The organism is Microvirga sp. GCM10011540 (genome assembly GCF_042650665.1).
Taxonomy (GTDB): Bacteria; Pseudomonadota; Alphaproteobacteria; order Rhizobiales; family Beijerinckiaceae; genus Microvirga; species Microvirga lenta.
In genome coordinates, this window is the sequence record NZ_JBHSBQ010000005.1 from 277,060 (window position 1) to 498,825 (window position 221,766).

The 221,766-nt window shown below is 66.4% G+C and carries 214 protein-coding genes, 2 tRNA genes, 3 pseudogenes and 1 riboswitch (2 of these 220 cut by a window edge); of the genes and pseudogenes, 103 read left to right on the forward strand and 116 right to left on the reverse strand.

All coding sequences use genetic code 11. The annotated features are described in order from the left end of the window. From ACFOYU_RS01970 to ACFOYU_RS01985, 4 genes are all read left to right on the forward strand, one after another. Window positions 1–218, forward strand: the end of a protein-coding gene (locus ACFOYU_RS01970; protein WP_377032232.1) for a F0F1 ATP synthase subunit gamma. It extends 655 nt beyond the left edge of the window; only the last 218 of its 873 coding nucleotides appear in the window; the start codon falls outside the window, past its left edge; the stop codon is at window positions 216–218. A 22-nt stretch (window positions 219–240) separates the two neighbouring features. Further along, a complete protein-coding gene (atpD, locus tag ACFOYU_RS01975) occupies window positions 241–1,695 on the forward strand; it encodes a F0F1 ATP synthase subunit beta (protein ID WP_226737744.1) in 1,455 nt (484 codons plus the stop codon). 113 nt (window positions 1,696–1,808) lie between these two features. Beyond that, window positions 1,809–2,210 carry a F0F1 ATP synthase subunit epsilon gene (locus ACFOYU_RS01980; RefSeq protein ID WP_377032233.1) on the forward strand — a complete coding sequence of 134 codons (402 nt, stop codon included), beginning with the start codon at window positions 1,809–1,811 and terminating at the stop codon, window positions 2,208–2,210. Between the two features lie 38 nt (window positions 2,211–2,248). Continuing rightward, a complete protein-coding gene (locus ACFOYU_RS01985; protein WP_226737741.1) occupies window positions 2,249–2,770 on the forward strand; it encodes a 2'-5' RNA ligase family protein in 522 nt (173 codons plus the stop codon). A gap of 11 nt (window positions 2,771–2,781) precedes the next feature. Here the strand turns inward: ACFOYU_RS01985 and putA are convergent, their stop codons facing one another. After that, window positions 2,782–5,880 carry a bifunctional proline dehydrogenase/L-glutamate gamma-semialdehyde dehydrogenase PutA gene (putA, locus tag ACFOYU_RS01990; RefSeq protein WP_377032234.1) on the reverse strand — a complete coding sequence of 1,033 codons (3,099 nt, stop codon included), beginning with the start codon at window positions 5,878–5,880 and terminating at the stop codon, window positions 2,782–2,784. A gap of 111 nt (window positions 5,881–5,991) precedes the next feature. On the opposite strand from putA, the gene ACFOYU_RS01995 reads away from it, so the two are divergent. Next, window positions 5,992–6,453 (forward strand): Lrp/AsnC ligand binding domain-containing protein, encoded by a 462-nt coding sequence (locus tag ACFOYU_RS01995; RefSeq protein ID WP_377032235.1) that lies wholly within the window; start codon window positions 5,992–5,994, stop codon window positions 6,451–6,453. Between the two features lie 58 nt (window positions 6,454–6,511). Here the strand turns inward: ACFOYU_RS01995 and ACFOYU_RS02000 are convergent, their stop codons facing one another. Then, window positions 6,512–7,519 carry a TerC family protein gene (locus ACFOYU_RS02000; RefSeq protein ID WP_226737735.1) on the reverse strand — a complete coding sequence of 336 codons (1,008 nt, stop codon included), beginning with the start codon at window positions 7,517–7,519 and terminating at the stop codon, window positions 6,512–6,514. Between the two features lie 292 nt (window positions 7,520–7,811). Between ACFOYU_RS02000 and ACFOYU_RS02005 the strand changes: the two genes are divergently transcribed. Genes ACFOYU_RS02005 through ACFOYU_RS02015 form a run of 3 tightly spaced genes read left to right on the forward strand, consistent with a single transcriptional unit; the run spans window position 7,812 to window position 10,481 of the window. Further along, window positions 7,812–8,852 carry an ABC transporter substrate-binding protein gene (locus ACFOYU_RS02005; protein ID WP_377032236.1) on the forward strand — a complete coding sequence of 347 codons (1,041 nt, stop codon included), beginning with the start codon at window positions 7,812–7,814 and terminating at the stop codon, window positions 8,850–8,852. A 58-nt stretch (window positions 8,853–8,910) separates the two neighbouring features. Beyond that, on the forward strand, window positions 8,911–9,702 hold the full coding sequence (locus ACFOYU_RS02010; protein ID WP_226737731.1) for an ABC transporter ATP-binding protein: 792 nt from the start codon (window positions 8,911–8,913) through the stop codon (window positions 9,700–9,702). An 8-nt stretch (window positions 9,703–9,710) separates the two neighbouring features. Continuing rightward, complete coding sequence (locus tag ACFOYU_RS02015; RefSeq protein WP_226737729.1) at window positions 9,711–10,481, forward strand: ABC transporter permease; 771 nt, start codon at window positions 9,711–9,713, stop codon at window positions 10,479–10,481. Here the strand turns inward: ACFOYU_RS02015 and ACFOYU_RS02020 are convergent. From ACFOYU_RS02020 to ACFOYU_RS02030, 3 genes are all read right to left on the reverse strand, one after another. Continuing rightward, window positions 10,471–11,616 carry a CobW family GTP-binding protein gene (locus ACFOYU_RS02020; protein WP_377032237.1) on the reverse strand — a complete coding sequence of 382 codons (1,146 nt, stop codon included), beginning with the start codon at window positions 11,614–11,616 and terminating at the stop codon, window positions 10,471–10,473. The two genes, ACFOYU_RS02015 and ACFOYU_RS02020, sit on opposite strands and share 11 nt — an antisense overlap. Before the next feature lie 4 nt (window positions 11,617–11,620). Beyond that, the gene (locus ACFOYU_RS02025) at window positions 11,621–12,529 is read right to left on the reverse strand and encodes a DMT family transporter (RefSeq protein WP_226737725.1); all 909 of its coding nucleotides are present in this window, start codon (window positions 12,527–12,529) and stop codon (window positions 11,621–11,623) included. 130 nt (window positions 12,530–12,659) lie between these two features. Further along, window positions 12,660–14,018 (reverse strand): D-alanyl-D-alanine carboxypeptidase family protein, encoded by a 1,359-nt coding sequence (locus ACFOYU_RS02030; protein WP_226737723.1) that lies wholly within the window; start codon window positions 14,016–14,018, stop codon window positions 12,660–12,662. Window positions 14,019–14,212: 194 nt separating this feature from the next. On the opposite strand from ACFOYU_RS02030, the gene ACFOYU_RS02035 reads away from it, so the two are divergent. After that, window positions 14,213–15,115 (forward strand): EamA family transporter, encoded by a 903-nt coding sequence (locus ACFOYU_RS02035; RefSeq protein WP_226737721.1) that lies wholly within the window; start codon window positions 14,213–14,215, stop codon window positions 15,113–15,115. A gap of 64 nt (window positions 15,116–15,179) precedes the next feature. Here the strand turns inward: ACFOYU_RS02035 and ACFOYU_RS02040 are convergent, their stop codons facing one another. Next, window positions 15,180–15,758 (reverse strand): TIGR00730 family Rossman fold protein, encoded by a 579-nt coding sequence (locus ACFOYU_RS02040; RefSeq protein ID WP_226737719.1) that lies wholly within the window; start codon window positions 15,756–15,758, stop codon window positions 15,180–15,182. A gap of 170 nt (window positions 15,759–15,928) precedes the next feature. Between ACFOYU_RS02040 and ACFOYU_RS02045 the strand changes: the two genes are divergently transcribed. After that, window positions 15,929–17,095 (forward strand): acetyl-CoA acetyltransferase, encoded by a 1,167-nt coding sequence (locus ACFOYU_RS02045; RefSeq protein WP_226737717.1) that lies wholly within the window; start codon window positions 15,929–15,931, stop codon window positions 17,093–17,095. A 16-nt stretch (window positions 17,096–17,111) separates the two neighbouring features. Here the strand turns inward: ACFOYU_RS02045 and ACFOYU_RS02050 are convergent, their stop codons facing one another. Next, window positions 17,112–17,378, reverse strand: coding sequence for a BolA family transcriptional regulator (locus tag ACFOYU_RS02050; RefSeq protein ID WP_226737715.1), 267 nt, complete (start codon window positions 17,376–17,378; stop codon window positions 17,112–17,114). Window positions 17,379–17,467: 89 nt separating this feature from the next. Here ACFOYU_RS02050 and ACFOYU_RS02055 point away from each other — a divergent pair, with 89 nt between their 5' ends. From ACFOYU_RS02055 to ACFOYU_RS02075, 5 genes and pseudogenes are all read left to right on the forward strand, one after another. Continuing rightward, complete coding sequence (locus ACFOYU_RS02055; protein ID WP_226737713.1) at window positions 17,468–18,097, forward strand: J domain-containing protein; 630 nt, start codon at window positions 17,468–17,470, stop codon at window positions 18,095–18,097. A 129-nt stretch (window positions 18,098–18,226) separates the two neighbouring features. Then, window positions 18,227–19,216, forward strand: a complete 990-nt coding sequence (gene cobS, locus ACFOYU_RS02060; RefSeq protein WP_226737711.1) for a cobaltochelatase subunit CobS — start codon at window positions 18,227–18,229, stop codon at window positions 19,214–19,216. A 117-nt stretch (window positions 19,217–19,333) separates the two neighbouring features. Further along, complete coding sequence (gene cobT, locus ACFOYU_RS02065; protein WP_377032238.1) at window positions 19,334–21,226, forward strand: cobaltochelatase subunit CobT; 1,893 nt, start codon at window positions 19,334–19,336, stop codon at window positions 21,224–21,226. An 80-nt stretch (window positions 21,227–21,306) separates the two neighbouring features. Beyond that, a pseudogene (locus ACFOYU_RS02070) lies at window positions 21,307–21,723 on the forward strand (esterase-like activity of phytase family protein); the annotation flags it as partial. Between the two features lie 14 nt (window positions 21,724–21,737). Next, window positions 21,738–22,256: an esterase-like activity of phytase family protein gene (locus ACFOYU_RS02075; RefSeq protein ID WP_377032486.1), complete on the forward strand. Its 519-nt coding sequence runs from the start codon at window positions 21,738–21,740 to the stop codon at window positions 22,254–22,256. A gap of 79 nt (window positions 22,257–22,335) precedes the next feature. Here the strand turns inward: ACFOYU_RS02075 and ACFOYU_RS02080 are convergent, their stop codons facing one another. Both ACFOYU_RS02080 and rpmB read right to left on the reverse strand, forming a co-directional pair. After that, window positions 22,336–22,968: a queuosine precursor transporter gene (locus ACFOYU_RS02080; protein ID WP_377032239.1), complete on the reverse strand. Its 633-nt coding sequence runs from the start codon at window positions 22,966–22,968 to the stop codon at window positions 22,336–22,338. A gap of 102 nt (window positions 22,969–23,070) precedes the next feature. Next, window positions 23,071–23,361, reverse strand: a complete 291-nt coding sequence (gene rpmB, locus ACFOYU_RS02085; protein ID WP_226737703.1) for a 50S ribosomal protein L28 — start codon at window positions 23,359–23,361, stop codon at window positions 23,071–23,073. A gap of 210 nt (window positions 23,362–23,571) precedes the next feature. Here rpmB and ACFOYU_RS02090 point away from each other — a divergent pair, with 210 nt between their 5' ends. The 6 genes from ACFOYU_RS02090 to ACFOYU_RS02115 all read left to right on the forward strand — a co-directional run bounded on the left by ACFOYU_RS02090 (window position 23,572) and on the right by ACFOYU_RS02115 (window position 30,475). Next, window positions 23,572–24,417, forward strand: coding sequence for a DUF3108 domain-containing protein (locus tag ACFOYU_RS02090; protein WP_226737701.1), 846 nt, complete (start codon window positions 23,572–23,574; stop codon window positions 24,415–24,417). 201 nt (window positions 24,418–24,618) lie between these two features. Next, window positions 24,619–27,768, forward strand: a complete 3,150-nt coding sequence (locus ACFOYU_RS02095) for a helicase-related protein (RefSeq protein WP_377032240.1) — start codon at window positions 24,619–24,621, stop codon at window positions 27,766–27,768. A 13-nt stretch (window positions 27,769–27,781) separates the two neighbouring features. Next, complete coding sequence (locus ACFOYU_RS02100) at window positions 27,782–28,084, forward strand: RNA-binding S4 domain-containing protein (RefSeq protein ID WP_226737698.1); 303 nt, start codon at window positions 27,782–27,784, stop codon at window positions 28,082–28,084. Window positions 28,085–28,136: 52 nt separating this feature from the next. Then, window positions 28,137–28,475 (forward strand): ferredoxin FdxA, encoded by a 339-nt coding sequence (gene fdxA / locus ACFOYU_RS02105; protein WP_226737695.1) that lies wholly within the window; start codon window positions 28,137–28,139, stop codon window positions 28,473–28,475. A gap of 362 nt (window positions 28,476–28,837) precedes the next feature. Continuing rightward, entirely contained in the window at window positions 28,838–29,428 is a 591-nt protein-coding gene (locus tag ACFOYU_RS02110) for a CarD family transcriptional regulator (RefSeq protein WP_226737694.1), read from the forward strand. 174 nt (window positions 29,429–29,602) lie between these two features. Beyond that, entirely contained in the window at window positions 29,603–30,475 is an 873-nt protein-coding gene (locus ACFOYU_RS02115; protein WP_226737692.1) for an RNA polymerase factor sigma-32, read from the forward strand. Window positions 30,476–30,566: 91 nt separating this feature from the next. On the opposite strand, the gene ACFOYU_RS02120 is transcribed toward ACFOYU_RS02115, so the two are convergent. Next, window positions 30,567–32,006, reverse strand: coding sequence for a M48 family metalloprotease (locus ACFOYU_RS02120; protein WP_377032241.1), 1,440 nt, complete (start codon window positions 32,004–32,006; stop codon window positions 30,567–30,569). 6 nt (window positions 32,007–32,012) lie between these two features. Beyond that, window positions 32,013–32,843, reverse strand: coding sequence for a thermonuclease family protein (locus ACFOYU_RS02125; RefSeq protein ID WP_226737688.1), 831 nt, complete (start codon window positions 32,841–32,843; stop codon window positions 32,013–32,015). Window positions 32,844–32,938: 95 nt separating this feature from the next. Between ACFOYU_RS02125 and ACFOYU_RS02130 the strand changes: the two genes are divergently transcribed. Continuing rightward, window positions 32,939–33,015: transfer RNA gene (locus ACFOYU_RS02130), tRNA-Arg, on the forward strand. 162 nt (window positions 33,016–33,177) lie between these two features. Beyond that, a complete protein-coding gene (locus tag ACFOYU_RS02135) occupies window positions 33,178–34,218 on the forward strand; it encodes a hypothetical protein (protein ID WP_377032242.1) in 1,041 nt (346 codons plus the stop codon). Here the strand turns inward: ACFOYU_RS02135 and ACFOYU_RS02140 are convergent. The 4 genes from ACFOYU_RS02140 to ACFOYU_RS02155 form a co-directional block, all read right to left on the reverse strand. Continuing rightward, the gene (locus tag ACFOYU_RS02140) at window positions 34,215–34,640 is read right to left on the reverse strand and encodes a hypothetical protein (protein WP_377032243.1); all 426 of its coding nucleotides are present in this window, start codon (window positions 34,638–34,640) and stop codon (window positions 34,215–34,217) included. The genes ACFOYU_RS02135 and ACFOYU_RS02140 overlap by 4 nt on opposite strands. 238 nt (window positions 34,641–34,878) lie before the next feature. After that, complete coding sequence (locus tag ACFOYU_RS02145) at window positions 34,879–35,304, reverse strand: terminase small subunit (protein WP_377032244.1); 426 nt, start codon at window positions 35,302–35,304, stop codon at window positions 34,879–34,881. A 308-nt stretch (window positions 35,305–35,612) separates the two neighbouring features. Then, window positions 35,613–36,209 (reverse strand): hypothetical protein, encoded by a 597-nt coding sequence (locus ACFOYU_RS02150; protein ID WP_377032245.1) that lies wholly within the window; start codon window positions 36,207–36,209, stop codon window positions 35,613–35,615. Further along, window positions 36,206–36,568 (reverse strand): hypothetical protein, encoded by a 363-nt coding sequence (locus ACFOYU_RS02155; RefSeq protein WP_377032246.1) that lies wholly within the window; start codon window positions 36,566–36,568, stop codon window positions 36,206–36,208. Before ACFOYU_RS02155 ends, ACFOYU_RS02150 begins: the two co-directional genes overlap by 4 nt. Before the next feature lie 106 nt (window positions 36,569–36,674). On the opposite strand from ACFOYU_RS02155, the gene ACFOYU_RS02160 reads away from it, so the two are divergent. The 4 genes from ACFOYU_RS02160 (at window position 36,675) to ACFOYU_RS02175 (ending at window position 41,099) form a co-directional block, all read left to right on the forward strand. Further along, complete coding sequence (locus ACFOYU_RS02160) at window positions 36,675–37,112, forward strand: hypothetical protein (RefSeq protein WP_377032247.1); 438 nt, start codon at window positions 36,675–36,677, stop codon at window positions 37,110–37,112. A 311-nt stretch (window positions 37,113–37,423) separates the two neighbouring features. Beyond that, complete coding sequence (locus tag ACFOYU_RS02165) at window positions 37,424–37,627, forward strand: helix-turn-helix transcriptional regulator (protein WP_377032248.1); 204 nt, start codon at window positions 37,424–37,426, stop codon at window positions 37,625–37,627. 103 nt (window positions 37,628–37,730) lie between these two features. Then, on the forward strand, window positions 37,731–39,986 hold the full coding sequence (locus ACFOYU_RS02170) for a DUF5906 domain-containing protein (RefSeq protein ID WP_377032249.1): 2,256 nt from the start codon (window positions 37,731–37,733) through the stop codon (window positions 39,984–39,986). Window positions 39,987–40,424: 438 nt separating this feature from the next. Continuing rightward, window positions 40,425–41,099, forward strand: a complete 675-nt coding sequence (locus ACFOYU_RS02175) for a recombinase family protein (protein WP_377032250.1) — start codon at window positions 40,425–40,427, stop codon at window positions 41,097–41,099. Between the two features lie 85 nt (window positions 41,100–41,184). After that, window positions 41,185–41,391: riboswitch (cobalamin riboswitch) on the forward strand. Between the two features lie 304 nt (window positions 41,392–41,695). Here ACFOYU_RS02175 and ACFOYU_RS02180 read toward each other — a convergent pair. Continuing rightward, window positions 41,696–42,769 carry a type I restriction endonuclease gene (locus tag ACFOYU_RS02180; protein ID WP_377032251.1) on the reverse strand — a complete coding sequence of 358 codons (1,074 nt, stop codon included), beginning with the start codon at window positions 42,767–42,769 and terminating at the stop codon, window positions 41,696–41,698. Between the two features lie 307 nt (window positions 42,770–43,076). Next, window positions 43,077–44,393: a tyrosine-type recombinase/integrase gene (locus ACFOYU_RS02185; RefSeq protein WP_377032252.1), complete on the reverse strand. Its 1,317-nt coding sequence runs from the start codon at window positions 44,391–44,393 to the stop codon at window positions 43,077–43,079. 69 nt (window positions 44,394–44,462) lie between these two features. On the opposite strand from ACFOYU_RS02185, the gene ACFOYU_RS02190 reads away from it, so the two are divergent. After that, window positions 44,463–44,601 (forward strand) — tRNA-Arg (locus ACFOYU_RS02190). A gap of 30 nt (window positions 44,602–44,631) precedes the next feature. Here ACFOYU_RS02190 and ACFOYU_RS02195 read toward each other — a convergent pair. The 4 genes and pseudogenes from ACFOYU_RS02195 to bglX form a co-directional block, all read right to left on the reverse strand. Beyond that, window positions 44,632–46,068, reverse strand: coding sequence for an NAD(P)-binding domain-containing protein (locus ACFOYU_RS02195; protein ID WP_377032253.1), 1,437 nt, complete (start codon window positions 46,066–46,068; stop codon window positions 44,632–44,634). 58 nt (window positions 46,069–46,126) lie between these two features. Further along, window positions 46,127–46,447, reverse strand: coding sequence for a helix-turn-helix transcriptional regulator (locus ACFOYU_RS02200; RefSeq protein ID WP_226737684.1), 321 nt, complete (start codon window positions 46,445–46,447; stop codon window positions 46,127–46,129). Window positions 46,448–46,594: 147 nt separating this feature from the next. After that, window positions 46,595–47,326 (reverse strand): annotated as a pseudogene (locus tag ACFOYU_RS02205) (YoaK family protein); the annotation flags it as partial. A 99-nt stretch (window positions 47,327–47,425) separates the two neighbouring features. After that, window positions 47,426–49,666, reverse strand: coding sequence for a beta-glucosidase BglX (gene bglX / locus ACFOYU_RS02210; RefSeq protein WP_377032254.1), 2,241 nt, complete (start codon window positions 49,664–49,666; stop codon window positions 47,426–47,428). 132 nt (window positions 49,667–49,798) lie between these two features. Between bglX and ACFOYU_RS02215 the strand changes: the two genes are divergently transcribed. Beyond that, a complete protein-coding gene (locus tag ACFOYU_RS02215; protein ID WP_377032255.1) occupies window positions 49,799–51,286 on the forward strand; it encodes a response regulator in 1,488 nt (495 codons plus the stop codon). A 31-nt stretch (window positions 51,287–51,317) separates the two neighbouring features. Here the strand turns inward: ACFOYU_RS02215 and ACFOYU_RS02220 are convergent, their stop codons facing one another. Further along, window positions 51,318–52,013 carry a gamma-glutamyl-gamma-aminobutyrate hydrolase family protein gene (locus tag ACFOYU_RS02220; RefSeq protein WP_226737678.1) on the reverse strand — a complete coding sequence of 232 codons (696 nt, stop codon included), beginning with the start codon at window positions 52,011–52,013 and terminating at the stop codon, window positions 51,318–51,320. Further along, complete coding sequence (locus ACFOYU_RS02225) at window positions 52,010–52,987, reverse strand: amidoligase family protein (RefSeq protein WP_226737676.1); 978 nt, start codon at window positions 52,985–52,987, stop codon at window positions 52,010–52,012. The genes ACFOYU_RS02220 and ACFOYU_RS02225 overlap by 4 nt, the downstream gene beginning before the upstream one ends. A 131-nt stretch (window positions 52,988–53,118) precedes the next feature. On the opposite strand from ACFOYU_RS02225, the gene ACFOYU_RS02230 reads away from it, so the two are divergent. Then, window positions 53,119–54,531: an MATE family efflux transporter gene (locus ACFOYU_RS02230; RefSeq protein ID WP_226737674.1), complete on the forward strand. Its 1,413-nt coding sequence runs from the start codon at window positions 53,119–53,121 to the stop codon at window positions 54,529–54,531. A gap of 7 nt (window positions 54,532–54,538) precedes the next feature. On the opposite strand, the gene ACFOYU_RS02235 is transcribed toward ACFOYU_RS02230, so the two are convergent. From ACFOYU_RS02235 to crtI, 9 genes are all read right to left on the reverse strand, one after another. After that, complete coding sequence (locus tag ACFOYU_RS02235) at window positions 54,539–57,889, reverse strand: DEAD/DEAH box helicase (RefSeq protein ID WP_377032256.1); 3,351 nt, start codon at window positions 57,887–57,889, stop codon at window positions 54,539–54,541. 74 nt (window positions 57,890–57,963) lie between these two features. Beyond that, the gene (ispH, locus tag ACFOYU_RS02240) at window positions 57,964–58,932 is read right to left on the reverse strand and encodes a 4-hydroxy-3-methylbut-2-enyl diphosphate reductase (protein ID WP_226737670.1); all 969 of its coding nucleotides are present in this window, start codon (window positions 58,930–58,932) and stop codon (window positions 57,964–57,966) included. Further along, a complete protein-coding gene (locus ACFOYU_RS02245; RefSeq protein WP_377032257.1) occupies window positions 58,929–60,215 on the reverse strand; it encodes an FAD-dependent oxidoreductase in 1,287 nt (428 codons plus the stop codon). Before ACFOYU_RS02245 ends, ispH begins: the two co-directional genes overlap by 4 nt. Beyond that, window positions 60,212–61,855, reverse strand: a complete 1,644-nt coding sequence (locus ACFOYU_RS02250) for a squalene/phytoene synthase family protein (protein ID WP_377032258.1) — start codon at window positions 61,853–61,855, stop codon at window positions 60,212–60,214. The genes ACFOYU_RS02245 and ACFOYU_RS02250 overlap by 4 nt, the downstream gene beginning before the upstream one ends. Window positions 61,856–61,875: 20 nt before the next feature. Further along, window positions 61,876–62,979, reverse strand: coding sequence for a glycosyltransferase (locus ACFOYU_RS02255; RefSeq protein ID WP_377032487.1), 1,104 nt, complete (start codon window positions 62,977–62,979; stop codon window positions 61,876–61,878). Beyond that, complete coding sequence (locus tag ACFOYU_RS02260; protein ID WP_377032488.1) at window positions 62,979–63,719, reverse strand: lysophospholipid acyltransferase family protein; 741 nt, start codon at window positions 63,717–63,719, stop codon at window positions 62,979–62,981. Before ACFOYU_RS02260 ends, ACFOYU_RS02255 begins: the two co-directional genes overlap by 1 nt. 95 nt (window positions 63,720–63,814) lie before the next feature. Then, entirely contained in the window at window positions 63,815–65,350 is a 1,536-nt protein-coding gene (locus tag ACFOYU_RS02265; protein WP_226737663.1) for an NAD(P)/FAD-dependent oxidoreductase, read from the reverse strand. 234 nt (window positions 65,351–65,584) lie between these two features. Continuing rightward, a complete protein-coding gene (locus tag ACFOYU_RS02270) occupies window positions 65,585–65,989 on the reverse strand; it encodes a DUF2141 domain-containing protein (protein WP_377032259.1) in 405 nt (134 codons plus the stop codon). Between the two features lie 10 nt (window positions 65,990–65,999). After that, a complete protein-coding gene (crtI, locus tag ACFOYU_RS02275) occupies window positions 66,000–67,550 on the reverse strand; it encodes a phytoene desaturase family protein (protein WP_377032260.1) in 1,551 nt (516 codons plus the stop codon). 374 nt (window positions 67,551–67,924) lie between these two features. On the opposite strand from crtI, the gene ACFOYU_RS02280 reads away from it, so the two are divergent. The 7 genes from ACFOYU_RS02280 to ACFOYU_RS02310 all read left to right on the forward strand — a co-directional run bounded on the left by ACFOYU_RS02280 (window position 67,925) and on the right by ACFOYU_RS02310 (window position 74,251). Continuing rightward, a complete protein-coding gene (locus tag ACFOYU_RS02280; protein ID WP_226737939.1) occupies window positions 67,925–68,260 on the forward strand; it encodes a septal ring lytic transglycosylase RlpA family protein in 336 nt (111 codons plus the stop codon). A 155-nt stretch (window positions 68,261–68,415) separates the two neighbouring features. Further along, entirely contained in the window at window positions 68,416–68,682 is a 267-nt protein-coding gene (locus ACFOYU_RS02285) for a hypothetical protein (RefSeq protein ID WP_226737657.1), read from the forward strand. 84 nt (window positions 68,683–68,766) lie between these two features. Next, on the forward strand, window positions 68,767–69,072 hold the full coding sequence (locus ACFOYU_RS02290) for a hypothetical protein (protein WP_226737655.1): 306 nt from the start codon (window positions 68,767–68,769) through the stop codon (window positions 69,070–69,072). A 54-nt stretch (window positions 69,073–69,126) separates the two neighbouring features. Continuing rightward, window positions 69,127–69,438, forward strand: a complete 312-nt coding sequence (locus tag ACFOYU_RS02295; RefSeq protein WP_226737653.1) for a polyhydroxyalkanoic acid system family protein — start codon at window positions 69,127–69,129, stop codon at window positions 69,436–69,438. Between the two features lie 396 nt (window positions 69,439–69,834). Continuing rightward, on the forward strand, window positions 69,835–70,848 hold the full coding sequence (locus tag ACFOYU_RS02300) for a glycosyltransferase (protein WP_226737650.1): 1,014 nt from the start codon (window positions 69,835–69,837) through the stop codon (window positions 70,846–70,848). A gap of 4 nt (window positions 70,849–70,852) precedes the next feature. Next, entirely contained in the window at window positions 70,853–72,007 is a 1,155-nt protein-coding gene (gene glf, locus ACFOYU_RS02305) for a UDP-galactopyranose mutase (protein ID WP_377032261.1), read from the forward strand. A gap of 72 nt (window positions 72,008–72,079) precedes the next feature. Beyond that, on the forward strand, window positions 72,080–74,251 hold the full coding sequence (locus ACFOYU_RS02310) for a family 1 glycosylhydrolase (RefSeq protein WP_377032262.1): 2,172 nt from the start codon (window positions 72,080–72,082) through the stop codon (window positions 74,249–74,251). A gap of 125 nt (window positions 74,252–74,376) precedes the next feature. Here ACFOYU_RS02310 and ACFOYU_RS02315 read toward each other — a convergent pair whose 3' ends face one another. Continuing rightward, window positions 74,377–77,127, reverse strand: a complete 2,751-nt coding sequence (locus ACFOYU_RS02315; RefSeq protein WP_377032263.1) for a glycoside hydrolase family 2 protein — start codon at window positions 77,125–77,127, stop codon at window positions 74,377–74,379. Between the two features lie 353 nt (window positions 77,128–77,480). Between ACFOYU_RS02315 and ACFOYU_RS02320 the strand changes: the two genes are divergently transcribed. The 6 genes from ACFOYU_RS02320 to ACFOYU_RS02345 all read left to right on the forward strand — a co-directional run bounded on the left by ACFOYU_RS02320 (window position 77,481) and on the right by ACFOYU_RS02345 (window position 84,633). Then, complete coding sequence (locus tag ACFOYU_RS02320) at window positions 77,481–77,765, forward strand: hypothetical protein (protein ID WP_226737642.1); 285 nt, start codon at window positions 77,481–77,483, stop codon at window positions 77,763–77,765. Between the two features lie 144 nt (window positions 77,766–77,909). Continuing rightward, entirely contained in the window at window positions 77,910–80,456 is a 2,547-nt protein-coding gene (locus tag ACFOYU_RS02325; RefSeq protein ID WP_377032264.1) for a DUF3772 domain-containing protein, read from the forward strand. Beyond that, a complete protein-coding gene (locus tag ACFOYU_RS02330; RefSeq protein ID WP_377032265.1) occupies window positions 80,453–80,947 on the forward strand; it encodes a CAP domain-containing protein in 495 nt (164 codons plus the stop codon). The genes ACFOYU_RS02325 and ACFOYU_RS02330 overlap by 4 nt, the downstream gene beginning before the upstream one ends. A gap of 230 nt (window positions 80,948–81,177) precedes the next feature. Next, window positions 81,178–81,807 carry an FMN-binding negative transcriptional regulator gene (locus ACFOYU_RS02335; RefSeq protein ID WP_377032266.1) on the forward strand — a complete coding sequence of 210 codons (630 nt, stop codon included), beginning with the start codon at window positions 81,178–81,180 and terminating at the stop codon, window positions 81,805–81,807. Window positions 81,808–81,860: 53 nt separating this feature from the next. After that, complete coding sequence (locus ACFOYU_RS02340) at window positions 81,861–83,669, forward strand: glucan ABC transporter ATP-binding protein/ permease (protein WP_226737634.1); 1,809 nt, start codon at window positions 81,861–81,863, stop codon at window positions 83,667–83,669. 34 nt (window positions 83,670–83,703) lie between these two features. Continuing rightward, window positions 83,704–84,633 carry an alpha/beta fold hydrolase gene (locus ACFOYU_RS02345; RefSeq protein WP_377032267.1) on the forward strand — a complete coding sequence of 310 codons (930 nt, stop codon included), beginning with the start codon at window positions 83,704–83,706 and terminating at the stop codon, window positions 84,631–84,633. Here ACFOYU_RS02345 and ACFOYU_RS02350 read toward each other — a convergent pair. From ACFOYU_RS02350 to ACFOYU_RS02360, 3 genes are read right to left on the reverse strand one after another with little or no spacing between them, the layout of a single operon-like run. Next, on the reverse strand, window positions 84,563–85,894 hold the full coding sequence (locus ACFOYU_RS02350; RefSeq protein WP_377032268.1) for an HlyC/CorC family transporter: 1,332 nt from the start codon (window positions 85,892–85,894) through the stop codon (window positions 84,563–84,565). The two genes, ACFOYU_RS02345 and ACFOYU_RS02350, sit on opposite strands and share 71 nt — an antisense overlap. Next, window positions 85,891–87,015, reverse strand: a complete 1,125-nt coding sequence (aroB, locus tag ACFOYU_RS02355) for a 3-dehydroquinate synthase (RefSeq protein WP_377032269.1) — start codon at window positions 87,013–87,015, stop codon at window positions 85,891–85,893. Before aroB ends, ACFOYU_RS02350 begins: the two co-directional genes overlap by 4 nt. A 17-nt stretch (window positions 87,016–87,032) precedes the next feature. Then, window positions 87,033–87,659: a shikimate kinase gene (locus tag ACFOYU_RS02360; RefSeq protein ID WP_226737625.1), complete on the reverse strand. Its 627-nt coding sequence runs from the start codon at window positions 87,657–87,659 to the stop codon at window positions 87,033–87,035. A gap of 139 nt (window positions 87,660–87,798) precedes the next feature. Between ACFOYU_RS02360 and ACFOYU_RS02365 the strand changes: the two genes are divergently transcribed. Together ACFOYU_RS02365 and xerD are read left to right on the forward strand one after the other, a co-directional pair. Then, window positions 87,799–87,948 (forward strand): histidine kinase, encoded by a 150-nt coding sequence (locus ACFOYU_RS02365; protein ID WP_226737623.1) that lies wholly within the window; start codon window positions 87,799–87,801, stop codon window positions 87,946–87,948. Beyond that, a complete protein-coding gene (gene xerD / locus ACFOYU_RS02370) occupies window positions 87,945–88,877 on the forward strand; it encodes a site-specific tyrosine recombinase XerD (protein WP_377032270.1) in 933 nt (310 codons plus the stop codon). The genes ACFOYU_RS02365 and xerD overlap by 4 nt, the downstream gene beginning before the upstream one ends. A gap of 9 nt (window positions 88,878–88,886) precedes the next feature. Here the strand turns inward: xerD and metW are convergent, their stop codons facing one another. Both metW and ACFOYU_RS02380 read right to left on the reverse strand, forming a co-directional pair. Further along, window positions 88,887–89,531, reverse strand: coding sequence for a methionine biosynthesis protein MetW (metW, locus tag ACFOYU_RS02375; RefSeq protein WP_226737619.1), 645 nt, complete (start codon window positions 89,529–89,531; stop codon window positions 88,887–88,889). Further along, the gene (locus ACFOYU_RS02380; RefSeq protein ID WP_377032271.1) at window positions 89,528–90,697 is read right to left on the reverse strand and encodes a homoserine O-acetyltransferase; all 1,170 of its coding nucleotides are present in this window, start codon (window positions 90,695–90,697) and stop codon (window positions 89,528–89,530) included. The genes metW and ACFOYU_RS02380 overlap by 4 nt, the downstream gene beginning before the upstream one ends. Window positions 90,698–90,852: 155 nt before the next feature. Here ACFOYU_RS02380 and ACFOYU_RS02385 point away from each other — a divergent pair, with 155 nt between their 5' ends. The 3 genes from ACFOYU_RS02385 (at window position 90,853) to ACFOYU_RS02395 (ending at window position 93,904) form a co-directional block, all read left to right on the forward strand. After that, the gene (locus ACFOYU_RS02385) at window positions 90,853–91,686 is read left to right on the forward strand and encodes a chorismate mutase (protein ID WP_226737614.1); all 834 of its coding nucleotides are present in this window, start codon (window positions 90,853–90,855) and stop codon (window positions 91,684–91,686) included. 168 nt (window positions 91,687–91,854) lie between these two features. Next, entirely contained in the window at window positions 91,855–92,964 is a 1,110-nt protein-coding gene (hisC, locus tag ACFOYU_RS02390) for a histidinol-phosphate transaminase (RefSeq protein ID WP_226737612.1), read from the forward strand. Then, window positions 92,957–93,904, forward strand: a complete 948-nt coding sequence (locus tag ACFOYU_RS02395; protein ID WP_377032272.1) for a prephenate/arogenate dehydrogenase family protein — start codon at window positions 92,957–92,959, stop codon at window positions 93,902–93,904. The genes hisC and ACFOYU_RS02395 overlap by 8 nt, the downstream gene beginning before the upstream one ends. Here the strand turns inward: ACFOYU_RS02395 and ACFOYU_RS02400 are convergent. Beyond that, window positions 93,898–94,947: a DUF2125 domain-containing protein gene (locus ACFOYU_RS02400; RefSeq protein WP_226737608.1), complete on the reverse strand. Its 1,050-nt coding sequence runs from the start codon at window positions 94,945–94,947 to the stop codon at window positions 93,898–93,900. The two genes, ACFOYU_RS02395 and ACFOYU_RS02400, sit on opposite strands and share 7 nt — an antisense overlap. A 77-nt stretch (window positions 94,948–95,024) precedes the next feature. Here ACFOYU_RS02400 and ACFOYU_RS02405 point away from each other — a divergent pair, with 77 nt between their 5' ends. Further along, the gene (locus ACFOYU_RS02405) at window positions 95,025–95,582 is read left to right on the forward strand and encodes a gamma-glutamylcyclotransferase (protein WP_226737605.1); all 558 of its coding nucleotides are present in this window, start codon (window positions 95,025–95,027) and stop codon (window positions 95,580–95,582) included. On the opposite strand, the gene ACFOYU_RS02410 is transcribed toward ACFOYU_RS02405, so the two are convergent. The 3 genes from ACFOYU_RS02410 to ACFOYU_RS02420 form a co-directional block, all read right to left on the reverse strand. Beyond that, entirely contained in the window at window positions 95,579–96,013 is a 435-nt protein-coding gene (locus tag ACFOYU_RS02410) for a hypothetical protein (protein WP_226737603.1), read from the reverse strand. The genes ACFOYU_RS02405 and ACFOYU_RS02410 overlap by 4 nt on opposite strands. 60 nt (window positions 96,014–96,073) lie before the next feature. Continuing rightward, window positions 96,074–96,841 carry a lysophospholipid acyltransferase family protein gene (locus tag ACFOYU_RS02415; protein WP_377032273.1) on the reverse strand — a complete coding sequence of 256 codons (768 nt, stop codon included), beginning with the start codon at window positions 96,839–96,841 and terminating at the stop codon, window positions 96,074–96,076. Window positions 96,842–96,975: 134 nt separating this feature from the next. Beyond that, complete coding sequence (locus ACFOYU_RS02420; RefSeq protein WP_226737599.1) at window positions 96,976–97,620, reverse strand: YdcF family protein; 645 nt, start codon at window positions 97,618–97,620, stop codon at window positions 96,976–96,978. Between ACFOYU_RS02420 and ACFOYU_RS02425 the strand changes: the two genes are divergently transcribed. Next, window positions 97,619–97,807, forward strand: coding sequence for a hypothetical protein (locus ACFOYU_RS02425; RefSeq protein ID WP_226737597.1), 189 nt, complete (start codon window positions 97,619–97,621; stop codon window positions 97,805–97,807). The genes ACFOYU_RS02420 and ACFOYU_RS02425 overlap by 2 nt on opposite strands. 9 nt (window positions 97,808–97,816) lie before the next feature. Here the strand turns inward: ACFOYU_RS02425 and ACFOYU_RS02430 are convergent, their stop codons facing one another. Then, window positions 97,817–98,791, reverse strand: a complete 975-nt coding sequence (locus ACFOYU_RS02430; protein ID WP_226737595.1) for an ABC transporter permease — start codon at window positions 98,789–98,791, stop codon at window positions 97,817–97,819. Window positions 98,792–98,796: 5 nt separating this feature from the next. Beyond that, complete coding sequence (gene ftsE, locus ACFOYU_RS02435) at window positions 98,797–99,465, reverse strand: cell division ATP-binding protein FtsE (RefSeq protein WP_226737937.1); 669 nt, start codon at window positions 99,463–99,465, stop codon at window positions 98,797–98,799. Window positions 99,466–99,814: 349 nt separating this feature from the next. Between ftsE and hpt the strand changes: the two genes are divergently transcribed. Next, window positions 99,815–100,381, forward strand: coding sequence for a hypoxanthine phosphoribosyltransferase (gene hpt, locus ACFOYU_RS02440; RefSeq protein ID WP_226737593.1), 567 nt, complete (start codon window positions 99,815–99,817; stop codon window positions 100,379–100,381). A gap of 13 nt (window positions 100,382–100,394) precedes the next feature. Here the strand turns inward: hpt and ACFOYU_RS02445 are convergent, their stop codons facing one another. Beyond that, complete coding sequence (locus ACFOYU_RS02445) at window positions 100,395–100,907, reverse strand: TspO/MBR family protein (RefSeq protein ID WP_319004808.1); 513 nt, start codon at window positions 100,905–100,907, stop codon at window positions 100,395–100,397. Window positions 100,908–100,979: 72 nt separating this feature from the next. Here ACFOYU_RS02445 and ACFOYU_RS02450 point away from each other — a divergent pair, with 72 nt between their 5' ends. Together ACFOYU_RS02450 and ACFOYU_RS02455 are read left to right on the forward strand one after the other, a co-directional pair. Next, window positions 100,980–102,134 carry a PLP-dependent aspartate aminotransferase family protein gene (locus tag ACFOYU_RS02450; protein WP_226737591.1) on the forward strand — a complete coding sequence of 385 codons (1,155 nt, stop codon included), beginning with the start codon at window positions 100,980–100,982 and terminating at the stop codon, window positions 102,132–102,134. A 169-nt stretch (window positions 102,135–102,303) separates the two neighbouring features. Further along, entirely contained in the window at window positions 102,304–104,247 is a 1,944-nt protein-coding gene (locus ACFOYU_RS02455; protein ID WP_377032274.1) for a bifunctional 2',3'-cyclic-nucleotide 2'-phosphodiesterase/3'-nucleotidase, read from the forward strand. Between the two features lie 54 nt (window positions 104,248–104,301). On the opposite strand, the gene ACFOYU_RS02460 is transcribed toward ACFOYU_RS02455, so the two are convergent. After that, window positions 104,302–105,192, reverse strand: a complete 891-nt coding sequence (locus ACFOYU_RS02460) for a YihY/virulence factor BrkB family protein (protein WP_377032275.1) — start codon at window positions 105,190–105,192, stop codon at window positions 104,302–104,304. Window positions 105,193–105,428: 236 nt separating this feature from the next. Here ACFOYU_RS02460 and ACFOYU_RS02465 point away from each other — a divergent pair, with 236 nt between their 5' ends. Next, the gene (locus ACFOYU_RS02465) at window positions 105,429–106,298 is read left to right on the forward strand and encodes a DMT family transporter (RefSeq protein WP_226737575.1); all 870 of its coding nucleotides are present in this window, start codon (window positions 105,429–105,431) and stop codon (window positions 106,296–106,298) included. A gap of 60 nt (window positions 106,299–106,358) precedes the next feature. Here ACFOYU_RS02465 and ACFOYU_RS02470 read toward each other — a convergent pair whose 3' ends face one another. From ACFOYU_RS02470 to ACFOYU_RS02500, 7 genes are all read right to left on the reverse strand, one after another. Continuing rightward, window positions 106,359–106,523: a hypothetical protein gene (locus ACFOYU_RS02470; RefSeq protein ID WP_377032276.1), complete on the reverse strand. Its 165-nt coding sequence runs from the start codon at window positions 106,521–106,523 to the stop codon at window positions 106,359–106,361. Window positions 106,524–106,634: 111 nt separating this feature from the next. After that, complete coding sequence (locus ACFOYU_RS02475) at window positions 106,635–107,723, reverse strand: TRAP transporter substrate-binding protein (RefSeq protein WP_226737579.1); 1,089 nt, start codon at window positions 107,721–107,723, stop codon at window positions 106,635–106,637. A gap of 191 nt (window positions 107,724–107,914) precedes the next feature. Further along, on the reverse strand, window positions 107,915–108,532 hold the full coding sequence (locus tag ACFOYU_RS02480; RefSeq protein WP_226737581.1) for a hypothetical protein: 618 nt from the start codon (window positions 108,530–108,532) through the stop codon (window positions 107,915–107,917). Between the two features lie 118 nt (window positions 108,533–108,650). After that, window positions 108,651–109,379 (reverse strand): DUF4142 domain-containing protein, encoded by a 729-nt coding sequence (locus ACFOYU_RS02485; protein WP_377032277.1) that lies wholly within the window; start codon window positions 109,377–109,379, stop codon window positions 108,651–108,653. Window positions 109,380–109,465: 86 nt separating this feature from the next. After that, window positions 109,466–110,422 (reverse strand): CAP domain-containing protein, encoded by a 957-nt coding sequence (locus ACFOYU_RS02490; protein WP_377032278.1) that lies wholly within the window; start codon window positions 110,420–110,422, stop codon window positions 109,466–109,468. 69 nt (window positions 110,423–110,491) lie between these two features. Beyond that, the gene (locus ACFOYU_RS02495; RefSeq protein WP_377032279.1) at window positions 110,492–111,385 is read right to left on the reverse strand and encodes a TylF/MycF/NovP-related O-methyltransferase; all 894 of its coding nucleotides are present in this window, start codon (window positions 111,383–111,385) and stop codon (window positions 110,492–110,494) included. Window positions 111,386–111,543: 158 nt separating this feature from the next. Further along, entirely contained in the window at window positions 111,544–111,762 is a 219-nt protein-coding gene (locus ACFOYU_RS02500; RefSeq protein WP_377032280.1) for a helix-turn-helix domain-containing protein, read from the reverse strand. Between the two features lie 104 nt (window positions 111,763–111,866). Between ACFOYU_RS02500 and ACFOYU_RS02505 the strand changes: the two genes are divergently transcribed. Continuing rightward, window positions 111,867–112,181, forward strand: coding sequence for a hypothetical protein (locus ACFOYU_RS02505; RefSeq protein ID WP_377032281.1), 315 nt, complete (start codon window positions 111,867–111,869; stop codon window positions 112,179–112,181). A gap of 157 nt (window positions 112,182–112,338) precedes the next feature. Here the strand turns inward: ACFOYU_RS02505 and ACFOYU_RS02510 are convergent, their stop codons facing one another. Both ACFOYU_RS02510 and clpB read right to left on the reverse strand, forming a co-directional pair. Beyond that, a complete protein-coding gene (locus ACFOYU_RS02510; protein WP_377032282.1) occupies window positions 112,339–112,626 on the reverse strand; it encodes a GIY-YIG nuclease family protein in 288 nt (95 codons plus the stop codon). Window positions 112,627–112,948: 322 nt separating this feature from the next. Further along, on the reverse strand, window positions 112,949–115,567 hold the full coding sequence (gene clpB / locus ACFOYU_RS02515) for an ATP-dependent chaperone ClpB (RefSeq protein WP_226737568.1): 2,619 nt from the start codon (window positions 115,565–115,567) through the stop codon (window positions 112,949–112,951). A gap of 178 nt (window positions 115,568–115,745) precedes the next feature. On the opposite strand from clpB, the gene ACFOYU_RS02520 reads away from it, so the two are divergent. Continuing rightward, window positions 115,746–116,165 carry a hypothetical protein gene (locus tag ACFOYU_RS02520; protein WP_226737566.1) on the forward strand — a complete coding sequence of 140 codons (420 nt, stop codon included), beginning with the start codon at window positions 115,746–115,748 and terminating at the stop codon, window positions 116,163–116,165. Between the two features lie 5 nt (window positions 116,166–116,170). Next, entirely contained in the window at window positions 116,171–116,434 is a 264-nt protein-coding gene (locus tag ACFOYU_RS02525; RefSeq protein ID WP_226737564.1) for a hypothetical protein, read from the forward strand. A gap of 55 nt (window positions 116,435–116,489) precedes the next feature. On the opposite strand, the gene ACFOYU_RS02530 is transcribed toward ACFOYU_RS02525, so the two are convergent. Further along, complete coding sequence (locus ACFOYU_RS02530) at window positions 116,490–117,356, reverse strand: LysR substrate-binding domain-containing protein (RefSeq protein ID WP_377032283.1); 867 nt, start codon at window positions 117,354–117,356, stop codon at window positions 116,490–116,492. A 96-nt stretch (window positions 117,357–117,452) separates the two neighbouring features. Here ACFOYU_RS02530 and ACFOYU_RS02535 point away from each other — a divergent pair, with 96 nt between their 5' ends. Further along, a complete protein-coding gene (locus tag ACFOYU_RS02535; protein WP_377032284.1) occupies window positions 117,453–117,869 on the forward strand; it encodes a 4-oxalocrotonate tautomerase family protein in 417 nt (138 codons plus the stop codon). Between the two features lie 75 nt (window positions 117,870–117,944). Then, complete coding sequence (locus ACFOYU_RS02540; RefSeq protein WP_377032285.1) at window positions 117,945–118,730, forward strand: MOSC domain-containing protein; 786 nt, start codon at window positions 117,945–117,947, stop codon at window positions 118,728–118,730. Window positions 118,731–118,791: 61 nt separating this feature from the next. On the opposite strand, the gene ACFOYU_RS02545 is transcribed toward ACFOYU_RS02540, so the two are convergent. From ACFOYU_RS02545 to ACFOYU_RS02570, 6 genes are all read right to left on the reverse strand, one after another. Beyond that, a complete protein-coding gene (locus ACFOYU_RS02545; protein ID WP_377032286.1) occupies window positions 118,792–119,757 on the reverse strand; it encodes a DUF4167 domain-containing protein in 966 nt (321 codons plus the stop codon). A 375-nt stretch (window positions 119,758–120,132) separates the two neighbouring features. Continuing rightward, entirely contained in the window at window positions 120,133–121,584 is a 1,452-nt protein-coding gene (gene prmC / locus ACFOYU_RS02550; protein WP_377032287.1) for a peptide chain release factor N(5)-glutamine methyltransferase, read from the reverse strand. Between the two features lie 140 nt (window positions 121,585–121,724). Further along, the gene (gene fosX / locus ACFOYU_RS02555) at window positions 121,725–122,138 is read right to left on the reverse strand and encodes a FosX/FosE/FosI family fosfomycin resistance hydrolase (protein WP_377032288.1); all 414 of its coding nucleotides are present in this window, start codon (window positions 122,136–122,138) and stop codon (window positions 121,725–121,727) included. Then, window positions 122,135–123,223: a peptide chain release factor 1 gene (gene prfA / locus ACFOYU_RS02560; protein ID WP_226737548.1), complete on the reverse strand. Its 1,089-nt coding sequence runs from the start codon at window positions 123,221–123,223 to the stop codon at window positions 122,135–122,137. The genes fosX and prfA overlap by 4 nt, the downstream gene beginning before the upstream one ends. Continuing rightward, window positions 123,223–125,490 (reverse strand): phosphoenolpyruvate--protein phosphotransferase, encoded by a 2,268-nt coding sequence (gene ptsP, locus ACFOYU_RS02565; RefSeq protein ID WP_226737546.1) that lies wholly within the window; start codon window positions 125,488–125,490, stop codon window positions 123,223–123,225. The genes prfA and ptsP overlap by 1 nt, the downstream gene beginning before the upstream one ends. Before the next feature lie 85 nt (window positions 125,491–125,575). Next, entirely contained in the window at window positions 125,576–126,814 is a 1,239-nt protein-coding gene (locus tag ACFOYU_RS02570) for an aspartate kinase (protein ID WP_226737544.1), read from the reverse strand. A 145-nt stretch (window positions 126,815–126,959) separates the two neighbouring features. Between ACFOYU_RS02570 and ubiG the strand changes: the two genes are divergently transcribed. After that, window positions 126,960–127,703 carry a bifunctional 2-polyprenyl-6-hydroxyphenol methylase/3-demethylubiquinol 3-O-methyltransferase UbiG gene (ubiG, locus tag ACFOYU_RS02575; RefSeq protein ID WP_226737542.1) on the forward strand — a complete coding sequence of 248 codons (744 nt, stop codon included), beginning with the start codon at window positions 126,960–126,962 and terminating at the stop codon, window positions 127,701–127,703. Window positions 127,704–127,707: 4 nt separating this feature from the next. Here ubiG and ACFOYU_RS02580 read toward each other — a convergent pair whose 3' ends face one another. The 7 genes from ACFOYU_RS02580 to ACFOYU_RS02610 form a co-directional block, all read right to left on the reverse strand. After that, window positions 127,708–128,226: a metallophosphoesterase family protein gene (locus ACFOYU_RS02580; RefSeq protein ID WP_377032289.1), complete on the reverse strand. Its 519-nt coding sequence runs from the start codon at window positions 128,224–128,226 to the stop codon at window positions 127,708–127,710. Window positions 128,227–128,290: 64 nt separating this feature from the next. Continuing rightward, on the reverse strand, window positions 128,291–128,818 hold the full coding sequence (locus tag ACFOYU_RS02585; protein WP_377032290.1) for a Spy/CpxP family protein refolding chaperone: 528 nt from the start codon (window positions 128,816–128,818) through the stop codon (window positions 128,291–128,293). A 59-nt stretch (window positions 128,819–128,877) separates the two neighbouring features. Then, window positions 128,878–129,459, reverse strand: coding sequence for a Crp/Fnr family transcriptional regulator (locus tag ACFOYU_RS02590; RefSeq protein WP_377032291.1), 582 nt, complete (start codon window positions 129,457–129,459; stop codon window positions 128,878–128,880). 7 nt (window positions 129,460–129,466) lie between these two features. Then, window positions 129,467–129,910 (reverse strand): DUF1178 family protein, encoded by a 444-nt coding sequence (locus ACFOYU_RS02595; RefSeq protein ID WP_226737534.1) that lies wholly within the window; start codon window positions 129,908–129,910, stop codon window positions 129,467–129,469. 50 nt (window positions 129,911–129,960) lie between these two features. Continuing rightward, window positions 129,961–130,827, reverse strand: a complete 867-nt coding sequence (locus ACFOYU_RS02600) for a carbon-nitrogen hydrolase family protein (RefSeq protein ID WP_377032292.1) — start codon at window positions 130,825–130,827, stop codon at window positions 129,961–129,963. 19 nt (window positions 130,828–130,846) lie between these two features. Then, the gene (grxC, locus tag ACFOYU_RS02605) at window positions 130,847–131,104 is read right to left on the reverse strand and encodes a glutaredoxin 3 (RefSeq protein WP_226737530.1); all 258 of its coding nucleotides are present in this window, start codon (window positions 131,102–131,104) and stop codon (window positions 130,847–130,849) included. Between the two features lie 46 nt (window positions 131,105–131,150). Beyond that, window positions 131,151–131,906, reverse strand: a complete 756-nt coding sequence (locus ACFOYU_RS02610; protein WP_377032489.1) for a ComF family protein — start codon at window positions 131,904–131,906, stop codon at window positions 131,151–131,153. Between the two features lie 110 nt (window positions 131,907–132,016). On the opposite strand from ACFOYU_RS02610, the gene ACFOYU_RS02615 reads away from it, so the two are divergent. The 5 genes from ACFOYU_RS02615 (at window position 132,017) to ACFOYU_RS02635 (ending at window position 136,496) form a co-directional block, all read left to right on the forward strand. Continuing rightward, window positions 132,017–132,898, forward strand: a complete 882-nt coding sequence (locus ACFOYU_RS02615) for a methyltransferase domain-containing protein (protein ID WP_377032293.1) — start codon at window positions 132,017–132,019, stop codon at window positions 132,896–132,898. A gap of 84 nt (window positions 132,899–132,982) precedes the next feature. Next, window positions 132,983–133,348 carry a DUF427 domain-containing protein gene (locus tag ACFOYU_RS02620; protein ID WP_226737526.1) on the forward strand — a complete coding sequence of 122 codons (366 nt, stop codon included), beginning with the start codon at window positions 132,983–132,985 and terminating at the stop codon, window positions 133,346–133,348. 148 nt (window positions 133,349–133,496) lie between these two features. Next, window positions 133,497–134,810, forward strand: a complete 1,314-nt coding sequence (locus tag ACFOYU_RS02625; protein ID WP_377032294.1) for a calcium-binding protein — start codon at window positions 133,497–133,499, stop codon at window positions 134,808–134,810. A 94-nt stretch (window positions 134,811–134,904) separates the two neighbouring features. Then, window positions 134,905–136,053 (forward strand): iron-containing alcohol dehydrogenase, encoded by a 1,149-nt coding sequence (locus ACFOYU_RS02630; protein ID WP_377032295.1) that lies wholly within the window; start codon window positions 134,905–134,907, stop codon window positions 136,051–136,053. Next, complete coding sequence (locus ACFOYU_RS02635) at window positions 136,047–136,496, forward strand: acyl-CoA thioesterase (protein WP_377032296.1); 450 nt, start codon at window positions 136,047–136,049, stop codon at window positions 136,494–136,496. The genes ACFOYU_RS02630 and ACFOYU_RS02635 overlap by 7 nt, the downstream gene beginning before the upstream one ends. 193 nt (window positions 136,497–136,689) lie before the next feature. On the opposite strand, the gene ACFOYU_RS02640 is transcribed toward ACFOYU_RS02635, so the two are convergent. The 3 genes from ACFOYU_RS02640 to ACFOYU_RS02650 form a co-directional block, all read right to left on the reverse strand. Then, the gene (locus ACFOYU_RS02640; protein WP_377032297.1) at window positions 136,690–137,697 is read right to left on the reverse strand and encodes a methyltransferase domain-containing protein; all 1,008 of its coding nucleotides are present in this window, start codon (window positions 137,695–137,697) and stop codon (window positions 136,690–136,692) included. Between the two features lie 203 nt (window positions 137,698–137,900). Continuing rightward, window positions 137,901–138,827, reverse strand: a complete 927-nt coding sequence (locus ACFOYU_RS02645; RefSeq protein WP_377032298.1) for a DMT family transporter — start codon at window positions 138,825–138,827, stop codon at window positions 137,901–137,903. A gap of 8 nt (window positions 138,828–138,835) precedes the next feature. After that, window positions 138,836–139,246: a (deoxy)nucleoside triphosphate pyrophosphohydrolase gene (locus ACFOYU_RS02650; RefSeq protein ID WP_377032299.1), complete on the reverse strand. Its 411-nt coding sequence runs from the start codon at window positions 139,244–139,246 to the stop codon at window positions 138,836–138,838. 229 nt (window positions 139,247–139,475) lie between these two features. Here ACFOYU_RS02650 and ACFOYU_RS02655 point away from each other — a divergent pair, with 229 nt between their 5' ends. Beyond that, window positions 139,476–139,853 carry a hypothetical protein gene (locus ACFOYU_RS02655; RefSeq protein WP_377032300.1) on the forward strand — a complete coding sequence of 126 codons (378 nt, stop codon included), beginning with the start codon at window positions 139,476–139,478 and terminating at the stop codon, window positions 139,851–139,853. Between the two features lie 12 nt (window positions 139,854–139,865). On the opposite strand, the gene argJ is transcribed toward ACFOYU_RS02655, so the two are convergent. After that, window positions 139,866–141,107 carry a bifunctional glutamate N-acetyltransferase/amino-acid acetyltransferase ArgJ gene (argJ, locus tag ACFOYU_RS02660; protein ID WP_377032301.1) on the reverse strand — a complete coding sequence of 414 codons (1,242 nt, stop codon included), beginning with the start codon at window positions 141,105–141,107 and terminating at the stop codon, window positions 139,866–139,868. A 160-nt stretch (window positions 141,108–141,267) separates the two neighbouring features. Between argJ and ACFOYU_RS02665 the strand changes: the two genes are divergently transcribed. Continuing rightward, window positions 141,268–141,483, forward strand: coding sequence for a hypothetical protein (locus tag ACFOYU_RS02665; RefSeq protein WP_226737509.1), 216 nt, complete (start codon window positions 141,268–141,270; stop codon window positions 141,481–141,483). A 76-nt stretch (window positions 141,484–141,559) separates the two neighbouring features. Here the strand turns inward: ACFOYU_RS02665 and ACFOYU_RS02670 are convergent, their stop codons facing one another. Continuing rightward, window positions 141,560–142,471: a peptidylprolyl isomerase gene (locus tag ACFOYU_RS02670; RefSeq protein ID WP_226737507.1), complete on the reverse strand. Its 912-nt coding sequence runs from the start codon at window positions 142,469–142,471 to the stop codon at window positions 141,560–141,562. 256 nt (window positions 142,472–142,727) lie between these two features. Here ACFOYU_RS02670 and secA point away from each other — a divergent pair, with 256 nt between their 5' ends. After that, window positions 142,728–145,541, forward strand: coding sequence for a preprotein translocase subunit SecA (secA, locus tag ACFOYU_RS02675; protein ID WP_377032302.1), 2,814 nt, complete (start codon window positions 142,728–142,730; stop codon window positions 145,539–145,541). A 72-nt stretch (window positions 145,542–145,613) separates the two neighbouring features. Here secA and ACFOYU_RS02680 read toward each other — a convergent pair whose 3' ends face one another. Then, window positions 145,614–145,895 carry a YegP family protein gene (locus tag ACFOYU_RS02680; RefSeq protein WP_377032490.1) on the reverse strand — a complete coding sequence of 94 codons (282 nt, stop codon included), beginning with the start codon at window positions 145,893–145,895 and terminating at the stop codon, window positions 145,614–145,616. 153 nt (window positions 145,896–146,048) lie between these two features. Between ACFOYU_RS02680 and ACFOYU_RS02685 the strand changes: the two genes are divergently transcribed. After that, the gene (locus ACFOYU_RS02685) at window positions 146,049–146,450 is read left to right on the forward strand and encodes a hypothetical protein (RefSeq protein WP_377032303.1); all 402 of its coding nucleotides are present in this window, start codon (window positions 146,049–146,051) and stop codon (window positions 146,448–146,450) included. Between the two features lie 331 nt (window positions 146,451–146,781). Here the strand turns inward: ACFOYU_RS02685 and ACFOYU_RS02690 are convergent, their stop codons facing one another. Next, complete coding sequence (locus tag ACFOYU_RS02690; protein WP_226737499.1) at window positions 146,782–147,165, reverse strand: helix-turn-helix domain-containing protein; 384 nt, start codon at window positions 147,163–147,165, stop codon at window positions 146,782–146,784. A 91-nt stretch (window positions 147,166–147,256) separates the two neighbouring features. Here ACFOYU_RS02690 and ACFOYU_RS02695 point away from each other — a divergent pair, with 91 nt between their 5' ends. The 3 genes and pseudogenes from ACFOYU_RS02695 to ltnD all read left to right on the forward strand — a co-directional run bounded on the left by ACFOYU_RS02695 (window position 147,257) and on the right by ltnD (window position 150,052). Next, window positions 147,257–147,835: an NADPH-dependent FMN reductase gene (locus tag ACFOYU_RS02695; RefSeq protein WP_226737497.1), complete on the forward strand. Its 579-nt coding sequence runs from the start codon at window positions 147,257–147,259 to the stop codon at window positions 147,833–147,835. Between the two features lie 130 nt (window positions 147,836–147,965). Next, a pseudogene (locus ACFOYU_RS02700) lies at window positions 147,966–148,998 on the forward strand (LLM class flavin-dependent oxidoreductase). A gap of 121 nt (window positions 148,999–149,119) precedes the next feature. Next, entirely contained in the window at window positions 149,120–150,052 is a 933-nt protein-coding gene (gene ltnD, locus ACFOYU_RS02705) for an L-threonate dehydrogenase (protein WP_377032304.1), read from the forward strand. 78 nt (window positions 150,053–150,130) lie between these two features. Here the strand turns inward: ltnD and ACFOYU_RS02710 are convergent, their stop codons facing one another. The 4 genes from ACFOYU_RS02710 to ACFOYU_RS02725 all read right to left on the reverse strand — a co-directional run bounded on the left by ACFOYU_RS02710 (window position 150,131) and on the right by ACFOYU_RS02725 (window position 154,463). After that, the gene (locus tag ACFOYU_RS02710) at window positions 150,131–151,390 is read right to left on the reverse strand and encodes a L,D-transpeptidase family protein (protein WP_377032305.1); all 1,260 of its coding nucleotides are present in this window, start codon (window positions 151,388–151,390) and stop codon (window positions 150,131–150,133) included. Window positions 151,391–151,531: 141 nt separating this feature from the next. After that, on the reverse strand, window positions 151,532–152,485 hold the full coding sequence (locus ACFOYU_RS02715) for an acetyl-CoA carboxylase carboxyltransferase subunit alpha (RefSeq protein WP_377032306.1): 954 nt from the start codon (window positions 152,483–152,485) through the stop codon (window positions 151,532–151,534). Between the two features lie 141 nt (window positions 152,486–152,626). Beyond that, window positions 152,627–153,619 carry an alpha/beta fold hydrolase gene (locus ACFOYU_RS02720; protein WP_377032307.1) on the reverse strand — a complete coding sequence of 331 codons (993 nt, stop codon included), beginning with the start codon at window positions 153,617–153,619 and terminating at the stop codon, window positions 152,627–152,629. Window positions 153,620–153,710: 91 nt separating this feature from the next. After that, window positions 153,711–154,463 (reverse strand): class I SAM-dependent methyltransferase, encoded by a 753-nt coding sequence (locus ACFOYU_RS02725; protein ID WP_377032308.1) that lies wholly within the window; start codon window positions 154,461–154,463, stop codon window positions 153,711–153,713. Between the two features lie 106 nt (window positions 154,464–154,569). Here ACFOYU_RS02725 and gloB point away from each other — a divergent pair, with 106 nt between their 5' ends. Next, a complete protein-coding gene (gene gloB / locus ACFOYU_RS02730) occupies window positions 154,570–155,337 on the forward strand; it encodes a hydroxyacylglutathione hydrolase (RefSeq protein ID WP_226737481.1) in 768 nt (255 codons plus the stop codon). 37 nt (window positions 155,338–155,374) lie between these two features. Continuing rightward, entirely contained in the window at window positions 155,375–156,133 is a 759-nt protein-coding gene (locus tag ACFOYU_RS02735; RefSeq protein ID WP_377032309.1) for a GNAT family N-acetyltransferase, read from the forward strand. Here the strand turns inward: ACFOYU_RS02735 and ACFOYU_RS02740 are convergent. The 3 genes from ACFOYU_RS02740 to ACFOYU_RS02750 form a co-directional block, all read right to left on the reverse strand. Then, window positions 156,108–156,980 carry a DMT family transporter gene (locus ACFOYU_RS02740; protein WP_226737477.1) on the reverse strand — a complete coding sequence of 291 codons (873 nt, stop codon included), beginning with the start codon at window positions 156,978–156,980 and terminating at the stop codon, window positions 156,108–156,110. The genes ACFOYU_RS02735 and ACFOYU_RS02740 overlap by 26 nt on opposite strands. Before the next feature lie 66 nt (window positions 156,981–157,046). Further along, entirely contained in the window at window positions 157,047–157,772 is a 726-nt protein-coding gene (phbB, locus tag ACFOYU_RS02745) for an acetoacetyl-CoA reductase (RefSeq protein WP_226737475.1), read from the reverse strand. A gap of 143 nt (window positions 157,773–157,915) precedes the next feature. Then, on the reverse strand, window positions 157,916–159,094 hold the full coding sequence (locus ACFOYU_RS02750; protein WP_226737473.1) for an acetyl-CoA C-acetyltransferase: 1,179 nt from the start codon (window positions 159,092–159,094) through the stop codon (window positions 157,916–157,918). Window positions 159,095–159,341: 247 nt separating this feature from the next. Between ACFOYU_RS02750 and phaR the strand changes: the two genes are divergently transcribed. Next, entirely contained in the window at window positions 159,342–159,917 is a 576-nt protein-coding gene (gene phaR / locus ACFOYU_RS02755; RefSeq protein ID WP_226737471.1) for a polyhydroxyalkanoate synthesis repressor PhaR, read from the forward strand. A 10-nt stretch (window positions 159,918–159,927) separates the two neighbouring features. On the opposite strand, the gene ACFOYU_RS02760 is transcribed toward phaR, so the two are convergent. The 3 genes from ACFOYU_RS02760 to mtgA form a co-directional block, all read right to left on the reverse strand. After that, window positions 159,928–161,565, reverse strand: a complete 1,638-nt coding sequence (locus ACFOYU_RS02760) for an EAL domain-containing protein (RefSeq protein WP_377032310.1) — start codon at window positions 161,563–161,565, stop codon at window positions 159,928–159,930. Window positions 161,566–161,778: 213 nt separating this feature from the next. Next, complete coding sequence (gene rpmF, locus ACFOYU_RS02765) at window positions 161,779–161,964, reverse strand: 50S ribosomal protein L32 (RefSeq protein ID WP_226737467.1); 186 nt, start codon at window positions 161,962–161,964, stop codon at window positions 161,779–161,781. Between the two features lie 123 nt (window positions 161,965–162,087). Next, window positions 162,088–162,774: a monofunctional biosynthetic peptidoglycan transglycosylase gene (mtgA, locus tag ACFOYU_RS02770; protein WP_377032311.1), complete on the reverse strand. Its 687-nt coding sequence runs from the start codon at window positions 162,772–162,774 to the stop codon at window positions 162,088–162,090. Window positions 162,775–162,877: 103 nt separating this feature from the next. Here mtgA and ACFOYU_RS02775 point away from each other — a divergent pair, with 103 nt between their 5' ends. Continuing rightward, window positions 162,878–163,804: a polyprenyl synthetase family protein gene (locus ACFOYU_RS02775; RefSeq protein WP_377032312.1), complete on the forward strand. Its 927-nt coding sequence runs from the start codon at window positions 162,878–162,880 to the stop codon at window positions 163,802–163,804. Between the two features lie 6 nt (window positions 163,805–163,810). Here the strand turns inward: ACFOYU_RS02775 and ACFOYU_RS02780 are convergent, their stop codons facing one another. From ACFOYU_RS02780 to ACFOYU_RS02805, 6 genes are all read right to left on the reverse strand, one after another. Continuing rightward, on the reverse strand, window positions 163,811–164,377 hold the full coding sequence (locus ACFOYU_RS02780; RefSeq protein WP_377032313.1) for a GNAT family N-acetyltransferase: 567 nt from the start codon (window positions 164,375–164,377) through the stop codon (window positions 163,811–163,813). 43 nt (window positions 164,378–164,420) lie between these two features. Then, window positions 164,421–166,352, reverse strand: a complete 1,932-nt coding sequence (locus ACFOYU_RS02785; protein WP_226737459.1) for a potassium transporter Kup — start codon at window positions 166,350–166,352, stop codon at window positions 164,421–164,423. Between the two features lie 186 nt (window positions 166,353–166,538). Continuing rightward, window positions 166,539–167,828, reverse strand: coding sequence for a flavodoxin-dependent (E)-4-hydroxy-3-methylbut-2-enyl-diphosphate synthase (gene ispG / locus ACFOYU_RS02790; protein WP_226737457.1), 1,290 nt, complete (start codon window positions 167,826–167,828; stop codon window positions 166,539–166,541). Between the two features lie 97 nt (window positions 167,829–167,925). Continuing rightward, window positions 167,926–168,453: a Fur family transcriptional regulator gene (locus ACFOYU_RS02795; protein WP_377032314.1), complete on the reverse strand. Its 528-nt coding sequence runs from the start codon at window positions 168,451–168,453 to the stop codon at window positions 167,926–167,928. A gap of 143 nt (window positions 168,454–168,596) precedes the next feature. Continuing rightward, window positions 168,597–169,256, reverse strand: a complete 660-nt coding sequence (locus ACFOYU_RS02800; protein WP_377032315.1) for a class I SAM-dependent methyltransferase — start codon at window positions 169,254–169,256, stop codon at window positions 168,597–168,599. After that, window positions 169,253–170,404: a glycosyltransferase family 4 protein gene (locus ACFOYU_RS02805; RefSeq protein WP_377032316.1), complete on the reverse strand. Its 1,152-nt coding sequence runs from the start codon at window positions 170,402–170,404 to the stop codon at window positions 169,253–169,255. The genes ACFOYU_RS02800 and ACFOYU_RS02805 overlap by 4 nt, the downstream gene beginning before the upstream one ends. A gap of 132 nt (window positions 170,405–170,536) precedes the next feature. Here ACFOYU_RS02805 and ACFOYU_RS02810 point away from each other — a divergent pair, with 132 nt between their 5' ends. The 6 genes from ACFOYU_RS02810 (at window position 170,537) to ACFOYU_RS02835 (ending at window position 175,684) form a co-directional block, all read left to right on the forward strand. Further along, complete coding sequence (locus ACFOYU_RS02810) at window positions 170,537–170,854, forward strand: SemiSWEET family sugar transporter (protein WP_226737448.1); 318 nt, start codon at window positions 170,537–170,539, stop codon at window positions 170,852–170,854. 29 nt (window positions 170,855–170,883) lie between these two features. Beyond that, window positions 170,884–172,041 carry a DNA topoisomerase IB gene (locus tag ACFOYU_RS02815; protein WP_226737446.1) on the forward strand — a complete coding sequence of 386 codons (1,158 nt, stop codon included), beginning with the start codon at window positions 170,884–170,886 and terminating at the stop codon, window positions 172,039–172,041. A 70-nt stretch (window positions 172,042–172,111) separates the two neighbouring features. Then, window positions 172,112–172,954 (forward strand): MBL fold metallo-hydrolase, encoded by an 843-nt coding sequence (locus ACFOYU_RS02820; RefSeq protein ID WP_377032317.1) that lies wholly within the window; start codon window positions 172,112–172,114, stop codon window positions 172,952–172,954. Between the two features lie 101 nt (window positions 172,955–173,055). Further along, a complete protein-coding gene (locus ACFOYU_RS02825; RefSeq protein ID WP_377032318.1) occupies window positions 173,056–174,492 on the forward strand; it encodes a cytochrome ubiquinol oxidase subunit I in 1,437 nt (478 codons plus the stop codon). An 11-nt stretch (window positions 174,493–174,503) separates the two neighbouring features. Further along, a complete protein-coding gene (cydB, locus tag ACFOYU_RS02830; protein ID WP_226737440.1) occupies window positions 174,504–175,553 on the forward strand; it encodes a cytochrome d ubiquinol oxidase subunit II in 1,050 nt (349 codons plus the stop codon). Next, the gene (locus ACFOYU_RS02835) at window positions 175,553–175,684 is read left to right on the forward strand and encodes a hypothetical protein (protein WP_264196318.1); all 132 of its coding nucleotides are present in this window, start codon (window positions 175,553–175,555) and stop codon (window positions 175,682–175,684) included. The genes cydB and ACFOYU_RS02835 overlap by 1 nt, the downstream gene beginning before the upstream one ends. Before the next feature lie 17 nt (window positions 175,685–175,701). Here the strand turns inward: ACFOYU_RS02835 and ACFOYU_RS02840 are convergent, their stop codons facing one another. Next, window positions 175,702–176,601 (reverse strand): hypothetical protein, encoded by a 900-nt coding sequence (locus tag ACFOYU_RS02840; RefSeq protein ID WP_377032319.1) that lies wholly within the window; start codon window positions 176,599–176,601, stop codon window positions 175,702–175,704. A 400-nt stretch (window positions 176,602–177,001) separates the two neighbouring features. Between ACFOYU_RS02840 and ACFOYU_RS02845 the strand changes: the two genes are divergently transcribed. The 8 genes from ACFOYU_RS02845 (at window position 177,002) to ACFOYU_RS02880 (ending at window position 187,390) form a co-directional block, all read left to right on the forward strand. After that, window positions 177,002–178,780 (forward strand): type I secretion system permease/ATPase, encoded by a 1,779-nt coding sequence (locus ACFOYU_RS02845; RefSeq protein ID WP_377032320.1) that lies wholly within the window; start codon window positions 177,002–177,004, stop codon window positions 178,778–178,780. A 6-nt stretch (window positions 178,781–178,786) separates the two neighbouring features. Then, window positions 178,787–180,106: an HlyD family type I secretion periplasmic adaptor subunit gene (locus tag ACFOYU_RS02850; protein ID WP_226737433.1), complete on the forward strand. Its 1,320-nt coding sequence runs from the start codon at window positions 178,787–178,789 to the stop codon at window positions 180,104–180,106. Window positions 180,107–180,512: 406 nt separating this feature from the next. Continuing rightward, window positions 180,513–180,716: a hypothetical protein gene (locus ACFOYU_RS02855; RefSeq protein WP_377032321.1), complete on the forward strand. Its 204-nt coding sequence runs from the start codon at window positions 180,513–180,515 to the stop codon at window positions 180,714–180,716. A gap of 7 nt (window positions 180,717–180,723) precedes the next feature. After that, entirely contained in the window at window positions 180,724–181,488 is a 765-nt protein-coding gene (otsB, locus tag ACFOYU_RS02860) for a trehalose-phosphatase (protein WP_226737429.1), read from the forward strand. Window positions 181,489–181,491: 3 nt separating this feature from the next. Next, window positions 181,492–183,300, forward strand: a complete 1,809-nt coding sequence (locus tag ACFOYU_RS02865; protein ID WP_377032322.1) for a glycoside hydrolase family 15 protein — start codon at window positions 181,492–181,494, stop codon at window positions 183,298–183,300. Between the two features lie 101 nt (window positions 183,301–183,401). Continuing rightward, window positions 183,402–184,340 carry a glucokinase gene (locus ACFOYU_RS02870; protein WP_377032491.1) on the forward strand — a complete coding sequence of 313 codons (939 nt, stop codon included), beginning with the start codon at window positions 183,402–183,404 and terminating at the stop codon, window positions 184,338–184,340. Window positions 184,341–184,419: 79 nt separating this feature from the next. After that, the gene (locus ACFOYU_RS02875) at window positions 184,420–185,535 is read left to right on the forward strand and encodes a succinylglutamate desuccinylase/aspartoacylase family protein (RefSeq protein WP_377032323.1); all 1,116 of its coding nucleotides are present in this window, start codon (window positions 184,420–184,422) and stop codon (window positions 185,533–185,535) included. A 271-nt stretch (window positions 185,536–185,806) separates the two neighbouring features. After that, complete coding sequence (locus ACFOYU_RS02880) at window positions 185,807–187,390, forward strand: peptide chain release factor 3 (RefSeq protein ID WP_377032324.1); 1,584 nt, start codon at window positions 185,807–185,809, stop codon at window positions 187,388–187,390. Window positions 187,391–187,395: 5 nt separating this feature from the next. On the opposite strand, the gene ACFOYU_RS02885 is transcribed toward ACFOYU_RS02880, so the two are convergent. The 7 genes from ACFOYU_RS02885 to ACFOYU_RS02915 form a co-directional block, all read right to left on the reverse strand. After that, window positions 187,396–187,758 carry a DUF3088 domain-containing protein gene (locus tag ACFOYU_RS02885; protein WP_377032325.1) on the reverse strand — a complete coding sequence of 121 codons (363 nt, stop codon included), beginning with the start codon at window positions 187,756–187,758 and terminating at the stop codon, window positions 187,396–187,398. After that, entirely contained in the window at window positions 187,755–188,657 is a 903-nt protein-coding gene (locus ACFOYU_RS02890; RefSeq protein WP_226737416.1) for a sugar kinase, read from the reverse strand. The genes ACFOYU_RS02885 and ACFOYU_RS02890 overlap by 4 nt, the downstream gene beginning before the upstream one ends. Window positions 188,658–188,739: 82 nt before the next feature. After that, the gene (locus tag ACFOYU_RS02895; RefSeq protein ID WP_377032326.1) at window positions 188,740–189,531 is read right to left on the reverse strand and encodes a hypothetical protein; all 792 of its coding nucleotides are present in this window, start codon (window positions 189,529–189,531) and stop codon (window positions 188,740–188,742) included. An 84-nt stretch (window positions 189,532–189,615) separates the two neighbouring features. Further along, on the reverse strand, window positions 189,616–190,524 hold the full coding sequence (locus tag ACFOYU_RS02900) for an N-acetylglucosamine kinase (RefSeq protein WP_377032327.1): 909 nt from the start codon (window positions 190,522–190,524) through the stop codon (window positions 189,616–189,618). Window positions 190,525–190,565: 41 nt separating this feature from the next. Continuing rightward, window positions 190,566–191,459, reverse strand: a complete 894-nt coding sequence (locus tag ACFOYU_RS02905; protein WP_226737410.1) for an N-acetylmuramic acid 6-phosphate etherase — start codon at window positions 191,457–191,459, stop codon at window positions 190,566–190,568. A 102-nt stretch (window positions 191,460–191,561) separates the two neighbouring features. Beyond that, window positions 191,562–192,587 (reverse strand): serine hydrolase domain-containing protein, encoded by a 1,026-nt coding sequence (locus ACFOYU_RS02910; RefSeq protein WP_377032328.1) that lies wholly within the window; start codon window positions 192,585–192,587, stop codon window positions 191,562–191,564. 10 nt (window positions 192,588–192,597) lie between these two features. Continuing rightward, window positions 192,598–193,695 carry an anhydro-N-acetylmuramic acid kinase gene (locus ACFOYU_RS02915; protein ID WP_226737406.1) on the reverse strand — a complete coding sequence of 366 codons (1,098 nt, stop codon included), beginning with the start codon at window positions 193,693–193,695 and terminating at the stop codon, window positions 192,598–192,600. Window positions 193,696–193,835: 140 nt separating this feature from the next. Between ACFOYU_RS02915 and ACFOYU_RS02920 the strand changes: the two genes are divergently transcribed. The 4 genes from ACFOYU_RS02920 to ACFOYU_RS02935 all read left to right on the forward strand — a co-directional run bounded on the left by ACFOYU_RS02920 (window position 193,836) and on the right by ACFOYU_RS02935 (window position 197,616). Continuing rightward, complete coding sequence (locus ACFOYU_RS02920) at window positions 193,836–195,335, forward strand: ABC transporter substrate-binding protein (RefSeq protein ID WP_377032329.1); 1,500 nt, start codon at window positions 193,836–193,838, stop codon at window positions 195,333–195,335. A gap of 71 nt (window positions 195,336–195,406) precedes the next feature. Then, on the forward strand, window positions 195,407–196,354 hold the full coding sequence (locus ACFOYU_RS02925; protein WP_377032330.1) for an ABC transporter permease: 948 nt from the start codon (window positions 195,407–195,409) through the stop codon (window positions 196,352–196,354). A gap of 3 nt (window positions 196,355–196,357) precedes the next feature. Next, complete coding sequence (locus tag ACFOYU_RS02930) at window positions 196,358–197,182, forward strand: ABC transporter permease (protein ID WP_377032331.1); 825 nt, start codon at window positions 196,358–196,360, stop codon at window positions 197,180–197,182. Beyond that, complete coding sequence (locus ACFOYU_RS02935; protein ID WP_377032332.1) at window positions 197,179–197,616, forward strand: GNAT family N-acetyltransferase; 438 nt, start codon at window positions 197,179–197,181, stop codon at window positions 197,614–197,616. Before ACFOYU_RS02930 ends, ACFOYU_RS02935 begins: the two co-directional genes overlap by 4 nt. Here ACFOYU_RS02935 and ACFOYU_RS02940 read toward each other — a convergent pair. From ACFOYU_RS02940 to ACFOYU_RS02960, 5 genes are read right to left on the reverse strand one after another with little or no spacing between them, the layout of a single operon-like run. Continuing rightward, window positions 197,613–198,680 carry a Gfo/Idh/MocA family protein gene (locus ACFOYU_RS02940; RefSeq protein WP_377032333.1) on the reverse strand — a complete coding sequence of 356 codons (1,068 nt, stop codon included), beginning with the start codon at window positions 198,678–198,680 and terminating at the stop codon, window positions 197,613–197,615. The genes ACFOYU_RS02935 and ACFOYU_RS02940 overlap by 4 nt on opposite strands. Before the next feature lie 17 nt (window positions 198,681–198,697). Then, window positions 198,698–199,834, reverse strand: coding sequence for an N-acetylglucosamine-6-phosphate deacetylase (nagA, locus tag ACFOYU_RS02945; protein WP_377032334.1), 1,137 nt, complete (start codon window positions 199,832–199,834; stop codon window positions 198,698–198,700). Continuing rightward, on the reverse strand, window positions 199,831–200,886 hold the full coding sequence (locus ACFOYU_RS02950; RefSeq protein ID WP_377032335.1) for an SIS domain-containing protein: 1,056 nt from the start codon (window positions 200,884–200,886) through the stop codon (window positions 199,831–199,833). The genes nagA and ACFOYU_RS02950 overlap by 4 nt, the downstream gene beginning before the upstream one ends. Then, window positions 200,876–201,661, reverse strand: coding sequence for a GntR family transcriptional regulator (locus tag ACFOYU_RS02955; RefSeq protein ID WP_226737392.1), 786 nt, complete (start codon window positions 201,659–201,661; stop codon window positions 200,876–200,878). The genes ACFOYU_RS02950 and ACFOYU_RS02955 overlap by 11 nt, the downstream gene beginning before the upstream one ends. Further along, window positions 201,642–202,538: a BadF/BadG/BcrA/BcrD ATPase family protein gene (locus ACFOYU_RS02960; protein WP_377032336.1), complete on the reverse strand. Its 897-nt coding sequence runs from the start codon at window positions 202,536–202,538 to the stop codon at window positions 201,642–201,644. The genes ACFOYU_RS02955 and ACFOYU_RS02960 overlap by 20 nt, the downstream gene beginning before the upstream one ends. 404 nt (window positions 202,539–202,942) lie before the next feature. Here ACFOYU_RS02960 and ACFOYU_RS02965 point away from each other — a divergent pair, with 404 nt between their 5' ends. The 7 genes from ACFOYU_RS02965 (at window position 202,943) to ACFOYU_RS02995 (ending at window position 209,749) form a co-directional block, all read left to right on the forward strand. Beyond that, entirely contained in the window at window positions 202,943–204,202 is a 1,260-nt protein-coding gene (locus tag ACFOYU_RS02965; protein ID WP_377032492.1) for an ABC transporter substrate-binding protein, read from the forward strand. 69 nt (window positions 204,203–204,271) lie between these two features. After that, window positions 204,272–205,231, forward strand: a complete 960-nt coding sequence (locus ACFOYU_RS02970) for a carbohydrate ABC transporter permease (protein ID WP_377032337.1) — start codon at window positions 204,272–204,274, stop codon at window positions 205,229–205,231. A gap of 7 nt (window positions 205,232–205,238) precedes the next feature. Beyond that, entirely contained in the window at window positions 205,239–206,072 is an 834-nt protein-coding gene (locus tag ACFOYU_RS02975) for a carbohydrate ABC transporter permease (RefSeq protein ID WP_377032338.1), read from the forward strand. Window positions 206,073–206,106: 34 nt separating this feature from the next. Further along, window positions 206,107–207,207, forward strand: coding sequence for an ABC transporter ATP-binding protein (locus ACFOYU_RS02980; protein ID WP_377032339.1), 1,101 nt, complete (start codon window positions 206,107–206,109; stop codon window positions 207,205–207,207). 108 nt (window positions 207,208–207,315) lie between these two features. Then, window positions 207,316–207,603: a hypothetical protein gene (locus tag ACFOYU_RS02985; RefSeq protein ID WP_226737380.1), complete on the forward strand. Its 288-nt coding sequence runs from the start codon at window positions 207,316–207,318 to the stop codon at window positions 207,601–207,603. A gap of 33 nt (window positions 207,604–207,636) precedes the next feature. Beyond that, complete coding sequence (locus ACFOYU_RS02990) at window positions 207,637–208,428, forward strand: 2-keto-4-pentenoate hydratase (protein ID WP_377032340.1); 792 nt, start codon at window positions 207,637–207,639, stop codon at window positions 208,426–208,428. A 172-nt stretch (window positions 208,429–208,600) separates the two neighbouring features. Beyond that, window positions 208,601–209,749, forward strand: a complete 1,149-nt coding sequence (locus ACFOYU_RS02995; RefSeq protein ID WP_377032341.1) for an amidohydrolase — start codon at window positions 208,601–208,603, stop codon at window positions 209,747–209,749. Window positions 209,750–209,820: 71 nt separating this feature from the next. On the opposite strand, the gene ACFOYU_RS03000 is transcribed toward ACFOYU_RS02995, so the two are convergent. The 6 genes from ACFOYU_RS03000 to ACFOYU_RS03025 form a co-directional block, all read right to left on the reverse strand. Continuing rightward, window positions 209,821–210,570, reverse strand: coding sequence for a LuxR C-terminal-related transcriptional regulator (locus ACFOYU_RS03000; protein ID WP_377032342.1), 750 nt, complete (start codon window positions 210,568–210,570; stop codon window positions 209,821–209,823). 444 nt (window positions 210,571–211,014) lie between these two features. Then, window positions 211,015–211,194: a hypothetical protein gene (locus ACFOYU_RS03005; RefSeq protein ID WP_226737371.1), complete on the reverse strand. Its 180-nt coding sequence runs from the start codon at window positions 211,192–211,194 to the stop codon at window positions 211,015–211,017. A 128-nt stretch (window positions 211,195–211,322) separates the two neighbouring features. Then, complete coding sequence (locus tag ACFOYU_RS03010) at window positions 211,323–211,868, reverse strand: sigma-70 family RNA polymerase sigma factor (RefSeq protein WP_226737369.1); 546 nt, start codon at window positions 211,866–211,868, stop codon at window positions 211,323–211,325. Further along, complete coding sequence (locus tag ACFOYU_RS03015; RefSeq protein WP_226737367.1) at window positions 211,865–212,083, reverse strand: NepR family anti-sigma factor; 219 nt, start codon at window positions 212,081–212,083, stop codon at window positions 211,865–211,867. The genes ACFOYU_RS03010 and ACFOYU_RS03015 overlap by 4 nt, the downstream gene beginning before the upstream one ends. Before the next feature lie 675 nt (window positions 212,084–212,758). Continuing rightward, window positions 212,759–213,664 carry an SDR family oxidoreductase gene (locus ACFOYU_RS03020; protein ID WP_377032343.1) on the reverse strand — a complete coding sequence of 302 codons (906 nt, stop codon included), beginning with the start codon at window positions 213,662–213,664 and terminating at the stop codon, window positions 212,759–212,761. Beyond that, a complete protein-coding gene (locus tag ACFOYU_RS03025) occupies window positions 213,661–214,470 on the reverse strand; it encodes a hydroxypyruvate isomerase family protein (protein ID WP_377032344.1) in 810 nt (269 codons plus the stop codon). Before ACFOYU_RS03025 ends, ACFOYU_RS03020 begins: the two co-directional genes overlap by 4 nt. Before the next feature lie 155 nt (window positions 214,471–214,625). Between ACFOYU_RS03025 and otnK the strand changes: the two genes are divergently transcribed. Together otnK and otnC are read left to right on the forward strand one after the other, a co-directional pair. Beyond that, window positions 214,626–215,900: a 3-oxo-tetronate kinase gene (gene otnK / locus ACFOYU_RS03030; protein ID WP_377032345.1), complete on the forward strand. Its 1,275-nt coding sequence runs from the start codon at window positions 214,626–214,628 to the stop codon at window positions 215,898–215,900. 10 nt (window positions 215,901–215,910) lie between these two features. After that, a complete protein-coding gene (otnC, locus tag ACFOYU_RS03035) occupies window positions 215,911–216,549 on the forward strand; it encodes a 3-oxo-tetronate 4-phosphate decarboxylase (protein ID WP_377032346.1) in 639 nt (212 codons plus the stop codon). A 50-nt stretch (window positions 216,550–216,599) separates the two neighbouring features. Here otnC and ACFOYU_RS03040 read toward each other — a convergent pair whose 3' ends face one another. The 5 genes from ACFOYU_RS03040 to thiB all read right to left on the reverse strand — a co-directional run. Continuing rightward, on the reverse strand, window positions 216,600–216,896 hold the full coding sequence (locus ACFOYU_RS03040; protein ID WP_226737357.1) for a DUF2218 domain-containing protein: 297 nt from the start codon (window positions 216,894–216,896) through the stop codon (window positions 216,600–216,602). Window positions 216,897–217,038: 142 nt separating this feature from the next. Then, on the reverse strand, window positions 217,039–219,330 hold the full coding sequence (locus tag ACFOYU_RS03045; RefSeq protein ID WP_377032347.1) for a putative bifunctional diguanylate cyclase/phosphodiesterase: 2,292 nt from the start codon (window positions 219,328–219,330) through the stop codon (window positions 217,039–217,041). Window positions 219,331–219,398: 68 nt separating this feature from the next. Then, the gene (locus ACFOYU_RS03050) at window positions 219,399–220,100 is read right to left on the reverse strand and encodes an ATP-binding cassette domain-containing protein (protein WP_226737353.1); all 702 of its coding nucleotides are present in this window, start codon (window positions 220,098–220,100) and stop codon (window positions 219,399–219,401) included. Next, entirely contained in the window at window positions 220,087–221,661 is a 1,575-nt protein-coding gene (locus ACFOYU_RS03055) for an ABC transporter permease subunit (RefSeq protein ID WP_377032348.1), read from the reverse strand. Before ACFOYU_RS03055 ends, ACFOYU_RS03050 begins: the two co-directional genes overlap by 14 nt. Window positions 221,662–221,669: 8 nt before the next feature. After that, on the reverse strand, window positions 221,670–221,766 hold the 3' end of the coding sequence (gene thiB / locus ACFOYU_RS03060; protein ID WP_377032349.1) for a thiamine ABC transporter substrate binding subunit. It continues 908 nt past the right edge of the window; only the last 97 of its 1,005 coding nucleotides appear in the window; its start codon lies beyond the right edge, outside the window; its stop codon occupies window positions 221,670–221,672.

The window sequence follows — 221,766 nt, forward strand, 5'->3', positions numbered from 1 at the left end:
TGGAGACGCTCCTGCCGCGGAACCTGACCGTGCAGATCTTCCGCGCGCTCCTGGAAAACGCCGCCTCCGAACAGGGCGCGCGCATGAGCGCCATGGACAATGCGACCCGCAACGCGGGCGAAATGATCAAGAAGCAGACGATGACCTACAACCGGTCCCGTCAGGCGATGATCACCAAGGAACTGATCGAAATCATCTCGGGCGCCGAGGCGCTCTGACGACATCCGAGAGGAGCCAATCATGGCCAACACCGCTACCACTGCCGGTAAAGCGACCGGTCACATTACGCAGGTCATCGGCGCCGTCGTCGACGTGCAGTTCGAAGGCCACCTGCCGGAGATCCTGAACGCTCTCGAGACGACGAACGGCGGCAGCCGTCTGGTGCTCGAAGTGGCTCAGCAGCTCGGCGAGAACACCGTCCGCTGCATCGCCATGGACACCTCCGAGGGCCTCGTCCGCGGCCAGGAGGTCACGGACACGGGCGCCCCGATCTCGGTTCCGGTCGGCACCGCCACCCTCGGCCGCATCATGAACGTCATCGGCGAGCCGGTGGACGAAGCCGGCCCGATCGAGGGCGAAAGCCTCCGCGCCATCCACCAGCCGGCCCCGTCCTACGCCGAGCAGTCCACCGAGGGCCAGATCCTCGTGACGGGCATCAAGGTCGTCGACCTGCTCGCTCCCTACGCGAAGGGCGGTAAGATCGGCCTCTTCGGCGGCGCGGGCGTCGGCAAGACCGTGCTCATCATGGAGCTCATCAACAACGTCGCGAAGGCCCACGGCGGCTACTCCGTGTTCGCCGGCGTCGGCGAGCGCACCCGCGAGGGCAACGACCTCTATCACGAGATGATCGAGTCGAAGGTGAACGTGGATCCCCGCGAGGCCGGTTCGGCCGCCGGGTCCAAGTGCGCCCTCGTCTACGGCCAGATGAACGAGCCTCCGGGCGCCCGCGCCCGCGTCGCGCTCACCGGACTGACCGTCGCCGAGAACTTCCGCGACCAGGGCCAGGACGTGCTGTTCTTCGTGGACAACATCTTCCGCTTCACCCAGGCGGGCTCCGAGGTGTCGGCGCTTCTCGGCCGTATTCCTTCGGCCGTGGGCTACCAGCCGACCCTGTCGACCGACATGGGCGCCCTGCAGGAGCGCATCACCACCACCACCAAGGGCTCGATCACCTCGGTGCAGGCCATCTACGTGCCCGCCGACGACCTGACCGACCCGGCCCCGGCCACCTCCTTCGCCCACCTCGACGCCACGACCGTGCTGTCGCGTTCGATCGCCGAGAAGGGCATCTACCCGGCCGTGGACCCGCTCGACTCCACCTCGCGCATGCTCGACCCCCGCGTCGTCGGCGAGGAGCACTACGAGGTGGCCCGCCGCGTCCAGTCGACCCTGCAGCGCTACAAGTCGCTCCAGGACATCATCGCGATCCTGGGCATGGACGAGCTCTCGGAAGAGGACAAGCTGACCGTGGCCCGCGCCCGCAAGATCGAGCGCTTCCTCAGCCAGCCGTTCCACGTGGCCGAGGTCTTCACCGGCTCCCCCGGCAAGCTCGTGTCCCTCGAGGACACCATCAAGGGCTTCAAGGGTCTGGTCGACGGCCAGTACGATCACCTTCCCGAGGCGGCCTTCTACATGGTCGGCACCATCGAGGAAGCGGTCGAGAAGGCCCAGCGCCTGGCCGCCGAAGCGGCATAAGCCTGCACAAGACATTCCCGGAGCGCCTCGCGCGCTCCGGGTTCTCCGACGACCGAACTCCCCAAGCAATCCCGTGCCGCGCCCCGCGGCGGACAGGATGACGAAGAGCTAAGATGGCGACCTTCAACTTCGAACTCGTCTCCCCTGAGCGTGTGCTGTTCTCAGGCCAGGTCGACGCGGTGATCCTGCCCGCCTCCGACGGCGAGATGACGGTCCTGGCCGGTCACGCCCAGATGATGACGACCCTCAAGACGGGATTCCTCATCATCACCGACACGCCCGGCAACGGCCGGCGCGTCCTGGTGCGCGGCGGCTTCGCCGACGTGAACCCGAACGGCCTCACCGTCCTCGCCGAGCGCGCCCTGCCGGCCGAGGAGCTGACCCAGGAAATCCTGGACCGGGAGATCCTCCAGGCCGAGATGCAGTACGACGCCACCAACGATCCCGCCGCGAAGCACGCGGCCGAATCGGCGGTCGCCCAGCTGCGCGAGGCCAAGGCGGCCCTGAACTTCTGATCCTGAAACAACCCGGCCCAGCCGGGTTTTTCTTTGCCATGACGCCCGACGCGCCGCTCATTCTGACGCTCGCCATCGACGAGCCGTCCTTCGCCTTCTTCCAGGCGCAGCGGCAGCGCCATTTTCCGCCCGAGCGAAACCATATCCCGGCGCACCTGACGCTCTTCCACAAGCTTCCGGCCGACAAGGAAGGTGCGGTCCTGGCCGCCGTCGCGGAAGCGGCCGCAGCCCAGCCGCCATTCCCGCTCGAGGTCACGGGCCTCCGCTCCCTCGGCCGCGGCGTCGCCTATACCCTCGCGTCTCCGACGCTTGCGCAGCTCCGCCTCGGCCTCGCCAGGCAATGGGCGCTCTGGCTCACCCTTCAGGACCGCCAGAAGCACCAACCGCACATCACGGTCCAGAACAAGGTGGATCCCGAGCAGGCCCGCGCGCTGCTCACGCGCCTCCAGGCCGCGTTTACGCCCTTCACCATCGAGGCGGAAGGCCTCCACCTCTGGCGCTATCGGGGCGGCCCATGGGAGCATCTCCGGACCTGTCCCTTCACGCCCGCGAAGGCCTGAGGGGGGGAGGGCTACTCCCCCATCGCGATCAGGTTGGCGTTGCCCCCCGCCGCCGCCGTGTTGATCGTCACGGTCTGCTCGGTGGCGAAGCGCAAAAGATAGTGCGGCCCGCCCGCCTTCGGGCCCGTGCCCGACAGGCCGTGCCCGCCGAAAGGCTGCACGCCCACCACCGCGCCGATCATGTTGCGGTTCACGTAGACGTTGCCGACCGACAGGCGCTCGACCACCTGCTCGACGGTGGCATCGATGCGCGAATGGACGCCGAGCGTCAGTCCGTATCCCGAGGCGTCGATGGCATCGAGAACCTCGGCGAGGCGGCCCGCCTTATAGCGGACCACATGCAGGACCGGACCGAACACCTCCTCCGCCAGGTCGTGCGGCTTGTTCAGCTCGAAGATATGCGGCGCCACATAGGTGCCGGCAGCCGGCGCTTCGCCAGCATAATGCACCTTCGCCGCGCGCTTCATGGCGTTCACGTGGGCTTCCAGCTTCTCCTTCGCCTCCCGGTCGATGACCGGTCCGATATGGGTGGAGATCTCACGGGGATCGGCGAGCTTCAGCTCGCGGGCGCTGCCGGCGATCATCTCGATCATGCGGTCGGCCACGTCCTCCTGCACGCAAAGCAGGCGCAGGGCCGAGCAGCGCTGCCCGGCGGACCGGAAGGCCGACATCGTCACGTCGTCGGCCACCTGCTCGGGAAGAGCCGTGGCATCGACGATCATGGCGTTGATGCCGCCGGTCTCGGCGATCAGCGGCACGATGGCCGCGTCCTTGCCGGCGAGGGTCCGGTTGATGATCCGCGCCACCTCGGTCGAGCCGGTGAAGACCACGCCCGCGACATCCCTGTGCTCCACGAGGCGCGCGCCGACGCGGCCGTCGCCCGGCACCAGATGAAGCGCCGTTTTCGGAATTCCCGCCTCGTGCAGGATCCGCACGGCCAAATCGGCGATCAGGGGCGTCTGCTCGGCAGGCTTCGCCACCACCGCATTTCCCGCCATGAGCGCGGCCGTCACCTGCCCGAGGAAGATGGCCAGAGGGAAGTTCCAGGGCGAGATCGCCACGAACACCCCGCGCCCGCGCAGGCGCAGCACGTTGCTTTCTCCCGTGGGGCCGGGCATCGCCTCGCCGGGCCCGAAGAGGGAGCGGCCCTGAACCGCGTAATAGCGGCAGAAGTCGACCGCCTCGCGCACCTCCGACAGAGCGTCGTCGAGGGTCTTGCCGGCCTCCGTCTGCAGGAGATGAAGAAGGGCGCCGCGGCGGGTCTCCAGGAGGTCGGCCGCGCGCATCAGGGCCTTCGCCCGAGCCGGCGCATCCGTGCGGCTCCAGGCGGGGAACCCGGCCCCTGCGGCAGCCATCGCCCTGTCGGCGGTCTCGGGCGAGGCCTCGACCACCTGCCCGACGATTGTCGTGCCGTCGATGGGGCTCACCACCGGGCGCGTCTCGCCGGAAGCGGCCCTGCCGTCGATCAGCGGCTCCGCCCTGTAGGTCTGCCGTGCCCCCTTGGCGATCTCGGCGAGCAGGGCATCGAGAGCGGCCTGGTGGCCGAATTCCACGCCCTTCGAGTTGGCGCGCTCCGGGCCGTAGAGGTCGCGGGGCAGCGGCAGTTTCGGGTGCCGGGCATGATCGGCAGACACGATGATGTCGGCCGGGCGCTTGAGGAGCAATTCGACCGGCACGGACGGGTCCGCCGCCACCGACACGAAGGACGAATTCGCCCCGTTCTCCAGCAGGCGCCGCACCAGATAGGCCAGGAGATCCCGGTGGCCGCCGACCGGCGCATAGGCGCGGCAGGCGAGGCCCGGCTCGTCTTCGAGCAGGCGCCCATAGAGCGCCTCGCCCATGCCGTGCAGGCGCTGGAACTCGTAGCCGTCGCGACCGCCGGCCCGCTCGATGATCGAGGCCACGGTCAGGGCGTTGTGGGTGGCGAATTGCGGATAGATGCGCGGGCGAAGCGCCAGCAGCTTCTCGGCGCACGCCATATAGTTGAGATCCGTCATCGCCTTGCGGGTGAAGACCGGATAATCGTCGAGCCCCCGCTCCTGGGCGCGCTTCACCTCGGTGTCCCAATAGGCCCCCTTCACGAGGCGCACCATCATCTGCCGGTCATAGCGCTCGGCCATGGCCGCGATGGCGTCGATCACGGCGCCGGCGCGCTTCTGATAGCCCTGGATCGCGAGGCCGAAGCCGCTCCAGCCGGCCAGCGACGGATCGGCCAGGACGGCCTCGATGACCTCCAGAGACAATTCGAGACGATCCGCCTCCTCGGCGTCGATGGTGAAGTTGAGGTCGTAGGACTTCGCCTTTTGCGCCAGCTCGACCACGAGGGGCACGAGCTCGCGCATGACCCGCTCGCGGCTCGTGGCCTCGTAGCGCGGGTGGAGCGCGGACAGCTTGACCGAGATCCCCGGACGGTTCGGCAGCGGCTCGTTGCCCGCGGAGCGGCCGATGGCGTCGATGGCGGAGGCATAGGAGTCGTAGTAGCGCCGCGCGTCCTCCGCCGTGCGGGCGCCTTCGCCCAGCATGTCGAAGGAATAGCGATAGATCCGGCCCTTGGCAGACCCGGCCCGCTTCAGGGCTTCCTCGATGGTCTGGCCGAGCACGAAGTGGTTGCCCATCACCCGCATGGCCTGGCGTGTCGCCGTGCGCACGGCGGGGAGGCCCAGCCGCTTGGTGAGCTGGCGCAAAATCCCTTCCGGCGTCTCGCCCGGCTGGATCACCCGTGCGGTGATGCCGAGCGCCCACGCGGAGGCCGAGACGAGGAAGGCGTCGGACTTCGCCTCGTGACCGGCGAAATTGCCCTGTCCCAGCTTGTCCTCGATCAACCGGTCGGCGGTGGCGGCGTCGGGCACCCGCAGCAGCGCCTCGGCCAGCACCATCAGCGCAAGCCCCTCCTTGGTGGAGAGCGCGTATTCCCGCAGCATCTCCTCGACGCCGCCCAGGCCCCCGCCCTTGGCGCGGATCGCCTCGATCAGGCGCGTGGCGCGGTGGTCGATCCGCTTCTCCCGCTCCGCCGACAGGCGCGAGCCGGCGAGGAGGCGGGCGGCGATGGCCTCGTCGGCCTCCGCATAAGGTGGGTTGAAGGGCACGGGGTCGGCGGGCTTCAGGCTCATGACGTTCTCCGGAACTCCGGAGAATATAGGAGGCAGGCAACCGTGATTCGATAGCAATAATCGCCGCCTTGCCTTAGATTGCGCGGCAGAACAGCTGAAGATCCGTGAAAAATGCCAGAGATCGACCGAATAGATCGAAAGATCCTGAAGCTCCTCCAGAGCGACGGCCGGATCGCCGCCGTGGATCTGGCCGAAAAGGTGGGCCTGTCTCCGACCTCGACCAGCGAGCGGATGAAGCGTCTGCAGCGGGAGGGATACATCGCCGGGTTCGGGGCGCGGCTCGATCCGCACCGCCTGGGGCTGGAGCTTCTGGTCTTCGTCGAGGTCTCTCTCGACAAGACCACGCCGGATGTGTTCGAGAAATTTGCCGAGGCCGTGCGGCGCGCGCCCGAGGTTCTGGAGTGCCACATGGTGGCCGGGGGGTTCGACTACCTGGTCAAGACCCGCGTCGCCGACATGGCGGCCTACCGCCGCTTTCTCGGCGAGACCCTCCTGGCGCTTCCGGGCGTCAAGGAGACCCGCACCTACGCGGTGATGGAGGAGGTCAAGAGCGACGGGGATCTGCCGGTCTGACCGGCAACGAAAAAGGCGGCTTTCGCCGCCTTTTCCTTGGTCGCATCGTTGGGGCGCTTTAGCCCGTGATGGCCGCCTGTTCGTTCTTCGTCTTCCAGAGGGAGAAGACGACGCCGCCGGCGATCAGGGCGAGCGTGACGCTCAGGGAGATCGTCGGGTCCAGCTTGCCCACGAGCTGGTTCCAGAAGATCTTGCCGCCGATGAAGACGAGCACGAGCGCCAGCGCGTATTTCAGGTAGTGGAACCGGTGCACCATCGCGGCCAGGGCGAAGTAGAGGGCGCGCAGGCCGAGGATCGCCATGATGTTCGCCGTGTAGACCACGAAGGTGTCCGTGGTGATGGCGAAGATCGCCGGAACCGAATCGACCGCGAAGATCAGGTCGGCGATGTTGATCACCACGAGGGCGAGGAAGAGCGGCGTCGCCCAGGTGACGAGCCTGCCGGTCTTCGGATCGGGCTCCCGCACGAAGAAGTGCTGCTCGTGGAGCCGGTCGGTCACCCGCATGTGCTTGCGCAGGAAGCGCACCACGGGGTTCTTCTCGATGTCGGGATCGCTCTCGGGCACGATCAGCATCTTGATGCCCGTGATGATCAGGAACGCGCCGAACACATAGAGAAGCCACGCATATTCCTGCACCAGCGCCGCGCCGAGCGCGATCATGATGCCGCGAAGCACGATGACGCCGATGATGCCCCAGACCAGGGCGCGGTACTGGTATTTCCTCGGAATCGCGAAATAGCTGAAGATCAGCGAGATCACGAAGACGTTGTCGATCGAGAGCGACTTCTCGATGAAGAAGCCGGTGAAGTAGGCGATGCCGGCATGGCTTCCATCCTGGGTGACCAGGAGGCCCGCCTCGAACGCCCACCAGATGTAGGCGCCGAAGAGCACGGCGATGCCGATATAGAAGGCAGAAAGCAGGAGGCTCTGCTTCACGCCGAGCTCTTTATCCTTCCTGTTGAGGATGCCGAGATCGAAGGCGAGCAGAAAGACGACAAGGCTCAGGAAGGCCGTCCACATCCAGACGGGCTTTCCCAGCCATTCCATGAGCAGGAATTCTGGCATAACCGGACCTATGATTGCTGTTTCACGAGCATCGGCTCCGACATCACGGGCGCATGTCGCGTCCCGTCAGAGGGGCCCGGTCACCGATAAGGTGCAGGTAGGGACGACCGTTTTGGGCGTCAAGACCCCAACTTGAGCAGCCGATGTCGTTTTCTTGTTCAGCGGATGCCTTGACGTGCGGTGCAATTCTGCTTGCATGAGCGGGACTTATGAACCCGGACGGCGCGGACCCTCGGCGGTCCTCAGGGCCTCCGATCTCCCGACGACGACGGCAAGAACAGAGGTAGCGGTAATGGTTTTCGATGGTTCGGCAGGAGCCGGATGGTGGATCAGGGGCGTGGTGGCAGGCGCGGCCATGCTTCTCGGCTCGGTCGCAGCCCAGGCGCAGACGCCGGTGCGGTTCACGTTGGATTGGCGCTGGGAGGGGCCGGCGGCTCCCTTCGCGGTCGCGCTCGAAAAGGGGTACTTCAAGGAAGAGGGCCTCGACGTGACCATCGACCCGGCGGCCGGCTCCCGTGAGCCGATCTCCCGGGTGGCCTCGGGCACCTACGATGCCGGCTTCGGCGACATCAATTCCCTGGTGCGGTTCCGCGACGAGAACCCGGATTCCGGCATCAAGGCCGTGATGATGATGTACGACCGGCCGCCCTTCGCGATCATCGGACGCAAGAGCCGCGGCATCACGAAGGACATTTCGAGCCTTCAGGGCCGAACCTTCGGCGCGCCTGCGGCAGACGGCGCCTATGCCCAGTGGCCGATCTTCAAGTCGGTCAACAACATCGACGATTCCAGCATGAAGTTCGAGAATGTGGGCTTCCCGGTGCGCGAGCCGATGCTGGCCCAGGGCGAGGTCGACGCGGTCTTCGGGTTCGCCATGTCGTCCTACATCAACCTGAAGTCCCGCGGCGTGCCGGCGGACGACATCGTCGTCCTGCCCATGAGCGAGTACGGGGTCGATCTCTACGGCAACGCGGTCATCGTCTCCGAGAAGTTCGCCAGGGAGAAGCCGGAGGCGGTCAAGGGCCTGCTGCGCGCGATCATGAAGGGGGTCCAGGATACGATCAAGGACCCGGCCGCCGCGGTCGAGGCCGTCCTCAAGCGCAACGACGTCGCCAAGAAGGACGTGGAGCTGGAGCGCCTCAAGATGGTGCTGGATCAGAACATGATCACGCCCTGGGTGAAGGAGAACGGCTTCGGCGGGATCGACAAGGAGCGGTTCGCCAAGTCCCTCGATCAGATCGGGCTGACCTTCAACTACAAGCAAAAGCCGAAGGCGGAGGACATCTTCACCGACGAGTTTCTTCCTCCCGCCGACCAGAGGAAAGTGAACTGAGCCCGGGCCGGGTCGCGCGAGCGATCCGGCCCTTTCTTTCTCCGGCTGACAGATCCTCATGAAGACCTTCGTCGACATTCACGACGTGACCCACGTCTATGCGCGGGCCGAGGACGGCGTTCCGGCCGTCGAGAACCTCAACATCCGGATCCAGGAAGGGGAGTTCGCCGCCATCGTCGGTCCGTCGGGCTGCGGCAAGTCCACCCTCATGAAGCTCGCCACGGGCCTTCAGTTTCCCAGGAAGGGAACCGTGATCGTGGACGGCAAGCAGGTCGGCGCTCCCGTGAAGCTCGCCGGCATGGCCTTCCAGAACCCCACCATGCTGCCCTGGCGCACCACCCTCGACAACATCCTCCTGCCGCTCGAGATCGTGCAGCCGCACCGCTCGCGGCTGCGCAAGCACAAGGCGGAGTATGTCGCCAAGGCCGAGGCCCTGCTGGCCCAGGTGGGATTGAAGGGCCAGGGGCACAAATATCCCTGGCAGCTCTCGGGCGGCATGCAGCAGCGCGCCTCCCTGTGCCGCGCGCTGATCCACGAGCCCAAGCTCCTCATGCTCGACGAGCCCTTTGGGGCGCTCGATACCTTCACCCGCGAGGAATTGTGGTGCGTGATCCGCGACCTGCACGCGGCGCAGGGGGTGACAGTCATCCTCGTGACCCACGATCTGCGCGAGGCGGCCTTCCTTGCCGACCGGATCTTCTGCATGAGCGCCCGGCCCGGCCGCATCGTCGCCGAGCGCGAGGTGGAATTTCCCCGGCCCCGCGATCTCGAGATCACCTACACGCCCGAATTTTCGGCCCTCGTTCACGAGCTGCGCGGCCGCATCGCGCAGGCGCGGATGGCGGCCTGAGGTTGCCCATGTCGACCAAACGTCAGCTCGCCCTTGCCCCCTGGATCTTCACCGTCGGCTTCTTCGCCCTGTGGGAGATCGTCTGCCGCGTCCTCGACGTCTCGAGCTTCATCCTGCCGGCGCCCTCGACGATCCTGGAGGCGATCTGGGACTACCGGAACCAGCTCGCCTATCACGCCATGCACACGCTGTGGATGACGATCGCCGGCTTCGGCCTCGCCGTCGTCTTCGGCCTCCTGCTCGGCATGGCGCTCGGCGCCTCGCGGCTCATCAACGCCGGAACCTATCCGCTCCTCGTGGGCTTCAACTCCATCCCCAAGGTCGCGGTGGTGCCCATCCTCGTCTTCTGGTTCGGCGTCGGCTGGGTGCCCCCGGTCATGACGGCCTTCCTGATCTCGTTCTTCCCCATCGTGGTCAACGTGGCGACGGGCATCTCGACGGTGGAGCCCGAGATGGAGGACGTGCTGCGGGCGCTCGGCGCCTCCAAGCGCGACATCATCATGAAGGTGGGCCTGCCCCGGGCGATGCCGTATTTCTTCGGCTCGCTGAAGGTGGCGATCACGCTCGCCTATGTGGGCTCCGTCATCGGCGAGCAGAACGCCTCGAATGTGGGCATCGGCAATCTTCTCACCCGGGCCTCGGCCGCCTTCGAGGTTCCCCTCGTCTGGGCCGCCCTGGTGGTCCTCGCGGTGCTCGGCGTCATCATGTACGTGATCACCGCGCTCATCGAGCAGTCGATGACCGGCTGGGCGCAGCGCTCGCAGATGGCTAACGCCTGAGCGACAGCGGGTTGTCGGACAGGGCCGCGGCGTCGGGCTGGTCGATGCCGGGATTGCCGAGGAAGGCGTTCCAGAGCTTGTCGACCACCTCCCGTTCGAGATCGTCCACGATGAAGACCAGGCGGCTGCGCCGGTCCTCGCTCGGCCAGCGCGGCAGCACCGCCGGCACATGGATCACGTGCTGAACCCCGTGGATCACCACCGGATGCTCCGGGTCCTCGGCGAGGGCCACGAGACCCTTCACCCGTAGGAGCTTGGCTCCCTGAGACGAGCGCAGGAGGTCCAGGAACATGTCGAGGGTGCCCTGGCGGATCGGCCGGTCGCTGGTGAGGCAGAAGGCGCGGATGCGCTCGTCGTGCCGGTTCACGTCGTGGTGGTGATGATGGTGGTGGTGACCATGGCCGTGGTGATGGTGCCCGTGCTGATGGGCATGGCTTTCCCGCTCGGCCTCCTCGACCGCCTCGGCCTTCAGCCATTCCCGCACGTCGGCGATCCTGCCTTCGAAATCGAAGAGCCCGCCCGCGATGATCGCCTCGGCGGGCGCATCGGCTTCGAGGATCGTGGCGCCCGGGTTGAGCTGGCGCACCCGCTCGCGCAGGCGTGCGATGCTCTCCCGGTCCTCGACGAGGTCCGTCTTCGTCAGGACGATCCGCTCCGCGACCGCCGCCTGCTTCAGGGCCTCCCGATGGGCATCGAGGGTCGCGGCTCCGTTCACGGCGTCGATCACCGTCACCACGCCCTCGACCGCGTAGCGCATGGACAGGTAGGGATGGTAGAGCACCGCATGGAGGATCGGAGCCGGATCGGCGAGGCCGGTGGTCTCGATGATCACGCGCCGGAAGGGTGCGATCCTGCCGTTGTCGCGCTTGCGCAGCAGGTCCTCCAGGGTGGCGATCAGGTCGCCCCGGACGGTGCAGCAGAGGCAGCCCGCGGACAGCAGCACCATGCCCTCGTCCACCGTTTCGACGAGGAGATGGTCGAGCCCGATCTCTCCGAACTCGTTGATGATGACCACCGTGTCCTGGAGTGCCGGATCCTGAAGGAGCCGGTTCAGGAGGGTGGTTTTGCCCGCGCCCAGGAAGCCCGTCAGGATCGTCAGCGGAAGGGGAGCGGGAGGGGTGCGTGGGTCGGTCATGGGGTCAATCCGCGATGGCAACGATGGGCGCGCCCCTGTGGCGGCGCTGCTCCAGCAGGACATTGGCGATGATGGCGGACAGCACCAGGGTGCCGCCCGCCATCTGGAGGACGTCCAGGGTCTCGCCCAGGATGACCGCCGAAGACACGGCCGCCACGACCGGCTCGGTGCAATAGATGATGCCGGCGGCCACCGCCGTGATGCGCCCGAGCGCCAGGAACTGCAGCATGAAGCCGATCAGATAGCCGCCGATGGTCATGCCGACCGCGTAGGGCGCCACCGTCAGGGTGGAGGGCGGGTCGAGCTGGCCGGCCGCGAGGGCGATGAGGGCTGCCGTGGGCAGGACCAGGACGTGGATCCAGAACACCTTCGCCACGACGCCGGTGCGGCGGCAGCGGGCGGCGGCGAAGAACTGGGTGGCCGTGGCGAGACTGGCCGCGAAGGCGAGGGCGAGGCCGCGCCAGTCCAGGTCGCCGAAGGCGGGGCCGACCACCATGACGACGCCGATCGTCGCCACGGCCACCACCGCCAGCAGGGCCGGCGTGAGCTTGGTGCCCTCGACGAAGGGGCTCGCCAGAACGATGAAGATCGGAAAGGTGTAGAACACCACCGCGGCCACCGTGACCGGGATGTAGGCTACCGAGGAAAGATAGCAGACGCCCACGAGGGCCGTGGAAACCCCGAGGAGGGCCAGGGTGCCCCGCTCCTCCCGGGCCGTGGCCAGGGAACGCCGCAGGACGACGGCGGCGATCCCGACGAGCAGCAGCATCAGGAACACGCGGTAGACCACGATGGCCGATCCGCTCGCGCCCGCGAACGAGGCCATCCGGGCATAGACGATGTTGAGGCCGTAGAAGGTCGCCGAGCCGAGGGCGAAAAGCATACCGTGGGCGGGAGAGGCTGGATGGGTCATCGCGGCAACCGGGTTGGGGGCCGCACCGTTCGCGCGGTTTGCAGCCGATTGCAAGGGCCCTCCGCCCAAGAAGAAACCGGGCGATCCCTTTCTTGGGAGTTCGCCCGGTTCCGCGTGTCGGTTCTGAGGATCAGTTCTTGGACGATTTGGACTTCGTCGAAGCATCCGCCTTCTGGGGTGCCTTGGCTCCCGCCTTGGTGGCGCTCTTGCCCTCGCCCGTCACCGGCTTCAGGCTGACGCTGGCCCGCGGCTCGTCCTTGCCCTTGGCCTGCGCCTTCTCCTCGCCGGCGTCGTCGCTTTCCGCGGCAGGCTTGGCGGCGGCCTTGGTAGACTTCTTGGCCGGGGCAGCCTTCTTCTTGGTCTTGGCCTTCTGAGCCTCCTCGGCGGCCTTCTCCTTGGCCGCTTCGGCAGCGAGCTCGCTCTCCGAGGGAGGCGTCAGGCCGACCCAAACCCGCTCCGGCTGAACGGCGGAACGCGGGCCGAGGGTCGTGCGCATGGGCTTCGTCGTTCCCGCATAGGCCATCACGTCCGACGAGAAGAGGTTCGGCGTGTTCGTGTTCTCCTCCGCCACGGTCGTCGGGCTGTCCTCTTCCTTCGGCAGGGGGCCGCGCCGGTCGCAGATGACGGGGCGCAGGTCCGGCGGCGTCTGGAGGGACGAGGCGGGCAGGGCCGTCAGCGTCGGATTGGTGAAGTTGACCGAGCTGTTGAAGCCGCGGTCGAACAGGTCGGCAGCCTTCATGGTGCGCTCGTTGGCGGAGGGCGCGCCGAACACCACCGTGATCAGGTGGCGACCGTTGCGGGTGGCGGTGGCGACCACGTTGAAGCCGGAGGAGCAGATGAAGCCGGTCTTCATGCCGTCCGCGCCGGGATAGCGGCCGATGAGGCCGTTGGTGTTGCGCATGATCCGGCGGCCGAACTGGATGGCGCCGATATGGAACAGGTCCTGGTGATCCGGGAATTCGAGCAGGAGCGCGCGGGCGAGGATCGCCATGTCGCGCGCCGTGGTCTGGTTGCGCTCGTCGGGCAGCCCGTGAGGATTGGCGAAATGGCTGCTGCTCATGCCGAGGCGCTGCGCCGTCGCATTCATCAGCTCGGAGAAGCCGTCGATGGAGCCGCCGAGGTTTTCGGCGATGGTCGCGGCGACATCGTTCGCCGACTTGACCATGATGATCTTGAGCGCATTGTCGAGGCGGATCTGGGTGCCCGGCTTGAAGCCCATCTTGGACGGCGGCTGCGACGCCGCGCTTTCCGAGACGGTCAGAAGCTTGTCCATGCTGGCCTGGCCGCTGCGGATCTGATCGAGCGCCACATAGGTGGTCATCAGCTTGGTGACCGAAGCCGGATACCAGGGATCGGTCGCCCGCTCCGCGTGGAGGACGCGGCCGGACTCAACTTCCACGACGAGAGCCGGAGTACTGGCCCAGGCTGCCCCGCTCACGAGAGCGGCGAAGGCCAGGACGGTCATACGGATGGCTCGGCTTGCGTTCATACGGAACGGCTCCATGAAGTCGATTGTGGCAGAGGGGAGTCCGACGGACCCGCTTGCGCCAGCTAGGCTATTTTTAGTCCTGCGCCCCAGTTATGACCAGGGTCAGAACGGCTTATTGTTCATGAATATCCACCCTTTCTAAGGGATTCCATGGCAAGAGAGTGGCAAGAGCCGCGCGCTTTGAAGATCAATCCATGAATTTATCCCTTCTCTGGATTCCCGTGACCTTGGCCGCTGCCGCGGCCCAGACGGGCCGTAACGCGACGCAGCGCCGCCTGACGGAGCGGATCGGGACCGTGGGCGCGACCCAGGTCAGGTTCCTCTATGGGTTTCCTTTCGCGCTTCTGGCGCTCGCCGGAGCGAGGTTCGCGACGGGCGAATCCGTGCCCGCGCCGGATGCGACCTTCCTGCTCTACGTTCTCGGCGGGGCCGCCACGCAGATCCTGGCAACGGCGTTGATGCTGTCCGCCATGCGCGAGCGCGCCTTCTCGGTGGTGACGGCCTACACGAAGACCGAGCCCGTCCAGGTGGCCCTGTTCGGCCTCGTGCTGCTCGGCGATCCGTTGACGCCCACCATGGCCCTGGCGATCCTCATCGCCACGTCCGGCGTTCTCCTGATGTCGGTGAAGCCGGGCACGGGCCTGGCCTCGGCAGGCCTGCGGCCGGTCATCGCCGGCATTGCGGCGGGAGCGTTCTTCGCCCTTGCCGCCATCGGCTTCCGCGGTGCGATCCTGTCCCTTCCGGAGGGGTCCTTCCTGATGCGGGCGACGACGACCCTGGTCTGGGGGCTCGGGCTGCAGACGGCCATGCTGCTTCTCTGGCTCGGCCTGTTCGACCGCAAGGCGCTTCTTGCGAGCTTCGAGGCCTGGCGCCCGTCTCTCGGCGCCGGCTTCCTGGGGGCGCTTGCCTCCCAGTTCTGGTTCATCGGCTTCGCCCTGACCACGGCCGCCAACGTCCGCACCCTCGCTCTCGTCGAGGTGCTGATGGCGCAGGCCGTGTCCCACCGCTTCATGGCCCAGACCACCACCCGCCGGGAGCTGGCCGGAATGGGGCTCATCCTCGGCGGCGTCGCCATGCTCCTGCTGTCGCAGCGCTGACGTTAAGCGGCTCCGTTCGGGGACCTTCGGAAGGCCCCAGCGGATCGGACCGGCACGATGCCGGTCATCGCTCGCCCGCCTTGATCCATTTGTCGACCGCCGGCGGTCGATAGGACCGGATGGCTTCGATCAGGGCGTCCGGCTCCCGCTCGACGATCAGCATGGCGCGGTGGATCGGCTTGACGAAGCCCCTGTCCACCACGTCGTCGAGGAAGCCTGCCAGCTTGTCGTAGAAGCCGCTCACGTTGAGAAGGGAGCAGGGCTTGCGGTGATAGCCGAGCTGAGCCCAGGTCCAGACCTCGAACAGCTCCTCGAAGGTGCCGAGCCCGCCGGGCAGGGCGACGAAACCGTCGGAGAGTTCCGCCATCAGCGCCTTGCGCTCGTGCATGGAGCCGACGATCCTGAGATCCTTCAGGCCCTTATGGGCGATCTCCTTGTCGACGAGAGCCTGGGGCATCACGCCGATCACGTTCCCGCCCCCGGCCAGGACCGCATCCGCCACCGCCCCCATCAGGCCGACCGATGCGCCGCCATAGACCAGGTCGATCTTCTGCTCCGCGAAGGCCGCGCCCAGGGCCTTCGCCGCATCGAGATAGGACGAATCATGGCCCGCGCTGGAGCCGCAGAACACGCAAAGACGCATGGGAAACCTCATTGGAAGGCGCCCTTTGGACCATGAAGGGCCAAGCCCGGGCAAGCCGTTCCGGAGGGCTTCCGGCGAACTTTTCACAGGGCCCGGAAGCCCTCCCTTGCTGCCTTTCCCAAACGGCCCCATCTTCCCTTTCAGATAAAGAGATTCGCGAGGAAACCTCCATGACCGCCTGCATCGTCGGCTGGGCCCACACCCCCTTCGGCAAGCTCGACAACGAGAGCGTCGAGAGCCTTATCGTCCGCGTCGCCAACGAGGCGCTGGACCATGCGGGCCTGGGAGCCGAGGATGTGGACGAGGTGGTCCTCGGCCATTTCAACGGCGGCTTCTCGGCTCAGGACTTCACGGCCTCCCTGGTGTTCCAGGCGAGCGACAGGTTCCGCTTCAAGCCGGCGACGCGGGTCGAGAATGCCTGCGCCACGGGCTCCGCGGCGGTGCATCAGGCCATCAAGACCATCGAGGCCCGGCGCGCCCGCACCGTGCTCGTGGTCGGCGTGGAGCAGATGACGCGCACCCCAGGGCCGGAGATCGGCAACATCCTGCTCAAGGCCTCCTACCTGCCCGAGGACGGAGAGACCAAGGGCGGCTTCGCCGGCGTCTTCGGCCAGATCGCCGGACGCTACTTCCAGCGTTACGGCGACCAGTCCGACGCGCTCGCCATGATCGCCGCGAAGAACCACAAGAACGGCGTCGACAACCCCTATGCGCAGATGCGCAAGGATCTCGGCTTCGACTTCTGCCGGGCCGAGAGCGACAAGAACCCCTTCGTGGCGGGCCCGCTCAAGCGCACGGACTGCTCCCTCGTCTCGGACGGCGCGGCGGCGCTCGTTCTGGCCGACACGGAGACGGCCCTGCGCATGCCCCGGGCGGTCGCCTTCCGGGCCACGGCCCATGCGCAGGACTTCCTGCCCATGTCGAAGCGCGACATCATCCAGTTCGAGGGCTGCGCGGAAGCCTGGCGCCGGGCGCTCGACCAGGCCGGAATCCAGCTCACGGACCTCTCCTTCGTGGAGACTCACGACTGCTTCACCATCGCCGAACTGATCGAATACGAGGCGATGGGGCTGACGGCTCCCGGACAGGGCGCCGTCGCGGTCAAGGAGGGCTGGACGAACCGGGACGGCAAGCTGCCGGTGAACCCTTCCGGCGGCCTCAAGGCCAAGGGTCATCCGATCGGCGCGACCGGCGTCTCCATGCATGCGCTCTCGGCCATGCAGCTCTGCGAGGAGGCCGGCGGGATCCAGGTGAGGAACCCGGTTCTCGGCGGCATCTTCAACATGGGCGGCGCGGCGGTGGCGAACTACGTCAGCGTGCTCGAGCGGATCAAGTAATCCCGCATCCGTCGCCCTATTCCCCCGGCGCTCTCGCCTGGATGGCGAGGGCGTGCAGGCCCCGGTCGAATGCCCCGCTCAGCACCTCGTTGACGAGGCGGTGGCGCTCGACCCGGCTCTTGCCGATGAAGGCCTCCGACACGATATGAATACGGAAGTGAGTTTCGCCCCCCTCGCGCCACCCGGCGTGTCCGTGATGCTGCTCTGACTCGTCCGTGACGGTCAGCTCCGCGGGATGAAGGCGGTTCTGCAATTCCTGCGTGATCCAAGCGGCAAGGGTCATGTTTTGTAGTAAACCTTTTTGAACGGGTCTGCGGCGAAAAGCGCTGAGGCCTTGGCTAGGGGCCTCAGGCCACTCATAATCGCTGTATCATGGATCTCAATTCGCCTCTTTTCGACCGCATCCGCATCAAGCCGTCCTGCGACGAGCCGCGCGAGACCAAGGGACCCGTCTGCGAACATCCGGCCTGCAAGGCGGAGGGGCAGTATCGGGCGCCGAAGGGGCGCGACCACGAGGGGCAGTACTGGCGTTTCTGCCTTCAGCACGTGCGCGAGTACAACGCATCCTACAACTACTTCGCCGGCATGTCCGACACCGCCGTGGCGGCCTACCAGAAGGACGCCATCATCGGCCATCGGCCGACCTGGGCCATGGGCGTGAACGCGTCCGGCAAGAGCGAGGGCGCGGAAGCCAAGGGCGAGGCCCGGGAATGGGCCTATTTCGATCCGCTGGGAATCCTGCGGGGCGAGGACTTCCGCCAGGGGCGCCAGCGCCGGGCGCCGGCCGAGCCCAAGAAGCCCCGCTACACGGGCGCCGTGCGCCGCGCGCTCGACGTGCTCGGCCTCGACGAGACCGCCGAGGGACCGGCCATCAAGGCCCAATACAAGGCGCTCGTGAAGCAGTTCCATCCGGATGCCAATGGCGGCGACCGCTCCTTCGAGGAGCGTCTGCGCGACATCATCAAGGCGCATGACGTCCTCAAGTCCGCGGGCCTGTGCTGAGAAAGCGCCGAATCCCGTATAACGCAACCCTGTTGAGCACTTGAGAAATTGCGCCATCGCGCCACGGGCGATATGAAGTCCTTGGCAAAGTTAGAAACGAAACGTTCCAAATCCGACCGAGAGGCCCCAATGACGGCAGCAACCGAGACAGTGACCCAAACTCCGGACATGAAAGTGTCCGTGCGACAGGTCTTCGGAATCGACTCGGATCTGGAGGTTCCCGCCTTTTCCCAAGCCGAGGAGCATGTGCCTGATCTCGATCCGGACTACCTCTTCGACCGGGAGACGACGCTCGCCATTCTCGCCGGCTTCGCCCGCAACCGCCGCGTGATGATCACCGGCTATCACGGCACCGGCAAGTCGACCCATATCGAGCAGGTGGCCGCGCGGCTGAACTGGCCCTGCGTGCGCGTCAACCTGGACAGCCACGTGTCGCGTATCGACCTCGTCGGCAAGGACGCCATCGTGCTCAAGGAGGGCAAGCAGGTCACCGCCTTCCAGGACGGCATCCTGCCCTGGGCCCTGCAGAACAACGTGGCGCTCGTGTTCGACGAATACGACGCGGGCCGTCCCGACGTGATGTTCGTGATCCAGCGCATCCTGGAGCAGTCGGGCAAGCTCACGCTCCTCGACCAGAAGCGGGTCATCCGGCCTCACCCGGCCTTCCGGCTCTTCTCGACGGCCAACACGGTGGGCCTGGGCGACACGTCCGGCCTCTATCACGGCACGCAGCAGATCAACCAGGGCCAGATGGACCGCTGGTCCATCGTGACGACCCTGAACTACCTGCCGCACGACAAGGAGGTGGACATCGTCCTCTCCAAGGCCAAGCACTACCAGGACAGCCCGGAGGGCCGCGACATCGTCAACAAGATGGTGCGCGTGGCCGACCTCACCCGCAGCGCCTTCATGAACGGCGACCTCTCGACCGTCATGAGCCCGCGCACGGTGATCACCTGGGCCGAGAACGCCGAGATCTTCGGCGATACGGGATTCGCGTTCCGGGTGACCTTCCTGAACAAGTGCGACGAGCTCGAACGGCCCCTCGTGGCCGAGTTCTATCAGCGTTCCTTCGGCAAGGACCTGCCGGAAAGCGCCGTGAACGTGGCGCTGTCGTAAAGTGTCATCCCGGACGCGCCCGCGGGGCGCGACCCGGGATCGTATGGGAGCTTCGCTGGTTTAGGCGATCCCGGCTCGTCGCTACGCTCCGGCCGGGATGACGGGTAAAGGAATGAGATGTCCATCTCGAACCGCAAGCCAGGTGAGAAGAAGGAAGCGCCGGCGGAGCCGCTGAAGCGCTCCATCGCCGGCGCCATGAAGGCGATTGCCCGCAAGCCGGATCTCGAGGTGACCTTCGCGTCCGACCGTCCGGCTCTCATGGGCGACAAGGCCCGCCTGCCGGAACCGCCGCGGCGGCTGACCACCCAGGACGTGGCGGTGCTGCGCGGCAATGCGGATGCCATGGCCCTGCGCCTCGCCTGCCACGATGCGGTCCTGCACCGCCGGCTCGCCCCGGAGGGCCAGGCCGCCCGTGCGGTCTTCGACGCGGTCGAGCAGGCCCGGGTCGAGTCCATCGGCTCGCGCCGCATGAAGGGCGTCGCCTCCAACATCACGGCGATGCTCGAGGACCGCTACCATCGCGGCGGAAAGTACGAGGACATCACCGACCGCGCCGATGCCCCGCTGGAGGATGCGGTCGCGCTCATGGTGCGCGAGCGCCTGACCGGCGAAAGGCCCCCGCCGGCGGCGGCGAAGATCGTCGAGCTCTGGCGCGATTTCGTCGAGGATCGCGCCGGCCGCGACCTGGACGGGCTGCTCAAGAACATCGAAAGCCAGCGCGATTTCGCCCGCTCCATCCGCGAGCTCCTCTCCTCCCTGGACATGGCCGACGATTCGGCCCTCAACCCGGAGGACGACGAGAGCGAGGAGGAGAACGAGTCCGATCAGGACCAGCAGCAGGGCGAGGGCGAATCGGAGCAGGAAGCCCAGGGCGACCGCGCCGAGGTGGAGGTGAGCGAGGACGCCACCGACGAAATGGAGGACAGCGCCACCGAGGATTCGGACGGCCCCACCGGGGAGATGCCGGAGGAGGCCGAGGAGGCCGATTCCGAGAATGCCGCCGAGGCCTGGCGGCCCCCGTCCCGCCACAACGAAGCCCGCGGACCGGATTACAAGCCCTTCACCACCCGGTTCGACGAGGTCATCCATGCGGAGGATCTCTGCGATTCCGACGAGCTGACGCGCCTGCGCGCCTATCTCGACAAGCAGCTCGCCCATCTCCAGGGCGTGGTCGGCCGGCTGGCGAACCGCCTGCAGCGCCGCCTCATGGCCCAGCAGAACCGCGCCTGGGAGTTCGATCTGGAGGAGGGGTCCCTCGATCCGGCACGTCTGCCGCGCGTGGTCATGGACCCGTTCCAGCCCCTGAGCTTCAAGCAGGAGCAGGACACCAACTTCCGCGACACGGTGGTGACGCTGCTTCTCGACAATTCCGGCTCCATGCGCGGCCGTCCGATCACGGTGGCGGCCACCTGCGCCGACATCCTGGCCCGGACGCTCGAACGCTGCGGCGTCAAGGTGGAGATCCTCGGCTTCACCACCCGGGCCTGGAAGGGCGGTCAGGCGCGCGAGTCCTGGCTGCAGGGCGGCAAGCCCGCCAATCCCGGCCGCCTCAACGACCTGCGCCACATCATCTACAAGTCGGCCGACGCGCCCTGGCGGCGCGCGCGCAAGAACCTCGGCCTGATGATGCGCGAGGGTCTGCTCAAGGAGAACATCGACGGCGAGGCGCTCGACTGGGCGCACAAGCGCCTGCTCGGCCGGCCCGAGCAGCGGCGCATCCTGATGGTGATCTCCGACGGCGCGCCGGTCGACGATTCGACCCTCTCGGTCAATCCGGGCAACTACCTCGAGCGGCACCTGCGCTTCATCATCGAGGAAATCGAGACCCGTTCTCCGGTGGAGCTCATCGCCATCGGCATCGGACACGACGTGACGCGCTATTACCGCCGCGCCGTGACCATCGTCGATGCGGAGGAGCTCGGCGGCGTCATGACCGAGAAGCTCGCGGAGCTCTTCGAGGAGAACCCGCCGCAGGCGACGCGCGCTCCCCGGCGCAGAGCCTTCGCTTGAGGCTGAGCCGGCGCTCGCTCCTGATCGGCGGCGGCGCCCTCACCGCGACCACGATCGCCGCCGGCTTCGGCGCCGCGCTGGTGCCGCGGCCGGCGCCGCTCACAGAGGCCACCGCGATCACGGTCACGGCGACGCCGATCGACCGTCTTTCCGTCTCCAGCCTCGACCGGTCCCGCTTCGGCGCCCTGGAATTCCGGTCGGGCCTGGATCTCCAATCCCCCAATCCCGCCTTCGGCGGATTCTCGGCTCTCTGGCGCTCGCCCGACGGGCGCCGCCTCGTGGCCGTGGCCGACCATGCCCATTGGCTGCAGGCACAGGTCGAAACCTCGGAAGGGCGGCTCTCCGGCCTGTCCGACGCCGTGCTCGCCCCCCTGCGGCTCGAAGGAGGCAAGCCCCTGGCGGAGTCGCGCTTCTACGACACGGAAAGCCTCGCCGTTTCCGGCAGGACGGCCTTCGTTGGCGTGGAGCGCTCCCACGACGTCATCCGCTTCGACTGGGATGAAAGGGCGGCCTGGAGCGGGGGCGGCCCGTTCCCGTGCCCGAGGAGCTCAAGGACCTTCCCGGAAACCGGGGGCTCGAGGCCATCGGCATCGCCCCGCCGCGCTCGCCCCTTTCCGGCGCCATCGTGGCCGTTGCGGAGCGGGCGGCGAGGGGGGACGAGGCCCCCACGAGGGGCTTCATCCTCACGGGACCTCGGCAGGGGGCGTTCGAGGTGGTTCGCTCCAACGGCTACGAGATCGCCGATCTCGCCTTCCTGCCCGATGGCGACATGCTGCTCCTCGACCGGCGCTTTTCCCTCCTCGGGGCCTTCTCCATCCGGCTGCGCCGGGTCGCCCGGGACGCGATCAGGCCCGGGGCTCTGGTGGACGGTCCCGTCATCTTCGAGAGCGACGCCTCGCTGCAGATCGACAACATGGAAGGTCTCTCGGTGCACCGCGAGGGCGGAGAGACGATCCTGACCCTGATCTCCGACGACAATTTCAGCCCGTTTCAGCGGACGATCCTGCTCGAATTCGCTCTCGTGGGCTGAGACACGGACGCCGGGCCCACAAAGAAAGAGGCGCTCCAGGGAGCGCCTCTCGAGAATGCAGGTCTTCGTCTTCGGGCCGTCACGCCGCCCGACGGGGCCGGTGCTGCATGAGCGCCAGGATTGCGCCGTAGGGTGCGATGGACAGGGCTGCGAGCCCGAGCTTCACCCCGTAATCGGCCACGGCCAGGCTGACCCAGGGCAGGGCGATGCATTGATCGGCGATGCCGAAGGTGCCCAGGGCGTCGCTGATCGTCAGGCCGAGGCCCGGCACGACGCCGCAATAGAAGGCGAAGGAGAAGAAGATCGCCGTGTCGAGGGCGGACGAGATCACGGACGACACGAAGGGCGGAAGCCACCAGGCCTTGTCCCGCAGGCCCGCGAAGATGCGGATGTCGAGGAGCTGGGCCGCCAGGAAGGCCATGCCCGAGGCCATGGCGATGCGCGGGGTGGCGAGGACGACCGAGAGGATCACGGCCAGCACGAAACCGGCATAGACGACCCGGCGCGCGCCCTGCTGTCCGAAGCGCCGGTTGGACAGGTCGGTGACCAGGAAGGAGAAGGGATAGGTGAAGGCGCCCCAGGTCAGGTAGTCGCCCAGCCCCATATGGGTGAACGGATACTGGACCAGGATATTGGACGAGAGCACGACAACGGTCATGGCCGCGAGCGCGATCGTGAAGTCGCGGCGGTTGATCTTCGTCTTCACGGTCATCTCCAGAGCCTCCGGTTCGGCCCGAAACGGCCAAGCCTCGCAGCCAACGCAAAACGGGCGGCTGTGAGGCCGCCCGCAGCGCAGAGCTTGTGCGGTTCGAGATTAGCTCGCGGCAGCGAGCTTCTTCTCGATCTCGCGCTTGATCGTGAGAGCGTTCGACGACAGCTCGTCCGCCTTGGCCTTGGCCAGGAAGGCGTCGAGGCCGCCGCGGTGCTCGACCGAGCGCAGCGCATTGGCGGACACGCGCAGGCGCACGGAGCGCTGCAGGGTGTCGGACTGGAGCGTGACGTTGCAGAGGTTCGGCAGGAACTTCCGCTTCGTCTTGCGGTTCGAGTGGCTCACCAGGTGGCCACTCAGCACGGCCTTGCCGGTCAGTTCGCAACGGCGCGACATGGGTTCAATCCTATTGTATCGAGGGGTCGCGGCCTCAAATCTCGCGGGTTTGCTTCAGCGCAGATCCCGCGTGGCCGGACACCAAAAGTCCTTGGAAGGTGCGAGCCTATAGGCCGAAACAGGGCCCCGCGTCAAGAATAGCAGGGTGCCGCATCTCGATTTTTTGCAACATCGTGGTCACGATATGGACTGATTCCCATATGATGTGACATGACACTCCTCCAGGAAAGCCCCATGCGCCTCATCGCCTCCGCATTCATGACTCTGGCCCTTGTCGGCATCGGCACCCCCGGCGAGGCGCAGACCCTCAAGGTGGAGTACGACGTCTCCCTCATCGGCCTGCCGCTCGGGAAGGCCGACCTGTCCTCGTCCTTCGACGGCTCGAAATACAAGATGCAGGCGGCCGTGAAGCTCTCCGGCCTGGCCCGGATGCTCACGGGCGGCAAGGGAGTGGCCACGGCCTCCGGCACCATCGCGGGCTCGCAGCCTCAGCCCGCGAGCTTCGCCGTGACCTCCCGCTCCTCCAGCGACCAGCGGACGGTCCGGATGGGCCTGACCGGTGGCAATGTGGCGGCGGTGGACATCGACCCGCCCATAGACGAGAAGCCCGACCGGGTTCCGGTCAAGGACGGCGACAAGAAGGGGGTGGTCGATCCGGTCAGCGCCCTTCTCATGCCGGCGGTCGCATCGGGGAACCTGATGTCGTCCGCCAACTGCAACCGCACCCTTCCGGTCTTCGACGGCGCCGCCCGGTTCGACGTGGTTCTCAGCTATGCCGAGACCAAGGATGTGGAGCTTCCTGGCTATTCGGGCCCTGTCCTGGTCTGCAACGCCCGTTACGTGCCGATTTCCGGCCACCGCTCCCTGCGCCCCTCCACCAAGTTCATGCAGGACAACCGGGACATGTCGGTCTGGCTTGCTCCCGTCGAGGGGCAGCGCCTGCTCTTCCCGGTGCGGGTCGCCGTGCGCACCATGATCGGTATGAGCGTGGTCGAAGCCTCAAGCTGGTCGGTGGACGGGGGCGCGAAGGTCGTGCCGACCTCCCTGCGGCCCTGAGGACGAAAAGCCTTAAAGTTCAGCGGAAATTCGTTCCGGCTGTGGTGATTCCCGTTTGAAACACCATATAAGGGTCGAGCCTGCAGCTCGGCCCGCGCCGGGTTGCTATCGTCGAGAGGGGCAGCCCGAGCCGATGCCGACCCGCGGTTCCGAAATCCCTCGTTCTCGTTTCCGGGACGAACCCGCACTCTGAAATCAGGCATGGCCCGCCGTTCCCTTCCCCCGCAAATACGCTCGCGCGGCGTAACAGCCGTGCTCGGCCCGACGAATACCGGCAAGACCCACCTCGCCATCGAGCGGATGCTCGGCCACGAGAGCGGCATGATCGGCCTGCCGCTGCGCCTGCTCGCCCGCGAGGTGTATCAGCGCGTGGTGGAGAAGGCCGGCGCCCACAACGTGGCCCTCGTGACCGGCGAGGAGAAGATCAAGCCGGACCGGCCGCGCTACTGGATTTCGACCGTCGAGGCCATGCCGCGGGACCTCGACCTCGCCTTCGTGGCCGTGGACGAGATCCAGCTCGCCAGCGACCTCGACCGGGGCCACGTCTTCACGGACCGCCTCCTGAACCAGCGCGGACGCGAGGAGACCCTGCTCATCGGGTCCAACACCATGCGGCCCCTGATCGAGACGCTCATCCCCGGCGTCCACGTGATCACCCGGCCGAGGCTCTCGAAACTCACCTTCGCGGGCGAGAAGAAGGTGTCGCGCCTGCCCCGCCGCAGCGCCATCGTGGCCTTCTCGGCCGAGGAGGTCTATGCCATCGCGGAGCTGATCCGGCGCCAGAGCGGAGGCGCGGCGGTCGTCCTGGGGGCGCTCTCGCCCCGCACCCGCAATGCGCAGGTCGAGCTCTACCAGAACGGCGACGTGGATTATCTGATCGCCACGGACGCCGTCGGCATGGGGCTCAATCTCGACGTGGACCACGTGGCCTTCGCGTCCGACAAGAAATACGACGGCTTCCGCTTCCGGAAGCTCTACAATCCGGAACTGGCCCAGATCGCCGGCCGCGCCGGCCGCCACATGCGCGACGGCACCTTCGGCACCACCGGCCGCTGCCCGCCTTTCGATGCGGAAACCGTCGAGGCGCTGGAGAATCACACCTTCGATCCGCTGCGCATCCTGCAATGGCGCAATCCCGACCTCGATTTCTCCACCCTGGGGCGCCTGCGCGATTCCCTGGGGGAGCAGCCGCGCGAGTTCGGCCTCGTGCGGGCGCCCATGGGCGAGGACGTGGCGGCGCTCGAAGTGCTGGCGCGGGACGACGACATCCAGGCCTTCGCGCGCTCCAAGGTCGCAGTCGAGCGGCTCTGGCAGGTGTGCCAGGTGCCCGATTACAGAAAAGTGTCCCCGCAGACCCATGCGGATCTCGTGGGACAGATCTATCGTTTCCTGATGAAGGACGGCGCCGTTCCGGCGGACTGGTTTTCCCGGCATTTGTCGGCCATGGACCGTACGGACGGCGATATCGACACCCTCTCCAATCGGATAGCACAGGTCCGGACTTGGTCCTTCGTCGCTAACCGTCCCGACTGGTTGAAGGATCCTGAGCATTGGCAGGGTGTTGCGCGTCAGGTAGAGGACAAGCTATCGGACGCGCTCCATGAACGTCTCGCCCAGCGCTTTGTCGACAGGCGAACCAGCGTTCTCATGCGGCGCTTGAGAGAGAACACGATGCTCGAAGCGGAAATTACGACCTCCGGCGATGTCACGGTCGAGGGTCAGCACATCGGTCACCTGCACGGCTTCCATTTCGTGCCTGACCCCCAGGCCGACACGGCGGAGGCCAAGACCCTGCGGAACGCGGCAAGCAAGGCGCTGGCCGGAGAAATCGAGGCGCGGGCCGACCGGTTCGCCGAGACGCCCGACACCACGCTCGTGCTCTCGAACGACGGCACCATCCGCTGGATGGGCGATCCGGTCGCGAAGCTGGAGCCCGGCGACAAGCTCTTCGAGCCCCGCCTGCGCATCCTCTCCGACGAGCAGCTGACGGGGCCGGCCCGCGACAAGGTCGAGAATCGCCTGCGCGCCTGGCTCAAGGCCTATATCGTGCGCCTTCTCGGCCCGCTGATGCAGCTGGAGGAGAGCACGGAGCTCGCGGGTCTGGCCCGGGGCATCGCCTTCCAGATCGGCGAGGCGCTGGGCGTGCTGGAGCGCTCCAAGGTCCTCAACGAGGTGCGCAGCCTCGATCAGGAGGCCCGCGCGGCCCTGCGCAAGGCGGGCATCCGCTTCGGCGCCTATCACCTTTACCTGCCGGCGCTGCTGAAGCCCGCGCCCCGCACCCTGGCGGCGCAGCTCTGGGCGCTGCAGAACGGCGGCCTCGAGCAGAAGGGCATCGACGAGATCGCCCATCTGGCCCAGTCCGGCCGGACCTCGATCCCCGTCGATCACGACATCGCGCCGGGCCTCTACCGCGCCGCCGGCTTCCGGGTCTGCGGCGGACGGGCGGTGCGCGTCGACATCCTGGAGCGCCTGGCGGATCTGATCCGTCCGGCCATGACCTACCGTCCCGGGGTGACCCCCGGCGAGCCCCCTCCGGGCGCGGCGGATGGCGACGGCTTCGTGGCGACGGTATCCATGACCTCCCTCGTGGGCTGCGCCGGCGAGGATTTCGCCACCATCCTGAAATCGCTGGGCTATGTGGCCGAACGCCGTCCGGGTCCCGCCATCACGACCCCGCTCGCGCAGGCGCCCGAGGCGCCGGCTGCGGCTCCCGAGGGCGGGCCGGAAGCACCTGCGGCCGAGGGCGAGACTGCCGCGGCGGCCGGCGAGACCCCGGACGAGGAGGGGCCCGTCCTCACGCAGGAGGTCGGCGCCGTCGCCGCGGAGGCTCCGGAAGGCGCGACGAGCGTCAACGAGGCCGTGGAGGCTGCCCAGGAGGGTGCTTCCGAAGCCGCTGCTCCGGCCGAGGGCCAGGAAGGCGCCCCTTCCGGTGAGGCCGCCGCGCCGGCAGAGCCCGAGATGATCGAGGTGTGGCGTCAGGGCCGCCGTCAGCACGAGGGCGGACAGGCCCGCCACGGTCGCGGCCGGCCCAACCGGGGCGAGCGCCAAGACCGCCGTCCCCGCCAGGGCGAGGCTCAGGGCGAGCAGCCTTCGGGCGAGCGTCCGCATCGGCACGGTCCGCGCCCGGATCGCCGTCCCGAGCACCGGGAAGGGCAGGGCGAGGGCGGCAGGCCGCAGAACCGGCCCCCGCGCGCCGGCGGCCGTCCGGACGAGCGCCGTGGTCCCCGGCCCGACAAGCGCCACGAGGGCCGCCGCGACGGCGGACAGGATCGCCGCGATAAGCAGCCCGACCCGAACTCGCCCTTCGCCAAGCTGATGGCCCTCAAGGCCCAGCTTGAGGACAAGAAATAGGCGATGACGGTCCATGCGTGAGGACCGGCAGCGCCTCGACAAGTGGCTCTGGTTCGCACGTTTCGCGAAGTCCCGGACGCTCGCGGCCAAGCTCGTCGCGAGCGGTTTCGTCCGGGTGAACGGCCAGCGCATCGACAGCCCGGCCAAGGCCGTGGCCGTCGGTGACGTGGTCACCCTGGCCCTGGCCCGGTCCACCCTCGTGGTCCGGGTCGAGGATCTCGGGGCGCGGCGCGGCCCTGCAACGGAAGCAAGGCTGCTCTACCTGAACCTGGAGCCTGGCGACGGAACGCTTGTCAGCGGCGACGACAGCCGCTAGAGCGACGCTGAGCTCCTCTCTTTTCTCGAACTGACCCTCCAAAGGACTGTTCATGACCTACGTCGTCACGGAAAATTGCATCAAGTGCAAATACATGGACTGCGTCGAGGTGTGTCCGGTCGACTGTTTCTACGAGGGCGAGAACATGCTCGTCATCCACCCCGACGAGTGCATTGATTGCGGCGTCTGCGAGCCGGAATGCCCGGCCGAGGCCATCAAGCCGGATGCGGAGCCCGGCCTGGAGCAGTGGCTCAAGCTCAATGCCGACATGGCCAAGAGCTGGCCCAATATCACCCAGAAGAAGGATGCGCCCCCGGACGCCAAGGAGTTCGACGGCGTGGCGGGCAAGTACGAGAAGTTTTTCACGCCCAATCCGGGTGAGGGCGATTAAGTCGGTTCGGGTGCGAGCTTGAGCATAATCGCACCTTCTTAACAGTGTTTCTGAAATATTTTTGCTTTTTCGGGCGGACTGTGATAGGGTCCAGTCAATGCCGTCGCATGCGCCCATTCCGTGCGCCGACCCCGCAGGTAGGCTGATCACACGATGAATCAATGATGCATGACCAATGACCTAAGGTAAGCGACGCCTTATGTCATGGGTCGTGGGCGTTTTCTAGCTACTGGCTTAATCAGGGAGTCGAGCGGAACAGTCAAGTTCCGCAACCATTCATTCTCGTTCCTCCGGGGCCCTGCCCGATGGAATACAAGCGCCCTCGCCATGAGGCGAGGACCATGCAAGGAGGCCTCTCTCGCATGACGACCGCCAAGAAGTCCGCCCAGCGCCTGGGTTTTAAAGCCGGCGAAGCAATTGTGTATCCCGCTCACGGCGTCGGCCGCATCACGGCCGTGGAAGAGCAAGAGATCGCGGGCTTTAAACTGGAACTGTTCGTGGTGTCCTTCGACAAGGACAAGATGGTCCTGCGCGTCCCCACCGCGAAAGCCTCCAGCGTCGGCATGCGCAAGCTCGCCGAGCCGGCTCTCGTGCAGAAGGCGCTTGACGTTCTGACCGGTCGTGCCCGCGTGAAGCGCACCATGTGGTCGCGCCGCGCCCAGGAATACGAAGCGAAGATCAATTCCGGCGACCTGATCGCCGTGACCGAGGTCGTGCGCGATCTGTACCGCTCCGAGGCTCAGCCCGAGCAGTCCTACAGCGAGCGTCAGCTCTATGAATCCGCCCTCGACCGCGTCGTCCGCGAGATCGCGGCGGTCAACAAGATCACCGACACCGAGGCCCTGAAGCTCATCGAGCAGAGCCTGGCCAAGTCGCCGCGCCGCGCCAAGGGCGCCGAGGCGGAAGGCGATGCGGATGTCGACGGCGACGACCTGCAGGAAGAGGCCGCCTGATCCAGGCGCCGCCTTCAGGCCCGAAACCCATGGAAAAGCCCGGCTGTCGCGTCGGGCTTTTTTGTTGCGCGGCCCTTGTTTTCAGGGGCCGGGAATCTATTTCCGCAAACTCAGCAGTTCCGGACTGAACTTTTTCCGGCCTCGCTCGTTGTGTCTCTGCCAAGGGAGGACACAATGGGAGAAATCTCTGGGGTTCGTCGCCGGTTCGTCCGCGCCGCCATGAATGCTCCTTTTCTCGAGAGAGAAGAAGAGCATCTTCTTGCCGTGCGCTGGAAGGAACACCGGGACGAGACTGCGCTTCACCAATTGACTGCGGCGCACATGCGCCTCGTGATCGCGCTCGCAGCGCGCTTCCGTCACTATGGGCTGCCGATGGCCGATCTCGTGCAGGAGGGCCATGTGGGCCTTCTTGAGGCCGCCGCCCGTTTCGAGCCCGAACGCGAAGTTCGCTTCTCGACCTATGCGACCTGGTGGATCCGTGCCTCCGTGCAGGACTACATCCTTCGCAACTGGTCAATTGTCCGTGGCGGAACAAGTTCCGCTCAGAAGGCTCTTTTCTTCAACCTGCGCCGCCTGCGCGCCCGCCTGACCCGGGGCGGCGAGGAGCGCATCGCTTCCGACGTTCATGAGAAGATCGCCGAGGCGATCGGCGTCTCCCGCGCGGATGTCGCCCTCATGGATGCCCGCCTCTCGGCTCCGGACACGTCCCTCAACGCTCCCGTTCTCGATGCCGATTCCTCGAATTCGGCCGAGCGGGTCGAGTTCCTGGTGGACAACAGCCCCTTGCCGGACGAGAGCGTGACCGACGTGATCGACACCGAGCGCCGCGTGCGCTGGCTGCAGCAGGCGCTCGAGGTTCTCAACGAACGCGAACTGCGCATCCTGCGCGCCCGCCGTCTCGACGAGGAGCAGGTGACCCTGGAATTCCTCGGCGACCGGCTCGGCATCTCCAAAGAGCGCGTGCGCCAGATCGAGAACCGGGCTCTGGAGAAGCTCAAGCGCGCCCTGATGGAGAAGTATCCGCAGGCCTCCGGCGCCTTCGTCTGAGGCCGGTTCGGCTCCTCCCGAGGAACGACGCCCTGAAATCCTGAAGCCCTGGACGGTCCGGCACGCGGCCCTCCAGGGCTTTCGTTTTCGTCTATTCCACCACGACCTTGTAGCGCTCCCCGACTCTCAAGGGGGCGTTCCGCTCCAATCCGTTCAGCAGCAGGAACCGTTCCAGCGCCCGGTCGACCGGCATGCGCTCGGCGAGCCGCTGCGCCGTGTCGCCTTCCTGCGCCGTCACGACCTGCAGCTTCAGCGGCCGGATCTGGCGCGCTTCGTCGGGCTTGACCTGACGCACGGTGTTGAGGGTCCTCTGGAACATGCTTTCCAGATCTCCCGCTCCGTCGCGCACGGCCATGATCAGGCGATAGGTCGTGTTGCCGATCCGGATCGCCGAGAGGCGGAAGGACCATTCCTTGCCGTTGGAGGTGGCCGTGGCGACGGGAAGGCCGTTGACGGTCGTGGTCTCCAGGCTGCCGGGCTCGATGGTGTCGCTCCAGGTCGAGCGCAGCACCTCCTCCAGGCTCTGGCCGCTCGGCGTGTCGGCCGCGTCGAAGAGCAGGCGCCTGCCGCCGTCCGGAGACGCGCCGAGGACGGCCTCGGACGTATTCTCCAGGGTGAAGCCGTCCGGAGCCTCGAAGGCCACCCCGAGGCGGGCATGGCTGAAGCGGCGGCCCTTGACCACGCCGTCCGCCGGATCGTCGCCGTAGGGAATTCCGTCGATCGCCGCGAGATAGTCCAGACGATCGGTTTCTCCGACGCCGGGAGCGCCGGCGCGCCGGGCCGCCTGGAGCGCGAGGTTGATCCGCTCTCCCGTGCTGGGATGGGACGTCATCCGCTCCGCCCCCGGACCGTCGCTGCGCGACGCGGTCGCGGACCGGTCGAGCGCCGTCAGGAAGCGCGGCGCGCCGTAGGGATCGAACCCGGCCCGCGCCAGAACCTTCACGCCGGCCTGGTCGGCCTCGAGCTCCTGGGAGCGCGAGAAGCTCGCCAGGGACGAACGAGCCTGGCTCTGCACCACGGCCGCCTGCTCGGCGTCGTTCAGCACGTCCTCGGTCACCCGCTTGATCAGGGTCGATCGGGCCTGCATCTCGTTGCGCTGGGAGGCATGGCGCAGGGTGACGTGCGCGATCTCGTGGGAGAGCACGGCAGCCACCTCGGAGCTGTCGTTCGCCAGGGCCAGGAGGCCCCGGGTGACGTAGAGGCGTCCGTTGGGCAGTGCGAAGGCATTCACCACCGGCGAGTTCAGGATGGTCACCCGGTACGATTCGTCCGGCCGGTCGGTCGCCATGACCAGACGGTTGGTGATGCCCGTGAGAAGGCGCTGGGCCTGCGGCGCCCTGACCTCGCCGCCGAAGGCGGCGACCAGGCGTTCATGGTCCCGGTCGCGCGGGCTCTCGGAGCCGATGATGCGGGGCGCATCGGCCGGCAGCGAGGCATCCCCGAGACCGAGGGCCGCGCAGCCCGAAAGCAGGGCCGCGAGCACAGCGCCGCTGGCGATTCGAAGTCCGGTGGAGTGACGTGTTTCGCTCATGCTCGCTCAGCGTGGCAGGCCCTCGCCTGCGAGGCGTTCGATCATCTCAGGAATTACAAGGGTAAGAGCCGCTCCTTGCCAAGGCTCCAAAATGCCTCGGGCCCGGATCCGCCGCCCCCTCAGCGCCGCCGCGTCGAGGCCGCGTCCGCGCATCAGGATCCATGTCCTTCTCGGTATGACGATCGTGAAATCCTCTGCCCAATGCTCCCCGAAATTCAAATAGATTCGTTGTGACCGTTCACCGATGCTGCGGATGCGCCCTTCCACCAGAACGAAGCTGCCGATTCGGGTCCGCAGACGGTCCATGTGCTCTGCATGAATTGGCTTATAGCGGTCATCTTTCCAGAGACCAAGGCTCAGACGGCGCGCCTTTTCCTCAGCGGCAAGGAGATCGCTTCGGCAGAGGGGCGCCCCTGCGCTCGGATCGGCCATGGCAAGCCCCGCCGCGACGAGGCCCTCGCCGAGATCGAGCGGAGTCGAAGGCTCCGCCAGGCGTGCGGCAACGGTCAGGCGCGACCAACGATCCCGGTCGGAGCGGCCTTCGATGACGACGGGCTTTCCGGCCTGCACCCGCAGCCAGGCCACGGCCGCCTTGCGCCAGGCCTCGTCCTCGGCGAGGCGAAGACCCGACAGCTTCGCCGGACCGCCCGATTCCAGCACGAGATCGCCCTGCGGCGTGACCTCCCGGATCCGGTCCGTCCGGACCTCGCAGGTTCGCCGCTCCTGTCCGGGCGCGACGCCGCTCGGCTGCCCGACGGCCGGAAGGGGTGCGAGGGCCAGCGCCGCGAAAAATGCACCCCACCCGCGCAATCCAGCCTCCCCGAACGCGGCCAGCATAGCCTGTTCCGTTCAAACGGCCACGCCGGGATTGCACGTCGCGGCGCCTTCACCCATTTACCTGTGGGCGAAATGTGCTACTCCTCGGCTCAAGCGGTCCCGTAGCTCAGCAGGACAGAGCAGCGGTTTCCTAAACCGAAGGTCGGAAGTTCGAGTCTTCCCGGGATCGCCAATTATATCAAGGGCTTGGCCCCTCCATATCGAACCTTGACAGCCTCCAGGGGTAAACCTGGGGGTAAACTTTAGCCTCACTCCGCATATCCGAGGCCATTGACTTGGTAGCGAATCGGCGATCCACAGGTGCGGCCAAAGAAAGGGCGGCCTGGGGAAGAGTATGGCGTTGGGGCATCTATGGGCCGGGAGTGCCTTCGGGACGAATACCGGCAACCTGTTTGTGAGGCTGGAGGGTGAGGATGCCGCCCTCACAGGGACGCTTCATCTTAATGACCGTGCGTCGGGTGTGGTGGTGTACGCCATCGAGGGAGCCTTCGACGGCAGTGTGCTTTTCCTATCGGGAGTTCCTCAGACCCACATAGAGGGCTTTGAGTTCGGACGCCTCACGGCAAGGGCAATATTGAACACGAAGGGCGAGCTCACTGGGGAGTGGCAGACCGACATCGGCTCGGCAGGTACGTTTGTCCTGTTTCCTCACGATCAAGCCCAGTCGGCGGATGTTGGCTCGCCTGAGAGGCTCCCAGATCAACTCCACACTGCGCGATACTCTTTTGGCGCGATCGAAATAGACCGTGAGCAGATCATCGCGATTGCGGATGAGATCCAGCGCGACTTCAAGAAGGCCCAGGTAGTTGTTACCGTTGCCTCTGATACCGAACAGTCCCGTTTCCTGGCGGACTTCAGGAACTCTACCTTCAGATCGAATCAGGCATCGGTCATAAAGCTCTTCATTCAGGAGCCAGAGGCGAGCGGCCTCAATAGAGTGGTCACTGTTGAGTTTGGCCCCCATGTGAATACGGTCATGACCCAGGGTGGCGACGAGGCCTGGGTGCTGGGCATGTTGGAGAAGCTCAAGCGCAGTGTTTCACGGTTTGAGCGGACCTATGCGACGAATATCAAGAAATTGGGCTTCGGTATCAATCAACTCCTGCTCGTCGGGGCGATTGTGTTCCTGCCCAGTCTCGGCAGCTTGCAGGATCGAGCCATTCTGATGGCGGCAGTACTCGCCTTGATTGCCGCCGTGAACTGGCTCCACAGCCGTTACATTCCGTTTGCTGCGATCTACCTCGGGACGAAGCCAACTGGCCTCCTCGCACACATAGCACCAACAGTTGTCTCGTGGCTGATCTCCGCCACGGCTGGGATCGTAGCCACATTGCTAGCGGCATATCTTCAGGGGTGGCTAAGGCCGCCCTCCTAATCCATGAAGGAGCAGTTCTGCCTCTGGGACATGCCGGAAGCCTTTTCCTTAAGCTCCTCAGAGGTCTTGGTGGTGTCGAACGCCTCTTTGGCTGTGCGTTTTATGACGACCTCGTACATGCGGCCCAGAATGAAATCGGTACTTGGACCCTCGACCAGATCCGAGAACATGATCTGGGGATACTTGCCCAGGTCCTCTCGCGCGACCTTCCCTGCCTTGATGGCCTCTACGAAAGTCTTTCCGAGATCGTAGCCCAGGGTGAAAAGCCTCTCTGCTTCTGGGATGTCCTCCACGTATCTGGCCAGGATGGAGCATGACCAGACTGAGTGAGATTTCAGGCCTATCCTGGCATAATCTTCAGAAGTCTGAGCGACCGCAGGTGAGGAAAGCGCGAGGAGGGGGATGAGGTAGAGGGGCTTCATTGATCACCTTGGCCGTAAGCGGGGCCACTGACCGTAAAAGAAAAGCTCCGGGTAGGGTAGGACCCACCGGAGCCTGAAAGCCTGTCAGTGACTGATTTTCAGGCCCGCCTTCGCTTATATCGGGCCGCCATGCGCCGAAACCTGTCGGCCATTCTCTTGGTCATCCAGGGGTGACGGGCCAGGAAGCCCTCTGGATCTTCGAGGCCTTCCTCCAGCTCCTTCGGGAGAGTGGTCTTACTCATTCGTCGTCCTGCCTCTCCTGCTTCGGGTACACGATCCTGCGGACGATCCTTTTGACCTCACCGCCGACGTTGTTCTGGATCGCGATCACGGAGGAGGGCTCGTCCTTGAACATGCCGATGTGCTTACCCAAAAGCTCCAGGGCCTTGTTCGCGTCCTTGGGATTGAAGCTGTCTCGATCCATGCAGCGGGCGACAACCTCCTTCAATTCCCTGATCACGTACTCCTGCGTGACCTCTGCCTTCTCGGCCATCTTCCTCTGTCCCTCCTCGATCATCGCCTTGACCTCTGGGATCGCCAGCAAGCGATTGGCCTCCGTGTGAGCCCCTGATCGCGCGTAGCCTGCCCGAATGGCGGCCTGGGTTCCGTTCAGGTCGATCAGGTACTCCTGAACGAACCGCTTTCTCTTCTCATCGGCGGCCACGGCTCTCTCCTTCCACGAAGCGGGGAGGATCGACTTCATAAATCCACCCGCTCTCCCCCTCGCGGACCTGAGGCGGCACGACCCGCCAGGGCCAGTCCGGAGGAGAGGTGAGGCGGCACCGGCAATCCTTCCTGGGGCACCTGTCGAGCATGACGCCCTCGGCCTGCTTGAGTATCCATGCGCACGTCTCCCGAACGATCATTCGCCTCTCCTGGAAGAAGAAGGGCCGGAGTAGCAAGGACAGCTAACCCCTCCGGCCTGAGAACCTCACAACCCGCGAAACCATGATGAAAGCGGGTAGAGGGTCCTCATGGGTTGAGTTTGAGTAGGGTGTGCGGATCCGCGCCGAGTTCGAAGACCGTGCTCCCCTTGGTCCGCCAGTAGCCGGGGATCTCGGTTTTCTTCTGGATGGCCATGTCTCCGCACAGCAGGGCAGGGAGCGGAATCGAGTGCTTGTCGTCGGGCAGGCTCTTGTTCGCGGCCTGAGCCTCGATCATGGCCTCTACGCTGACCCGCAGCAGGCGCTTCATTTCGTTGGCCAGTTGAGGGAAGCGGGAGGAGAGGGCCTGCTCTACGTCGGCCATCTTACTCGCAGCGGCCTCATAGACCACCCGACGCCGCTCCTGCTCTTCGCGGTAGAGGGCCTTCGCGTGGACCTCCTCCACCCGCTTGAGCCCAGCGGACAGACGATCCACGAGGAAATTGGCCTGTCCCTTCTCGTGGAGCAGATCCATAGCCTTCTGCTGATCCGTCAGCGGGTCGAGAGCCTCAGCCTCGATCTCGGAGATGCGGCCCTTGATGGCTTCGATCTCCTGCTGAACCCCACTGATGACCTCCGCAGCCTGGGAGGAGGGCACATTCTCGGCCTTCAGGGTGGCCGTTACCTTCGCGAAGATCTCGCTCATGCTTGGTGCTCCTTTCGGATCTGAGCCGCCTGAGCCTTCGCACCCTTGGCCAATCCGGTGATGTACTGGCCCGCCGTGCCGCCGACTTGAGCCGCGAGGGTCATGAGGTTGGTAGCTGCGTTCTCGAGGGCGAAGGGCTCCTTCGAGCCCAGCTTCCCCTCCCAATAGACGAGCTTGCTCTTGTAGTCGGGGTGAAGCCCTGCGAGCGCCTTCTCAGTCTCGTCATGCAGGAACACGCGGGAGCCCGAGGGAGCGTTGTCCCGCAGAACCACAGAGGCATTGAAGCGAGCACCACGAGGAAGGGGCTTCCCTTCCGGCCATGGGACAATCCTTCCGTCTGATAGTCGAATGTTGATCACCTGCGATCTCCGCCAAGAAACGATATGGCATTATACCAGGAAGATCACCGTTGGAACATATGATATAACGTATGATACCTTGAGGGCTCAACTTCAGGAGCCTCCTATGGATCTCGACACACCGACCCTCTTCATTTCCGACGTATCCCACGCAGCAGGCATCGATCTCGGCCTCCTGCGTGGCTGGATCAATCGCGGCTTCTTTCCTCTGGGGTCCAAGAGCCGCAGTGACATCAGGGCCGCTCGATTGCTGACCATACGAACGGGCTACGCGGTCGCCATTGCTGCAAGGCTGGTAGAGCACGGGCTGGCGATCTCTCGGGCCTCCATGGCCGCTCAGGTGGCCGCAGAGGAGCTTACCCCCTTTCTCGCAGTCTACACGACAGAGGAGAAGCACAGGGGCGAGGATAGCCGCGTCGCTAAGTTGGCCCTGTTCCACGAGGCAGAGGATCTGAACCGCTTCCTGCTCGATGGCTCCGAGGACATTCAGACCGTCGTCAACTGTCGGAAGATCATCGAGCAGTTCGACAATGAGAGAGGCTGAGTTTTCCTCAGAGTCAGATGCGTGGGGATAACTCCCCGCATTTCTGCGTCGGCATCTGGCAGCGGAAAAGGTGTTTATTAATTTCACTACTGTCCTACCCCACCCCAGGGAAACGGGTGGATTTCGGAGGACTTATCTGAGGCTCGAAAACAGTCCGGTCGCGCGGACACCCTGACCCTTCGGCTCCGTGATGGGAGCCTCGCGGCATTCCCCATGAGCCGCGTCAACGAGGAGGTCGCCTGAAGCGCAATTCAGCGCCGGGCGGCCCTTCTTATTTGTGGCTGCCTTGGCGCTCCTAACCGGAGGCCGTAATGGCACAGGTCACCTCATACGAACAACTCGTCCCCGATTCCCAGGCTGCAATGGAGCTGGGAGGCGTCAGCGCTGTCACCATGTGGCGCTGGACCCAGGACAAAAAGCTGGGCTTCCCCCAGCCGGTCAAGATCAACAATCGGAACTACCGCAAGCGCTCAGAGCTAGAGGCGTTCAAGCAGCGCATCGCTTGTCAGGAATAAGAAGGCCCGGCGCTCGTCGGGACACGAGTGCCGGGCCAGTAGAAAGAAGATCAGGATGGTCCTTTCTACTTCAGATCACAAAAAGAGTACAGGAAGGACGGTCATGTCTGACCACGACTATACGAACTACCCAGCCCTCAAGCTGTACATCAACCGCCTGGAGGGGGAACTCGGGGCGGAGGCAACTCCGACCAATTTCAAGACTATCTCCCTCCGATCCGGCACCAGGGAGGGCTACTACAGGCAGCTTGCCACTGTCACGATCTCCAAGGACGCCACGATCAAGTGCTGGCCCAAGGAGTACGCCCCGACGGAGCAGGAGGCGGAGGCGATCAACAAGGAGCTTAAGGACGTCATCGACAAGTGGCCTAAGTCTATTCCAGCCACAATCGCTAGTGCGGAGGCACACCAGAGCAAACTCGGTGTATCTCCCGAAGATTGGTTTCCGTGCCTAACCGCAGACCGAACGAAGGTCGCGTGGGTACAGCAGCGCGCTGAGGACGAGAACACAGGCAAGAAATACTATGTGCCGTGGGCCTTCTTCAGCGATGGCGAATGGCGACAGATGGAGCCAGACGAGGGGCCTTCCTTCTGGAAGCCCAACGCGGCAACTAACTGCTCCATGCTTATGATCCATGAGGGCCCGAAGGCAGCACGAGCAGCAGACAGGATCGCGAACGATCCCGATAGCACCCACCCCTGGCGGGAGGAGTTGGCCTCGTATGAGCACTGGGGCCTCATGAGCGGGGCCGCAGCTCCCGAGCGCATGGACTGGCAGGAGGTCAGAAGGGCGGGCTTTGACGAGGTTGTCTACGTCTGCGACAACGACACGCCCGGCGGAGAGGCACTAATCAAGGTGTCCGAGGCGTACAGAGGCAGGATGTACGGGGTCAAGTTCAACGACGAGTTCCCGCCTGCTTGGGATATGGCCGACCCGATCCCGAAGAAGTTCTACAACGAGAAGGGCCTCTACATCGGGCCGAGCCTTGATGATCTGATGGTGCCCGGCACATGGGGCGCCGAACTCCTCTACACCGGAGAGAAGGGCCGACCCGTCACGTACCTCAGGGATGACTTCAAACGCCAGTGGAAGTGCGCCGTGGAACAGGGCGTATTTATCAACGAGCGTTGGCCGGATCGCATCTACTCAAAGGATCAGTTCAACGCCCTCGCGGCCGCGTTCACGAGGCTCGCAAACACGGCGGCTAAACTGCTCGAATACGAGCATGGGCGGGTCGAGAGCCTAGCCTACGTCCCGGCCCAGAAATCAGGCACCCTCACTATCAACGGCAGAAGGGTATTCAACACGCACAAGCCGAGCCCGATAAGGTCCTTCGCTGGTGACGCCTCGCCATGGCTTGATTTTCTGGAGAAGCTCATCCCTCACCCGGAGGACCGGCACAAGCTCATGAAGTGGGTCGCGACCTTGATCGCTCGACCGGACTTGCGCATGGGGTATGCTGTCCTTCTCTTCTCAGAGATGCAGGGCACCGGGAAGAGCACGCTCGCATGGATACTCACGAAGCAGGTCGGCCCGCGCAACTACTCGACGCCATCGGAGTCGGTGATTACCAACCCGCAGTACAATGACTTCGCGGCGGAGAAGCGGCTCGTCGTCTGCCACGAGATCTACGCGGGGAATAATAATAGCGCCTACAACCGGCTCAAGAACCTAATCACCGAGGATGAGCTGCTCGTCAGCAAGAAATACGCTGTCGGGTATCAGATCGACAATTGGGCTCACATCCTAGTGTGCTCCAACTCCGGCGCACCCCTCAAGCTTTCGGTCGATGACCGCCGCTGGTTCGTGCCGAAGGTGACCGAAGAGAAGCAGGGCAAGCCATACTGGACAGCCTTCCACGAGTGGCTGAACGGTGATGGCCTTGGGATCATTCGGCACTGGGCAGAGAGGTTCGTTCAGGACCGCGATAATATCGTCAAGCCCGGAGAGGAGGCTCCCACTTCCAGCGCCAAGGCGACCATGGTCAAGGAGGGATTCACTCCGTCGGAGAGGCTGGTCGATGACTGGCTCCATACCGAACGGGACAACGGCGGCGTGGTCGTCACGACAGATCTCGCGCTTCGTGATCTAGTCCGGGAGATCATCCACGGCGGCCGCTACGACGACAAGCTCCTCAAGCCCGCGACGATCCGCAAGGTGGCGAGGAACGCAGGGTTCTACATCTCAGAGAAAACGACCCCCGCTGGGGAGCATCGGAACGCGTACATGATCTCCAATGACCCGGAGATCGTCAAAAAGACGTGGGGAAAGGTCAAGGAAGCCCAAGCGACTGGAGCTGATATCAAGATGGTTTCGGAGAGGATCGCTTCCGACTTCAGGCAGAAGATGGCTATGTAAGCCTGTGAAGGGGTTAGAAGTCTTAATTCTATATTTCTAACCCCTTTTTCTGCGCTGTTTGAAAATAAATCTCCCTAGGAACCTCAGACTTAATCTCGGATAAGTATAGAAATGGCCGCCTGAGACATAGAATTAAGACTTCTAATCCTTACAGAGCCCTTCCTGCCCCGGAAGCAGCCTTCTGCCTTCCTTGGACCTCTGATAGTGGCCCGCCCGAACAGGTCATTTTAGGCAGGAGAACCCTGCTGACTGCTTATGATTGCTTATCGACCTCTCGCCCCTGTCCTAGGTCAGCTCGCTCGGACTGAGCCTCTATCCCTTGGAAATGAAGGACTTGAGATCGCCGCCGCCGCCCCTCCGCTCATACCGCTGGCTGTTGGGTCGCAACCTGAGGTAGTGTCTTCTGTAGCAAGGGACCTTGCTAGTGAGGAGACACCTATGGCTGAGGGGAAGTTCGTCGCTTACTACCGCGTCTCGACGGAGAAGCAGGGCCGCTCAGGCTTGGGCCTGGAGGCCCAGCAGAAGGCAGTGAGGGACTACCTGAATGGAGGCTCCTGGGATCTCTGCTCCGAAATAATCGAGGTTGAGAGCGGCAAGAACAGCGAACGCCCGAAGCTCCAAGAAGCCCTGATGCTCTGCCGCCTCTATGGTGCGACCCTGATCATTGCGAAGCTGGATCGGCTCTCCCGCGATGCTCACTTCCTCCTGGGTCTGGAGAAGGCAGGAGCGGACTTTGTGGCTGCGGACATGCCCTCCGCGAACCGCGTCACAGTAAGGATCATGGCCGTCCTAGCGGAGGAGGAGCGGAACATGATCTCCGAGCGGACCAAGGCGGCCCTGGCCGCAGCGAAGGCCAGGGGCGTGAGGCTTGGTGGAGATCGGGGCAACCTCCAGGCTGTGGGTCATGACGGCAGGAGGATCGCAGCGGAGAGGCGGAGGGCCGACGCAGAGGCCCGAGCCCACGACCTCGCTCCTCAGATCAAGCAGCTACAGGCGCAAGGGCTCTCTCTTCGTGGGATTGCAAGCCAGTTCGAGGAGAGGGGATATAAGACGCCTCGCGGTGGAAAGTGGACCGCTACACAGGTCAGCAGGGTTCTGAGAAACTGCCGCTGACAGGCATGAAGCCCTTCAAGGTAGTGTTTAGGCCAGATAAGATTTTTAGCCTTGGCGGCCCTTGAATTGAGACTAACACCATCCCAACTTGAATACAGCCATAGGTCCCTCGGTTCGCCCCCGAGGGCTAAGAGGGAACCCGGTAAGGATAGTATCCGAATCCGGGGCTGCCCCCGCAACTGTGAGCGGCGAGCATTCTGCCATCAGTGCCACAGGTGAGCGATCACTTGGAAGGCTGGCAGGAGGCAATGACCCGCAAGCCAGGAGACCTGCCTAGGGCTTGGTCGCGCAATCTTGCGCTGCGGGGATCTCATGGCTGCTTTAGATATTCTACAATCCCTTATTACGTTTCTCGTGGCTGTGGTGAACCACCAGCTGACGCTGAAACTGGCTCCCATCCTGCTCATATGGCTGCTCTATCACCGTCATCGGCGGCCTCCGTCCGATGAGCCTCCTGGTCTATGACTGCAAGGATTGCTTAGGCAATGCGGTTGAAGGTGATCAGCGTCACAAGAACGACGCACCAAAAGATGAAGGGTCCCCAAGGGCTCCCATAGGCACGGCGATGAGGGCAGGGCCAGGAGCGCGCGTGATGGTCAACTCCCCTCTCTTTTGCCGTCCAGTTCACGAATGCGGGCTTCAATCTGGGGTGCATACTGATAGATTTGCGTAAGCTCTGAAATTAAATGTCGCTGCTCATCCTTCCCGGCAAATGTGCCGAAATATTTCGTTGTTATGCCGTTGAAGTGAAGGCGCGCGATCGTCTTCCTGTTGTTGTCATCGAGCAGGATGGCGCAGTACGACTTTGCATCTCGAATGATTATGCGCTTGGGGTCGACCAGCTTCGAGGCAATAGCTTGCACAATGTGGAAGCCGGAGATTTCCTCCTGAGTCGTAACGACCCCGTCCTCCAATGGTTCGACGTCAAGGCTTACCTCCTCGACCGGTGCGGGAGTCGACGCCTTCAGCGCAGATGAGATCCGCTCTGTCACAAGGTCACGGACTATGGTCGCAATCGTCGGCCCCAACATGCGGCCGATGTTCTCCTTCACCGCTGGCGTGACACGGCCCTCATGAACACGCGCCGCCATCATCCTTACGAACTCATCGGATGGTTCGGCAAACTCCTTCTCAATCTCCTTGCGTAGGATCGACTGGGTTTTCAGGTTGCCGGCTTCCTGTACGATCTTTTCAACGTCGAAGGCCCCCTTGGCGAACTTTTCGAGCGTCTTGATGTCTGTGGGCTTGATCGCATCCATGCTGAACGTGAAGAAGGGCCTATCGTCCATCCGATTTGGCTTCTCGACATCGGAATAGAATTGGTAGTTCACTCCGTTTGTGAGAACGGCCAAGCGTGCGTCAGTAACACTGAAATACCGGAATAGCTGCGCCGCATGGTTGATGTTCAACTCTGCAGTCGATGGCTTGCACTCAATGAGGATAGTTACCTTGCCGTCGTTGCAGATGGCATAGTCGACCTTCTCACCTTTCTTTGTTCCGACATCGGCAGTGAACTCTGGCACCACCTCGCCTGGATTAAATACGTCGTAGCCGAGAGATTGAAGAAAGGGCATCACGAGCGCTGTCTTTGCGGCTTCCTCGGTCAACAGCACCTCGCGATGCTCAATCGTCCGCTTCTGCAGTTCCAAAATTCGTGTCGCCAAGTCCATCGTAGCCTCCCGTTCAGCCTACAATACTGTCTAGCTTGAAGCCGGGTGCACGTCCAGAACGCAGCACTCGCAGAGCGCGTGTCTATCGGCTCCACTTATAGTTCCCGGTGCTTCGCAGCGCTTTGGACATTCGGCGCCCAGAAACCACGCCGAGCTGTCAGACGGCCTAGCATGAGGGTAATGCCCCCCCATTGTGGCAATGGAGGTATAGCCTATCGTCTGCTGCAATGGTGAATGGGTGATGTTGATCGTTCATCAGCCTCTCGGCGACATAGAGATGCACGTTACCTTTGTGGAGATCGGCGCTCTACCGATCGGCCGCTATGCCACCAACGTAGGCCGCCCATCTCTCTAAGGCCTCCCTCCTCTCCTCCATGTACGCCTCGACGTTGTAGGTCCCCGCCACCCCAGCCTTGGCTCCCGAGACGTGATTGAGCGCTGCTTCGACGATGTGGGGAGGAACCCCGAGGCCAGCCATGCCGGTGGCTGCGGTCCTTCTGAGATCATGGAGCCGCCAGTCCTGAATGTTCATGAGGCCGTCGAGCTGGGCCTTCGCCTTGCTGAACCCCGACACATGAGTTCTTTGAGCCTTCGCCTTGCTGCCCTCCGACACACGAGTTCTCCGCTTCGTGGAAAAGACATAAGGACACCCCTCTACGGGCGTCACGCTCTTGAGGACCTCCCGCGCCAGCGGGGAGAGATAGACGACATGCGGCCGCCCGTTCTTGGTCCTGCTTCCTGGCAGGTGGAGGGTAGAGAGGTCGTCACTCAACTCGCTGTAGGTCATTTTCGCGATCTCGCTGAGGCGGCATCCGGTCAGAAGCAGGAGCCGGAACAGCGGCCCGAAAGGCTGGCCCATGATGCCTGTGGCCTTCCAGAACTGGCGAAGCTCGTCGGCCTGCCTGATCTCTCCCCTTGCATTGAGGACTCTCTGCCGCTGCGAGGGCGGGGCAGGGCGGTACACACCCACCACAGGGTTCACATGGATCAAGTCCCGCCTGTGCCTCGCGGCCCACTTGAAGAGAGCCCCAAGCGCGTCGCCCATCTTCCTGCCTCGGTTGTCGCTCTTGCGTGGAGCCGCCTTGGTGCCGGGAACTCCTGTGTTGATGCACTCCTGAATGACCGCGTGAACGTCATTGGAGGTGATCTCCCCGATCCGCTTGTTCCGCCAGCGCTCCGCTAGGCCGCCCTCGATGGGGGAGAGATCCTTTTCAACATCGAGCCCGAGCATCCTAGCGATGTCGGCCCAGGTCCTGCGACGGTCCTTGTGGTCCGTGATGAAGTCCTTCGCGACCTCAGGGAACGTCTCTCCGACCTGCTTGCGGAAGTCCACGCCTGCCGCCCGCTTCCTGGTGACCTCCGCCGCGAGCCACCGGGCCTCCTTGAGGGTAAGAGGACTGCCCATGACCGGCGTTCCGGTCCCCTCGCGGCCTGAGAGATCCACGGAACCGAGGGTCAGCTTGGCGTGAGTGCCATCAGGGCGGCGGAACCGCATGGCCCATGACTTCGCCCCGGAGGGTTGGATGATGAGGCGTAGGCCGTCCGATCCCGCGTCGGGTATCTCCTGCCTCTTGTCTGTGGGCTTCAGCTTCTCGACGGCGGCGGCAGTCAGTCTCTTGGTCACAGGGGCCTCGGGGTAAACCTGGGGTAAACAATAGCCCTGTTATATCCAGAAACGATGTGAAAGGGAATCGGGTAGCAGAATGGGCAAAAAATGAGCGTTTACAAGGATTTCATGGGTCATTGTTGTAAGGGTCAGAAATGCCCTGAAATCACATAGCAGCGGTTTCCTAAACCGAAGGTCGGAAGTTCGAGTCTTCCCGGGATCGCCAACCCTCTCGCCTCACGAAGATCCACCGGTCTCAGCAGCAGCCTGCGGGCTCCGTCACCTTCTCCCGCACGCGGACGGTGGCCGTGCCGCAGCCGCAGCCCTCTCCTCTCCTCGCCTTGGCATCCGCATCGGCGGCGCAGCAGGCATCCGCGTCCACGGGGGCCGGGCCGCCGCAGCATGCGGATGACGGCTGACCATCGGAAGCCGCAGGGGGCGCCGAGCATACCCCGGTCTCGGGAAGAACGAGGTGGATGTCGTCGGCCGAGGCGAGATCGCCCGCGATGGCCGCCGCGACGGAGCGGGCCTGCTCGTAGCCGGTGAGCATCAGGAAGGTCGGTGCGCGCCCGTAGCTCTTGATGCCGACCGTGTAGAAGCCGGGCTCGGGATGGGCGAGCTCGCGGTGTCCGTGCGGCGGCACCGATCCGCAGGAATGCAGGTTGGGGTCGATCAGGGGTCCGAGCGCCTTCGCGCTCTCCAGCCAGGGGTCGAGATCGAGCCTGAGCTCCCGGGTCAGCGCGAGGTCCGGCCGCTGGCCCGTCGCGGCGACGATGCGGTCCACGGGACCGATCTCGCGGATGCCGTCCTGCGTTTCGCCGCTGACGACGAGCCGCCCGTCCCTCGACCCGACCGCTGTCGTGCCGAAGCCCGACACGAGGGCGATGCGCCCGCTCTCCACCAGCGTCCTGAGATTGGCCCCGAGCTCGCCCCGGGCGGGCAGCTGATCGGCGCGCCCGCCGCCATAGACCCGCATCAGGTTGGCGCCGCGCGTCGCCCACAGGATCGTCGTCCGAGGCTCCCGCTCCGCGAGGCGCGCGAGATCGAGGAGCACGTTGGCGGCCGAATGTCCGGCGCCGACCACGAGCACGGCCTTGCCGGCATAGGTCCCGCGGTCGCGGCCGTTCACGTCGGGGATGCCGTAGGCGATATGGTCGGCATGTTCCGCCTCCCCCTCGGCCGGGATGCCGCCCGCCCCGAGGGGATTCGGGCTCGTCCAGGTGCCGGAGGCATCGACGATCGCCCGCGCCAGATCGCGCCGGGTCGTGCCGTCGCCGGTGGAGACGGCGAGCACGAAGGGCCTCGCCTGGCGCCCTGCGCTCGACACCTTGTCGGCGCCCAGCCGGGTGATCGCCTCGACCCGCGCCCGCGTCTCGATGACGGCGGCCATCTCGGGCGTTTCGGCGAGAGGGTTCAGATAGGCTTCGAAGAGCTCCGAACCGGTCGGCATCGCATCGCCGGGAGGCGCGCGCCATCCATGCGTTTCGAGAAGCGCCCGGGCGGCCTCGTCGGTATTGTATTTCCACGGCGAGAACAGGCGCACATGGCCCCAGTCACGGACATGAGCGGCCACCGTCGCGCCGGCCTCGTAGACCTTCACGGGAATGCCGCGCCGGATCAGGTGCGCGGCGGCAGCGAGGCCGACCGGACCGGCGCCGATGACGGCAACGGGAAGGGTGTCGATCAGGTCCATGGCATTCCTCCTCATTCTAAATTTCCAAAATTTTGGAAATTAGGGTCAAAAAATCGCCTCACGCGGCCTGTTCTCCGGAAGCGGCGGCACAGCCGGCTTCGGCGCAGCATTCCTCGGCGAGAAAGCCCAGGAGAGCGTCCATGGCCGTGTAGTTGGCGCGGCAGATCAGCGTCGTCGCCTGCCGCTCCTGCGTCACCAGCTCGGTCAGGATCAGCCGATGCAGATGGTGCGAGAGCGTCGAGGCCGGGATGCCGAGCTTCTCCTGCACCCGGCTCACCGGCAGGCCGTTCGGACCAGCCCGCACGAGCGTCCGGTAGACCTGGAGCCGGGTCGGGTTCCCGAGAGCTTCGAGCTGCTTGGCGGCTTGTTCGAGTTTCATGGAAATATGCTAGCTCCCCCGTAATGCCGCGTCAACCCATATTTCCAGTACCGTCGAAATAACGAAAACAGGCCGAACGCCGCCGCGATGCCTGCCCGCGCTTCACCCGGCCTGGCGTTCCTGTCCGGTGCCGGCGAACGCGCCCGCCACCAGAGGAGGCCCGGCAAGCAGGATCAGCAGCAGGGCCAGCGGCACGGAAAACAGGAAGCCCAACCCGCTATAGCCGAGGGCCCCGACCACGCCGCCCACGAAGAACGAGCCAAGGAGCAGCGTGAGCAGGCGCAGCTTGCCGCGGTCGGCGCTCACCTTCGGCAGGGTGCCGTCGCGGTTCCAATAGGCGAGCTTGCCGAGCTCGATGCCGATATCCGTGACGATGCCGGTCACATGGGTCGTCCTCATGCGCGCGCCGGAAATCTTCGTCACGGTGGCGTTCTGCAGCCCCATGAGAAAACAGAGCAGGGGCACGGCCGCCAGGGCGAGGCCCGGCGAGGGGTAGGCGAGCCAGCCCAGCACCCCGAAGCCCAGGAGGAGGGCAGCTTCCAGCATCAGCGGCAGGGCGAAGGGGCTGTCCAGGTGGTGGCGGCGCCCCCAGTTGATGAGAACGGCCGAGAAGCCCGCGCCTGCCACGAAGGGCAGGAGGGCGGCGCAGCCGAGGAGCGCCAGATCGAAGGCGCCGAGGGCCAGATTGTCGGCCATGGCGGAGAGGATGCCGGACATATGCGAGGTGTACTGGCCGACGGCCAGGAACCCGCCGGCATTGACCGCGCCCGCCACGAAGGTCAGGACCATCCCGAGCTGGGTGTCCGCCGCACCGGTTCGCTCGGGGGCGAAGATGCTTCTGGTCGAGCCCACATAGCGGGCCGCGAGGCCATGACCCATTCCCGATGTCTGCGGCGATTCCATCGCCGCAGACCTTAGCCCGATCGTGCCTCCTTCGTCGACCTCCCGCCGTGGTCGCAGCAGGTCTTCGGAGGCCCTCTACAGGCGCTTCGGCGAGAGGGATGCGCGGCGCTCCGACGGCGGGATGCGGACCGTGTCGGTGATCTGCGCCTTACCCACGGACCCGGCGAGGGAATTGCCGCCGACGAAGACCTCGATGTCGCCCGCCTCGACCACATAGGTGCCGTCGTCCAGGTGGAAGCCGAGCTCCTCGACCGGAACGCGCAGCCTGACCTCCTTCGCCTCGCCTGCCTTCAGGGCGATCTTTTCGAAGGCCTTCAGCTCCCGCAGCGGACGGCTGCGGCTGGCCACCGGATCGCGCGTGTAGAGCTGCACCACCTCCTGGCCGTCGCGCGAGCCCGTATTGGTGACGGTGACCGAGACCTCCAGGGTGTCGCCCGACGACAGGCGCGGCGTGACGATGGCGGCGTCCCTGTAGGCGAAGCTCGTGTAGCTGAGACCCCAGCCGAAGGGGTAGAGCGGCGTGACCGCCTCGTCGATGTAGCCGAGAGTGAAACGGTTGTTGGCGAGGGTCGGCCGGCCGGTCGGGAGGCGGTTGTAGTAGATCGGCATCTGCCCGGCGGTCCGCGGCCAGGTGAGGGGGAGCTTCGCGCTGGGATTGGCGTCGCCGAACAGGACGTCCGCAACGGCCGTTCCGCCCTCGGTTCCGGGATACCACGCCATCAGGATCGACGGAATCCGGTCGGCGAGGGCGCCCAGCTCGAGCGGGCGGCCGCCCAGCAGGACCAGGGCGATGGGCTTGCCGGTGGCGGCGAGCGCCTCCAGCACCTCGACCTGCTTGCCGTTGAGGGTCGTGCGGGCGCGGGAAGCGGCCTCGCCCGACAGCTCCTGCGGCTCGCCGAAGACGGCGACCACGAGGTCCGCCGCCTGTGCCGCCGCCACGGCGGCGGGAAGCTGCTCCGTGGTCCGGCAGAACTGGTCGCAGGCGGGCGCATGCGTAACCGCGATTCCCGCTCCTTGAGCCCGCCGGCGGATGCCGTTCAGGATGGTGACCGTGTCCTCGTCATGGCCGCGGGCGGCATGGGGCCCCAGGTGGTCGCGCGGGGAATCGGCGAGGGGGCCGACCACCGCGATCGAGCGGATGCCGGGGGCGACCGGCAGCACGTTGTCCCGGTTCTGGAGCAGGACCAGGGTTTCGCGCGTGACCTCGCGGGCGGCCGCGCGGGATTCCGGTGAGGGGAAGACCGAATCGACACGGGAGGGATCAACGTCCGGGCGGTCGAAGAGGCCCAGCCGCATCTTGGTGCGCAGCACGCGCCGGGCAGCCTCGGTTACGACCGCTTCCGGCACGCGGCCCGAGCGCACCTCGTCGGGAAGGTGCTTGATGTAGAGCTGGCCCATCATGTCCATGTCGACGCCGGCCAGGATCGCCTTTCTGGCCGCCTCCGCGCCGTCCGCCGCGATGCCGTGGCCGATGAGCTCATGGATGCCCGCCCAGTCGGACGTGACGAAGCCGTCGAAGCCCCACTGATCGCGCAGCACCTCCGTCAGGAGCCAGGGATTGGCGGTGGAGGGCATGCCGTTCAAGGCGTTGAAGGCGGCCATGAAGCTGGCCGAGCCCGCCTTCACGGCGGCGCGGAACGGGGGGAGATAGATGTCGTACATCTCCGCGGGCGGAATGTAGGTGGTGTCGTAGTCGCGTCCGCCCTGCGGCGCGCCGTAACCCGCGAAGTGCTTCGTCGCCGTGGCGAGACCGCCCTTGCGGAAGCCCTCCACCCGCGCGGCGGTGAGCACCGACCCGAGATGCGGGTCCTCTCCGAACCCCTCGACGATCCGGCCCCAGCGGCTGTCCCGCGACAGGTCGGCCATGGGCGCGAAGGTCCATTGCACGCCCACATGGGAGGCCTCCTTCGCGGCCCATTCGGAGGCAAGCCGCGACAGGCGCGGACTGAAGGCCGCCGCCTCGCCGAGGGGCAGGGGGAATTGGGTGCGGAAGCCGTGGAGGACGTCGAGGCCGAAGATCGGCGGGATCTTGAGCCGGGACTGGCGTGCGAGCGCCTGGGCCCGGGCGACGTCCTCGGCGTTGTTGAAGTTGAGCAGGGCTCCGGTGCGCCCCGCCGCGATGTCCTCCCAGCGCAGGGGCGGGCCATGGGAGATCAGGTTGAGCTGGCCGATCTTTTCCTCAAGGGTCATCTGTCCGAGCAGGTTCTCGACCCGGCGCTCGATCTCGTCCTGCGCGCCCGCTCCCATGGCAGCGCCGAAGAACAGACCGCAGGCAAGGGCAGCCCGCGCTAGGGCCGAGAGACAAAAGAACCGCACCGTCATCTCCATAAGAGGCACGAAAACTTTATCGCGAGAGGATCTCGCTCCATTTTCGTTCGTGCTACAAGGACGAGCGTGGGAAGTGGCGTCTCGACGGCCCCAGGTCAATTCAATTGTTCGAAGGATGAGATGCATCGCCTGCCCTTCACCGTAACGTTCGCGCTGGCGGCCTCCGCCCTCCTCCTGCTCCTGTCGGCTGCGGGCCTGGCCGGCGCCGCCTTCAGCCGGCAGACCGATCTGATCCTGCTCTCGGCAGCCGTCTTCACCATCGTCGCGGCCGCCTCCGCCGTGCTGGTGGGGCAGCAGGTGGCGAAACTGCTGCGGGAGACGAAGAAGCCCTACCGCGTTCTGGCGGTGGAGACGCCGCGATCCAGGCCGAAGCAGGACGCTTCCGCGTCGCCTGCCCCGGCCGTATCGAATCCGTCCGACGACGAACCGGATCTCCGCCGCCTGCAGAAGCTGGAGGCGTTCGAGCACCTGCGCGACGGCATCGTCCACGACCTCAACAACAAGCTGATGGTGATCAGCGCGAACATCGATTCCGTGGCGCGGCACCTGAAGGATCAGCCCGCCCTGCAGCGCAAGCTCCTGTCGGCGCTCGTCGCCTCCGACCAGGCGGCGGGCCTCATCGCCCGGGCGGCCACCTTCGCCCGTCAGCCGCAGGCGCAGGTCAGGCACATCGATCTTGCGGACCGGATCGGGTCCGTCGCCGCGCTCATGAGCCGCTCCCTCCTCCGGGACACGGTCGAACTGCGCCTGAGCGTCGAGGACGGGCTCTGGCCCGTCGAGGTGGACCAGGACGATCTGGAAACGGCCATCGTCAGCCTCAGCGCCTATGCGCGCGATGCCCTGACGCAGGGCGGGGCCATCACCCTCGAGGCACGCAACGTCCAGGTCGAGCGGGGATCGCTGACGGATCTCACCCTCGGGGGCGACTTCGTCCAGCTCGTCATCGGCGGCGCCGGAGGCGAAGAGGCGATTTCGGGGGGCGAGAGCGGGCAGGAACGGGCTTTCACCCTGCGCGACATCGACCTGTCCGCTTGGCTCCGGCTGAGCCGGAGCCTGCACTTCCTCAAGCCGCTCGGCGGCGCCGCGGAGGTTCGCAACACCGACACCGGAACGGCCATCATCCTGTATCTGCCCCGGGCGAAGGCCGTGACCTCCCTCGGGTCCCGGCTGCCCCACGAGGAGGCGGCAGAGAGCGGAGCCGTGCGCCGCGATACCGAGATCCTCGTGGTCGACGACGAGGTCGAGGTGGCGCTGGCCCTGCAATCCATGCTGGAGGAATCCGGCTATGTGACCCGGGTCGCCACCAATGCCGGCCAGGTGATGAAGGGCCTCCAGGTCCGCACGCCGGACCTCGTGCTCACCGATGTCTCCATGCCGGGAACCATGAACGGCATCGTGCTCGCCCGGGAGATCCGTCAGGCCTTTCCGGCGCTGCCGATCCTTCTGATCACCGGCAACCCCGCCGTCGAGGGGGAGGGCGATTATCCGCTTCTTCAGAAGCCCATCGTCAGCCGCGACCTTCATGCGGCGATCCAGCGGCATCTGAAGCCGCCGGAGGAGAACAAGGTCGTGCCGCTGTTCCCCCGAGCGTCTCGGCAGGGCTCCTAGCGAGCTGTGTGAGAGATCGTCTTCGTCGGCTTCAGGCCAGGGCGGCTTCCAGGGGCGCCCGCGCGTTCTTGGACGCTTCGGTCAGGGCGGCGAACAGGCGTTGCTGCGGTTTCTTCCAGACGAGCAGTTCCGGGTGCCACTGCACGCCGAGGAGGAAGGGGGCGCTCTCGCTCTCGACCGCCTGCACGATGCCGCTTTCGTCCTGGGCGGCGACTCTCAGCCCGTCTCCGAGCTTGTCCACGGATTGATGGTGCAGGGCGTTCACCTGGCAGGGGTTGCAGCGCAGGATCCGGTCGAGCTTGGAATCGTGGACGATCGCCACCTGCTTGCGCGGCAGGACGGTGCGCATCTTGGGCGCCTGGACATAGACCTCGTAGATATCCGTATGGAGCGTGCCTCCGAGCGCCACGTTGATCATCTGCGAGCCGCGGCAGATCCCGAGAACCGGCAGCTGCAGGGGCAGGGCGGCTCTCAGGAGGCCGAGCTCCAGCGCGTCCCGGTCGGGATCGATGCGCACGTCCGGCAACACCTGGCCGCCGTAGATCTCGGCGCCGATATCGTCGCCGCCGCCGATGACCAGCCCCTGCAGGGGCTCCTTGGGCAGGGCGTCGCCGGGGGTCAGCCGCACGCTGCGGGCGCCGACCCGCCACAGGGCGAGGCGGTGCATGAGATAGCTGCGCCATCCGCCCCGCCTCGACGTGGTGACACCGATGAGAGGCGGCTTCATGACAGGACGACCTGCTCGACGACGTTGGCCCAGCTCTTGTCCTCGCCCTCGAAGGACAGGTAGGCGGCGCCGACCGAATCCAGCCTGTCCCGGTCGGCCGCCAGCCGCTCCACGGCCACCCAGCGGTTCCAGTCGGGCGCGATGCTCCATCCCGGATCGCTCACGCGGGCGTCGGGCAGCCGGTAGTGAAAGGTCGGCCGGCCGTTGATCTTCTCGTTGGGCAGCACCGCCCGCACCCGTGCGGCGTCGAGATGATGCAGGAGGGGCAGGAGGTCGAGGTCCCGGTTCCGGGTCGGATTGGCTTCGAGGTAGTCGTCGATGAAACGCGGGATGTCGGGCCAGTAATCGGGAGCGGCGATCCGGCGGATGTACTCGACGGGGAAGGGATCCGCGAAGCCGAGGAGGTCGCGGGTCGGGTCCGGCGCGACCTCGCGCCGAAGCCACGGGTTGAGCAGCGCGAAGCTCTTCATGAAGGCGGCGACCGTCGCCGCGTCCTGCCGCGGAATTTCCGGGTTGAAGTGCAGGCCGAAGGCATAGAAGGGACCGTCCTGCGTCCCCTTCGCGCCGGTCTCCCGCAGGATGTCGAGAACCCGGTCCAGCTCCCGCAGGCGGTCGATCGGAACCGGCGCCGAGACGAGCTCGCACGGGACGAGATAGCTGGCCGCGAAGCCGAACCAGGCGGCGATGCGGGGCAGGACCCGGCCCTGCACCTTCTTCCGCTTGGCGGGATGCAGGATGCGGCTGTCGAGCTCGACCGTCATGTCGCCGATGGAGGAGCCCCTGAGCGCGAAGGCGTGGGGGTCCTCCTCCAGGACCTCGCCGCCGAGGGCGCCCTGAAGCGCGCGGACCGTCCTTTCCGCGGACGGGCCGACGAACTCCACCTCCACCCCGACGGTTCGCACATGCCCTTGCTCGTTGTGCAGGATCGGGGGCATCGCGAAGTCGATCGAGGTGGGAAGCGCGGATTGCGCCATCGTAATCTCCGAAACAGCAGTGCTCAGATGAACGGAACCGCTGTGGTCAGGTTCCGCTTCCCTCCGTTTCGCCCGCATCCGCGGCGGGAGGTGTGGTCTTTCGGACGCGCTTGAGGCAAAAGCCTGCCATCATGATTGCGCGAATCGCACCGAAGGAGCGGGCAGCCTGGGCAGCCGAGCTGCGCGCCACCCTGGCCCTGGGCTGGCCCCTGATCCTGACCAACGTGGCCCAGAACGCCCTGATGACGTCCGACGTCATCCTCATGGGCCGGCTCGGCTCGGGGGCGCTGGCGGCGGGGGCGCTCGGCACGAATCTCTACTTCGCCTTCCTCATCTTCGGGATCGGCCTCGTCAGCGCGACCTCGCCGCTGATCGCGGAGGAGCTCGGCCGCAGGCGCCATTCCGTGCGCGAGGTGCGCCGCACCGTGCGCCAGGGCTTCTGGGCCGCCGCCGCCGTGGCGGTGCCGATCTGGATCGTCTCCTGGAACGGCGGGGCGATCCTGCTCGCCATGGGGCAGGAGCCCGTCCTGGCCCGGGAGGCGGGCGAATACATGCGGGCCCTGCAATGGAGCCTGCTGCCGTTCCTGTTCTACCTGGTCCTGCGCTCCTTCCTGTCCGCCCTGGAGCGCCCGGGCTGGGCCCTCGTCATCGGCCTCCTCGCGGTGCCGGTGAATCTCGCGGCGGCCTATTGCCTGATGTTCGGCACCTTCGGCCTGCCGGCTCTCGGCCTCGTCGGCGCCGGCTACGGCACGGTGATCTCGAGCGCCTTCATGTTCGTGGCCCTCGCCGTGGTGATCAGCTACGACCGCCAGCTCAGGCGCTATTTCCTCTTCGGCCGCTTCTGGCGGACGGACTGGCCGCGCTTCCGCACCCTATGGCGCATCGGCGTTCCCATCGGGCTCACCCTTGCCTTCGAGGTGACCATCTTCAACGCGGCCGCGCTCCTGATGGGGCGGATCGGCGCGAACGAACTCGCCGCCCACGCCATCGTCCTGCAGATCGCATCCTTCTGCTTCATGGTGCCCTTCGGCTTCGGCCAGGCCGTGACGGTGCGCGTCGGACGCGCCTTCGGCGCACAGGACGCGCAGGGCGTCACCCGGGCGGGCTGGACGGCCTTCGCCCTCGGCGTCGGCTTCATGGGCTTCACGGCGATGCTCATGCTCTTCGCGCCGCGTCTCCTGATCGGCCCCTTCCTCGATCTGGACGATCCGGCGAACGCGCCGGTGATCGGATATGCCCTGACCTTCCTGGTATTCGCCGCCATCTTCCAATTGGCGGACGGCGCGCAGGCGGTGGGGTCGGGTATGCTGCGCGGCCTGCAGGATACGCGCGTGCCCATGATCTATGCCGCCTTCGGCTATTGGGGCATCGGCCTTCCGCTCGGCGCGGCGCTGGCCTTCGGAACGGAGCTGCGCGGTATCGGCATCTGGATCGGCCTGGCCACCGGCCTGACGGTGGTCGCCGCGCTGATGCTCTGGCGCTGGCTTCGCCGGGACCGGCTCGGCCTGGTCACGGCGCCGGACGTGGTCCCGGTGCCGGCCTGAACCTCCGTCAGCGTGGGCGTTCGGCCCTCGCGAGGAAGCGCAGCAGCTTCGTGGCCTGGACGAGCCGCTCCTCCGGCGAGTCGGCGGAACGGGTCCAGACGAGACGGTCGTTGCGCCATTCCAGCGCGCCGTTCGACTTGGCGATGGCGCGATTAATCGTGTTCCGGTCCGCCTTGTCGCCGAAGGTCAGGGCAATCGCCTGGGGGCCGGCATCGATCCGCGCCACCGCACGGTCGCGGCACTGCTCCCGCAGACGGGCCAGTGCGACGAGCCGCTCGACCGCCGCCGGCGGCGGGCCGAACCGGTTCCGGATCTCGTCCTCGAGAGCGTCGACCTCGTCCTCGTCCTCCAGCCGTGCCAGGCGTGCATAGAGGTTGATGCGAACCTCGACCTCGGGGACGTAATCTTCGGGGACATGGCCCGGGGCGTCGATGTTCAGTTCCGGCGGAGCCTCGTCCGCGCCGTTTTCGCCACGGGCCCCGGCCAGGGCCTTGGACAGGAGATGCTGATAGAGCGACACGCCGATCAGCTTCATGTGCCCTGCCTGATCCTCCCCGAAGAGGTCGCCGGCCCCGCGCTGGTCGAGATCGCGGGCGCTGATCGCGAAGCCTGCGCCCAGACGGTCGAGGCTTTCGAGCGTCTCCAACCGCTTGCGCGTGGAGCGTGCGAGGGGACGGGCCGGATCGGTCAGAAGATAGGCGATGCCCCGCACGCGGCTGCGGCCGACCCGGCCCCTAAGCTGGTGAAGCTGGGCCAGCCCGAACCGGTCCGGGTGCCAGATCAGCATCGTGTTCGCGCAGGGCACGTCGAGCCCGCTTTCGATGATGTTGGTCGCCAGCAGGACGTCCCCTCCTCCGTCTGCGAAGCGGACCATGGCGTCGTCGATCTCCGCAGGCGGCATCCCGCCGTGAATGACGACGGTTTCGAGTTCCGGAACGATCTCCGCCAGCCTTCGCGAGAGGGGTTCGATGTCCTCGATGCGCGGGCACACGAAGAAGCTCTGTCCGCCCCGGCGCTGCTCCCGGAGCAGCGCCTCCCGCACCGTCGTCTCGTCGAACGGAATGAGGAAGGTGCGGATCGGCTGGCGCTGCGAGGGCGGCGTCGCGATGACGCTGAGATCCTGCAACCCGACGAGGGCCGCCTGCAGGGTGCGCGGGATCGGCGTGGCGGTGAGGGTGAGGAGATGAATGTCCTGCGCGAGGTTCCGAAGCTTCGTCTTCTGGGCGGCGCCGAAACGCTGCTCCTCGTCGATCACCACGAGCCCGAGATCGGCGAAGCGGACGCCTCTGCCCGAAAGCGCATGGGTGCCGACCACGATGCGGATCGTCCCGTCGGCGATCCCTGCCTTCACGGCCTTCGCGTCCCCAGGGCTGACGAGGCGCGACAGGTGGCCGACCCTGATGCCGAGGCCCTCGAAGCGCCGCTCGAAGGTCTTCACGTGCTGGCGCACCAGCACCGTGGTGGGTGCGACGACGGCGACCTGCTTGCCGGCCAGCGCCGCGGCGGCGGCGGCGCGCAGGGCGACCTCGGTCTTGCCGAAGCCGACATCGCCGCAGACGAGCCGGTTCATGGGGCGTCCCGAGGCGAGATCCGTCAGGATGGCGGCAATCGCGGTGGTCTGGTCCGGCGTTTCCGAGAACGGGAAACGGGCCGCGAAGCGTTCGTAGGAGGCTCGCGGCGGCACGAGTTTCGGCGCCTCCGCCTCGTTGCGCGCCTGGACCGCCGTAATGAGCCGGGCCGCGCTTTCGGCGATTTCCGCCTCCACCTTCGCCCGCCTCTTGGCCCAGGCATCCCCGTCGATCCGGTCGAGAGTGACGGCCTCGGCCGAGGCGCCGTAGCGCCAGACCCGGTCCATCTCGTCGACCGGCACCATCAGGGTCGCCTCGTCGGCGTAGGACAGGCGCAGGAGGTCGGCCGCCGTGCCGTCGGCCAGGACGCTTTCGAGGCCGGTGAGGACGCCGAGCCCGTGATCCCGGTGAACGACCACGTCGCCGAGGCGGAATTCGAGCTCGGTGCCGGCGATGTCGGTGGGGCGGATGCCCTGTTCGATGGCGGCACGGGCGCGGCTGCCGATCACGTCGGCCGCGGCGATCGCGACGGTTCCGCTCTCCCTGTCCCGGAAGCCTTGGTCGAGGGGGAGCGCCAGCGCCAGAACGCGTCCGGGCGCCGCCTCCACGGCCGACCAGTCCTTCACGGTCTCGACCGGCGTATCGGCGTCGTCCGCGAGCGCCCTCAGAAGCGGGCGCAGATCCGCTTCGCCCGCGCCCGCCAGAACGACCCTGCGGTCCTGATCGAGCTCATCCAGCACGAAATCGGCGAAGCGGCGGAACGGTCGCGCGTGGGTGGCGAAGACCGGGGGCGGCGCGAGGTCCGGATCGTCGGGATTTTCGGACAGCCGCGTCACGGAAGCGGCGTCGAGATACGCCGCCCATTCCTGTTCGGTCAGGTACAGGCGGTCGGGGGCGAGAGATCTCCCGCCTTCCGCCCGTTCGGGCCGCAGCTTCGTGCGGCTCTCATGGGCGTCCCGGATCTGTTCCCATGCGGCGGCGATGCGTGCCTCGGCTCCCGCGTCGAGGAACACCGACGCATCTGGAAGAAGCGTCGGCAGATCGTCGAGGCGCTCGAAGAACTCCGCAAGCCGGTGCTCCGAGCCAGGGGCGGGAAAGTCTGCTTCTCCCCCTCCCGTCGCGAAGTGCTCGGAGGCAGGAAGCAGCCGCAGCTCCGGCATCTCGCCTTCGGCGAGCTGGCTCGCGGCATCGAACGGGCGCAGGGCGACGATGCGGCCCTCGTCGTGCTCCACCCGGACCGGGGTTTCCGTGCCGGCCGGGTAGATATCGAGAACCTGTCCGCGCAGGGCCGCTTCCCCAGGCTCGTCCACGCGCTCGTCGAGGATGTAGCCGAGGCGCCGGAGCCCTTCCTCGATGCGCTCGTGCGACAGGTCATCGCCCGGTCTCAGGACGAGCTCTGCCCGGGCAAGCTCGGTTCGGGGAGGCACGCGCTGGAGCACGCCCAGCGGCGTGGTGACGAGAATGGGCGCGGTCTTCCGATCCTCCGCGAGCGCCTTGAGGATGGCGAGGCGGCGGCCCATCACGCGCCGGGATGGCGGGGCGCGGTCGTAGGGAAGGCAGTCCCAGCGCGGAAAGAGCATCGTGGGCAGATCGGGCGCGAGGACGGCGAGAACTCTGACGAGATCCGCGGCCCTGCGTTCGCTTGCGGCGACGATCAGCATTCCCGATGGGCTGGTCCGGGCCTGCCGCAGGATCGCGAGGGCGCTCTCGCCCAGTCGTCCTGCGGTTTCGATCGTCCGGAAGGTCGGCGCCGACGAGCGGCTCGCTTGTTTCAGGGTCCGGGGCGCCATGGTCTCTCCGCGTTGCACGGGACAACTCGCGGAGGCTCCTCCTGTTCAACCTCGATAGTGCCGCAGGCGCCGGATCAGGATGCGTTCGCGAGCCACGGCACGATCTGCGAGAGATCGACCGGGGCGAAGCGCGTTCCTTCCTCCGTCACGCGCACCTCCTCCACGATGACGCGCCGCCAGCGGGTGAGCTGAGCCAGGGCTTCCTGCACCAGCTCCTCGGGTGCCGAAGCACCTGCGGTGAGGCCGATCACCGCCACCCCGTCGATGAAGGACAGCGTCAGGTCGCGCGGATCCTGAAGGAGGAGGGCAGGCCGGCCCTCGCTCTCCGCAACCTCGCACAGGCGGTTGCTGTTCGACGAGTTGCGCGCGCCGCAGACGATGACGCGCTCCGCCCGCTTGGCGATGACCCGCACGGCCATCTGCCGGTTCTGCGTCGCGTAGCAGATCGTCTTGGTGTCGGGCCCCTGGATGGCGGGGAAGCGGGTCTTGAGGGCCGCGATGATCTCGCGCGTATCGTCCACGGACAGAGTGGTCTGGGTGATGTAGGCGACACGCTCCGCGTCGGCGACCTGCACCGTCAACGCTTCCGCCACCGTGGCCACCACGTGGACCGTGCCGTCGATGCGGCCGAGCGTGCCCTCGACCTCCACATGCTGGCGATGGCCGATGACGATCACCTCGCGCCCGGCCCGCGCGTGACGCTGTCCTTCCAGATGGACGCGACGGACGAGCGGACATGTGGCGTCGAGCACCGAGAGGTTTCGCCGTGCCGCCTCGCGCTCCACCGCCTCCGGGACCCCGTGGGCGCTGAAGATCGCGACGGCGCCGTCGGGGATGTCGGACAGGTCGTCGACGAAGACGGCGCCCTTTTTCCTGAGATCGTCCACCACGCGTCCGTTATGGACGATCTCGTGCCGGACATAGACGGGCTTGCCCGTTCGGGCGAGCGCATCCTCGACACTCTGGATCGCCCGTTCGACACCGGCGCAGAACCCGCGCGGCGTCGGCAGCAGGACGGTCAGGGGCGCGTGATCGCCGGTCATGCGGCGTCCTCCACCTTGAGCGAATGGGGAAGCGACGCCGGCAGGCGCGTTCTCCGGGCATGGCCGAGCGCGGCCACCGCCTGCTCGCCGGCCGTGACGGCGCTCTCGATGGTGGCCGGCAGGGAGCCGATCCAGTCGCCCGCCAGGGCGACGTTCGAAAGCGGGAGCAGGGGCGGCTGGGGAAGGGGGCTCGCCGCCTGCCGGATCGTGGCGCGCTTCTCCTTCACGACCCGCGCCTCCGGCTGGCGGTCCGCATCCGCCTCGAGACCGAACACGCGCAAGGTCGGGGCGATCTCCCGCCAGATGAGGGCCGCCACCTCCTGGCCGTCCCGGTCGATCACGGAGGCCGCCGCCGAGACCGTGACGCTCACATGGTCGTCCCGCACCAGCACCCATTGGGCCAGCGTGCCGGTGAAGCCGATGAAGCGCGGCCGGTCGAGGCCGCACAGGCGGTAGTGAATGTTGAGGATCGGCTCGAACCGGTCGGGAACGGGGAGCTCGGGCATGAGCCGTGCGATCTCCCATGGCGGCAGCGCCAGGATCACCTGGTCTTCCGGCCCCAGGGCGACGGTCCGGTCGCTCAGGGCCAGACCGATGGCGCGGTTGTTGTTGGTCAGGACCGCCCGCAGGCGCTGCCCCGTGAGGAGAGGCACGCCACGCTTCGTCAGGGTGCGAAGGGCGGGCTCGACGAGGTCTTCGTTCAGTCCATGGCGCGCGACGAGGAGCCTGCCCGACCCCGGACGAAGCAGGCGCCGGATGGCGCAGCCGAGACGCTGGGAGGAGGCATCCGCCGCCGGTGTGTTGAGCACAGCGACCGTGAGGGGCTCGATCAGGTTCTCGAGGATCGGCCGTTCCCCGATCAGGTCGGCCACGGGCCTGTCCGCCGACGAGAAGGCGAGGCGAAGGAGGCATCCGAGGTCGAAAAGCCCGAGGCCCTCGGGCCGACGCGCCGGGTTCAGCCACGACCAGGGAGAAAGGCCGATGCGCCGCGTCCGCCCGCTTCTCGCGCTGTGGATCGGAAGGCCCCCGGGCTCGGGCTCGATCCAGCGATGCCTGGCCTTGACGGCGTCCAGGAAGGCGAGGGCGCGCCGGTTGGCCGCGAAGAGAACATGGGTGCCGTTGTCGTGGCAGAATCCGGCCCCGGGCTGGATCGTCCTGCAGCGCCCGCCCGCCTGGGGCGCGGCTTCGTACAGAAATGCCTCCCCGCCTTCCGCCGTCGCCGCGAGGGCCGCGCTCAGGCCCGCCAGTCCCGCGCCGACGATATGCGTGCGCCTTGCCATCATGCTGCCCTCATGGCTCGGGTGAAGAGCTGCAGTCTGTCCGTGGCCGTCAGCTGAAGCTTGCCGGTCCGCGTGCCCCAGCCGCGGACCTCGAGACGGTCCAGGATGCGCCGATAGCTTTCCATCATCAGGATCGCCGGCTTGAGGCTGGAGCGGTCGAGCCGTGTGAGAGCCTCGTCCGCTGCCGCGAAGGCCGCTCGCGCATCGGCGGCAAGGGTCTCGCAGACGCGGGCGAAACGCGGATCCGCCACGAGCACGGCAGCCGGCGCGTCGGTCATGCCCAGCTGGGCGAGGCGCGAGAGGGGAATGTAGACGCGCTCGCGCGCCGCATCCTCGTCCACGTCGCGCAGGATGTTCACGAGCTGCAGCGTACGCCCGAGCTGTACGGCGAAGTCGTGCGCCCGCGGCGCTCCGAAGATGCGAATCGACAGGGCCCCGACCGAACCGGCGACGCGGCGCGCGTACTGGTCCAGGGCGCGGTCGTCGGCAAGGCGGACCCGGTCGGCGCAATCGGTCTCCATGCCGTCGATGAGCGCATGGCATTCCTCCACCGGCAGCTTGTAGAGGCTCGACGCCCGCGCCAGCTCCCGTCCGATCGGCGTCTGCGGCGCGCGGTGGAGACGGTCGATCTCCCGGCGCCACTCGGCCAGGAAGCGGCGCTTCTCCGAAGCCGGCGCGATGCCGTCCGCAATGTCGTCGACGGCGCGGCAGAAGGCGTAGACCGCATGGATGGCGCGCCGCCGCTCCTGCGACAGGCTCTGCATGCCGAGCCGGAAGGAGGAGCCCGAACGCATCACGGCTGCCGCCGTCACGCGGGGATCCGAAGTGGCGGGGCGAGCGCCCGTCGCACCGAACCCGCCGAGGAAGGCCCGGGCGGCGTCGATGCGGCCGATCCGGACCCGGGTCAGGACAGGGTCGTGCTGGCGCAGCCGCCGGCTCAGGCGCTCCGCGAGAATGATCGTCGCGATGCTCTGGGCGCGCAGGCGCCGGTTCTGCAGCCGCTCGGGCAGGGCGCGCGCCCGGTCGATCAGATCGTCGACCCGGTCGAGCATGGCGTCGAGAACGTCCCTGCGCCGGGATACGCGCGAGGGTTCGAAGAAGGCGGTCTCGCCACCCGCCCGGTCGAGCCACGCGAGCGGGACATAGATGCGGTTGAGGGTCTCCCGGTCGGCGCGGCAATCCTGAAGGTGGTTGAGGATCTGCAGCGCGGTGCAGAGGGCGTCTGCGGGTCCTTGAGCCGCCTCGCATTCCCGGTGCAGCCGCAGGAGGAAGCGCCCGACGGGCTCGGCCGACAAGGTGCAGTAGGATGTGAGCTCCGACCAGTCGAGATAGCGCGCCTTGACCACGTCCTGGCGGAAGGCGCGAAGAAGGCTGCGCGCCTCCGCGATGCCGGTGCCGTAGCGCCCGTCCACCGCGTGCAGGCGCGCCGCTTCGGGACAGGCGGCATCGCCCGAGACCAGGGCCTGTTCGAGAGTCTCGAGCCGGATCAGCTTCTCGGGCGCGGACAAGTCTGGAGCATCGGCGATGTCGTCGGCCATGCGCGCGAAACGGTAGAAGGCCAGCACCGCGCCGCGATGCTCGCGCGAGAGCAAGAGGGAGGCGACCGGGAAGTTCTCGTCCTGCGGGCGCTTCGTGGCTTGCAAGGGAGCCGTCTCCATATGCGTTACCCTACGGGATAGAGCCTGCCCTTCCACCCGGCGCGGCGTGCCGATCCGATCCGCAGGAGCACGCTCCATTGGATCGCCAGACCCACCAGGATGGTGAAAGGATGCAGGGGAATGGACAATGGGTTCTCGCGCGTCGCCACGGTCACGATGGCGCGAGTGCCCAGGGACAGGAAGGCCGCCAGCGCGATGGGAACCGAAGGGGCGATGGCGAGAAGCACGAACGGCAGGACATGGCCGCCGAAGAGAAGGACGGTCCAGACCGGCAGGGCCACGGGTGTCGCCATTCCCTCATGGGCATTCTTGGCGAAGCCCGCCCAGGCCTCGCGGAAGCTCTTGTACATCCGGCAGGAGGCGAGGCGGTCGCCGGGCAGGAGATCGGTCATGTAGCCCTTCCGGCGGAAGAGGCGGGCGAGCTGGATGCCGTCATGGATGAGGGAGCGGATCGCTTCGTGCCCGCCCGCGGCGCGGTAAGCCTGCGCCTCGACAAGAACGAGCTGGCCGCAGGCCGCGCCGAGGCCGGGATCCCGCGAGAGGCGCATGAATCCCATGGGAAGATAGCCGAGCATCAGGAAGTTGATGGTCGGCACGATCAGCCATTCGCCGAGCGACTTCATGATTTGGCGCGGCACGGCGCTCACCAGCTTCGCATCGCTGGCCTGGGCGTGACCGGCAAGGATCGCGGCCGCGTTGGGCGCAAGGCGCACATCCGCATCCGCGAACAGGAAATGCGTGCCGCGCGCGGCCAGCGCGGCGTGATGGCAGGCATGGACCTTTCCGGTCCAGCCGTCCTCCAGGGGAGGAGCCGTGAGGAGCCGCACGCGTCCGTCGCGCGCCGCATAGGCGCGCACGATCTCGGCGGTGGCATCGGTGGAGCCGTCGTCGATCACGAGAACTTCGACCGGTACTCCGACGCTCGCCAGGGCGCAATCCAAGGCCGGCGCAATGTTCGTCGCCTCGTTGCGCGCCGGAACGATGATCGAGACCAGGGTATCCGCCTGGGGACGATGCCTCGGGGTGCCCTGCAGAACGGCGAGGTTCATGAACGCCAGCACGGCGGGGAAAGCGGCCAGCACCAGCAGGACGAGCCCGAGCGCAATCATCATGGACGGTGCCCCTCGTGCGATGGATCGAATCTGCGTCCGGTCAGGGCCGCCGCCACGCGACGCCAGCCGTCATAGATGCCGCCAATGCCGGAACGGCCTTCGAGGACGATCCGGAATCTGTCCGGATCGCGGCTTTCGACATCGGCGCTCAGACGGTCGAGCGTTTCCGCAAGCGTGCTCTCGAGACGTTCCAGGCGGGCGGTGCGGGGCTGACCGACGAGATCGCGTCCCTGCATCGGCGGCCCGAAAGCGATGAAGGCCTCGGCGCCGCGTTCCGCCCAGAAGGCGTATTCGACGGCGAGCGGCACGATGGTGCAGTCAGGGGCGAGTTCGACGAGGCGCGCCACGCCGGGCCTGAGGCCGAGCGGGCGCTCCCGCACATCGCTGAAGCGGCCCTGCGCAGTGATCCAGAGCGCGCGTCGATGGGAAGAGAGGATGTCCTTGCTCGCCTTGAGAAAGGCCGCCGCGCCTCGCGGCGTGTCGAGGTCCACGCCGAAGGCTCCGATGCGGCTGAAGACGCCGTATTGCTGCAGCATGGCGGCATCGATGGGCGCGTAGCTCTCGTAGGCGGGGAGGAAACGGTCCGCGGCCAGGATGTAAACCGCCGCGTCCCACCAGGCCGGGTGGTTGGAATAGACGACGACCGGGCCCTGCTGCGGCATCGCGGGACTGCCCCACGAGGCGATCCGCAGCGCGTTCATGTGCTGCGTGAAATAGCGGCGGAAATAGGAGAGCATGAAGCGATGGACGACGGCGGAGCGGCGCGCCACCGGAGAGGCCTCCGCGGGCCGGTTCCGGCTTCGTCTTCCGGCTGCTGGGTCCGCTTCCTGTCTCAAGACACTTTCCGTACGTTCTCGCCTTTCACATCCGCATCGAGCGCGTCGGCGGCGATCCAGCCGGACATCATCACCATGGGCATGCCGGGGCCCGGATGGGCGGCGCCGCCCGCGAGGTAGAGCCCGCTCACCTGCCGGCTTCTGTTGCCGGGCTTGAACGCGCCCATGAACTTGCCGTGGCTCGCCAGGCCGTAGATCGCACCGTTCAGCACCTTGTAGCGGTCGTGGATGTCCTGCGGCGTCAGGTGGCGCTCGACGACGATGCGGCTCTCGATGTCCTCCATGCCGGCGGCGCGTTTCAGCTTGTCGAGAATGACCTGCCGGTAGGCGGGGAACATCTGCGACCAGTCGTGATGGGGGCGCAGGTACGGGGTGTGAACGAGCACGTAGAGCGCCTCGCCGCCCTCGGGCGCGACGCTCGGGTCCGTGCCCGAGGGGGCCGCGATGTAGCAGGTGGGATCGGGCGCGGGCTCGCCCTTGCGATAGATGAAGTCGAACTCCTCCTCGGGATCGCGGGAGAAGACGAAATCGTGATGGAGCAGATGGTCGTAGCGCCGGTCGAGGCCGAGATAGAGCACGACGCCGGAGCAGGCGGGCTCGAAGTCCTTCTTGGCGTAGTGGACGCCGACCTCGCCGCCCACGAGCTCCTGATAGGTGCGGATCGAGTCCATGTTGGAGATGACCCTGTCATAGGCCACCGCGTCCCCGTTCGCGGTCACGAGGCCCGTCACCGCGCCGTTCTCGATCTGGAGGGATTGCACATCCGTGTCGGGCCGGAAGGTCGCACCCAGTTCGGCGGCGAGCTTCGTCAGGGCCTCGGCCACGGCGCGGGTGCCGCCCATGGGATACCAGACGCCCTCGGCCGCCTGCATATGGGCGATGGCGCACAGAACCGCGGGCGATCCGTAGGGAGACGAGCCCACATATTGCGTGAAATGGTCGAGCATCTGCGCGAGACGGTCGTCCTTGACCTTGGAGCGGATCGTGCCGGCGACGGAGGACCCCATGCGCAGGGACAGGACGTCCCGCAGGGTGGCGGGATTCATGTTGGCGCGGATGTTGATCGTGTCGAACAGGTCCTCCACCGGCTTCCAGAAGAAGAAGCGATTGGAGATGTGATGGAGGTTCTCGGACAGCTCCTGGAACCTCCGGTAGCCGTCGCCCGCCTTCTTGCCGGGCGCGAAACGGTCCATGGCCTCGGCCATGGCGTCGACGTTCTCCAGCAGGTCGATGCGCGAGCCGTCGTCGAAGAAGCAGCGCCATTGCGGGTCCAGGCGCACGAGGTCGAGATAATCGGAGAGATTGCGTCCGGCCTCGGCGAAGATGCGCTCCAGGACGCGCGGAACGGTGAGGATGGTCGGACCCATATCGAAGCGGAAACCGCCTTCGTGCAGCACCGCCGCCTTGCCGCCAAGCCAGGGATTCTTGTCGTAGAGGGTGACCCGGTGTCCGCGCGCGGCCGCCACGCAGGCTGCCGCCAATCCCCCCAATCCGCCGCCGATGACGGCTACCGAAGTCCCCTGACTGCTCACGAATGTCCTCCAAGGAAGGCGTTGGTCCGGCCGTGCCCGCTCGTTCGATCGGTCCCGGAGAATGGGGGCATGCTCCTGACTTCTGGTTCTAGGAAGGGCATGGCCCACTTCAAGGCGAGGCACGGGTCATTGATGGGCGCCGCGCGAGCGCCGCAGGAAAAGCCCGCTCCCATGGGGGCCGGATCGACCCGGGAATGCGACGGAGGAGCGGAAGCGTGGTCCTGCATGGCGCCTCTAGCGAACGGGAACGACCACGGTCGTCGCGGGCTCCCGCACGAGAATGCGGGCCGCCTCGAAATCGGGGCGCCCGCGCCGGCCTGCGTCGTTCGAGAAGCCGTAGGGCTCGGCCGGCAGGCCGATGAAGCTGCGGTCCAGCTTCGCATTGCCGTTGCGGTCATGGAAAACCGCGATGGCATAGGAGCCGGGCTTCACGTTCCTCACCCGCAGCTCGACCCGCCCCGCCGAGGCGGGGCTGCTGGCCCTGTAGGGACAGGTCGCCTCCTCGAAGCTCCTGTCGCAGATGCCGGCATAGATCCTGTTGCCGTCCGGCGTGACGCCCTCCGCACGGATCACGAGGGTCGCCGCCTGCGCGGCGGTGCCGGCCAACACGAGAAGTCCTGCAAGGCCGAGGGACCGCATGGCCGCATCCTCACAGGGTGGCTTCGCCGACAGGGGCGAGCAGGGGCTCCTGGCCGGTGTCGCCGGCGCGGCGGCGCTCCCGGTCCTCCAGCAGCAGTCGCGTGGTGATCCGGGCGCCCTCGTAGATCACCGGCAGGCCGCTGCCTGGGTGGGTGCCGCCTCCGACCAGATAGACATTGCGCCCGAAGCGGTTGTTCGGGCGGAAGTAGAGCATCTGCGTCAGGTTGTGCGCCAGATTGAAGGTGGCGCCCTCGAACACGGCGAACTCGTCCTGCCAGTGGGTCGGGGTCACCATGCGCTCGAAGCGGATGCGGCTTTCGATGTCGCCGAGCCCGAGGCGTTTCAGTCGCTCCAGCACGATCCGCCGGTAACGCGGCGCCTCGCGAGCCCAATCGATGCCGCAGCGCAGGTTGGGCACGGGCACCAGCACGTAGAGGCTGGTGTGCCCCTCGGGGGCGAGCGACGGATCGGTCGCGCCGCCATGCTGCACATAGACCGAGGGCTCCTCGGACAGGGTGCCCTCGGTGATCTCGCGGATGTTGCGCTCGTAGTCCCGCGAAAGCAGGATCGTGTGGTGGGCCAGATCGCCGACGCCGCCCTCGATGCCGAGATAGAGCATGAAGGTTGAGCACGAGAGCTTCGCACGGTCGAGCTTCCTGTCGCGCCAGCGCGGGCGCATCGCTTCAGGCACGAGGCGGCGCATGGCGTGCCCGAAATCGCCGTTCACCACGATGGAGCCCGCCGGGACACGCTCGCCTCCCGCCTCGATCCCGACCGCCTCCCCGTTCTCGTAGAGGATGCGGTCGACCGGCGTGTTCAGGCGAATGTCGACGCCCATCTTGCGGGCGACCGCCGCCATGCCCTCCGACACCGCGCCGCAGCCGCCGATAGGGTGATAGACCCCGTGCTCGTATTCCAGGAACGACAGGATCGTGAACAGGCTCGGGCACTGGAACGGCGACATGCCCAGGTATTTGGTCTGGAACGAGAAGGCGAGCCGGACGCGCGGGTCCGAAAAGTAGCGCCGGAGGTCCTTGTCCACGCTGGAGAAGGGACGGAGCTTCGGCAGGGCGGCGATCATCGCCGGGGAAACGAGGTCGGCGGGGCTCGAAAAGGCCTGCTCCAGCACCGGGCGGAAGGCTTCCAGCTTGCCCCGGTTATCCTCCAGGAACCGGCGGACGTTCCTTGCATCCTGCGGGGCGAGGCGGGCGATTTCCTGTTCGAGGCGGGTCAGATCGGCCGTGGCGCGGATCTCGCCGCCGCCCTCGAAGACCAGGTGGTACTGAGGATCGAGGCGCTGCATCGCGACATGATCCTCGAGCCGCTCGCCGCAGGCCTCGAAGATGTTCTTGAGGATGCGCGGATAGAGGAAGAAGGTCGGGCCGATATCGAATTTGTACCCGCCGGGCGCCGTGATCGTGCGGGTGCGGCCCCCTACGGCGGCCTCCCGCTCGAAGATCGTGACCGGGATGCCTTCCTTGGCGAGGAGCATGGCGGCCGCAAGACCACCTGGCCCTGCGCCGACGACGGCGACGCGCGACGATGCGGATGGATTGGACATGAAGCGACGGCCCTCATGCGGCGCGTGGCTCCTGGGCCCGGCCGTCTGACCACAATTAGATCAGCTTCTCCGGACGACCAGATCCTCCTGCTGCAGGAGCGGGCGGGAAAAAATCCCTCGGCATGGAACAAAACGCCCGCGAGGCTATTGAGAATCAAGCTTGGCAGCTAATAAGGCTATATGTAAGATTATCCGGTTGGCAAAAAAGTATAGAATACAAAGGGAAAAACGCCGCGCCATATTCTTGCCTTGTTATGCGTCAGCTTGACTGACAAGCACAATACAAGGGGAGACTATCCTTGAAGAAGATCCTCACCCGTGCATCCTGCGTGATGCCTATTCTTTTCATGGCGGCCTGCAACACAACGGACCCCATGGCAACCGGGTCGATCTCACAGGACAAATTCGAGACAGGAAGGCAACTCCAGCGCGGCGTCGCCTCGTGGTACGGCCCGGGCTTTCACGGCCGACGCACGGCAAGCGGCGAGCGCTTCAATTCCGCCGCCATGACGGCAGCGCACCGGTCGCTGCCTTTCGGGACCAGGCTCCGCGTCGTCAACGAGAAGAACGGCCGCTCCGTGGTCGTCAGGATCAACGACCGGGGACCCTTCGCGGGGCGGCGCATCATCGACCTCGCGAAAGGCCCCGCCCAGGCGCTCGGCCTGACGGCGGCGGGCACCGGATACGTCTCCCTGCACAGGCTCGACTAGGGTTAGGCGGTTCTTAATCCCTTGCGGCGATCCTTGGCCTGATTCGGGACCAGGGGTTGCGTATTATGGAATCGAGATCGTCTGAAGCGACGAATGTCGTTCGCTTTCCGGGAGCGCGTTCGTCGGCTTCGCCGCGCCGCGATCAGAGAAGTCTCATGGATGCGGTCTACACCGCCGGATCCCTGCCCATCGCGGCGGACGACCGTGCCACCAAGGTCATGGCGACCCGGCTGACGATCTTCGGATTCGTAGTCATCGACGAGGTCCAGGCCGACGGCACCACCCGGCGACTCCGTCCGTCGGAGGCCATCCACGCCTCGACGGAGCGCCCCTGGCGCATTTCCAAGCTCACCAGCCGCTACATGGTGGACGACAGCCTCCCGGCGTCCGACCGGGACCTCTTCGCCGCCCAGCAGGCCTGAGACCCTCGCCTTCGCCGCAATCGGCCCTAGAACATCCTTCGCCTGCCGGTTCGTGTTCGGCAGGCGAAGCTCAGGGTCCCGGCGATGCATCTGGTTCAACTCCTCCTGCCCCTCGCGGACAACGACGGCCGCCGCTTCGACGGCGCCGCCTATGGGCGCGTGCGCGCCGAGCTGGCGGAGCGGTTCGGCGGCATCACGAGCTTCACCCGGGCGCCGGCGGAAGGCGTCTGGAAGGAGGGCGGCCACACGTCCCACGACGACATCGTCGTTTTCGAGGTCATGGCGCGCGAGCTCGATCATTCCTGGTGGGAGGACTACAGGGCCGAGCTCGAGCGGCGGTTCGACCAGGAAACCATCGTCGTACGGGCCCTCAAGGTCGAGATGCTCTAGCGAGGAACCGGGACGGCATCGCTTCGCTTGTCATCGCAAGAACGGAGAAGCCTGATGTCGAAACCTCTCGTCGTGTCCATTCCCCACAATCTCGGCAAAGCGGAAGCCATGCGACGCCTGCAGGGAGGCCTGACGCGCCTCAAGTCGCAGTTCGGGGACAAGGTCGCCTCCGTGGAGGAAACGTGGAGCGGGGACCGCATGGATTTTCGCGTCGGCGCCATGGGGCAGTCGATCAACGGTCATCTTCAGGTTTTCGAAGAACAGGTGAAGGTTGAAGTCCAATTGCCGTGGCTTTTGGCTATGGTTGCTGAAAAAGCGAAGAACTTTATCCAGAAACAAGGCACGTTGATGCTGGAAAAGAAGTGATCGACTCTGTTCTTGTGAACAGATGCTCACAAGACCGCGCGCAGATGGAACCAAATTGCATCCTCTGCGTTAGATAGTCGATTGCGACCGCGACCCTTCGCTGGTCCGATTCACAAAACTAGCCACATTCATCGCCGCGGACCGTATTTTCTGTCCGATCGTGACAACACATCTGTACCTGAGGATCGCGCTATGCATGAGCGTTTGATAACGCAGTCGCATGCCCTTCGTTCGCCTTTTAAGGCCGAGTCAAAAAAGCCTCTCCTCGTTTGCTTCTCTCACCTTCGCTGGGATTTCGTCTGGCAACGCCCGCAACATCTCCTCAGCCGTGCAGCAAATCACTACGACGTCCTCATCATCGAGGAGCCGGTCTTCAAGCCCGGGATCACCTCCCACATGGACATCAGCGATCGGCCGCAGGGCGTGACCGTCGCCGTGCCGATGCTGCCTGAAGGGCTGTCCCCCGAGGATGTGATCGCCGAACAGCACGATCTGATCGAAGCCCTGATCGGGCGCGAATCCAGCGCTCTGCGCGTGTTCTGGTACTATACGCCCATGGCGATCGCATTCACGAGCGACCTCGAATGCGACCTGTGCATCTACGACAACATGGACGAGCTTTCGCTGTTCCGCGGCGCTTCGCAGGAACTCCTCGATCTGGAGAACGACCTGTTCACCCGCGCCGATCTCGTGTTCACCGGCGGCATGAGCCTGTACGAGGCCAAGCGCAACCGGCACCGCAGCGTCCACGCCTTTCCGTCCTCCATCGACTTCAATCATTTCTCCAAGGCGCGCGGCGTCAAGCAGGATCCAAGCGATCAGGCGCATATTCCCTATCCGCGCCTCGGCTTCTTCGGCGTCATCGACGAGCGCATGGACATCGATCTCGTGGATCAGGTCGCCGCCCTGCGCCCCGATTGGCAGTTCGTGATGATCGGCCCGGTGGTGAAGATCGATCCCGCCACTCTGCCCAAACGGCCCAATATTCACTGGCTCGGCGGCAAGTCCTACAACGAGCTGCCGCAGTACCTGTCCGGCTGGAGCATCGGCTTCATGCCGTTCGCCCTCAACGAGGCGACGAAGTTCATCAGCCCGACGAAGACGCCCGAATTCCTGGCCGCCGGCGTGCCCGTCGTCTCGACCGCGATCACCGACGTGGTGCGGCCTTACGGCGAGAAGGGTCTCGTCGAGATCGCCAGGAGCGCTCAGGAGGCCGTGGAGAAGGTCGAGACGATCCTGAACCGGCCGAAGGAGGCGTGGCTCGCCAAGGTCGACCGCCATCTCGCGTCCGGCTCCTGGGACAAGACCTGGGCTTCCATGCACAAGCTGATGCTGGACGTGACCGGCGATGCGATCACGGATCGCCCCGCTTCCTCGCTTCCGATTTATGCCACCACGCCTGCGGAGTAAGCGAATGTACGATTGGCTGATTGTCGGTGCCGGCTTCGCGGGCAGCGTTCTTGCCGAACGCCTTGCGAACGAGCGCAACGAGCGCGTTCTCCTGATCGACAGGCGCCCCCATATCGGCGGCAATGCCTACGATTGCTACGACGATGACGGGCTTCTGATCCATCGTTATGGTCCGCACATCTTCCACACCAATTCGAAGCAGATCTTCGATTACCTGTCCCGCTTCACCGAATGGCGCTTCTACGAGCACCGGGTGCTGGCGGAGGTGGACGGAATGCTCGTGCCGATTCCGATCAACCTCGACACGGTCAACAAGCTCTACAACCTCAACCTGACCTCTGAGCAGTTGCAGGACTGGTTCGCCGAGCGGGCCGAGAAGGTGGACGAGATCAGGACGTCCGAGGACGTGGTGGTCTCCACGGTCGGCCGCGAATTGTACGAGAAGTTCTTCCGCGGCTATACCCGCAAGCAGTGGGGCCTCGATCCGTCGGAGCTCGACAAGTCGGTGACGTCCCGCGTTCCGACCCGCACCAACAGGGACGATCGCTATTTCGGCGACGAGTTCCAGTTCATGCCGAAGCACGGCTACACGCGCATGTTCGAGAAGATGGTGAGTCATCCGAACATCAACGTGATGACGCAGACGGACTACGAGGACGTGAAGAACGTCGTCCCCCATCGCCGCGTCATCTATACGGGCCCGATCGACGAGTACTTCGATTTCCGGTTCGGGAAGCTGCCTTATCGCTCGCTGCGCTTCGAGCATGTGACGCTCGACAAGGCATGGCACCAGCCCGTGGGCGTGGTGAACTATCCGCAGACGAACGATTACACCCGGATCACGGAGTACAAGCACCTGACGGGCCAGGAGCACACGAAGACCGCCCTGACCTACGAGTACCCTTCCGCCGAAGGCGACCCCTACTACCCGATTCCGAAGCCGGAAAACCAGGAGCTCTTCAAGAAATACGAGCGCCTCGCCCTGGCGACGCCGGACGTGTGGTTCGTCGGCCGTCTCGCGACCTATCGCTACTACAACATGGACCAGATCGTCGGGCAGGCCCTCGCCACGTTCCGGCGCATCAACGAAGCCCTTCCGGTCAGCGCCGATACGGCTGATGTCAAAGTCATGACCGCTTCGGCGGCGCTGGCGTCATAGTCGAAACGTCATCGAACAAATCCGCGCTAAGTATGTTGTAAGTCGCACTTTGTAATAGCTCGGAGATGGATGATGAGAGAACCGTTGGAGCTTTGGGGCGGAATCGAATGTACTATCGCAAGAATAGGCGATGACTTCCGCGACCAAAGCCTCGAGACGGGACATCGCGACCGGATCGAGGATCTCGACCGGATCGCAGCCCTCGGTATACGGACAGTTCGGTATCCGGTGCTCTGGGAGGCCATCTCACCCTCCTCTCCGGACGAGGCGGATTTCTCCTGGCACGACACGCGCATCGCCCGGCTGCAGGAACTCGGCATCCGGGCGATTGCCGGCCTTTGCCACCACGGCAGCGGGCCGAGCTATACCGACATGCTCGATCCGGCCTGGCCGGAGCTGCTGGCCCGTCACGCGGCCAACGTGGCGGAGCGCTATCCGCACCTCGATCTCTACACGCCCGTCAACGAACCCCTGACCACGGCCCGGTTCTCGGGGCTCTACGGCCATTGGTATCCGCACGGCACGAGCGACGAGACGTTTCTCAAGATCCTGGTGAACGAGTGCAAGGCGACGCTTCTGTCCATGCGCGCCATCCGCAAGTTCCGGCCCGATGCCCAGCTCGTCCAGACGGACGACATGGGCAAGACCTTCTCCACCCCCACGCTCGCCTACCAGGCCGAGCACGAGAATCAGCGCCGCTTCCTCAGTTTCGACCTGCTCTGCGGCATGGTCGACCGCGACCATCCCTGGTGGCCAATTTTCCTCAAGAACGGCGTGGATCAGGCCGATCTCGAGCTTCTGCTGGAGGGCGATGCCGCGCCGGACATCATCGGCATCAATCATTACCTCACCAGCGAGCGCTACCTCGACGAGCGCATGGCCCGCTATCCCGAGCACCATTGGGGCGGCAACGGCAGGCACCGATATGCGGATGCCGAGGCCGTTCGCATGCCCTTGCCGCCCGAGGATCTCGGCCCCGCCGCCCGGCTGCGTGAGGTCTGGGAACGCTACCGGCGGCCCATGGCCGTCACCGAGGCCCATCACGGCAGCACCCGCGACGACCAGCTCCGCTGGCTCGTGGAAGTGTGGAAAGGTGTCGAGGCCCTGCGCGACGAGGGGGCCGACATCCGCGCCGTGACGGTCTGGTCGCTCTTCGGCGCCGTCGACTGGAACAGCCTGCTGACCAGGCGCAACGGCTTCTACGAGCCGGGACCCTTCGACGTGCGGGCTCCCGAGCCCCGGCGCACGGCTCTGGCTCATGCGGCCGAGGCGCTCGCCAAGACGGGCTCGTTCGATCACCCGGTTCTCGACCGTGCCGGCTGGTGGAAGCGCGACATCCGCTTCTATCGTCCGCCGGCACGGAAATCGAATGCCTGCCGCCTCGTCGGCGCGCCGCGCCAGCTCCTGATCACGGGTGCCACCGGAACCCTCGGGCGCGCCTTCTCCCGCCTCTGCGATTTCCGCGGCCTCGACCACACCCTGCTCTCCCGCAACGACATGAACATCGCGGATCCGGCAAGCGTAAAGGCCGCTCTCGCCTGCCACAGGCCCTGGGCGGTCATCAATACGGCCGGCTACGTGCGGGTCGCACAGGCCGAGGACGAGCCCGAACGCTGCTTTCGCGAGAATGCGGTCGGCGCCCATGTCCTGGCGCAGGCCTGCGCCGATCTCGGCATTCCCCTTGTGACCTTCTCCTCCGACCTCGTCTTCGACGGTTCGCTGGACCGCGCCTATGTGGAAAGCGACGAGGTCAATCCCACGACCGTCTATGGGGCCAGCAAGGCCGAGGCGGAGCGCCTCGTCCTGTCGGCCCACGACAAGGCCTTGGTCATTCGCACGAGCGCCTTCTTCGGCCCCTGGGACCGCTACAACTTCGTCTGGTCGATCCTGAACACCCTGAGCCGCGGCGAGGCGGTGGAGGCCAGCGCAGACAGCGTCTCTCCCACTTACGTGCCGGATCTCGTGAATACGTCCCTCGACCTGCTGATCGACGGCGGCACCGGCCTCTGGCACATGGCCAATCTCGGGGAAACCTCCTGGCGCGACCTGGCCGCCATGGCGGCCGAGCGGGCGGGGTTCGATCCAGCCCTCGTGGCGGCGGCGGAAGACAGGCCTACCTTCAGCACGGCCCTCTCCACCGAACGCGGCATCCTCATGCCGAGCCTGGAGAGCGCCCTCGATCGGTTCTTCGCCGAGAACGAGGTCGATTGGTCGGCAGATGCCATGAAGCTCGCGGCCGAGTAATCCCGCACCCGAACCCGCTTCGGCAGGAAAAGCGATGGCCGGTCTCCGCCGGCCATTTTTCTTACGCGTAAAAAAGCGGCGCAGGGTTTTCCCTGCGCCGCTCGCGTTTGGAAACGAAGGGAGCCTCAGGCCGCCGCTTCGGCTGCCCGCACGGCCTCTTCGAGACGGGGCGACCGCGATTCCACGGCGAGCTCCGTCAGGGCGTCCAGCAGCATCGTCGCGGTGGGATCGGCCATCGGCTCGTCCCGAAGCAGGCGCAGCGTGGAGGCGACGAGGCGTCCGCGTCCGTAGGAGCGTTCCACGCCCAGGGCCACCGGCTTGTGGATCCAGCCGACCACGAGGCCTGCGAAGACGCGGGCCTGGAAGTCGAGCAGGTTGCAGCCCGAAATCACGTGGTCGGGCAGCACCCGGTCCATGGTCTCGTCGAGGAGCGGGCCGGAGGGGAAGCGGGCGAAATGGCCCGAGCGCCTCAGCCAGCCGAAGGAGGAGGCCCAGTCGCCCGACCAGAGGGTGCCGGCGCGGGCCTGTACCTTCACGGCCTGCCAGTGCGGGAAGAACGGATAGAGGCTCATGTCCTCCTCAGGCAGGAGCAGGAGCTTCGCGCCCTGGCGCACGTGGTCCACGATCGCCTTGTTGTGGGTGCGCGAGACGATCATCGTCGATTCCTCGAGCGCACGGGCCGGGGTGTAGCCCAGGGCCCGGAACCGCTCGCGGATGTCCTCGTCCGGCGCCCAGACCAGCTCGCGCGAGTAGACCGGCCGGCCGCGCTTCGGGTGTATCGCCAGGTCGAAGTGGTTGTGCGAGATCAGGCGCCCGTCGGACGAGCGGATGTCGAAGCTGATGCGGCGGAGATCCGGCTCGCTCATCTCCGGCAGCGGCACCTCCACCCGGCCGAGATCGAGCACGTGGGGAGCCTCGATGCGCGGAAGGGGCAGGCGCTGCGTCTCGCCGCAGATGCTGATCTCGAGCTGGCAATCCTCCAGGACCGGACCGGCGCCGTGGGCGATGGAAAGGTGAAGGCCCGCCTTCTCGCCGGACCAGTAGGAGGCACGCTCCCATTTGGGCACGATCACCGTGTCCGAGTTGACGATGTGGAAGAGCTCGTGGAACACGCGGGTGTTGCGGCGCATGTCGAGAAGCCCGTTCGACTCCCAGTGGCAGTCGTGCAGCTCGGTGATGACGTAGCCCGCCAGGTTCGGCTTCCGGCGCATCGCCTCGATTTCGTATTTCAGCGCGCGGAACTGCTGCCACTGCGCGGCGATGACGAAGCGGCGGAGGTCGCCGAAGACGCGGTCCAGACTCCAGTCGGAGAAGCGGTTCTCGACCCCGTGGGCGTACATCACGCCCTCGCCCCAGTCGTGGCCGGTCTCGAACCACCACGGCTCCTCGCCCTTCGCGTCGCGCAGGTCCTTCGGATAGGGCAGGCCCCAGTTGCCGAACTCTGAGCACATGAGCGGCTCGCGCCCCGTGATCACCGCATCCCCATGCGGCGAGTAGAGCCAGGAGGCGCGGTTCGACAGTTCGTCCACGAACTGGTCCCACTGGTCCCGGTGGTCGGGATAGGCGGCGTAGAAGTGATAGTCCGCGATGTCGGATTCCACGTGGAAGCTCGGCGCGAGCGGCGAGTTGTCGACCACGAGGCGCATCGGATCGTAGGCCTTGAGCCAGGCGAAGGTGCGCTTCAGCCAGTCGCGGTGATCCGCGTCGTTGACGAGGTCGACGCCCCAGTTTTCGTTGATGATCGTCCAGATGATGATGGACGGGTGGTTCACGTCGCGGTCGACGATGCCCTTCAGGAGCTTTTCCTTGCGTCCGCGGGAGCGGTCCGTCGCCATGCCGCCGTTGGGAAGCTCCGTCCAGATGAGCATGCCCATGCGGTCGGCGACGTCGTAGTAACGCGGGTCGGCCGCCTTGATGTGGCAGCGCAGGCAGTTGAGGCCGAGCTCCTTCGCCTTGCGGAACTGGTCCTCCAGGAACTCCACCGAGGGTACGGTGCAGATCGTGTCCGGGTAGTAGTCCTGGTCGAGCGCGGCGCGCAGGTAGAGCGGCTCGCCGTTGAGGTAGAACTTGCCGTTGCGGGTTTCGATGGTGCGGAAGCCGAACCGGTCCGTGATCTCGTCCTTCACCTCGCCGTCCCGGATGAGTTCCAGGCGAACCTCGTACAGGTTCGGCTCGTCCGGCGACCAGGATTTGACGTCGGCGACCGTGAATTCGAACGGCATGCTGGTCACGCCGACCTGCGTCTCGTGCATCTCGTCGAGAACGACCTCGCCGGACGGGCCGCGAACCTCGATGCGGATCTGCGTCGCGCTGGTGAGCGGTCGGGCGAAGAACACGCCCGACGTCACCCGGCCCGTCTCCCGGTTGGGGACCAGGCGAACCCGGCTCATGTGGTCGGTGATGCGCCGCTCGAGGTAGACGGACTGCCAGATGCCCGACAGGGGGCCGTACCAGCTCTGCTTGCCGAACGGGATTTCAGCGAAGGGCGAATCCGGGAACTCGGCCGGGTTGTCGGTCGGCGAGTCGACGCGCACCTTGATCTCGTTGGGACCGGGCTTGAGGAAGCTCGTCACGTCGAAGGAGAAGGGCAGGAAGCCGCCTTCGTTCGTGCCGACCTGCTCGCCGTTGATGAAGACCCGCGAGTTGTGGAACACCGCGCCGAAGCGCAGCCATATGGTGTCGTGCAGCCACTCTTCCGCGATCTCGATCGTCCGGCGGTAGATGCCGATGCCGGCACGCATGCGAAGGTCTGAAAACTGAGCCTGCCAGGGACTTGGCACGACGATCTGGCGAACTTCGGCCGGGCCTGACAGCCGGTCATCCGCCACGTGCAAAAATTCCCAGGTTCCATCCAGGCTGATGCGATTGTCGTGCATGACAACTCCTTGAATCAGGGATTACCCAAGGGCGTCCAAAACGGCGAAAACATGGCTGAGGGGCGAAGATCGCGCAGCGGCGCGCGGCCTGCATCATCGCGCCGCGTCTGCTCCTCTTCGGTCGGTCCAACCATAGGCCCCTCGTCCCTGAACATAGTTTATGTAGCCCGTTCCGAAACAACGGCCAGGAACGATCTTGGATCCAGCCGACCGGGGCGATGGCGGACGATTTCCTGAAGCGGAAGACCGGCCGAAGATCGGCGGGGATCAGGAACCCCCTTTCCGATCTGGCGTTCCCCTCACACAGCCGAGCCTCCCGGCTCGCCCCATCCTGCTTTTTCAATGAGGCTCATATGCGCAAAATCGTTCCTGATGATCGTTCCCGGCAAGGGGCGTCCGGCCGCCCGGTCCTGGGCGTTCTGATCGGCGCTCTGGCCCTCCTCGCCGTGATCGGCGCCGGCTACATGATCTGGGTCGGCGCGACCTCTCCCGACAATCCGAGCCAGGAGGCATCCCGCGAGGCGGTGACCGGCTCCCCGTCCGGCGCGGGAGCCAACCCGACGGATCGGATCTCTCCGGCCAACCCGGCCTATCCGGTGCCGGCGGAGCCTTCGGCGACGGGCGCGACCAACCAGTAAGATAGTTTTCCCTTGCGGAAGCGGCCGGGAACGATGTTGTTCATCGCTCCCGGCTTTTTCTTGCCTTGCGCCTGACGGGCGGCGAGTTTTCGCCTCAATGATTCGCATAACCGGCCCGCGAGGGTTTGCGACGAGGCGGACTGAATGACGACTTCCGGAATGCGGCGGCTCCTCGGGGCCGCCTTGGTCACGTTGGGCCTCGCGGCAGGCGGCTTCGCCGCTGCGCAGCAGGCTCCCGCTCCCGTAGCGCCTCCGCCACCCGCGCAGACCCAGCCTCAGACGCCGCCCGCAGCAACCCCGCCGGCCGCCGCCGCGGAGGCTCCGGCGCTCTCCGCCGACACGCGGCAGGCCCGCGCCCGGCTCGACGGGTACAAGGCCGATCTCGACCAGAAGGAGCTCGCCCTCGAAGGCCGTGTCCTGTCGGACGCGGACCTCCAGAACCTCCGCCAGCAGATCGAGCCCATGATCGCCGACATCCGGGCGGTCATCGACGAGCAGGCCCCGAGGCTCGAGACCAGCCGGGCGCGGCTGGCCCAGCTCGGGCCGAAGCCGAAGGAGGGCGAGCCCGAGGAAAGCGCCGACGTAGCCCGGGACAGGAGCGAGCGCGAGGCCGCCGTGGCCGAACTCGACGAGACCCAGCGGCTCGGACGCGCCCGCCTCGTCCAGGCCGAGCAGCTCATCACGAAGATCAGCGATCAGCGCAGGGCCGGTTTCACCCGTGCGCTCTTCGCGCAGAGCGAGGGTCTCCTCAGCCCGGATCTGTGGATGGACGCAATCCACGCCATCCCGCGCGAGCTGCGGGCGCAGCGGATCACCTTCTCCGACACCCTCGGTCAGCTCCAGCGCAACACCACCCTCGGCGTTCTCCTGATCCTCGGCCTCGCGGTCGGCGTCGGCATCGCTCTCTATGCGGGACGGCGATCCCTCGCCCCCCGGGTGGTGAGGCGGGATCCGTCGATCACCGAGCCGACCCGCCGCCGTCGCCTGCTGGCGGCTCTCGGCGTCCTGCTGCTCGGGGCGATCCCGGCGATTGCCGGAAGCTGGATCGTCTGGGTGGCTTTCAATTCCGCCGACATCTTCCCGCCTCGCCTGGAGCAGGTGGTCGGGACGCTCCTGCGCGGCATCGCCTTCATCGCCTTCGTCCGCGCGCTGATCGACGCGGTTCTCGCGCCGGAGCGGCCGTCCTGGCGGCTCATTCCGGTTGCGGACGCCTCCGCGGCGCGGATCATGAGCTTCTCCGTGACGCTCGCGACGGTCATGGTCGTCGGCAAGGTGTTCGACTCCTTCAACCAGGCCATCGCGGCGGCCCTGCCGATCACGGTCATCACCCGCGCGGTCTTCGCGCTCGCCTCGGCCCTGATCTTCGCCGAGCTGCTGCGCCGGTTCGCCGCGAGAGCGAGCCGCGAGGAGGCCTGCCTCGGACCCTACGTGCCGCAGGAGGTGGATGTCGGCGGGCCGATCCGGACATTGGGCTGGTTCGTCGTCGCGCTCATCGTCGGCAGCGTGCTCGGCGGCTATGTGGCGCTGGCCTCCTTCCTGGTCGATCAGGTGGTCTGGATCTCGATCATCCTGGCCCTTCTGATCCTCGCCATCGCCCTGGCCGACGAGTTCATCGCCGGATCCCTGAGGGGGGAGAGCCGCATCGCCACGACGCTTCAGGCGAATACGGGTCTGCGCCGCCGCTCCCTCGAACAGATCGGCGTTCTGGGCAGCGGTGTCGCCCGTCTGTGCCTCATCATCATGGCGGGTCTGCTGGTGCTGGCGCCCTGGGGCATCGAATCCACCGATCTGGTCGGGTCCCTGAGAGCCGTGTTCTTCGGGTTCAGCGTCGGCGACGTGACCATCTCCCTGTCGGCGATCCTGATCGCGGCCCTGCTCTTCACGGTCGGCGTCATCGTCACGCGGCTGATCCAGCGCTGGCTCGACAATACCTTCCTGCCGGCCACCGATCTCGATGCGGGCCTGCGCAACTCGATCCGCACGGCGGCAGGATATGTGGGCTTCATCGCGGCCACGGTGGTGTCCTTCACCTATCTGGGCCTCAGTCTCGAGCGGCTGACCATCGTCGCAGGCGCCCTTTCGGTCGGCATCGGTTTCGGCCTTCAATCCATCGTCAACAACTTCATCTCGGGCCTGATCCTGCTCTGGGAGCGGCCGATCCGCGTGGGCGATCTCGTGGTGGTGGGCGACGGGGAGGGCTATGTGCGCCGGATCAACGTCCGCTCGACGGAGATCCAGACCGGAGACCGCTCGACCCTGATCGTGCCGAACTCGAATCTCATCTCCGGCATCGTCCGCAACCGGGTCCGCAACGACCGGGTAGGGCGCGTGCTGGTGTCGGTTCCGGTCCCACGCGCCACCTCGGACCCAGACCAGGTGGCGGAGATCATGCGTCGTGCCGCGCTCGCCCATCGCGAGGTCATGAGCGAGCCGCCGCCGCGGGTGTTCTTCAAGAAGGCGACCGAGAACACGATCGACTTCGACCTGATCTGCTTCGTCGACGACATCGACGCCACCGGGCGGGTGTCGAGCGACCTCTACTTCGACATCTTCCGCGAGCTGAGGAAGATCGGCGCGCCGCCGGCGGCCCCTGCAGCATCCGAGGAGGAGGATCCCGACGGGAAGGCCCCCAAGAGCAGGGATTACGAGGATGAAGCCTTAACCCTTCTCAAGGATAAGTCTTCCGTATGAAACACCTCGCCCTCACCGGACTCGCCGTGCTCGGTCTTGCGGCCTGCCAGAGCCAGCCGCGCCCCGTCGCCAACCGGACGCCCAGCTTCTATCTCTCGATGGCCAAGGCCGACGCGGTGGTGGATGCGGCGGCGGCGCGGGACATGATCAGCGCCTACCGCCGGAACAACGGCCTCGGGCCGCTGACCATCGACCCCGACCTGCAGGCGGCGGCGGAAGCGGAGGCCAATGCCATGGCAGGGGCCGACAAGCCGAGCTCCGCCGACGCCCTGAAGGCCCGCCTCGCCGCGTCGGGCTTCAAGGCTCCGGCGGCCAATCTCTCCGCCGGCTACCATACGGTGGCGGAAGCCTTCTCGGGCTGGCGGGAAAGCCCCCAGCACAACAGGGTGCTGCTCGACCCGCGCGCGACCCGGATCGGCATCGCGACGGCCTACCGGCCGAACTCGAAATACAAGGTGTACTGGGTGCTGGCCGTCGCGGCGGATTCCTGAAACGCTCCCGCGTTCATGCTTGGCCGTTGACGCTGCGTCCGCGCAACGCTATAGCCGCGCCATGGTCATGACCCGCCAGCATTCGTCGCGACGCCGCGCCTTCTTCAAGGCTGGTTCGGTGACGCGCGCTTAAAGGGCAACCTCCCTCGTCGACATACCGAAACCGGCCGCTGGAGCGGTTGGTCCCTGTCGGCCCGAGCCTCCGGCCCCCTTCCTTCCGGAGACCTCCCATGTACGTCCATCCCGCCTTCAAAGCCGATCCCGACGCCAGCGCCGCCTTCCTCGCCGAGCGCGGCTTCGGCACCCTTGTCGCCGCCGGGGACGGATTTCCCGTCGCCGTCCATGTGCCGTTCCTGTTCGCCCCGTCCGGGACGGGTGGAGTGATCGAGCTGCATGTGGCCCGCGCCAATTCCATCCATGAGACCATCGCCGCAAATCCGCGCGTTCTCGTCGCCTGCACGGGCCCCGACGCCTATGTTTCGCCCGACTGGTACGGCTCGGCGAACCAGGTCCCGACCTGGAACTACGTCGCCGTCCATGCGGTGGGGCGGGCCCAGCTCATGGACAAGGACTGGCTGCCCGGGCACCTGGAGCGCCTGTCCGCGAAATTCGAGGCCTGGTATCCCAAGAAGCCGTGGACATCGGGGGCCGTGGACCGGCAGCGGCTCGCCGCCATGATGAATGCGATTGTCGGGATCACCGTCGAGGTGGAGGATGTCCAGGGCAACTGGAAGCTCGGGCAGCACAAGGGCAGGGACGATCATGAGGGAGCCGTCGCCGGATTGCGTGCGCAGAACGATCCCGCCGCAACGGCGGTGGCCGACCTCATGGACCGGGCGCGGGGGATCGGCCGTGTCTGAACAAAGGCTTGGCCGGGGAATTATCCCAAACATGGTCTTCAGGTAGTCCAGTCATGTGGTTGGTGCGACTCTACTCCCGTGTTCTCGGCCAGCTCGGCTCCGACCTGCGCCTCGGAGCCCTCCTGGCGCTCGCCAATGTGGCGCTCGCCATCTCGGCCTTTGCCGAGCCGATCCTGTTCGGGCGCATCATCGACGTCCTGACCGGGGCCCAGATCCCCGGCCGTCCGCCGATCACCCTGTCGGTCCTGATGCCCCTGATCCTGGCCTGGATCGCCTTCGGTTTCTTCACGATCGGGGCAGGGGTTCTCGTCGCGCTCCATGCCGACCGGCTGTCCCACCGCCGCCGCCTCGCGGTGGTGGCGAACTATTTCGAGCACGTCCTGGAACTGCCCCTGGCGTTCCACACCTCGACCCATTCCGGCCGCGTCCTCAAGGTCATGCTGGAGGGGTCGAACGGCATGGCCTGGCTCTGGCTGGGCTTCTTCCGCGAGCACCTCTCGGCCCTCGTCGCCCTCGGCGTCCTGCTTCCCCTGACGGTCTTCCTCAACTGGCGCCTCGGCCTGCTCCTCGTGGGCCTCGTCGTCGTCTTCACGATTCTCACCGCGATCGTGGTGCGCAAGACCGAGAGCCTGCAGGGCTCCGTAGAGCGCTACCATTCGAGCCTGGCGGAGCACGCCTCGGACGCGCTGGGCAACGTGCCGGTGATCCAGTCCTTCACCCGGGTCGAGGCGGAGACCCGCTCGCTGCGGACCATCATACAGCAGCTGCTCCAGGCCCAGAACCCGGTCCTGTCCTGGTGGGCCATCGCATCCGTGGCGTCCCGGGCGGCGGCGACCATCACGGTCACGGCGATCTTCCTGGTCGGCACGTGGCTCCACCTCAACGGCCTTGCCACCATCGGCGAGGTGGTGATGTTCATGAGCCTCGCCACCATGCTGATCGGGCGGCTGGAACAGGCGGTGAGCTTCGTCAACCAGCTCTTCATGCAGGCGCCGAAGATGGCGGAGTTCTTCGAGATCCTGGACACCGCCCCCGCCGTCCACGACCGCCCGAACGCCAAGAACGTGGAGCGCTTCGGAGGTGCCGTCGCCTTCGAGAACGTGAGCTTTTCCTATGACGGCAAGCGCTCCGCCGTGCAGGACGTGACCTTCGCCATCGCGCCCGGCGAGAACGTGGCGCTGGTGGGCTCCACGGGCTCGGGAAAATCCACCACGCTCGGGCTCCTGCACCGTGCCTTCGATCCGCAATCGGGCTGCATCCGCATCGACGGCGACGACATCCGCGACATCACGCTCTCGTCCCTTCGCCGCAACATCGGCGTCGTGTTCCAGGAACCGATGCTGTTCGCCCGCACCATTCGCGAGAACCTGCAGGTCGGCAAGCCGGACGCCACGGACGAGGAGATGATCGAGGCGCTGGAGCGGGCCCAGGCCATCGAGTTCATCTCCCGTCAGGCGGATGGTCTCGACACCGTCATCGGTGAGCGGGGCCGCTCCCTCTCCGGCGGCGAGCGCCAGCGCCTGTCCATCGCCCGCGCCCTGCTCAAGAACCCGCCGATCCTGATCCTGGACGAGGCGACGAGCGCCCTCGACGCCGCCACGGAGCAGAAGCTGCAGAAGGCCCTGGACGAGGTCATGAAGGGACGCACCACCTTCGTCATCGCCCACCGCCTCGCCACCATCCGCAACGCCGACCGCATCCTCGTCTTCGATCAGGGGCGCGTCATCGAAAGCGGCACCTTCGACGAACTCGTGGCGAAGGGCGGCCGGTTCGCGGAACTCGCCAGGGCCCAGTTCATGGCCTCCGAGGAGGGGCCCGCGCGAAAGAGGAAGCCGAGACTGGCTTCCGTGACCGAAGGGTGAGAAGCTTTCAGTCCTTCACAGGAGGGGATGTCCCATGGCACAGGCGACCCAGAAGCTGAACATTCCCGGATGGTCGGGATCGGCCTCCACCTCTCAGCGCAAGGTCAACGGCGTTCTCCTCCATTACGTCGAGGCCGGAGCCGCGGATGCTCCGCTCGTCATCCTCCTGCACGGCTTCCCCGATTTCTGGTGGGGCTGGCGGCTCCAGATCGGCCCGCTGGCCGATGCGGGCCTGCGGGTCGTGGCGCCGGATCAGCGCGGCTACAATCTCAGCGGCAAGCCCCTCGGCGTGCGCGCCTACGACCTCGACATCCTGGCGGCCGACATCGTCGCCCTCGCCGATTCTCTCGGCGCCTCGCGGTTTCGCCTCGTGGGGCACGATTTCGGCGGGATCGTCGCATGGCAGATCGCGATGCGGCACCCGGAGCGGGTGGAGCGCCTCGTCGTCATCAACGCGCCGCACCCGGACGTCTTCGGCTCATACCTGCTCCGGCATCCGACCCAGGTGATGCGCAGCCTCTATGCAGGCTTCTTTCAGCTGCCCCTGATGCCCGAGGCCACCCTGTCGGCGGGCAACTACGCCCTCCTGCGCCAGTCCCTCGTCGCCAGCAGCCAGAAGAACGTGTTCTCGTCCGCCGACCTCGATCGCTACGAGCGCGCCTGGGCCGAGCCGGGGGCGCTCACGGCCATGCTCAACTGGTACCGCGCGCTTCCGCGCAGGCCGGGCCGGAGGGATGCGCGGGTCTCGGTGCCGACGACGGTGATCTGGGGATTGCGCGACCGCTTTCTGGAGAAGGGGCTGGCGGACGAGAGCCTCGCGCGGTGCGACGACGGCCAGTTCATCGGCTTCGACCGGGCCTCGCACTGGGTGCATCTGGAAGAGGCGGCGGCGGTCAATGCCGCTCTCGCCGCCTCCCTGAAGCCTGAAGCTCGTCAGCCTTCCGCACCATCGCCAGGGGGGTGATCCTGAGCGCCGTGATCCGGTTGCGGGACTTGCGCAGCACCTGGAAGCGGAAGCCGTGGAAGGTGAAGATCTGGCCCGCGTCCGGGATCGCCTGCGCCTCGTGAATGACGAGGCCCGCGATGGTGGTGGCCTCCTCGTCCGGCAGGTTCCAGTCCATGGCCCTGTTGAGGTCGCGCACCGGCACGGAGCCGTCCACGTTCACCGAGCCATTGGGCTGCGGACGCACGCCCTGCACCGACAGGTCGTGCTCGTCCTTGATGTCGCCCACGATCTCCTCGAGGATGTCCTCCAGGGTCACGAGGCCCATCACCTCCCCGTATTCGTCCACCACGAGGGCGAAGTGGGTCTTCTTGGCGAGGAAGGCCTTGAGCTGGTCGCGCAGGGATGTCGTGTCGGGCACGAACCAGGTTTCGAGCGCGATGGCCTCCACCTTGAGCTTGCTCGCATCGCCGCCGACCGCGTCGAGCGCCCGGAGCAGGTCCTTGGCGTGCAGCAAGCCAACGATGTTCTCCTGGCTGCCGCGCCAGAGCGGCATGCGGGTATAGGGCGAGGACAGGACCTCGCGCACGATCTCCTCCGAGGACAGGTCGGCGTTGATGGTGCGCATCTTCGTGCGGTGGACCATCACCTCCGAGACGGTCAGGTCCTCCAGATCGAGGAGGCCGCCCAGCATGTCGCGCTCCACCTTGGCGACGCCGCCCTCCTTGTGCAGCAGGGCGACCTGGCCGCGGATCTCCTCGCTGGCGGAGAGGATCGGCGTGTTCTCGCCGATCCGGATGCCGAAGGGCCGCAGCATGAGCCGCACCATCCGCTCGATGGCGATGGCGAGGGGCCCCAACATCGCCACCACCCACGACATCGGCCGCGACATGAAGAGCGAGACCGTGTCGGGAGACGAGATGGCGATGGTCTTCGGCAGCACCTCGGCGAACACGATCACCAGCGCCGACATGATGATGGTGGCGTAGAGCGCGCCCTCGTCGCCGAAGAGCGCGACCAGGACGCTGGTCGCGAAGGCGGAGACGCCGATATTGACGATGTTGTTGCCGATCAGCACGGTGCCGATGAAGCGCTCGCGCATTTCGAGCAGGCGGTTCACCAGCTTGGCGCGCTTGTCGCCGCCTTTTTCCAGAACCAGCATGCGGGAGCGGGATGCGCCCGTGAACGCGGTCTCGCTCGCCGAAAAGAACGCCGAGAGAAGAAGACAGAAGACGACGACCAGGGCGGCCAGCCAGAGATCGCCGGAAGATTCTTCGATCATGATCGTGCTGCGCTGCTTTCACTCGTCAGGAAGGCCCGGACCTTGTCGATCCCGATGCCGGGGGCGATGAAGCTCTGCCCGATGCCCCGGGCAAGGATGAAGGTCAGGGCGCCGCCCTTCACCTTCTTGTCCTGCGCCATGGCGTCGAGAAGATCGTCGACCGTGCCGTATCCGCCGGGAACCTGGTTCAGGCGCGTGGGAAGTCCAGCGGCGGCGAGATGCGCCTCGACCCTTTCCGCGTCCGCCACCGGGCAGAGGCCGAGGGCGGCGGAGAAGCGGAAGGCCTGGGCCAGGCCGATGGCGACGCCTTCGCCATGGACCAGACGCCCGGAATCGTAGCGGGTGATCCGCTCCAGGGCATGGCCGAAGGTGTGGCCGAGATTGAGGAGCGCCCGGTCGCCGTCCTCCCTCTCGTCGCGAACCACCACGGCGGCCTTGGCCCGGCAACTCTGCGCCACGGCCTCGTCGCGCTCGGGTCCGCCTGCGAACACGCCCTGCCAGTTGGCCTCGCACCAGGCGAAGAAGGCGGCATCGTCGATGAGGCCGTATTTCACCACCTCCGCATAGCCTGCCCGCATTTCCCGCAAGGGCAGGGTGTCGAGCAGGGCGGTATCGGCCAGGACGAGGCTCGGCTGATGGAAGGCGCCGACGAGGTTCTTGCCGTGGCGCGAATTGATGCCGGTCTTGCCGCCGACGGAGGAATCGACCTGGGACAGGAGAGTGGTCGGCACCTGGACGAACCGCACGCCCCGGCGGACCACCGCGGCCGCGAAGCCGGCGAGGTCGCCCACGACGCCGCCGCCCAGGGCGACCACCAGGTCGCCCCGCTCGATCTTCGCCGCCAGAACCGCATCGCAGACCTGTTCCAGCGAGGCGTAGGACTTGGTGGCCTCGCCGGGAGCCACGGTGACGATGGCGGTGCGCAGGCCGTGCTGCCTCAGGGACGCCTCGAGAGCCTCGGCATAGAGGCGGCCGACATTCTCATCGGTCACGATGGCGGCTGCCCGGGCGCCGAGGGCCGCGATGCGCCGCCCGGCCTCGCCGACGAGGCCTCGCCCCACGAGGATGTCGTAGGCCCAGTCCCCGAGGGGAACGGGGATTGTGATGGATGCGTCGGGCATCCGCGCCGCCGCGCCGCTCAATGGGGAGCCCTCCCGCTCTTCTCCAGCCACTCCGTCAGGGCGTCGATGATCTCGGCCACGACCCGGTCGTGGGGCGCCTCGTGGGATTCCACGGTCAGATCGGCCAGGGCATAGATGGGGTGACGCTTTTCCATGAGCAGGCGCATGGTGCCCTCCGGGTCGGGATTCTGGAGCAGGGGGCGGGTGGCGCGCTTGCGGACACGGCGCATGAGCACGTCGAGATCGGCCCGCAGCCAGATGGAGATGCCGTTCTCGGCGATCCCGGCCCGGGTTTCCTCGTTCATGAAGGCCCCGCCGCCGGTGGCGAGCACCATCGGGCCCTCCTGGAGCAGACGGGCGATCACGCGCCGCTCCCCGTCCCGGAAATACTCCTCTCCGTGAATGGAGAAGATGTCGGGGATCGACATTCCCGCGGCGGACTCGATCTCGTTGTCGGCGTCCCGGAAGGGCAGGCCGAGTTTCTGGGCGAGGCGTCGTCCGACGGTACTCTTTCCGGCGCCCATGAGACCGACGAGCACGATGGATCGCGCGCCGAGCTGGCGGCTGATCGGGTGACCGCCCCGGCTCCCGGTGTCCTGCCCGCCGCCTTCATCGAGCGAATTGAAGCGGCTGATCTTGTTCATGGCTCAGTCCTAGCATGGGCCCGAGGCTCTGTCACAAGGGCGTTATCGCCGGGCCGGCCTAGAACTTGCGTAGGGTAAGGACTTGCCTTCCCGGCCCATGCGTGGTTGTAGCGGGATGCAACTGGAGGCTTCCGTTCCCGTGCCGACTTTATTCCGTTTTCTCATCGTCGTTGCCATTCTGGCAGGTCTGGGCTTTGCGGCCGTCTTCGCGCTCGCAACCCTCGTCGAGCCGGAGCCGCGTGAGATCACGGTTCCCATTCCGAGCAGCCGCCTGCCTCCGTCCTCATGAGCGGCGCCCGCCACGCCAATCTCTTTCTGGACATGCTCGCGGCCGAGCGTGGCGCTTCCAAGAACACGCTCGATGCCTATCGGCGCGACCTCGACGATTACCTGGCTTACCTGACCGAGGCCGGCACGGCGCCGGACAGCGCGAGTTCCACGACCATCCGGGGCTTCATGGCCAGCCTCGAGGAGCGCGGCCTCAAGGCCACCTCCGCCGCCCGCCGGCTCTCCGCCGTGCGGCAGTTCCACAAGTTTCTTTACGTGGAAGGCTACGCGCCGGCCGATCCGACCGCGGCCGTCTCCGCGCCCAAGCGCGGGCGGGTCCTGCCGAAGGTGCTGTCCGTCGATCAGGTCGACCGGCTGCTGCAGGTGGCCCACGAGGGGGCCGCCAATCCCGATGCGAGTCCGCCGGAGCGGATCCGGGCCCTGCGCATGGCCTGCCTGCTCGAGCTTCTCTATGCCACGGGCCTGCGCGTCTCCGAACTGATCGCGCTCCCCCGCAGCGCCGCCAAGACCCGGGAGCGATTCCTGGTCGTGCGCGGCAAGGGCGCGAAGGAGCGTCTCGTGCCCTTGACGGAGGCGGCCCGGGAGGCGGCGCGCTCCTACCTCGCCGCGCTGGAGCAGCAAGGCAAGGCGGTGGGCCCCTGGCTGTTCCCGGCCGACAGCGAGAGCGGCCATCTCACCCGGCAGGCCTTCGCCCGCGACCTGAAGGCGGTGGCCGCCGCCGCCGGGCTCCGGTCCGACAAGGTCAGCCCCCACGTCCTGCGCCATGCCTTCGCGAGCCATCTGCTCCAGAACGGCGCCGACCTGCGGGTGGTCCAGGAGCTCCTCGGCCATGCCGACATCTCGACGACGCAGATCTACACCCACGTCCTGGACGAGCGCCTGAAGAGCATGGTGCGGGATCTTCATCCCCTGTCGTCGGGGGAGGGGTGAGGCCGGGCCTCAGCGCCGCTTGAGCAGGAACACCCCCTGCTCGCCGAGCAGGTTCCAGGCCCACCAGGGCAGGGTGACGCGGATCGGGCGCCCGCCCGCGTCGAGGGCGACGGCCTTCTCCATGGTCGCGCCGACTTCCCGGCACAGCTCCACGAAGTCCCGGATGGTGCAGAAATGGATGTTCGGCGTGTCGTACCAGGAATAGGGCATGTTCCGGGTCACCGGCATCCGGCCCCGGAAGAAGAGGTCGAACCGCACGCTCCAGTGGCCGAAATTGGGGAACGACACGATGGCCCGGCGCCCGATCCGCAGAAGATGTTCCAGCACGACCTTGGGCTGGCGCGTCGCCTGGATGGTCTGGGACAGGATCACGTAGTCGAAGGCGTCGTCCGGGTAATCGGCCAGGTCCGTGTCGGCGTCGCCCTGGATCACAGGCAGGCCCTTGGCGAGACAGGTGTTCACGCCCTCGCGGGAGATCTCGATCCCGCGCCCGTCGACGCCCTTGCGGTCGCGCAGGAGCGCCAGGAGCGAGCCGTCGCCGCAGCCGATGTCGAGCACCTTCGAGCCGGGCTCCACCATGTCGGTGACGAGGAGGAAGTCGAGGCGATGCCCGGCCCTGTCCTCGGTCGGGGTGAGGAAGGTGGCGGAGGTCATGCGATCCCCCGCGCCCGCGCCGCGGCGTCGATGAAGCCCTGTGCGGCGGCGAACATCTCAGGTTCCTCCAGAAGGAAGGCGTCGTGGCCCTTGTCGCTTTCCACCTCCACGAACCCCACGGAGGCCGCGGCCGCGTTGAGGGCGTGGACGATGGCGCGCGAATCGGAGGTAGGAAACAGCCAGTCGGAGGTGAACGAGATCACGCAGAAGCGGGTCGCCGAACCCCTGAACGCCTTGGCGAGGCTTCCGCCGTGCTCGGCCGCGAGGTCGAAATAGTCCATCGCCCGCGTGACGTAGAGATAGGAGTTCGCGTCGAAGCGCTCCACGAAGGACAGGCCCTGGTAGCGCAGGTAGCTCTCGATCTGGAAATCCGCGTCGAACGAAAAGGTCGGTGCGTTCCGGTCCTGATAGTTGCGTCCGAACTTCCGGTGCAGGGCCATCTCGGAGAGATAGGTGATGTGCGCGCCCATGCGGGCGACCGCGAGGCCCTTCGAGGGCCGGGTCCCTTCGGTCAGGTAGCGTCCGCCGCGCCAGTCCGGATCGGCCATGACGGCCTGGCGGCCGACCTCGTGGAAGGCGATGTTCTGGGCCGAATGGCGCGCGGCCGTGGCGATCGGCAGGGCCGCGAAGACCCGGTCCGGGTAGCTCGCCGCCCATTGCAGCACCTGCATGCCGCCCATGGAGCCGCCGATGACGCAGAACAGGCTCTCGATCCCCAGCCGGTCGATCAGCGCCGCCTGGGCGCGCACCATGTCGCGGATGGTGACCACGGGGAAGTCGAGGGCGTAGGGCTGACCCGTGACGGGGTTGGTCGAGGCCGGGCCCGTGGTGCCCATGCAGCCGCCGATCACGTTGGCGCAGATCACGAAGAAGCGGTCGGTGTCCACGGGCTTTCCGGGACCCACCATGGTGCTCCACCAGCCGGGCTTGCCGGTGAGCGGACTCACATTCGCCACGTGCTGGTCCCCGGTCAGCGCATGGCAGATCAGGACCGCGTTGGACCTGTCCGCATTGAGCCGGCCGTAGGTCTGGTAGCCGATCTGCCAGGGGGCGAGGGGCACGCCCGCATCCATCATCAGCGGCTCGTCCGCGCCAAAGCGTGCGACCAGGCTCGACGGATCGTCGACCTGACTGCGCGGTTCGGGAGGTGGAGACAGACGGACCATGATGTTTGAAGAAACGCGTTCGATCTTCCGAACACCGGTAGTGCGGGCGGGCCAGGCCGTCAACGAACATAAAGACACGCCCGAGATGCGCCCGAGGCTTGGCAGCGGCGTTCGGGACTGCGAAAGAAGGACGCCCCTGTTCAGGATCGTCTTTCATGTCCACCGAGAAGCCCGCTCCCTCCCTTGCCGATCTGCGCCAGGAGATCGACCGCATCGACGAGACCATGCACCGGCTCCTGATGGAGCGCGGGACCATCATCGACCGCCTCATCGCCGTGAAGAAGACGTCCGAATCCGGCTCCGCCTTCCGGCCCGGGCGCGAGGCCTCGATGATGCGGGCGCTGGCGGAGCGCCACCAGGGCCTCCTGCCGCTCGACACGGTGGAGGGCATCTGGCGGGTCATCATCGCCACCTTCACCTATGTCCAGGCGCCCTATTCCGTCCATGCGGACGTCTCGGCGGGCGACGCGCCCATGCGCGATTCCGCCCGGTTCCATTTCGGCTTCACGGTGCCCTATCTCACCCATCCGAGCGCGGCGGCGGTGATCGAGGCGGTGGCGGCCTCGCGCGGGGATCTCGGCATCTTCCGGCTGGACCAGGGGGCGACCAGCGGCGCCTGGTGGCGGACGCTCGCCGACCGGGACCGGCCCAAGATCATCGCCCGGCTTCCCTTCATCGAGCGGCCCGACCACCCGGCCGGCACTCCGGTCTTCGTGATCTCGAAGCCGCTCGCGGACACGTCCCTGCGCGACGTGGTGCTCTACGCAGCGCAGTTCGAGCGCTGGCACCGGGGCGCCAACGAGGCGGTGGCGGAGCTTGGGGGCGAGGTGGTGGCGAGCGCCGCCGACGCCAACGGCTTGTCGGAGCTCATCGCCGTGCCCGGCACTGTCGAGCCCGCGCGCCTGCACGACGCCCTGACCGGAGCGGGCGCCAGCCTGTCGCAACTGGCCGAAGTCGGCATCCATGCCGAACGTTTCCGCGTGAAATGAACCGCAAGCTGCGCTAAAGCATCGGACCCAAGAGTGGACTTGCACTTTTGGGCTCAATCCGATGCTTTCTCTATGGATGAGAGCATCGTTCGTCGAAAAACCGGATCCACTTTTTCGCACGATGCTCTAGAGCCACTCCGAACCGATCGATTGCAGGAACCCGAATCCATGGCCGCCCGTCCCGAACCCCGTCCCGGCGTGATGCAGATCGAGGCCTACGTGCCCGGCAAGAGCAATGCCGGAGCCGGGGTCGCGAAGATCCACAAGCTCTCCTCCAACGAGACCCCCCTCGGCCCCTCGCCGAAGGCCGTCGAGGCCATCAGGGGAGCCGATCATTTCGAGCTCTATCCGGACGGCTCGGCCACTAGGCTGCGCGAGGCGATCGCGGCGAAGTACGGCCTCGATCCGAACCGGATCGTCTGCGGCGCCGGCTCCGACGAGCTCCTGTCGCTGATCACCAACGCCTATGTGGGGCCTGGCGACGAGGGCCTGTTCTCGGAGCACGGCTTCCTGGTCTACCGCATCGCGATCCTGGCGGCGGGCGGCACGCCCGTGGTCGCGCCGGAGAAGGACTACCATGCGGATGTGGACGCGATCCTGGCGCGGGTGACGCCGAAGACCAAGATCGTCTTCCTGGCGAACCCGAACAACCCGACCGGAACCTATCTTCCCTTCAGCGAGGTCAAGCGCCTGCACGCGGGCCTGCCGCCCCACGTGGTGCTCGTGCTCGATGCGGCCTATGCGGAATATGTGCGCCGCAACGACTACGAGTCGGGGCTCGAACTCGTCGCCACCTCCGAGAACGTGGTGATGATGCGCACCTTCTCGAAGATCTACGGCCTGGCCAATCTGCGCCTCGGCTGGATGGTGGCTCCCGCCCATATCGTCGACGCGGTCAACCGCATCCGCGGTCCGTTCAACATCAACGGCCCGGCCATGGCCGCCGGCATCGCGGCGATCCAGGACGACCTCCATGTGGGCAAGGCCATCGCCCACAACGAGCAGTGGCTCGCCTGGCTCACCAAGGAGCTCGAGGCGCTTGGCCTGAAGGTCACGCCCAGCGTCGGCAACTTCCTGCTGGTCCACTTCCCGCAGGAGGCCGGCAAGACCGCGAAGGAGGCCGACGCGTTCCTTTCGAGCCGCGGCCTCATCCTGCGCCGGATCGACGCCTATGGGCTGCCCCATGCCCTGCGGCTCACCATCGGCGACGAGGAGGCGAACCGCCTCGTGGTCGAAACCCTGCGCGAATTCCTGAGCGGCCGGAAGCAAGATGCCTGAGCGTCTCGGTCCTCCCCGCACGACGCCGCTCTTCGAACGCGTCGCGCTGATCGGCCTCGGGCTGATCGGCTCGTCCATCGCCCGCGCGGCGAGGCACCTCAACCTTGCCGGCACGATCGTGGCCGTCGACCGGAACGAGGCGGTGCTGGCGCGGGTGCGCGAGCTCGGCATCGCCGACGAGGCGACGTCCGACTTCGCCGCCGGCGTCGACGGAGCCGATCTCGTCATCCTCTGCGTGCCGGTGGGGGCGTGCGGGGCCGTCGCTGACGCCATGAAGGAAGGGCTCAAGCCCGGCTGCATCGTGTCCGACGTGGGCTCGGTGAAGAAATCCGTGATGGCTCAGGTCGAGCCCCATCTGCCTGCGGGCGTGCATTTCGTTCCGGCCCATCCCGTGGCGGGAACGGAGCATTCCGGCCCCGATGCCGGCTTCTCGACCCTGTTCTTCAATCGCTGGTGCATTCTGACGCCCCCCGAAGGCGCCGACGAAGCGGCGGTGGAGCGGGTGCGCGCGTTCTGGTCCGCCATGGGCTCGAACGTGGAGATCATGACGGCGCAGCACCACGATCTCGTGCTCGCCATCACCAGCCACGTGCCGCATCTCATCGCCTACAACATCGTCGGCACGGCAGCGGATCTGGAGACCGTGACCCAGTCGGAGGTGATCAAGTTCTCGGCCGGCGGCTTTCGCGACTTCACCCGCATCGCCGCCTCCGATCCGACCATGTGGCGCGACGTGTTCCTGCACAACAAGGAGGCCGTGCTGGAAATGCTCGGCCGCCTCAACGAGGACATCGCGCTGCTGGCCCGCGCCATCCGCTGGGGCGAGGGCGACAAGCTGTTCGACCTCTTCACCCGCACCCGGGCCATCCGCCGCGGGATCATCTCGGAAGGGCAGGAAACGCCGGAGCCGGATTTCGGCCGCCGCCGCGGCGATCAGTAGATCGCCGGCAGCGTGACGTTGGGGATGACGAAGGGGCCGAAGGCGAGGCGCCCGTTGTCCAGGCGGACGGGCGGAAGCGGCGAAAGCGCCGGGCGGCCATTCGCCTGTCCCGCGGGGGCTCCCCCGCCCTGACCCAGAAGCGCGCTGAGGAGCGCGCCGTTGCGCCGGCCCATCACGTTGCCCAGGAGGCCGTCCAGCCCCGCCGCCGAGAGGGCGAGCTGGCCCTCGGGGCGGTGTTCCTCGTCGAGCCGCAGCTCGCCTTTCGCCTCCAGGCGGCGGGAGCCCTTGGCCAGGGACAGCATCAGCACGTCGAGCTTGCCGCCGGCGCTGCGCCAGCGCTCGAGCTCCTCGGCCAGGGGACGCCCGCGGAAGCCCTCGGCCTGCGTGACCGTCACGTCGGATTCCAGATCGGTGGCTTCCGTGCCGCCCACCAGGGCGTCGGCCAGGGGGATGCGCGCCTGTCTGACGGAGAGCGCCACATCGTAGGCGTTCTCGGCGCTCCGGGAGGGATTGGGCCTGGCATGGAGTTCCAGGTGCTGACCGGCGGCCGCGATCTCGCCCGCAGGAAGGCCCGTGACCGTGACGTTGGGTGCTTCGGCCACCAGGGAGAGGCGCCGCAGGCCGCCCGGCGCGAGATTGAGGCTGGTCTGCAGGAGATCCCAGGAGCCCTGCACCGTCACGGTTCCGTCCGTCACCCGCAAGGGACCTTGGATCTCGGTGATCACCCGGCGCGGCTGATAGACCTGCGCCACCGCCTCCACCGGCCCGAAGGAGGCGGTCACGGCTCCCTGCTGCAGGGTCAGAGCATCGCAGGTCACTTCGATCCGGAAAGGATAGCCGCCGATGGCCCGGTCCTGGCAGGTCCATTGGCGCCCGGCCCGGGCTTCGGCCGCGAGCCAGGTGTCGAGGGCCTCGTCCGCCCGGTTGCGGATCACGAACCAGCCGACGCTCCACGCCACCGCCAGCAGGAGCAGCAGGACGAAGGGCGTGTAGAGCCAGAAACGACTGTGGCGAGCATTCCCGGCGGAAGCGGCTTCATCCATTCACTTTTCTCCTGTTGTCTCGCCTCTTGGTAACTGGTAGCGCCGGAAGCAGGCAAGGTTCGGGCACGCTGGCGGATATGGACAACACCACCGACGATCTGTGGGTCTTCGGCTACGGTTCGCTCATGTGGCGACCCGGCTTCCCGTATATCGAACGCCGTCACGCCCATCTCTACGGCTATCACCGGTCGCTCTGCATCTTCTCGCACGTCCATCGCGGCACGCCCGACCAGCCGGGCCTCGTGCTCGGCCTGGACCGGGGCGGGCGGTGTCATGGGGTCGCGTTCCGCGTGGCTCCCGAAGAGGCCGAGGCCACCATCCACTACCTGAGGGAGCGCGAGCAGGCGACCGCCGTCTATCTCGAACGGCGCCTGCCCGTGCGGCTCGACGACGGCCGGAGCGTCAGGGCCCTGGGCTATGTGGCGGATCGCAAGCATGGGCAATATGCGGGCAAACTGTCCTTCGACGATGTCCTGGGTCTGGTACGCCAGGGAAAGGGCGTCTCGGGGCTCAATCCGGATTACGTGCGCTCCACCCACGAGCACCTTCTGGGAATGGGCATCGTCGATCCGCTGCTCGAGCGGATCACCCGGACGCTTGCTCAGGATTCCGAAGACGACGACGGACTTGCCTAGGAGGCCTGGCTCTCGTCCTCGCGCAGGTCCTCGAGGATGGCCCGGCGCTGCGCCTCGCTTTCCGCGAGCCGGTGAACGTGCATCTCCGTCGCGCCGCGCGCCTGGACCAGGCCGACCCAGCGGGTCCGCGTCTGCTCGCTCGGGTGGGAGCTGGCGGTCGCCACGTCGATGACCCGCGCCGTGCCGGTCTCGTCCCGGCGCACCGCCAGGATGACCGCGTTCGTCACGTTCAGGATCTCGCTCTCGTTGAGAGGGTGGACCCCGACGATGTAGCGGCGGCCCGAACGTCCGCGCCATGAACTCAGGGCGAGTGCCGAGTGGAGGCCTGCCGTCGCTCGCAACCGTTCCTCACGCACGTCAGTCCTCCGCGTCCGTTCCTGACGGAGATCCCGCATGGCCGTCGACCATGATATGGTTCGCTTGTTCGCCATTTGTTCTTAATGTAAGAACTCTCGGGCAAAACGTCAAGGATCGCTCGACCCCTTGTGATGTCAGGCTTTGGACAAGCTTGCGGCGGATCCGGCCGGCTGGTCGAGGCCGAGTTCCTTGCGTCCCTCCGTCAGGAGCCGGTCGGAGGCCGATTCGATCCGGTCCTGCATCTCCTTGAAGAAGGCATCGCGGGGCATGCCCGGCGGAAGCGGATCGAGGATCTCGACCCGGATGGTGCCCGGGCGGCGGATGAAGCGGCGCCTGGGCCAGTAGAGGCCGGAATTCAGCGCGACGGGCAGGCAGGGAACGCCGAGGTTCTGGTAGAGATGGGCCACGCCGAACTTGTAGGCGGGAGGGGCCCCGGCCGGCCGGCGGGTCCCTTCGGGGAAGATCAGGATCTGACGGCCGTGACGGGCCTCCTCGCGGGCGCGCGCCGTCATCTGGATCAGGGCTTGCGAGCCCGCCTTGCGGTTCACCGGCACCGAGCCGCCCTTCCAGGTGTACCAGCCGAAGAACGGAATCCACATGAGCTCGCGCTTGAGGATGAAGGCCGGGTCCTCGAAGAGGGGCAGGAGCGCGAAGGTCTCCCACAGGGACTGGTGCTTGGACGCGATGAGAATGCCTCCCGCAGGGATCTTCTCCCGCCCCCGGACCTCGATCCTCGTGCCGGCGATCACCCGCAGCAGCCACAGGGACGTGTGCGCCCAGAGCTTGGCCGCGCTCATGAAGGTCCGGCGCGGCAGCAGCAGGAACGGGAGCAGCAGGATCAGCCACAGCACGAGGTTGAGATAGAACGCGGTGTTGAACAGCAGGGAGCGGAGAACGAGCATGGCTTTCATGGAAAATGAAAAGCGGAGCTTCGAGCTCCGCGAGCGCCCACCTTAGAGCATCGTGCGGAAAAGTGGATCCGGTTAGCACGCGCTCCGGCGCGAGGCGAGCACGGATTTGCCCGGTCGCAGGCGCCTCAGCGCCATTGCGGCTCGGCCGCCACGTGCTGGATCGGCCGGCTGATGATCTGGACCACCGGCGAATGCTCCGGATCGTCCTCGAAGCGGGTTCTCACCCAGACGGCCAGAAACTTCAGGTATTCGGACACGAGCACCCGCGCGGTCGAGGCGTTGCGCCACCAGTCGTGGGGATCGATGGTCGCGGCGACCGGATAGGGGATCTTCTGCAGGTTCGGCAGGGTGTGGTCGAGTTCCACGAGGGTCCGCGGCATGTGGTAGTTCGAGGTGACCACGATCAGGGCGTCGAACTGGTTCTGCTCCGCCCAGCGGCGGGTCTCGATGGCGTTGCCGATGGTGTTGCGGGCCCGGTAGTCCAGGTCCACGCAGCAGTCGAAGAGGCGGCGCTGTCCCGGGTTGAGGCGGGCGATCTCCTCGCGGCTGGTCCTCTCGTTGACGCCCGAAATCAGGAGCCGCTTGGCATAGCCCTTGGCGAGAAGGTCGATCGCGTCGCCGATCCGCTGGGCGCCGCCGGTCAGGGCGACGATGCCGTCCGCGCGGGTCTCCGGCTTCTGCTCGAAACGGTCGAGGGAGTAGACGAAGCAGAGAAAGCCGAGGAATCCAAGGATCAGGCCGGCCGCCACGGTGTAGAAGGCCCACCTCATGGCCCGCCTGATCGGCGACCGCCTGGCAGGTACCGAAGGCGATCCCGACATGGTCCAGCCCCAACCCAAGGCTTCACTGGTGTCTCTGGCGCTCAGAGTCGCCACGCTCTGCGTTTGCGAGGTCATCTCAGCCGAGGATAATGCAGAATGCGGCAAGGGAGAGGCAACCCGTTTTATCCACTGGTAACCATGACCATCAACCATTTCCGTTAAGAAAGCGTCTCACGGTCAGGCGGGAGACGATTCCGGTGATGACGGCCACCGCCAGCGCGATCAGGACCACGATGGCATAGCCGCGCCAGCCGATGCTGAACGTGCCGAACAGGGCCTCGATCTGGTCGCCGGCCGGGCTCGCGCGCCAGGACCGGGTGACGAAGCCCAGGAGAACGGTGAGCAGCAGGGCCGCGCCGGCTCCGGCGGCGCTGCCGCGCAGGCCGAGCTTGAAGAACCGCCGCTGGAACTCCCGGGCGATGAAATCGTCGCTGGCGCCCACGAAATGGAGCACCTCCACCACGTCGCGGTTTCCGGCCATGGCGCCCCGGGTCGCGAAGGTGACGGCCAGGCCCGCCGCCACCAGGACCAGCACCACGAGGGCGGCGCCGATGCCGATGATGGTGTTCGCCATGGTGGACAGGCGCGAGACCCAGAGGGCGTGGTCGTCCAGGGTCGCCCCGGGCACCTGCTCCTTCAGGGCCTGCCGGAGCGGCCCGAAATCGGGCCTCGCACGGGCTTCGAGCTTGAGCACGATGAGGCGCGGCACGGGCAGGTCGTCGAAATCGAGGCCGGTGCCGAGCCACGGCTCGAGCAGGCGCTCGGATTCCTCGCGGGTGAAGGCCTGGACGTCCTGCACCCCCGGGGTCTGGCGGGCGAGGGCGACCGCCCGGTCCACATCGGCCTGGATTGCGCGCTGGGCGTTGGGCCGGACCTGGATCGTCACCTCGCGGGCGATGTCCGACCGCCACTGCTCGGAACTGGTGGCGACGAGTTCGGCTCCGCCGGCGCACAGGGCGGCGAGAAAGGTCAGGATGGCGATGACGGCCGCCAGGGCGCGGCCTCCGGCCGAATCGACCGGGACGAGCGGGGCGTTGCGCCGGAGCGAGGCCGGCAGCGGCCTCTGACCCTGCTGCTGTGGCGGAGGCTTCGAGGAGCGCGGAGGCGGAAGATCGCTCATCGGGCTCACTCGTCGATATGAAGTTGCCCGTCCCCGAGCACGAGGCGGCGCACGTTCAGCTGATCCATGAGGCTGAAATCGTGGGTGGCGATGACCACGGAGGTGCCGAGCCGGTTCAGCTCGATGAAGAGGCGCAGGAGACGCCGCGCGAGGGAGGGGTCCACGTTGCCGGTGGGCTCGTCGGCGAGCAGAAGGTCCGGGCGCACGATGAGGGCGCGGGCGATGGCGGCGCGCTGCTTCTCGCCGCCGGACAGCACGGGCGGGAGCATGTGCATGCGGTCGCCGAGACCCACCCAGCGCAGGAGCTCCACGACCTCGTTGCGGTAGCTCGCCTCCTCCTTGCCCTGCACGCGCAGGGGAAGCGCCACGTTCTCGTAGGTGGTCAGGTGGTCGAGGAGCCGGAAGTCCTGGAAGACGACGCCCATGCGCCGCCGCAGGTCGGTCAACTCGTCCTTGGAGATCCGGGAGACGTCCTCCCCGAACAGGGAGATCAGCCCGCGGGTCGGCTTGACCGACAGCAGGATCAGCCGCAGCAGGGTGGTCTTGCCCGCACCCGACGGGCCGGTGAGGAACTGGAAGGAGTGCGGCTCGATGGAGAAGGTCAGGTCGCGCAGGACCTCGGGGCCCATGCCGTAGCGCACGCCCACATTCTCGAAATGCACGGCCGGCGCCATGCTCTCATCGTCGTCGTTGTCGTAAAACGCCTTCACGCGCTCCCGAGCCGTCCTTCATGGGGTGGATGAAACCACGGCGGACGCTTTCCGCCGCGATGCGATTCGCCATGCTTATCGTCTCTATCCCTTGCGCGCCAACAAATCCGCGGCAGCGATCCGCGACGGCAGGACGCGCCCACGATCCTATGGAATGGTTATCAGGAGGTGAATTGTCCCGGGTTCTTTTCTCGACCTTGGGGGCGGGAGACGTTAAGTCCGTTTGACTTCCCCGCCGGGCCATGGTCGTGAAGGGGGATCTCTTCGCGATGCCCGCGACCCCAAAGCCGCGTATATTCTGGATTAGCTGACGATGACTGCCTCTCCCCGCATCCGGGTTCTCTTCGACGAAAACACAATCGCCCAGCGCATCGAGGAGCTGGCCCGGGAGATCGCGGATTCCAAGCCGGAGAACCTCCTCGTGGTGGCGGTCCTCAAAGGCAGCTTCATGTTCGCCGCCGACCTGATCCGGGCCCTGCACCGGGTCGGGCTGGAGCCCCAGGTCGAGTTCGTGCACCTGTCGAGCTATCTCGACGGAACGGTCTCCTCCGGTCAGGTCACCATCCTGCGCGACGTGGAGAGCGACGTGCGCGGGCGCGACGTGCTGCTTGTGGACGACATCCTGGAATCCGGCCGCACGGTCACCTTCGCCAAGGACCTCCTCATGGCCCGGGGCGCGAAGAAGGTTTCGACCACCGTATTGCTGGAGAAGCCGGGCAAGCGCGCCGTGAGCATCGAGGCCGATTACGTGGGCTTCACCTGCCCCGACCTGTTCGTGGTCGGCTACGGCATGGACGTCGCGCATTCCTACCGCCAGCTTCCCTTCGTCGGCGTGGTCGACCACGCCAACCAGGAACCGGACCTGTTCGACAAGTCCTGAGCCGAAAGCCGCCTCAGCCGTTGAGGTACCAGATCGCCCCGTTCAGGGCGGTCGCATAGGCCACCCAGGCGAGATAGGGCACGAGGAGCCAGGCCGCGACCCGGTCGAGCGGCCAGAAGGCGCGGATCGTCGCCAGGATCGCCACGATCAGGGCCGCTATGACGATCAGGCCCGCCACGGGGCTCCGCGCGCCGAAGAAGGCGAAGGACCAGAGGGAGTTCAGGGCGAGCTGCACGAAGAAGGCCGTGACGGCGGCCCTGCGGCCCGGCTGCTCGCGCGGCAGCGAGAGGATGCGCCAGATCGCATAGGCCATCATCCCGTAGAGCGTCGTCCAGACCGGGGCGAAGAGCCAGTTCGGCGGCGTGAACCATGGCTTCTCGAGCGCCGCATACCAGGTCGGGATGCTGGGTGTCGTCACGAGGCTTCCCGCCACGCTGACCATCACCACGGGCAGGACCGCGATCAGAAAACGTTGGACAGGTGGCGTCGGCCCGCCGGCCAAAGTGGATTGGCCTGGATGCATCATGTCGCAATTCCCTTTATGGGATGAGCTTCGCTGTTCTTTTCGCCCAATCTCATCCTGCCCCCGGAGGTTCCCATGTCGTCTTCGCGCCCGCAATGGTCCAAACGCAGTCTCGCCGCACAGGCGATGGGCCATGTGGATCCGATCACGAAGGCAGTGGTGCCGCCGATCCATGTGGCGACCACCTATATCCGCGACGAGGACAACGCCTATTCCTCCGGCTTCGTCTACGGCCGGCCCGACAACGCCACGGTGCGCGAGGCGGAAGGCGTGCTCGCCATGCTCGAGGAAGCCGAGGCCGGAGCGCTGCTGTTCTCGTCCGGCATGGCGGCGGCGACCGCCGTGTTCCAGGCCCTCAACCCGGGCGACCACATCGTGGCGTCGAAGGTGATGTACTGGGCCCTGCGCAGCTGGCTCATGACCGAGGCCGTGCGCTGGGGCCTGGCCGTCGACTTCGTCGAGACGGACGATCTCGACGCCCTGCGCAAGGCTGTCGTCCCCGGCCGCACCAAGCTCGTCTGGGTCGAGACGCCCTCCAACCCGCTCTGGACCATCACCGACATCGCCGGCGCGGCGGAGATCGCCCATGCGGCGGGCGCCCGGCTCGCGGTCGATTCCACCACCGCCTCGCCCATCCACACCCGCCCCCTGACGCTGGGCGCCGACATCGTGATGCATGCGGCGACCAAGGTGCTCAACGGCCATTCCGACGTGGTGGCCGGGGCGCTCGCGGGCGCCAAGGCGGATGCGTTCTGGGAGAAGGTGGCCTCGATCCGCAAGATGCAGGGCGCCATCCTCGGGCCCTTCGAGGCCTACCTGCTCATGCGCGGCATGAGGACGCTGCACCTGCGCGCGGCCGCCCAGTCCCGCAGCGCCATGGCGCTCGCCGAGCGCCTGTCCGATCACCCGAAGATCGCCCGCGTGCTCTATCCGGGCCTGCCGCAGCATCCGGGCCACGACATCGCCGCCCGGCAGATGGAGGACGGGTTCGGCTACATGCTGTCCGTCCAGCTCAATGAAGGGGAGGCGGCCGCGATCCGCACCGCGGCGCGGGTCCGGCTCTGGAAGCGCGCCACTTCGCTCGGCGGCGTGGAGAGCCTCATCGAGCACCGCGCCTCCATCGAGGGACCGGGCACCCCGTGCCCGCCGGACCTCCTGCGCCTGTCGACGGGGATCGAGGACGTCAACGACCTGTTCCAGGATCTCGACGAGGCCCTGAGATCCGCTTAGAGCGCTCTCGGCGAGGTGGATCCGGTTCGCCGTCAAAAAGCGCGGCAAAACAAAGAAGAGAGGAGTTTCCATGCAAATGGAAACGTCCCTAGCCGGCTCACTTGCCCTTGTCACAAAAGTTGTGCTGTTCTCTGCTACGCGAACGCTGTTTCATCAAAGGAATGTCAGCATGACATCGACCCTCACCCGCCGCCGGATCCTGCAGACCGGCGTGGCGGCGGCCGCTCTCACCGGAATGCCCCAGCTTGCATGGGCGGCTGGCCCGGTCGTGAAGCTGCGCATCATGGAGACCACCGACCTCCACGTGAACATCCTGCCTTACGACTATTACCGCGATGCGAAGGACGACGCCGTCGGTCTGGCGCGCACCGCCACCATCGTGAAGGCGGCGCGGGCGGAAGCGAAGAACAGCCTGCTCTTCGACAACGGCGACATGATCCAGGGCTCTCCGCTGGGCGATTTCGTCGCCTATCGGCGCGGCATGAAGAAGGGCGACGTGCACCCGATGGTCGCCGCCATGAACGTGCTGAACTACGATTGCGGCACGCTTGGCAACCACGAGTTCAATTACGGCCTCGAATACCTGCAGAACTCGCTCGGCGCGGCGAAATTCCCGCTGGTCTGCGCCAACGTGATCAAGGCCGACGGCGAGACCATGCTCAAGCCCTGGCTCATCCTCGACCGCGAGGTCACCGATGAGGCCGGCGCCAAGCAGAAGCTGAAGGTGGGCGTCATCGGCTTCGTGCCGCCGCAGATCGTGCAATGGGACAAGGGCCACCTGGACGGCAAGGCCACCACGGTCGACATCGTCGACGCGGCCGAGAAGCACGTGCCCGAGCTCAAGAAGGCCGGGGCCGACATCGTGGTGGCGCTCTGCCATTCCGGCATCGCGGGCGGCGAGCGCAAGGGCGGCGAGGAGAACGCGGCCCTGCACCTCGCGCGCGTCGACGGCATCGACGTCATCCTCACCGGCCACCAGCACTTCGTGTTCCCGGGCGGCAAGGAGTTCAACAACATCGAGGGCGTCGACGCGAAGGCCGGCACGCTCCACGGCAAGCCCGCCGTCATGGCCGGCTTCTGGGGCAGCCACCTGGGCGTGGTCGATCTCGAACTGACCAGGGAGGGCAATGCCTGGAAGGTCGCGAACTTCCGCACCGAGGCGCGGCCGATCTACGAGCGCATCGACCGCAAGGTGGTGCCGAAGGTGGAGTCCGAGGCGGCGGTGATCGCGGCCGTGCAGGCCGATCACGACGCGACGCTCAAATACGTCCGCGAGCCGGTGGGCTCCACGTCGGTGCCGATCCACTCCTATTATTCGCTGGTGGCCGACGACGCTTCCGTGAAGCTCGTGGCGGACGCCCAATCCTGGTACGTGGCGGACCTGCTCAAGACCACGGAATACAAGGACCTGCCGCTCCTCTCGGCGGCGGCGCCCTTCAAGGCCGGCGGCCGTGGCGGTCCGAACTACTTCACCGAGATCAAGCCCGGCCCGCTCGCCATCAAGGACATGGCGGACATCTACATCTACCCGAACACCATCCGGGCGGTGAAGGTGACCGGCGCCCAGGTGCGTGAGTGGCTGGAGCGCTCGGCGGGTATCTACAACCAAATCGACCCGGCCAAGGGCGGCGAGCAGGACCTGATCAATCCGAAGTTCCCGGCCTACAATTTCGACGTAATCGCGGGCGTTCAGTACCGGATCGACCCGACGCAGGCCTCGCGCTACGACAACGACGGCAAGCTCGTGAATCCGGATGCGCGCCGCATCAAGGACCTGACCTATAACGGCAAGCCCGTGACGGACGACCAGGTCTTCATCGTCGCCACCAACAACTACCGCGCGGGCGGCGGCGGCAACTTCCCCGGCAACGACGGCAGCACCATCGTGCTGGACGCTCCGGACCTCACCCGCGACGCGATCATGCGCTACATCATCGACCGCAAGGAAGTGGCCCCGAAGGCCGACGGCTCCTGGTCGCTGGTGACGCCCGCCAACGTCACCATGACCTTCACCACCGGCCCCAACGCCGCCGCCTACCAGCCTGCCGGCATCAAGGTGGAGAAGGTGGGCGACGCGCCCGAGGGCTTCGTGAAGTACCGCATCGTGAGCTGATCCGCGGCGCACCGTCGCGATTGCAGCGGCCAGGCTCTGCCTGGCCGTTTGCATTCAGGGCATGGTGATGACGTCGGTCATGTGTGGGGATTTCGGCTCCGCGTTCAGGCGCCGGCGCTTGGCGAGGATGATCGTGCCGTTGAGTTCGCCGCCGAACAGGAAGATCGCCCCGAGCGTGTAGAGGAAGATGAGCGCCACCATGGCGGTGGCAAGGCCGCCATAGGTCGAGGCATAGGCGCCGGGGAAGAATTCCAGGTACCAGCCGAAGACGAGGCCGCCGAGAAGCCAGAGCAGGAGCGTCACGCCCACGCCCGGCAGCACCGCGCGGAAGCTCCGCCGGCCGGCGGGGACGAATTTGTGCGCGATCAGGAGGCCGGCCACGATGACGACGGTCGCGACGCCGAGCCTGAGGAAGTTGATCACCTCCGAGAAGACGGAGAGCGCAGGCACCCAGTAGAGGATGCCGCGCCAGACGAAGGGTCCCAGCACGACCAGCAGCGCGAGCGCCAGCATCACGAAGGCGCCGCCGATGACGAAGGCGATGGATTCCAGCCGCGTGAGCCACCATGCCCTTGTTTCGCGGACGCCATAGGCGCGGTTGAGGCCGACCCGCAGGCTCTCCACGCCGCTGGATGCGAAGTAGAGGGCGAGGACGAGGCCGATGGTCAGCACGTCGCTGCGCCGCCCGGTGAGGATCTGATGGACCTCGTTGGCGATCGGCTCCGCGATTTCCCGGGGCCAGGCCTCGAGGATGATGTCGGCCGCCTCGTCGGCAAGAGACCCGGAGCCGAAGAGACCAGCCAGCGCCGTCATCAGGATGAGGAACGGGAACATGGAGGTGAGAACCGACAGGGCGATATGGCTCGCGATCGCCCACGCATCGTGGAGCACGAAGCGGTTGGCGGTGATCGAGAAAATCTCGAAATAGAGGCGCAGACGGTTCAACGGACATGTCTCCGGGCGGCAGGAGTTGGAGCGATCCCGACGAGAGAAACGCCCCTGCCGCCCCTACAGGTTCTAAGACGCGCCCGGCGAAGCTCAAACCCTGGAGCGCCGTTTTCCCGCCCGCGGACCGCCTCCGGGCGCATATCCCCTGCAGGGAACCCGCCGGACCGGCGCAGGATCCGATTGAACTTGCGCGACCCGTCCGCTACTCGCCTCAGGGACCGGGAAACTCATTCATGTCCTCCGCGAACCTTCTCATCCGCCTGGCGCCGCCCCTTTTCGTCGTGATCTGGGCGACCGGGTTCATCGTCGCCCGGGTCGTAGCGCCCCACGCGGAGCCGCTAACCTTCCTTCTGGTGCGCTACCTGCTCGCCATCCTGGTCCTCGGCCTCATCGTGGCGGCCGCCCGGGCGTCCCTCCCACGGACCTTCCGCGACTGGCGCAACAGCCTCATCGCCGGCACCCTGCTGCACGGCTTCTATCTCGGCGGAGTGTTCTGGGCCGTGAAGAACGGCCTTCCGGCAGGCATCTCGGCCCTCGTGGCGGGCCTGCAGCCTTTGGTCACCGGCATCCTGGCCGGGCCGCTCCTCGGCGAGACGGTGTCCCTGCGCCGCTGGACCGGGATCGGCATCGGCTTCGTCGGCGCTTCCCTGGTGGTGCTGCCCAAGCTGGGAGACGGCGGGGTGCCGCCCCTGGCGCTCCTGGTCTGCCTGGGAGGGATGCTGTCGATCACCCTGGGGACGATCTGGCAGAAGCGCACGGGCGGCACGATGGATCTGCGCGTCAACGCGGTCATCCAGTACATGGGCGCGGCCGCCGTCACGGCGCCGCTGGTGCTGCTGACGGAAGAAGGGCGTATGGATCCGACTCTGCCGCTCCTGGGCGCGCTCGCCTGGGCCGTGTTCGGCCTGTCCATCGGAGCGATCGGGCTGCTGCTCTACCTGATCCGCCAGGGGGCGGTGGTGGGCGTGGCGACGCTGCTCTACCTCGTGCCGCCGGTGGCGGCGCTCATGGCCTTCGTGCTGTTCGGCGAGACCCTGAACCTGATCCAGATGGTCGGGATGGCCCTGGCCGCGCTCGGCGTGGCGGTGGCGAGCCGGAGCTGACGGCCGAACGAACGAAAGCCCCGGGCTTGAGGCTCCGGGGCCCGGCCGAATGTCTCGATCTTACTTGGTGATCTTCACGGAAACCGGATCGCTGGCGGGGAAGGTCTCCTCCACGCCCTCGTCGAGCTTCTCGTCGAGGTGCTTCTTGGAGTTTTCCGGCAGCTTGTCGTCCTTCTTGCCGGTCTCCTTCTGCTGCGATTCCTGATCGCGCTGCTTGTCGTTCATGCCGTTTCTCCTTGCAGGGCGGCGATGGCCCCTCTCGGAAAGACAACGCGTCAGTTCCCACTCCGATCCCGAAAAGCGAAGGGCGGCGCCCAGGCGCCGCCCCTTTTCCGATCAGCGCTGGATCGGCTGCGAATTGACGAAGTAGTCGAAGGGCAGCTCCGCGATGCGGAACCAGGTCAGCTCCTTCTCGCGGAAGGCGCTCCAGGAATCGTAGACCTTCTTGAACTTCGGGTTGGAGGCCGCGATCTCGTTGTAGAGCTTGAAGGCTTCCTTGTAGCTCTGCTCCATCACGTCCTTCGGGAAGGGCCGCAGCTGCACGCCCTGTCCGACGAGACGGCGGATCGCCTCCGCGTTCTGCGCGTCGTACTTCGCCACGCACATGGCGTTGGCCTCCGCGCAGGCGGCTTCCAGAATGGCCTTGTAGTGCTCCGGAAGGGAGTTCCACTTGTCCATGTTCACGTAGAGCGAGGGCTGAGCGCCGCCTTCCCAGAAGCCGGGATAATAGTAGTACTGGGCAACCTTCACGAAGCCGAGCTTCTCGTCGTCGTGCGGGCCGGAGAACTCGACCGCGTCGAGGGTGCCGCGCTCCAGCGCCGGATAGATGTCGCCTGCGGCCAGCACCTGCGGCACCACGCCGAGCTTCGCCATGATCTGGCCGCCCATGCCGGCGATGCGCATCTTGAGGCCCTTGAGATCCTCGGCCGTCTTGATCTCCTTCCGGAACCAGCCGCCCATCTGGGCGCCGGTCTGACCGGCCGGAATCGGGAATACGTTGTAATCCTTCATGAACTCGCGAACGAGGTCGAGGCCGCCGCCGTAGTACATCCAGGCATTGTGCTGGCGCACGTTCATGCCCCACGGCACGGAGGTGTCGAACATGAAGGTCGGGTCCTTGCCGATGAAGAAGCTCGACAGGGTGTAGGAGCACTCGACGGTGCCGTTCTGCGTGGCGTCGAGGGTCTGGAGCGCGCCGACGATCTCGCCCGCAGCAAAAGGCTGGATCTGGAACTTGTTGTCGGTGGCGGCCGCCACGCGCTTGGCGATCATCTCGCCGGCGCCGAAGAGGGTGTCGAGGCTCTTCGGATAGGCCGAGGCCATGCGCCAGCGGATCTCCGGCTGCGCCTGCGCGATCGCGGGCGAAGCCACGACTCCGGCGGCTGCGGCCAGTCCTGCACCCTTGAGAACTTTTCTTCTATCCATGGACGTTTCCTCACACCTTTTGTTGCGCCCGCTTCGGCGCGGCCGAACGATCCATAAAGGGAGAGGCGGTCCGGTGTCACCCGATCTTCAGCCGATATGTCTTTGACGATGGCCTCATATGCGTCAGGCGCATGAAAAAGGGGCGGGAGGCTTTCGCCTCCCGCCCCGATGGGATGTGAGCGGGACGGGGATCAGCGCTCTTCGCTGCCGCCCTTCGACAGGGGGCGCTGGCCTTGCGGCCCGCCGGCCCGGCCGGAGCGCTTCGGCGGCTTCTCGTCGCCTGTCGAGGACAGGGACTTGCTGCCCGACTGGCTCGCGGTCGGGTGGCCGCGCACGAGAGTGCCCTTGGGCACGTCCACCGCGTTGCCCGGGGCGGGCACGCGCTTGCGGTCCATCGCGTTGCCGCTCATGCCGTTGGGGCCGGTGGGAGCATCCGTCCGCGCCGAACGCTGGGCCGGGCTCTTGATGGCGGTGGTGTTCACGCCCTCGGCGATTTCCGCGTTCGACATCGTCATGCGGGCATCGTCGGCGCCTTCTTCCGGCGGCACCTCCTTGAACCCGTGGATGCCGGCGGCCGATCCGCTCGTCACCCGGCCGTCATCGATATGATCGATGTCCAGATCGGGATCGAGCTTCTTCGAGGCGCCCATGATGCCGCTGGCTTTCGCCGCGGCGCGCTTGGTGTTGCCGATATCGTTGCGAGCGGTCGGGCCGGCGACGAAATCGTCGCCCGTCTCGTTCCGGACCAGATCGTCCATGACCTCATCCACATCCGGTTCAGGGGGACGGCCCCGCTTGTCCTGCGCCATGGGGATTCCTCTCTTCGTGTTGGGCGGGCCGGATGCCCGCATCTCGTGAAGGCCAACGTCCTTTCCGGAGAGGGGGTTCCGGCGCCACAGCGATCAACCGCAGCACCGGAAAAAGGTCTTACCGGCCAAGCTCGCCCTGGATGTTCTGCAGCAGCGCCAAATGCTCCTGGATCTGGTTGCGCGCGAGCTTCGCCACGTTGGCGAGTTCCCGGTTGCCCGGGTTGTTCTGCAGGTATTGCTCCTGGATCGAGAGCAGCTTCTGGTGACCGTCGATCTGCATCGCGACGAATGCGCGGTCGAAGGCGGGACCGGGCTGGGCCTGCGACATCCGCTGCATCGCAGCCTCGCTCTCCGGCGGCAGAACCGGCGCCGTGGAGGCGGCGGCCCGGGCGCCCTGCGTGGTGGAGGCCGTGGCGGCCGGATCGGCGAAGGAGTGCATGATTTCGGTGAGCATCGTCTGCTCGGCCGCCTCGAATTCGGCAAACCGCTTCACGCGCGGGTGCTGGGCCTTGCTGAGGGCGAAATTGGCCTCCTGCAACGAGACGGTGCTGGCGGCGAGAACCTGGCGCACATACTCGCGGTCGGCCTGGGATTGCTGCTGTCCCATGCTGGCCGGCGCGCTCGCGTCGCCCTGGCGCATGGGCGTGCGGGTATCCTGCGGCGCACCGCCCTGCTGCGTGCGCTGCTCGCGCTGGCGCGCATTCTGTCCCAGCTCCGGGTTGAGCTGCTGCTCGGCCGGCACCGGATTCACGGAATAGGGGATCGCCTGGTTCTGCTGAACCTGCTGGGCGAGAGCCGGAAGGCTGAAGGCGGCGGCGAGGCCGACGATGGCGAGACGGCGCGACATCACGTTTCTCCTGCGAAGGTAAGGTGAAAGCCGAACGTTCGCAGGCGAGGTTTGGTTCAGCGTGCGCCGGGCCTCGTCGGGCGGCCTCAGCGCCGCTGCCCCAGGACCAGCAGCGCCCGCTTCAGGCCGTCGCCGTCGGCACGGACGATGAAGCCCGCATCCGTGAAGCGGGGGTCGAGAAGACGGTCGCGGTATTCGGGCTGGTCGAGCCATTGATCGACGAAGGAGCGGATGTCGGCGGCGTTCGGCACCGTGCCGCACCCGCCGCAGGACCCGACGATGACGCCGAGGCTGCTCCAATCCGTGCGGGCGTCGTCCGGCAGGGCCTGCATCAAGTTGTCGAGGCGGCTGGCCTCGAAGGAGGCCAGGTCCTGCTCCGGCAGAAGGTTGGCGGCCGCCTGGGCGAGGGCGGGGTCGGTCTCGAGGGCGGGCACGCCTTGCGCCTCCCGCGCCTTGTTGATCTCCTGCACGGCCAGGGCATTCTGCCGGTCGGGCGCGAGGGCGCTCATATCTTCCTGCGGCTGCTGATCCCGCGACGTTCCCGCCCCGGCGAAGGTCTGGACCGCATAGAGGGTGCGGTCGTCGCCGACCACGATGCCGAAGCCGAACGTGTCGAGGCCGCGCCGGAGGATGTTCTCGCGATGCTCCGGGCTGTTCATCCAACCCTGGTGCAGTTCCTCCACCCGGCTGACCGTGGGCGGGGAATCGCAGCCCTGGCAGCGGGCGATGTTTTCCGCCGCGACCTTCCAGCGGCTGCCGCCCGCCGCCGTGTAGCGGTCGCGGACCGTGTCGCCTTCGGGCGAGACGTGGGAATAGTAATTCCGCGCAAGCATGTCCTCGGCGTGCTTCTGCGCCGCTTCGTTGAGGGAGGCGCCCAGGGTGAGGGTTTCGAGGCCCTGGTCGCGCCGCTCCTGGTTGACGAGCTCCAGCGCCCTCTGGCGCAGCCGTTCGAGATCCCCCGTCTCCGCGCCGGTCGCCGCGCCGGACATGCCGAACGCGGACAGCAGAAGACAGAGGGCGAACGGCATCAACGGGCGAAGCATGGCGCGGCCTTTCCTTGACAGATGCGGGGCCAACTTCGCGTGTGGGACGATGTTCCGAAGGTTCTCCGCTCAGGCGGCGGCCTGGAGCCGCTCGCGCTCAGCGCCCTTCTGGGCGTAACCGATCTCGGAGCCGATATGGGCCGAGAGCGGCAGGCCCGTGCCGGCGCCGACGAAGCCCGGCGCGTCCTGTCCCACGGCCGCGCGCCAATAGGCGTTGTCGTAGAACACCGCCACGAGGGGCAGGTTGCGCGCCTCGTGCACGTACATGCGGCTGCCCGGCGCCATCCGGGGCCAGATCGCCTCGATGCAGGGCTTCACGGAATCGATCAGGTCCACGTCGAGAAAGGCAAGCGCCGTCGGACGGTCGAAGTCTTTCAGCGATTCGTCGTAGAAGCCCACGACGAAGTCGCACACGTCGAGAGCGCCGTAGCGGCGCAGGTTGTCCTTCACCAGATCGAGGGAGGCGGCGAAGCGGCCCTCCCAGTACTCGTCGGTGTGTCCCGTATGCACCGCGTGGTGCGCACGGTCGTAATCCTTCGGCGGCGGCAGCCCCTGGAAGGAATCGCAGATGATCAGCCGGCGGCCCGCCAGCTTGCACGCAAGCGAGAGATTGACCGACATGCTGCCCACGTAGCAGCCGCATTCCACCACGTCCCCCGGCATGGTGCGCGGCAGCCGCAGGATCGCCGCCGCGAGTTCCAGATGCTCCGGCACGGTGCAGAGGTTCTCGACGGAACGGATGTTGCGCGCGAAGGTGAGGAGCAGCCGCAACTTCTCGCGCCGCCCGATTCCGTAGTCGCGGCCGATGGACGGATCGTTGACGAAGGCGAGCGCGCGCGGCAGCAGATGGGCCTTGGCAAAGGTCCTGCGCCACAGCCGCGTCAGCAGCCCCGGCCCGCTCTCCGCCTGCCGCGGCCGTGAGAGTTCGATATCTCGCGCCTGCGCGCCCGTTGCCTTGGTCATGATGCCTGTCCCGCTCCGGTGATAAGATTCCTTTTTTGGCGATGGAGCTTATGGCACCGGACCTGATTCCTAGAACGGAACTGAGGGTTAGTCCGATGGCAGTAGGGCAGGGGCTCTCTGTGGGAAGCTGAAAGCCTCTAGGGCAGGCGGTGTTGCCGTCAGTTCGAAGGGACCGGCTTCAACAGGTCGAGGTGGCTGACCCCGAGGGCCTGGGCCAACTCGTAGAGGGTCACGACCGTCGGGTTGCGGCGACCCTGCTCGAGCCCGCTGAGATATTGCTGGCTGAACCCTGAGCGTTCCTCGATCTGCTCCTGGGTAAGCCCCTTTTCGCGCCTGATGCGGGCGAAGTTCTGTCCGACGAGCTTGCGCATATCCATGCACAAGGGAAGTGGGCTGTTCGTTGGACGAAGTTTATCAACTATAATATGTATTATGTTATTGTGCTCACCAACTGCTTGAACCGCGGAGGGAAGTTTTTGCCATGGACCAGCCCTATTCCGTGTGGGCCGACCTGCTCAACAAGTTCCACACCTCGTCGGACGTTATCCAGGCGCTGTGGCTCGTCGTCGTGCCGGTGACTTTGCTCGGCGTCACGTGGCTGACGATGCGGACCTTACGCGACATCGCCCTCGCGATGCGGCCTCCGCGCCCGGAGGCGAAGAGCCTCCTCGTCTACGGCGTGGTGCAGGACGCCGACGGCCAGTGGCACGTCATCCGCCACGGAGACGAGCCGAGGCCGCTCGATTGGCGCAATGCACCGCGTGAGCTGGTGGGGGGCGTGGCGGAGTTCGACTGAGCGCATCCCCCGTCATTCCGGGGCGAGCGTAGCGAGAGCCCGGAACCCATATCCGCTGACGATGCGGAATGAGGCGGAGCGCTCCCCGCTTCTTCCTGACATGTTGGCGGCTATAGGTTCCGCGCTCCGCTGCGCGGCCCCGGAATGACGGGGAGCCTCACAAATTCAGCGACGCGTAAAGATCCGACCAATCCGGGTTCATCTCCTCGATCAATCGAATCTTCCAGTCGCGCCGCCATTTCTTCAGGCTCTTCTCCCGCGCGATGGCCTCGTCGATGCGCTCGTAGGTTTCGTACCAGACGAGACGTGTGACGTCGTAGGTAGCGGTAAAACCGGGAATTCTCTTGGCTTTATGTTCGCTCACACGGCGCGCCAGATTGTTGGTGACCCCGAGATAGAGCGTGCCATGGCGGCGGCTGGCCAACAGGTACACGGAGTAGGGCATCGGGACTGTTCGGTAGGAGCTCGGAAGACGATACGATGTTTCATACATGTTCGAGCGTCAACATCCGCCTGCCGTCATTCCGGGGCGGCCCGAAGGCCGAGCCCGGAATCCGTAAACGTCAAGATCTCAGAAGAAGAGCTATCAGCCTTCTGGCTCATCCTGCACCGTCGACGGCTATGGGTTCCGGGCTCCGCTTTGCGGCCCCGGAATGACAGTGGAGGATACCCTCTCCGCCGCTTCCGGACGGGGATGACAGGGGAGTGCAACAAAAACCCCGCGGTCTCCCGCGGGGCTCTTTTCATCTCACAGACCTACGCCGGCCTCAGTTCAACCGCACGCCTTCCGGCGGGCGCTCGGTGCCCACCGCGACGTCGCCGATCATCAGGCCCATGGGGCCGGCATGGACCGGCACGGTCTCGCCGTCCTTGACCTCGCCGGAGAGGATCAGCTCGGCCAGCGGGTCCTGCACGTTCTTCTGGATCACGCGCTTCAAGGGACGCGCGCCGTAGGCCGGGTCGTAGCCCTTGTCGGCGAGCCAGTCGCGCGCTTCCGGATCGAGCGTCAGGGTGATCTTGCGCTCGTCGAGGAGCTTCTGCAGGCGCCGCATCTGGATGTCCACGATGGCGCCCATCTCCGACCGCTTCAGCCGGTGGAACAGGATGATCTCGTCCACGCGGTTGAGGAACTCGGGCCGGAAGTGGGAGCGCACCACGCCCATCACCTCGTCGCGCACCTCGTCGGTGTCGTGACCCTCGGTCTGGTTCACCAGATATTCGGCGCCCAGGTTCGAGGTCATGATGATCAGCGTGTTGCGGAAGTCCACGGTGCGGCCCTGGCCGTCCGTGAGGCGCCCGTCGTCGAGCACCTGCAGCAGGACGTTGAACACGTCCGGATGCGCCTTCTCGATCTCGTCGAACAGCACCACTTGGTAGGGCCGGCGGCGGACGGCTTCGGTGAGCGCGCCGCCCTCCTCGTAGCCCACATAGCCGGGAGGCGCGCCGATGAGCCGGGCCACCGAGTGCTTCTCCATGTATTCCGACATGTCGAGGCGGATGAGCGCCGTCTCGTCGTCGAACAGGAAGCCCGCGAGCGCCTTGGTGAGCTCGGTCTTGCCGACGCCGGTGGGGCCGAGGAACATGAACGAGCCGAGCGGCCGGTTCGGGTCCTGCAGGCCGGCGCGGGCGCGGCGCACGGCGGTCGAGACCGCCTCCACCGCCTCGCGCTGGCCGACCACGCGCTTGGCGAGCTCCTGCTCCATCTGCAGCAGCTTCTCGCGCTCGCCCTCCAGCATCTTGTCGACGGGCACGCCGGTCCAGCGGGAGACGACACCCGCCACGTGGTCGGGCGTCACCGCCTCTTCCATCAGACCCGCGCCGTCGGCCCGCGCCTCGATGTCGGCGAGCTCCTTCTCCAGTCCCGGAATGATGCCGTAGGAGAGCTCGCCCGCCTTGGCCCAATCGCCCGCGCGCTGCGCGGAGGCCAGCTGGTTGCGCGCCTCGTCGAGCTTCTTCTTCAGCTCGGCGGCGGTGCCGAGCTTGTCCTTCTCGGCCTTCCAGCGCGCCGTGATGGCGGCCGACTGCTCCTCCAGATCCGCCAGCTCCTTCTCCAGCCGCGCGAGGCGGTCCTTGGAGGCGGTGTCGGTCTCTTTTTTCAGAGCCTCCTGCTCGATCTTCAGGCGCACGATCTCGCGGTCGATGTTGTCGAGCTCCTCGGGCTTGGAATCCACCTGCATGCGCAGGCGCGAGGAGGCCTCGTCCACGAGGTCGATGGCCTTGTCCGGCAGGAACCGGTCGGTGATGTAGCGGTTCGACAGGGTCGCGGCCGCGACCAGCGCCGAGTCGGTGATGCGCACGCCGTGATGCTGCTCGTACTTTTCCTTCAGGCCGCGCAGGATCGACACCGTGTCCTCCACGGTGGGCTCGCTCACGAAGACCGGCTGGAAGCGACGGGCCAGCGCCGCGTCCTTCTCCACGTGCTTGCGGTACTCGTCGAGGGTGGTCGCGCCGACGCAGTGCAGCTCGCCGCGCGCCAGCGCGGGCTTCAGGAGGTTCGACGCGTCCATGGCGCCGTCGGCCTTGCCCGCGCCGACCAGCGTGTGCATCTCGTCGATGAACAGGATGATGCCGCCTTCCGCCGACGTGACCTCGCTGAGAACGGCCTTCAGGCGCTCCTCGAACTCGCCGCGATATTTCGCGCCGGCGATCAGCGCGCCCATGTCGAGGGCGAGCAGCTGCTTGTCCTTGAGCGATTCCGGCACGTCGCCGTTGACGATGCGCAGCGCCAGGCCTTCCACGATGGCGGTCTTGCCGACGCCGGGCTCGCCGATGAGCACCGGGTTGTTCTTGGTGCGCCGCGACAGGACCTGGATCGTGCGGCGGATCTCCTCGTCGCGGCCGATGACCGGATCGAGCTTGCCGTCGCGCGCCGCTTCCGTGAGGTCGCGGGCATATTTCTTCAGCGCGTCATAGGCGTTCTCCGCCGTCGCATTGTCGGCGGTGCGGCCCTTGCGCAGGGCATTGATGGCGGTGTTGAGCGCCTGAGCGGTCACGCCCGCCTGGGCGAGGATCTTGCCGGCTTCCGTGTCCTTCTCGAGGGCCAGGGCCAGCAGCATGCGCTCGACGGTGACGTAGGAATCGCCCGCCTTCTCGGCCGTCTTCTCGGCATTGTCGAAGAAGCGCATCAGCTCGCGCGTCGCCTGCGGCTGCGAAGCCGCGCCGGACACCTTCGGCTGCTTGGCGAGCCATTGCTCGACGGCCGCATGGGCCTCGCGGGAGCGGCCGCCGGCGCGGTCGATGAGACCGGCGCAGAGCCCTTCCGGATCGTCGAGCAGAACTTTGAGGACATGCCCCGGAGCCAGCTGCGGGTGACCTTCCCGCATGGCCAGATTTTGAGCCGCCTGCACGAAGCCGCGCGCGCGCTCGGTGTATTTCTCGAAATTCATCGTCATCCCTCCTCAGGTCCGCCCGCCCTCTCCGGAGGCTCGGGCACACCCTGCGATGTCGGACCTTCGCTTTGAAGCATCCGCTGGAGCTTAGGTGGTGTCGTCGATCCGGCGCAACAAGAGGGGGAACCGCCTCGCCGCCCTGGCATTGACCCCCTGAGACTCAGGGAGGTTGAGCATGACACGCGATCCGCGTTCGGAAGCCGAGAAAGCCAGGGCCGACCTCGCGCGCAACTCCGAGCTCGGCCTGTCCGTGCCGGAGAGCAAGGTGGAGCGCGAGCCCGCCGTGACGCCCCAAACCTTCGGCGAAAACCGGGTCTCGGGCAGCGAGGCCCTCGGCGAGCCGCCCGTGACCCACCAGACCTTCGGCACGCGCCTGGAAGGCGAAACCTTCGGCGACTCCACGGAGAACGCGCGGGTGCGCAATCCGATGGACCGCACCGCCGAGCAGGTCGAGGCAAGCCGGGATATCGGCGACTCGACCGGAACGATTGCAACCTCCCGGGATATTCCTGTCGATCCCGCCCATGTCGATGCTCCTCCCACCCACCGGAGCAGCGACGAAGACGATGACGTGCTCTCGCGCGCAAAGGAGTAAGAACAATGGGACTTTCCGATCTTTTCGCCCGCTTCAGCCCCAAGAGGCGCCGTGCCGAGAAGGCGCGCGAGGAGCTGCGTGCCAATGCCGAGAAGGCGCTGCGCATGAAGCAGGAAGCCGATACCGGCACGCATATCCCGCCGCACCGGACGGCGCATGAGGGCATGCAGCCCCACACCTCGAACGAGGATCACGTCCCGGCCCGCGAAGGCTATTTCCAGCCCGAGCTGAAGCGCACCAAGGTGGCCCGCTCCGGCGACGCCTCCTGATCCCAGGTCGGTCGAGCCTGTTCGAAAGCCCCGCCATGGCGGGGCTTTTTCTTTTTCAGCCCTGGAACGCCCGGCGGCAGAGTTTCGCCAGGTCGTCGCGCGCCGTCCACGGGCGGCCCGGGTCCGCGACATAGAGCGAGAACGCGATGGGCGGCAGGGGAGGGAGCCCCAGCCTCGTGCCCACGTCGTCCAGCCGCGGCGCCAGGAGATGCCGGGTCCGGACCGTGATGCCGAGCCCGGCTTCCACGGCCATTTTCAGGCCGGAGAGGCTCGGGCTGGTGAAGACCATGCGATGAGCCCTCCCGGCGGAGGCAAGGCCGTCGATGGCGGCGGAGCGGAACGAGCAGGGCGGATCGAACATCACCAGCGGCACGGGAGCATCCGACGCCAGTTCCAGTCCGTCCCGTCCGATCCAGACCATCGGCACCTCGGTCAGCGTTCCGCCGTCGAGCGGGTGGTCGCGCCGGATCGCGATGGCCAGGTCGATGGTTCCGCCCTGCACGGCGTCGACCAGCCGGGCCGAACGGTCCACCTGCAGGCTCAGCTCCACATCCGGGTGCTCCTGCGCGAAGCGGCCGAGCACGTCCGGAAGGGCGGCCTCGGCGAAGTCCTGCGTGGTGCCGAACCGCAGCGGTCCCCGCGCGGCCGCATCCGGACGGAATGCGACGGCCGCCTCGTCGTTGGCCAGCACGATCCGCCGCGCGAATCCGAGCAGCCGCTCCCCGGCCAGCGTCAGCGCGATCTCGCAGTTGTTCCGGCGGAAAACCGGGGCGCCGAGGTCGGCTTCGAGCCGCTGGATCTGGAGGCTGACGGCCGAGGGCGAGCGCCCCACGAGATCCGCGGCCTCGGCAAAGCTGTGACCATCCGCGATCAGCAGGAAGGACCGGAGAACGCCGGTATCGAGATTTAGCGTGTAGGGCATGACGTTGAGATTAACTCAACGAGTGATACCGATAAATCAAATTTTCTAAACTGAAGGGCGGGTGTAGCACTGGGGCTCCAAGAGGAGATTGCATCCATGCCCATCCTGAACCTGAAAGTATCCGCGACCCGCTCCCCGTCTCTCACCCGCGCCCTGTCCGAGGGGCTGGTGGATGCCACCACCCGCATCCTGCGGAAGAACCCGGACATCACGGCGGTGGCGATCGACTACGTCCCGCCGGAGGATTGGATCGTCGGCGGACGGACACTCGCCGAACACGGCAAGGCCAGCTTCTGGCTCGACATCAAGGTGGTGGACGGCACCAACACCAAGGACGAGAAGGCGCTCTACCTGGCCGAAGTGTTCGCCCTCATGGGGCGGCAGCTCGGAGACCTGCATGAGGAGAGCTACGTGCTCGTCCACGAGGTTCCCGCGGATGCCTACGGGTTCGGCGGCCTGACTCAGGAGCACCGCTACATCGCGAACCGGCTCCGGGCTCCCTTGGCCGCGTAAGGGGCGGCCGGGCGGTGGCAAGAGGTGCCGCCCGGCCCTCTTGCTGCCTCGGGGAGAGCCCCTTATCCATGAGCCATGAACATCCGCATCGCCTCCCTCCAGCGCTACCCCGTCAAGGGGCTCTCTCCCGAACCGCTCGACTCCGCCTCTCTGACGAAGGGAGGCTATTTCCCGGGCGACCGGCTCTTTGCCGTGGAGAACGGCCCGGCCGGCTTCGACCCGCAGAACCCCGAGCATCAGCCGAAGATCAAGTTTCTGATGCTGATGAAGAACGAGAGCCTCGCCCGGCTCAGGACCCGCTATCTCGACGAGTCGAGCACCCTCGTGATCGAGGAGGGCGGACGCGAGGTGGCGCGCGGCGATCTCTCGACCCGGGAGGGGCGGCTTTCCATCGAGGCCTTCTTCCGCCGCTTCATGCCGGGGGAGCTGCGCGGCCCCCCGAAGGTGCTGGCGGCGCCGGACGGCTTCCGCTTCACCGATTCCCGCAAGGGCTTCGTCTCGCTCATCAACCTGGCGAGCGCGCGGGCTCTGGAGGACGTGGTCGGGGCATCGGTCGATCCGCTGCGGTTCCGGGGCAACGTCCATGTGGAGGGGCTCGGGCCCTGGGAGGAGTTCGACCTCGTCGGCAAGGTGCTCTCGACGCCTTCCGGGGTGCGCCTGAAGGTCACCAAGCGGATCGAGCGCTGCGCGGCCACCAACGTGGACCCCGCCACGGGCATCCGCGACCTGCAGATCCCCCGCAGCCTCATGCAGGCCTACGGCCATTTCGATTGCGGCATCTATGCCGAGGTCCTGGACGGCGGCACCATCGCAACGGGCGACACCCTGGCGCTCGAGCAGCCTGCCCTCGCGCTGGAATAGGCGGGCAAAGAAAAAGGGAGAGCAGAGCTCTCCCTTTCCGTGTCGCTTCTGAAAATTCGCCTTACTCGGCGGCGGAGGTCTTCACCTCGGCCGGCTCGAACCCGGCCTCGGCCTGGGCGTTGGCGGCCTCGATCTCCTGACGGGTACGGCGGCGGCGGCGGGGACGGGCCACCTCGGCCTCGTCGTTGGCCGCTTCCTGCGGAGCAGGAGCCGGAGCCTTGTCCTCGGTCTCCACGGCGACGGGAGCACGAACCGGATTGGTCAGGAAGGCCGGCAGGCTGCCCGCATCGGAGGCCTCGGCCTCCTCGCGGCGCCGCTCCCGGCGGAACTCGCCGCGGCCGCCGCGCTCCTGGCGCTCACCGCGATCCTGACGGTCGCTCCGCTCCGGGCGCTCGAAGCGCTCGTTGCGGTCCTGGCGCTCGCCGCGCTCCTGACGGGGCTGGTCGTCGCGCTCGCCCCGGTCGAAGTCCTGGCGGGGCTGGTCGTCGCGCTGGTAGTCCTGACGGGGGCCGCGGTCGCGCTGGAAGCGCTCGCGCCGGTTGCCGTTGCCGCGATCCTGACGGTCGCCGCGTTCCTGACGGTCCTGCCGGTCGCCACGATCCTGGCGGTCCTGGCGCTCGCCGCGGTCGAAGCGGGCGGGGCGGTCACCGTCCTGGCGCTGCTCGAAAGGCTGGGGCTGCGAGCCGAGATCGCCGTCCTCGCCGTTGGCGAAGCCGGAGCGCTCTCCCTGGGCGTAGCCATCGTCCTCGCCGTCTTCGTCGAAGGGGCGCTGCTGATAGCCGTACTGCTCGCGCAGCTGCTCCTGGGCAGCGGCGATGATGCGGAAGTAGTGCTCCGCGTGCTGGAAATAGTTCTCGGCCGCCACCGGGTCGCCGCTGGCCTGCGCATCGCGGGCGAGCTGGCTGTACTTCTCGGCAATGTGCTGAGCGGTGCCCCGAATCTTCACGTCCGGCCCGTTCGACTCGTAGCTGCGCGTCAGCGGGTTGGGGCCCTTGTTGTTGTTGTTGTTGCGGCTACGACCGCGCATACGCCTGTTTTGTCCTGGTCTCATTCTGGTCTACGACCCTCGCTGGTTCTTCGAGCCCACGCGATGCAAGCCAATGTTCACCGAACGGGCTTATCGCCCACCGTTCGCGTGGCAACCGTCTGTCGTTCGGCCATGACTCATCGAGCCTTGGCCATCCTTCAGTGTCGGGTTCAAGTGATCACGCCCGGCTGTTCAAAAAGCCCCTGCCTGCGCGATGGATATCGTTTGGTCTTTCGGCATGCTCCTCGAAATGGGAGCTACCGCTTTCTTCAGACCGAGGACGATCTCTAACCCGAATCTAGCGGGTTCTGCCTGGTCCAACAAGCGGTATTTCAGCTTTTCTCGCTCTCGGAGAAGAATCCTTATCCCCTGCGATCATGACCGTTTGAGGGCGACGCACCGGGGATTACTCGATAGATCGTGCGCCACCCGGAGAATTTCAAGGGCATGGGCCCGAGCCAGGCGCTGCAGGGCCTCGGCCTGGTCGTAGCCGATCTCGAGCACCATCAGCCCGCCCGGCACGAGCAGGCGCTTCGCCTCGCCGAGCAGGATTCGGTAGGCGTCGAGCCCGTCCGCGCCTCCGTCGAGGGCGAGCACGGGGTCATGCTCCCGCACCTCGGCGTCGAGCCCCGGAATGACGGGAGAGGCGATATAGGGAGGATTGGAGACGATCAGGTCGAACCGCCCCTGCAGGGCGCTCGCCCAATCGGAGGCCGCAAACAGACTTCTCTCCCCGACGCCGTTCCGCTGGGCGTTCCGGCGGGCGGTGCGGAGCGCGTCGAAGGACCGGTCGATCCCGAGCCCCTCCGCATGGGGCAGCTCGTGGAGCAGGGCGGTCAGGATGCAGCCGGACCCGGTCCCGAAATCGACGATCCGCAGGCGCGCCTGCCGGTCGGGAAGCAGCGCCAGCACCGTCTCGATCAGGGTTTCCGTATCGGGCCGCGGCACCAGGGTTTCGGGCGAGAGGGTGAAGGGCAGGCCCCAGAACTCCCGCTCCCCGACGATGCGCGCGACCGGCTCATGGGCGAGGCGGCGGCGGGCGAAGGCTTCGAGACGCTCCGCCTCGGCCGGCGTCAGGAGCGTGTCGGGGCGGGCGATGAGGTCGGTCGCGGAGATCCCAAGGGCCGCGAGGACCAGCAGGCGGGCATCGAGCCCGGCGGTTCCAAACCCGGCCTCCGTCAGGCGCCGGCGCAGGGCCGCCAGAGCCTCCGCGCGGGTCTGCCCGCCTTTCCCCTCCCCCTTGCGGGGAGGGGTAGGGGTGGGGGTGGTGCCGCTGGGTGACCGATCCGAGGACATGCCTGTATCGGGCCTTGAGCCTGAATGGTTGGACATGGTGCTCCGACTTTCCGATCCCTGCTCCTCGTCCCCTCCCGCACAGGGCACGATTCCAGCACCGAGTGCAGCGCTAATCGTATCGAGAACGTCATCGATGGCCGTCATGACGTCCCGGTTCGCGAACCGGATCACCTGAAAGCCCCGGCCGTTCAGATAATCCGTCCTGCGCCTGTCGTGAACGGCATTGCACTCGAATCCGTGCTTATTTCCATCAACCTCGATGACCAGTCTCGATCCGAGGCAGCAGAAATCCGCCACGTAGGGGCCGATGGGGACCTGACGCCGGAAGTGCCCGCCAGTCAGCGGCAGACGGTGACGCAGATGCCACCAGAGCTTTTTCTCCGGCTCCGTCATGCGGCGGCGCAAGATACGCGCGTGACGCTTTTGACTTTCGGTCGGGCGTTTGGACGGATCCCTGATCCAGCTCTTCACCATAGGTGTTCGTTCAGGAGGCGAAGCCGCCGGTTCCCTTTCGTGGGAAAAGTGCCGCATGAGCGACCGGAAAGTCGGAACGCCTTGTCCGGTTCTGCACCGAAGCTCACAGCCTCGAAATCCTTCACCCAGTCGTTCGACCCCCACCCTAGCCCTCCCCGCAAGGGGGAGGGAACATCCGCGGCGGGTCGTCAACAGAACTATGTATCGGCGCCCCGCCGGTAACGCTCCAGCCGCTCCTCCAGGGTGCCCGTGTGCAGTTCGAACAGGTGGTTGTCGTCGTCATAGAAATAGAGCGAGCGGCCCTCTCCGGCGACGCGGGGGCGGGATTCGCGGATGGAGAGGCCGAGGGCCTCGATCCGGCGGCGGTACTCATCCAGGGCGTCCGGGGCGACCTTGAAGGCGATGTGGTTGTAGGTCCTGGTCGGAAGGCTCTCGCCTTCCATGACCGCGATCCACTGACCGCCGGCGACGAAGAACTTTTCGCGCGAGAGGGAGAAGGTGTCGTCCCCCGAGGAATAGACCTCCCGGCCGTCGAGGACCTGCTCGACGATGGCGCTCATGCGCTCCAGGTCGCGGGTGACGAGGGTGATGTGGCTCAGGCCCTCGATCATGCAGCCTCGTCCTGCGCGGCGAGCTGGGCGGCCTGATGCTCGGTCACGAGGGCGTCGATCAGCTCGTCGAGGGCGTTTCCGCTGATGACCTCCTCGAGCTTGTACAGGGTCAGGTTGATCCGGTGGTCGGTCACGCGCCCCTGCGGAAAGTTGTAGGTGCGGATCCGTTCGGAACGGTCGCCGGAGCCGACCTGGGCCTTGCGGTCGGCCGCGCGGGCGGCGTCCTTGGCGGTGCGCTCGGCGTCGTAGAGGCGGGCGCGCAGGAGCGACAGCGCCCGGGCCCGGTTCTTGTGCTGAGAGCGCTCGTCCTGCACGAAGACCACGGTTCCCGTGGGGATATGGGTGATGCGGATCGCCGATTCGGTCTTGTTCACGTGCTGGCCGCCGGCGCCTTGCGCCCGCATCGTCTCGACCTTCAGATCGGCGTCGTTGATGGCGATGTCCACGTCCTCGGCCTCGGGCAGCACGGCGACCGTGGCGGCGGAGGTGTGGATGCGGCCTTGGGTCTCCGTGTCCGGCACGCGCTGCACCCGGTGCACGCCGCTTTCGAACTTCAGGCGCGCGAACACGCCGCGCCCCTTCACCTCGGCCACCACCTCCTTGTAGCCGCCGGCGGTGCCCTCGCTCTCCGAGACGATCTCGACCTTCCAGCCCTTCAGGTCCGCATAGCGGGTGTACATGCGCAGCAGGTCGCCGGCGAACAGGGCGGCCTCGTCGCCGCCGGTGCCGGCGCGGATTTCGAGGATCGCGCTCTTCTCGTCGGCCTCGTCCTTGGGCAGGAGGATGATGCGTAGGGCTTGGGCGGCGTTCTCGAGGTCCTCCCGGGCCTGGGGGAGCTCCTCCTCCGCGAGGGCGCGCATCTCCGGGTCGGTCTTGGGGTCGTCGAGGAGGGCCTGGAGGCCCTTCAGGTTCTCCTCCACCGCATGATAGGCGCGGATGGCCGCCACCACGTCGTCGAGCTCGGCCAGCTCCCGGGACAGGGCCACGAAGGTCTCCGGGTCCGGGCCGGCATTGAGCGTCGCCGTGATGATGTCATGGCGGGCGAGGATGGCGTTCAGGCGTTCAGAGGGAGGGGCGATCGACATCAGACCGGAATACCATGGGTTTCCGCAAAACGGAGGAGCTTCGGGCGCAGCGTATCGCCGCCCCCGTCATGTTCGAGCTCGTCCCTGATCAGCTCGGCGACCTTTCCGGCCTGAAGCTCCAGCAGCATGGCCTTCACCGGGCCGATGGCGGCCGGGGACATGGACAGCGCCCGGAAGCCGAGGCCGATCAGGGCCATCGCCTCCAGGGGCCTGCCGCCGATCTCGCCGCAGATCGTCGCCTGGCAATTGGCCGCCCGCGCCTCCTCGGCCACGTGCTTGAGCGCCCGCAGCATGGGGGCGCTCAGGGGATCGAAGCGGTCGGCCACGCGGCGATTCTCGCGGTCGATGGCGAAGAGGAACTGCATCAGGTCGTTGGAGCCGACGGAGACGAAATCGGCCAGGGTGCAGATTTCCCTGAGCTGGAAGAGCAGGGAGGGGATTTCGAGCATCACCCCGAGCTTCAGGTCGGACGGCAGCGGGTGGCCGTGATTGGCGAGGTGCGTCCGCTCCCGCTCCACCAGGGCCTTGGCGCGCACGAACTCGTTGCAGGTGGCGACCATGGGGAACATGATCTTCAACGGCCGTCCGCTGGCCGCCTTCAGGAGTGCCCGCACCTGCGCCCGCAGCAGGCCCGGACGGTCGAGCCCGATGCGGATGGCGCGCCAGCCCAGGGCCGGGTTCTCCTCCTCCACCGCCTGCATGTAGGGGAGGATCTTGTCGCCGCCGATATCGAGGGTCCGGAAGGTCACGGGCAGGTCGCCCGCTGCCGCGTAGACGGCGCTGTAGAGGGATTGCTGCTCGCTGGCCGAGGGCATCCGCTCGGCGATCATGAACTGCAGCTCGGTGCGGAACAGGCCCACGCCCGCCGCGCCGGTCTCGGCGAGATGCGGCAGGTCGACGAGAAGGCCCGCATTGAGCTGGAGGGTCACCTCGACCCCGTCCTTGGTGACCGCCGGCACGTCCCGGAGCTTGAGATACTGCTCCTGGCGCTTGGCCCGCAGGCGCGCCTTCTCGGCATAAGCCGCCTCGACGTCGGGGTTGGGGCGGATCTGCACCTCGCCCGCCGCGCCGTCGACGATGATGGCATCGCCCTGCTCGGCCAGGGAGGTGACGTTTTCCACCTCGCCCACGGCGGGAATTCCGAGGGCGCGGGCCACGATGGCGATGTGGCTGGTGGGCCCGCCCTCTTCGAGCACGAGGCCGCGCAGGCGCGAGCGGTCGTAATCGAGAAGGGCCGCCGGTCCCATGGAGCGGGCGACGAGAATGGCGTTGTCCGGAAGCAGGCCGTGCCCGGCCACGAGATCGCGGCCCACGAGCCGGTGCAGCAGGCGGTTGGCGAGATCGTCGAGATCGTGCAGGCGCTCGCGCAGATAGGGATCCGTCTGGCGCATCATGCGGGCGCGGTTGTCCGACTGCACCCGCTCCACCGCCGCTTCCGCCGTCAGGCCCGACGTCACCGCCTCGCGCATGCGCCGGAGCCAGCCCTGGTCATGGGCGAACATGCGGAAGGTCTCCAGCACCTCCCGGTGCTCGCCGTGATGGGCCACGTCGCCCCGCTCGATCAGCTCGTCGATGGTGGCGCGGACCTCGGCGATGGCGTCTTCCAGGCGCTTGAGCTCGGCCTCGACGTTCTCGGCGATGAGGTTCTTCACCACCACCCGCGGCTCGTGCAGCACCACGTGCCCGAGGCCGACGCCGTCGGCGAGGGCGAGGCCCTTCTGGTGCACCGGCCGCCTGAGCGCGATGCCGGTCTCCACCGGCGCCAGGGCCTGAAGCTCGCCGGAGGCCAGCATCTCGGCCAGCACCATGGCGGTGGTCTGGAGCGCCTCGATCTCCTCTTCCGTATAGACCCGGTAGGTCCGGTTCTGGACCACGAGGACGCCCAGCGTGTTGCCGGCGCGCAGGAGCGGCACGCCCAGGAAGGCGTGGTAGATCTCCTCGCCCGTCTCGGGCTTGTAGGAGAAGGCCGGGTGGCTCTGGGCGTCCGACAGGGCCAGGGGCTCCGCGGTCGCGGCGATCTGGCCCACGAGGCCTTCGCCCGCCCGCATGGTGGTGAGGTGGACGGCTTCCCGGTTCAGGCCTTCGGTGGCGAACAGCTCGAGCACGCCGTCGCCGCGCATCACGTAGACGGAGCACACCTCCGCCACCATGTTCGCGGCGATCAGAATGACGATCTTGTCGAGACGGTCCTGTGCGCCTACCGGCTCCGCCATAATCTCGCGGAGGCGGCGCAGCAGAAGGCGCGGACCGCCGGGAGCGCTTGGCATGAGCTTTTCAGTTCCCGTCCTTGTTGGCCGACGGGCGCACCGGCGGCGAGCGTTGAGTGTCGCAGCCTCACCGACGAGACGTCAATCAGGCTTGATCAAGGCCGTATAGCGAGTGGAGCGTGCGCACGGCAAGCTCCGTGTAGGCCGAGTCGATCAGAACCGAGAACTTGATCTCCGAGGTCGTGATGGCGCGGATGTTGATCCCCTTGTCGGCCAAGGCCTTGAAGGCCCTGGCGGCCACGCCCGCATGGCTTCTCATGCCGACGCCGATGGCCGAAACCTTCACCACGTCGGTGGCGCCCTGCAGGTCGCGGAACTGGATCTCGTCCTTGTGCTCGTTGAGCACCGCGCAGGCCCGCTCGTAGTCGGCGGCCGGGACCGTGAAGGTGATGTCCGTGGTGGTGTTGTTGTCCGACACGACCTGGATGATCATGTCCACGTTCACGTTGGCCTCGGCGAGCGGCACGAAGATCGAGGCGGCGATGCCGGGCTTGTCCGCGACGTTGCGTAACGTGATTTGGGCCTCGTCGCGCGAATAGGCGATGCCCGTCACAACCTGCTGTTCCATGATGTCTTCCTCGTCGCAGATGAGGGTGCCGAGCTTCGGATCGGCGGGGTCGTCGAAGCTGGAGCGCACATAGGTCGGCACCCGGTGCATCATGGCGAGCTCGACCGAGCGGACCTGAAGCACCTTGGCCCCGAGCGAGGCCATTTCCAGCATTTCCTCGTAGGAAACCTTGTCCAGGCGCCGGGCCTTGGACACGATTCGCGGATCGGTGGTGTAGACTCCGTCCACGTCCGTATAGATGTCGCAGCGCTCCGCCTGGATGGCGGCGGCCAGCGCCACGGCGCTGGTGTCCGAGCCGCCGCGCCCCAGGGTGGTCACCCGCTGGGTCGGCTGGTGCAGGCCCTGGAAGCCCGACACAACGGCGATTTCCCGCTCCTTGGTGAAGCCCTGGAGGATCCCGGTGCCGTCGATGGCGGCGATTCGCGCGGAGCCGTGGGCGTCGGAGGTCATGATCGGGATCTGCCAGCCCTGCCAGGAGCGGGCCTTCAGGCCCATTTCCTGAAGGGCGATCGCCAGAAGGCCCGAGGTGACCTGCTCGCCCGAGGCGACGACCACGTCGTATTCCTTCGAATCGTAGAGGGGCGACGCCTCCTTGACCCAGCCGACGAGCTCGTTCGTCTTGCCCGACATGGCGGAGACTACCACGGCCACGTCGTAACCGGCCTCGACCTCGCGTTTGACGTGCCGCGCCACATTGCGGATACGTTCAACCGTGGCGACGGATGTACCGCCGAACTTCATGACGAGACGGGGCATGAGCGAAAAGGCCGTGAGGAGAGGGAAAATTTGCCCCTTCGCGGCGCGAAAAGGCGCGTATACATGACGGCGAGGCTTCGCGCTGTCAACGCGCAGAATTGCATATGTCCTCTCGCTTTCGAGGGGGAGCCAAAGGAGTTTGCCGATGTCCGAGGGCGCATCGACCACCATCGACCCGGCCGAGGTCGCCCGCTTCGAGCGGATCGCCGAGACCTGGTGGGACCCGAAGGGGCCGATGCGGGTCCTCCACAAGTTCAACCCGGTCCGTCTGGCCTATGTGCGGGACGAGGCCTGCCGCCGGTTCGGGCGCGATCCCCGCTCGCCCCGGTCCCTGGAAGGGCTCACGATCCTCGACGTGGGCTGCGGCGGCGGCGTTCTGTCCGAGCCCCTGGCGCGCCTCGGCGCGCGGGTGACCGGCCTCGATCCCGCCCCGACCAACATCTCCGTGGCCCGGCTCCATGCGGAGCGCGCCGGCCTGGAGGTCGACTACCGGAACGAGACGGTGGAATCCGTGGTGGCCAAGGGAGAAGCCTTCGACATGGTGCTGGCCATGGAGGTGGTGGAGCACGTGGCCGACGTGCAGGCCTTCGTGGAGGCCTGTGCCCGGGCCGTGAAGCCGGGCGGGGCGCTCGCCATGGCGACGATCAACCGGACCCTGCGCTCCTTCGCCCTCGCCATCGTGGGCGCGGAATACGTGCTCGGCTGGCTGCCCAAGGGCACCCATGAATGGGACAAGTTCGTCACCCCGGACGAGCTGACCGCCGCCATCGAGAATGCGGGCTTCCGCGTCGCCGACACGACCGGCGTCGCCTACAACCCGCTGCGGGGCGACTGGTCCCTCTCGCGGGACATGGCGGTCAACTACATGCTGCTCGCGGCGCGGGACTGACGGCTCAGGAGGCCGTCTTCCGGCGGCGCTGGCGCGAGGCCAGGATCGTCCCGAGCGTGACGGGGCGGTAGTCGAAGGCGTCCACGCCCACGTCGTACTGGCGCGTCTGGGGCTTCAGCTTGGCGTGGGAGTGGCCGTGCAGGTCGATCCAGCCGCGGCCCATGTTCTTCCAGGTGCGGAAAGCGTAGTGGCACATCACCACCGCATGGCCGTCCACGTGCAGCTCCGCATAGGCCTGAACGCTGTCCCACCCCTTGGCGGCGAGCGTCGCCGGGCCGTCGTTGTTGCCGATGACGAGGTGCTTGCGCCCGTTCAGGAGCCCGAGCAGCTCCTCGATCCGCTCCGGGCGCACATGCAGGGCGAAATCGCCGAGGTGCCAGACCTCGTCGTCCGGCGAGACCGTCTCGTTCCAGCGGGCGATGAGCGCCGCGTCATGCTCCGGGATCGTCCCGAACGGTCGCTTGTCGATCCGCAGCACCCGGGGATCGCCGAAATGGGTGTCGCTGGTGAAGAAGAGGGTCATGAACGGATCCGGCGCAGCTTAACGGGCTGCGGCGAAACGGGGTTCGTCGCATGCCGGTTCCTGCCTAACGGGCGCTATACCCGCGGAGCCCGTTGTAGACAGCGGTCTGTTCGGGCGTGAGAATATTCCTGGTGGAGAGGTGGTATTCGAGGTGGGCGCCTCTCAGCTTTGCCTGCGTCGCGCCGATGGTGGCCATGGCGTCTTCGAGCGCGGCCGGCGTGATCGTGCCGCTGGAAAAGAGCCGGTCCAGGCTCCGTTCCTGCTCGATCAGGCGCGAGCCGATCCCGATCGTTTCGGCTTTCATGGCTGCATAAAGCTCCGCCACCCGGCTCTTCTGGGAGGGTGAGAGGCCGAGCGCGTCGGCATGTTCGAGCACATGGAGCGGACCTGGATAGCCATTCAGCTCGGCGGCGAGGGCAAGGCCCATGCCGCGCCCGTTCTCCAGGTCGGCGATCTGCTGGTCCGACAGGGCCTTGATCGGGCGCCGCTCGAAACCCGCATAGGGGGAATGCCCGCCTGGGTGACGATGCTGGGCGAGAGCAGGTGCGCCCGACGCCAGGACTGCGAGAACGGCAAAGGTATATCCGATCATGAAGCTCTCCGAAGAAAGCTCCTTTTACGCCCATCTCTCCCGCGGCCGTATGATCGCAATCATACGGCCTGAGGCTTCAGCAGGCGGATGGACGAGTGCGTGCGTGCGATGAGGCGCGCCTCTTCCAGATCGGCCAGTCCCCGGTAGACCGCCTCGCGGCTCAACCCCAGCTCGAAGGCGAGATCCTGGATCCGCGGCGGGAGGCGGACCGATCCGTCCGCTTCGGAGCGGGATTCGAGCAGCAGCAGGATCCGGTCGCGGGCCGAGCGCACACTGCGGAGCTCGAGCTGATGGCGTAGCCCCTGGAGCTGTCGCGCCATCGAAGCGAGAAGGGACGTGGCGCCCGTCGGGTCCCGCTCGACCCATTCCAGAACGGCCTGCTTCGGATAGCAGCGCACGACAGACGCCTCGATGGCGAGGGCGTCGCAGTGATAGCGCTCCGCGAACAGGGACGCCTCGGCGAAGAACTGGCCCGGATGCGAGGTGTGAAGGACGATTCTGCGGCCATCGAAGGTCGTGCGCTCCAGCCTGATCGCTCCGCTCTCGACCCGGAACATGCCCGTCGCAACATCGCCCTGCCGGAACAGGGTTTCACCGGTGGCGAGGTTTCGGGTCCGTGAAGCCGCGTCGTCCCCGATCATGGAAGCGCTAGTTCCGGTCGTCCGGCACGATGGGGAGGGGAAGCACCTGGATGCCTTCCTCGAGGAGCGAGCGCACGTCGGAGCCGTCGGCCTCGCCGTAGATCGACCGCTCCTCCGCCTCGCCGTAGTGGATCTTGCGCGCCTCCTCGGCGAAGCCCTTGCCGACGTTCTCCGCGTTCTGAATCACATGCTCGCGCATGGCGCGGATCATGGCGCGGATTTCCCGCTCCTTCTCCGAGAAGGCCGCGACGGGCTGCGGCTGCGAGGCGGGAGCCTCGGCCTTGTCCGTGCGGGCGATCCGCGGCGCCATGATCTGCTTCTCGACCTTGGCCGAGTCGCAATAGGGACAGGTCACGAAGCCGCGCTTGCGCTGCGTCTCGTACGCGTCGCTCGAGGGAAACCAGCTTTCGAATTCGTGAGCCTGATCGCAGGCCAGGGCATACTTGATCATGACCGGAAGATGGGGAGTTATGGCCTCGCTTTTCAACCCGGACGGACGGCCTAGGCCGATGCGGCCTGTCCGACCGGCGCCGGCGCCGGAACCGCCTCGACCCGGAACGGACGCGCGTTCTTGAGGGTCGGGATCCGGCCCCGCGCATCGGCCACGAGGCCCACATCGATCTCAGCGAGGATCACGCCCGGCTCGGTGCCGGCTTCCGCCAGCACGCGGCCCCAGGGATCGACGATGAGGGAGTGTCCGAAGGTCTCACGCCCGTCCTCGTGCAGGCCACCCTGCGCGGCCGAGATCATGAAGGAGCCCGTCTCGATGGCCCGCGACCGGTGCAGTACGTGCCAGTGGGCCTCGCCGGTCTGCTTCGTGAAGCAGGCGGGGGCCGACAGGAAGGACGCGCCGTTCTCGGCCAGCGCCCGGTAGAGCGCGGCGAAGCGCACATCGTAGCAGATGGTCATGCCGAGCCAGCCCCAGGGCGTCTCGGCCAGCACCGCCCGGTCGCCGCCGGTATAGGTGGCGGATTCGCGCCAGCTCTCGCCGTTCGGCAGGTCCACGTCGAAGAGGTGGACCTTGTCGTAGGAGGCGACGATCTCGCCGTCCGGGCCGATCAGGAAGGCGCGGTTGGCGATCTTGTCGCCGTTCTTGATCGCGTTCGAGCCGAGATGGACCACGATGCCCCGCTCCCGGGCCACCTCGCGCAGGGCCAGCAGCGTCGGGTCCTGCTCCTCCGGCCCGACCTTGTCGAACAGGGCCGCCCGCTCGCGCTCCACCAGGGAGGTCATCTCCGGCGTCTGGACGAAATGGGCGCCCTGGGAGGCCGCCTCGCGCACGAGGGCCACCGCGGCGTCGCGGTTCTTGAGGGGATCGCGCCCGGAACGCATCTGGACGCAGGCGGCGGTGAAGCGGGTTGGGGTCATCGGGTCCTCGAATCTCTCGTCAGGCCTGCAATAGCGGCTCGAGCTGGCCCTTGTCATCCAGGGCGTAGAGATCGTCGCAGCCGCCGACATGGCGGTCGCCGATGAAGATCTGCGGCACGCTGGTGCGGCCGCCCGCCCGCTGGACCATCTCGGCGCGCCGGTCGGGCTTCGCCTCGATGTCGATCTCGGTGAAGGCGGCGCCCTTCTCGTCGAGCAGCTTCTTGGCGGCGGCGCAATAGGGGCACCAGCTCTTCGTGTAGATCGTGATGTCGGGCATTCGAGCCTGTCTCCGTGAACCTTCGGGACTGAAGATATAGGAAGCTTCAGGCTTCTGTCACAACTCTGGCGAAGGCGAGAATGTCGACGGAGGCCGCGCCGCCGCGCAGCAGCGCCCGGGAGGCGGCGTTCGCGGTTGCGCCCGTGGTGAGCACGTCGTCGATCAGGAGCACCCGCCTGCCATGGAGCCGCGCCTTGGCCTCGGGCGGGACCCGGAAGGCGCCCTGCAGGTTCTCCTGCCGCTGCGCCTTGGTCAGCCCGACCTGGCGGCGCGTGCGCTTGACGCGGGCGAGGAGGAACGGGTCACAGGGCACGCCACTCTCCGACGACACGCGGGCAGCCAGCGCCATCGCCTGGTTGAACCGGCGCCGCCACAGGCGCCAGCGGTGGAGCGGGACCGGCACGATCGCGTCCGCCTCCGCCAGCAGCTCCGTCCCGGCGCGGGCCATCATGGTGCCCATGGCCGGCACCAGGTCCAGCCGGTCGTTGTATTTGAGCCGGTGGACGAGAAGGCTCGCGGTCCCGTCGTATTCGGCCACGGCCCGGGCCCGGCCGAAGACCGGCGGATCGGCGATGGCGGCGGGCGACAGGAGCGGCTGGCCGAGATCGACTGCGAAGGGCGTGCCCAGCCGCTCGCAATAGGGCCGCTCGATGAAGCGGATCCCGGCCCAGCAGGCGGCGCAGAGCGCATGGGCCTCGCCCGTGGCCGCCTGGCAGGCGATGCAGGTGGGCGGATAGAGGAGGGCGAGAGCCGACGCGCCCGCCCGGCGGAGGAAGGTTCGCAGCAGGCCCGGTTCGCGCATTCCCGTCATGGGCAGAGCTTAGCCATGGCGCCGGTCCTGCACATCTCTCTGCCCGGAGGGGCCGAAAGGCTCTTGGTTCTCAGGGCCTTTCACGCCATATCCAGCGCCTCATGAGCGCACCTCTCGTCTTCGACCGTCCCCTCGTCCGCCACCGCCTCGCCCGCGCGGTGAAGGCGGGCTATGCCGATTTCCTGCTCGCCCGCGCCGTCGAGGACCTGGAGGAGCGCCTGTCCACGGTGCTGCGGCCCTTCCCCCTGGCTCTCGACGTCGGAACGCCGACGCCTGCCGTCGCCGAGGCCCTGCGCCTCTCAGGCCGGGCCGAGGAGGTGGTCCGCGTGGCGCCGGTTCCGGAGCCCGGCAGCATCCTGGGCGACGAGGAGCGGTTGCCCGTCGCGGGCGAGCGCTTCGACCTCGCGGTGTCGCTTCTCGCCCTGCAGAGCGTGAACGATCTTCCGGGGGCTCTCGTGCAGATCCGCCGCGCCCTCAAGCCGGACGGGCTCTTCATCGGGGCGCTTCTCGGCGGCGCGACCCTGAACGAGCTGCGTCAGGCTTTCACCCAGGCGGAGGCCGAGCTGGAAGGGGGGGTGAGTCCCCGCGTGGCGCCTTTCGCCGACGTGCGCGACCTCGGCGGGCTCTTGCAGCGGGCTGGCTTCGCGCTCCCCGTGGCGGATTCGGAGGTGGTGCGGGTGCGCTACGGCGATCCCTTCGCGCTCATGCGGGACCTGCGCCGGATGGGGTTCACCAATTCGCTCAACGACCGCCGCCGGACGCCCCTGCGCCGCGCCACGCTCCTGCGGACGGCGCAGATCTACGCGGAGCGTTTCGCCGATCCGGACGGCCGGCTGCCCGCCACCTTCGAGATCATCTGGCTGTCCGGCTGGACTCCGCACGAGAGCCAGCAGAAACCCCTGCGGCCCGGCTCGGCCAAGATGCGCCTCGCCGATGCCCTCGGCGTTCCGGAGAACCCGACAGAGGTGCCGAAGAAGGACTGATGTATCGGGGGCTCCCGACACGCCTCTTGGGTTGCCGGCCCGCCGCGCTATTTGCGTTGCCGAGCCCATGAAGCAGGTGCCGCCATGAAAGAGCCCGGACCCGATCATCCGATCACCATCGAGAAGAACCCCCACCGCATCCGGGTCGTCCTCGGCGGTTTCATCGTGGCCGAGACGACGGAGGCCCTGACCCTCCGGGAGGCGACGCTTCCGCCGGTGCTCTACATCCCGCGCAAGGACGTGAGGATGGACCTGATGGATGCCACGGACCACCGGACCCATTGCCCCTACAAGGGAGACGCCTCCTACTTCACCGCGACGGCGGGCGGGCTCGTGCGGGAGAACGCGGCCTGGAGCTACGAGGAGCCGTTTCCCGCCGTCGGCGAGATCGCGGGCTACCTGGCCTTCTACCCCGAGAAGGTGGATGCCATCGAGGAGTTCCGGGACTAGGCGGTTCCTCCGAGAGATCGTGCGATCCGGGGGGCGGCGCAACGCTCTTCCCCGCTCCGGCGCGGGGCGGCCCCGCCTGCGGGAACTTAACCGCGCGGCGCCCGTTGCAGGTACCCCGGGACAGCCGGGACTAGCTTAGGAGACGGTCTTGCCGACGACCATCGCAATCGAATCGAAGCCCGTGACCCTGCGCGGCTTCTTCGTCACTCCCTATCAGCACCTCTATCTGGTGAAGACCGTCACGGACGATGCCGGGCGGGTTCTCGACGAGCGGGTCATCCGCGGCGACGCGGGCGGGGATTTCACGCTCGTGACCCAGGCCGACATTCCGCTCGCGCGGTCCGCCGACGCGCGCGGATCGGAGACGCCGGAGCAGCGCAATCGCACGGAGATCGACCTCGACGGGCGCGACCCCGAGGCCGTGTGGCAGCTCATGGTTCAGCACGCCGTGAACGTGGACAAGGCCGATCTCCTGTACGGGGTCGATTCCTTCGGGTTCAGCACCGGGGACGGCGCCAACAGCAACACCCTCGTGGCATCGGCATTGCACACGGTCGGCATCAATCTCGGCAGGAATCTGCCCGAGGGAGTCACCTTCGACGAAGTGCCGCTCTTCAACCGCCTCGACGAGATGTTCGTGAACGACACCCTCGTCGGCCATGAGGGGAGCGACCGCGTCTATGGCGGCGCCGGCCGGGATACGATCCGGGGCGACGACGGCAGGGATCGCCTCTATGGCGAGTCCGGGTCCGACCACCTGATCGGCGGGGGCGGCAACGACCTGCTCGACGGCTCGACCGGGGCCGATCGCATGGTGGGCGGCGCGGGCGACGACGTCTACCGCGTCGAGAACCGCCGGGATCGGGTCATCGAAACTGACACGAGCGCGGAAGGCGGGATCGACCGGATCGAGGCGAAGGTGAGCTTCAGCCTGTCAGGCTCCGACATGGCCGGCGTCGAGCAGCTCGCTCTGCGCACGGGGCGCGACCTGAGCGGCAGCGGCAACAGCCTCGACAACTACATGTCGGGAAGCTCCGGCGACAACAGGCTCGGCGGCGGCGGCGGAAACGATGTCCTGCGCGGCGGTAGCGGCAACGATATCCTGCGTGGCGGCAGCGGCGCCGACGTCCTCTCCGGGCAGAAGGGGCAAGACACCTTCCTGTACAAGTCCGCAGCGGAGAGTCTCGCCGGCGAGACGACCCGCGACCGCATCCTCGACTTCTCCTCCGCGGACGTGATCGACCTTCGCGACATCGACGCCAGTGTTCTTGCCGACGGCGATCAGGCCTTCACCTTTGTCGGCTCGGGCGGCTTCACCGGAGCCGGGCAGGTGCGGTTCGAGACGGACGCCTTTGGCAATACCGTCGTGCAGGCCGATGTGGACGGCAACCTGACGGCGGATTTCGAAATCCTGCTGCAGAACTACGACGCGAGCCTGACCCGGGACGACTTCCTGCTCTGACCGACAGGCGCCGAGGTCCGGCCCCGGCGCCTGTCCCCAGCTCCGGCCGGGACGAGACTTGTCGTCCCGGCCCGCGCGGGCCAATCTCGGTCCCATGTCCGCTTTTACCTTCAACACCACTCCCTCGGTCGTCTTCGGCCCCGGCAGCATCGCGCGCATCGGCGAGATCGCGGCGGCGCGCCTCGGAGCGCGCGTGGCCCTCGTCACCGATGCGGGGCTGGTGAAGGCGGGGCTGGTGACGCCCGCCCTGCAGGCCCTCGAGGCAGCCGGACTCGCGGTCGATGTGTTCGACGGCGTCGTGGCCGATCCGCCGGAGGCGGTCGTGCACGCGGCCGTGGCGCAGGCGCGGGGTTTCGGCGCCGATGGCGTCATCGGCTTCGGGGGCGGATCCTCCATCGACGTGGCCAAGCTCGTGGCGCTGCTCGCGAAGGGCGGCGAGGATCTCTCCGCTGTCTATGGCGTCGGCATCGCCAAAGGGCCGCGCCTCCCGCTCGTCGCCGTTCCCACCACCGCCGGCACGGGATCCGAGGTCACGCCGATCTCCATCGTCACCACCGGCTCGCACGAGAAGAAGGGCGTCGTCTCGCCGCTCATCATCCCGGATGTCGCGCTCCTCGATCCCGATCTCACCCTGGGCCTGCCGCCGCACGTCACCGCCGCGACCGGGATCGACGCCATGGTGCACGCCATCGAGGCCTACACGTCGCTGAGCCCCAACAACAATCCGGTCTCCCGGGCACTCGCCGCGGAAGCGCTGCGGCTGCTGGGCCGCAACATCGAGCGCGCGGTGCATCACGGCGACGACCGCGAGGCCCGGGGAGCCATGCTGATCGGCTCCATGCTGGCGGGCCAGGCCTTCGCCAACTCGCCCGTGGCGGCGGTTCACGCGCTGGCCTATCCCATCGGCGGTCATTTCGGCGTTCCGCACGGGCTGTCCAACGCCCTCGTGCTGCCGCACGTGATGCGCTTCAACGCGAGCGCCTGCGAACCTCTTTACGCGGAGCTGGCGCCCCACGCCTTTCCGGCCCTGGAAGGACGCGCCACCGGCGCCGCCTTCGCCGATGCCCTGGCCGAGCTCAGCGCCCGGCTCGGGCTTCAGCCGCGCCTGCGCGACGTGGGCATTCCCCAGGATGCGGTGCCGATGATGGCCGAGGACGCCATGCGCCAGACCCGGCTCCTGGTGAACAATCCGCGCCCGGTCGCGCTCGAAGACGCGCGCGCGATCTACGAAGCCGCATGGTAGGCCGCCCGATGCCGGAGAAGCCCAAGCGCCTGACCCGCGCCGCCTTCAGGCTCTATCGCCCCGTCGCGACCCGCTGGATGGACAACGACGCCTACGGGCACGTGAACAACGTCTATTACTATTCCTATTTCGACACGGCCGTGAACGGGTGGCTCCTCGAGCAGGGGCTGCTCGATTTCCGGAACAGTCCCGTCATCGGTCTCGTGGTCGAGACGGGCTGCACCTATTTCGAAAGCGTCGCCTTCCCCGATGCCCTGGAGGCGGGGATCTCCGTCGCGCATCTCGGACGCTCGTCCGTCCGCTACGAGATCGGAATCTTCAGGCAGTCGGCCGAGCAGGCGGCGGCGCAGGGGCATTTCGTCCATGTCTATGTCGACCGCGCGACCCAGCGGCCCGTGGAGATGCCGGCCGAGGTCCGGGCGGCGCTCGGCGCCCTGTCATGACACGTCGGCCGCAAGGGCTGCAGGACGATACTCCGCCCGAATCCGGCCCTCCGTCGGTTCAGCCGAAAGCGAGCATGACCGTGATCAGCGCCCCGAGGGCGACCACGCCGCCCGCGAAGCCTGCGACGGTCAGCGCGTTGTTGAAGTCTCTGCGATCCATGGGGCACCTCCTGGCGTTCGGCCGTGAACTCTCCTAACGCCGGGAAAAGCCGATGGTCTCAGCGTGACCATCGCGAAGGCGATAAGACGCAACGGTCGGGGCTGGGCCGGCCTTCCGGGAGATGATGAGGGAGTTGATGGTCGAGAGGATCTCGTCCGTCTTCCCGGCAAAACGGTCGTCGACCCGGAACGAGCGGCCGGCGATCATTTCATGGGCGCGGGGGTCGATCTCCGGCACGACCTTCAGGAGGCGGTGTCCCGCTGTACGGAACAGGTCGAGGAAATCGTCGTGCCTCAACCTGTTCATGTACATGTACCTGTTGCCGGCATAGTGCTCCCATGCCCGGTCCGAATACTGCAGGAAGTTGATGGCCGGGATGCTCTGGTCGACGTGCCAGAAATGATCGCTGTAATCGATGCAGTGAACGAACAGGCCGCTTCGCTTAACGATCCTGTTGCCCTCCTTCAGGATGTCCCTTAGCACGTCTTCCGGAATGTGCTCCAGCGTCGTGTACGACATGTGAAAATCGACCGAACCGTCCTGCAGATCGGTCCTCGCCGCGTCTCCGGGCGCAACGTACTCGATCCGGCACAGGGCGAGGAACGCCTCGATCTCGAACCGGCCTCTCTTCGAGAACCGCACCAGGGCGTCAAGGCGCTCCGGACACAGCAGATTGCCGAAGATGCCCCTGACTTGATCCTGATTGTTGGAAATATACGCGAGGTGCTCCTTCACGATCTCGCCCTTCAGGTAAGGGTTCAGATCGACCGTGACGATCCGCCTCGCGCCCATCAGCCAGAATGCCAGTGGGGCAACGGGTGTGCGCCCCGTACCCACTTCGAAGAAGACCTTGCCCTTGGGATCGTGTCCAAGGCTTTGGATGTTCTGCCAGATATGAACGCCTGCGTGCAGGCGGCTCAGTGGATCTGACTGCCTGAGCTCCCCGAAATGCCTTTGCATCCAATAATATAGATGAAATGAAACCGAATGCGGGAGAGTGCTGATCGCATTCTGGATACTTGCCTTGAATTTCCAATGCATGATTTTTTCCCTCACGGCGAACGTTTGTTCTTCCGCCTCGTCCTTCATTGCGGGACGGCAAGGCGCCGATTCGTTCGAGGGTGGTTCGCGGGCTTCAGTGTACGCCGTGCCGCCGCGATTGGCCGTTCCTCAACGGGGGTAGGGGAACCCCCATTCGGTGGATGGCCGCAATTGCTTTCGGGAATCCTGGGGGCGGGCGGCGCTCACCGCATGGGCCGGAGCCGTCCGCTGAACGACACAAGGGCGACGCCGGTGAGCACCACCGCTCCGCCGATCATCTCGCGCACGCCGATGGTCTCTCCCAGAAAGAGCACGGCGAGGGTGGCGGTCCAGACCGGCTGGAGATAGCCGACCATCGAGGCTCTCGTCGGACCGGCGCGGCGGATGAGGCGCATGAAGAGCAGGATCGGCAGCGCCGTCGAAACGATCCCCAGGGCCACGAGCGGGGCCGCGCTCGGCGGCACGGCCGCGAAGGCGGACGGACCCGCGATGGCGAGCGCCAGCACCGTGGCGGGGAGGCCGGAACAGATCTGCTGCCCGAGAGCGAGACGCGCGGGATCCGCATGCCGGATCGAACGGACATAGAGGTTCGCGGTGGCATAGCTGAGCGCGGTCGCCACCATGGCCAGCGCGCCCCAGGGGCTGAGGCCGCTGTCGGGCAGGGCGGCGGGGCCGATGAGGATGCCCATGCCGGCAAGGCCCACGAGGACCCCGGCGAGGCGCCTGGCGGTCAGCCGCTCGTCGGCGAAGAGCAGGTGCGCCAGCACCGCGACGATGAGCGGCCCGGAAGCCTGGATCATGGCCGCGGGGGCGGTGCCGATCTGCGTCAGCGCAAAGGCCACGAGGACGTTCGGCACCCAGCCGTTGAGGGCGCCGAGAATCGCCCAGTGGCGCCATTCGCCGCGTTCGGGGCGGATGCTCCTGGCCTGCACCGCGAACCAGGAGGCGAGGGCGGACGCGCCCAGCAGCCCGCGCGTGGCGGCGAGCACGAAGGGATTCACCTCGCCGCTCAGCTTGATGAACAGAAAGGAGGTGGACCACAGCATCGAGCAGGCGATGAGGTTCGCCACGAGGAAGACCGGGGTCGGGGCCGAGGGAAGCGCGGCGGCTTCCCCCTTCGCGGCGGACATGAGGGCTCTCACACCAGGAGGTCGAGGAGGAACGGGATCAGGGGCTCGTCCGCGGGCGGCATCGGATACTGGCGCAGCTCCTGCGGCCTCACCCATTTCAGGGCCTGGCCCTCCAGGGACTGCACGAAGCCGTCCCAGCGGCGGCACACGTAGAGGGGCATCAGGAGATGGAAGCTCTCATAGGCATGGCTCGCGAAGGTGAGGGGGGCCAGGCACGGCTCCTTCACCGCGATCCCGAGCTCCTCGCGCAGCTCGCGGATGAGGGTCTCCTCCGGCCGCTCGCCGGGCTCCACCTTGCCGCCGGGAAACTCCCACAGGCCGGCGAGCTGCTTCCCCTCGGGGCGCTGGGCCAGGAGGATGCGGTTGTCCTGGTCGACGAGGGCGACGGCGACGACGAGGGTGAGCTTGAGAGGGGGCACAGGGGTGAATCCACGAACGGGCCGGTTGTGACGGGAAGCCTATAGACGGCTTTGGAGCCGGCGCGAACCCATGCTCCGGAGATTTGCGCAGCCGATCCAGGTGCTCCGGCACACATGGCGGAAGCCGGGAGCGACGGGAAGCAGCGCCGCCTCCTTGCCAAGCTGTCTAACGATATGTTGTAACATAAAGAGTTTCGTGGATGAAGCCCCACGACAGCAGGAGGGTATCATGAGGAAGCTCGAACTCGTCAGCGGGCTGGCGGCGGCCGCATTTTTGTTCTTCACCGGCTCGGCCTCGGCGCAGAACTGCTCCGGCGCACCCATCTACTTCAATGGCAGCATTGCGGCGGTGGAGGGCGAGCTGACCGTGAAATCGGGCAAGGGCTGCACCTTCAACATCAACAACATCCCGGGCGCCATCAGCGAAACGGTGATCACGCAGAAGCCCAGGGTCGGGAAGGCGGGCGTGCAGGGCTTGACGCCCTATTACGTGGCCAAGCCCGGCTATACGGGCTCTGACGAGTTCTCCTACACGTTCCTCGGAATGGACCAGTATGGCGGCACGATGCGCGTGACGTTCAAGCAGAAGATCACGGTCGTCCCGTAACGCCCGGCCGGATCAGCTCCGGTAATCGCCGTTGATCTCCACATAGGCCTTGGTGAGGTCGCAGGTCCAGGCCGTGGCCTCGCCGCGGCCGAGGCCGAGATCGACCCGGATGGTGATCTCGTCGCCCTTCATGTAGGCGGAGGTCTTCGCCTCGTCGTAATCGGGGTCGCGGGCACCCTTCAGGGCGACCCGGATGTCGCCGAACCAGATGGCGAGCTTGTCGCGCTCGGCCGGCTCGCCGGCCTTGCCGACCGCCATGACGACGCGGCCCCAATTGGCGTCCTCGCCGGCGACCGCGGTCTTCACCAGGGGCGAATTGGCGATGGCCATGGCGATGCGCTTGGCGGAGCTGGCGCCCGTGGCGCCCGTCACCTTGACGGTCACGAACTTGCGCGCGCCCTCGCCGTCGCGGGCGACCTGCTGGGCGAGGTCGCAGAGAAGGCTTTCGAGAGCCCCCCGGAACTCCTTCAGGCGCCGGTCGCTCGGCAGCGAGATCGCGGGCGCGCCCCGCTGGGCCGCCGCGCCCGTGGCGAAGAAGAGAAGGGTGTCGGAGGTGGAGGTGTCGCTGTCCACTGTCACGCAGTTGAAGCTCTTGTCGGCGCCCTTCTTCAGGAGGGCCTGCAGCACCGGCGCCGCGATGGGCGCATCGGTGAAGATGAAGGACAGCATGGTGGCCATGTCGGGGGCGATCATGCCGGCGCCCTTGGCGATGCCGTTGATGGTGACCTCGACCCCGCCGATGGTGGCCGTGCGGGTCGCCACCTTCGGGAAGGTGTCGGTGGTCATGATGGCCTTCGCGGCATCGACCCAGGCGGTGGGCTTGGCCTTCTTCTCGCAGGCCTGGAGCACGCCCTCGAACTTGGTCGCGTCGAGGGGCTCGCCGATGACCCCGGTCGAGGCGATGAAGACCTGGGACGCCCGGCAGCCGGCGGCCTCCGCCGCGAGATCGGCCGTCAGCTTCACGGCCTCGGCGCCCTTCTTGCCCGTGAAGGCGTTGGCATTGCCCGAGTTCACCACCAGGGCCCGCGCGGTGCCCTTCGCCAGGTTCTTGCGGCACCAATCCACCGGGGCGGAGGGGCATTTGGAGCGGGTGAACACCCCGGCCACCGCCGTGTCCTTGGCGAGCGCCACATAGAGCACGTCGGTTCGGTTCTTGTATCGGATGCCGGCCTCCGCGGTCGCGATCCTGACGCCTTCGATGGCGGGCAGCGTCGGATGGGACTTGGGCGCGAGGGGGGAGACGGTCTTGGACATGGGGAACTCGAAAGAGCGGGTCGGAATGCCGGACGGGCCTCGCGACCTGTGGTTTTTTAAGGCTTTTTGTCAAGCCCGCGCTTGATCGGGAATGGCCGGCCGGACGGAACGGGGCCGGTGCCCTGCCGTTGACCCCTCAAACCAACGACGGAGCCTTCCCATGACGAGCAACAAGCATCCCAAGACGAAGCCCGAAGAGCGCCCGCGCAACGACCTCGACGTCGATCCCGGCATCGGACGCTCGAAGGGCTCCTACATGACCGGCGAGGATCCCCGCAATCTCGACGGCGACTCGACCTTCGAGGGCGACGTGAAGAACGAGACGAACCGGGAAGGCGGTGTCGATCCGGGCAAGATGGGCCGGACGAACAAGTAATTCTGCCGGCGCCCCATCGCGGCCAAAACAAAAGGGCAGCTTGCGCTGCCCTTTCCGTTTTTCTTTCCGCTGACGCTTACTGCTGCTGCGGCTTCTGCTCGACCAGGTTGCCCTTGTCGTCGAGGCGCTCGACCTTGGCGTCCTTGCGCAGGCCCATGATCAGGTCCTGCTGCGCCTTGCGCTCGAGATAGGCGTTCACCTGGTCCTTCATCTCCTCGAAGGACGGCACGGGCTTGGTGCGCTTCTCCTCGACCTTGATCACGTGCCAGCCGAACTGGGACTTGACCGGCTCGGAGACCTGGCCGGGCTCCAGCTTGAAGGCGGCTTCCGCGAAGGGCTCGACCATGCGGTCCTTGGTGAAGAAGCCGAGATCGCCGCCGTCGGTCTTGGAGCCGGGGTCCTTGGAGAGCTCGGCCGCGACCTTCGCGAAGTCCTCGCCGCCCTTCACGCGCGCGGCGGCCTTCTTGGCCTCCTCCTCGGATTCCACGAGGATGTGGCGGGCGCGCACCTCCTCCTCCGGGGTGACGTTCTTGGCCGTCTCGTCGTAGAGCTTGCGGGCGGCTTCCGGGGTCACCGCCTTCTGGGCCTCCTGCTCCAGGTACTGGTCCAGCAGGGCCTTGTCCCGGTTGTAGGCGAGCTTGCGGGCGAACTCGGCGCTGTCGCCGACCTTGGCCGCCTCGGCCGCCTTGGCGCCGAGCTTGAGGTCGATCAGGTAGCCGGTCAGGAGCTCGCGCTTCTGGGCCTCCGGAACGTTGGGGAGCTGAAGCGCCGGGTCGGCGGCGGCGACCGCGAGGTCCCCTTCCGTGATCTCGATGCCGTTCACCCGGGCGATCACCTTGCTGGGATCGGCGGGGGTTGCCGCAGGGGCGGCGGGAGCGGCAGGCGCGGCGGGTGCGGTGCCGGTCTGGGCGAAGGCCGCGCCGGCAGCCATCGGCAGGGCGACCCCGAGGGCGAGGAGGCTTTTCCGGACTTGGGTAGAAACTGACATATCTGATCCTCTGGTGAGCTTTTCTGACCGCTCACGTAGCGCGGCGATCGTTGGCCGAATGTGTTTACGTTTGCAAGGGATGGCATATTTATGTCACAGCATCCCCCGCTCGCGAGGCCTTGATCGAGGCCAAGCTTGTGGAAGCCGGGCTGCGCCACTCGGGCACAGCCTTTAAGATGCGTGTTGGCATAATTAAGTCTATAAGGCGGCTCAAATCGCCCGCTTGTCCAGAATCCTGAAAGTCTGAAGGCCCCCGATGTTCGGTTCTCTCGCGAAGAAAATCTTTGGCTCGGTCAACGATCGACGGCTGAAGTCCTACCGGCCGAAGGTGGCGGCCATCAATGCGATGGAGGCCGAGCTCGAAGCCCTCTCGGACGACCAGCTCCGCGCACGGACGGAGGAGTTCAAGGCTCAGCTCGCCCAGGGCAAGGCCCTGGACGACATCCTGGTGCCGGCCTTCGCCACCGTCCGCGAGGCCGCCAAGCGCACCCTCGGCCAGCGCCACTTCGACGTGCAGCTCATCGGCGGCATGGTGCTCCACGAGGGGTCCATCGCCGAAATGCGCACCGGCGAGGGCAAGACCCTGGTCGCCACGCTCCCGGTCTATCTCAACGCCCTGGCCGGCAAGGGCGTCCACGTGGTCACGGTGAACGACTACCTCGCCCGCCGCGACTCCGAGTGGATGGGCCAGATCTACCGCTTCCTCGGCCTCTCGGTCGGCGTGATAGTCCACGGGCTCGACGATTCCGAGCGCGCGGCGGCTTACGCTGCGGACATCACCTACGGCACCAACAACGAATACGGCTTCGACTATCTGCGCGACAACATGAAGTACGAGATGGCGCAGATGGTCCAGCGGGGCCACAACTTCGCCATCGTGGACGAGGTGGACTCGATCCTCATCGACGAGGCGCGCACGCCGCTCATCATCTCCGGCCCCCTCGACGACCGCTCCGACCTCTACAACGCCATCGACAAGGTTATCCCGCGCCTCGACAAGAGCGATTACGAGGTGGACGAGAAGCAGCGCTCCGTCGCCCTGACCGAGGACGGCACCGGGAAGATCGAGGAGCTTCTGCGCGTCGAGGGCCTCCTGAAGGAGGGCGACCTCTACGACGCCCAGAACGCGACCCTGGTCCACCACATGAACCAGGCTCTGCGTGCCCACACCCTGTTCCAGCGCGACAAGGACTACATCGTCCGCAACGGCGAGGTGGTCATCATCGACGAGTTCACCGGCCGCATGATGCCGGGCCGCCGTTATTCCGAAGGCCTTCACCAGGCGCTGGAGGCGAAGGAGCACGTCCAGGTCCAGCCGGAGAACCAGACGCTGGCCTCGATCACGTTCCAGAACTATTTCCGCCTCTACGACAAGCTCGGCGGCATGACCGGCACGGCCGCCACGGAGGCCGACGAATTTCTCGAGATCTACAACCTCGAAGTGGTCGAGATCCCGACGAACCGTCCGGTCTCCCGCATCGACGACAGCGACGAGGTCTATCGGACGGCCGAGGAGCGCTACCGCGCGGTCATCCGCGACATCGAGGCCGCCTCCAGCCGGGGCCAGCCGATTCTGGTCGGCACCACCTCCATCGAGAAGTCGGAATATCTGGCCGATCTCCTCGTAAAGGACGGCTACACGCTGATCGACTTCGACAATCCGCTTGCGCTGGAGCCCCTCTACAAGGCCGCACGGGAAGGCAAGGGCACCAAGCACTTCGCGGTGCTCAACGCCCGCTTCCACGAGCAGGAGGCCTTCATCGTGGCCCAGGCCGGCGTGCCGGGCGCGATCACCATCGCCACCAACATGGCCGGCCGCGGCACCGACATCCAGCTCGGCGGTAACGCCCAGATGCGCATCGAGCGCGAGCTCGTAGGCGTCGAGGGCGAGGAGCGGGCGCGGCGCGAGAAGGAGATCGTCGCTGAAATCGCCTCCTTCAAGGAGAAGGCGCTCGCCGCCGGCGGCCTCTACGTGCTCGGCACCGAGCGTCACGAGTCCCGGCGCATCGACAACCAGCTGCGCGGCCGCTCCGGCCGCCAGGGCGACCCGGGCCGCTCCAAGTTCTACCTGTCGCTCCAGGACGACCTGATGCGCATCTTCGGCTCCGACCGCATGGACGGCATGCTGCAGAAGCTCGGCCTCAAGGAGGACGAGGCCATCATCCACCCGTGGATCAACAAGGCCATCGAGCGGGCGCAGGCGAAGGTCGAGGCGCGCAACTTCGACATCCGCAAGAACATCCTGAAATACGACAACGTCATGAACGACCAGCGCAAGGTCGTGTTCGAGCAGCGCAAGGAGTTCATGGCGGAAGAGAGCGTGCGCGAGACCATCGACGACATGCGCCACGGGGTCATCGAGGACATCGTGGCCCGCGCCATCCCCGAGAACGCCTATGCGGAGCAGTGGCACGTCGCCGGTCTGAAGGAGAGCGTGGCCAACCTCCTCAACCTCGATCTGCCGATCGAGGACTGGGCGAAGGAGGAGGGCATCGCCGACGAGGAGATCCGCGAGCGCATCCAGAAGGCGGCCGACGAGGCCTATGCCAAGCGCATCGAGGAGAACACGCCCGACGTGATGAACTACGTCGAGAAGCAGGTTCTCCTGCAGAGCCTCGACCATCTCTGGCGCGAGCACCTCGTGACCCTCGACCACCTGCGTCAGGTCATCGGCTGGCGCGGCCTCGCCCAGCGCGATCCGCTCAACGAGTACAAGTCGGAGGCCTTCGAGCTCTTCAACAACCTGGTCGGCCATCTGCGCGAGCAGGTGACGGGCCAGCTCATGCGCATCCAGGTGGTGTTCCAGCAGCCCGAGCCCGCGCCGCTGCCGCCCATGTTCGCCCAGCACCTCGATCCCGCCACCGGCGAGAACGAGTTCGACATGCCGCAGGGCTCCGCCTTCGGGGCCGGCTCGGCCCTGGGCTTCGCCGCGGCGACCGCTCCCACGGCGCCGACGGAATCCCGCGACCCGAACGACCCCAACACCTGGGGCCGCGTCGGCCGCAACGAACCCTGCCCCTGCGGCTCCGGCAAGAAGTTCAAGCACTGCCACGGCCAGTTCGTGGCCTAAGGTTTTGGACGAGACGGATAAGGAAAAGCCCGGCCTGGTGCCGGGCTTTTTTTGGTTTATTAAATTCGCAAATCAGTTGTAATAATAAACAGGATGATCTTTTGAGTTTTTGATCAGCTCAATACTACGTTCACAGTCGTTGCGACTCTTATAGCTCTCGCTACTGCGGGCAATTTCTTCACCGTTTCTGGCATAATAGATCCAGTACCAGTTTCCACTCGCGTCTTTCCGTTGAATGTAGCAAGGATAAGTAACGTCAGCCATAGAACGCCTCTTATTGATAAGCGGCTCTGGGTTTTCAGAATGTGCAGCCGCGGTTGTGGCGTGATCTAAATACAATCGAAGGTTATACATGGTCAAGCTGCTATCGTGAGTGGTGATGGTGCAGCTTGCATCGTGACATTGCTCCCCCGCCTCCCCCCGTGCTAGCACTCCCCCAGGAGCCGAGACACGCGGCTCCGGGGCTTAAGAACCCTTGTCCGAAGCGGCTTTGCATCGGCCGCAACGATGCCTTCCCACCTCACGGTCGGGGAGGTGCTGTCGTATGTCCAGGGTGAAAACCTAAAGGGCAGTGCGGCCGACTTCGGACGGCTTCTTAACTCCCCGGCCACCAGGGAACTCCTGGTGGTCGCTTCACTGGAAGGGAAGCCGCCCATGATCTTCGGGTTCTTCAGACGTAAACCCAAGCCGCCGCTCACCGAGGCCGCGCGCCTTGCCGAGGAGGCCGTCAGGCTCGTCTATCGCTACTGGCACGACCGGCGCTACAGCCCGAGCGAGGCCGATCTGCAGGCGTTTCAAGACCTGCAAATGCGCCTCTTCCGCAGCGCCGCCACAGCCAGACGCATCGCCATCCGCATGGAGCGGCGCCTGCACGGCGAGCCGGAGAGCAACGCAGCGCCATCCGCATGAGCTTTGAACCGAGGCCGAGACCGGTGGGAGAGAGGCCGGACCGCAGGTCCGTGTGAGAGGATGGGTCGTTTCCGGATGAGGCGGTGTTCAGCGCAACGGTCTTCCCTCCCCCTTGTGGGGAGGGCCAGGGTGGGGGTGTGAGCGATAGCCTATGAAGGTGTGGCGCCCACACCCCCACCTCCAACTCCTCCCCATAAGGGGGAGGAGAGCCGGACGGCGCGTCCGAGGTCCGTGGGGAGGAGAGTGCGTGCTGCGCTGGTGCGTGCCTTCGGTCGGACCGATCCTCATCCCGCCTCCGAGCAGGAGCGAGGGTGAGCAGAAAATCCCGTGCCTACTCCGCTGCCTGCGGCAGCTGACGGGCGTCGTAGGCGGCGCGGGCGGCGGCGACGCGGTCGTGGTTGGCGATCGCCCAGGAGCCGAGGGTGCGCAGGGGCACGAGGAGCTCGCGGCCGAGATCGGTGAGCTCGTATTCGACCTTAGGCGGGACCGTGGGATAGACCGTGCGGGTCACGTAGCCGTCGCGCTCCAGGCCGCGCAGGGTCACGGTGAGCATCTTCTGCGAGATGCCGTCCACGGCGCGCTTGATGTCCATGAACCGCTTCCGGCCCCCGCCCAGGAGCACGATGATGAGAATGCTCCACTTGTCGCCCACCAGGGCGATGACGTCGTTCACCAGCCGGCATTGCAGCGGGACGTAGGTATCGCTCGGTTTCATCCAGGTGCCTCGGTGACAAAAAAGTGCCGTCTTGCGCAAGAGACCACACTCTCTCATGTAAAGCCAGTCACTTTTTGATACGAGGTCACTTATGAAAACCGTAGCCGTTCTGGTCGGCTCCCTGCGCCGTGAATCCATCAACCGCAAATTCGCCGAGAGCGTCGCGAAGCTTGCGGCGGGACGGCTGGATTTCCGTTTCGTCGAGATCGGGGACCTGCCGCTCTACAACGACGATCTGTGGCAGAACCCGCCCGAATCGGTGCTGCGCATGAAGCGCGAGATCGAGGCGGCGGACGCGGTCCTCTTCGTCACCCCCGAGTACAACCGCTCCTTCTCGCCCGCAATCAAGAACGCCATCGACTGGGGCACCCGGCCCTGGGGCAAGAATTCCTGGGAGGCCAAGCCCGCCGCCCTCATCGGCGCGACGCCCGGCGCGACCGGCGCCGCCGCGGGACAGAACGCCCTGAAGGGCCTCCTGAACGTGGTCGACACGGTGCTCATGGGCCAGCCCGAGGTCTATTTCACCTACAAGCCGGAGCTTTTCGACGAGAACAACAACATCGTCGAGCCCTCGACCAAGGCCTTCCTCAACGGCTGGGTGGACCGCTTCGCTGCCTGGATCGCCCGCACGGCGCAGCCGCGCACCACGGCGCAGGCCGACGCCGCCTGAGGCTGCTCTGCGCGACAGCGGGAGGGACCGGCATCCGGTCCCTCCCGGTCGATGGACGATCCGCGGATCGCCCCCTTCCGTTACGGCTGCTATAGCCGGGATGGATTTCCCCATCGCGAGGCGGCTGCCCATGGAACTCGGCGTCTACACCTTCGGCGAACTGCACCCGACCCCGCAACGGGGCGTCTCATGTCCCCGGCGCAGCGCCTGCGCGACCTCGTGGAGGAGATCGAGCTCGCCGATCAGGTGGGGCTCGACGTGTTCGGCCTCGGGGAGCATCACCGGGCCGATTACGTGGTCTCCGCTCCGGCGGTGGTGCTCGCGGCGGCGGCGGAGCGCACCCGCACCATCCGCCTCACCAGCGCCGTCACGGTGCTGAGCTCGGACGATCCCGTGCGCGTCTTCCAGAGCTTCGCGACCCTCGACCTCCTCTCCGGCGGACGCGCGGAGATCATGGCCGGGCGTGGTTCCTTCATCGAATCCTTCCCGCTCTTCGGCTACGATCTCGACGATTACGACACCCTGTTCGCGGAAAAGCTCGACCTGCTCCTGAAGCTGCGGGAGAGCGCGTGACCTGGGCGGGCCGGCACCGGGCCGCGCTGTCGGACCAGCCGGTCTATCCCCGCCCGGTTCAGCAGCCGATCCCGGTCTGGATCGCCGTCGGCGGCACGCCGCAATCGGTGGTGCGCGCAGGGGTGCTGGGGCTCCCTCTCGCGCTCGGGATCATCGGCGGCCAGCCGGAGCGCTTCGCGCCCCTGGCCTCGCTCTATCGCGAGGCGGCCGCCCGGGCCGGGCACGATCCGGCCGCCCTGAAGATCGGCATCAACACCCATGGCTACATCGCCGACACTTCGCAGCAGGCGGCGGACGAGTTCTTTCCCGCCTATGCCCAGGTGATGTCGCAGCTCGGCCGGGAGCGCGGATGGCCGCCGACGACGCGGCCGCAATTCGAGGCCCTGCGCTCCCCGCGCGGGGCGCTGGCCGTAGGTAGCCCGCAGGAGGCGATCGACAAGATCCTCTTCCAGCACGAGTTGTTCGGCCACCACCGCTACCTGGCCCAGTTCAGCGTCGGCACCATGCCGCACGCGCAGATCATGCGGTCCATCGAGCTCATGGGCACCAGGGTCGCCCCCGCGGTCCGGGCCGCGCTCGGCACGCGCTGAGCGCGCTGCAATCCCTTGACTCGGCAGCCGTGCCGCCAAGCTCTATCATCCTGACGGAACAGCCGCCGGACCCGCCCGCAGTGGGCGCGGTGAGCCGGCCATGCAGGGTGGGAGACGTGACATGAGCGTGCAACAGGATCAGCCGTCTTCCGCGAAGGCGCAGGTGGCCGTGATCGGCCTCGGCTCCATGGGCTTCGGCATGGCTTCGTCCCTCAGGCGCGCAGGGTTCGACGTCGCCGGCTGCGACGTCGACCGGTCGGCCGTCGAGCGCTTCGCCACAGAGGGCGGTCGCGGCGCGGAGTCTCCGGCGCAGGCGGCCGAGGGGGCGGATATCGTCGTTTCCGTCGTGGTGAACGCGGCGCAGACGGAAGCCGTCCTGTTCGGGCCCGGCGGGGTCGCGCAGGCGATGCCGGAGGGCGCGGTCTTCGTCTCGTCGGCCACCATGGATCCGGAGGCCGCGCGCCGCCTCGCCGCCCGGCTCGAAGAGAGCGGCCGCCACTACCTCGATGCCCCCATCAGCGGCGGCGCCCGGCGCGCGGCGGAAGGAGCGCTGACGATCCTCGCCTCGGGCAGCCCTGCCGCCTTCGCCAAGGCCCGCCCCGCCCTCGACGCCATGGCGTCGACCCTCTACGAGCTCGGCGATGCGCCGGGGCAGGGGGCGGCGTTCAAGATGATCAACCAGCTCCTGGCGGGCGTCCACATCGCGGCGGCCTGCGAGGCCATCGCTTTCGCGGCCCGGCAGGGGCTCGACATCGCCAAGGTCTACGAGGTGATCACGGCCTCTGCCGGCAATTCCTGGATGTTCGAGAACCGCGTTCCGCACGTGCTCGACGGCGATTACACCCCGCACAGTGCGGTCGACATCTTCGTCAAGGATCTCGGCATCATCCAGGACATGGCGAGAGCCGCCAAGTTCCCCGTGCCGGTCTCGGCGGCGGCGCTCCAGATGTTCCTCATGACCTCCGCCGCCGGAATGGGCCGCGACGACGACGCCTCGGTCGCCCGCCTCTACGCCCAGGTGACGGGAACGAAGCTGCCGGGCGGGGAGGGGTGAGCAGGACATTCTCCAAAGCAGCAAAAAGCCCGCCGGTGAGGGCGGGCTTTTCCGAGTTCCTGGAGCGGTCCTGCAGGATCACTGCACCGCTGCGACGTTCACCTTGGACGGAGCCTGGACCCGCTTCTGCGGCACGGCCTGCGGCTGTGCCGCCGGGGCCGCGACGGGAGCCGCCGCGACGGGCTGGGCCGGACCGGAGGTGGTGAACAGGTCGCCGATGCCGTTGAACATCTTCTTGTAGAACGGCGTCTGCTGCGGGCCGGCGTCGGCCTGATCGGCTGCCGGAGCCGCGGCCTGGGCGGCCGGCTCGGCCGGGGGAAGCGAGGCGAAGGCCAGGGCGGCGGACGGCGCTTCCGGCCTCGTCCGGCCGCTGTCGTCGAGAGCGATCTCGCGCGGGCCCGTCAGGCTCTCGGGGCGGCTCACGTCGCCGAACTTGTCGCGCATGCGGGCATCGACCACGAGCGACCCGTCAGCGCCCATGGCGCTGGCGAGCGCCGTGCGGAAGGATTCGTGCGAGTCGCCGTCGTGATAGGCGAGCTTGATCGGCTTCTCGCCCTTGGCCACGAGTTCGGCCACCTGCTGCTCGTCCTGCGCCTGCTTCTGGCGCACGGCGGCCACGACGGTCTCGTCGGAGACGTTGAACTGGTAGCGGCCGCCGGCGACCGCGATCCGCGGCTCGTCCTTCGTGACCTCGAAATAATCGGAGCCTTCCTTCAGGTTCTTCCAGAAGCCGATATTCGGGTCGAGGCGGTGCTGGGCCAGGTTCTTCGGCGTCATCCGGAACGGATAGGACTGGAACTGGAAGGCGCGCTGGCCGCTGGCGAAGGCCTCGCGGGCGATGGCGTAGATCTCGGCCACGTTCTGGTCGGTCATGGCGAAGCAGCCGCGCGACGTGCACGAGCCGTGAACCATGATGTCGCCGCCCGTCCGGCCGAACTGGCGGTCATAGGCGTTCGGGTAGCCGGTGTCGAAGGAGAGGTAATAGGCGGAGTTGGGGTTCATCTGCGACGGCGAGACCGTATAGAAGCCCTCGGGCACCTGGCGGTCGCCCTCCTTGGTCTTCGGTCCGAGCTGGCCCGACCAGCGGCAGATGGGATAGGTCTTGAGAAGGGCATAGCGGCCGTCGGAGCCGCGCTTCCACACCTCCATCTCCGATTCCTTCTTGTAGGCTCGGATGAGGATGGGATCGCTCTTCGACATCCCCTTGCTCGCCATGAGTGCCATGGCGGCCGGCGGAATCGGCTGCAGATGTCGCGTCGAGCTTCGCGAAAAACCGTCGTCCTGACAGGCGGCGAGCGCGAGCGTCAGGCTCGCGGCCAATGCGATGCGCTTCATCATGGGGGTCCCCGCATTCTGATCTGCCCGAACATTGGTGCCGGACAGTTCCCCAATTTCTCTAAATCGTTAGCCTTAACTCCGCCTTACCGCAAGCGGGGCTGTTATGGAGTTATGCTGAATAGGGGGTAAAAATCCTACTTTTTAGAGCTTGCGGCCGATGTTGAGGAACTTCTCGGCCCGGTGGTCGCGCAGCTCCGCCGGTCCCATGTTGCCGAGGTCGTGCAGGGCCTCTTCGATCGCGTTGCCCGTGGCCTCGATGGTGGCCTGCGGGTCCCGGTGGGCGCCGCCCATGGGCTCGGTGACGATGCCGTCGATGATGCCCAGGCGCAGGAGGTCCTGGGCGGTGATCTTCATGTTGGTGGCGGCATCCTGCGCCCGGGCGGAGTCGCGCCACAGGATCGAGGCCGCGCCCTCGGGCGAGATCACGCTGTAGATGGCGTGCTCCAGCATCAGCACCTTGTTGGCGGTGGCGATTGCGATGGCGCCGCCCGAGCCGCCCTCGCCGATGACGACGGAGACGTTGGGGACGCCGAGGGAGAGCTGCATCTCCGTGGAGCGGGCGATGGCCTCGGCCTGTCCGCGCTCCTCCGCCTCGATGCCCGGATAGGCGCCCGCCGTATCCACGAAGGAGATCACCGGCAGACCGAAGCGGTCGGCCAGCTCCATCAGGCGCACGGCCTTGCGGTAGCCCTCGGGCCGGGCCATGCCGAAATTGTGCCGGATGCGGGTTTCGGTGTTGTGGCCCTTCTCCTGGCCCATGACGCAGACCGGCTGGCCGCGGAAGCGGCCGAAACCGCCGACGATGGCCTCGTCCTCGGCGAACTTGCGGTCGCCGGCGAGCGGGGTGAACTCGGTGATGAGCCCGGCGCAGTAATCCACGAAATGCGGCCGCTGCGGATGGCGGGCCACCAGGGTCTTCTGCCACGGGGTCAGCTTGGCGTAGAGCTCCTTGAGGGCCTCCGACGCCTTGGCCTCGAGCCGGGTGATGTCGTCGGTGATCGAGACGGCGTCCCGGTTCTCGCCGAGCGCCCGAAGTTCTTCGACCTTGGCTTCCAGTTCGGCAACGGGTTTTTCGAAATCGAGATAGCTGCGCATCAGACTCTGTGGAAATGAAAAACCGGCGCTTCAGGCCAAGGCCCCGCCGGACCGGCGCGGACACTGGCGATTTGGCGGCCTCAAGTCAAGTTGAGGCCGGATTTACCCCCCGAAGACCGCCTGACGCAAGGGGACAGGGCCTCACCCGCGCTCCCAAGTCTCCTGCGCCCGTCGGGCCTGAGCGACCGTTCGCCGGACGGCGTCGGCGATGTCCTGGGGATGGTCCTCGATGGTGAAGTGATATGCGCCCGGGACGACCTGCAACTCCGCGTCGAGCCGCCGGGCAAGCTCCCTGGCCGATTCCAGGCCGAGCGGATCCCTTTCGCCCCATACCACCGTCGTAGGGCAGCCCAGCGGACGCAGCCGCCGGCCGATCCGGATCGTGTCGGCGGTGTGGAAATGCCTGAGCTGATGGGCCAGCGCCGCGGGACCATCCTCGCCCGAGTAGGGATGCCAGAACAGCTCTTCCGACTCTGCCGCGACCGTGCGGTTCGTATGGCCCAGATTGGCGAGAGCCGCCCTGAAGATCTGCCTCGCCAGGGCGGGCGGCAGGCGTTCGATCGCGGAAGCGGCGGCCTTGGCGGTCCGCACGGCGGCAACCGGCCAGTTGTCGAAGGCGACGCTGTCCGTGAGGACGAGACCGAGGAACAGGTCCGGGGAGGTCGTCGCGAGATGCTGGACGACCCCGCCGCCATAGTCGTGCGCGACGAAAACCGCGCGTTCGATTCCCTGGTGACGAAGCCACGCCCGCAGATAGAAGGCCTGAGCCGGGATCGAGAGGTCCCGTCCCAGGCCCTCCCGCAGCGAGCCGCCGAAGCCGACCTGCTCCCAGGCGAGGCAGCACACGCCGTCATCCGCCACGAGGGGAATGACGTAGCGCCAGGCGCGGGGATTCGTCGGGAGGCCGTGGACGAAGACGACGGGAAGGCCGGTCGCCGGGTCGCCCCCGTGCTGTTCCCACCGCATGCGGATGCCGTCGACGATGCCGGTCCGCACCCGCTCGCGGGCCGCCCGGCCCGGCCGCGGGGGCGGAAGGGCGCTCCGGGTTCGGGAGATCGCCGCCACGGCGCCCGTCAGAGCCACTCCGCCAAGGAGGAGGAGCCACGTCCGGGACATGCGAGGGGGCGGTCGCATCGGCATCACTCCTCGTCGGGGATGGGTAAGACCGACCAACCATGGCGTCACCGATTGGTTCCTCGCGGCTCCGGATCGCGCCCGAGCCGGCTCAGGCCTCGGGCGCGACGCTCACCCGCGAGGCCCGGGCCGGGACGAGGACCGGGACGCGGCGGCGGCCCGCGTGCCGGACCGCGCGCACGGCGCCGGGACGGTAGAGCTGCTTCGTGGCCTCCACGATGTGCAGGCCCGCGCCCGGCAGCGAGAAGGTCAGGCCCATTTGCTCCCAGGCCTGGGCGGTGCGCAGGAGGAAGCGGCTGCGCAAGGGGGGCATGTAGAGCGTCTCGGCCCAGGCCTCGGGCGAGAACCAGGTCTGGCGCATGAGGCTCTTGAGCTGCGAACGGCTGTAGGGCTGGCCGTAGCCGAAGGGGGTCGTGTCCATGCGCGCCCACAGGCCGCGGCGGTTGGGGGCGACCAGGATGATCCGCCCGCCGGGGGTCAGGATGCGCCAGATCTCGTGCAGGAGCTCGCTCGGGCTCTCCACCGTCTCCAGCGCATGGACCACGAGCACCCGGTCGATGGAGGAATCGGGCAGGGGCATCATGAGCGGGTCGACCAGGGCCGACGCCGAGGCGCCGGTGCTCGGCCAGTTCACCACGCCCTGGCTCGCCGGCATGAAGGCCATCGCCCGCTCGCATTCGGACCGGACGGCGCCCAGATAGGGCGGCGCATAGCCGAGCCCGAGCACGCGCAGCCCCGTCAGCGGCCCCCAGAAGCGGCCGATGGCCCTTCCGACGAAGCGGCGCGTGACGCCGCCCAAGGGGCTGGCATAGAAGCTGCGCAGGTCGGTAATATCGATACTCATCACACCATCTGCCGGCCTGTGGAACGACAAGGACAAAGGCCAAGGTCTGGTTTCGCGGCCGAACTGTCCCATGATAACTCGTGACGCATCAAGCCACGGTCCTTCCATGCCCGCTCAAATCCACGTCTTTCGTTGCCTCAGCGACAATATCGGGGCTCTCGTCCACGATCCCGATACGGGCGCCTGCGCGGCCATCGACGCGCCGGAGGAGGGGCCGATCCTGGAGGCGCTGGCTCGGACGGGCTGGCGGCTTTCGGACATTCTCGTCACCCACAAGCACTGGGACCACGTGCAGGGCATCGAGCCCCTGAAGCGCCGCACCGGCTGCCGGGTCGTCGCGCCGGCCAAGGCGCGGGAGCAGGTGCCGCTCGCCGATGTCCTGGTGGGCGAGGGCGACACGGTTCAGGTCGGAACTCTCCGGGCCCAGGTCTGGGAGACGCCGGGGCACTGCGCCGACCACGTCTCGTACTGGTTCGAGCAGGACGGCGATCTCTTCGCGGGCGACACCCTCTTCACCCTCGGCTGCGGGCGGGTGCTGGAGGGGAGCCACACGGATCTGTGGAACTCCCTGCAGCGCCTTGCGACGCTCCCGGACGGGACGCGGGTCTATTGCGGACACGACTATACCCTCTCGAACGCCCGCTTCGCCCTGGCGGCGGACCCGGACAACGAGGCCCTGAAGGCGCGGGCGGCGGAGGCTGAAGCCGCCAAGGCGGAAGGCCGCTTCCTGGTGCCCACCACCATCGGGCAGGAGAAGGCGACGAACCCCTTCCTGCGGGCCGGCGAGCCCGCTCTCGCCAAGGCCGTCCACAAGGAAGGGGCCGCGCCGGAGGACGTTTTCGGCGCCCTGCGCGAATGGAAGAACAATTTTTGACGCCTGATCACGGATCCGGGAAGCCAGAGAGACGCTCATGAGCGACCACAGCCTCATTCTCGGACTCGAGAGCCGCCTTCTGAATGCATGGCCGTCCTTCGACTACCAGGCCTATGACGGCTGGATCCTGCGGCTCGCGGCCGGCTACACCAAGCGGGCCAATTCCGCGACGCCGTTGCTGCCCGGCGCAAGCCTCGACGAGCCGCTGCTGGACTACATGGTCGAGCGCTTCATTGCGGCCAATGTGCGCCCGACCTTCCGGCTCAACGGGCTCGAAGGTGCAGGCGTCGATGCGCTGCTCGCCGCGCGCGGGTTCCGGGAAATCGAGCCGACCTGCGTTCTCTCGGCACCCGTCGACGGGGATTGCGAGGTCGATTCCGAGGTCGCCATCGAAGCGAAGGTGTCGAAGCAATGGGTGCGCGAGGCGTCGGAATCCTACGGCGGCGAGAAGGACGACGAGGCCGCCCTCCTGGGCATCGTCTCGCGCATTCGCCAGAAGGCGGCCTTCGCGACCCTGCGTCTCGACGAAAGGCCCGTCGCCTGGGGCCTCGGCGTGGTCGAGCGGGGTTATGTGGGCCTCTACGACATCGTAGTCGCGCCGGACCTGCGCGGCATCGGCCTCGGCCGCCGGGTGGTGCTGAGCCTCATGGCCTGGGGCTGCACGCACGACGCCCACACGGCCTATCTTCAGGTGCGCGAGGAGAACGAGATCGCCCGCTCGCTCTACGGCGCGCTCGGGTTCCGGCTCGCCTACCGCTACACGCACCGGGTCATGCCGGCGCCCGCTTCCCCGTGAGGGTGGCCACCAGCGCCCCGAGGACGATGAGGCCGCAGGAGGCTGCGAGGGTGAGGGTCGGCTCCGCATAGCCGGCGACGACGAGGAGCAGGGTCGACATCACCGGGGCCGCATAGGAGGCCACGCCGAGCAGGCGGATGTCGCCCCGCTTCATTCCGATGTCCCAGACGTAGAAGGACCCGCCGACGGGGCCGAGGCCCAGCGCCACGAGCGCTAGCCATTGCGTGGTCGTCTCGGGCCAGACGGTCGTCTCGAAGAGCAGATGGCAGATGAGGCTGAGCAGCGCCGCCATCAGGCAGAAGCCCGCCACCGCGTCGGTGGGGACCTGGCCGAAGCGGCGGGACAGGACCGAGTACCCTCCCCAGAAGAAGGCGGCGACAATGGCGCAGATGTAGCCGGGAACGTCCTCGGCCCGCACCTCCAGGGAGCCGCGTCCGGCGAAGAGCACGACGACGCCCGCGAATCCGAGCAGCGCTCCGGCGATATGGGCCGGCCGGAGCCGCTCTCCCGGCAGGAGCGCGGAGAACAGGACGATCAGCAGCGGCCAGAGATAGTTGAGCAGGCCCGCCTCCGCGGGCGGCGCCCAGCGCAGGGCGGCGAAATACAGGGCGTGATAGCCGAACAGGCCGCTCAGGCCCAGGGCCCAGACGACCGGCTTCTGCCGCAGGGCCTTGATGCCCTGGGGGCGCACGATCCAGCTCGCCATTCCGACGAGCCCGCCGATCAGGAAGGTCACCGCCACGAGCTGGAACGGAGGGATCCGCCCCGTCGCCACTGTCAGCAGGGCCAGGAGGGACCAGAGAAGGATGGCCGTGAAGCCGATCAGGGTGGCGGTGCGCGTCGTCATGATGCGCCGCCAATAAACGAAAGCTCTCCGTCTGGGGAGAGCTTTCGATGACGATCCGGCGATTCGTCAGGCCATGTACTGGCCGCCGTTCATGCTCAGCGTCGAGCCGGTGATGAAACCGGCCTCGTCGCCGGCCAGGAACACCACGCCGCGGGCGATCTCCTCGGCCTCGCCGAGGCGTCCGACGGGAATCAGCGGCAGGATCTTCGCCTTCAGGACTTCCTCCGGCACCGCGCGCACCATCTCGGTGGCGATGTAGCCGGGCGCGATCACGTTTACGGTGACGCCCTTGTTGGCGTTCTCCAGGGCCAGCGCCTTGGCGAAGCCGATCACGCCCGCCTTGGCGGCGGAATAGTTGGCCTGCCCCATCTGGCCTTTCTGGCCGTTGATGGAGGAGATGATGATGATCCGGCCGAAATTGCGCTCGCGCATGCCCTCGATCAGGGGGCGCGTGCAGGTGAACATCGAATCGAGGTTCGTGCGGATGACCGCAGACCATTGATCGAAGCTCATCTTGTGGAACATGCCGTCGCGGGTGATGCCGGCGTTGTTCACCAGGATGTCGATGGGGCCGAGATCCTGCTCGATGGACCGGATGCCCGCCTCGCAGGCGGCCGCGTCCGACACGTCGAACTTGTAGACGGGGATTCCGGTGTCGCTCTTGAACTGGTTGGCGGCCTGGTCGTTGCCGCCGTAATTCGCGGCGACCGTGTAGCCTGCGTTCTTGAGGGCTGTCGAAATCGCGGCTCCGATGCCGCGAGTGCCGCCGGTAACCAATGCGACGCGCGCCATATCTGTGTCTCCTTCCCAGGCCGTTGCAATCGAGTCTCTTGTGGACCCGTCAAATGGCAAAGGCGGTCCGGAAACCGGGCCGCCTTGAATCATAGCCTAGGATTCGTTGCTGCGCCTAGACCGGGGCGCGTCGATCGAACGGATTAGCGCTCGAGGCACATGGCGATGCCCATGCCGCCGCCGATGCAGAGGGTCGCGAGGCCCTTGCGGGCGTTGCGGCGGCCCATTTCGTGCAGCAGGGTCACGAGGACGCGGCCGCCCGAGGCGCCGATGGGGTGGCCGATGGCGATGGCGCCGCCGTTGACGTTCACGATGGACGGATCCCAGCCCATGTCCTTGTTGACCGCGAGCGCCTGCGCCGCGAAGGCTTCGTTGGCCTCGACGAGGTCGAGGTCCTGGACCTTCCAGCCGGCCTTCTCCAGCGCCTTGCGCGAGGCCGGGATCGGGCCGGTGCCCATGATGGCGGGATCGACGCCGGCGGTCGCCCAGGAGGCGATGCGGGCGAGCGGAGTCAGGCCACGGCGCTCGGCCTCGGCTTCCGTCATCAGCACGATGGCGGCGGCGCCGTCGTTGATGCCGGAGGCGTTGCCGGCCGTGACCGTTCCGTCCTTCGAGAAGGCGGGGCGCAGCTTGGCGACCGCGTCGATGGTGGTGCCGGCGCGGATGTATTCGTCCTGGTCCACCACGATGTCGCCCTTGCGGGACGAGATCGTCACCGGGGCGATCTCGTCCTTGAAGCGGCCCTCCTTCTGGGCGGCCTCGGCCTTGTTCTGGGAGGCGACCGCGAACTGGTCCTGCTCCTCGCGGGTGAGCTGCCAGCGCTGGGCCACGTTCTCGGCGGTGTTGCCCATGTGGTAGCCGTGGAAGGCGTCCATGAGGCCGTCCTTCAGCATGGTGTCCACGAGCTTGAAGTCGCCCATCTTGGTGCCGGAGCGCATATAGGCGGCGTGGGGCGCCTGGGACATGGATTCCTGCCCGCCCGCCACGATGATGCTGGCGTCGCCGTTGGCGATCTGCTGCATTCCGATGGCGACGGTGCGAAGGCCCGAGCCGCAGAGCTGGTTGAGGCCCCACGCGGTCTTCTCGTGCGGGATGCCGGCGGCCATGGCGGCCTGACGGGCCGGGTTCTGGCCCTGCGCGGCGGTCAGGATCTGCCCGAGGATCACCTCGTCCACCTCGGCCCCGTCCACCTTGGCGCGCGAGAGCGCTTCCTTGATCGCGACGGCTCCCAGGTCGTGGGCGGGCGTGTTGGCGAAGGCGCCGTTGAACGAGCCGACGGGGGTGCGCGCCGCTCCGACGATGACGATGCTGTCTTGGGCCATTCCTGTCTCCTGTGCTGGCGCGCCTGACATTGCGGCCGCCTGTTGATGGTTCGATCAAAGCCCCAGAAAAAGGGAAGTCAAGCGCCCTCTGGTGGGGCATAGTCGAATGGTTGAGGGGGGTTGCGGGTTTGCGCGGGCAGCCATGCAACTAGTATCTAGGCAAAACCGCTGAAGTCCTAGACAATTAGGACAGGGCGGCGCGGGCCGTGCAGGTTTTTCGAGTTCAAAGAGGACCGCATTGGGACACATGGCGACGGAAAAAGAACCGACTGTCATCAAGAAATACGCCAACCGCCGCCTCTACCACACCGGCACATCGACCTATGTCACGCTGGAGGACCTCGCCGGCATGGTGCGCCAGGGCGAGGATTTCGTCGTCTACGACGCGAAGTCGGGCGACGACATCACGCGTTCGGTCCTGACCCAGATCATCTTCGAGCAGGAGAACAAGGAGGGGCAGAACCTCCTTCCGGTCACCGTCCTGCGCCAGCTCATCCGCTTCTACGGCGACAGCCTGCAGTCGCTGGTGCCGAGCTACCTGGAATTCTCCATGAACAACCTGTCCCAGGAGCAGCAGAAGCTCCGGGAGCAGATGACCCAGGCCTTCGGCCCCGGAGCCTTCCAGGCCATGGAGGAGCAGGTGCGCAAGAACATGACCTTCTTCTCGGAGGCCATGCGCATGTTCTCGCCCTTCGCCCAGCGCCAGGCGGGAGAGGCCGGTTCCAAGACCGAGCCGAAGGGCGAGCCCGCGGGCGAACTCGAAGCCCTGAAGCAGCAGATGGCCGACATGCAGGCCAAGCTCGACAAGCTGGCAGGCAAGTAGATCCCGCCGCTCAGGCCCTCTTGAGGCGCTTGAGGGCCGAATCGGGGAGTGCCGCCGCCTCGGCGGCGCCGAACAGGTCGCCCTGCATGTAATCCACGCCCCAGGCCGCGAGCAGGCGCGCGGACGCCTCGTCGTCCACCCATTCGGCCGCGACCGCGATGCCGAGGTGATGGGCCATGTCGATCAGGGTCCGCACGAACAGCCGGTCGTCCGTGGAGCGCTTGAGCGTCTGGACGAAGACGCCGTCGACCGTCGCGAGGTCGATGGGCAGCGCCCGAAGGGAGGCGAGCGAGGCGTAACCGGTGCCGAAGCCGCTCAGGCCGATGCCGAGGCCGAGCGCCTTCATGGCGTTGAGCGGCCCGACGACCTCGCCGGCATCCGCCAGGATCGTCTCCGGCAGGGCGACGATGAGGCGGGAGGCGGTGCCCGGCCGCGCGCCCAGATGGGCCGCCAGCATCGGCAGCCATTCCCGATCCTGCAGGGTCTCGTGGGCAACGGGCAGCACGAGGCGGGCCTCCGGATGACGGGCCAGGTGGTCCGCCGCCAGTTCCAGCATCCGCCCGTCGATCAGCAGGGCCGGATTGACCGTCTCCGCGGCCGGAATTGGGCCGAGGGCCGAGATTCCACCGTTCTCGCCCCGCATCGCGGCGCGGGCCTGCACCAGGGCCGGCTGGCGCGAGGGCGCCTCCACCACCGGCTGGAGGGCGAGGACGAGGCGACGCTCGTTCAGGGCCGCGAGGAGGTCGCAGACGGATTGGTCGGAGGCTTTGGACTTCGTCGCATGCCGGGTCTTGTGCAGCACGGCCGGCTCCGACCGGCTCAGGGCCGCTTCCAGCGCCATCTCCGCGAAGCGCAGCAGCTTCACCGCTTCGTAGGTGTGATCCGGCGAGCAGGCGGCGCCGAGATGCAGAATTGCGTAGGGCAGGGCGGCCTGGACGAGAGCCGAGGCGCGCCGCATGGCGCTCATGGCCTCCGTCGCCGGACAGCAGGTGAGGGTGATGGCGAAGCGCGTGGGAGAGAGGATGTCCACATGATCGCCCCGGCGCAGCAGCGGCCGGAGGGAGCGCGCGACCTGTTCCATGGCGACGGACTCGTCGTCGTCGCAGGCGCCGACCATGAGGGTGCAGGTATGGGAGAGTTGCGCCGCCTCGTCGATGTTGTCCTGGATGTGGCGCAGGAGGAGCGACCGGGCCTTGATGGAGGCCGGCAGAAGGTCCTGGGCGCTGGCCGCCGGATCAATCCGCAGCATTCCCCGCAGGACGCAGGGGCGGCCATCGGCGTCGAGCTGCCAGCGGCCTGCATCCTGCACCATCAGCACCCGGTTGGGCGCGAAGCGCAGGGCATAGCGGCTGTCGAAGGACGGCTCGGAGCCGTCCTGCGCGGCGAGGTCGCGGTGGTCGGGGCCGCTTCCGGGCTCCACCAGCTTGGAAAAGGCGTATCCGGTCCGGGGGAGGGCGCCGGGGGGCAGGCCCAGCACCTCCGGCGCATTCGGGCCCCAGGTTATGGCGTCCGAGGCCACGTCCCAGGAATAGACGACCCCTTTCAGGGCCGCCAGCGCGGCCTGCGGCCCGGTGGGCGCCGGGCGCCTGCGCGAGGTGCGGGATGCGCCGTTGAAGAGTCCCGCCCGGCCCTGCCGTTTCGTCGCCATGAACGCATACCCTCGACAATGACATGCTGCGGGGCTGAGGCGGCGGCGGGTGCGCGGCCCGGATCGTGCCCCGGAAAATCCAAGGGAGCAGGATCGGACCTCAGGCTTAAGGGACGGTAAAAAACCGCTCGAAAGACAAGCTTGGCCGGTGGATTTCGGGCACAAAAAAACCGGCGCCGAAGCACCGGTTCTTATTGTCGCATGTCGCGCTGCTTACGCTTCGGTCTTCACCTTCAGCACCTGACGGCCGCGATAAACGCCGGACTTCAGGTCGATATGGTGAGGACGGCGCAGCTCGCCGGAATCCTTGTCCTCGATGTAGGTCGGGGCCTTCAAGGCATCGGCGGAGCGACGCATGCCGCGCCGCGAAGGCGACGTTTTTCTCTTTGGAACGGCCATTTCTCGTCTCCGGGTCAAAAGCGGAGCGCCCGCTCGAGCCGGGGAACGCTCACATCTCAATCTGATGAGGTTGCGCCTCATACAAGGTCTTGGAGGAAATATCTAGTCCCCCAAGCCCAAGAGCTAACTTTTCAGGCAATCCGTATAGGGCGCCTGACGCGACATGCGCGCCGCGAGCCGTCCTGCCAAGGCCCGGTGGCGACTGCTGGGGCGGCCGGGATTGCGCACGATCGGGTTCGGCAGGGCGGTGGCGAGCAGGGCGGCCTCGCGCTGGGTGAGGTTCTTGGCGGGCTTGCGGAAATAGTGCCGCGCCGCCGCCTCGGCCCCGAAGATGCCCTCGCCCCATTCGGCGATGTTGAGATAGTTCTCCATCATGCGCCGCTTCGACCAGATCAGGTCGAGATACAGCGCCACCGGAACCTCCATCCCCTTGCGGATGTAGGAGCGGCTCGGCCAAAGGAAGAGGTTCTTGGCCGTCTGCATGGGAATCGTCGAGGCCCCCCGGGAGGGGCCGTCCTCGTCGGCCGCCTCCACGACCTCCCGCAGCTCGACCCAATCCACGCCGTTATGCCCGCAGAAGCGGCTGTCCTCGGAGGTCATGACGGCGAGCGGCAGGTGGGGCGAGATCTCCTCCAGCCCGACATAGTCGCGCTCGACCGGCTGCAGGGTCATCCAGCGGCCCAGCATCAGGGTGGAGACCGGCGGCACGACCCAGTACAAAAGCCCTAGCCAAAAGACCGCACCCACCCATAAGAGTATCAACCCCAGGCCGATCTGGACGAGGCGGCGCAGAAAACGGGTCACCGTCATCGGAGACCTCTTTCGATCCGCCTGCAGCGTCCATTCCGGCCCGGATTGTCCCTCAGCGATTTTCCCGGACGGGGCTGCCGCACCATCCGAATCCAGGCTCATCATGACGCCATCCACCAGCACTTTCACGGCGCGGCTCGCGCAGGCCGCAGGGGTTGTCGAAGCAGGTCTCGAAGCCTTGCTATCAGACAAAGCCCGCCACGGCGAGATTGCCCGGCCTCCTCGGCTGATGGCCGCCATGCGACATGCGGCCTTAGGCGGCGGCAAGCGCCTGCGTCCGTTTCTCACCATCGAGGCCGCGCGCCTGCTGGGCCACGAGGGCGAGGGGGCCGTCAGGGCCGGCTGCGCCGTCGAGCTCCTGCACTGCTATTCCCTGGTGCACGACGACCTGCCTTCCATGGACGACGACGACCTGCGCCGGGGGCGCCCGACCGTGCACCGTGCCTTCGACGAGGCGACCGCGATCCTGGCGGGCGATGCCCTCCAGACCCTGGCCTTCGAGGTGCTGGCCGATCCGGCGACCGATCCGGATGCGGGCATCCGCTCCGATCTCGTGCTGGGCCTCGCCCGCGCCGCCGGTCTCGGCGGCATGGTGGGCGGCCAGCTCCTCGACCTGTCGGCCGAGGGCCGCTACGGACCGGCGGACCTGTCCGAGGCCGACGTGCGGCTCCTCCAGATGATGAAGACCGGGGCCATTCTGGCCTTTTCCGTCGAGGCGGGCGCCATTCTCGGCCGTGCGGATGCGCCGGCCCGCGCCGGGCTCATGGAGTACGGGCGGGCCTTGGGCGCGGCCTTCCAGGTGGCCGACGACATCCTCGACCGGGAATCCTCCGCCGAGGCTCTGGGCAAACGCACGGGCAAGGACCTGGAAAAGGGCAAGGCCACCCTGGTGGACCTGCTCGGCATGGACGGCGCCCGGCGCGAGTGCCGCCGGCTCGTCGAGAAGGCGCAGGGCGCCCTCGACGGCTTCGGCCCGCAAGGAGAGGTCCTGCGCGACGCGGTGCGCTTCGTGGTCGAGCGGCAGGTCTGAGGTCCCTCAGAGCTCGGGGGTGGCAACCCAGAAACCAAGCTTCCAGTGCCCCGGGCGCCGGTCGTGGGGCGTCATTCCCGCGGGCGTTCCGCCGTTGGCGAGAATGACCTTCCTGGACCCCTCGTTGTCGTCGTCGCAGGTGATCAGCACGCGGGAAAAGCCCTCGGCGCGGGCGAGCGGCAGGATCCGGCGCAGCGCCTCGGTGGCGTAGCCGCGCCGCTGCTTCCAGGGAACGATGGTATAGCCGATATGGCCATAGGCGGTGCGCGGCAGGTCCTCCGTCCCGCGCTGGAAGCGAAAGCCGATCCGGCCGCAGAAATCGCCGTCGCTGATCCAGAAATCGTGCGCCGGCAGGCGGGGAACGTCCCGCCCGTCCGGCAGCCTCACCGTCGGGCTGTTGTAGAGATTGTGGAGAAAGCGCACCGGATCGCGCCGGAGCTGCCTCAGCTGTTCGCGGCTGACGTCCTGGTCGGTGTTGGGCGACCAGCCGCGGGCGAGGGCGTCCTCGTAGGCGGACAGCCACTCCAGGCTGGGGCGGACGAGAGTGATGGAGGGCAGCGTCAGATCGGTCATGGCGGCCGCCAGAGTGGCACCGGACCGCCCGGACCACAACGCCTTAGACGGTCACCTGCGTTCCGACCTCGACCACGCGCCCGGTGGGGATCTGGAAGAAGTCCGTGGCGTCGCTCGCCGATTTGGCCAGGCTGATGAACAGCTTGTCCTGCCAGAGCGGCATGCCCGAATGGGTGGCGGGGCGGATCGAGCGGCGCGAGAGGAAGAACGACGTCGCCATGATGTCGAACTTGAAGCCCTGCTTGCGCAGGATGGCGAGGCCGCGCGGGATGTTGGGCGTCTCCATGTAGCCGTAGTTCAACTGGATGCGCCAGAACGAGTCGCCCACGTCCTCGATGCTCACGCGGTCCTCGTCCTCGACCCGGGGCACGTCCTCGCTCTTCACGGTCAGGATGACGTTCTTCTCGTGCAGCACCTTGTTGTGCTTGAGGTTGTGCAGCAGGGCCGCCGGGGCCGTATCGGGATCGCTCGTCAGGAAGACGGCGGTGCCCTTCACCCGGTGCGGCGGGCTCTTCTCCAGCATCTTCACCAGTTCGAGGAAGGGCACGTCGATCTTGCGCGTCTTCTCGAACAGGATTCCGGTGCCCTTCACCCAGGTCCACATCACCGTGATGAGGACGGAGGCGAGGATGATCGGTACGTAGCCGCCCGTGAAGACCTTCAGCAGGTTGGCGCCGAAGAAGGCCAGATCGATGAACAGGAAGGGCAGCATCACCACGAGCGTCAGGCCGAGCGTCCAGCGCCAGCCCTTCCAGATCACGATGATCGCCAGGATCGCGTCCACCGACATGGCGCCGAAGACGGACACGCCGTAGGCATGAGACAGGTTGCTCGACGAACCGAAGATCAGGACGAGGACGATCACGCCGAACAGCAGGAACGTGTTCACCTTGGGCAGGTAGATCTGGCCCTGGTGCGTCTCCGAGGTGAAGCGGATCTCGAGCCGGGGCAGAAGGCCGAGCTGCACGGCCTGGCGCGTCAGGGAGAAGGCGCCGGTGATGACGGCCTGGCTGGCGATGATGGTGGCGAGCGTCGCCAGGATGATCATCGGAACGAGGGCCCAGTCCGGCACGAGGCGGAACAGGGGCGATTCGGCCGTCTCGGGATGGGACAGGACCATGGCGCCCTGGCCGAAATAATTGATCACGAGGGCCGGGAAGACGATGTAGAGCCAGGCGCTGCGAATCGGCTTGGCGCCGAAATGGCCGAGATCCGCATAAAGGGCCTCGGCGCCGGTCACCGCCAGGCAGACGGCTCCGAGGACCGCCAGCGAAACGCTGGGATGATAGTAGAAGAACTGGATGCCGTGCAGCGGATTGATCGCTGTCAGCACCGTCGGATCGTCCGCGATGTGCAGGCCCCCGGCCAGGGCCAGGGCGGCGAACCAGACCAGCATGATCGGCCCGAAGAAGGCCGCGACCCGCCCCGTTCCACGGCTCTGGACGAGGAAGAGCGCGGTCAGGATCGCCAGGGTGACGGGCACCACGTAGGATTCCAGGGTCGGGGCGACGAGCTTCAGCCCTTCGACCGCCGAGAGGACCGAGATGGCGGGCGTGAGAACCGCGTCGCCGTAGAAGAGCCCGGCGCCGACGATGCCGAGCATCAGGACGATGCCGCGCCTCTGCCGGGTGGCCCGCTGGGCCAGGGCCACCAGGGTGAGCGTTCCGCCCTCGCCGCGGTTGTCGGCGCGCAGGAGGATGAACACGTATTTCGCGGTCACCACCAGGACGAGGGACCACAGGATCAGGGACAGGACGCCCAGGATGATGTCGCGCGTCACGGGCCCGCCGGCGGCGGCGGCAGCGACCGATTCCTTGAAGGCGTAGAGCGGGCTCGTGCCGATGTCCCCGAAGACCACGCCGATGGCTCCGAGCACAAGCGTCCAGAAGCCTGCATGAGCATGGTTTTCGGGGAGAGTGGCCTCCGGCGCGACGGAATCGGCGTGCCCGGGGGCGACAGCGTGTTGATCTGCCATATGATCTACTTTGCGGATGGATCCGCAGACGGCCCTTGTTCAACTGCGTTACGAAACGACGAAGGGAGCCCTTCCTCGCTGGACGCGGCGGCCGTCCGTGCCGGCGCGGCGGCTCTTTAGCACATTGCGCCCGGCCGTAAAACGGAATTCGAGACGGAGTCCCTTTGGGAATAAAGGCTTTGCCAGCTATTCCGCAGCGTCCCGCCCCGCCTGGCCGTAGTTTTTCTCGATATAGTCGAGCACCAGTTTCTGGAAGTCCTGGGCCAGCGTCGGGCCACGCAGGGTCAGGGCCTTGCGGCCGTCGATGAAGACCGGGGCGGCCGGCTGCTCGCCTGTCCCCGGCAGCGAGATGCCGATATTGGCGTGCTTGGACTCGCCGGGGCCGTTCACGATGCAGCCCATGACCGCCACGTTCAGGTTCTCCACGCCCGGATATTGCCGGCGCCATTCCGGCATCGAGGTGGAAATCCACGACTGGATGTCCTGCGCCAGCTCCTGGAACACCGACGAGGTGGTGCGTCCGCAGCCCGGGCAGGCGGCCACCAGCGGCACGAAGGTGCGAAAGCCCATGGTCTGGAGCAGTTCCTGGGCCGCCTTGACCTCGAGGGTCCGGTCGCCGCCGGGTTCCGGCGTCAGGGAGAAGCGGATCGTGTCGCCGATGCCCTGCTGGAGCAGGATGCCGATGGCGGCCGAGGAGGCGACGATGCCCTTCGAGCCCATGCCGGCCTCGGTCAGGCCCAGATGAATGGCATAATCGGAGCGGCGGGCCAGTTCCTGGTACACGGCGATCAGGTCCTGAACGGCCGAGACCTTGGCCGACAGGATGATCCGGTCGCGCCCGAGGCCGATCTCCTCGGCGCGAGCCGCCGAGAGGAGGGCGGACTGGATCATGGCCTCGCGGGTGACCCAGCGCATGTCGCGCGGGTTGGCCGAGGCCGCGTTCTCGTTCATCAGGTGGGTCAGGAGCTCCTGGTCGAGGGAGCCCCAGTTGGCGCCGATGCGCACGGCCTTGCCGTGCTTGATCGCCTGCTCGACGATCGCGCCGAACTGCCGGTCCTTCTTCTCCTTGAAGCCCACATTGCCCGGGTTGATCCGGTACTTGTCGAGGGCTTCGGCGCAGGCGGGATGGTCGGCAAGGAGCTGATGGCCGATGTAGTGGAAGTCGCCGACGAGGGGCACGGTGACGCCGAGCCGGTCGAGCCGCTCCCGGATCCTCGGCACGGCCGCCGCGGCCTCGTCGCGGTCCACGGTGATGCGGACGATCTCCGAGCCGGTGCGGGCGAGCGCCGCCACCTGGGCGACGGTCGCGTCCACGTCCGCCGTGTCGGTGTTGGTCATGGACTGGACGACCACCGGAGCGCCTCCGCCGACCGTGACGGAGCCGACCCGCACGCCGACCGTGCGATGGCGCGGGGCGGGGCCCGCCAGGACCTCGGCGGAGGTCCGGATCTCGGGAGATAGGGTGCTGGAAGTCATATGCTGATCCACGGCTGCAGCGGCCCGCTGCCGTGGATTAGCTGATGCCAAAACCCTCGTTCGTCAAGCGCGGCCTCTTGGCCCGCCGACGGATCGCTCAGTGGCGTCCGTGACCATGGCCCTGGCAGCGGCTGCAATGGCCGGCGACCTCCAGGACCTTCGCCCGCGGCTCGAAATCGGCCCGGGCCAGGAGATCGGAGAGGGCGCCCGCGAAGGCGGCCGAGGAAGCCGGCTCGACCGTGCCGCAGCCGTCGCAGATCAGATACGCCGTCGCCTCCTGGCTGCCGTCGTCGTGGAGGGTGCTGATATAGGCGTTCCGGCTCGCCAGACGGTGCGCCAGTCCCTGTTCGATCAGGAAGTCCAGGGCGCGATAGACCGTGATCGGCGCCATGCGCCGGGCGTTCGAGGCCAGGAGGTCCGCCAGTTCATAGGCGCCCAGCGGCTTCTGGCTGGAGTAGAGCGCCTCCAGGACGGTCCGGCGGATCGTCGTCAGGCGGACGCCATGGGCCCGGCAGATCGTTTCCGCCCGGGCAAGGGCCTGCGCCGTTTCCTTGGACGGCGCCATGGCCTGAGCCCGGGTGCCGGTATGATGCTCGTAGTTCTTATATGATACAGTATGGGGCATGGTGATCACTCATCATGGACGGTTGGGGGCAGAATTCGAATAACCCTGAAGAATGCACCGTATTTATATAGGTTATATCACTACGTTTTCATAGGGGGTGGGGGCGAATAAAATATCTTTTCACCGGCCGGAGCCCCAAAGAATCACGCTTCGCCGGGCGTTCTGAAGCGCCAGACGCTCGACTTCTTGATCTCGGAATCCTCGAGGGTCCGGGTCACGGGCACCTCGTAGAGGGCAAGCCTCTGCAGGCGCTCCAGGGGCAGATAGCTGCGGCCCGGATCGCCGATGAGAACCGTCGCGCCGCGCCCGTTCAGGGCGAAGAGCCAGTCGGTCACCCGCTGCGCCAGGTCCCGCTCGTAGCAGATGTCGCCGGCGAGCACCGTGTCCCAGCCCTGGTCCTGCCCCACGAGATCGGCCTGGACGGGCTCGATCCCGACCCCGTTGGCCTCCGCATTGAGCCCCATGGCCGCGATGGCGAAGGGGTCGATGTCGCAGGCCGTCACCTGGGCCGCGCCCGCCTTCATGGCCGCGATGGCCACCAGGCCCGATCCGGACGCGAAGTCCAGCACCCGCCGTCCCCGCACGGTTTCCGGATTGTCGAGGATGTAGCGGGCGAGCGCCTGTCCGCCCGCCCAGGCGAAGGCCCAGAAGGGCGGCGGCAGGCCGATCCGTCCGAGCTCCTCCTCCGTTTTCTGCCAGAGCTCGGTGGCCTCGTCGGCCACGTGCAGGGCGATTTCCGGCGCGTGCGGCACGGGCCGCAGGCGGGTTTCGGCACGGATGAAGGCGACCGGATCCGCGATCATGAGGTCAGGGCCGACACGTAGAGCCGCTTGACGGCCTCCATCACGTCCCGCTCCGTAAAGCCGTCGAGCACGCGGGCGCGGGCCGCCTCGCCCAGGCGGGCCACGCGCCCGGGATCGCCCGCGAGGTCGGTCAGGGCATCGGCCAGATCGGCCGCATTCCCGGCGGGAACGAGCATTCCCTCCACCCCGTGGCGGACGAGGGTGCGGCAGCCCGGCACGTCGGTGGTCAGGATGGCGCGGCCGCAGGAGGCGGCCTCCAGGAGGGTGCGCGGCAGGCCCTCGCCGCCGCGCGAGGGCAGGCAGGCCACGTGGTGGCCGCGCCAGACGGCGGCCACGTCCCGGGTCGCCCCGTGCCAGGAGATGCCGGGCTCGGCCGCCCATTCCTTCAGGGTCTTTTCCGGAATGGCCTTGGGATTGGAGGGATCGGGGGCGCCGTAGAGGGACAGCTCGACGGCTGCGCCCCGCGCCCGGGCCTGCCGCACCGCCTCGACCGCGAGATCGACGCCTTTAGACCAGAGCATCCGGGCGACGACGGCGACCCTGAGCGGCGGCTGCGGGGGCAGGGGAGCGGGCTTCAAGGCTTCCGGGTCGATGCCGGCTCCGCCCACGATGGTGACGTTCGGCCCCGCCGGGTCGAGGCCGATCAGCCTGGGATCGTCCGTGTTCTCGAACAGATAGCGGGTCCCCCGCGTCTCCAGGCCGCGCACCAGCAGGCGGATGGCGCGCTGGGCGAGACGGCCGACGGTGTCCGTGCGCGCGCCGATGAAGCCGAGGCCGGTCAGGGCGTAGACCCGGCGCCCCACCCCGGCCATGCCGGCCGCGAAGCCGCCGGTCAGGATGCCCCGCAGCGCGATGCAATGGACGAGATCCGCCTTCTCGGCCTTGAGGATCGAGGCGAGCTGGCCGGCGGCATAGCCCGCCGTCATGGGGTTGAGGCTCCGGCGCTCCGCCTGCAGGGGAACCACCTTCGCGCCCGTCGCCTCGATGGCTTCCCGGTGGGCGCGCACGCGGGTGACCACGGTGACCGCGAGGCCGAGTTCCCGCGCCGCACGGGCCATGGGCAGGAAATGCGAGGCGAAGAACCAGTCTTCGGTGACGACGAAGACGAGCTTGCGGCCTTGAACATCGGGAGGAAGCGAAGAGGGCACGGGCAATCCAGAATGAGGGTCCCGGTTCTTCTAGAGCATTTTGCCCGGAAGGGGAGACGGTTTGACGCTCGATGCGCCGGAACCCTCCCGCTCCATGGTCCGTTGCCGTGAGCCGCGAGAACGGAGACGCGCATGAACGAATGGTTGCCGACGATCCTGGGCACGACAGCGGGTCTCCTGTCGACGTCGAGCTTCGCGCCCCAGGTTCTCAAGGCGTGGCGGGAGCGGGACACGGCGGCGATCTCCAAGCGCATGTACATCGTGACCGTCACGGCCTTCGTCCTGTGGACGATCTACGGATTCCTGCTCGGCAGCCTGCCGCTCATTGTCTTCAACCTCTTGAGCCTCGGCATGAGCGCCACGATCCTCGTCCTGAAGATCCGCAACGACCGGCAGGGCGCCAGGGCTGCGGCAACGCAGAGGGAACCGGGGATGGCGCGGTCCGGTTGACCCTTCCCCTGCCGAACCCAAGGCGCGTCATGTTGCTGGATCCGAACACCTCGTCCGAAAACGTCGTCGACCCGCGCGATGCGGCGGAGACGGCAGGGCTTCTCTACGTGTCCGACGAGGAGCCCGGCATCCGGCGCAGGAAGTCCGGCAAGGGCTTCACCTACCAGGGGCCGGATGGAAGGAAGATCGACGACAAGGACACGCTGGCGCGCATCCGCTCCCTCGCGATCCCGCCTGCCTACACGGATGTCTGGATCTGCCCCAAGCCCAACGGGCACATCCAGGCGACCGGCCGCGACGCCAAGGGCCGCAAGCAGTACCGCTACCATCCGGCCTTCCGCGAGATCCGGGAGAGCACGAAGTTCGAGCACATGATCGAGTTCGCGCATGCCCTGCCTGCGATCCGCAAGACCATCGACGAGCACATGAGCCAGCGCGGTCTGCCGCGCGAGAAGGTGCTGGCCACCGTGGTCCACCTTCTCGAGAACACGCTCATCCGCGTGGGCAATTCCGACTATGCCAAGCAGAACAAGAGCTACGGGCTCACCACCCTGCGCGACCCGCACGTGAAGGTGGACGGCACGGAACTGCGCTTTCAGTTCAAGGGCAAGAGCGGCAAGAGCTGGCGGCTCTCCGTGAAGGACCGGCGCATCGCCAAGATCGTGAAGGCCTGCCAGGACCTGCCGGGTCAGGATCTCTTCCAATACCTGGACGAGGAGGGCGAGCAGCAATCCGTGACCTCCGCCGACGTGAACGCCTATCTCAAGGAGGTGACGGGGCGGGACATCACCGCCAAGGATTTCCGCACCTGGGCCGGCACGGTTCTCGCCGCGCTGGCGCTCGCCGAATTCGAGGAATTCGACAGCGAGGCCAAGGCCAAGAAGAACATCCGGCAGGCGATCGAGCAGGTCTCGACGCGCCTCGGCAACACGCCCACCATCTGCCGCAAGTGCTACGTGCATCCGGAAGTGTTCAGCTGCTATCTCGAAGGATCGCTGCTGCTGGAGCTGAAGGAGGAGGTCGAGGCCGAGCTGCGGGACAATCTCGACGGCCTCAGGCCCGAGGAGGCGGCCGTCCTGTCCCTGCTGCAGGCCCGCCTGTCGCAGGAGATCGAAACCACCAAGCGCAAGGCGTCCCGGAAGCGCAAGGCGCATTCGGCCCAGGGCCAGCAGGAGATGCGGGCCTGACGGCCTCGAACATTTTCCTCGCTCCTCGCGTTACGGCTTTGGTCATACCCCATCCGGCGAGGCTCGAGAAATGCGCGTCCACCACCTCAATTGCGGCTGCATGTGTCCGGTCGGCGGACGGCTCATGGACGGCGTCAGCCGTGGGCTTGCGGGACAGCTCGTCTGCCACTGCCTCCTGGTCGAGACGGATGGCGGCCTCGTGCTGGTGGATACGGGCTTCGGCACGCGGGACGTGGAGCGGCCCTACGAGCGGCTGAGCCCGTTCTTCATTCACTTCAACCGCATCCAGTTCGAGCACCGCTACACGGCGCTGGAACAGGTGCGCAGCCGCGGGTTCTCGCCCCGCGACGTGCGCCACATCGTCCTGACCCATCTCGACTTCGACCATGCCGGCGGGCTGGAGGACTTTCCGGAGGCCCGCGTCCATGTGCTGCAGGCCGAGATGGAGGCGGCCGAAATGCGACGCGGCTTCATCAACCGCCGCCGCTATCGTCCCGAGCAATGGGACGAGGTGCGCAACTGGCGCTTCTATGAGCGCGGCGGCGAGCGCTGGTTCGGGTTCGAGGCGGTGCGCGACCTCGACGGCCTGCCGCCCGAGATCCTGATGATTCCCCTCCCGGGTCACACGACAGGCCATGCGGGCGTCGCCATCCGTACGCCCGAGGGCTGGCTGCTCAATGCGGGCGATGCCTATTTCTATCGCTACGAGATGGATCCGGAGCCCCGCTGCACGCCGGGCCTCGCCGCGTATCAGCGGATGATGGAGGTGGACCGGCCGTCGCGTCTTCGCAACCAGGAGCGCCTGCGTGCTCTCGCCAACGACCGGCGCAGCGGCGTGAGAACGTTCTGCAGCCACGACGCGGTCGAACTGGAGGCGCTGTCCCGCCTGAGCACCGGATGGCGTCCGATTTAGGTTGAATCTATTCCTGTGCCGCAGCCCTGCCAAGCGCGTGCGCCTCTGGTCACGGCCTGCGCGCGCCCTAAAAGCAGGAGGGACACCAAGGGGAAGCGGAAATGGAATTCGACGCTCTGATGCTTTCGCGCATCCAGTTCGCGTTCACGGTTGCCTTCCACATCATCTTTCCGGCCTTTACCATCGGCCTCGCCAGCTGGCTCGCGGCGCTGGAATTCAACTGGCTGCGCACGGGCAACCCACTCTACCGCAACCTCTTCCGCTTCTGGGTGAAGGTCTTCGCGGTCTCCTTCGGTCTCGGTGTGGTGTCGGGAATCGTGATGAGCTACCAGTTCGGGACGAACTGGTCGCGCTATTCCGAATTCACCGGCAACGTGCTCGGTCCCTTGATCGCCTACGAGGTGTTCACCGCCTTCTTCCTCGAAGCGGCCTTCCTCGGCATCATGCTCTTCGGCTGGGAGCGCGTGGGCGACAGGCTCCACTTCTTCGCCACCTGCATGGTGGCGCTCGGCACCCTGTTGTCCGCCTTCTGGATTCTCTCGGCCAATTCCTGGATGCAGACGCCTGCCGGCTATGCGATCGAGAACGGCAAGGCCGTGCCGGTGGACTGGTTCAGCATCATCTTCAATCCGTCCTTCCCCTATCGCTACGCGCATATGGTGATGGGCTGCTATCTCACCACCGCCTTCGCGGTGGCGGGCATGTCCGCCTGGATGCTGCTGCGCCATCCGCACGATGCGCCCGAGGCGAAGCTCGCAGGCTCGCGGCGCTCCATGTCCATGGCGCTCTGGTTCGCCACCATCTTCGTGCCGATCCAGATCGTGATCGGCGACCTTCACGGCCTCGGAGTGCTGGAGTACCAGCCCACCAAGCTCGCGGCCATCGAGGGCAACTGGGAGACGCAGGCCAACATGCCGCTTCGCCTCTTCGCCATCCCCGACGAGGAGGCCGAGACCAACCATTACGAGATCGCGATCCCGAAGATCGGAAGCTGGATCCTCACGCACGCTTATGACGGCGTCGTGCCGGGCCTGAAGGACGTGCCGCGCGACGAGCGCCCGCCGGTCTGGCCCGTCTTCTTCTCCTTCCGCATCATGGTCGCCATCGGTTTCGCGATGCTCGGGATCGGGCTGTGGAGCGTCTATCTGCGCTGGAAGGGCACGCTGTTCACCAACAGAACTTTCCTTACCGCGACGATGATCATGACGCCGTCGGGCTTCGGCGCCGTGCTCTTCGGCTGGTTCACCGCCGAGATCGGCCGCCAGCCCTACGTGGTCTACGGCCTTCTGCGGACGGCCGATGCGGTCTCGCCCGTGTCGGCGGGGGCCGTGACGGCCTCCCTCGCCACCTTCGTGATCGTCTATGCCTTCGTGTTCGGCTTCGGATCCTACTATCTCGCCAAGCTCCTTCGCCGCGGCCCCGACCCTGTCGAGGACATCCGGGGCGACGATCTGGGCAAGAAGCCCAAGCGGCCCTTCTCCGTTCCCGACGAGGGACTGGAGGGGCGTCCCGGCCACAAACCCCAACCGGCCGAATAGGAGGCAGCGTCATGTTCGGTTTCGGAACGGAATACGAGGGGCTCGCCTTCTGGCTGCCGCTGGTCTGGGCGGGTCTCATCGCGGTGGCGGTCGCCATGTACGTGATCGTCGACGGGTTCGATCTCGGCGTCGGGATCCTCTTCAAGAGCGCGCACAACGAGAACTGGCGCGACCGCATGATGTTCTCCGTCGCGCCGATCTGGGACGGGAACGAGACCTGGCTCATCCTCGGCGGCGGCGGCCTCTTCGCGGTGTTCCACATCGCCTATGCGGTTCTGATGCCGGCGCTCTACGTGCCCATCATCATGATGCTGATCGCCCTCATCTTCCGCGGCGTGGCGTTCGAGTTCCGCTTCAAGGCCGAGAGGTCGAAGTTCCTGTGGGACAATGCCTTCTTCTTCGGCTCCCTCGTCGCCACCTTCTCCCAGGGCGTGGTGCTCGGCGCCTTCGTGCAGGGCTTCGCCAATGACGGGCGCCAGTTCACCGGCGGCACGTGGGATTTCCTGACGCCCTTCAGCATGCTCACGGGCATCAGCCTGATCTTCGGCTACGGCCTCCTCGGGGCGACCTGGTGCGTGATGAAGACCACCGGCGAGCTCGAGATCTGGGCCCGGCGCATGGCCATCCGGTTCCTCGTCGGGACGATCCTCGCCATGGCGCTGGTCTCGGCCTGGGTGCCGTTCCTCGAAAGGCAGATCGAGGCGCGCTGGTTCTCCTGGCCCAACATCGCCTTCCTGGCGCCGATTCCGCTGATCACCGCCTACACGGCCTATCGGCTCTTCCGCGATCTGGAGGAGGGCCGCCATTACCGGCCGTTCTTCCTGGCGATCGGCCTGTTCCTGCTCGGCTATCTCGGCCTCGGGGTCAGCCTGTTCCCCTACAACGTGCCGCCGAACCTGACCGTCTGGCACACGGCCAACACGGTCAATTCCCAGCTCTTCGCCCTCATCGGCTTCGGCATCGCCATGCCGATGACCTTCGCCTACACGGCCTATGCCTATTACGTGTTCCGCGGCAAGGTGGCGGAGGAGATCCAGGGCGGCGGCTACGGGTATCATTGATGAAGGCCGGACCGACACGCCCGCCGGAGGGGCGCGGCAGGCGCCTCCTCTGGTTCGCGCTCATCTATCTCGTGAGCCTCGCCGCCTTCACGGTGCTCGTCTACGGCCTGCGCGGGATCATTCCCAGATAGGCCCTGGGCTCCCGGTCCTATCGGTAGCTGCTGCCGATGATGCCCCGGTCGGTCAGGACCACCCAGTCCCGGCCGCGCCGTTCGATGGCCTCGACCCGGCCGACGCCGGGAACGATGCCGCCGGGGACGACCTCGTAGAGGCGGCGGTTCCGGCCCTCGACGAGGGCCGCGCCGTTGTAGACCTCCCGCAGGACCCATCCGCTGACCGGCTCATTCCGGACCGACTTCACCACGGGGGCGGGAGCCGCTTCCGGCGCGCGGACGGCCGCATCGGTCACGGCCGGCGCCGCTGCGGCAGGCGCGGCAGGCTTGGCGGCCATGGCCGTTAGGGCAGCTATGATCTGGCCTTCCATCCGCTCGAGCCTGGCCTCCAGGGCCGAGGACCGCACGTCGGGATTGCGCAGCGCCGCGGCGAGGGCATCGAGCCTTTCCGCCAGATCCGTCTGGCCGGCCGGTTCCGGCTGCGCAGCGCCGGCCGAATTGTCCTTGAGGGCTGCGAGTTCCGTTCGCACCGCTTCGAGATCCGTGCTCAGCTTGGCGAGGGCTTCCCCGAGAGCGCCCTGGCTGCGGGATGCCTCGAGCCCGGCCCGGTGGAGCGAATCACCATGAGCCTGAGTGCCGGCATAGGAGGCGAACCAGCACGCGCCGATCAGCGCGAGGGCGGCAGCGGCCTGGGGCAGGCGTGCCGAAACGAAACCGCGCCGCCGGGCAGGAGAAGGAACGGAGGCAAGCTTGGCAGATTCGCCGTTTTGCGCCGGTTTCGCCGGCTGTTTGGCGCTGGCGATGGCGGCTGCCAGGGCCGCGCTGGCCTTCGGATCGATCCGGACGGGGCCGGCTACCTCTTTTGGGGGAGACGCTTCTCCGGAAGCCTGCTTGCGAGCAACGGACAAATCCTGAGAATGATTTCGCAAGTCCATGGTGTCACCTCATCGGTAGATCACCCTTGTTTAACTATGAAAATTTACCAAAGAGTTACGTTGATACCTTGTGTTCTCTCTATGTTCCCTCTCTAAATGAAGAGTAAAAAAAGAAAGTTAACCGCTTGCAGTGCCTTTTGGTTGACATAATTACATTGAATAGGGTTACAAAAGGCGTGGCGTTACGGAATGCGCCTGCTTGGGGGCACCTGATCTCTATGAGAGTGCGTGAAGAAACCGGAAACTGCTCCGCAGTGAAGGTTGTCTGCTGTCATAGTAAAACACCCCGAAATCGCAGCCGCCTCCGGGCGGAAAGTCTTGTGCAGCACTTTGAGTTCTGCGCGGGATATCGGTAATAATAACATGCGGGCTGTTGTCCGGCCCGACAATGGAAGAAGACATGAAGCAGGCATCGAGAAGATCCAGGGACGACAGCTCGGAAGTCTTCGACGCTCTGAAGGCCAGCAGTCCAGCTTTCATCGGCGTCGCCGTTTTCTCGGCGGTGGTCAACATTCTGGCCCTGACCGGCTCCATCTACATGCTGCAGCTCTACGACCGCGTGCTGTCGAGCCGGAGCATCTCGACCCTCGTCGGCCTCTCGCTGATCGTTCTCGCGGCCTACTTCCTCCAGGGCGGCCTCGACGCCATCCGCGGCAAGATGCTGGCGCGCATCGGCGCCCGTTTCGACGAGCTGCTCTCCCGCCGGATCTTCGACCTCGTGGCGGCGATGCCCCTCAAGGGCGCCCGCCAGGCCGAGAGCCTGCAGCCGATCCGCGACCTCGACCAGATCCGCGGATTCCTGTCGAGCCTCGGCCCCACGGCTCTGTTCGACATGCCCTTCATGCCGATCTTCTTCATCGGCTGCTTCATCATCCATCCCTGGCTCGGCTGGATGTCGGTCATCGGCGGCATCGTCATCATCGCCCTGACCCTCTACACCGACTCGAAGAGCAAGGGTCCGTCCTACGAGCTCACCAAGAGCGCCGCCGAACGGCACGCCATGGCGGAGACCAGCCGGCGCAACGCCGAGGTCGTCCGGGCGCTCGGCATGGTCGAGTTCCTGGGCCGCCGCTACGAGGAGGTTCACACCAAGCACGTGGATGACGGCCTGCGCGCCAGCGAATCGACCTCCGGCATCAGCGCCTTCGCCAAGGTCTTCCGCATGATCCTGCAGTCCGGCATCCTGGGCCTCGCCGCCTATCTGGTGATCCAGGGCGAGGTCTCGGGCGGTTCGATGATCGCGGCCTCGATCATGATGTCCCGCGCCCTGGCGCCCATCGAAATCGCCGTCGCGCACTGGAAGGGCTTCACCGCCGCACGCCAGGGCTACCGTCGCCTCGAGCACATCCTGTCGATCATTCCCGCCCAGGAAGACCGCATGCCGCTGCCGGCCCCGAAGGGCGAGCTCGTGGCAGAGGACATCTATGTGGGCGCCCCGGGCAGCAACACGCCCATCGTGGCCGGAGCCTCGTTCCAGCTTCGCGCCGGCCAAGGCCTCGGCCTGATCGGGCCCAGCGCCTCGGGCAAGTCCACCCTGGCCCGCGCCCTCGTGGGCGTGTGGTCGGCCCTGCGCGGCGACATCCGCCTCGACGGCGCGGCCATCGAGCAGTGGGAATCGGACCAGCTCGGCCGCCATATCGGCTACCTCCCGCAGGACGTGGAGCTGTTCGACGGCACGGTGGCCGAGAACATCGCCCGCTTCCAGCCCGACGCGAAGCCGGAGGCCATCATTGCGGCGGCCAAGACGGCCGGCGCGCACGATCTGATCCTCGGCCTGCCGGAGGGCTACAACACCCGGATCGGCGAGAGCGGCACCTCCCTGTCGGGGGGGCAGCGGCAGCGCGTGGCCCTCGCCCGCGCCCTCTACGGCGATCCCTTCCTCGTGGTGCTCGACGAGCCGAATGCCAGCCTCGACGGGGCCGGCGACGAGGCCCTCAACGAAGCCATCCTGTCGGTCCGCAAGCGCGGCGGCATCGTGGTCGTGATCACCCACCGTCCGGCCGCCCTCGGCAACGTGGACGTGGTCGCCATCATGGAAGAGGGGCGGATCAAGGCCATCGGTCCGCGGGACGAGGTCCTGCAGGCCGTCATGAAGCGTAACACGACGCCGGCGCCGGCTCCCGCACGGGCCGCGCCAGGCGCAGCACCCCAGGCAGCCTCGCTGCGGGAGGTCGGATAAATGTTGATGCAAATCCAGAAGCCGCAGAAACCGTCGCGGCACCAGAAGGCCCTGCGCCGCTCGGCCATCATCGGCACGTCGCTGATCGCCCTGTTCGGCGGCACGATCGGCCTGTGGGCCGCAACCGCCACCCTGTCCGGGGCGGTGGTCGCCGGAGGCCAGTTCGTGGTCGATTCCAGCATCAAGAAGGTGCAGCACCCCGAGGGCGGCATCGTCGGCGAGCTGAAGGTCCGTGACGGCGACCGCGTCTCCGAGGGCGATCTCCTGATCCGCCTGGACGAGACCCTGACCCGCGCCAATCTTCAGGTCGTGGCGAAGCAGCTCGACGAGTTCCTGGCCCGCCAGGCTCGCCTCGAGGCCGAGCGCGACGGCGCGGCACAGGTCGAAACGCCCGCCGAATTCGCCAGCCGTCTCGACGACCCGGCGATCAAGAAGATCATGGGCTCCGAGCGTACTCTCTTCGACGCCCGCAAGGCCGCCCGGGAGGCGCAGAAGGACCAGCTCAAGAAGCGGATCTCCCAGTCGCAGGACGAGATCACCGGCCTCAAGGCGCAGCAGGCCGCGAAGGCCCGCGAGGCCGAGCTCATCAAGGACGAGCTCAAGGGCGTCCGCGAGCTCTACGAGAAGAACCTCGTGCAGCTTCCGCGCCTGAACGCCCTAGAGCGCGACGCCGCCAGCATCGAAGGGCAGCGCGGCCAGCTCATCGCCGCCATCGCCCAGGCCGAGGGCCGCATCGCCGAAACCTCGTTCCAGATCATCCAGATCGACGAGCAGATGCGGGCCGAGGCCATGCAGGAGCTGCGTGAGATCCAGGGCAAGATCGCCGAGTATACCGAGCGCCGCGTAGCGGCCGAGGATCAGCTGAAGCGCATCGAGATCCGTTCGCCCAGCTCCGGCTTCGTCCACCAGCTCAACGTGCACACCGTCGGCGGCGTCATCTCTCCCGCCGAGCCGGTGATGTTCATCGTGCCGGCCAACGAATCCCTCGACCTGGAGGCCCGCGTTCTCCCCAACGAGATCGATCAGGTGGCCATCGGCCAGAAGGCGACCGTGCGCGTCCATGCCACGAACCAGCGCTCGACGCCCGAACTGCAGGGAACGGTCACCCGGATCTCGGCGGATGTGTCCCGCGACCAGCAGACCGGCGCGACCTTCTACACGATCCGCATCGGCCTTCCTCCCGAGGAGATCGAGCGGCTCGGCAACCTGAAGCTGATCGCCGGCATGCAGGCCGAGGTCTTCGTGCAGGTCAACGAGCGGACGCCGTTCGAGTACCTCATCAAGCCGCTGGAGGAGCAGGTCGCCCGCGCCTTCCGCGAGCACTAAGCGCCTCCTTCGGGACTGAAAAATCAGAAGCCCGCGGCCGACCTCTCCAGGTTGCCGCGGGCTTTTTTGGGTTGCAGAGGGCTCGGCGGCTCCTTATGCCTTGGCGCGGCGGGCGAGACCTGCTCTGCCTTTCGCCGCCGCACGGCACCAGCGGGCGAAACCAAACAGCCCTCTGAGAGTTTTAAGCTTGGCCGTACGGCTTGTCTTGAACTCCTGCAGGGAAGGGGACCCTTGCGAATCATCGTCCGCTCCGACGGCCCCGCGCTGCCGCGGCACGAAACGCGCCGCGAAGGAATCCGCCCCGTCCGCGACGGCGGGGAGAGCGGGCCGATTCCTCTCTGCCTGCGCCGGAGCGTCCCGTGAACTTTCGGAGGCGCTGATCGTCAATCCTTACAATGCGCATGCCATGGACGAGGCGGCTCGCGGCGTCCCGACCATGCCCCGCGACGAGCAGCGCGGGTGCATGAGGCTCATGCGCGACCAGGCCCGGGAGCGCAATGGCCGTCGCCGGGCCCGGCAGAGGCTGCTCGCCGCATCCCGGTTGCGCGAGCGGCAGCGCATCCGGCGTCTGGTCGCCGCGGGCCGGGGGCGTGCTCCGGCCAATGTATGAGGTAGCTTTGACACGATCCAATCCTTCCCCACGAACCGACGAATTCGCCCTGTTCCTCGATTTCGACGGCACCCTCGTCGACATCGTGGATCGCCCCGATGCCGTCGCGGTCGATCCGGCCCTGCCGGGCATCCTGACCCGGCTGCAGGAGCGGCTGAACGGTGCGGTCGCCATCATCAGCGGTCGCCCGATCGAGTTCCTCGACAGCCGGCTCAGGCCGCATGTCTTCGACATGGCCGGGCTTCACGGCCTCGAGCATCGCATCGGGGGCAGGTTGTTCCAGTGCGATCCCGACGAGCATCCTCGGCTTCGGGAGACGGCGGCGCGCCTGGAGGAGATCGTGGCCCCGAAGGCCGGTGTCCTCATCGAGGACAAGGGCTGCTCCGTGGCGATCCACTGGCGGCTCGCGCCCCAGGAGAAGGACTTCGCCCTCGCCACCGCCCATGCGGCGGTCGAGGCGCTCGGAAGCGACTATCGGGTCCAGCACGGCAAGGCCGTGGCGGAAATTCTCCCGGCGGCGGCCGGCAAGGGCAAGATCATCGAGAGCTTCCTGCAGCAGGAGCCGTATCGGGGGCGCCGCCCCATCTTCGCCGGCGACGACCTTACCGACGAGAACGGCTTCAGGACGGTGAACGCCCATGGCGGCTTGGCCATCCGCATCGGCGCGGGCGAAACGGTCGCCGGGCTGCGCCTGGGAACGCCTGCGGACCTCAGACATTGCCTGTCGGTATGGGCTTCCGAAGGCACGCCTCCTTTCGACGTGGGTGCTTGAGTCATGAGTTCTCTCGATCTTGCCGTCATCGGCAATTGCACGATCGCAGCCCTGGTGGACCGCCGGGCGCAGATCGTCTGGAACTGCTTTCCGCGATTCGACGGAGATCCCGTCTTCTCCACCCTCCTGGACTGCCCCGAGGAGCATACCGACGCCACCCAGCGCGGTGTCTTCGCCATCGACCAGGTCGGGATGAAAACCTGCGAGCAGACCTATCTCGAAAACACGGCGGTGCTCTGCTCGACCATGACCGACGGCCACGGCAACGTGGTCGAGATCACGGATTTCGTCCCGCGCTTCAAGCATTACGACCGCACCTTCCGGCCGCCGATGCTCATCCGGCGGGTTCGGCCGATCAAGGGCCGCCCACGCATCCGGGTCAGGCTGCGCCCCCATTTCGACTGGGGCGCGCTGCAGCCGGCGACGACCCGGGGCAGCAACCACATGCGCTTCGTGGGGCCCAACACGTCCCTGCGTCTGACGACGGATGCGCCGATCTCCTACGTGGCGGAGGAGCGGCCGTTCGTGGTGGACCGGCCGATTTCCTTCTTCTTCGGCGAGGACGAGCCCCTGCGCTCCGAGACCGACAGCACGGCCCGGGAATTCCTCGACAAGACCGTGGATTACTGGCGCGACTGGGTCCGCTCCCTGTCGGTCCCCTTCGACTGGCAGGAGGCGGTCATCCGCGCCGCCATCACGCTCAAGCTCTGCAACTACGAGGAGACGGGGGCCATCGTGGCGGCTCTCACCACCTCCATTCCCGAGGCGCCGCACACCAAGCGGAACTGGGACTACCGCTATTGCTGGCTGCGCGACGCCTATTTCGTCATCCAGGCCCTCAACCGGCTCGGCACCACGAAGACGATGGAGGAATACCTCACCTATATCACCAACATCGTCGACGATGCGGACGCGAACCCCGCCCAGAGGGACATGCCGCCGCTCTTCAGCATCACCCGGTCGCCGGAGCTCGACGAGAAGGAGGCTACCGCTCTTGCAGGCTACCGGGGCATGGGCCCGGTGCGCATCGGCAATGCGGCCTATACGCAGATCCAGAACGATGCCTATGGCAGCATCGTTCTCGCCTCCACCCACGCCTTCCTGGACCGCCGGCTGATCCGCACGGGCAACCAGGCGTTCTTTGAGCATCTGGAGGCGCTCGGGCAACGGGCCATCGAGGTGTTCGACCAGCCCGATGCCGGGCCGTGGGAGCTGCGCACGAAGGCGGCGGTCCACACCTTTCCCAGCGTGATGTGCTGGGCGGCCTGCGATCGCCTCGTCAAGATCGCCCGGGCCATGGGACGCGAGGATCGGGCCGCGTACTGGTACGAGCAGGCCGAGCGCATGCACGGCATCATCGATGCCCGCGCCTTCAACAAGGAGAAGGGAACCTTCGTCTCCTCCTTCGACGGCGAGCATCTGGACGCGACCCTGCTGCTGCTGGCGGAACTGGACTTCGTGAAGGCGAGCGATCCGCGCTTCGTCGCGACGGTGGATGCGGTGGGTCGGGCGCTCCGGCGCGGCGACCTCCTCCTGCGTTACGACGTGGAGGACGATTTCGGCCTCATGCACACCGCTTTCATGATCTGCGGTTTCTGGTACGTGGATGCGCTCAATGCCATCGGGCGCAAGCAGGAGGCGGTCGATCTGTTCGAGCGCATTCTGAGCCTCCGTAATTCATTCGGCCTCTTTTCCGAGGATGCCGACTTCACGACCGGCGAGTTATGGGGCAATTTCCCCCAGACCTACTCCATGGTGGGTCTCATCAATTCTGCCGTGCGCCTGAGTCGGAGCTGGGAGGAAGCCTTCTGATGCCGGGGACGCGTGAGAAGCAGAAAGGTCGATAAGGTTTGATGTTCGCGTTTCCCGTTCTGCTCGGCGACATTGGCGGCACCAATGCCCGTTTCGCCATTCTGCCCGCTCCCGGAGAGCCCGTTCACCTTCTGCCGCGGACATTGACCGCGCAGACGCCCGACCCCGTGCAGGCGATCCGGATCGCGCTCCAGGGCTACGAGGGAGCCCCGCCGCGTTCGGCCATGATCGCGGTGGCGACCCGGGTGGATCGGCCCTCCATCCGCCTCACCAACGCGGCCTGGACCGTCGATGCGGAGGCCATCGGCAAGGCCCTCGGGCTCGAGCGCGTGACTCTGGTCAACGATTACACCCCGGTGGCGGCATCGGCGGCGGTGCTCGACATGGGGCGCGGCGACCTCGTCCCGCTGGGAGAGCCCATGCCGCCTGGATCGGGCACCCGGGTCGTCCTCGGTCCGGGCACGGGGCTCGGGGCGGGGGCCCTCGTGCCGATCGAGGATCGCCTGGCAATCCTCGCGACGGAGGCCGGACACATGGATTTCGGCCCCATCGACGAGGACGAGATGGGGCTCTGGCCCCATATCCAGCGCGTCGGTGGCCGGGTCTCGGCGGAGGTCGTGCTGTCCGGCCCCGGCCTGTTCCGGCTCGCCAAGGCCTGCGCCGCCGAACATGGGACCGAGTGCCCGTTCACGGTCCCGAACGACATTCTCATGGCGGCCCGCGAGGGCAACGAGCTGGCGCGCCGCACCCTCGACCTGTTCGCCCGCTGCCTCGGGCGCTACGCGGGCGATCTCGCCCTCACTTTCGAGGCCTCCGGCGGCGTCTTCATCGCAGGTGGCATCGCGCCGCGCATCGTCGACGTGCTGCAGGCGGGCGGGTTCAGGCGGAACTTCGACCGCAAGGCGCCGCACGATGCCTGGGCGCGCCAGGTGCCGGTCTACGTGATCGTCAATCCGGAGCCGGCCCTGCAGGGGCTGGCAGCCATCGTGACCCATCCGGAGCGCTTCATCTTCCAGTCGCAGGGCTGGGCCGCCGTCTGAGGCCGTTCGTGCTGTTCAAGGGCTGCCGGCACTGGTACTGCGGGGGATCCGCCACAGGCCGACCTCCAGCCCGGTTATCATGAGAACAGAACAGATCGCCCTCTCCCCGCTTGCGCCCGGCGCGAGCCTCTCGCTCACGGTTCACCGCTTCGGCGAGGCCGGCGCCCGTCCGCGCGTCTATGTGCAGGCTGCGCTGCATGCGGACGAGATTCCCGGCATGATCACGGCCCATCATCTGCGCGAACGCCTCGTCGCGCTCGAGGCCGAGGGCCGGATCAAGGGCGAGATCGTCCTGGTGCCGTCGGCCAATCCCATCGGCCTCGCCCAGAGGGTGCTGGGCGAGCCAATCGGCCGCTTCAACCTGGCGGACGGGGTCAACTTCAACCGGGGCTATCCCTATCTGGTGCCGAAGGTGGCGGAGAGGATCGAGGGCAGGCTGACGGAGGACGGGGAGGCGAATCTTCGCCTGATCCGCGAGGCCCTTCGCGCCGAGCTGAGCGATTGGGAGACGGGGAACGCCGCCGAGGTTCTGAAAAAGACCCTGCTCGGCCTGGCGATCGAGGCCGATCTGGTGCTGGACATGCACTGCGACTCGGAGGCCGTCGTGCATCTCTATACCCATACCCGGTCCGCCGAGGCCTTCGCGCCGCTCAACGCGCTGCTCGGCTCCCACGCCTTCCTCCTGGCCGACGAATCGGGGGACGACCCCTTCGACGAGGCCTGCAGCCGCCCCTGGGCCGAACTGGCGGACCGGTTCCCCGACCGGCCGATCCCGTTCGGCTGCCACTCGACCACCCTCGAATTTCGCGGGGAGCGCGATGTGAGCCACGAGTTCGCCCAGGCGGATGCCGCGGCCTTGGTCGATTACATGATCCTGCGCGGAGCCATCGCCGGGGAGGCTCCGAAGCTGCCCGCACCCCTGTGCCGGCCGACGCCTCTGGCCGCCTCCGAGCCTGTTCAGGCTCCGGCCTCGGGCATCGTCGTGTTCAAGGCGAAGCCCGGAGACAAGCTGAAGGAAGGGGATGTGATCGCTGACATCGTCGATCCGCTGACGGGTGCGGTGACGCCCGCCCGCTCACCCGTCGACGGGGTAATGTTCGCCCGCATCCTGCTGCGCTTCGCCAGCGAGGGGCAACGTCTCGCCAAGATCGCGGGCACCAATGCCCGGCGTACGGGCAAGCTCCTGAGCGCATGAGCGCAAAAAGAAAGGCCGCCCGAGGGCGGCCTTTCCATTGTCGGTCCGCGGTCCTGATCGACCGCGCCTTTGTGCGTTACGCACGAACCTCGGCAGAGGCCAAGATCCAGGTCACGGCAATCTGGGACCGCTGGGTATGACAATGAGACACTGGATCACCTCCTTTCGTTGTTGACGGGAAAGCCCAATATAGGGTGAGAAGTCCAAGACGTAAGAGGCGGGCCCTGCGGCGTTCTGCCCCCCGCTTCCGAACCCAGAGAATTTGAGAACCATGACCGATCTTCCGGCTCCCGTGAGCCGCCGCCGAACCTTTGCGATCATCTCCCACCCGGACGCGGGCAAGACCACGCTGACCGAGAAGCTCCTGCTTTTTGGAGGCGCGATCCAGCTCGCCGGTGAGGTGAAGGCCAAGAAGAACCGCGTCTCGACCCGCTCCGACTGGATGGGCATCGAGAAGGAGCGCGGGATCTCGGTCGTGACCTCGGTCATGACCTTCGAATACGGTGACTGCGTCTTCAACCTGCTCGACACGCCGGGCCACGAGGACTTCTCGGAGGACACCTACCGGACGCTGACGGCGGTCGACTCGGCCATCATGGTCATCGACGCCGCGAAGGGCATCGAGGCGCGCACCCGCAAGCTGTTCGAGGTTTGCCGGATGCGCGACATCCCCATCGTCACCTTCGTCAACAAGATGGACCGGGAGGCCCGCAACCCCTTCGATCTCCTCGACGAGATCGAGAAGACGCTGGCCCTCGACACGGCGCCGGTCACCTGGCCGATCAGCCAGGGCCGCAACTTCGCCGGTACTTTCGACCTGCGCCGCAACCTCGTGCGCCGCATCGATACGGACGAGGAGCCGACGCAGGTTTCCGGGCCCGACGATCCGGCCCTGCTGGGCCTGCTGCCGCCCGAAGAGGTCGATGCCTGGCAGGAGGAGGTGATGCTGGCGCAGGAGGCCTGCAAGCCCTTCGATCTCGCGGCCTTCCGCGAGGGGCATCTGACGCCGGTCTTCTTCGGCAGCGCCCTTCGGAACTTCGGCGTGCGCGACCTCATCGACTCGCTGGCCGCCTATGCGCCGCCGCCACGCGGGCAGGAGGCGGACAAGCGGCTCGTCCAGGCGGGCGAGAACCGCATGACCGGCTTCGTGTTCAAGATCCAGGCCAACATGGACCCGAACCACCGGGACCGCATCGCCTTCATGCGGATCTGCTCGGGCAAGCTCCAGCGCGGCATGAAGGCCAAGCTCGTGCGCACGGGCAAGCCCATGAGCCTGAACACGCCGCAATTCTTCTTCGCCCAGGATCGCGCCATCGCGGACGAGGCCTGGGCGGGCGACGTGGTGGGCATTCCGAACCACGGGACGCTGCGCATCGGCGATACGCTCACCGAGGGCGAGGACATCGTGTTCCGGGGCGTGCCGAGCTTCGCGCCGGAAATCCTGCGCCGCATCAAGCTGCAGGATGCCATGAAGGCGAAGAAGCTGCGCGAGGCGCTGCAGCAGATGGCCGAGGAGGGCGTCGTGCAGCTCTTCGTGCCGCAGGACGGCTCGGGCGCCATCGTGGGCGTCGTCGGCGCGCTGCAGCTCGACGTGCTGAAGGAGCGCCTCCAGGGCGAATACGGCCTGCCGATCGACTACGAGCCCACGCGGTTCACCATCTGCCGCTGGATCACGGCGGCGGACCGCATGGAGCTCGACCGCTTCATCGACAGCCATCTCTCGTCCATGGCGCGCGACCTCGACGATGCGCCGGTCTTCATGGCGGCCAACACCTTCAACCTTCAATACGAGATGGACCGCTACAAGGGGATCCAGTTCTCGGACGTGAAGGACTACCAGAAGAAGGCGGCGTAAACCGGTCAGGGGTGAGGTTCGGGAAAGCCGTGGCGGAGGCTCAAGGCTTTCAGGATCTCATCCTTGTCCGCGATGAAGCGAAGGCCCCCGCGGGTTCTGCTCGCCAGATCCGCCGGCGCATCCTCGGCCAGGACCAGAAGCGGCAGCGACTGGTTTTCCTCGCCCACAAGGTCGATCACGGCCTTGCGCGGACGGGGCCAGGCGATCCGCTCCACGTCGATGCGCGCGGCCAGGGCCGGAAAAGACGCGAGAATGCCTTCCAGCAAGGCGCAGTGCCAGCAGTAGAAGCGCTTTCCCGGATAGGCCGGGTCCTCGAAGTCGGGCTTGAGCAGAAACAGCCTGTCGCGTGTCGCCGGCGCGGTCTTCATGCCGCCAGACGCCGCTCGGCGAACTGTTCCTGCGTGCGGGCGATATCGGCGAGGGAGGGCAGGCTCGCCTCATTGCCCAGCCGCTGAATGGCGTGTGCGGAAGCCGCGCGCGCGAACACGAAGTGCTCGCGCCAGGGCAGTTCGGGCCGGGCCATGGCTGAATAGACATAGGCGCCATGGAAGATGTCGCCGGCGCCGTTGGTGTCCACGACGGATTCCGGCGGTACCGCAAGGGCAGGCATCACGCTCTCCGCTCCGGTCTCGTCGTACCAGACGAGACCGCGCTCACCGAGCGTCACGCCGCCGATCCGGCAGCCGCGGCCCTTGAGATAGGTCAGCATTTCGCCCGGCGTCATGTCCATCTGCTCACACAGGCGCTCGGCCACGATGGCGACGTCGATGAATTCGAGCAGTTCATGCGTGTTGGAGCGCAATCCGCCGCCGTCGAGGGAGGTCAGAATGCCGGCCTCGCGGCAGGTGCGGGCATAATGCATCGCCGCGTCGGCCTGGTGGCCGTCGAGATGCAGAGCCATGCAGCCGGTCAGGTTCAGCGGCGGGACCGGGTGCAGGTAGTGATCGTCGCGGCAGCGCACGATGGCGCGCTTGCCGCCCCGCGGCATGATGAAGGACAGGGAGGATTCCGCGACCTTCCGGTGGTGGACGGAGATGCCGTATTTCGCGGCCATGTCCACGAACATGCGCCCCAGCCAGTCGTCCGCGATGGAGGTGAGCAGGTCCGGCGCGATCCCGAGCTTGGCGCAGGCGAAGGCGGCGGTGACGGCATTGCCGCCGAAGGAGATCGCGTAGTCCCGTGCCACGGTCTTTTCGTCGCCGGTCGGAAGCTCGTCCGCCAGGAAGGTCACGTCGATATAGGTCTGGCCAACAAAAAGAGCGTGCATCGCTGAAAATCGTCCCAAGCTCGGTTTCGGACGGGAGAGTCTTGGCCGAGGATGCAGGATTGTGCAAGCGCCCCACCTTGTCTCAGGGGGGTGTCCCGCCCGCCATGATGTGCAGCGCCTCGCGCACGGGTTCCGGTGAGAACCGCAAGGGACCGTCGAACGGGCGCTCCCGGATCCCGATCAGGCCCAGGGAAATCACGACCGCGACGGAGAAGATCGACAGGGCAGCCGCCTGGGCCCTCGGCTTCTCCAGGTGGACGATGCCGATGGCTACCTGGGTCACGAGGGCCAGCAGGATGACGGCGGCCCATTTCGTGCGGTCGGTGCGGTCCCCGCTCAGGGCCAGCCGGTCGTAGCGCGTGCTGCGGAGCTTCAGAACCGTGTCGAGGAGGGCGGTCTGGGCGGCCTGCCCGGCCTCGGCGCCGACCTGGGGGTTGGAGACCCGCGTGAGCAGGTCCAGGAGCGCGGCCCCGGCCTTGGAGGAGCTCTCCTGGGACGCCATGCGGGGCCATTCGTCGTTGACGAGGGCATCCGCGTAGAGCTGCGCCGCCGCGCGGATGTCGTTCATGTCCGAAACGGTGGCGATGCTGATGGCGTGAAGCGCCAGGAGCCCGTCCCGTTCGGCCAGGATGACGCGGCTGGCCTGCCGGTTCCGATCCCAGACATCGTTCGCCAGAAAGCCGGTCAGGAGAGCGAACAGGACCGCGACCGAGCCGAAGAAGGGTGCGACCACGCCGCCGAATGTCGAGGCCCGGGGCCGGGTGAGCTGACCGAAGGAGAGCCAATGGACGAGAAAGGCCGAAGCGGCGAACAAGAGGGCGAGGGCGCCGAAGATGCCCCAGACGGGCATGTCGAGCCATGTGTCGAAGATCACCGCATTCCCCGCATGATGTTGGAACGGTCGAACCTATACGGTTTCGCTTCGGCCGGCCACAAGGCCGGCAGGAGGGGAGATCGTTCAGCTCCTGTGGAGCGTTGCCGCCAGACGGGCGGCGGTCAGCGCGGCGTCGAGGTCGCTTGCGATGAACTCCACCGGCGCCGCGAGATCCTTGCGGAAGGCATCGGCGACGATCCCGTGCAGGCGCGAAGAACCGCCCACGAGCGCGACGGGACGGGGGCCGAGACGCTTGATGAGGCAGTTGGCGAGACGTGCCAGCTCCTGACCGGCGTCGCGGAGAATGCCGAGGGCCGTCGGATCGCCTTTCGCCGCCGCCTCCCCGACGGCACGCGCCAGGGAGCCGATCTTGCCCCGGTCGCCGCCATAGACATAGGAACGGACGATGTTCCAGTCCGTGCCGCCGAGCGCATCGGCAAGGCAGGTGCCGAGAAGGGTGGTCCAGCCCTCTCCCGGGGTTTCCTCCTCGGCGCGCAGAACGGCCTTCAGGGCCTCGCGGGCGATCCAGAAGCCCGAGCCGCCGTCGTCGATCAGGTTGCCGCGCCCGCCGACCCGGATGACCTCCTTCTCCTCCGACAGGTAGTAGCCGATCGAACCCGTGCCGCTATAGACGAGGATGCCCTCGCCGAGCGCGAAATAGGACAGGTAGGCGATCCACATGTCCTCTGCGACGAAGATCTTCTCCTGCGGCAGGCCGAAGGCCTCCGCGAGGATGGCGCGCATGGTCGCCTCGGCGGGCGTCTCGCGGGTCAGGCCGGTGATTCCCGCGATGATGCCGAGGGGATTTCCCGTCTGCGAGACAGCCTGGGCCATGCCCGTGACGATGTGCCTGGCCCGCTCCACGGCGGCGGGGGAGAAGAGGTGGCCCGTCAGCGGCTCGACGGTGCCCTGAGCAATGCACGCGCCGCTTTGGTCCGCCAACCGCCAACGCGTGGCGGTTCCGCCCGCGTCGATGCCAAGCCCCAGCGCCATGACATTCCGCCTTCTTCGTTCGGCTGTTCTGTGCGCCGGCCTCAATCCTTCGATCGGGAGAACTGTGACAGGGCTTGGCGCAAATTTCCACCGCTGCGGGCCAGCGTCGCACGGGCGTCGTCGGGGCTCGCGCCGAGCGCGACGAGGGCTGCCGACTTCAGGTCGCCGTCGGCCTTACCGAGGGCCTCGATCGCGGTTGCGTCGTCGCAACCGGTGATCTGGGACACCATGACCTCGCTCCGCCGCCGCAGCTTTGCATTGGTGGCGCGCATGTCGACCATGAGGCCGCCATAGACACGGCCGAGGCGGACCATGACGAGGGTCGAGAGAAGGTTGAGGATGATCTTCTGCGCCGTGCCGGCCTTCATGCGGGTCGAGCCGGCGATGACCTCCTCGCCGGTCTCGGCCAGGATCGGGTGGGAGCAGGCTTCGAGGATGGGGGCTCCGGCATTGTTGGAGATGCCGATAGTCTGGGCTCCGCGCGCCTTCGCTTCGGTGAGGGCGGCGATGGTGTAGGGCGTACGGCCGCTGGCGGCGACGCCGATGACCACGTCGTCCGCGCCTACATCGGCCTTCTTGACCCCTGCGATGCCCTCCTCGACGGAATCCTCCGCGTTCTCGACCGCCCGCATGATCGCGCCTTCGCCGCCTGCGATCAGGTAGACGATCCTATCGTCGGGCCAGTTGAAGGTGGGGGGCAGCTCGGTGCCGTCCTGCACGCCGATCCGACCGGATGTGCCCGCGCCCACATAGACGAGCCGGCCGCCGCGGCGCAGCCGCTCGGCTGCGTCCTCGGCGGCGGCGGCAATCGCCGGCAGGGACGGCCTCACCGCCGCAACGGCGGAGAGCTGCCCTTCGTAGAATGCGGAGAGAATGTCGAGGCTGGGCCAGGAATCGAGGTCCTGGAAACGGGTGCTGAAGTTTTCGGTGGCCATCACGATGATCTTTCTAGAGACCAGTATAAGTCCAGTCCGGGGCGCCAGCAATCGCGCCGGCTGCATCCCGGTCCTGCATTCGAGAGATTTTTGACGACGTGCTTAAGGCCGCACGCGTGCATCGAACAGGGTTACGACCTGTTCGCCGGTGGCGCGGCGCAAGGCGACGATGCCGCTGTCCCTGTGACGGCTCGGATGCACTCGGTTGGTCAGGAGCGACCATGCCATCCTGCGGTCGAAGTCGATCCACAGGCCGGTGCCCGTGAAGCCCGTATGGCCGATAGTGGCGGGGGAGCACGCATCGCCTCCATGCCAGCCGGCATAGAACCCCTCCCAGCCGACCGTGCGTTTCTCGGACTCCCGGGTGCGAATGGCCTTGAGGGATTGCGCCGAAAGGCCCGAGCCATCCAGGACGGAAAGTGCGAAGTCGAGCACCGCATCGATGGTGCCGAAGAGACCTGCGTGACCCGATGCGCCGCCGAGGGCAAAGGCGTTCTCGTCATGCACCTCGCCGCGAATGACGCGTCCGCGCCACGTGCAGCGCTCGGTCGCTGCGCATTGGCTCGGGTCCGGACGGAAGGTGAAGCCGGCGGGCAGCGGCTGCTCGATCAGGGGCTCGCCCGTGATGCGCTCGATGGCGATGCCGAGCAGCATGAAGTTGATGTCGGAATAGACCGGAGGCCCGCTCCGCCACACCCGCTGCAGGATGAAGGCGCGCAGGGTGTTCGGGTCCTGGCCGTAGGTGTAGAGCGGCTCGACCGCCGGCAAATGGGTCTGGTGCGCAAGACATTGCCGGAAGGTGAGGCGCCGCTCGGCGGCGTTCATGTCGTACTGGCGCAGGTCCGGAATAGCCGTCGTCAGCGGATCGTCCAGGCCGATCCTTCCCTGCTCCACGAGATGCAGGATCCGCGTGGTGGTAAAGATCACCTTGGTGAGGGAGGCGAGGTCGAAAACGGTCTCGCGGGCCATCGGCCGCCGCTCGGGCTCGATCTGCGCCGCGCCCTGCCAATGGACGGCGCGGGCGCCGTCCGCCGTCACCAGCCCGAGAGCTGCGCCGGGAATGTTGCCGTCGCCAATGGCGGCGGCTGCGGGCGCGAAGGCCTGCTCGATCAGGTGCGTCAGGGACATGGGTTGCCGATCAGGCCGCGCGGTGCAGCTCGCCGCCCGGCATCGGACGGGGCACGCCCGTGGTCGTCGGAAGGCTCAGGGGCAAACCTTTCGTCGAGCGCACGGCAAGATAGCCGAAGGCCTGGGCCTCGAGAAAATCGCCGTCCCACCCGACGGTTTCCACCGGCTCGACGCTCACGCCTAGACGCTCGCGCAGGCGGCGCATGAAATGGGCATTCCGCCGCCCGCCGCCGGTGACCAGCCAGCGCAGGGGCGTGCGGGGCACGTGGCGCAACGCGGCCACGACGGATTCGACGGTGAACTCCGCAAGCGTCGCGGCCCCATCGGCATCGGAGAGCGCTTCCACGCCCTTGGCGCGGGCATGGAAGTCCTGACGGTCGAGGGACTTCGGGGCAGGGCGGTCGAAGAAGGGGTTCGTCATGAATTCGGCCACGAGCCTGGGATCGGCCGTGCCGGAGGCGGCAAGCTGCCCGTTCTCGTCGAAGCTCAGGCCTCGCCGACGCAGGACGAAGTCGTCGAGGAGCGCACTGGCCGGGCCGGTATCGAAGGCGATCACCACGTCGCCATCGATATAGGTGACATTGCCGACGCCTCCGAGGTTGAGGATCATCACGGGCTGTTCGAGGCGGCTGGCCAGCGCCCGGTGATAGAGCGGCACGAAAGGAGCGCCTTCTCCGCCGGAGGCCACATCCGCGTGGCGGAAGCGGTCGACCGTGTCGATGCCGAGCTCCTGCGCCACGCGGGCGCCGGTGCCGAGCTGGCGGGTGAAACGGATCTCGGGGCGGTGGTAGACCGTCTGTCCGTGAAAGCCGATGAGGCTCACCTCCGCCGCAGGCACTCCCGCCTCATCCATGAAGCGGCGGATGGCGTGGATGTGCGCCTCGGTCACCGCCCGGTCGAGATCCTCCAGCGGTTCGCTCTGGGCCCGCGCCGGCTCGGCGATCAGATCCTGCAGGCGGCGCCGCAGGTCCTCCGGATAGGAGAAGGTCCGTCCGGGACCGGGGTTGACGATGGTGTCTCCGTCCGTCTCGACGATGGAGACGTCGATGCCATCCATCGACGTGCCGCTGATTACGCCGATTGCCTTGACGGTCGAACGTTGCGCCATCGATGCACTCCAGAAAGCAGGTTGTGCTGCGGACCATACCACATGCCCATCGGCGGTCCAGAGTGGTATGAGATTGGACCATGACAGGTCCACAGCGATGGCCTATAAAACCCTTGCGGCTTGCAAGGGAGAAAAGACGCATGTTCAGGTCAGCACTGCGCAGCGCCATGGGCGCAGGATTCATGATGGCGGCAATGGCTTCCGCCTCGGCTCAGGTTCTGGAGATCGGCGCGGACAACAGCCCGACCGGCCTCGATCCTCACCTCATCACCGCCTTTCCGAGCTTCATGGTGGTCAACGGCAACATCTATGAGGGCCTCACCGCCGTCGACAAGGATCTGAAGGTCGTTCCGAGCCTCGCCGAATCCTGGACGGTGTCTTCCGACGGCAAGACCTACACGTTCAAGCTGCGCGACAACGTGAAGTTCCACGACGGTTCCGCCATGGAAGCCGAGGACGTGGTCTCCACGATCAAGCGCGTGCAAAGCAAGGAAATCGCTTCCCCGCTCGCGAGCCGTCTCTCCGCCATCGAGAGCGCCAATGCGGTCGATCCGCGGACCGTGGAGCTGAAGCTGAAGGAGCCCTCCGCGCCGCTGCTCGCCTCGCTCGCCACCATCGCCATCGTTCCCAGCTCGGTCGAAACCAACAAGGACGTGCTGCAGAAGCAGCCGGTCGGCACGGGGCCGTTCAAGTTCCAGGAGTGGCAGCCGAACGGCTTCATTCTCCTCGCCAAGAACGACAACTATTGGCAGCAGGGCCTGCCGAAGCTTTCGGGCCTCAAGTTCAACATCGTGCCTGAATCCGCCACCCGTCAGGTCGGCCTCACCAACGGCCAGTATGCCCTGCTTCCGAACATCGATGCGGCGACGGCGCTGCAGCTCAAGGGCAAGCCGGGCGTCAAGCTCTCGGAGACGCTCGAACTCGCCTATACCCTCATCGGCATGAACGTGTCGAAGCCGCCCTTCGACAACCCGAAGGTGCGCGAAGCGGTGAACTACGCGATCAACCGCCAGGAGATCGTCGATGCGGCGCTGTTCGGCGCCGGCGTTCCCGGCGGCCCGCTTTCGCCGGCTCTGAAATCCTGGGCGCTCGATGTGAAGGAGTTCCCCTGCTATTCGCACGATCCGGCCAAGGCCGAAGCCCTATTGAAGGAATCCGGCGTTTCGCTGCCGATCAACGTCACCATGAACGTCCTGCCGCGCCAGGACATCAAGGACGTTGCCCAGGTCGTTCAGGAGCAGCTGAATAAGGTCGGCTTTAATGTCGAATTGAAGAACCAGGAGCAGGGCCAGTTCATTCAGGATTGGCGCAACAGCAACTTCGACATGTTCGCCTCCCTCAATGCGGGCAATCCGGACCCGGACGAGTATTTCTACCGCACGTTCCGCACGGGCGGCTCGACCAACGTGTTCAAGTACTCGGATGCAGAGATCGACCGGCTGCTCGACAGCGCCCGCACCATGCAGGACCAGGCGGAGCGCAAGAAGGCCTACGATCAGGTTCAGAAGAAGCTCGCCTGCTCGGGCCCGGTCGCGCACCTGACCTACGGCACGCTGTTCTCGGCCATGCGCGACAAGCTGCAGGGCTATGAGGTCATGCCGAACCGTTCGCTCTCGACCCTGCGCGACGCAACCTACTAAGCCTTACCCGCCCTGGCGCCGCCTCCGAAAGCGACGCCGGGGTCTTCTTCGAACGAAGTCTTAATTTAGAGATGAATCGAGTTCTTTTCTCGCGGCTCATCGATCTGATCGTCGTTCTGTTCGGCGTCTCGATCATCGTGTTTCTGATGATCCGTCTCATCCCCGGCGACGCGGTCGCGATCATGCTCGGCGCAAATACGGAAATCACGCCCGAGCGCATGGCGGAGCTCAAGAGTCGTGTCGGCCTCGACCGCCCGATCGTCGAGCAGTACCTGCTCTGGGCCGGCGCGGCTCTTCGCGGCGATTTCGGAACATCCCTCTGGACCGGACGCCCCGTCTCGACGGAGATCATGATCCATCTCTGGCCGACGCTCGAACTGACTTTCCTGTCCCTCTTCATCGGCGCCGTCCTGGCCGTTCCCGTGGGATGCCTGATGGCGCAGACCCGCGGCGGCGCCGCGGATGTAGCGATGCGTGTCGCAGCCATCGCAGGTCTCACCATCCCGTCCTTCTGGCTGGGCATCGTGCTGATCCTGCTGCTGGCGACCCTCGCACCCAGCTTCGCCTCGCTCGGCTATGTGCCGTTCACCGAGGATCCCATCGGCAATCTCCAGCGGATGCTGCTGCCGTCCATCGCCCTGGCGCTGCCGATCCTCGCCAACCTCTCGCGCCTCGTGCGCTCGGCCATGCTCGATGCGCTGGGGCAGGACTACATCCGGACCGCCCGCGCCAAGGGCCTGAGCGAGCGCAAGGTCGTCTACAAGCACGCCCTGCGCAACGCCCTGATCCCGTTTCTGACCAGTGTCGGAATCATGACCGGCTATCTGCTCGGCGGCGCCATCGTGGTCGAGCAGGTCTTCGCCATCCCCGGCCTCGGCCGCCTCATCCTCGGGGCGATCGCGGAGCGCAACTATCCTGTCATCCAGGCCACCATTCTCGTGGTCACGGCCGGGTTCGTGCTGGTGAACTTCCTGGTCGATCTCCTCTACATCGTCGTCGATCCCCGCGTGAGAGCCTGAGCCGTGTCGCGTCTCGCCAAGAACAAGCTCCTGAGCTTCGCGCTCTTCCTCGTGGTGCTGCAGCTCGTCCTCGCCATCGGCGCTCCCCTGATCGCGCCCTACGATCCCATGGCGCAGAGCATCGCCCGGCGCTTGCGCGGGCCGACCGAGCTCAACTGGCTCGGCACGGACCAGCTTGGACGCGACGTGCTGACCCGCATCCTCTACGGCTACCGCACCTCGCTCATCGCCTGCGTGCTCGCCGTGGGAGTCGCGCTACTCGCAGGCGGCTCGCTCGGTCTCGTCGCCGCCTATTACCGCGGCTGGCTCGACCGGATCATCATGCGCGTCATGGACGTGCTTTTCGCCTTTCCGGTCATGCTGCTCGCCATCGGCATCATCGCGGTGCTCGGTCCCCATACCTACAGCGCCGCCGCCGCCATCGCCGTGGTCTACACGCCGATCTTCGCGCGGCTCCTGCGGGGACCGGCGCTGGTCCTGTGCGAAAGCGAATACGTGGCGGGCGCAAGAGCCATCGGCGCATCGGATGCGCGCATCATCTTCCTGCACATCCTGCCGAACCTCGCCTCCGTCATCCTGGTGCAGACGAGCCTGCTGCTCTCCGCGGCCATTCTCGTCGAGGCCTCCCTGTCCTTCCTGGGGCTTGGCACGCAGCCGCCGACGCCCTCGCTCGGCCTAATGCTGTCGGAAGGCCGCAATTTTCTGCAGCTCTCGCCCTGGAGTGCGATCTTTGCGGGATTCGCGATCCTGTTTCTCTCCTTCGGCTTCAATCTTCTAGGCGATGCTCTGCGCGACACTCTCGACCCGCGCCTGCGAGGCCAATCGTGATCGTCAGATGCGCCGACGCCGAGGACATTCCGGCGCTGGCCAGGGTCGCGGAGCGTTCCTACCGAGCTGCCTTTCGGGATATTCTGGAAGGGAGCGTTCTCGCTGGTCGAGATGCCGCCTTCTTCAGCGACCGCTTCGCGTCATCCTGGAAACGGATGCTCGTCGTCGTTCGTCGGGATGCTCCAATCGGCTTCCTGCTCATGACCGACGGGCATATCGACATGCTGTTCATGGATCCCGATGCCGCTGGCAGGGGGGCGGGTGCGCTGCTTCTGCAACGGGCTGAGTGCCTAGGTGCGAAAAGCCTGGAATGCTTTCGCGACAACCACGGCGCCCGGAGGTTCTACGAGCGACACGGCTGGCGCCTCGCGCGGGAATACGAGCGCGCCTTTGCGGGACGCGAGCGTAGCTTCGTCCTGTATGAGAAGCCTTAGAGCGAAACCACGCGCCCGGTCCGAACAGCCTCGTCGGCCGCGAGCACGATGCGCAAGGACCGGACTGCATCGTTCATGTGATCGGTCAGATCGAGGTCCTCGTCGATGGCGTGGAGCAGATAACGCTGCTCGCGTTCGCATAGATCGTCATGGTTCGGCTCGTCCGCCGTGTCGATCCTCTCGTCCTCCTTGGCGAAGGTTCCGTCCGGCTTCAGTGCGGCGTGGTGGAGCAGGATCTGGTTCGTCTTCGTATGGGCGTTGATGTCGGCCGATTTGATGTCTCCGGCGGTCTCGGCCATGACGATGCTGACGCTGCCTTTCGGGCCGATGACGTCCTTCACGAAATAGGCCGTCTCGCTCATCATCGGACCCCAGCCGGCCTCGTACCAGCCGACGGATCCGTCGTCGAAGGTCACATGGAGATGGCCGTAATTGTACATGCCCTCCGGCATGTCGTCGGTCAGCCGCGTGCCGACCCCGTGCACCTGGACCGGTTTCGCCCGGGTAATCTGGCACATCACATCGACGTAATGCACGCCGCAATCCACGATGGGCGAGAGCGATTGCAGGAGCCTCTTGTGGGCGTCCCAGGCCGTGCCGCTCGATTGCTGATTGAGGTTCATGCGGAAGACGTGAGGTGTTCCGAGGGTCTTCGCAAGCTCGATGAACCTGATCCAGGACGGGTGATGGCGAAGAATGTAGCCGATGACGAGTTTGCGCTTCGTCCGGATCGCCGTCTCGACCACGCGTTCCGCATCCGCCACCGTATCGGCGAGCGGCTTTTCCACGAAGACATGCGCTCCAGCCTCCATGGCCTTTATGGCGTAGGGGGCGTGGGTGTCCGACCAGGTATTGATGGAGACCACGTCGGGTCTGGTTGCGGTCAGCGCCTCCTCGAAATCCGTGAAACGGGGGGCTTGCTGCAGCGGGGCGGGAAGCTGCAGATCCTCGACGTTGCGGGTGCAAAGGCCTACGATCTCATAGCCATCGATACGAGAATAGGCGAGGGCGTGGGACATTCCCATATTGCCGAGACCGACGACGAGAACCCGCTTCACGCTCATCAGGACACCTCTTCTGCTTATTCGCTGTCGCCGTCGATCCAGGTCTGGCGTACGTGCAGGCCTTCGTCGAGAAGGACAAGACTCGCTCGGTAGCCTGGAGCGATGCGGCCGAGTTCGTGGTCCATGCGCAGGAAGGCCGCGGGGGCGAGAGAGGCCATCCGCAATACGTCCGGCAGGGCCAGGCCGAGGCGGGTCACGCTGTTGCGCACGGCGCTGGCCATATCGAGATCGGAGCCCGCGAGCGTTCCGTCCCCCGTGGTCAGCTTCCCGTCCTTTCTGTAGATCGTGCGCCCGTGCAGCTCGAAATGAGCCAGGTCCGTTCCGGTCACCGACATGGCGTCGGTCACGAGCATCATGCCTTCCATTCCCTTCGCCGCAATGGCGATGCGCAGGGATGCGTCGCTCACGTGATGGCCATCGACGATGAGTCCGCACCAGGTGCCCCTGCTGTCGAGGGCTGCACCCACCGGCCCGGGTTCCCGGCCGGCGAAAGGCGGCATCGCGTTGAACAGATGGGTAAAGCCCCTCAGGCCGTGCCGGCAGGCCTCCATGATAGTGTCATAGTCGCCGGCGGTGTGTCCGGCGCAGACCAGGATTCCGGCGGCAGCGAGCCGGGCGATCATCTCCATGCTGTTGCATTCGGGCGCCAACGTCACCAGGGTTCGGCCTTCCTCGATCGAGGTGAGGATACGAAGATCCTCCTCCTCCATCGGGCGCATGTAATCGGGGTTGTGAACGCCCTTGCGCTCCCGATTGATGAAAGGCCCTTCCACATGGATGCCGAGCACGCCTGGAGTGCGTGCGGCCAGCGCCGCCCGCATGGCCTCCACGGCCTCCGCCATGCGCTCGCGGGTATCGGTGATGAAGGTCGGCAGGAGACCGACCGTACCAAAGGATCGATGCGCCTGCGCAATGGCTCGGATGCACTCGACGCTGCGCACGTCGTTGAACAGCATCCCGCCGCCGCCATTGACCTGCACGTCGATGAAGCCTGGCGCGAGGAGACCCTCGATCCGGCGCCGCTCGATTCCGGCGCCGAGGTCCGCCTCGTGTGGAACGGCGAGGATGCGGCCGTTCTCGACGACGACCGCGCGCCCTTCGAGGATGTGGTTCCCGTCGAAGACGCGGGCTCCCGTCAGAGCGAAGGGCATCATACGGTCTCCGTCACCTTGCGCAGGCGGGGAGGGTTGTCCGGATTGCGCCCCCGTGACAGGGCGATGGCGTTCACCAGGGGGTAGAAGCTCTGAATCATGGCGATCGGCGCGAGATAAGGATGGGTGTTCTCGACCGACGGCAGCATGACGGTGGCGGGCCCTTCCGCCGCGCCTGCTACGACCACCGGAACCCCCTGTTCGTTGAGCTTCGTGACGAGATCGTTGACGCCGCTCAGGGTCTCGTCGCGCTGGCTGAGAACCAGGATGGGGAAGTGGTCGCCCGCCAGCGTCCAGGGACCATGCATCAGCTCTGCGGAGCTCATGGCCTCGGCATGGATCCCCGAGGTCTCTTTCAGCTTGAGCGCCGCTTCCTGCGCCACGGCGAAGCCGACCCCGCGCCCGACGACGAAGAGGTTGTCGGCCTGCGACAGGAGCGGAAGAGCCTCCGACCAGTCTGTGGCGGAGGCCTGCGCCAGCACGTCCGGCAGCGTATCGAGCGCCTTCAGCAACTCCTCGTCCTGCGACCAGTGCGCCACGAGTTGCAGCCCGGCCGCCAGCGCGGCGATGAAGGATTTGGTTGCTGCGACGCTCTTCTCCGGTCCGGCATGAAGGGGCAGCACGATCTCGCAGGTCGAAGCCAGGGGAGAGGATGTGTCGTTGACGAGCGCCACCGTGAGCGCGCCGTCCTCGCGTCCCGCATTGGCGAGATGCAGGATATCCGGGCTGCGGCCCGACTGAGAGACGGCGAGAAAGAGCGCGTCGCGCATACGCGGCCGCGCCTCGTAGACGGAGGTCACCGATGGGCCGACGGAAGCCGTCACGAGGCCTGAATGGATCTCGAGCAGATACTTGGCGAAGGTCGCCGCATTGTCCGAGCTGCCGCGGGCGCAGGTCACGGCGAAGGGCGGCGGCGCGAAGCGAAGACGCTCGCCGAGATCGCGGCAGAGAGCGGCATTGCTCTCGAGAAGGCGCGCGACCACCTGCGGAGCCTCCCGCGCCTCCCGCAGCATGGCCGTCATGGCAGGAGCGGAGTTGTTCTCGTCAGACATCATCACTTTGCATCCGGTCGGGCTGGCTGATGGTCAGCTCGGCCACGAAGTCATAGGCATCGCCCCGGTAATAGGACGAGGTGAATTCCACGGCCTCGCCCGAGGCCGTGAAGGAGCGGCGTTCGATGTAGAGCGCCGGGCTTTGGTTGGGAACATGCAGCAGCGATGCCTGTTCCTCCGTTAGGAGGACGGCATGCAACCGCTGCAGGGCCCGGCTCGGCATGACGCCATGTTCGTGAAGCACGGCATAGAGCGACTGCTTCACGAGGGAGGGATCGGGCAGAAAGCGGCTCGGGACGACCGCATGCTCGATGGCCATCGGAATGCCGTCGGCCAGCCGAAGCCTGTTCACGCGACTCACGAGGTCGCCTGGCGACAACCCGAGCGCCATCAGCTCGTTTGGAGCCGCCGGTCCGATGGATCGACTCAGGAGCACCGCCGAGGAGGGCAGGCCGCGGGCGGACATGTCGTCCGTGAAGCTCGACAGCCGTGACAGGGGCTGTTCGAGCCGCATCTGCGGCGCGATGAAAGTGCCGGACCCCCAGCGTTGTACCAGGACACCCTTCTTGACCAGTCCCGTGATGGCCTTTCGGACCGTGACCCGGGAAATGCCGAGCTGCTTCGCGAGATCCCGCTCCCCTGGGAGAGCGTCGTCCGCCTTGATCGTTCCCTTCCTGACGGCATCCTCGATGGATTGCTGGAGCTGAAGGTAGAGTGGCGTGGGATTGCTCTCGTCGAGGAGAATGAGAGGCAATGCCTCAGAGGCCTGTTCGATCATTCCTGCCTCCGCTTTGAGCTGTCCGTCCCAGAAGAATCGCGCCGTCGAGTGCATCGGCTGCCGGAGGCACGATGGCATGCTGCAGCGGCGGCGGGAGCCAAGGGCGCAGGGGTTCGGCAAGTCCGCCGAAGATGCACAGCGCAGGGGCGCCGAGATCGAGCAGGCGGGTTGCGATCTGCGCCATCTCGTCGGCCGCGTTCCTGATCAGCTCGAGTCCGATCGAGTCGCGGCGCTGGGCATGTTCCAGGACCAGGGGAGCATAGCGCGCGTAGTCGCTCGGACGAGCCTTGCCGACCCAATCGACGAGAATCTCGGGATCATCGTTGAACTCGGCCAGAACGGTTCGGGACAGGGGGGTAGCGGGGATGCGCCCGTCATAGGCCCAGATGGTGCGCCGGAGTATTTCGCGGCCGATCGCGGCGCCGCTGCCCTCGTCGGAAATCTCATAGCCCCAGCCGCCGACATACTGGCGCCGTCCCCCGACGCAGCCATACCCGCAGGAGCCGGTTCCGACGATCAGTATGGCTCCATCGCCGCCGCCGAAGGCACCGAGCCATGCGGTGTGGGCATCCGTGTCGATGGCGAAGGAGGCAAAGGGGTGGGGGCGGGAGAGCAGGCGTTCGACGGCACTTTTCTGCCCGGCTCCGGCGGCGCCCATGCCGACCGGTATCCGCCGGAGATCCTCTTCCTGGAGGCCCGCCTGACGAACCGCCTCGCGGCATGCGGTGAGAATCGAATTCCAGACCAAATCGGGATCGAGCCGAATGTTCGAGGGGCCGCCAGAGCCTTCCCCCAGCAAGTTGCCCTTGTCATCGCGAAGCCGCGCCCGGCACTTCGTGCCGCCGCCGTCGATGCCAAGGAAAAGGAACTCACTCATCGCTTATGGTCTTGGGTCGTTCAAACGGGAGAGGCGGTGCTCACAGGGGCGTCACCATGCCACTTAATGTCCAGTTCGTGAAGGGGCGCCAGTTTGCAATGCCCAACCTCTTTCCGGTCGCGGCCGCAGAGGAAGATGTCATGTAGGGCGGTTCTGTCGAACGGGAGATAGGACGATGGTTCTAGAGAACAGGGCTTGAAAGGTCTATTGTGTTTCACTTCAGGCGATACCAATATGAGGTCACTTGTCCGTGTTCATTTCGGGTGAAACAGTCGTCGGGTTCGCCGGAAGATCAAGAACGCGTCAACGCGCACCGGACAATCAGGGAATCGATACGAGGCGCTTCTCGAAGCGCCCCGCGCACCGGAGGACTGAACAAGATGAAATCCCTTCACACCAAGACGATTTTGCGCCGGGTCGCACATCTGGCCGCCACGGCCTCGTTGGCCACTCTCGCTTTCGTGGGGACGGCTGCGGCGCAGACCCTCACCATCGAGAGCTGGCGCAACGATGATGCGGATGTCTGGAACAACAAGATCATTCCGGCCTTCAACAAGAAGCATCCGAACATCAAGGTCCAGTTCAAGGCCGATCCGCCGACCGAGTACAACGCCGCTCTCAACGCGCGCCTGGCCGGCGGCACCGCGGGCGACCTCATCACCTGCCGCCCCTTCGATGCCTCGCTCGACCTGTTCAAGAAGGGGCAACTCGTCTCCGTCAACGACGTGAAGGGCATCGAAAACTTCTCCGACGTGGCGAAAAGCGCGTGGTCCACGGACGACGGAAGCACGACTTTCTGCATGCCGATGGCCTCCGTGATCCACGGCTTCATCTACAACAAGGAGATCTTCGACGAGCTGAAGCTCACGCCGCCTAAAACAATGGCGGAGTTCCACACGGTACTCGACAAGATCAAGGCCGACGGAAAGTACACGCCCATCGCCATGGGCACCGCCGACCAGTGGGAGGCCGCCACCATGGGCTTCCAGAATATCGGCGTGAACTACTGGAAGGGCGAAGAAGGCCGCAAGGCGCTCATCGAAGGCAAGCAGAAATTCACCGACCCGGCCTATGTGAAGACCTTTGCCGAACTGGCAAGCTGGGCGCCCTACATGGGCAACGGCTATCAGTCGCAGAAGTACCCCGACACCCAGAATCTCTTCACCCTCGGCCGCGCGGCCATCTATCCCGCCGGTTCCTGGGACGTGCCGATCTTCCGCAAGGATGCTGACTTCGAGTTCGACGCATTCGCTCCCCCGCTGCCGGAGGGAGCCAGCAAGTGCTATATCAGCGACCATACGGATATCGCTCTCGGCATCAACGCGAAGTCGAAGAACGTGGAAGCGGCCAAGACCTTCCTGTCCTGGGTGGCCTCTCCGGAATTCGCTGAAATCTACGCCAACGAGCTTCCGGGATTCTTCCCTCTTTCGAAGGCCAAGGTCGACGTGAAGGATCCGGTCGCGGCCAAGTTCGTGGGCTGGCGCAACGACTGCGAGAGCTCGATCCGCAATTCCTACCAGATCCTGTCGCGCGGCACTCCCAACCTCGAGAACGAGCTGTGGAACGTCAGCGCGCAGGTCATGAACGGGACCATGAAGCCCGAGGAGGCTGCGAAGAAAGTCCAGGACGGGCTCGCGAGCTGGTACGAGCCGCACAAGAAGTAAGCGCTTTGCACGAGGCGGGCTGCAACTCCCGGCAGCCCGCCATTTCGTTTTCCCACGGACCGTTTCAGCATGTCGGATATCGCCGCCTCCGGTGTCCCGGTGGAAAGCACCGCTCAGCGTTCGCGCTTTCCGGTTCATATCCTGGTGTTTCTCGCACCTGCGCTGGTCATCTACACGGCTTTCTCGATCTATCCGCTGATCGATACGATCCGGCTCAGCCTCTATGCGGGTGACGAGACGGGCGCGCGCTATTTCGTCGGCCTGGGCAATTTCACGACGCTTCTGACCGATCCCGTCTGGGCGGATCAGTTCTGGAACGCGCTACGCAACAACCTGATCTTCTTCGCCATTCATATGGTGGTGCAGAACGGAATCGGTCTGGGACTCGCGATGCTGCTCAGCCTGCCGCACCTTACCGGCGGCAGCGTCTACCGCACGCTTCTATTCCTGCCGACCATGCTGTCCGTCGTCATCATCGGCTTCATCTGGCAGCTGATCCTCAATCCGCTTTGGGGCATTGCCGAAACGCTCCTCCAGGCCGTCGGGCTGGGAAGCCTCTTCGGGCCGTGGCTCGGGCAGGAATCGACCGCGCTGCTGACGGTCTCCCTCATTTCCGTGTGGCAGTTCGTCGGTATTCCGATGATGCTGATCTACGCGGCATTGATTAACATTCCTGACGATCTCCTCGACGCGGCGACGGTGGACGGAGCAGGGCCCTTCAGCGTTTTCTGGTTCGTGCGCCTGCCGCTGATCCTGCCGACGCTGGGGGTGGTTTCCATCCTGACTTTTGTGGCCAATTTCAATGCCTTCGATCTGATCTACGCGATCAAGGGGGCGCTGGCGGGGCCGAATTTCTCCACGGACATCCTCGGAACCTTCTTCTACCGCACTTTCTTCGGCTATCAGCTTCAAATGGGCAGTCCGACCATGGGCGCGACGGTGGCGACGGCCATGCTCGTCATCATCCTCATCGGAGTGCTGATCTATCTCTTCGGCGTGCAGCGGCGCCTGCAGCGGCACACATTCTGAGGGCGCCATGAAAGCAAATGTCCGCCCCAGCCGCATCGCCGTCCATATCGCCCTGACCCTCTACACGATCCTGGCTATCGGGCCGATCGTTCTCATTCTAATCAATGCCTTCAAGACCCGGCGCGCGATCTTTGCCGACCCTCTCGGCTTTCCGGACGCTCGTACCTTCACCACCATCGGCTTCGACCGCGTGTTCTCCAACTCGGATTTCGGCCTCTACTTCTTCAACAGCTTCACGGTCACGATCGTGTCCTTGGGACTGATCATCCTCATCGGCGCCATGGCCGCGTGGGCGCTGACGGAATACCGCTTCTGGGGCAATACCCTTCTCAGCCTCTATCTCGCCATCGGCATCATGGTGCCGATCCGCCTGGGCAGCGTGAGCATTCTGCAGATGATGGTGGAGCTCAACCTGGTCAACACTCTTACGGCGCTCATCCTCGTCTACGTGGCGCAGGGGCTGCCGCTCGCGATCCTGATCCTCGGCGAGTTCATCCAGCAGATTCCGAAGGACCTGCGCGATGCGGCCCGCTGCGATGGAGTGAGCGAGTACCGCATATTCGGCAGCATCATCCTGCCCCTGATCCGTCCTGCCATTGCGACGGTCGCCGTATTCACCATGGTGCCGATCTGGAACGACCTCTGGTTCCCGTTGATCCTGGCGCCGGGCGACGGCAAGCAGACCGTGACGCTCGGCGTGCAGCAGTTCATCGGTCAATACGTGACCGACTGGAATGCGGTCCTCGCCTCGCTGACCCTGGCCATCGCGCCCATCCTCGTCCTCTATCTCCTCTTCTCACGCTACCTCGTCCGCGGTCTGACGGCCGGGGCGGTCAAGTGAGGCGTGCGTCGCCTCCTCTGCGGATCTGAACCACATGGCTGACGTCTCACTCCACAGCATCGCAAAGTCCTTCGGCACGGCGGAGATCCTGCGCGACATCAACCTGACCGTGGACGACGGAGAGTTCGTGGTCTTCGTCGGCCCCTCGGGCTGCGGCAAGTCCACCCTCCTGCGCATCATCGCAGGGCTCGAGCTGGTGAGCGGAGGCGAGATCCGGATCGGCGGAAGGCGCGTCAACGAGATGCCTCCGGCCGAGCGCAAGATCGCCATGGTGTTCCAATCCTATGCGCTCTACCCGCATATGTCCGTCTACAAGAACATGGCGTTCGGGCTGAAGTTCGCCAAAACCAACAAGGCGGAGGTCGACCGCCGCGTGCGGCAGGCCGCGGAAATCCTGAAGCTGTCGGCTCTGCTCGACCGCAAGCCGAGGGAACTGTCGGGCGGGCAGCGGCAGCGCGTGGCCATTGGCCGGGCCATCGTGCGCGAGCCCAGCGTTTTCCTGTTCGACGAGCCGCTCTCGAACTTGGATGCGGCGCTGCGGGTCAACACACGGCTCGAGATTGCCAAGCTCCATCGGGACCTCGGGGCGACGATGATCTACGTCACCCACGACCAGGTCGAGGCCATGACCCTGGCTTCCAAGATCGTCGTCCTCAACCATGGGCGCATCGAGCAGGTTGGGGCTCCGCTCGAGCTCTACCGGCACCCCCGCAACCTGTTTGTGGCGGGCTTCATCGGCTCCCCTCGGATGAACTTCATCAAGGGCCAGGTCCTCGGGCTGGACGATACCGGTGCGACCATCGCCTTTGCCGGGGCGCAGGCCGAGGTTCGCACGAGGCCCGGGGCACTGAAGGCGGGAGACGAAGTCACCGTTGGCGTAAGACCCGAGCACATGGCGGAGAGGGCGGCGGAAACCATCGCGCTCCAAGGCCGGATCGATGCGGTGGAGAGACTGGGCGAGGCAAGTTTCGTCTATATGCGTCTCGACGGGGGTGAGGATGTGATCGTGCGAGCCCCCGGCGATGAGCCCGCGGTGCCGGGCGAGCGCTTCACAGCCTATCTGTCCCGCGAGGCACTGCATGTCTTCGATGCCGCCGGCCAGGCCGTGATACCGACTTCCCGTTCCATGCTCTAAGGGATTAGAGTGGATCGTGGCGACGTCATGAGATGCTCGTGGCCACAAGCCGACATGTGCCGAGCCGAGCCCTGACAGAGCGAGGCTTCCCGAGCATCCGAACACGGCATGCTCGACCAGATCAGGGATGGACCGCCAATGAGCGCCGATAACGCTACGCTGAAAGAGAAGCTGCTGGACCAGTGGCAGAAGATTGCGGTCGATCTCGTGAGGGAAGGAGTGCCTGCCGAAGTGGTCTTTGAAACCATGCTCACCGTCGGACTTGCCGGCCAGGTGGAAATCTACGGCAAGGATGGCGCGGCAACGAAGCTCGCCGCGATAGCGCAACAGCTCTCGGAACAGGCAAGGCAGGAGGCCGAGGCCCTGCGCGAGGCATCGTCCGCGACGAAGAACTGAACTGACGCCGGTACTGTAAGGACGACAAGAACGATGGTTCATGCTGAAGCCGCGGCTGCCGCTCTGCTCAAGGAGCACGATGACCGGACGCCGTTCCACTCCATCCGTGCCGATTATTCAATCGATGACCTGGACGATGCTTACGAGATCCAGGCAAGCCTCGTCAGGCGCCTTCGCGAGCGAAACAATGCGGACATCGCAGGATACAAGATCGGCCTGACCTCTCCGCGCATGCAGACCATGTGCGGCATTCCGCATCCTATCGGCGGCTCCGTTCTCCGAAACCGCGTGCATGCCTCAGGAGGCGAGGCCCTGCTGTCCGATTTCGTTCATCTCGGGGTCGAGTGCGAGATTGCCGTTCGGATCGGTCGCGATCTCAGCGACGGATACCTGCCTTCCACCGTCGGGGAAATGGCAGAGGCCATCGCCGGCATCGCTCCGGCACTTGAGCTCGTGGAGGATCGCCAGGCGGACTACAAGTCTCTCGACATGCTCACGCTGGTTGCCGACAATTCTTGGAATGCCGGTGTCGTTCTCGGCGAATTTCGCGAGAGCTGGCCCGATTTGGAGGCCGTCGAGGGCGTCGTCGAGCGGAACGGCGAGGTTCTCGACCGGGGGCACGGCCGTGACGTGATGGGGCATCCTTTCGTGCCCCTGCTTTGGCTTTGCCGGCACCTTGCTAAGCGCGGGAACGCCTTACGGGCCGGCGATATCGTGATGACGGGCAGCATGACCCCGACGTATTTCCCTTCCTCGGACGAGTCGATCCGCTTCTCGCTCGGCTCCTTAGGGGCCGTCGAATACCGGTTCAAGGCTCGGGACTGACAGGGCAATCGCCTCAGGTCCGGGTCAAGTCGTCCGGGCTCTGGACCAGCACGAAACCCACGTCAGTCATGGACAAGGGAGCCGAGGAGTGTTTTCCGCCTTTTCACCCGTCCTTGTATCTGCAACAGATCGTTGGATCCCTCATGCCTTTCCTGTCCCGTGGAGATAATCCATGTTCCTGACCAACCAAGACGTGGCCGAGCTGACCGAGTGGCGGCGCAAGCTGCACCGAATGCCGGAATTGTCCGGGCAGGAGGCGGAGACGGCGCAGGAGGTTCAGGCCTTCCTGTCGACGACGGGCCCGGATCGGATCATGTCAGGGCTCGGCGGGCATGGCGTTGCGGCAATCTATGATGGCCGGGAGCCGGGGCCGACGGTGATGGTCCGGGCGGAACTCGACGGCCTTCCGATCGAGGAGATATCGGATATTCCCCATCGCTCGGCCGTCCCGGGGAGGGCGCATCTGTGCGGCCATGATGGACACATGGCCGTTCTCGCCGCCCTGGCGCGGGGGCTGGGCCGCCAGCGCCCTCAGCGCGGACGCGTGGTCCTGCTGTTCCAGCCGGCCGAGGAGGATGGGTCCGGAGCCGCCGCGGTCGTGGCTGATCCGAATTTCCTCGACATCAAGCCGGATCTTGCCTTCGCGTTGCACAACCTGCCCGGAATGCCCCTCGGGCGGGTCGCTCTCGCCGAGGGGCCAGTAAACTGCGCCTCGCGGGGAATGAGCATCACCCTCACCGGGAAGACGGCCCATGCCTCGATGCCTGAATTCGGAGTCTCGCCAGTCCATGCGGCGGCGAAACTAATGCCGGCGCTCACGGGCCTTGGTGGCGGGACGGTCTTCGAGGAGGGGTTCGCCATGGTGACCGTGACCCACGCCAGAATCGGCGAGCCAGCCTTCGGCGTCGCGCCGGGACGGGCCGAAATCTGGGCCACGCTGCGGACGCTGACCGATGCCGGGATGGATGATCTCTGTGCAAGAGCGGAGGGGCTGGCGACATCGGTTGCCCGGGAGAGCGGCCTCGGCATCGAAACCGCCTATCACGACATCTTCCACCATTGCGAGAATGCGCCCGAAGCCGTTGCCCAACTGCGCCGCGCTCTCGATCTTGAAGGCATCCCTTACGACAGGGGCGATCTGCCGATCCGTGCCTCGGAGGATTTCGGGCGTCTCGGCCAGAACGCTCCGGCGGCGATGTTCTTCCTGGGGGCAGGCGAGAAGCATCCGAGCCTCCACAACCCCGACTACGATTTTCCGGACGATCTGATCGGAATCGGAGCGCGGGTGTTCATGCGAACCCTGCGCAACATCCTTGGATAAGGCGACGAGCAGAGATGCGGTGGGGTTCTCACGAGGAGACTCCACCGCGAGGAAGACGGCTTGATAAAGGACTAGAGACCCTGATGCCGCTCCGAAGCCGGAGCGAGAGGCTCGTCCAATCCCGCATTCAGGTGACCGGTGGCCCACATCGCCGCCTGGGTCCGGTTGGCTGCGCCGATCTTCCGAAGAATGGTCTTCACGTGCACTTTGACCGTCGCCTCGGCAACGTCGAGCCTGCGCGCGATGATCTTGTTCGGCGCGCCTTCCATCAGACAGCGCAGGATCTCGGCTTCCCTGTTCGAGAGCTTGTGAGCTTTCGTATCGAGCAGCCTCACCGGTGCGGCCGCGGCCGAATCATCAGGCTGATGTTTACGGCTGCGGGATGCTTGGGAAAGCAGCTCAAGTGCCAGCCCGGCCGGGACGAAGGTTTCGCCCAACGTCACCAGTTCAAGCACCTTGACGAGGGCAGCCTGGCTGATGGTTGTCGTGCAGAGGCCGTCCAGGCCCGCCTCGTAAACCCGGAACAATTCCTTGGGCTCGAGATCGTCAGCAAGGGCGACCACTCGTGCCGCTGAGCATCGGGCCTTCACGGCCGAAACAATATCCGCCAACTCATCGGCGGAACGGCTTTCCCCAATGATGAAGAGAAGAGGCGCGGCGTCGGCGGGAACGGATGGAACGGACCTGTACTCGACAATCTCGTCGGAGACGAGGAAGCATGTGTCTGCAAGCATCTGTGTGATACCTGCGCGAATAACCGAGTTCTTGCAGATCAGGAGAGTTTTCACGTGCTGGCCCGGAGCATTGATCGATGAAAGCATATGTTCTCCAAAGCTACTGTCAATTCTTATCAGCCGTCCTGCCGTCACTTGCCATCGTTGAATGAGTCACAGGCGAGCGTCGTTTGGATTCGATATGATTTGAATGGTGGAGCGCGACGGCGGGATACGCAAAGCGCAAGAAGCTTGGCTTTAACGCAGAAGCTGGCAAATGGTTCCTCTAAAGGACTACTTCCATTTGCGTTTTATTGAGGCGCGATGTGGCTCTGGCCAAAGCTTGCCGCCTCTGTGTACAGGAGAACTTTCTGGGTAATGTCATATCGTTTATATTTGTTGCCGCTTGGACGGCGCGGGAAAGAGCGGATCGGTTCTGGAATATCGTGGTGACGTCGAGTTGTGCGGAAGCAAAGCGAAAGCATGCCGAAATGCTCGGCCGCCGGAGTGCCGCACCTGATGGATTGACCCGGTTGAAGCCCGTCGGCCGGTCTACTGCGCGTTCGACTTATCGGAGCGCGATCCTGTCGTCTCGACGAGACAGACGAGAACGAAGATGGCCAGGACGACGATCATCTCGGCTCCTTGCGTGACCCATGCAGGCGCATCGCTCAAGAAAAGGAGCGTCAGACCGGATGTGATGAGTGCGAGGAGAGTGCCTGAAATCAGCATAGCTGTGATCCATCGATCGTAGGGCGGTGTTTAACTCGGCTTTTCTGAACGGAGCCTGTACAGAACGGCTCTCCCACTCGCGAGCGGGCTTCCGAGACCCGATAAACGCTCCGGCCCGGGCAGGAAGATCAGAGTGTGTTCTGAAGAGCAGCCTGCGTTGTCGGATCGGGTCCGAACTCCTCCCCGTATTCGACCGCGAGAAGTGCTGCCAATCGGGTGCGTGCGCGGTTGACGCGGCTCTTTATCGTGCCGACCGCAACGCCGCAGATTTCCGCCGCCTCCTCGTAGGAGAGCCCCTGCGCTCCTACGAGGAGCAGGGCCTCCCGCTGATCGATGGGAATCCGCGCCAGGGCCTTCCTGAAATCCTCGAAGTCGAGGCGGGAACCTTGTTCTGGCGGGGCTGACAGACGGGCGGCGTAGGACCCGTCCGCATCCTCGACTTCGCGCCGCCGACGACGGTATTCGGAGTGAAACAGGTTGCGCAGGATGGTGAAGAGCCAGGCGTTGAGATTCGTGCCGGGCTCGAACCGGTCGATCTTCGCGATCGCGCGCGTAAGGGTATCCTGTATCAGATCGTCGGCACGGTCGGCGTTGTTGGTCAGGGAAATGGCGAAGGCGCGCAATTGCGGAACCGCTGCCAGAATCTCGTCGCGGAGGGATGGGTCCAAGGTCAATGGAGAGACCTCCGTGCCGCTTTCGGATCGATCAGGGCGAGAAGCCGATCCGGCACCGGCTCACGCAGCGCCTCGTCGTAAAGCTTTCGCAGTTCCTGTCCGATCCTGTCCTGGACCGAGCGATCGAGCTTGACCTCCGGCGCAAGCATCTGCCCACAGCGCAAAGGGGGCTGCGGCCGGGAGCACGGGGTCTTCTCATCCTCGTCATCGCACATGGGAAGTCTCGCTGCCCAAGTTCCACCGTGCGCCTTCAACCGATTAACTTATGTTAGGTTCCAGTAGAATCTCCGCCGGAATTGCGGTCGTGACAGATGACTTTGCGGGCTTGAGAATGAAGTCCATGACGAAGCCGCATCGGCCCGCGATTTGTGGAACGATGTTGCGGCTGCCGAGCAGTATTGGGCTGAGATCCCGCCGCTATCCAGCCGGGTTGATCAGTCTCTCAACAGCGAGAGCGATCTATTGTGTTCCCGGAGGCATGATGTAAGGCACATCCTCGGGACCGGGCGGAGGTTCGTTCTCAGGAGCATCGCGCCCAGGGCTGGAGGGCTCGTCAGCTGGAACTTTGGGCATCGGGTCGATGGTGGGCAGGGGCGAAGGCGTGTCTGTCTGCGGGGTGTCGGACATAATGACTCGATCCAGGTAGGTTGCCTTTGGCAAATCGCCGCGGCCGAATGCGTTCCCTTCCTAATTGCTCGGTGCGATCGCCAGAGGCGGAACGTCGGTGGCAAACGGAAAGGCCGCGCCTGGTCCTTGAGATAGACCTAGGCGCGGCCCCGGCCCGTTTCTGCCCCACGGGAGACCCTGGGCTAAGAGCCAACCTTGACAGGAATGGGGCACTGGTGGCGCAAAAGTTAATTCTGTTCCTGGGTAAGGTCGCGAGCAGGATCTCATTCCTCTCGCAAGGTCGTGTCGCGACGAGAGAGTCTTCCCTCACCAGCGTCATAAAGCGCCTTCAGACCGTGGCGGAATGTGGGGTAGCGAAGCGTTCCGCCCAGATCCGTCTTGATGCGCGTGTTCCGGATCCTCTTATTGTCCTCATAGAAGGAGCGGGCCATCGGGGTCAAATCGGCCTCTTCGAATGGCACCTCGGGAGGAGGGGGACAGCCGAGGAGCTGGGCTGCATAGGTGATGACATCCTGGGGAGGTCCGGGCTCGTCGTCCGCCACGTTGTAGATCGTGTTTCTGCTTGGGCGCTCCATCGATGACAGAAGGACCTGCGCAATATCGTCCACATGGATGCGGTTGAACACCTGTCCTGGCTTGACGATGCGCTGGGCGGTGCCGTCTGCGATCCGTTGGAGGGCGTTGCGACCGGGGCCATAGATGCCGGCGAGACGAAAGATCTGGATGGAGAGGCTGGCCCTCTCCCCAAGCGCGAGCCATTGCCGCTCGGCGGCAAGACGGTGTCGGGATCGGGGCGTGCCAGGATCGGGCGGAGATCGTTCATCGATCCAACCGCCCTGCGCATCGCCGTAGACCCCGACTGTTGAGAGATAGCCGATCCAGCGCAGGCGAGACGAGGACGCGATGTGGGCTGCAAAGCGCCGCAACACGGGATCCTCTCCTCCGGTCGGGGGCACGCAGACGAGGAGGGCGTCTGCAGCGTCGAGCTGGTCGGGAATGCGAGGATCGAAATCCGTGTCGCTGAAGCCATAAGTCGAAGGCCCGGAGCTCTCGAACGGCTGGGAATCCTCCGGGGAGCGGGATGTGCCGGAGATCCGCGCAAAGCGGTCCCCGTAGGCGCCGATGAACCGGCGCGCTGTGTAGCCGAGGCCGAAGATAAAGAGATTCATGCGGACGCGGCCGTGGAAAACCCGGACACGGCTTTGGACCAGGCGCGAAGCCACCCGAGACCGTCCTCGGTTCTTCCGCGCGGCTTGTACTCGGCGCCTATCCAGCCACCGTATCCGATCCGCTCGAGAGTCCGGAGGATCTCCGGGTAATTGACCTCACCCTCGTCGGGTTCTGCGCGGCTGGGCACGGCTGCGACCTGCACATGCCCGATGAGCTCGAGATGCGTCTCGAGTCTTCGGATCAGATCTCCTTGCGTGATCTGGATATGATAGCAGTCGAACATGATCTTCACGTTCGATCTGCCGACCTTCTCGATGATCGATGACGCTTGCTCGATGCGGTGGAGAAAATAGCCTGGTTTGTCGCGGTGGTTGATCGGCTCGATGAGGATGGTCATCGAAGCTTGAGCAGCCCTGTCGGCTGCTGCTTTCAGGTTCGCGACGAATGTCTGCTCGGCCCGCACCAAATCGTCCGGCGCCACCGCTCCGGCCATGCAGTGAACGGAGCTCGCGCCAATCGCGGTACCGTATGAAAGAGCCTGTTCCACAGCCTGCTGGAACTCGCCTTCGCGGCCGGGCAGGGCTCCCAGGCCGAAATCGCCCGCAGCGGCATTGCCGACCGGCGTGTTCAGTCCGAGCATCGTCAGCTCGCTTCGTGAGAGAGCACTGCGCATCTCCGGGGCCGGCACTTGGTAGGGCCAGTGCATTTCGACGCCTGTAAAGCCCGCAGCCGCGGCTGCGGCAATCCGCTCGGTCTCGGAAAGCTCGGTGAAAAGGAAGCCTAGATTCGCTGAAAAGCGGTGCATCGGTCTGTCCGGGTGGGGAAGGGGCTGGCTCCGGTATCGAGGAATACCACGATAGCAATTGTGATGGGTCCGACCTTATGTTGCAATACGCGCTGCTCGGCCTGTCGCTTGGAAGAGCAGGGCCGTTGGCGGGATGATCCAGAGAGGCACTGACGATGCTGCTTGGCGTGATTGCGGACGATTTTACCGGAGCGAGCGACATCGCCAACACGATCGCCAAGGGGCACGGCCCTGAGGGCGGCCTCCGGACGGTCCAGTATTTGGGAATCCCCTCGACGGTTGCGTCTCCCGAGGTCGAGGCCGGCGTCATCTCCCTGAAAAGCCGCTCGATTCCGGTGCGCGAGGCCGTGTCCCAGTCCCTCGCTGCTCTGGACTGGTTGCTGGCGCAAGGATGCCGGCAGATCATCTTTAAATACTGCTCGACCTTCGATTCGACACCCGAGGGCAATATCGGGCCTGTCGCCGAGGCCCTGGCGCAGCGCCTCGGCGTGAAGGGCGTGATCGCCTGTCCGGCCTTTCCGGAGACGGGGCGCACCATCTACAAGGGCCATCTTTTCGTGGGCGACCGCCTGCTGAACGAGTCCGGCATGGAGAATCATCCGCTCAACCCCATGACGGATGCGAACCTCCGACGGTGGCTGGCGCTGCAATGCAAGGAGCCGGTCGGGCTCGTGGACTGGTCCGTCGTGCGCGAAGGGGCCGGGGCGATCCGAAGCGCCCTTGAAACGATGGCCGAGCAGGGACAGCGTCTCGTCATCGTGGACGTGCTGACCGATGACGATCTCCTCGCCATCGGCAAAGCCAGCGCCGAAACGGCGCTCCTGACCGGCGGCTCCGGCATCGCCCTCGGCCTGCCGCGCAACTTCATCGGGGCAGGACTGGCCAAAGGCGGGCGGCCGCAGGTGGCACCCGTCGATGGATCCTCGGCGATCCTGGCCGGCAGTTGCTCGCGCGCAACCCTGAAGCAGATCGAAGTGCACGCGAAGGATCACCCGACCCTTGCAATCGACGTGAATGACGTGATGAGCGGCAGGCTGTCCGCGGAGGACCTTGCCTCCTTCCTGGAGCGGAATGCAGGGCAGGCACCGCTCGTCTACTCTTCGGCCCAGCCGGAGCAGGTCGCGGCCTATCAGCGGAAGTACGGACGCGAAGACGTCGCGCACAAGCTGGATGGCATCTTTGCCATGACCGCCAGGCGGCTGTTCGATGCCGGCATGCGCCGCATCGTGGTCGCCGGCGGAGAAACCTCGGGAGCCGTCGTGTCGGCCCTCGGAATCGCGTCATTCCAGATCGGACCGGAGATCGATCCCGGTGTGCCGGTCCTCGTAGCAGCAGACGGAAAACAAATCGCCATGGCCCTCAAGTCCGGCAACTTCGGCGCACCCGACTTCTTCAGCAAGGCGCTGAAGGCCATGTCCGGGCCGGCGTGAGGAGCACGTCATGAGCGACGAGACCCGCCTGCGCGAAGCCATCGCCCGGTACGGAGCGATCCTTTACCAGCGCGGGCTTGCGCACGGAACGGCCGGCAACATCTCGGTGCGTCTGGACGATGGCAGCATTCTCGTGACGCCCACCAATTCATGCCTTGGCTTTCTCGACCCCGGACGCATATCCAAAGTGGGGAATGACGGGACAGTGCTTGCAGGCGATCCGCCGTCGAAGGAAGCCTTCTTTCATCTCGCCGTCTATCAGGAGCGGCCTGCGGCTCAGGCCATCGTGCACCTTCACTGCACCCATTCGGTTGCCGTTTCCTGCCTGTGCCACGAGGACACGGGGAATGTTCTGCCGCCCCTCACCGCGTACCACGTCATGCGAATCGGGAAGCTGCCGCTGGTACCCTATTTCCGGCCAGGAGACCGCGCCCTGGCGGAAGCGGTTCGAAACGCGGCGCGCGACCATGCCGCCATGCTGCTGGCCAATCACGGCCCCATCGTTTCAGCCAGATCGCTGGAGGAGGCGGTCTACAACAGCGAGGAGTTGGAAGAGACGGCGAAGCTGTTCTTCCTCATTGGAAATCGCCCTTCGCGGCCGCTCACATGCGAGGCCGTCGAGGAATTGAACAGAGTGTTCCCCAGTTGAAAGGGTCGTCCGCTCACGCGGGCTGAAACCCGCTTGAACACGCGCCGGGATCAATCGGAGGTTCGGATCCAGTTGATCGTGGGCTTCTCGCGCCACATGGAGCGTTCGAGATAGGTGCTGACGATGTGCTGAACCCGCGCGAGCGATGTTTCGTCCTCGGCTTCCACCACCAGCATCAGCGCGTGCCTTGCCGTCTGCAGGGAGCAGTGCCCAAAGCCGAACTCGGCTCGTCCTTCTCGGGCGGAATAGCTTGCCGGAACCTCCTGGGAGAGGTGCTTGCAGAGCTGAGCCAGGTAGCGGTCGGGCACCATCGTGCCGACACTTGCTTCCGATCTCAGTACTGCCATGGATCCCATTCCTGCGAGGTCCTGAATCGACGAAGGCGCCGTTCAGAGCTGTCCATTGCAAGATGCCTCATGGCTGGCCTGAAACTCAACTAGAAAATCGTTGACCACATGTCCTGCGCATCTTCATGTTGTATCGTTTTAGTCATGCGCATCGGACCTCCTGCTGCTGCAGATAATCCGGGACGGCGGCGGCTGCCATGGGAGGCGCGTAGAGGTAGCCTTGCGCCTGGGTGCAGCCTTTCTCGCGCAGGAAGCTCGCCTGTCCTGCGGTCTCGACACCCTCGGCAACGACGTTCATGCCCAAACCCCGTCCGAGCTGGATGACGGCCAGAACGATGGCGGTGCTGTCCGCATCATTCTCGAGATCCCGCACGAAGCCCTGGTCGATCTTGATGTCGTCGATGGGAAACTGCTTGAGATGGAGAAGGGAGGCATATCCCGTTCCGAAATCGTCGAGGGCGATTCTGACTCCGCTCTCGTGAAACTGCCGGAGTGCCGTGACCACATGGGGGGCATTGCGCCCGAGGAAGACAGTCTCGGTGATCTCCACCTCGAGACGCTCGCTCGGGACGCCCGCGTCATGGAGAATGTCGAGGAACCGCTTCGCCAAACCGACCCAATTGAATTGGGCGGTCGAGAGATTGACGGCGATCCGACCGCAATCCACGCCGGCATCGAGCCAGCGCCTGATATCGGCCGCCACATGCCGGAGAAGGTGTTCTCCGAAGATGACCGAGAGCTCGGAATCCTCGAAGGCCGCCAGGAAGGATGCCGGAGTCAGCAGGCCATGAACGGGGTGGTGCCAACGCGCCAAAGCCTCGAACCCGGTCGTTCTGCCGGTTTTGAGGTCGACCTTGGGCTGGTAGAACGGAACGATCTGCCCGTCGCGCAGAGCGCCCTGGATGTCCCGCGTGATGCTGGTTCTTTCCTCCAGCTGCGCTCTCATGTCGGGGGAGTAGATCTCGGCTCTGCCGCGGCCGAGGGCCTTGGCCGTCCGAAGCGCCAGCCCGGCATCCTTCATAAGGTCCGACGGCTGCCTGTCGTGATCGGGATAGCTCGCAATCCCGATGCTGACCTGACACGACAGGAGATCTCCCTGATGCGCGAACGGGCGCCTCATATCCGTCAGGATGCGGTCGACCATGGCCTGGGCCGCATCTGAAGACGGTGGCTCGGCAAGGATGAGGACGAACTCTCCACCGCCCAGCCTCGCAACGATATCGCAGCTCTCGATCAGAGGATTGAGGCGGTCTGCGGCTTCCTTGATCAGGGCATCGCCGGCGAGATGGCCCATCGTTTCGTTCGTGTTCCTGAGGTCGTCCAGATCGACGAGGAGGAGCGTAAGGCTCGAGCCGTTGCGCTCGGCCTGGGCGAGATCCTGCTCCAGCCGGCTCTGGAAGTAGGCCCGATTGGGAAGCCCTGTCAGCGGATCGTGGCTCGCCGCGCGCCAGATCTTTTCCTCGGAGGCTTTACGTTCCGTGATGTCGACGACGCTCGAAATGATATGGGGCTCGCCGGCGATTTCCAGGGCCATTCCCGCCAGGAGAACGGTCCGGATCGAACCGTCGGCCAGTCGTATCCGCGTCTCGAAGTTGCTGATCTGCCCGTCTTTCCGAATCCGGGCGAGAAAGACGTCCCGATCCCTGGGGTCGGCGTAGAATTCCTGGGTGGTCCGAATGCCGAGAGAACGCTGCGTCGCGCCTACATAGCGGACGGCCGCATCGTTCGTCTCGACGATGGTCCCATCCACTCGGACGACGAGAAGAGGGATGGGAACAGTCTTGAAAAGAGTTTCGAACATCGCCCGGCTGTCGGCGAGCTCGTTCTTCGCGCGCCGCTCGGCCTGCGTGGCGGACCACCCCATGCGCTGCAGGCGGTTCGAACGCGACACCACGAGAAACAGAGCCAGGTTCAGGATGGTCATCAGGAGAATCAGACCGATTGGCGATGATCCGGCAGGCTCGGGAAGCATGTATCCGAAGAGCACCATCACGCTGGACCCGATTCCCGAGGCTATCGTCCAGCGGAATGCGGTCGGGACGGCGAGATAGTAGATCGAAGGCAGCATCAGAACGGCGAAGAGCGCGAGTTCGGTGTGGGAGCTCACGAGGATGGCGACCGCGGCGCCGTTAATCCATTCCCAGGCGATCATGGATCGTTGGGCCTGCCGGAATGTCTTTGCGCGGCTGATGCTCCAGAAGCACACGAGTGCAATCAGCACTACGACGAGGCGTGCCGGAAACGTGGTCTGGAAATTGGACTCTCCGTAGAGGCTCCAGTCGCTGATAAAGAATGCCGCGTTCAGGCACGCGGAGAGAAGAAACAGCAAACGTGTGTGCCGCAGCGTCTCGGGCAGACGCTCCGCCTGGAACGCAGCTTCGCGCTCAGGATCGCGGAATTCCCCGCCGAATGGTGTCAGGCGTTGTGCTGGCATATCTGACACTGTGTTTCATAAGTCTCAAAGTCTCGTTAACGGCAAAGGCGCCGGAAGCACAGCGCTGCTTACGATTCCGGGAGGGATGCGGCGATTTTCTTCGCCAGGGAGCCATGCAGGATCTCCGATGGGGTGCCTGAGGCCTGGACCCGGCCGTTGGCCACGAAGGCCATTCGGTCGGCCAGGCCTGCAACGTCCTCGGGCGTGTGGATCGTCATCAGGATGGTGACAGGACGCTTTCGGCGCAATTCGTCCACCAGTTGCACCATGCTGCGGCGAAGATCTGGGTCGAGGCTGCTGAAGGGTTCGTCGAGAAGGATGAGGGGACGCCCTGAGACGAGGGCTCGCGCCAGCGCCACCCTTTGACGCTGCCCACCCGACATCTCGCCCGGCTTGCGCCGGTCGAATCCCTCCAGCCCCACCGCGGAGAGCGCCTCGGAAACGGATGCCCGCTCCGCACTGCTAAGTCGCAGAGACGGATGCAACCCCAGGGCGATATTCTCGGCCGCGTTCAGGTGCGGAAACAGGTTATGATCCTGAAACACGATAGCGACCGGCCGCTCGGCTGGCTCCAGAGGCAGAAGATCGCGGCCATTCAGCGACAGCTTGCCGCTCTGCGGGTGCTCGAACCCGGCAATCATGTGGAGCAGGGTCGTCTTCCCGCCGCCCGAAGGGCCGATAACCGCGCAGAGGCTCCCTGGCTCCACGGCCAGCGAGTAGTCGGCCGTGAAGTCGGGCCATGTCAGACGACAGTTCTCAATCACCAGCATGGGACAGCCGACTGGAAATATGGGCAAGAAGGAATGCGATCAGGACAATGAACAGGCCGACGGCCGCGGCCTCGTCCAAACGGTAGGATCCGAGTCGCTCGTACAGGAGATATGGGAGCGTGCGAAGCTCAGGGCCGCCAAAGAGGGCGATGATGCCGAAATCGCCGAAGGAGAGCGCCATGGCCAGTGCGAAGCCCGCGCCCATGGGCCGCTTGAGAACAGGCCAGTCCATGATCCGCAGCTTGGCCGTCCCGGTGACGCCGAGCGAAGCCGCAAGACGGCCATAGCGTTCCTCGGCCACCATCAGACGGGGCGCGATGTAGCGGTAGGCGAAAGGAAGGGCGGCAAGGCCGTTGATCAGGGGGAGGAGGATCAGGCCGGCGGTTGCCGGATCGGCCATGCGCCGGACGAGGAGAAAGAGGCCCGCCGTCAGCGCGAAGGGAGGAACCGCCAGCAGGGTGCTGGGGAGGAAATCGTACAAGGCGGCCAGCCGTGGCGAGCGCAGCGCGAATCTCTGGCGCCGCGCCGCCGTTCCCAACGCGAGGGCGAGAAGACAAGCCAGCGTGCCCGCAATCGCAGCTATGGCGAGACTCGTCGCGAAAGCCTGGAGCAGGTCCGCATCCATGACGGCCAGGATGTGCTGCGATCCGCCCAGGACGCTCAATGCAAGCGGCAGGATGAAGAGAGCCCCTATGAAAAGGACGGCGGCATCCATCGCCTTGAGACGGGGATTGCTGGCATCCGGGCGGCGAACGAGGCTGCGGATGGTGTGCGTGCCGGGCGGTCTCACGAAGGCCCAGTTGAGAAGCCCGGTCAGCAAGAGACAGATCACGAGCTGGATCAGGGCGAGCCAGGCGGCACGACCGAAATCCAGGTCGATCTTCAGCGCCTCGTAGATCGCGACCTCGAGCGTAGCGCGGCTAGGGCCACCACCAAGCGCGAGCACGATGGCGAAGCTCTTGAAACACATGAGGAAGACGAGGCTGGCGACACCCGGAATTTCGGCGCGCAGGACAGGCCAATCGAGATGACGGAAGATCTGCCCCGGCGTGAACCCCAAGACCATCGCGAGGCGCCAGTGCTCGGCGGGAACCAGGTGCAGGGCATCCAGCGTGATCCGCGCCACGAAGGGGGCATTCAGAAACACATGCGCGATGAGGATGCCGGGATAGCCGAAGATATTGAAGCCGGTGCTCCAGCCCATCAGGCCCAGAGCATCGGCCAGCCATCCGCTGCGACCATAGATGGCCAATACGGCGAAGACCGCTACGACGGTCGGAATCACCATCGTGGTGCTCAAGGCCGCCAGCACGAGTTCCCGGCCCGGAAAACGGCGTCGTGCGAGGGCAAGGGCCAGGGCGATGCCGAGCGTGAGCGAGAGGACCGTCGAAAGGCTCGCTTGAATGACTGAGAAGGCGAGAATGCGGGCGAGATAGGGGCCGAAGGAGAGAAGGGCGGGCTTCCCTCCATCGACCGTTGCAAGGGCAGTGAAGCCGCCTGCCACGAGAGCCACGATGGCGAGCGCGACCAGGTTCCCGGGATGAGGCGGCTTGAAGCGCATCGGCCGGATCAGCGGGCCGCTGCGTTGAGCCACGCATCGGTGAAGGCGCGGCGGTTCTGCTGCACTTCCTCGGGCGTGAAGAGGAGGGCCTTCTCAGGCTGGACG

Bases quoted from the DNA above. Each gene is read 5' to 3' on its own strand.
- ACFOYU_RS02290 (WP_226737655.1), top strand. From the start codon at position 68,767: ATGCATCTGGTTCAACTCCTCCTGCCCCTCGCGGACAACGACGGCCGC.
- ACFOYU_RS03025 (WP_377032344.1), bottom strand. From the start codon at position 214,470: ATGCACCGCTTTTCAGCGAATCTAGGCTTCCTTTTCACCGAGCTTTCC.
- ACFOYU_RS02000 (WP_226737735.1), bottom strand. From the start codon at position 7,519: ATGCCAGAATTCCTGCTCATGGAATGGCTGGGAAAGCCCGTCTGGATG.
- ACFOYU_RS02890 (WP_226737416.1), bottom strand. From the start codon at position 188,657: ATGCACGCTCTTTTTGTTGGCCAGACCTATATCGACGTGACCTTCCTG.
- ACFOYU_RS02415 (WP_377032273.1), bottom strand. From the start codon at position 96,841: ATGCTCGTTCTCCGCTCCCTGCTGTTCAACACCGCGTTCTATCTCAAC.
- ACFOYU_RS02090 (WP_226737701.1), top strand. From the start codon at position 23,572: ATGACACTCCTCCAGGAAAGCCCCATGCGCCTCATCGCCTCCGCATTC.
- ACFOYU_RS02005 (WP_377032236.1), top strand. From the start codon at position 7,812: ATGGTTTTCGATGGTTCGGCAGGAGCCGGATGGTGGATCAGGGGCGTG.
- ACFOYU_RS02725 (WP_377032308.1), bottom strand. From the start codon at position 154,463: ATGAGTATCGATATTACCGACCTGCGCAGCTTCTATGCCAGCCCCTTG.
- ACFOYU_RS02350 (WP_377032268.1), bottom strand. From the start codon at position 85,894: ATGATCGAAGAATCTTCCGGCGATCTCTGGCTGGCCGCCCTGGTCGTC.
- ACFOYU_RS02450 (WP_226737591.1), top strand. From the start codon at position 100,980: ATGTCGTCTTCGCGCCCGCAATGGTCCAAACGCAGTCTCGCCGCACAG.
- ACFOYU_RS02340 (WP_226737634.1), top strand. From the start codon at position 81,861: ATGTGGTTGGTGCGACTCTACTCCCGTGTTCTCGGCCAGCTCGGCTCC.
- ACFOYU_RS02025 (WP_226737725.1), bottom strand. From the start codon at position 12,529: ATGACCCATCCAGCCTCTCCCGCCCACGGTATGCTTTTCGCCCTCGGC.
- ACFOYU_RS02640 (WP_377032297.1), bottom strand. From the start codon at position 137,697: ATGCATTGGAAATTCAAGGCAAGTATCCAGAATGCGATCAGCACTCTC.
- ACFOYU_RS02620 (WP_226737526.1), top strand. From the start codon at position 132,983: ATGAAAGAGCCCGGACCCGATCATCCGATCACCATCGAGAAGAACCCC.
- ACFOYU_RS03020 (WP_377032343.1), bottom strand. From the start codon at position 213,664: ATGAATCTCTTTATCTTCGGCCTCGGCTACACAGCGCGCCGGTTCATC.
- fdxA (WP_226737695.1), top strand. From the start codon at position 28,137: ATGACCTACGTCGTCACGGAAAATTGCATCAAGTGCAAATACATGGAC.
- ACFOYU_RS02585 (WP_377032290.1), bottom strand. From the start codon at position 128,818: ATGATCGGATATACCTTTGCCGTTCTCGCAGTCCTGGCGTCGGGCGCA.
- crtI (WP_377032260.1), bottom strand. From the start codon at position 67,550: ATGTCCAATCCATCCGCATCGTCGCGCGTCGCCGTCGTCGGCGCAGGG.
- clpB (WP_226737568.1), bottom strand. From the start codon at position 115,567: ATGAATTTCGAGAAATACACCGAGCGCGCGCGCGGCTTCGTGCAGGCG.
- ACFOYU_RS02915 (WP_226737406.1), bottom strand. From the start codon at position 193,695: ATGGCGCAACGTTCGACCGTCAAGGCAATCGGCGTAATCAGCGGCACG.
- ACFOYU_RS02685 (WP_377032303.1), top strand. From the start codon at position 146,049: ATGCCTTCCCACCTCACGGTCGGGGAGGTGCTGTCGTATGTCCAGGGT.
- ACFOYU_RS02475 (WP_226737579.1), bottom strand. From the start codon at position 107,723: ATGGATAGAAGAAAAGTTCTCAAGGGTGCAGGACTGGCCGCAGCCGCC.
- rpmB (WP_226737703.1), bottom strand. From the start codon at position 23,361: ATGTCGCGCCGTTGCGAACTGACCGGCAAGGCCGTGCTGAGTGGCCAC.
- ACFOYU_RS02200 (WP_226737684.1), bottom strand. From the start codon at position 46,447: ATGAAACTCGAACAAGCCGCCAAGCAGCTCGAAGCTCTCGGGAACCCG.
- ACFOYU_RS02520 (WP_226737566.1), top strand. From the start codon at position 115,746: ATGACACGCGATCCGCGTTCGGAAGCCGAGAAAGCCAGGGCCGACCTC.
- prfA (WP_226737548.1), bottom strand. From the start codon at position 123,223: ATGTCGATCGCCCCTCCCTCTGAACGCCTGAACGCCATCCTCGCCCGC.
- argJ (WP_377032301.1), bottom strand. From the start codon at position 141,107: ATGTCCAAGACCGTCTCCCCCCTCGCGCCCAAGTCCCATCCGACGCTG.
- putA (WP_377032234.1), bottom strand. From the start codon at position 5,880: ATGAGCCTGAAGCCCGCCGACCCCGTGCCCTTCAACCCACCTTATGCG.
- ACFOYU_RS02150 (WP_377032245.1), bottom strand. From the start codon at position 36,209: ATGAGCGAGATCTTCGCGAAGGTAACGGCCACCCTGAAGGCCGAGAAT.
- ACFOYU_RS02345 (WP_377032267.1), top strand. From the start codon at position 83,704: ATGGCACAGGCGACCCAGAAGCTGAACATTCCCGGATGGTCGGGATCG.
- secA (WP_377032302.1), top strand. From the start codon at position 142,728: ATGTTCGGTTCTCTCGCGAAGAAAATCTTTGGCTCGGTCAACGATCGA.
- ACFOYU_RS02215 (WP_377032255.1), top strand. From the start codon at position 49,799: ATGCATCGCCTGCCCTTCACCGTAACGTTCGCGCTGGCGGCCTCCGCC.
- ACFOYU_RS02260 (WP_377032488.1), bottom strand. From the start codon at position 63,719: ATGCTCTCCTATTTCCGCCGCTATTTCACGCAGCACATGAACGCGCTG.
- xerD (WP_377032270.1), top strand. From the start codon at position 87,945: ATGAGCGGCGCCCGCCACGCCAATCTCTTTCTGGACATGCTCGCGGCC.
- ACFOYU_RS02950 (WP_377032335.1), bottom strand. From the start codon at position 200,886: ATGATGTCTGACGAGAACAACTCCGCTCCTGCCATGACGGCCATGCTG.
- ispH (WP_226737670.1), bottom strand. From the start codon at position 58,932: ATGACCGGCGATCACGCGCCCCTGACCGTCCTGCTGCCGACGCCGCGC.
- ACFOYU_RS03005 (WP_226737371.1), bottom strand. From the start codon at position 211,194: ATGCTGATTTCAGGCACTCTCCTCGCACTCATCACATCCGGTCTGACG.
- ACFOYU_RS03055 (WP_377032348.1), bottom strand. From the start codon at position 221,661: ATGCGCTTCAAGCCGCCTCATCCCGGGAACCTGGTCGCGCTCGCCATC.
- ACFOYU_RS02850 (WP_226737433.1), top strand. From the start codon at position 178,787: ATGCAAATCCAGAAGCCGCAGAAACCGTCGCGGCACCAGAAGGCCCTG.
- ACFOYU_RS02135 (WP_377032242.1), top strand. From the start codon at position 33,178: ATGGCGTTGGGGCATCTATGGGCCGGGAGTGCCTTCGGGACGAATACC.
- otnC (WP_377032346.1), top strand. From the start codon at position 215,911: ATGAGCGACGAGACCCGCCTGCGCGAAGCCATCGCCCGGTACGGAGCG.
- ACFOYU_RS02175 (WP_377032250.1), top strand. From the start codon at position 40,425: ATGGCTGAGGGGAAGTTCGTCGCTTACTACCGCGTCTCGACGGAGAAG.
- ACFOYU_RS02120 (WP_377032241.1), bottom strand. From the start codon at position 32,006: ATGAGCGAAACACGTCACTCCACCGGACTTCGAATCGCCAGCGGCGCT.
- ACFOYU_RS03045 (WP_377032347.1), bottom strand. From the start codon at position 219,330: ATGCCAGCACAACGCCTGACACCATTCGGCGGGGAATTCCGCGATCCT.
- ACFOYU_RS02295 (WP_226737653.1), top strand. From the start codon at position 69,127: ATGTCGAAACCTCTCGTCGTGTCCATTCCCCACAATCTCGGCAAAGCG.
- ACFOYU_RS02225 (WP_226737676.1), bottom strand. From the start codon at position 52,987: ATGGCGCAATCCGCGCTTCCCACCTCGATCGACTTCGCGATGCCCCCG.
- ACFOYU_RS02835 (WP_264196318.1), top strand. From the start codon at position 175,553: ATGAAGGCCGGACCGACACGCCCGCCGGAGGGGCGCGGCAGGCGCCTC.
- ACFOYU_RS02115 (WP_226737692.1), top strand. From the start codon at position 29,603: ATGGGAGAAATCTCTGGGGTTCGTCGCCGGTTCGTCCGCGCCGCCATG.
- cobT (WP_377032238.1), top strand. From the start codon at position 19,334: ATGTCCATCTCGAACCGCAAGCCAGGTGAGAAGAAGGAAGCGCCGGCG.
- gloB (WP_226737481.1), top strand. From the start codon at position 154,570: ATGCCCGCTCAAATCCACGTCTTTCGTTGCCTCAGCGACAATATCGGG.
- ACFOYU_RS02430 (WP_226737595.1), bottom strand. From the start codon at position 98,791: ATGAGCGATCTTCCGCCTCCGCGCTCCTCGAAGCCTCCGCCACAGCAG.
- ACFOYU_RS02325 (WP_377032264.1), top strand. From the start codon at position 77,910: ATGACGACTTCCGGAATGCGGCGGCTCCTCGGGGCCGCCTTGGTCACG.
- ACFOYU_RS02980 (WP_377032339.1), top strand. From the start codon at position 206,107: ATGGCTGACGTCTCACTCCACAGCATCGCAAAGTCCTTCGGCACGGCG.
- ACFOYU_RS01985 (WP_226737741.1), top strand. From the start codon at position 2,249: ATGACGCCCGACGCGCCGCTCATTCTGACGCTCGCCATCGACGAGCCG.
- ACFOYU_RS02845 (WP_377032320.1), top strand. From the start codon at position 177,002: ATGAAGCAGGCATCGAGAAGATCCAGGGACGACAGCTCGGAAGTCTTC.
- cydB (WP_226737440.1), top strand. From the start codon at position 174,504: ATGTTCGGTTTCGGAACGGAATACGAGGGGCTCGCCTTCTGGCTGCCG.
- ACFOYU_RS02140 (WP_377032243.1), bottom strand. From the start codon at position 34,640: ATGAAGCCCCTCTACCTCATCCCCCTCCTCGCGCTTTCCTCACCTGCG.
- ACFOYU_RS02310 (WP_377032262.1), top strand. From the start codon at position 72,080: ATGAGAGAACCGTTGGAGCTTTGGGGCGGAATCGAATGTACTATCGCA.
- ACFOYU_RS02125 (WP_226737688.1), bottom strand. From the start codon at position 32,843: ATGCTGGCCGCGTTCGGGGAGGCTGGATTGCGCGGGTGGGGTGCATTT.
- ACFOYU_RS02530 (WP_377032283.1), bottom strand. From the start codon at position 117,356: ATGCCCTACACGCTAAATCTCGATACCGGCGTTCTCCGGTCCTTCCTG.
- ACFOYU_RS02465 (WP_226737575.1), top strand. From the start codon at position 105,429: ATGTCCTCCGCGAACCTTCTCATCCGCCTGGCGCCGCCCCTTTTCGTC.
- ACFOYU_RS02985 (WP_226737380.1), top strand. From the start codon at position 207,316: ATGCTCGACCAGATCAGGGATGGACCGCCAATGAGCGCCGATAACGCT.
- ACFOYU_RS02595 (WP_226737534.1), bottom strand. From the start codon at position 129,910: ATGATCAAGTATGCCCTGGCCTGCGATCAGGCTCACGAATTCGAAAGC.
- ACFOYU_RS02885 (WP_377032325.1), bottom strand. From the start codon at position 187,758: ATGAAGACCGCGCCGGCGACACGCGACAGGCTGTTTCTGCTCAAGCCC.
- ACFOYU_RS02425 (WP_226737597.1), top strand. From the start codon at position 97,619: ATGGCCCGCCTGATCGGCGACCGCCTGGCAGGTACCGAAGGCGATCCC.
- ACFOYU_RS02580 (WP_377032289.1), bottom strand. From the start codon at position 128,226: ATGACCCTCTTCTTCACCAGCGACACCCATTTCGGCGATCCCCGGGTG.
- ACFOYU_RS02630 (WP_377032295.1), top strand. From the start codon at position 134,905: ATGTCCGCTTTTACCTTCAACACCACTCCCTCGGTCGTCTTCGGCCCC.
- ACFOYU_RS02750 (WP_226737473.1), bottom strand. From the start codon at position 159,094: ATGGCCCAAGACAGCATCGTCATCGTCGGAGCGGCGCGCACCCCCGTC.
- ACFOYU_RS02810 (WP_226737448.1), top strand. From the start codon at position 170,537: ATGAACGAATGGTTGCCGACGATCCTGGGCACGACAGCGGGTCTCCTG.
- ACFOYU_RS02235 (WP_377032256.1), bottom strand. From the start codon at position 57,889: ATGGCGCCCCGGACCCTGAAACAAGCGAGCCGCTCGTCGGCGCCGACC.
- ACFOYU_RS02840 (WP_377032319.1), bottom strand. From the start codon at position 176,601: ATGGACTTGCGAAATCATTCTCAGGATTTGTCCGTTGCTCGCAAGCAG.
- ACFOYU_RS02995 (WP_377032341.1), top strand. From the start codon at position 208,601: ATGTTCCTGACCAACCAAGACGTGGCCGAGCTGACCGAGTGGCGGCGC.
- ACFOYU_RS02335 (WP_377032266.1), top strand. From the start codon at position 81,178: ATGTACGTCCATCCCGCCTTCAAAGCCGATCCCGACGCCAGCGCCGCC.
- ACFOYU_RS02485 (WP_377032277.1), bottom strand. From the start codon at position 109,379: ATGTCGCGCCGTCTCGCCATCGTCGGCCTCGCCGCCGCCTTCAGCCTT.
- ACFOYU_RS02420 (WP_226737599.1), bottom strand. From the start codon at position 97,620: ATGAGGTGGGCCTTCTACACCGTGGCGGCCGGCCTGATCCTTGGATTC.
- ACFOYU_RS02410 (WP_226737603.1), bottom strand. From the start codon at position 96,013: ATGGCGAACAAGCGAACCATATCATGGTCGACGGCCATGCGGGATCTC.
- ACFOYU_RS02280 (WP_226737939.1), top strand. From the start codon at position 67,925: ATGGCAACCGGGTCGATCTCACAGGACAAATTCGAGACAGGAAGGCAA.
- ACFOYU_RS02900 (WP_377032327.1), bottom strand. From the start codon at position 190,524: ATGGCGCTGGGGCTTGGCATCGACGCGGGCGGAACCGCCACGCGTTGG.
- ACFOYU_RS02540 (WP_377032285.1), top strand. From the start codon at position 117,945: ATGAACATCCGCATCGCCTCCCTCCAGCGCTACCCCGTCAAGGGGCTC.
- ACFOYU_RS02600 (WP_377032292.1), bottom strand. From the start codon at position 130,827: ATGACCCCAACCCGCTTCACCGCCGCCTGCGTCCAGATGCGTTCCGGG.
- ACFOYU_RS02330 (WP_377032265.1), top strand. From the start codon at position 80,453: ATGAAACACCTCGCCCTCACCGGACTCGCCGTGCTCGGTCTTGCGGCC.
- ACFOYU_RS02380 (WP_377032271.1), bottom strand. From the start codon at position 90,697: ATGGTCCGTCTGTCTCCACCTCCCGAACCGCGCAGTCAGGTCGACGAT.
- ACFOYU_RS02230 (WP_226737674.1), top strand. From the start codon at position 53,119: ATGATTGCGCGAATCGCACCGAAGGAGCGGGCAGCCTGGGCAGCCGAG.
- ACFOYU_RS02255 (WP_377032487.1), bottom strand. From the start codon at position 62,979: ATGATTGCGCTCGGGCTCGTCCTGCTGGTGCTGGCCGCTTTCCCCGCC.
- ACFOYU_RS01980 (WP_377032233.1), top strand. From the start codon at position 1,809: ATGGCGACCTTCAACTTCGAACTCGTCTCCCCTGAGCGTGTGCTGTTC.
- ACFOYU_RS02500 (WP_377032280.1), bottom strand. From the start codon at position 111,762: ATGGATATGCGCAAGCTCGTCGGACAGAACTTCGCCCGCATCAGGCGC.
- ubiG (WP_226737542.1), top strand. From the start codon at position 126,960: ATGTCCGAGGGCGCATCGACCACCATCGACCCGGCCGAGGTCGCCCGC.
- ACFOYU_RS02495 (WP_377032279.1), bottom strand. From the start codon at position 111,385: ATGACCAAGGCAACGGGCGCGCAGGCGCGAGATATCGAACTCTCACGG.
- ACFOYU_RS02015 (WP_226737729.1), top strand. From the start codon at position 9,711: ATGTCGACCAAACGTCAGCTCGCCCTTGCCCCCTGGATCTTCACCGTC.
- ACFOYU_RS02545 (WP_377032286.1), bottom strand. From the start codon at position 119,757: ATGCGCGGTCGTAGCCGCAACAACAACAACAACAAGGGCCCCAACCCG.
- ACFOYU_RS02490 (WP_377032278.1), bottom strand. From the start codon at position 110,422: ATGCTTCGCCCGTTGATGCCGTTCGCCCTCTGTCTTCTGCTGTCCGCG.
- ACFOYU_RS03000 (WP_377032342.1), bottom strand. From the start codon at position 210,570: ATGCTTTCATCGATCAATGCTCCGGGCCAGCACGTGAAAACTCTCCTG.
- phbB (WP_226737475.1), bottom strand. From the start codon at position 157,772: ATGGCGCGCGTCGCATTGGTTACCGGCGGCACTCGCGGCATCGGAGCC.
- ACFOYU_RS02905 (WP_226737410.1), bottom strand. From the start codon at position 191,459: ATGGCCACCGAAAACTTCAGCACCCGTTTCCAGGACCTCGATTCCTGG.
- ACFOYU_RS03015 (WP_226737367.1), bottom strand. From the start codon at position 212,083: ATGTGCGATGACGAGGATGAGAAGACCCCGTGCTCCCGGCCGCAGCCC.
- ACFOYU_RS02035 (WP_226737721.1), top strand. From the start codon at position 14,213: ATGAATTTATCCCTTCTCTGGATTCCCGTGACCTTGGCCGCTGCCGCG.
- ACFOYU_RS02645 (WP_377032298.1), bottom strand. From the start codon at position 138,827: ATGTCCGCCGCGAAGGGGGAAGCCGCCGCGCTTCCCTCGGCCCCGACC.
- glf (WP_377032261.1), top strand. From the start codon at position 70,853: ATGTACGATTGGCTGATTGTCGGTGCCGGCTTCGCGGGCAGCGTTCTT.
- ACFOYU_RS02455 (WP_377032274.1), top strand. From the start codon at position 102,304: ATGACATCGACCCTCACCCGCCGCCGGATCCTGCAGACCGGCGTGGCG.
- ACFOYU_RS02710 (WP_377032305.1), bottom strand. From the start codon at position 151,390: ATGATGAAGCGCATCGCATTGGCCGCGAGCCTGACGCTCGCGCTCGCC.
- cobS (WP_226737711.1), top strand. From the start codon at position 18,227: ATGACGGCAGCAACCGAGACAGTGACCCAAACTCCGGACATGAAAGTG.
- ACFOYU_RS02975 (WP_377032338.1), top strand. From the start codon at position 205,239: ATGAAAGCAAATGTCCGCCCCAGCCGCATCGCCGTCCATATCGCCCTG.
- ACFOYU_RS02180 (WP_377032251.1), bottom strand. From the start codon at position 42,769: ATGGACTTGGCGACACGAATTTTGGAACTGCAGAAGCGGACGATTGAG.
- ACFOYU_RS02505 (WP_377032281.1), top strand. From the start codon at position 111,867: ATGGACCAGCCCTATTCCGTGTGGGCCGACCTGCTCAACAAGTTCCAC.
- ACFOYU_RS02400 (WP_226737608.1), bottom strand. From the start codon at position 94,947: ATGGATGAAGCCGCTTCCGCCGGGAATGCTCGCCACAGTCGTTTCTGG.
- ACFOYU_RS02690 (WP_226737499.1), bottom strand. From the start codon at position 147,165: ATGAAACCGAGCGATACCTACGTCCCGCTGCAATGCCGGCTGGTGAAC.
- ACFOYU_RS02825 (WP_377032318.1), top strand. From the start codon at position 173,056: ATGGAATTCGACGCTCTGATGCTTTCGCGCATCCAGTTCGCGTTCACG.
- ACFOYU_RS02395 (WP_377032272.1), top strand. From the start codon at position 92,957: ATGCCTGAGCGTCTCGGTCCTCCCCGCACGACGCCGCTCTTCGAACGC.
- ACFOYU_RS02080 (WP_377032239.1), bottom strand. From the start codon at position 22,968: ATGACCGTGAAGACGAAGATCAACCGCCGCGACTTCACGATCGCGCTC.
- ACFOYU_RS02655 (WP_377032300.1), top strand. From the start codon at position 139,476: ATGAGGAAGCTCGAACTCGTCAGCGGGCTGGCGGCGGCCGCATTTTTG.
- ACFOYU_RS02570 (WP_226737544.1), bottom strand. From the start codon at position 126,814: ATGCCCCGTCTCGTCATGAAGTTCGGCGGTACATCCGTCGCCACGGTT.
- ACFOYU_RS02510 (WP_377032282.1), bottom strand. From the start codon at position 112,626: ATGCCCTACTCCGTGTACCTGTTGGCCAGCCGCCGCCATGGCACGCTC.
- ACFOYU_RS02715 (WP_377032306.1), bottom strand. From the start codon at position 152,485: ATGCGCAGCTATCTCGATTTCGAAAAACCCGTTGCCGAACTGGAAGCC.
- ACFOYU_RS02320 (WP_226737642.1), top strand. From the start codon at position 77,481: ATGCGCAAAATCGTTCCTGATGATCGTTCCCGGCAAGGGGCGTCCGGC.
- ACFOYU_RS02405 (WP_226737605.1), top strand. From the start codon at position 95,025: ATGGACAACACCACCGACGATCTGTGGGTCTTCGGCTACGGTTCGCTC.
- ACFOYU_RS02910 (WP_377032328.1), bottom strand. From the start codon at position 192,587: ATGTCCCTGACGCACCTGATCGAGCAGGCCTTCGCGCCCGCAGCCGCC.
- ACFOYU_RS02875 (WP_377032323.1), top strand. From the start codon at position 184,420: ATGAGAACAGAACAGATCGCCCTCTCCCCGCTTGCGCCCGGCGCGAGC.
- ACFOYU_RS02285 (WP_226737657.1), top strand. From the start codon at position 68,416: ATGGATGCGGTCTACACCGCCGGATCCCTGCCCATCGCGGCGGACGAC.
- ACFOYU_RS02055 (WP_226737713.1), top strand. From the start codon at position 17,468: ATGGATCTCAATTCGCCTCTTTTCGACCGCATCCGCATCAAGCCGTCC.
- ACFOYU_RS02165 (WP_377032248.1), top strand. From the start codon at position 37,424: ATGGCACAGGTCACCTCATACGAACAACTCGTCCCCGATTCCCAGGCT.
- hpt (WP_226737593.1), top strand. From the start codon at position 99,815: ATGACTGCCTCTCCCCGCATCCGGGTTCTCTTCGACGAAAACACAATC.
- ACFOYU_RS02315 (WP_377032263.1), bottom strand. From the start codon at position 77,127: ATGCACGACAATCGCATCAGCCTGGATGGAACCTGGGAATTTTTGCAC.
- ACFOYU_RS02615 (WP_377032293.1), top strand. From the start codon at position 132,017: ATGAGCGCACCTCTCGTCTTCGACCGTCCCCTCGTCCGCCACCGCCTC.
- ACFOYU_RS03040 (WP_226737357.1), bottom strand. From the start codon at position 216,896: ATGGCAGTACTGAGATCGGAAGCAAGTGTCGGCACGATGGTGCCCGAC.
- ACFOYU_RS02100 (WP_226737698.1), top strand. From the start codon at position 27,782: ATGCGTGAGGACCGGCAGCGCCTCGACAAGTGGCTCTGGTTCGCACGT.
- ACFOYU_RS02865 (WP_377032322.1), top strand. From the start codon at position 181,492: ATGAGTTCTCTCGATCTTGCCGTCATCGGCAATTGCACGATCGCAGCC.
- ACFOYU_RS02855 (WP_377032321.1), top strand. From the start codon at position 180,513: ATGGACGAGGCGGCTCGCGGCGTCCCGACCATGCCCCGCGACGAGCAG.
- ACFOYU_RS02470 (WP_377032276.1), bottom strand. From the start codon at position 106,523: ATGAACGACAAGCAGCGCGATCAGGAATCGCAGCAGAAGGAGACCGGC.
- ACFOYU_RS02735 (WP_377032309.1), top strand. From the start codon at position 155,375: ATGAGCGACCACAGCCTCATTCTCGGACTCGAGAGCCGCCTTCTGAAT.
- ACFOYU_RS02300 (WP_226737650.1), top strand. From the start codon at position 69,835: ATGGACATCAGCGATCGGCCGCAGGGCGTGACCGTCGCCGTGCCGATG.
- ACFOYU_RS02920 (WP_377032329.1), top strand. From the start codon at position 193,836: ATGTTCAGGTCAGCACTGCGCAGCGCCATGGGCGCAGGATTCATGATG.
- ACFOYU_RS02220 (WP_226737678.1), bottom strand. From the start codon at position 52,013: ATGAAGCCGCCTCTCATCGGTGTCACCACGTCGAGGCGGGGCGGATGG.
- ACFOYU_RS02695 (WP_226737497.1), top strand. From the start codon at position 147,257: ATGAAAACCGTAGCCGTTCTGGTCGGCTCCCTGCGCCGTGAATCCATC.
- ACFOYU_RS03050 (WP_226737353.1), bottom strand. From the start codon at position 220,100: ATGCTGGTGATTGAGAACTGTCGTCTGACATGGCCCGACTTCACGGCC.
- ACFOYU_RS02785 (WP_226737459.1), bottom strand. From the start codon at position 166,352: ATGGCAGATCAACACGCTGTCGCCCCCGGGCACGCCGATTCCGTCGCG.
- metW (WP_226737619.1), bottom strand. From the start codon at position 89,531: ATGACCTCCGCCACCTTCCTCACCCCGACCGAGGACAGGGCCGGGCAT.
- ACFOYU_RS02245 (WP_377032257.1), bottom strand. From the start codon at position 60,215: ATGATGGCAAGGCGCACGCATATCGTCGGCGCGGGACTGGCGGGCCTG.
- mtgA (WP_377032311.1), bottom strand. From the start codon at position 162,774: ATGACGGTGACCCGTTTTCTGCGCCGCCTCGTCCAGATCGGCCTGGGG.
- nagA (WP_377032334.1), bottom strand. From the start codon at position 199,834: ATGATGCCCTTCGCTCTGACGGGAGCCCGCGTCTTCGACGGGAACCAC.
- ACFOYU_RS02990 (WP_377032340.1), top strand. From the start codon at position 207,637: ATGGTTCATGCTGAAGCCGCGGCTGCCGCTCTGCTCAAGGAGCACGAT.
- ACFOYU_RS02775 (WP_377032312.1), top strand. From the start codon at position 162,878: ATGACGCCATCCACCAGCACTTTCACGGCGCGGCTCGCGCAGGCCGCA.
- hisC (WP_226737612.1), top strand. From the start codon at position 91,855: ATGGCCGCCCGTCCCGAACCCCGTCCCGGCGTGATGCAGATCGAGGCC.
- ACFOYU_RS02270 (WP_377032259.1), bottom strand. From the start codon at position 65,989: ATGCGGTCCCTCGGCCTTGCAGGACTTCTCGTGTTGGCCGGCACCGCC.
- ACFOYU_RS02815 (WP_226737446.1), top strand. From the start codon at position 170,884: ATGTTGCTGGATCCGAACACCTCGTCCGAAAACGTCGTCGACCCGCGC.
- ACFOYU_RS02720 (WP_377032307.1), bottom strand. From the start codon at position 153,619: ATGCGACCGCCCCCTCGCATGTCCCGGACGTGGCTCCTCCTCCTTGGC.
- aroB (WP_377032269.1), bottom strand. From the start codon at position 87,015: ATGCCCGACGCATCCATCACAATCCCCGTTCCCCTCGGGGACTGGGCC.
- phaR (WP_226737471.1), top strand. From the start codon at position 159,342: ATGGCGACGGAAAAAGAACCGACTGTCATCAAGAAATACGCCAACCGC.
- ACFOYU_RS02045 (WP_226737717.1), top strand. From the start codon at position 15,929: ATGACCGCCTGCATCGTCGGCTGGGCCCACACCCCCTTCGGCAAGCTC.
- ACFOYU_RS02665 (WP_226737509.1), top strand. From the start codon at position 141,268: ATGACGAGCAACAAGCATCCCAAGACGAAGCCCGAAGAGCGCCCGCGC.
- ACFOYU_RS02940 (WP_377032333.1), bottom strand. From the start codon at position 198,680: ATGAGCGTGAAGCGGGTTCTCGTCGTCGGTCTCGGCAATATGGGAATG.
- ACFOYU_RS02960 (WP_377032336.1), bottom strand. From the start codon at position 202,538: ATGAGTGAGTTCCTTTTCCTTGGCATCGACGGCGGCGGCACGAAGTGC.
- ACFOYU_RS02880 (WP_377032324.1), top strand. From the start codon at position 185,807: ATGACCGATCTTCCGGCTCCCGTGAGCCGCCGCCGAACCTTTGCGATC.
- ACFOYU_RS02780 (WP_377032313.1), bottom strand. From the start codon at position 164,377: ATGACCGATCTGACGCTGCCCTCCATCACTCTCGTCCGCCCCAGCCTG.
- ACFOYU_RS02610 (WP_377032489.1), bottom strand. From the start codon at position 131,906: ATGCGCGAACCGGGCCTGCTGCGAACCTTCCTCCGCCGGGCGGGCGCG.
- ACFOYU_RS02160 (WP_377032247.1), top strand. From the start codon at position 36,675: ATGGATCTCGACACACCGACCCTCTTCATTTCCGACGTATCCCACGCA.
- ACFOYU_RS02385 (WP_226737614.1), top strand. From the start codon at position 90,853: ATGTCCACCGAGAAGCCCGCTCCCTCCCTTGCCGATCTGCGCCAGGAG.
- ACFOYU_RS02095 (WP_377032240.1), top strand. From the start codon at position 24,619: ATGGCCCGCCGTTCCCTTCCCCCGCAAATACGCTCGCGCGGCGTAACA.
- ACFOYU_RS02525 (WP_226737564.1), top strand. From the start codon at position 116,171: ATGGGACTTTCCGATCTTTTCGCCCGCTTCAGCCCCAAGAGGCGCCGT.
- otnK (WP_377032345.1), top strand. From the start codon at position 214,626: ATGCTGCTTGGCGTGATTGCGGACGATTTTACCGGAGCGAGCGACATC.
- ACFOYU_RS02535 (WP_377032284.1), top strand. From the start codon at position 117,453: ATGCCCATCCTGAACCTGAAAGTATCCGCGACCCGCTCCCCGTCTCTC.
- ACFOYU_RS02050 (WP_226737715.1), bottom strand. From the start codon at position 17,378: ATGACCCTTGCCGCTTGGATCACGCAGGAATTGCAGAACCGCCTTCAT.
- ACFOYU_RS02680 (WP_377032490.1), bottom strand. From the start codon at position 145,895: ATGTATAACCTTCGATTGTATTTAGATCACGCCACAACCGCGGCTGCA.
- ACFOYU_RS02795 (WP_377032314.1), bottom strand. From the start codon at position 168,453: ATGCCCCATACTGTATCATATAAGAACTACGAGCATCATACCGGCACC.
- ACFOYU_RS02970 (WP_377032337.1), top strand. From the start codon at position 204,272: ATGTCGGATATCGCCGCCTCCGGTGTCCCGGTGGAAAGCACCGCTCAG.
- ACFOYU_RS01995 (WP_377032235.1), top strand. From the start codon at position 5,992: ATGCCAGAGATCGACCGAATAGATCGAAAGATCCTGAAGCTCCTCCAG.
- ptsP (WP_226737546.1), bottom strand. From the start codon at position 125,490: ATGCCAAGCGCTCCCGGCGGTCCGCGCCTTCTGCTGCGCCGCCTCCGC.
- ACFOYU_RS02955 (WP_226737392.1), bottom strand. From the start codon at position 201,661: ATGATCGAACAGGCCTCTGAGGCATTGCCTCTCATTCTCCTCGACGAG.
- prmC (WP_377032287.1), bottom strand. From the start codon at position 121,584: ATGCGGCACTTTTCCCACGAAAGGGAACCGGCGGCTTCGCCTCCTGAA.
- ACFOYU_RS02445 (WP_319004808.1), bottom strand. From the start codon at position 100,907: ATGATGCATCCAGGCCAATCCACTTTGGCCGGCGGGCCGACGCCACCT.
- ACFOYU_RS02020 (WP_377032237.1), bottom strand. From the start codon at position 11,616: ATGACCGACCCACGCACCCCTCCCGCTCCCCTTCCGCTGACGATCCTG.
- ACFOYU_RS02480 (WP_226737581.1), bottom strand. From the start codon at position 108,532: ATGGCGCAGGACAAGCGGGGCCGTCCCCCTGAACCGGATGTGGATGAG.
- ftsE (WP_226737937.1), bottom strand. From the start codon at position 99,465: ATGGCGCCGGCCGTGCATTTCGAGAATGTGGGCGTGCGCTACGGCATG.
- fosX (WP_377032288.1), bottom strand. From the start codon at position 122,138: ATGATCGAGGGCCTGAGCCACATCACCCTCGTCACCCGCGACCTGGAG.
- ACFOYU_RS02740 (WP_226737477.1), bottom strand. From the start codon at position 156,980: ATGACGACGCGCACCGCCACCCTGATCGGCTTCACGGCCATCCTTCTC.
- ACFOYU_RS02360 (WP_226737625.1), bottom strand. From the start codon at position 87,659: ATGAACAAGATCAGCCGCTTCAATTCGCTCGATGAAGGCGGCGGGCAG.
- ACFOYU_RS02925 (WP_377032330.1), top strand. From the start codon at position 195,407: ATGAATCGAGTTCTTTTCTCGCGGCTCATCGATCTGATCGTCGTTCTG.
- ACFOYU_RS02820 (WP_377032317.1), top strand. From the start codon at position 172,112: ATGCGCGTCCACCACCTCAATTGCGGCTGCATGTGTCCGGTCGGCGGA.
- ACFOYU_RS02800 (WP_377032315.1), bottom strand. From the start codon at position 169,256: ATGATCGCGGATCCGGTCGCCTTCATCCGTGCCGAAACCCGCCTGCGG.
- ACFOYU_RS02010 (WP_226737731.1), top strand. From the start codon at position 8,911: ATGAAGACCTTCGTCGACATTCACGACGTGACCCACGTCTATGCGCGG.
- ACFOYU_RS02590 (WP_377032291.1), bottom strand. From the start codon at position 129,459: ATGATCGGGGACGACGCGGCTTCACGGACCCGAAACCTCGCCACCGGT.
- atpD (WP_226737744.1), top strand. From the start codon at position 241: ATGGCCAACACCGCTACCACTGCCGGTAAAGCGACCGGTCACATTACG.
- ispG (WP_226737457.1), bottom strand. From the start codon at position 167,828: ATGACTTCCAGCACCCTATCTCCCGAGATCCGGACCTCCGCCGAGGTC.
- ACFOYU_RS02635 (WP_377032296.1), top strand. From the start codon at position 136,047: ATGGTAGGCCGCCCGATGCCGGAGAAGCCCAAGCGCCTGACCCGCGCC.
- ltnD (WP_377032304.1), top strand. From the start codon at position 149,120: ATGAGCGTGCAACAGGATCAGCCGTCTTCCGCGAAGGCGCAGGTGGCC.
- ACFOYU_RS02030 (WP_226737723.1), bottom strand. From the start codon at position 14,018: ATGAACGCAAGCCGAGCCATCCGTATGACCGTCCTGGCCTTCGCCGCT.
- grxC (WP_226737530.1), bottom strand. From the start codon at position 131,104: ATGCCCGACATCACGATCTACACGAAGAGCTGGTGCCCCTATTGCGCC.
- ACFOYU_RS02760 (WP_377032310.1), bottom strand. From the start codon at position 161,565: ATGGCGACGAAACGGCAGGGCCGGGCGGGACTCTTCAACGGCGCATCC.
- ACFOYU_RS02170 (WP_377032249.1), top strand. From the start codon at position 37,731: ATGTCTGACCACGACTATACGAACTACCCAGCCCTCAAGCTGTACATC.
- ACFOYU_RS02040 (WP_226737719.1), bottom strand. From the start codon at position 15,758: ATGCGTCTTTGCGTGTTCTGCGGCTCCAGCGCGGGCCATGATTCGTCC.
- rpmF (WP_226737467.1), bottom strand. From the start codon at position 161,964: ATGGCCGTTCCAAAGAGAAAAACGTCGCCTTCGCGGCGCGGCATGCGT.
- ACFOYU_RS02110 (WP_226737694.1), top strand. From the start codon at position 28,838: ATGACGACCGCCAAGAAGTCCGCCCAGCGCCTGGGTTTTAAAGCCGGC.
- ACFOYU_RS02195 (WP_377032253.1), bottom strand. From the start codon at position 46,068: ATGGACCTGATCGACACCCTTCCCGTTGCCGTCATCGGCGCCGGTCCG.
- ACFOYU_RS02670 (WP_226737507.1), bottom strand. From the start codon at position 142,471: ATGTCAGTTTCTACCCAAGTCCGGAAAAGCCTCCTCGCCCTCGGGGTC.